The following is a 230,686-nucleotide window of genomic DNA, read 5'->3' as shown; positions in this document are numbered from 1 at the left end:
AATTGACAACTTGATAAGTTTCAAGTTCAACTTTATCAACTGCATATTGAATAGCTTTACTCAAGCCTCCGATCTCATCAACTAATCCATTAGCAATCGCATCTGTACCCGTCCAAACTCTACCTTGTGCTAAAGCGTCAACTTGCTCGAAAGTCATGTTTCTACCAGCTGCTACACGGTTAACAAACGTAGTATATACATTCTCTACACTTTCTGTGATATGCTTTCTTGAATTTTCATCTAAAGGTTTAAATGGGCTATACATAACTGCATTCTCATGCGTTTTTACTTGTTGTGCATTAACGCCATACTTCGAAGCGACATTACTGAAGTTTGGCAACATACCGAAAACGCCGATAGACCCAGTAATTGTGGTAGCATCTGCAAAAATTCTATCTGCGTTACACGAGATGTAATAACCTCCAGAAGCAGCCATGCTTCCCATAGATACAATTACAGGTTTCTCTTTTTTAGTTAACTCTATTTCTCGCCAAATTAAATCTGATGTCAATGCACTTCCACCTGGACTATCCACGCGCAAAACAATCGCTTTTACTTTATCGTTTTTTCTCGCTTTTCTCAAGGCTCTATTGATTGACCCTTCTCCAATATAGTTTACATTTCCTTCACCACTTAAGATTTGACCTTGTGCATAAATAACTGCAATTTGATCGTCTTTTGTTTTCAAAGCTTCAGCAGCATGTATTGACTTAGTGTATTCTAAAATTTTAATTTTATTATACTCAGCATCGTCGTCTATGTTAAGTGCTTTTTTAATATCAGCATGATACTCATCTTCGTAAACTACTTTATCTACCAAGCCTGTTTTCAAAGCTAATTCAGGTGTTCTTGCACCCAGACTGCCAGCGATCTCATTCAGTTTCTCTACAGAGATATTTCTACTGTTTGATATATCAGTAACCACATTACCCCAAATAGAATTTAAAAACACAGAAATTTGCTCATAATTCGCTGCACTCATTTTATTCTCTAAGTATGGTTCTACAGCACTCTTATACTTACCATGACGAATCACCTCCATCTTCACACCAGTCTTTTCTTGAAGGTCTTTCAAATAAAGAATTTCTGTTGCTAACCCTCTAAAATCTAAATCTCCCACAGGATTCAAGTAAATAGAATCAGCCACAGAACTTAAATAGTATTCTGTCTGCGAGTACATATCCGCATAAGACAGGACGAACTTGCCACTTTCTTTAAAACGCTCTAATGCCTCACGCAATTCGCTTCGCTGTGAAATCCCCAAAGAAGAATTGTTCTTCAAAATAGATATCCCCTTAATTTTATCATCTGATTTAGCTACTTCAATGGCTTTCAAAACATTTGACAAACCATCTGTATCTTCATCTGAAATACTGATATCTTTAAAGTTAAATTTACCTCCATAATCATAAGTCACTTTAGATAAATCTAATTCTAAAACAGAATTGCTTTTAACTACTACTTTTTCAGAGCCACTACTTCCGATTGCCGCTCCAATTGACAATAACATAAAGAAAGCTAAAATAGTAAAGACAAATAACCCTACGATTGTCGCTAACACATTTCTTAAAAATCTCATATATAAAACAATTTATTCTATTAGTCGTATTGATACTAATTTTGTTACATTCCCAATTAATTTTGTGGATAAGAACTACTACAAAAGTAGCATTTATTCAAATTTCTTTTAGTTACTTTGCCCTTATGTATACACAAAATAACATAGTATTATCTATAGGTACCAATCAAGGTGATAAAATGGCTAATATCCAAAAGGCCATTGATCTTATTCACAAACATATAGGTACTGTTATTAAGGTTTCGCCAATTTACGAATTTCCTGCTTGGGGATTTCAAAGCGAGGCTTTTTTTAATTGTGCATTACTTATACATAGTACACTGGAAGGAGAAGTAGCCATTTCTAAAATATTAGAAATTGAAAAAACATTGGGTAGAATACGCAGTAACGAACCAGGTTATATAGCGCGTATCATAGATATAGACATCATTTCATTTAATCAAGAAGTACACAATAGCTCGACATTGACCATACCTCATCCTCTGATGCAGGACAGGAGATTTGTTCTTTTACCGGCAGCTGACTTGAATTTAGAATGGTCACATCCCATCCTAAAAAAATCGTATCGAGAATTACTGAAAGTATGTCCTGATCAAACCGAATACAAATTGGTGGGAACTATTGAAGAACCTATCAGTAAATATGGATTTACGGATGTCAACTTTATAGCAATTGAAGGAAATATCGGAGCTGGTAAAACAACCTTGACTACTCGAATATCTGATGATTTCAATGCTAAATTAATATTAGAAGGATTTGCAGATAACCCTTTCCTTCCTAAGTTTTATAAAGATGCAACACGATATGCTTTTCCCTTAGAGATGTCGTTTTTAGCCGATCGATATAATCAGTTATCTGATGATTTAGCTCAATATGACTTATTCAAGGAGTTTGTTATAGCAGATTACTATATCTACAAATCACTCATCTTTGCTCAAATTACTTTAGAAGAAGATGAGTTCAGATTATATCATCAAATATTTGAAATCATGTACAAAGAGACACCTCAACCTGATCTCTATGTATTCTTATATCAAAATACGGACAGACTACTTGACAATATAAAGAAAAGAGGACGATCATACGAAAGTGATATCACATCTACCTATTTAGATAATGTGAACCAAGGTTATCTAAACTATGTTAAGACACTACACCCAGAAAAGGTGCTGACCATTGATATCTCTGACTTAGACTTTGTTGCTAATCAAGAAGATTATATCCACATCCTCAATCTAATTCAAGATAAACTAAAATAGAATATTTTAATAATACACAAAATAAAAGGGCAGTCAATTGGATGCAATTGACTGCCCTCTATATTTATACCGTATACTCAAAGGGGTTAACCCTTTTAAACCACTTTACCAATACGGTCTATTTTCTTTAACTCTATTAATCTAAGAATACTTCGAATTGTACGAATAGGCAATATGACTAATCCTACCATTGAAGATAAGAGAAACTTAATCATAACGTAGATTAACTAACCAATAATAGACAATCACATAAACATAGATGATGTAATCTTACTGAACATTTTCCAACCTGCAATAACAGCAGCAAATTGATAAAACATCATAAAGTACATAGCCAATTTTATTGGAGTATCACTACTTGGAGATTTGCCAGTATTAATAGTAAATTGAATAAAAACAAACAGGAGTATTCCTCCTCCAATATAGATTGTCAAAATATCTTTCAATATAGTCCACCTTTCTGAAGTAAACCGCTTTGAATTACAAATTTGACAAATAGGTATCGTTTATGTCTGTGAACACAAAGGACAAAGTCCTTTTGAGCAACCAGTACACTGAGATATAGCAATTTGATCTAAGTGATTAAAACAATTCATGTTCTCTTATTCTTATGATCATATCTAATCTCAAAGTATTGATTAAATTAAGGTTCTTCTTTAAGAAAACAAGTGTTGACTAAATCAATTGCCAAATCCGAATTCTAAAAACTCTCCACAACAAGACAAAAAATTGAGTCTAGTGGACTATTAGTAATTGTATTCTAAATATCTAAAATCCTCGTCTTTCTGCAAGGTAGCTTGAATTTGATTAAACGTTTCTTGCAACAAATGCTTAACATCAATAACTTCATTGTCCTCTAAGCGTTTTAATATCATACTGATAGGAAAACACTGAACTGCCAAATTCTGATATTGCAGCGCAAGCTCTCTACCATATTGATCACTTACCAAAACCCAATGTAGATCAGGGTACTCGTAAACCATCGCCACACCAAATGCCATCCCTAAAGCAAAGTGAGCAGCTCCATCTGCTTGGTCATACTCTTTGTTGTCGAGAATTGTTTGTAAGCGATCTATTGCTTTACCACTTGTGTAATATTCATCGATTTCCTCTGCATCCATTCCATAGAGGTTTGCAACAGCCTGAGAGAGGTAGTACATATCGTTATAAGTAGGTTCAAGTAATGGAAGTTCTAAAGATGCCAGACTATCAATACTCTCTACCATTTGTCTCATATCCTCCAAATGAGCTTTTACATCTTCGCTTCCTTCAGTCCCCTTAGCAGCAGATAAAGAAACGATAATAATATTTTCACCATACATTACTTCATAGACATGCATGTACACATCTTCTATTGCATGACTATCGTATGCGTAGTAAACTTTATTGGGAAGAACAGTACATTCAGCATTGTGCTCTTTTGCTTGTTCTTGAAAGGTGCGAATAGCTTCTTCTTGAGTTACTCCTTCATTGCGTTGAAAGTACAACATACTTACGCGAATCACTGGCTCATTCTCACTTAACCCCTTGTAAATCTGCAAGGTTTTTTCATTTTCCAATGAGCAATAATAATCGCTTGATCCTTTCATAATGGTTTGCCCATTCCCTATTTCAAATATTTTCATCGTTTATATATTTTTTCTGAATCAAATATATACTTTTAAAAGCAATATTGAAGCAGTATCTCAAGTTGTTGCGTATGCAAAAAATTCATTCCTTCTAAAAACCACAAAATTCCCATTCTCTCATTGCTTTATACACATAAACTCCAATCCAAAAAGATCAACCAACAGCATCAATATTGCCGTTCTTAACACAAAGAATATTGTCACTATTGGTAGCAATACAAGTTGCAAAAGTGAAAGTAAAGCATTTTTGATTTGATTTCTCTGGTACCTTGAAACCAATGAACGACTTCAAGTATCCTCCTCCTCCTATTCATCTATTACTCATAGAATTGTTTTAAACTATCTCTTGTTGCATTACTCTATGTGATTTCAGAAAATCACTTAGATATAGTTTTCCTTTTTTCTTAGTAATTGTAAAGCATTCAAACCGATTATGTATTAACTAAGTACAAGAGATAATTGTATTTTCCTTGGGCTTTCTTGCACAATTCTTCGAGTATTCTTGCAGTTTTACTGGCAAAAAGGGGTATTTTCCCAAGAAAACCCTTAGAAACCTCCTAGAAACCCCTAAGAAAGTACGACCAAAAACGCACAAATCCTTCTCGTAAAAAGCTGTATTTGATCATTATCATACTGAAGAATACTCTATATATGAGTTTTATCGTTACTCGTTGATTGCTACAATTACTATATTCTTAAAGTAAATAGACCGCTTAGCTATTGGTTTTTCTATCCAGGTCGTATTGAAGTGCTAAACTAAACGAGCAGATTAGATAAGCTGTATCTTAAGGCCTAAATCTATCGTAGAACAAAAAGATTGCGTGGCGGTTTCCTTTATAACCTTGGATACTAATTTTACACAGTTAGCTTCTATAGCCCGAGAATCAGTGTTTTTGAAAACAAAAAGCTACTTTGTTATAAAGTAGCTTTCATATATTAATCACCTGTAAATCAATTCTCTTAAAAAACAAAAAAACACGAAGTTGACATTCGCATTGAATTGCCGTCTTACCTGCTATCACATTCCTCCTTTGATTTCTTTTAGTTTTTAAAATCATCAAAAGAGCAATTGCCGTTAGTATGCTCAGTATCAATAAGGAGCTGTATTCCTTATTTATCCACTACAACTGTGATGACAACCTTTATCCAGGCAGACTAATCACAATCAGAGCCTATGTTAAATGATAGAAATCCGCTTTCTCCTCCAAGCAATGGACAGGATATGTGTATAAATAAAACTGTATAAATTGCTATTGCATTTGTTGAAACAAATCCCAAATCACGATCCCTGCACTAACTGAAATATTAAGCGAATGTTTGGTTCCCAATTGTGGAATCTCAATAACGCCATTACTTAAATCAACAACTTCTTGATTAACCCCTTTGACCTCGTTACCAAAAACTAATGCGTACTTTACATCTGTTTCAACTTTAAAGTCATGAAGCATCACACTTTTTTCAACCTGCTCAACTGATTGTACAGAAACTCCTTGCTCTTTTAAGCCCTTAACAACTTCAACCACCTCTTTTGCATACTCCCACTCCACGGTATCAGTAGCCCCCAATGCTGTTTTGTGAATTTCTTTGTTCGGAGGTGTAGCTGTAATACCACATAGGTACACTTTCTCTATCAAGAAAGCATCGCATGTTCTAAACACAGAACCAATATTGTGCAAACTTCTTACATCATCTAATACAACTATAATTGGAGTTTTTTCGGAAGCCTTGAATTCTTCTACATTCTTACGATCTAATTCGCTATTAGCTAATTTGCGCATAACTTAAAATTTTGGGCAAAATTACTTAATAAATTCTAAGAAAAAAGAATTGACAAGTAAACATCGCTTAACAGCAAATTATATTGAGTAATAAACAAATAATTTGTTTTAAAGTCTATCACTATACAAACACTGAAAAAAAGGAGGTTAATCAGTCAATACTATTTTAATTAAATTGTAATCAAACTCAAGGAAACACACTATAAAACACTGCTAATTAGATGAAAAAATTAACTCTTAAACGCTTAGCTTACATCAATATAGTAAACAACATTTTCTTTTGCGTATTACTGTATAGTAGTATACATACTTCTTTGTATCTGAATGAATACTTTTCGACACTTTTCAATATTGCTTGGTTACCTTGTATCACAGCATTAATAATCCTACCAAGCATCATCTTATTCAATTTAACTGCAGAAAAAAACAACCCACGCTTCTTGTACTACTTTTCGATTTTAATTTCACTGCTAACCGTTTGCATTTTTAGTTTTACTACAATTGACTAATTGATTTTTGACAGAAAAGGACATATTTCATTGATTCTCTAAGATAACATAAGTACTTTTGCAAGCTTAATTTAATTTTTATGTTTGCGAATTTAATAACCCGGATAATAACTTCACCTGTAACAATTTACACCATACGTTGTACAATAGGTCTTGCTATTGGCTACGCTTTGTTATTGCAATTCCCGGACTATCAATTAATATGGACGATTATTTCAATTATGCTTGTCATTTCTCCTGAGGGTAAAAACTCAAAGAAATTATCTGTCGAGCGATTCAAATCCAATTTAGTCGGTTCTATTGCAGGACTTATCTGTTTAGAAATACAGCCCAACGTAAACTTCTATGTGTGTTTACTCGGAGTTTTCATCACCATCTTGACCTGCTACTTTTTCAATATTCTAAATATGGCAAGAGTTGCTTTAGTTGCTCTTCTAATCATTCTCATACAACCTCATACAACAGAAATGGGAGTAGAAATAACTCCTGTAATTCGAACTTTATCAGTGACTATTGGCTGTCTTATTGGCTTATTGATTACGGTTTTCACCTCAATAATTATTCGCAGTCTAAAACGTCATTATGGCATTCCTTTAAAATAAACTTTGCTCAAGGTGAATCACAACATTAATGAAATCTACTAATTGATTCATTCTCGGCATTCGAGTTTCATTAATTGGTGGAATGAAATCCCTCATTTCATTTTCTGTCTTATATTTGTACAAATCACAAAAAATACACAATATGGCTGCAAAGGCTAAAGCTCCAAAAGAAACTCCTCTAATGAAACAATACAATGACATCAAGTCTAAGTATCCTGATGCTTGTTTGTTATTTAGAGTTGGTGATTTCTATGAAACATTTGGAGAAGATGCTATTCGAACTGCAAATATTTTAGGCATTACACTTACCAAACGATCTCCAGGTACTGCAAGTGAAATTGAACTTGCAGGCTTTCCACATCATTCAGTCAACGTCTACTTACCAAAATTAGTAAAAGCTGGTTTGCGAGTGGCAATCTGTGATCAATTAGAAGATCCTAAAACAACAAAGACAATTGTAAAAAGAGGTGTCACAGAACTTGTGACTCCAGGTGTAGCACTTAATGATGAAGTACTACAATCAAAAACAAACAACTTCTTATGTGCAATTCACTTTGCAAAAAAGAATATTGGTATTTCATTTTTAGATGTATCCACAGGAGAATTTTTAACTTCTGAAGGCGATAGTGAATATATAGATAAACTATTACAGAATTTTCACCCAAGTGAAGTACTGGTACAAAAAAACAATAAACTAAAGTTTCAAGAATACTTTGGCAACAATTACAACCTTTTCTTTTTAGACGATTGGGTATTCAAAGAAGATTTTGCCTTTGATTCCCTTACTAAGCACTTTAATACAAACTCATTAAAGGGATATGGGATTGAAGATCTGGAAGAAGGTATTATTTCTTCAGGTGCTATCTTATACTATCTATCTGAAACACAACACACCAAGATACAGCATATCAGTAATATCCAACGCATAGCAGAAGATGCTTATGTGTGGATGGATCGATTTACTATACGCAATTTAGAGCTTTACAATAGTACAAATCCAAATGCTATTACCTTGCTTAGTGTCATAGATAAAACGATTTCTCCTATGGGAGGACGCTTACTAAAACGCTGGTTAGCATTACCTTTAAAGAACAATAAGCGAATAGTAGAACGACATGAGGTAGTAGAAGAATTAAAAAGAGAGACTGCCTTATTGACTGTATTTCAAAAACAGATTAAACAGATATCTGATTTAGAACGACTAACTTCTAAAATAGCCACAGGTAAAGTTTCACCAAGGGAGTTAACCTATCTTAGAGAGTCACTTGACGCTATTATTCCCATCAAAGAACATGCATTAAAAAGTAAGAATATTGCCTTAAAAGGCATTGGAGACGCTTTACATGATTGTGGACTCCTGCGCGAAAGAATTGAAAAAACAATTCACCCAGAGGCTCCTGTATCAATCACTAAGGGAAATGCCATCGCGCAAGGAATAAATAAAGAGTTAGATGAATTAAGAAGTATATCCCACTCAGGAAAGACCTTCTTAGAAGCCATAGAATTAAGAGAAAGCCAAAATACAGGTATCCCTTCACTAAAAGTAGCCTTTAATAATGTTTTTGGTTATTACATAGAAGTGCGCAATACTCATAAAGATAAAGTTCCTTCAAACTGGATTAGAAAGCAGACCTTGGTTAATGCAGAACGATACATTACCGAAGAATTAAAAGAGTATGAAAGCAAAATCTTAGGAGCAGAGGAGAAAATATATAAACTTGAAACAGAGTTATACGACGAATTTGTCAATTGGTGTGCGCAATATATAAAACCCGTACAATTAAATGCTAATCTAATAGCTCAAATTGACTGTTTAGCGTCCTTTGCACAATTGGCTATTGACAACAATTATGTTAGACCTACAATTGATGACAGCTATGATTTAGAAATCACTGAAGGTAGGCACCCTGTCATTGAGAAACAGTTACCACATGATGTACCTTATATATCTAATGATGTATATTTAAACAACAATACCCAGCAAATCATCATGATCACGGGACCTAATATGTCAGGTAAATCAGCTATTTTAAGGCAAACCGCCTTGATTGTATTATTGGCACAAATGGGGAGTTTTGTCCCTGCTACGGCAGTTAGAATGGGCGTTGTAGATAAAATATTCACCCGTGTTGGAGCTTCAGATAATATTTCAATGGGAGAATCTACTTTCATGGTTGAAATGAATGAAACAGCATCCATTCTAAATAATATATCCGATAGAAGTTTAGTATTGTTAGATGAGATAGGCCGTGGAACAAGTACCTATGACGGTATATCCATTGCTTGGGCGATTGCAGAATACCTGCATGAACATCCAACAAAACCCAAGACACTTTTTGCAACTCATTATCACGAATTAAATGATATGCAAGAATATTTTGATGGCGTTAAAAACTTTAATGTATCAGTAAAAGAGCTTAAAGATAACGTGCTTTTTATTAGAAAATTAGTACCAGGAGGTAGCGCACATAGTTTTGGTATTCACGTAGCAAAAATGGCTGGTATGCCAAAAACAGTAATTAATCGCGCCGAAAAGATGCTAAAACAGCTCGAAAAAGGACACAAAAAAGAAGAACAAGCTCTAAAACCTGCTGAACAAGATTTACAGTTGAGTTTCTTTAATCTGGATGACCCTTTACTCGAGGAAATTAAACAGGAGATACTCAATACAGATATCAATGCGCTTACCCCTATTGAAGCCATGATGAAACTAAATGAATTGAAGAAATTAGTTACCAAATAATACGATAAGCAGTAGTCTTTTTGAAGGACTACTGCTTTTGTATAAAAAAACTTTCATTTTTTTATTTTTGATAATCAACAACTTGTAAAATATTTCATTTTTTTTCGATCTGAATGTTTGGAGATACGGAAATTCGTTCTATATTTGCACTCGCAATACAGAAGTAAAGCAACGTTCATAAAAACAATATGCGAAAATAGCTCAGTTGGTAGAGCGCAACCTTGCCAAGGTTGAGGTCGCGGGTTCGAACCCCGTTTTTCGCTCAAACTTTTTGCTCGGGTGGTGGAAGTGGTAGACACGCTGGACTTAAAATCCAGTGGGTAGTAATGCCCGTGCGGGTTCAAGTCCCGCTCCGAGTACTTAAAAATCCTAAGTTAACGCTTAGGATTTTTTTTTGTCCCTATAGAAGTTATCCTTAAGGGTATCTCTAGGAAAGAAGATTTCTTAATTTTGTTTCTTAAATGATATGAGTGCATTCGTTATTAGTATTAAAGAGAACGGAAAATATAAATACACTTTTGAACATAGAAGAGGGAAAACCCTTATGACTAGTGTGGAGTATCCGACCATTGAAGCTGTACAAGCAAATATTGAGTTTCTTAGATCAAACTTTAGTTCTCTCAACTTTATCAAGTTCAAAACTCCAGGAGGCAAACACTTCTTCCGTTTAGCTATAGAGAAAAAGATATATGCGAACAGTAGGAGATTCAATACAGAATTGAGATTTGAAAAAGCTATGGAGGAGATAAAACTAAACTTCAACAACGCTGAGATATTGGACTTATCCTTTGATATTTTTGGCAATCTATCAGCTGATGACATCTTTGGAACAGAATAATTTCTTGAATCAATACTATAAAAAACTGATAGCCAATAGGTAAGTATTTTTATCTAAAAAAAGTAAAAAAAGACTTTTTATTTCATAAAAAAAGATTCTATATTTGCACTCGCAATACGGAACAAGTATTGTAGTCTACACTAAGACGCTCGGGTGGTGGAAGTGGTAGACACGCTGGACTTAAAATCCAGTGGGTAGTAATGCCCGTGCGGGTTCAAGTCCCGCTCCGAGTACTAAAAATCCTAAGTTTACGCTTAGGATTTTTTTGTTTATAACTCATCTCCTATCTATATTCGATTGATTTCTTTAAAATAACTATACCTTTAGTCCCGTAAAACAAACTAAACATTATCTGTACTTATTACACAAATGAAAAGAGAATTAGACTACTTGGTAAAAATAGAGGGAAATGAAGCACTCTTAGATCGCTTTATAGAAGCTATATTCAATAATACTTGTTTGATTGCAGACGATTATCCATCACCTTATGTATTAGAATCAGGTGAGCGATTTTACAATGGTACTGTAATTGACTATTTCTTTCAAACAACTCCTTTTTCTGAAGAAAGATACACCGCTTTTTTTGAAAAACTAAGAGCTTTAAGTGGATTCAATAGTTATTATTATACTTTAGGTGAGAAATTAAAAAAACTAATTTCTACAGTATTTCCACAAGTAAGTTATAAGGATAGTTCGCTCAAAGTAGACACTAAGCAAGAACCTCTACCCTTAACGCAAGAACAAGACGAAATACTTCGTTTCTTGTGTTATTTGGCTATTGGACATATAAAATACGACGCCAGTTATGCCACTATAACTGCTAACAAATACTTTAACTTAGCGAAACGCCTTGGATCCAAAAGAGTAGATGAACTCTACCAATATGGAGCTGGTACTATTGCAAATGATATTCTTGTGTTTCAAGACAAGCAGGTAGATTGCATTGCAAACGATGTAACTGCAACCATTAGAATAAAAGTACAAGACGATACAGAACAAACGTATCGAAAAGTACTGACTTATATAAACAAATTACTAAAAGATGACTTTCCTAAGAGTTATGCTATTGAATTTGAAGGACCAAATTTAAAAGATTTGAAGGTAGACAACCTACCGGAGTGTGGTCAAAGATATTTATTTGCTACTGCTGTACAATATGAAGCACTACACCCGTTGATGATCGAGTATATCAACACAGTAATGAGAAAATGGGAATGGTACACTAATGTAGATGAAGAGGTATGTACGATGCCTTCAACCTTTGCTGTCATGGCATTAGGACTATGGGATAGACGTTATTTTAATCTTCTAATTAACTACTACCACATTGTAGACGGAGATCATCAATATGTACATCAAAATTACACGTTACCTTTTCTACAAAAATACGGAATAGACGCAGAAAGTATTAAAGTATATATACAAGGGGTTCTGTCTGTGCAAGAACAACCACATGAAGAAGCTTATACAGCATACTTTACCTCAACTGAGGTACTAAAATTACTTTTAGATAGCAAAGAACATTTTGCTACTTATTATTTCTCTGCCGAAGATCTTGAGGATTTTGAAGACAGTGGAAATGAAGTAGAAGAAATGGCTGAGTACTGCTGGGAAAATGTGATGTATACAACCTTTGGTTTGGCTGATAATTATCCTGCACTTACACAAGATTGGAGTACTGAAGCAATAACACTGTTTAAACAACTAACAGAAACAACTGAATAAAAAACAAGCCTTATAATTCTTTATCCATTTTAGAATTATAAGGCTCATTCAATTTTAGTTATATAGAACAACATACTTTTTACAAGCTAAATTCACACTCATGACAACCTTTAAAAGTAATTAAGCAAAAGCAATTTTTATGTTTCTTACAAAAAGAACGCACAATAAATATAGATAATACTAAAAATATACTCCACTTTTTCATGTTCTCAGTTCCTTTCTTTCTCTTGTCATTAATCTACTTACCAATTTAAGCTTCCATCATCAAATCAGGTAATTGATCATTAAGATACACTTGGTTTTGATTTATCTGAACAACACAATCATTCAGATACTTCACCTCACATAAAAAATGTATCCAATGATTACTGATGCTCCCTTTATACTCAATCATAATTCCATATAGAAAAGAATGATTCTTCCCTTGTCTAAACTCTAATGAATTACGATAACCAAAGATGGAATACGCTTCCTTTTTACTTGAAAAGAACCTACTCATTATAGTGCTTTATCGGGGTTCTTTAGATACTTTTCATACGTGCGCCAATTGCGATCTTCATCAGAGTCTTGTCCGTATGTAATTATTATTGGTTCTCTACCCTTTATTGGATATCTCACTCCTTCTATTTGTACATACCATTCTGTAGAGAAATCATCGTTCACTTTGATATGTATGGTAATTGGTGTTTCTGGACTTGAAACCTTACTCATTAACGCATACATCTCTTCAAAATCGTAACGCATAACTACGTAATCTATCTGTTTTGTTCCCTTTTTATTGATATTTAATCTCGTAAACACTGGAATAGCCTTAGCCCTTCCCTTGAAGGGATTCAATGGGTTCTCCTTAAAAAACAAAATAGGATTAACTCTTTCTGCATTGTACATTTCAACCTTATACTGATAAACTTCATAGCCCTTAGGTAAATCCCACTTTAACTCCCAATTAAATCGCGTGCGATACTTATCCCAGATACCCAGAGGAAGTCCGTGCTCCTGTATATAAGCGTATTGCTCAGGACGTCTTCTCTCTAAATTATAAAACTCTTCTTCACTTATACTTGAATTTGGCCAGATTTCCTTGACACTTAACTTTATTTCTTCTGCCTGAAAACGCGCAATCTCCACCTGCGTAAACATCCCTCTTATCCATACCACTACAGTTCCCCCAGGTGTGATTCCTGTAATTATATTTCTATACCCTATATATTCTCCCTTAAACTCTTCTATATCTCCTTGTCGAAAATACTTTTTGATGGTATCAATCGGCAATTCAAATTCTCCTCCATAACATTTCTTCTCCACAAATGAAACATACTTCACCGATAAACCAACCGGAAGTGTCGTTTCTCCACTTATGTGGGTAGATAAACCAATTCCCCAACTTCCTGCAGTATAACCATTGGGAATATATTTGGTACTCCCATCTTCTAAGATATAATAACCATCATGAAAATACATCGGAAAACGACCATCCCAACTCTCTTGTGCATACCATTCATATTTCTCAAAATACTTCACCTCTTTCTTATTGCTGTTTTTTGTGGTTTTTATACAGCCAACCATTAAAACAGATAATACTAAAAATATACTCCACTTATTCATGTTCTCAGTTCCTTTCTTTCTCTTGTCATTAATCTACTTTCTCTACTTACCAATTTAAGCTTCCATCATCAAATCAAGTAATTGATCATTAAGATACACTTGGTTTTGATTTATCTGAACAACACAATCATTCAGATACTTCACCTCACATAAAAAATGTATCCAATGATCACTTATATTCCCTTTATAATCAATCATAATTCCATATAGAAAAACATGATTCTTCCCTTGTCTAAACTCTAATGAATTATGATACCCGAAAATGGAATACGCTTCCTTTTTACTTGAAAAAAACCAGCTCATTATAGTGCTTTATCGGGGTTCTTTAGATACTTTTCATACGTGCGCCAATTGCGATCTTCATCAGAGTCTTGTCCGTATGTAATTATTATTGGTTCTCTACCTTTTATTGGATATCTCACTCCTTCTATTTCTACATACCACTCTGTAGAGAAATCATCGTTCACTTTGATATGTATGGTAATTGGTGTTTCTGGACTTGAAACCTTACTCATTAACGCATACATCTCTTCAAAATCGTAACGCATAACTACGTAATCTATCTGTTTTGTTCCCTTTTTATTGATATTTAATCTCGTAAACACTGGAATAGCCTTAGCCTTTCCCTTGAAGGGATTCAATGGGTTCTCCTTAAAAAACAAAATAGGATTAACTCTTTCTGCATTGTACATTTCAACCTTATACTGATAAACTTCATAGCCCTTAGGTAAATCCCACTTTAACTCCCAATTAAATCGCGTGCGATACTTATCCCAGATACCCAGAGGAAGTCCGTACTCCTGTATATAAGCATACTTATCAGGATCTGATCTTTTTATATCATAAAAGTCTTCTTCACTTATACTTGAATTTGGCCAGATTTCCTTGACACTTAACTTTATTTCTTCTGCCTTAAAACGCGCAATCTCTATTTGTGTAGATATACCTCCTATCCATACTACTACAGTCCCCCCAGGTGTGATTCCTGTAATTATATTTCTATACCCGGTAGACTCTCCTTTAAACTCTTCTATAACTCCTTGTCGAAAATACTTTTTGATGGTATCAATCGGCAATTCAAACTCTCCTCCATAACATTTCTTCTCCACAAATGAAACATACTTCACTGATAAACCTACTGGAAGTGTCGTTTCTCCACTTGCGTGCAAACTTAAAGGCGTTCCCCAACTTCCTGCAGTATAACCATTGGGAATATATTTGGTACTCCCATCTTCTAAGATATAATAACCATCATGAAAATACATCGGAAAACGACCATCCCAACTCTCGCGCGCATACCATTCATATTTCTCAAAATACTTCACCTCTTTCTTATTGCTGTTTTTTGTGGTTTTTATACAGCCAACCATTAAAACAGATAATACTAAAAATATACTCCACTTATTCATGTTCTCAGTTCCTTTCTTTCTCTTGTCATTAATCTACTTTCTCTACTTACCAATTTAAGCTTCCATCATCAAATCAGGTAATTGATCATTCAATTTCACATTAATAAATAATTTTAACTAAAAACACAGAAAGCATTGTAAAATTAACCTAAATAAATATATTAATACATAAAAAATACACTTAAATAACAAATATTAAAAAACTTAGAAAGGAAGTTCAGATTAACATCTTTGTTCTATGAAGGAATACAATAAGTTTTAAAGAATAATGCTATCAGAATACTTAGCAGAGCATTCAAATAGATTAATCTCACTATCCCTATGCTCTTTGCTAATATTAACTTCAACTAAGTTAGCAAGTCCACTATTTGATAGTATAACAAAAGAGTAAAGTCAATCTTTCTGCTATCATATTCTTCACTTTTATTAATCGTATCTACTTATTACACTAATAATACACATAAAAAACACTCAATAACTAACTATTAATCAACACCTAAAGAAATAATGTGTTTTTTCATCAAAAAAACATCATTTAAAAGTTGTGTGCTAAAATATTACATTCTATATTTGCACTCGCAATACAGAACAACTATTGTAGTCTACATCAAGACGCTCGGGTGGTGGAAGTGGTAGACACGCTGGACTTAAAATCCAGTGGGTAGTAATGCCCGTGCGGGTTCAAGTCCCGCTCCGAGTACTAAAGACCTAAACGACGAATCGTTTAGGTCTTTTTTTTTACCTTAAAAGATAAGCACAGAGTATCCCTAATAAAAAAAAATGATCACTAAGCTACAAACGACTAACCAGTGTAGTTTGATATAAGTACTTACATTTGCCTGATCATTTCCTTCTCTATTATCCCTAAGTTTTTGTAATTGACTCATAGATTCTAAATTCTTCAGCACCTCCATGTCTCTTTCTTGTATACAAAGCACAAAAGATTCTATTTCTTCCCTCTCCTGATTTAGAAATTGCTGTAATGGTCTAATAGGAAACTCATATAATACAGCTACTAAATCAACAATGACAATACCAGGCCTTTTCGTTTTTCCAAGTATAAAGTTCTGAACTGGCTTCAACTTGGATAAGTCAAAACTATCAAATTGTCGATCTATTGATCTTGATTCTTCTAAACCAAAGAAAGTACTTATAATTTTCTGATCTAATCTAACATTACTTCCCTTATAAACTCTCTTTGAAAGTTCTTTAATCCGCTTTGGTGAGGGCGAAAGATAATAATCTTCCTTTCCTTCTTTAATCTTTGTCTGTATATAAAATTGTACTGCTTCAATATAAGCCTGTGAAGTATTCTCTTTCATTTATGTGGAATTATTAGAATTATCGGAATAATTGGAATGACACTTCTCTACTTCTGTATTACTAAGGGTTCTTTGTTGCGAAACATGAGCAATGCAGTATGTGAAAACCATAAATGAAATAAGAAAGGGCTTATTCATTTATCCTTCTCATACTTCCCTTCATTTCTCAGAGTACTAATAAAAACACTTTAATACACATTAGAATATGGTACGCAAAACATATCGAATTTTAATACTGCTAAACCTCAGCTTACTAACATTAGTAAGTTGCGAGAAAAGCGAAATAGAGGAAGGTATTCCAACACAAAATCTAAACAAACAAAATAACTCAGAAAATTCCGATGAGCCTTACGGGTTTCCTCCTCAAAGTCAAAAATCACCTTTGGGAATTGATATCGATACAGACGAAGCTCCTGAGAAAGATTGGGGATTACCGCCGATTAAACCACCAACAAGACCTAAGTCAATTGGAACCGATATCGATACAGAAGAAGCTCCTGAGAAAGATTGGGGATTACCGCCGATTAAACCACCAACAAGACCAAAATCAATTGGAACCGATATCGATACGGAAGAAGCTCCCGAGAAAGATTGGGGATTACCGCCGATTAAACCACCGACAAGACCTACAAAATAGACATTGTAAGTCACACTAGTTTTGAGCTTTTATCAATGCTAATTTATCTGTAAATTCGAAGAATGAAATTAAAGCGCTACTTTTCATCTTCGAATTTACTCTTATATGCTATATTGTGTATAGCATTATGCCTTAGTTGCTCGAAAAAAGACAATCCAAATCTGGAAGAATCTAATCTCTTAGGCCGACAATATACAGCACAAGCTGACAGTCTCTTTGATTTGGGTGCCTTGGAAAAAGCATTTGAGTTATATCTTCTATCCAATCAAGAACTCAGGGAGATAAATGATCATGAAATGATTACTTACAACAATCTCAAGATTGCCACTATCTATCTAACAATTGGAGATGCTAATAGCGCACAAGAAACCATTGCGAAGGAACTTTACTATATCAAAGAAGATGACACAAGCTTACAGATATACTCCAATTTAGTTCTGTCTTTGAGTTATACGGAACTCCTTGATTTTGAAAATGCCATTGAATATGCAAAAAAATCACTTGCGATAAGTAATGATAAAGAACATCAGATCATCACCAAAAACAATATAGGCTATTTACTCATCGAGAATAAACAATATAAAGAAGCTGAAGAAATCCTTTCCCAAGTTTTACAGGAATATAAAGACAGTATTAACCCTACTGATTTAGCCAAAATATACAATAACTTAGGGAAGGCAAAGTACAGAATTAACAAAGCAAGTGGTAGAGATGAATTGTCCTACGCGCTTAAACTAAGAGAAAAAGAAAATGACAAATACGAACTTGTAAGTAGTTATATCGCTCTGAGTGAGTACTACAGCGACAAAGATGCCAATAACGCATTAAACTACGCTAAAATGGCTTATGAACATATAGAAGACATAAGTAGCAAGAAAGAAAAACTAACTATTCTCGAGATCCTCATAAACAATAGCGCTATAAATCACCCTATATACAAAAAAAGTGTAACCGATTATATCGCACTCTCTAATCAATTTCACGTTGAAACACAGTTATCGAAAAATCAATTTGCAAAAATTAGATACGACTACGACAAACACGCCAAAGAAAACAGCAAGCTGAAATACAATTTACAAGTCAAAAACACAACCATAACCAAGCAACACAATACAGTATTAGTACTTGTCTGCGTACTCTTGCTAATCCTCCTTGTTGTAACCATTGTCTATTCTAAAATAAAAAAGAAACACATAGTAGAAAAAGGTAAACAAGTTTATAAAACAGAGAGTAGGATTGCCAAAAAAGTCCACGATGAATTAGCTAATGATATTTTCAACACGTTGATTTACACACAAAACTTTAATCTACAAGACCCTGAAAAAAAAGAACACCTAATTAAAGATTTAGACGCGATTTACAAAAAGTCGAGAAACATAGCTACTCAATTGAACTCTATCGATACCGAAGTCAACTTCACTCAGACGCTGACAAACTTATTCAATGAATACACAAGTGAAAAGACTAAAATCATCATCACAGGGATAGACAATATTGACTTCAGTATGCTGGTAAAAATTCAAAAAATCACCATTTACAGAATCTTACAGGAACTTCTTGTCAATATGACAAAACACAGCATGGCTACACTTGTTGTATTCAAGTTTACAAAAGAAGCAAATGGAATCTCAATATACTATAAAGATAACGGCATAGGACTTATCTACGAAGATATTAAAAAGAAGAATGGAATTTCCAATATGGAATCCCGCATAGAAAATATAAAAGGATATATTATTTTTGACAGAGAAAATGAGATTGGCACAAAACTTTCAATCTACATACCCTATAGATATGTTTAAAAAGATATTAGTAGTAGAAGATTATGACAGTATAAATGTAGGTATTGTTACAGCACTTTCTGAGAAGTACAGTGCCGAAATATACAATACCAAATATTGTGATGACGCTTGGTTGAAAATTCAAAATGCGCACTTAAATTCATCTCCCTTTGATTTGATCATTACTGACTTGTCCTTTGAACAAGATTATCGCGAACAAAAATTAGAAGGAGGTATTGACTTAATTGAGGTAATCAAGGCCAATTATCCTGATACCAAAATAATTGTTTATTCAATAGAGAACAGATACATAGAGATAAACACTTTAATAGAAAAGTTAAAGATTGACGCTTATATCAGCAAAGGTCGCAACAGTATCAATGAACTCCATCACGCTATTGAACACATACAATCAACCCCAAACTGTTATCTATCACCAGATATAGAGGACATAACTACTACTTCAACTGCTTTGATACTTTCTGACGAAGATCTGGAGATTATCAGTTTACTATCCAAGGGCTATACACAGCAAGAAATCAGTGCAGTTTTTAAATCCAAATCAAAAACGATCAGTAGTACAAGTAGTATAGAAAAGAGAATTGGAAAATTAAAACTCTCTTTTGAGGCGAAAAACACAATACACCTTGTCAGTATTGCAAAAGACTTAGGACTCATTTAATTCTAATTTAACAAGAAAAAAACATCCCAATTATGGTTTTCCGTACCATAGTTAATTTGAGTTGTCATAATTTAGCATTGAAAACAAATAGCTTTATTTAAAATATGTTCAAATTGAGACAAGTTGTTATTGTATGTTTAATTCTAATCTTTAGTATGCTGTGTGTCAAAATAACTTGGAATTTTATCGATGAAAAAAAACAGCAAAGAACAACAGCTGATCAAGAAATAAGCCTACTTCTATCAGAATACGAGAACAACATACACAACTACGTCAAAGTGTACAAAAAAGCTCTGAATGGCGATAGAACAAGCCTTAAGAAGTATTCTTCATTCATGTTGAAAAATGCTGAAATAGAGCAAAGGTTAAATCACTTATTCCTTCAAACAGAGAATGGCGATTACCACAAGAATCAATTTAAAAAACTTCAAAACAAGTTTTTGAATCCTAACTAATATTATATTACCAAAAAAGCGATAGATTAATCTATCGCTTTTTACATTTTATCCTTATACAGAAGCTTGAAGTTTCTGTAGTAAATTCTTATTTAATGCTTGTTCAGTATACTCTCGATCAACATGTAGTTCTTCAACGTGATCCTGACTTGGCAATTCATACATAGCATCTGTCAAAATAGCTTCACATAAAGACCTAAGACCACGAGCCCCTAATTTATATTCCAATGCTTTATCCACAATGTAATCCAAGGCATCCTCTGAAATTGAAAATTTAATATGATCCATTTCAAACAACTTCTCATATTGCTTTATCAGTGCATTCTTAGGTTCAGTCAAGATTGATCTCAAAGTTTCTCTATCCAAAGGATCCATATAAGTCAATACAGGTAATCGTCCGATAATCTCCGGAATCAAACCGTAATCTTTAATATCTTTTGGTACTATGTATTGCATTAGGTTTGTCTTATCTACCTTTTCATTCTCTTTCGTAGCGTTATATCCAACAGCTTGGAAATTTAAACGTTTAGAAATAATGCGTTCAATACCGTCAAAAGCACCACCAGCAACAAACAGAATATTCTTTGTATTAACTTCAATAAACTTTTGGTTAGGGTGTTTACGACCACCTTCTGGCGGAACATTCACAACACTTCCCTCTAAGAGTTTAAGCAAAGCTTGTTGCACTCCTTCTCCTGATACATCACGTGTAATAGAAGGGTTATCACTCTTACGAGCAATCTTATCGATCTCATCAATAAAAATAATCCCTCTTTCAGCGCGATCAACATCATAATCTGCTGCCTGCAACAACTTAGTCAAGATACCTTCTACATCCTCTCCTACGTATCCTGCCTCAGTTAGAACTGTTGCATCAACAATAGCCAAAGGAACATTCAACATACGAGCGATTGTCTTTGCCACTAACGTTTTACCAGTACCAGTTTGCCCTACCATTAAGACATTACTCTTCTCGATTTCAACATCACCTTCTTCACTATTCGCTTCTTGCAAAAGGCGTTTATAGTGATTATAGACTGCAACGGACATTACTTTTTTAGTTTGATCTTGTCCAATCACATATTCATCTAAAAAAGCTCGAATCTCTTTTGGTTTTTTTAGTAATAAATCTTTAGCTAAACTTTCCAGCTCCTTCGCTTCTCCATCCTCCTCAACAATTCCGAATGCCTGCTCAACACATCTATCACAGATATGAGCATCTATACCAGCAATAAGAATATTCGTTTCTGACTCAGGGCGCCCACAGAAAGAACATCTCATTTCTTCTTTCGCCATATATAATTTATTCTCTAATTAATACCTCATCAATCATTCCATACTCTTTTGCCTCTTGAGCGATCATCCAATAGTCTCTATCACTATCGTGGTGAACTTTCTCCATAGACTGTCCAGAATGTTTTGAAATGATTTGATACAGTTCATCTTTTAACTTCATAATCTCTCTTGCTGTAATCTCGATATCAGATGCCTGACCTTGAGCTCCACCTAATGGTTGGTGAATCATCACACGAGAATGTGGTAAAGCAGAACGCTTACCTGCAGCTCCAGCACATAACAATACTGCTCCCATTGATGCAGCCATTCCTGTACAGATAGTTGCTACATCTGGTTTAATGAATTGCATAGTATCATAGATACCTAAACCTGCATACACTCCTCCTCCAGGAGAGTTTACATAAATACTAATATCTTTCTCATTATCCACACTCTCCAAGAACAATAATTGCGCTTGAATAATATTTGCTACATAATCGTCAATAGCTGTACCTAAAAAGATAACTCTATCCATCATTAAACGAGAGAATACATCCATTGAAGCTACATTCATTTGACGCTCTTCAATAATGTATGGAGTCATACTACTAACGATTTTGTCATAGTACATACTATTTATACCGTGATGCTTAGTTGCATACTTTTGAAACTCTTTTCCGTAATCCATTTTTATTTACTTTTTTAGTATTAAAAAATAAGCGTCTCTCCTTTCGGGAAGACGCTCAAATATACTTATTTTTTTTCGGAAATTATTCTCCGTACATTTCCTTTACGAAATCTTTATAAGAAACTTCTTTTTCTTTAGCATTTACTTTTTCAGTAAACAATGCTAACATTTTATCGTTCATTACTTGCTCAGAAATACGTCTTACTTCTTCTTGGTTAGACATAACTCTTGCTACGATATCTTCAACTGTTTTATCATCTGGTTCAGCTTGTCCAAATTGAGCTAACTGATCTTTGATTAACTTAACAGTGAAAGCTTTAATTTCTTCGAAGTCTAATTGTAAATCATATTGTGACATCACTTTTCCTTCGATCAATTGGTAACGTAAACCTTTTTCAGATTTAGCATACTCCTCAGCTGCTTGTTCTGCAGTCATTGGAGTTTCACCAGCTGATTGTAACCACTTAGTTAAAAACGCTGCTGGTAAATCAAATGAAGTACTTTCTAATAAGTGCTCATAAACATCATTTACAAACTTTTGGTCAGCTTGTCCTGCAAATTGTTTCTCAGCATCTTCTTTGATTTTTTCTTTCAATTGCTCAACTGAAGTTACAACTCCTTCACCGAATAATTTATCAAATAATTCTTGATTTAATTCAGCTAATTCAGTTTCGTTGATTTCTTTAATTGTAAATACAACATCTACTTCTAAACCGTGAACTTTATCGTGGTCAACTGCTAAGTACTCCATAAGTTTGTGATCGTCATCGAACAATCCTTTTGTACTAACAGTTACTTGGTCACCTACTTTCTTGTTTAAGAATTTCTTTTGGTTTGTTTTAGTTCTAAAAGCAGAAACTGCAATCTTAACTTCATTGTTGATTCCCTCCTCCTCATTTGTGAAAGTACCAACCATTTCTGAAGTTTCCTCTACTGTCTCTTTAGAAATTAGTTTACCGTATTGTTTTTGAATATATTCAACTTGCTCATCTAACATAGCGTCATCAGCAACAACTTTGAATTTATTAATTTTGTTTTTTCCTTCTAAATCTACAGTGAATTCAGGAGTTAATCCTAATTCAAAATCAAATTTTAATACATCTGCATCCCAGTCAAAAGTTTCATCTGCCACTGGAAGTGGGTTTCCTAAAATATCGATTTTCTCTTCTACAAGATAATTATTCAATTTGTCTTGCAAAATTTTGTTTACTTCTTCAAACATTACCGCTTTACCGTATTGTTTAACGATTAAACTCATTGGCACTGCTCCTTTTCTAAATCCAGGAATACTAGCGTTCTTTTTGTAGTTAGATAAAACCTTATCTACATTACCTTGATAATCTTCTTTTGCAAGCTCAATAGTTACGATTGCATTAAGAGCATCTACATTATTTCTTGTAATATTCATTTTTTGATGTATTTACATAATAAATTTGGGTTGCAAAAATAAATTATTTTTACAACCCATCCAAGTTTTTAAGTAATTGTATTTCAATCAATAATTTTTTTACTGCCTTTGTAGGCGATCATCTTGCTGTTTACCATTAACTATGGATTGGCAAAATGTCAACACGATACTAAATAATAAGGCGTACCAAAAATTGTCAACAGTAAATTCCTTGACAAAGTATGCTGTTAATTGAATTATTACTGCATTGATCACAAGTAGGAATAATCCCAGTGTCACAATCGTTGCTGGCAGTGTCATGAAAACTAATATGGGTTTTAAAAATGCATTTAACAACCCCATTGCAACAGCTACCCATAGGGCAGTTGTCCATCCATCAACACTTACTCCTGGTAATAACCAACATAAAAACATGACTAAAGCCGTCGTAATTAATAATCTAATGATAAAATTCATACCTTTTTTCTTGTAAAAGTAATAAATTATTAATTATTAGGCAATAAAGTAGGTCCAGGATAAACTGCAGGATTCACCAAAGGAATCTTTGCATCGTAATGTCTGTTAATCACTCTCAAAATTTCGGCTGCTATGAAAGCATATCCTCTTTGATTTAAGTGGACACCGTCAAGTGAAAACATCACCGTATTCAAATTCCCCATACCTTTAAAGTAATCTGCCGTGTAGATTTGGCCATCTTCTACTCTCAATCCCGATACTGCTTTATTCAATATATCGTTCATATCTGCCACAGCTAACCCCTTCTCTGCTGCAATTTGCTTAATAATTAAGTTAAACTGTGTGGTAGCGTTTTTCACTTTTTCTTGTTCAACAGAATTTAACACGAACTCATCTCCAATTGGGAAAGTAACCCCTTTTTTCAACATCGCATCAATTGTTGCGTTTCCAGTAGATTGAGCTAATGAAGCTCCAATCTCTGCTTTACTTGTCAACAACATCAAATCTTTAGCCGTAGCGTGTCTTGCTTGACCAAAAGAAACAGCTATTAACTTAATCTGAGCCGGTTCTAATTTGATAGGAAAAAGTCCTGCATCTACTGCTTGTTTAATTCCCATTTCTAACAAAGCGGACATATCAGCTAAGCTTTTATCTTGAATCAACAATGGATTAGCTGCTTCTTTTGAAATCATCTGTAATCTATCTCCTTGTCCTCCTTTTGCCAGTATTTGTTTCAACATGCCTATTAGACCATTCAATTGATCTATTTTATCAACTCCAATTAACTCAGGTGTTAAAGGATTATAAGGAACTGTAGTGAAATAAGGTATCGCTGTTACATCTGGAATAGTAGCTACCACCCCTTTTGCTCCATTAGCTGTAAGAGCATTGGTAATTTTACCATACACATCTTGGAACACGCCCACATGTGTAATATCATTTGCTCCATAATCACCAGGATTTAAACCACCTTTCTCATTCTGATCCACTCCTTCACCTCCCGAAGTTGCATATGAAAGTACGTCATTTGCTCCAATCCAATTACTAAAGAACGTAGGACTTAAAGACAGTGCATCTTCCAATACAGTAACATTTTCTGATGTTGCTGTTCTAACAAAATAAGGATTTGCTTTTCCTAAAGCTAAATTAGCTGGATTACCATACCCTGCAGAAAGTAAGTGGAATGTTTTAGCTCCCGGAACACCTGCATTGTGATATGCTTTCTTCTGTTGTTCTGTTGCCTCTAAAGTCGATTGTCCTTTAATGTTTTCAGGTCCTCCTGTAGACATATTAATGATCATCTTGGTCTTAAACCCAGGGTTAACCGCACCTCCAAATAACAAGCCTCCTACATCGTTAATGTCTTTGTCAAAAGAAGGTTGTGTAAACTGCCCTCCTCCAACAACTTCAAACTGTCTCGCTAAAATAGAAGGAAACGAATTGGCCTGTCCTGAACGGTAAACCGTACCATCCATAAAACCGGCAGTCAATGAATTCCCAACTGCTACATAAGTAGAGAAATCTGCATTACCTGGATAGTATGTACCTGAATCTATTTTATCGCTAATCTCTGGTTTACAACTCGCTAATAAAGCTAAAGCTGGCAACACTAATAAATATCTTTTTTTCATGATTGTCTTCTTTTAAAGTTAAAAACTATAGCTTACACCGATACCTCCACTTGTCACAGCACTTCTATATGTTCCTCCAAACGAAACATTTTGTCCATCTTCTTGGAAATAGTCATAAGAATTATTAGTATCACTAAAGTGTAAATAACTAAACACTAAGTCTATTCCTAAACCATTTTTAAACTTATAAGTTAAACCTCCAGTATATGCACGTGAATCGTTACGCGGTGTTTCTGGTGCAAAGTATCCATCTTGAACAGGGCTTTCATCGTAGTACCATCCTGCTCTTAAAGACAACTGATCATTTACAGTATACTGTGCTCCTAAACGGTATGTACTTGAATCCTTATAATTACGAGGGTTAACTGATGTTCCCAATGGGCTATTTACGAAATCAATTACTAATGCATCGTAAATTTTCCAGAATGTACGGTTGTAATCAAATGCAAACAACCACTTATTCCACTCATAAGATACCCCAACACTAAACTCTGCTGGTAATGGCATTTGCGCTTTAATTCTTCCATTTTGGAACATACCTTCACCAAATCCAGGTACATCGTAGAACTTAGCTTTACCATCACTCTCTTTCATAATGATTTTTGAGCGGTAGTTCATCCCCACTCTTAAATGGTCGTCAAAGTTGAACATATATCCTGCAGTCCATCCCCAAGCTGTAACATTCTTAGCTTCAATAGTTACATCCGTTTTGTTGCCATGCTCGTCAACCATACTTCTCGAGATATTCTTATTGAAAGTTACCCCTCCATTTACAAAGATAGGTCCCCCTCCAAAACTAAAGCGATCACTTACTTTAATTGCTACAGTAGGTTGAAAGTAAAAAGCCTTTAAATCAATATTGTTTACCAAATGAGCTCCTTGCCAATCTCTATCCCAATCAACAGCACTTCCATAAGGCGAATAGATTGCCAATCCTACTGTTAACCAATCGGTAGCCTTATAAGTACCATAAGCATAGATAGGAGTTCCTACATTTCGAGTTTCATTCTCCCAACCGTATGTTTCATTTTGGAATTTTGTATCTGCTACCAATACATTCATTCCAGCCGAAAAATTCCATTTATCTTTTAAGTAAACTGTTGCAGCAGGGTTAAAAAACACTGACTCTGCACCGTTTACCACAGCTACTCCTGTATGTCCCATCGCAAGCTGTTTGTTACCTTGCATTGCTACTCTATAACCTCCAGCAAATGCTGAATAAGATATTAAAGATAACAGGGATAATGATATAAACTTTTTAACCATAATCTAATATTGTTTACAATTCGTCTAATTTCAAATATAGATAGATATTATAATTTTACAAATTTTTAAGCCTTATTTTAACATTAGTAAAAAATAAAATAAATTTTATTCAAATAAAACCAACAACACATAACTATAATTACTATTAATTTAACATATAGTAGAAATAATAATAAAACATAACGTTATAATTAATTCTAAAAAAACAATACTTCTTTGCTGTAAATTAAGTTTTAACCTCTCTGGATTTACATATAATAAGTATATATACTTCTAAGATCAGCATTTGGGGAGTTCTCAAATGCTCCAAACGCAAAAAACAACTTCATTTTACCCCAATTTTCTAAACCAACGTTTCCCTTAGCTATTCGCTCTAAAAACACCTCCGTTTATGTGAGAAGCGACAACTAACTTGACCTTCAGAAGTACGTGCCATACATTGATACAAATATGATTACATATTGATCGCATAGTGGTCGCATATTATTCTGCAGAAAGTATGCGACCACTATGCGATCATATACCGACCACAAGCCGACCACCCCCTATTTAGCCCCTGTCGTCCTAATATAACTGTACAGTTATTGTTTATCATCCTATCAATAATCACCCCCTGCTTCTCCTTCATCCGATTGCAAGATTATAAACCATTTCTACACATTACTTATACTTTAGTACTTGTACGAAGCAATTGTACTTCCTGAACACTGACTCAAAAAGTGCCTAAGTAGAAAAAGAAATAACAAGAGAATCCGAAACACACAAAAAAAAGTAGAACTATCCCAAAGAACAGTTCTACTTAAATTCCAACAAACAGATTAATTATTTCCACTTAGCCAAAGGGGTGATGCCACTTTGAACACAATCCCCTAACTTGACGTTAACTATGGTATCAATGGGTAACAGGAGATCCACTCGAGAACCAAACTTAATAAATCCTAACTCTTCACTTTGTGTAGCTACTCCGCCCACATGGAGATAGTTAACAATACGCTTAGCTAAAGCACCTGCAATTTGCTTGGCTAAAACTTCCTGCCCATTCTTGTGCTTTAACACAACAGTATGCCTTTCATTCAAAAGGGAAGATTTAGGATGCCACGCCACAAGGTGTTTCCCTGGGTGATATTGACTATACACAACTTCACCAGTTATTGGATTTCTATTGACATGTACGTTCAATACACTCATAAAAACAGAAATCTGCAAGCGCTTTTCCGTAAAGTACTCGTCTGGCTCTACTTCTTCTATGACGACCACCTTTCCATCACAAGGAGCCAAAATCAAATTGTCATCTTCTGCTAATACCCTTGAAGGGATTCTAAAAAAGTAAACCACTAAAGACATGGCCACCAAGGTCATCAAAAGAATTGCGTATTGCAATATCCACCAACTACTGGGTAGACATAAGAACAATAGTGAATTAACAGCTATAAATATGCATACCGAAAGCGATATAGATCCCGTTCCCTCTTTGTGTATTCTCATTTTTGTCAAACTTTTAAAAAATGTTAAACCCTTTGCCAAAACGGCAAATCGATACTTGGTACCCCTAATTCACATTAGAAAAAACATCAATTATGAAGTAACTAAAACAGAAGTCATTTCTAAATCCCTAAAGATCACTTTGTGCCATGCGCAATGAATCGCACAGAGAATTGAGGTTCTGACTGGATTCGAACCAATCTACTGATTATTGCGTAATCAGGCCTAACCACTCAGCCACAGAACCTTTTTGTACACTGCAAACATATAGCCTTATTCTACGACTATCATGGTACAGTTTTTCTATTTCATACTAGTCCAACAAACCCTCACAAAAGCAAAGGAGGCTAATTCTATGCATAGAATTAGCCTCCTTATATACTGAACAGTTTTTACTACTGTAAAAACTTACTTACAATCTCGTAAAACATATCCGGATTCTCAGCATGTAACCAATGTCCAACTCCAGGAATAGTTTCGATAACAGCTTGTGGAAAATACGTCTGAATATCTTCGAAATCCCTTTCTTGAATATACTTAGAATTTCCCCCTCTTATAAAAAGAGTTTTACCTTCATAGACACCTTCTCCTGTTAATCCTTCACCCACCACTTCAGGCTTCTCAGCGAAAACATTCAAATTAAATCGAAAATCCAATTGCCCAGGTTCTTTCCAATACAAACCTTTCATTAAAAACATACGAGTACCTACATCTTTAATGCGTTCTGAAATTATCGCATCGACATCTTGTCGACTTGGTTTAACGCTAAAATCTACTGCTTGCAACGCTTCGATGATGTCTTGATGATGCGGAGGATAAGCGCGGGGAGCAATATCTGCAACAATCAATTTTTCAACACGGGAAGGGTACTTCATAGCAAACTTCATCGCTAATTTACCGCCCATTGAGTGGCCTAACACAATTGCATCACACATATTATAATGATCCATATAACGAGTAATATCCTCTATCATATAGTCATAAGACCAATCCGCAGAGTGAAAACTTCTACCGTGATTGCGCAAATCCAATAGGTGAACTTCATATCCTTGTTCAACCATTTGCTTTCCAAATGTCTTCCAATTATCAGAAGTCCCAAAATATCCGTGGATAACTAACAAAGGGATTCCACCTTCTCCTTCAATATTTGAATATAAAATATCCGTCATTACTGTAATTTTCTAATATACATATTTACTACATTCTCCAATCCCAAATATAGTGATTCAGAAATTAAGGCATGTCCAATAGATACTTCTAACAAATTAGGTATATTATTTTTAAAGAACTCGATATTGTCTAAACTCAAGTCATGACCTGCATTTATCCCCAGTCCTAATTCACTTGCCAATTCTGCTGCTTTAGTATAAGGAATAATCGCTTTTTCATTTCCCAGACCATATTGCGTAGCAAATTCTTCAGTATAAAGCTCGATGCGATCTGTTCCTACTACTTTTGCCCCTTCAATCATTTCTAATACAGGGTCGACAAAAATAGAAGTGCGGATTCCTTGTAATCTACATTCAGTTATCACATCCTGTAAAAAACTCTTATGCTTAACAGTATCCCAACCTGCGTTAGAGGTAAGAGCGTCAACTGCATCGGGAACTAAAGTTACTTGAGTAGGCTTGCACTCGAAAACTAACTTCATGAAGTTATCCATAGGATTACCTTCAATATTAAATTCAGTATAAACCACATTCACTAAATCGCGAGCATCCTGATATCTAATATGTCGCTCATCGGGACGTGGGTGAATAGTCACCCCTTCCGCTCCAAACTTTTGAACGTCTTTAGCTACTTGTAATAAATTAGGTACATCGCCTCCACGCGAATTACGCAAAGTCGCTATTTTATTAATATTTACAGATAATTTAGTCATACTTATAAAATTAAAACGCAAAAATACAAAGTATAATCTACGCCTATTGATTAAATTTGATTATTTTGCACTGAATAATTCAAGTCACCCTATATGTTTTCACTACAAAGAGAAATAGTAACTGCTATCCCTTACTTCACTTCGTCGTCGACGGTAAGTGAATGTCTATTGTATTTAGAAAACAAAGGATATTCGCATCTTCCTATTGTAGATGAAAATCACTTCTTTTTAGGCAACCTCTTGACAGAGGACCTTGAAAACACAGATGAAGCTACTGCTCTTAGGGAAATGCTATATGACTTAGAACACTTTTATTTAACAGACCAACCTACGCCTTCTATCTTTGAGGCACTAAATTTGCTTAGTCTAAACGATGCAAATATCATTCCCTATCTAACAGAAGAAGGTCAGTTACTTGGCATTATTTGCAAAGAACCTTTATCTGCCGTTTGGAATGATTCCATTTTCTTACAAGAACACGGAGAGCATATTGTTGTGTCTAAAGCAACGAATACATTTAGCTTATCAGCAGTAAGTCAAATCGTAGAAAGTAACAATGCTAAACTTTTTGGCGTAATTTTGCTGAACAGCAATGACAGCAATACTAACATCCTAATAAAGACTAACAATATCAATACAAATGCGATATTGGATGACTTTAGAAGACATGGATACGAAATTGAAAGTAACCACAATGATGATTTGTATCGCAATGAGCTAAGAGATCGATCTGACTATTTTAATAAATACATGAATATATAATGAAGTTTGCAATTTATGGACAAACTAGTAAACCTATAGTACAAAACATCATACTAAGGTTATTAAAAGTTTTTCAAGATTATGAGCATGAAATCATATTTGAAGAACAATTTTACAATTTGCTAAAACACAATAATATTTTGTCAAAAGAGTATGATGTGTTTGGCAAAAATGCAGAACTGTCGACCGACGTGAATTTTTTCATTAGTATCGGTGGAGATGGTACAATGCTGAGAGCCGCAAACTTTATTAAAGACAAAAATATTCCGGTTGTAGGGATAAATGCGGGGAGACTTGGTTTCTTGGCCAATGTGCAACAGGATGACATAGAAGAATTGCTGCCTAATGTCTTTACGAATAACTTCAAACTTTCAAAGCGATCGTTGGTTAGTTTTAGATGCAACCCACCAAAGAATAACGATTTTGAAATCCAGTATGCTTTAAACGAAATTACGGTATCGAGAAAGAATACCACTTCGATGATTACAGTAGATACCTACTTAGACGATGAGTTTTTAGCCTCTTATTGGGCTGACGGTTTGATTATTGCGACACCTTCAGGCTCGACAGGTTACTCACTTAGCTGTGGAGGGCCAATCATTGAACCCGAAACAAATTGTTTTGTTATTACCCCTCTTGCGCCACACAACCTAAACGTAAGACCATTAGTTATTAGAGACAATTTAGAGATAAAGCTAAAAGTAAGCAGTCGTGAGAAGAAGTTTTTACTTTCGCTTGATACTACGACAAAAACAGTGACCAACGAAACAGAAGTAATCATCTCAAAAGCGCCTTTTACAATGGATTTAGTAGAATTCCCTTCACAGAGTTTTATTAAAACACTCCGCAATAAATTACTTTGGGGAGAAGATAAAAGGAATTAGAGTATAATTTTTTACAACATTGAACGTTTACAAATGAATAGTTCAGTTTTAATTAAAGCATAATATCACAAAAAAGGTTTAATTAAAACTCTATATTACTATATTTGTAGCTTATTTTAACAAAATGAATAGACTTTTAATTTCCTTATTATTGCTATTGACTGCGAACATTGCCAGTGCACAGATACACGAAGTCGGTGTAGGTATTGGAGGAGCCAATTATGTAGGAGATGTAGGTTCTACTCAAATTATAAATCCCACAGACTTTTCGTTTCATGCCTATTACAGATGGAATCGCAGCCCAAGACATTCGTATAGAGTAAGTTTTTTACAGACGAAGATCAGCGGTAACGATGCCAAGTCGGACATGGGAAATAGAAAGCAAAGGGGTTATAGTTTTAAAAATGACATACAGCAACTATCAGTAGGAATCGAATTCAACTTTTTTGAATTTGATTTACACGAGGAAAAATTTGCTCTTACCCCTTTTCTTTATTTAGGAGTTTCAGGTATTCGATATGACGACTTGTATTACAAGGCTTTTGAACAACCTATAGAAGAAGACATTAGATTAGATAAGGTAGATTTAGTAAGAGGCAAGAAGAAAAACTCGTTTGCAATTCCTTTTGGTGGAGGTATTAAAATAAGAGCTACACCTCAGCTAAATATTACAGCTGAAGTACTGGCTAATTACACAAATACAGATAATCTGGATGGAAGTCATCCTAAAGGTGATCGTAGAGAGTATTATAGTTTTGGTAAAAATGGAAACGATTGGTTTTTTTACAGCGGTATATCGATAAGTTATACATTTGGAAAGAACCCATGTTATTGCGCAGATTAAATAGATGAATTGGAAAGAACAAATTGACGTAAACAAGCTACCTCAGCATTTAGCAATCATCATGGATGGAAATGGGCGTTGGGCAAAGCAAAAAGGTTTTTTAAGAACAATAGGGCATGAAAATGGCATAAAGTCTGTGCGAACAACTATTACTGCTTGTGCAGAACTTGGAATAAAAAACCTAACCTTATACGCTTTTTCAACTGAAAATTGGAATAGACCTAAATTTGAAGTTGATAAATTAATGGAAATATTGGTAAAGTCTCTAAAAAAAGAACTACCTACCTTCATGAGTAATGGTATAGCACTAAATGCTATTGGCAACTTGGAATTACTTCCAGATAAAGTACAAAAAAATTTAAAAGAGGTAATCGACCAGACAAGAGAAAATAACAAAATGACCTTGACCTTAGCCTTGAGTTACGGTTCAAGAGCAGAATTAGTTGAGGCTATTAAAAAAATTTCTTTTAAAGTTAAAAATAACTTAATTTCGGAGGCTGATATAGATGAAACAATTATAAATGAGCATCTTTACACGAACGATTTACCTGATGTAGACCTTCTAATTAGGACGAGTGGCGAGCAGAGAATCAGTAATTTTTTACTTTGGCAAATAGCTTATGCTGAATTGTATTTTACTGATGTACTATGGCCTGACTTCTCTGAAGAAGAATTATCAAAAGCCCTTCTGACTTTTCAAAAAAGAGAAAGAAGATTTGGAAAAACTAGTGAACAAATTAAATAAAAAACGAATATAATGTTTCAAAAAGGAACCTCTCTTTTTGCACTGTTTATTGCTGGACTTCTATATGCAAACGCACAAGCACAAGACGGTATAAACATTCCTACTTACGACGCTCCCAAAAATTACACTTTAGGAGATATAAAAGTTACTGGAAAATACAATTATAACCCACAAACAGTTATAACTTTTACTGGACTGAGTAAAGGACAAAAAATAACAGTACCTGGAGAAGAAATATCTGACGCTTTAAAAAAGCTATGGAACTTAGGTTTCTTTACAGATATCAACATTTATGAAACATCTGTCGTAAATGATACTATTAATTTGGAATTAAGTTTAAACGAGTTACCTCGTTTGAATAGCGTAAAGATTAAAGGCTATAAAAAGTCGAAATCTGAAGCCCTTATTAAAGAAGCCAAACTAACGAAAGGTAAAATTGTTAATGAAAACTTTTTGTCTACAACAAAATACTTCTTATTGAATAAATACAAGAAGGATGGTTTTTACAACACGAAAGTTACCCTTAATACAATACCAACAGACTCTACTAATAGAAGAGTTGATCTTGTTATTGGTGTAGATAAAGGAAAGAAAGTTCGTATCTCAGCTATCAACTTTGAAGGGAATGAGAAATTAACAGACAAAAAGCTTAAAAAAGCAATGAAGGACACAAAACAACGTAGTCCTTTTAACCCATTGCGAATATTTAAGCCTTCAAAATTCATCGCTGCTAAATATGAAGATGACTTAGGTAAATTAGTAGATAAATATAAAGAAAGTGGTTACCGTGATGCACGTGTGATTATGGATTCTACAAACTATGACCCTAAGACGAATAGAATTGCTATTGACATTAAAGTTGAAGAAGGGAACAAATATTACTTCGGTGATATTCGATTCCTTGGTAATACTGTTTATAAAAGTTCTGACTTAAGAAATTTATTAGGTATCGATAAAGGAGATGTGTACAACGGTGTCTTATTAGATAAGCGTGTTGCTGATAAAACAAATCCTGATGCGAATGACTTAACTAACTTATATCAAAATACCGGTTATTTATTCTCTCAAATTACTCCAGTAGAAGTAAAAACAGCGAATGATACTATTGATTTTGAATTGAGAATTATGGAAGGTCCGATTGCTAAGTTCAACAACATAACAATGTCAGGAAACCACAATACTCATGATCACGTAATCCAACGTGATTTGCGTACTCGCCCAGGAGAAACTTGGAGCAAAGCTTTAGTGATGGAAACGATCCGTAAGCTGGCTTCATTACAAATATTTGACCCGCAAGCAATCGTACCAGATATTCAAAATGCAGATCCTAATGCAGGAACAGTTGATGTAAACTGGGTTGTTGCAGAAAAAGGATCAAGTCAAGTTGAGCTTCAAGGAGGATATGGTGGTGGAGGTTTCATCGGAACCTTAGGTCTTTCGTTTAATAACTTCTCATTGAGAAATATCTTTAAGAAAGAAGCATATAAACCATTCCCAATGGGAGATGGTCAGTCACTTGCCTTGCGTTTACAAGGAAGTAGCTACTATCAAACCTATAGTTTGAGCTTTACAGAGCCTTGGTTTGGAGGAAGAAAACCAGTGAGTTTCTTCGGTACTGTAGCTTATAGTACACAAAACCTATATGACTACTACAACCGTCGTACAGACCGCAGTAGAGGATTCAATATTACAACATTGTCATTTGGGGTTGCAAAACAGCTAAATGTACCTGATGATTATTTTGTATTATCTCATACTTTGAGTTTCCAATACTATGATATGAATAACTATAACACTGGGTTATTTACATTTGGTGATGGTTCTTCGCGAAACTTGTCTTACCAAATTGAATTAAGACGTGATAACCGTGGTATGGACCCTATTTTCCCAACTTTTGGTTCTTTATTCAGCATTAGTGGTAAATTTACTCCACCTTATTCGCTATTCAATAAAGTAGACTATACGAAGTTGAAAGATCAACAAGACTACAAACTTAAAACAAAAGCTGGAGCAATCGACCCTTCAACAGGTATGCCTATGCCAGAAGGAACTTATATCAACAGTAGTGGTCAACCAGTGTACGACTGGAGAGATGCTGCTGCAGATCAAAGTAAAGTTGACCAAAAACGCTTTAACTGGTTAGAGTATTATAAAATCAAATTCAAAGGAGATTGGTACACAACTGTCTACGACAAGTTAGTATTGAGAACTGTAGGAGAATTTGGTTATATGGGAGCTTATAACGACAATAGAGGAATTGTTCCATTTGAGCGTTTCTACGTTGGAGGTGATGGATTGGCAAACTTCTCTTTAGATGGTAGAGAGGTAATTCAATTAAGAGGTTACCAAAATCAAACACTTACGCCATTAAATGAAAGAGGAGAACAAATTGGAGGTACTATTTACAACAAATTCACGTTAGAATTAAGATACCCAATTACATTAAAACCGAGTGCATCGGTATATGTATTGTCATTTGCTGAAGCAGGTAACTCTTATGATACATTCAAAAATTATAAGCCATTTGAGTTAAAACGTTCAGCTGGATTAGGTGTTCGCGTTTTCATGCCGATGTTTGGTCTATTGGGAATCGACTTCGGATATGGATTTGATCCAGTACCTGGACAAACACAAAAAAGTGGATGGCAAACACACTTTATCCTTGGACAATCATTTTAATGTAGTTCAAAATAAAATTGAATTGACATGAGACTTGTATTAGCTTCTATAATTTGTATATTTACATCTATATCTATTTTTGCTCAGGGAGGAAGTGCCCGTATAGCTTACATAGATATGGAGTATATCTTGGGACAAACACCAGAATATATAGATGCTACTTCTGCCTTGGATGAAAGAGCAGCACAGTGGAAAAGTGAAGCCGATAAAAAACAGGCAGAAATACAAACGCTAAAAGATAATCTTGCGACAGAACGCATACTTTTAACAAGGGAATTAATTGAAGAAAAAGAGGAGGAAATCTCAATTCTTGAACAAGAATTATACGAGTACCAACAAAAGAGATTTGGAACTAAAGGAGATTTGATAACACAGAAAGTAATGTTATCTAAACCAATTCAAGATCAAGTTTTTGCCATAGTTGAAGATATTACTGAAGCGAGAAAATTTGACTACGTTCTTGACAAAAATACGGAATCGACAATGGTACTTGCTACCAAAAGACACGACATTAGTGATTTAGTCCTAAAGCGAATGGCTACTGCAAGGCGCAAACAAAATATGACTAAAAAACAAGTCAAAGAAGTCGAAAAAGAAGAAAAGCTCGAAGACGAAATGGCTTTGCGTCAAACAAGACGCGAAGAACAACAACGAAGAAAAGCGGAGGCAGACAGACTACTTAGACAAGAGGAGAAAAAGAAAAAACAGGAAGAACAAAACGATCCTAACTTCTTAAGAAAAGAAGCTATTCGTCGCCAACAAGAAGAAAGAGAGAAAGAAAGACAAGCTAAACTTGAACAAAAACAACAAGAAAAGCTTGAACGCATTGAAGCACAAAAAGCAATCATCGCACAAAAGCAACTCGAAATGGAGAAACAACGCGAAGAAGCTCAAATTGCTAAAGAAAAAGCTCTCGAAGAACGCAAAAAACAAATTGAAGAACAAAAAGCTGAACTTCAACGTCAAAAAGAAGAACGAGATGAGCTAATCAAAATGGAACAACAAAGTCGAAGAGAAGCTGCACAAGAAAACAGCAAATCGAAAGAAACTGTTGATATTCAAAAACTCCGAGAGGAAAGACGATTAGAACAAGAGCGCAAAATAGAAGAAGCAAGACAGAAAAAAGAAGAACAGAGAAAAAAACGCCAAGCTGAAATAGAAGAAATTAAAAAACAGCAGGAAGAAAATAGACAACGAAGAATAAAAGAACAAGAAGAAAAAAGGCTTCAAATTCAACAAGAAATTGAAAATAAAAAACAAGAAGCCAAAAAATAAGAACATTAATTATAGAAAATAAATCAAAAAAATCGAGTAACATGAGAAAAATGAAATCTTTATTAATTGCAGCAGCAATGTTTTTTGGAGTAAGTTCAACTGCTGTAATGGCTCAATCTAAAGTAGCTCATATCGACGTTCAAGCTTTAATGAGTGAATTACCAGCAATGAAAAGTGCAGATGCTGAATTGAAAAAAATGGGAGAAGGATTTGAAGCTAATTTCAAATCATTGATTACTGAATACCAAACTAAAGTTCAAAAATATCAAGCTGAAGCTGCAACTGCAGGAGAAATTGAAAATGAAAAAAGAGCTAAAGAAGTTGGTGAGATGGAGCAAAAAATCCAAGAATTTCAAAATTCTGCTTCTCAACAATTAGAGCAAAAGAGAATGCAACTATTACAACCTATCATGGAGAAAGCACAAGCTGCAATCAAAAAAGTAGCTAAAGCTAAAGGATTTGACTACGTAATGGACGCAACTGTTGGTGGAGGATTATTAGTAGCTGATGGACCAAGTTTATTAGATGACGTTAAAAAAGAATTAGGAGTTAAATAATTTATTCCTTTCAAAACTTATATTAAACCACTCTTTTTTTAGAGTGGTTTTTTTATTTTTGTATATGCAAAAGAATAACCCAATAGGCTTATTTGATTCCGGAATTGGCGGAACAACAATTTGGCGTGAAGTAAAACAACTTATGCCATATGAAGATACTATATTCATAGGTGATCAACTCAATGCTCCTTATGGAATAAAGAGCAAAGATGAAATAGTTCAACTTTCCTTAAAAAATGTCGAATACTTGATCAATCAAAATTGCAAGTTGATCATTGTGGCTTGTAATACTGCAACCACTAATGCAGTTGCAGAAATTAGATCAATGTTTACTATTCCAATTATAGGCATTGAACCAGCTATAAAGCCGGCCACTTCTTTAACAAAAACATCTACAATAGGTATTTTAGCAACGAAAGGGACGATTACAAGCGATTTCTTTGCTTCTAAAATAAAACTATACCCTAATATAAAAATAATAGAGCAAATAGGCTATAATCTCGTTAACCTAATTGAGTCGGGGAAAACGAATACGGAGGAAATGAGAATGTTATTAAAAGAGTACTTATATCCAATGGTGGAGCAAGGAATGGATACCTTGGTTTTGGGATGTACACATTATCCTTATTTAAAACCTCTTATTCAAGATATAATAGGGGAAGATATATTGATCATAGATTCTGGTAAAGCAGTTGCTAAACACACGCAGAAGGTGCTTGAACAGCATAATCTATTAACTGACAAAACAACAGATGGATATAGTAAGTTCTATACTAATATCGAGCCAACTATATTACAGTCTTTCTTAGCGGATCCGCACATAGCCGAATACAAAGATTTCTAAAAGCTAAGAACAATAGTCAAGTAGTTTACTTAGCTCAACCCAAAATACGCGATAGACAATAAACGAAAGATAATTATACAAAGTAGGTCTGAACAAGTGATACAAGCATACAATAGTATGATATTAGAGCTACTAAAAGAGCTATAATGTAGAGTTACTTTACAATATTTGGGCTAACGCGGATTTTGGACTCAACTATACATACCTATTCTTCTTCCTTATACCAACTTGAATACATAACATAGTTATTAGCAATGCGCTCTACTTCACCAGCGAAATCTGACGCACTAATATCTTTTACTTTCTTTGCTGGTACACCAGCGTATATTGCACCAGATTCCACAACCGTATTCTGAGTTACAACAGCTCCTGCAGCAATAATCGTATTGCTATGGACTACGCAATTATCCATTACTATTGCGCCCATACCTACCAATACGTTATCGTGTATAACACAACCGTGCACCATGGCATTGTGTCCTACAGAGACATTGTTGCCAATAACCGTTGGGTGCTTTTGAAAAGTACAGTGAACAATCGCGCCATCTTGTATGTTGACCTTGTTCCCTATCGTAATAGAGTTAACATCTCCGCGAATCACCGCATTAAACCAAACACTACACTGAGTGCCAAAGGTAACATCTCCCACAATAGTAGCATTCTCAGCAACAAAACAATCCTCTGGAATGCGAGGAGCTTTTCCGCGTACAGCTTTTATAATCATAATTATACCAAATAAAAAATCCCGATAAATATCGGGATTTTTTATTTAATCTTTCACTGTAGGACAGTTACAATCTAAACTAACTCTTTTTGGAAATAAGTTAATCCCAATTGTAAACTGGTGAAACCCACTATTTGTAAACTTAACATCGCCTGTTGGTTGTGAGTAAGCGTATGAAAAAGATAGATTCTTATAATTTCCCCCAATTAATGGAGTAAAATACTGAAGTCTTTGCGTTTTGATTTGTCCCTGTTTTTCATAATCAGCCCCATTAAAATTCGTACGGTAAGAAACTCCAGCCCAAATACGACCAAACTCAAATTGTCTGTACACTTTCATATTGATGTCCATCGCTATCTCTTCTAACTCCTCCGTATATTGAATCAAGGTAGAAGGTTCGTATATCCAACCTTCTCCATACTTCGTATTTCCAAAAGCATAGCCTGCTCCTAATAAATACTTGCGCAAATTATTACTCTCTGCATCTGAATACAGATTTGACTTGCTCGTAATGGCATTTTTCACGGTCAGCATTGAGAAGAAATTCTTATAGTGATAAGCTGCTCCCACATCCATTGTAAAGTAAGAGTCTTTAATACTTGAGGTTCCATCAATATTAGGATCAAAACCACCAAACTCACTTTCATCTAAAGATGTTCTCGCAAACCCCGCACTTAAACCAAAAGATAATTGGTGTAAATCATAACGCGACTCACTAAAAGTAATATGGTAAGCATAAGTCCCCTTGAATCCTGTTTGAGAATGATAACCATTCTTATCATTAAAAAATACAGCTCCAATAGCAGATTGATCATTAAGACGAGTACTTGCATTCAATGTCATTAATTTAGGAGCATCGTCTACTCCACTCCATTGTTGTCTTGTAGACATTCTCACCTGTAGGCTATTTTTGATTCCTGCCATTGCAGGGTGTAAAAGATAATAGTTATCAGCCAAATATTCTGAATAAACTGACATACCTTCTTGTGCAGAACCTAATTGAGATACTAATAATATAATAACCAGGTAACTTTTTCTAAATATCTTCTTCATAACAAATTATCTTTTTAAAGAGAAATGCCCTTTATAACTAACTTTTTGACCATCTCCATCTTTGCCTGGAGTATCATTTGTAAATTCAACTGTAAACCAATAATCTGTTGAAGGCATAGGTTTACCATTAAATGTACCATCCCAACCTTCACCTTGAGCACTCATTTGTTTTAGTAATTTTCCATAACGATCAAAAATAGCAATCCTTGCTTCAGGGTGTCCTTTTAAACCAGGAATATTCCAAACATCATTATATCCATCTCCATTAGGAGTAAAATACTTTGGATAACCAAAAACAGAAAAATCTACAAAAGCCATACAACCAGAAGCAACATCGCGAACCCAAGCTGTATGATTGCCAATAGGCACATTCATAAATCTGTTGTTCATTTGGAATCCTCCTCTATCAATTGCATACTCATAATTTCCAGAAAGTCCTCCTTTTGATCCGATCACGACATCAGCATTTCCAAACTCATCAATATCCAATGAGTTTACCATACCAGTAGCATCAGCATTCTCAACAAATACCTCTATCAAATCCTTAATAATCCACGATCTACCAACCGTACAAGATTCAGTGTTTGGATAAGGCTCGTTCTTGAAACTAACACTAACAGTATACTCTCCTGCTTCTACAGCCTCGTAAGTTAATTTCTCACCAACTTGAAGCGTTTTCCAAGAAGCGTTATTATTTGAGTCATACACTTTTTTCATCCATACTAAAGACAAAGGTCTTCCTTTTAAATCTTTTGAAGTAACACCCAATACAATAGGCGTAATAGTGCCTGTTTGAGAATCAGCACATAATTGTAGTGTTGCATCCTCTGGATAATACTCTACCACAGGCGTAGTTCCCAAACTAGCATAAAAAGAACTGTAATTCTCAGCCAATGGACAGTCAAATTCTTTCTGCATTGCTACTCGAGCATAAATAAGATCAGATTTTTCTCCCATACCTATAGGGTAGTTGCGAACTAAACTCTCATCCATGCGAATATCGTTCTTAGCATCTTCTTCTGTCTTATAATAGTACACTGTCAACTTTGCTCCTTCAGGATTTAAACTTGGACCAAACTGATCTGTTCTTAATTTACCGATATAGAAACTATCGTTATTTCTAAGATCTACGGTATACGAATTTGTTGTTCCCGTATCAATCTGACAATATCTTGCTGTTCTGTCTGTACTGTGTTCCGTTTTTAATTTACTATATCCAATAGAAGCATAGAAAGAAGCAGTGTTAAAACTTTGGGTTGTTAAATCTGTAATTCTTGTCCATATCTGTCTTGCTTCATTAATTTTAACTTCCAATTCAACACCTACAATCTTATTCTGATTGTTCTCTGCATCTTCTTTAGAATTAAAAAAGTCTATAGTAAATTTATCCGTTGGATCAAAACCTTCTTCGTTAGCCTCTTCCTCTGTTACTATCGTTCTTCCATCAGCAATAATAATAGTTTGCTCTGTTAGAGATAAACGAAAAGAAGTGACATTGTTATCACAATAAGACACATTATCTAATGCAGGTATATAAGGTTTCTCCGTTACTTTAAGCGTTACTTTCTTACCTGATACAACACAGTTTTTTCTCGTTAATTTACTTTCTACACGAGTGTAAACAACACTGCCATCAGCAGCTTCAAATTCTTCGGGCTTTGGTATAGAATTTACTCCACCTTTTGCATCAGATTCTGTTAGGTGAAAGCTTATAGAATAGAAGTCAACCTCATCGTTCTCTGGAATGATTTGAGACTTAGCCGAGTTCAAATCAAAAATACCAAAGCGCTTCCCATCCTTATCTTCTTTACTTTGGTTCGCAGTTAAACTTGCATCATTGGGATTCAATGCAAAAGACTCAGCAAAAAGTGTAAAAGTTCTCGACGCAACGTCATTTGTTCCAAATAATTTAATTTGAGCAGTAACAACAGTCTTATCAGCTGCTTCATAATTATTCAATGGACCTACTAATTTAGAACCATTAACAGAAAGCTCAACCTCTTTTTGACCATAATACAAATCGTTACTTGCATTTGAAAGATCAAAAGTTCCTTTACCATCAACAGCACAAGTGTACATATCAGGTAACTTTACTAAACGGTGTTCTAAATTACATCCTTGATCTTTGATAGACAAAATAAATTCTTCCACATGAGCATCTCCTTCACCTGTTACAGGAAAAACACGCAAATACAATGTCTTGTCATGAGCTGCAGGATTCGCTATCTCTAATTTATCATTTGCAATAGCACCTGTTCCACTCTCAGCAGAATCACGTGTTTCGTGAAAGCTATATTTGTACCCACGAGGAACTATAGCATTTCCAGTAGCATCAACTTCGCTACCTGTGGCTTTATCTTTTAGTGCCTCACCTAAATAGATAACCATTTTATTAGAAACAATCTTATTGTTTGCATCTAACCCAGGCACGCACTGTTCTATATTAAATGGTTTCCCAAACTTAACTTCAGGATTTGGTTGCTCTTGCTCATCTGCAAGGGTAGCAATACTTTCTTTACTTACATAATCAATAGAATTTGTTCTTCCTTGTACACTCTCTGTAGTGATGAAAACGGAAAGAACAAAAAATAAAAGCCAGAACCTTTTGCTCATTTTACTGCTATATTAAAATTATTACTGCTTACTTATTTGTTAATTATATGTTTAAATAATCTATATTCGTGACACTTAGTAATATTCTTTGTTAATTTTGAAAAAACTAAAATAATATGTCAAAAATACAAATTCAAAATACGTCAAACCCTACAATTATAAAATTTGTTTTACCAGATTTCATTACGAAGGGCGAAAACTTCGAATTCAAGAACATAGATGAGACTGCAAATTCTCCTCTTGCACGCGAATTATTCTATCTTCCTTTTGTTAAAACGGTTTATATCTCAAATAATTTTATCGCTATTGAAAAATTTTCAATAGTTGAATGGGATGATGTGAAAGAAACCGTGGCTGATCAAATAGACTTATTCCTTGCTAAAGGTAAGAAAATACTAATTGAATCTAAAAAAGAAATAAAAAAGCAACCAATTACAATATATGCTGAATCAACACCAAATCCTTCAGTAATTAAGTTCGTTGCCAATAAATTATTAACAAAAAAACACGTTGAATATAAAAATATAGATGAAGCAACATCTTCACCGCTTGCAAAAGAATTATTTAAACAATCTTTTGTAAAAGAAGTATTCATCGATGAGAACTATATTTCAATCTCTAAATTCGATGCTTATGATTGGAATGAGTTCATCAATCCGACAAGAGGATTCATAAAAGAGTTCTTAGAAAACGGCAACTTAGCTGTTGAAGAAGCTCTTTTAAATGATGTTAAAGCACTCGAAGCTGAAGCTGATAAACACTTTGATTCCCTGGATGAAAAATCACAGCGCATTGTAAATATTTTAGAGGAGAATGTTAAGCCTGCAGTACAAGCTGATGGAGGTAATATTGCTTTTCAAAAATACGATCAAGAAACCAATACAGTACACGTTGTATTACAAGGTGCTTGTAGTGGTTGTCCTTCTTCTACTTTTACACTTAAAAATGGAATTGAAGGAATGCTAAGACATATGCTTAATGACGAAGCTATTATAGTGGAAGCTTATAATGGTTAATGATAAATAAAGTAAATATGGAAAGGGATTATGTAAAACATAATCCCTTTTTTTATCCTCAAAATTAAACCCTGATTAGGCAATAGACATATAAACGAAAAGGAATTATACTAAATAACTCTGATTTAGTAAATTAAACTTACCATAGTATGGTTTTAGAACTAATGAAAGAAAGATCAAGTAGAACTGCTTTGTAGTATTTGACTATTGTGGAGACAGGATTATACATAAAAAAAAGAGGTTGTTTAAACAACCTCCCTTTCACTTTAATTAATATAAAGATTAACTCATTCTAATGAATGATTTCCTCTTAACATCCACATCAAAATTCTTAAACAATTCTAATAATCCAATCGTAGCTTTAATTAAATCATCTGATTCAAATAAAATCGAAAAATACAATTTACTGTTTTTAGCACTTGTTTCCGTTGTACGAATACGAATGATTTGTTTTTGAATTAACTTATCTACTGACGAGATTAACTCTTCTTTATCATTAAGTATATCTTCAATTTCAGAAAATCTCTCTTCAGTGAATAGCACAATTATTTTGTCAAATAATACCTGTAATTTTTGATCAATCAGTTTTAAATCTCTAATCTGATTAAACTTCAATTTCTTGTGATTATTATCTACGTGTGTGTAGCTATTTTGTGCAATAAAGCTAACTGCTTTTATCATTTCTTGTAAATAACCTAAAGTCACTACGTAAAACTTACTTGCTCCAACCGAAGTATCATCTAAGTTCTTAATAAAGAAATAAACATTACCTCTCAGATTATCTACTTCCTTCTCTAATTTCTTTAATTTCTTTTTACTCTTCTTTAATTCAGTAATATCTTGTAGAGCGATTGAATCAATAACAGTTGTATAAAGTTCATTTACACGAGTTAATACATTTGCAATTTGAGTAGAACTCTCTGATGCAACACCTTGAATATTTACGATATCTACTCTATTCAATTGAGAGTTTTGCAACTCTTTTTCTTTCTCTTTTTTCTGGTGAATTTTATTACTTCTATAAAGTAATATACCAACTAAAATTAACATTCCTACTAAAGCATATATCTCTCCTATACGCAAAATATAAGCTGTAATAAAAGCTGCAACAAAAGCTACAATAGCCGTTACAAACCATCCACCAATTACATTAAACACTCCAGCTACTCTATATACAGCCGAATCTCTATCCCAAGCTCTATCGGCAAAAGATGTACCCATCGCAACCATAAAAGTAACATACGTTGTTGAAAGTGGTAACTTCATAGAAGTACCTATAGAAATCAATATACTCGCAACCATCAAATTCACAGAAGCACGGACCATATCAAATGCAGGCTCATCCTTTGCTGCTCGCTTAACTATAACTGAAGGCTTTTCAAATCGCTTATCTAACTTTAATTGAAGTGATTTTGGAAGCACATAGTCAATAGCTGCTCCTATCAAAACCGTTCCTCTAACAATTGTTCTAGACAATATATTAGAATCAAACTTTTCTTCAGATGTACCTGTATCTTGTCTTGCCAAGTTCATCTCTGTTTCAATCACAGCTTTAGCTTTTTTAGATGTCCAAAGTGTTATAACCATAATTGCACCTGCAATTAACAAAAAGTAGAATGGAGCGACTACACTTTCTTCTGCTAAAACTCCCATCATAAATGATTCAGGAGCTTGTCCTGATGCCTGGAAAAAGCCAAATGATTGAAATGCTGCAATAGGCACACCGATAAAGTTTACTAAGTCATTACCCGCGAATGCTAAGGCTAAAGCAAAAGTTCCAATAACGATAATCACTCTAAGTATATGTACCTTGAATACACTTACAAGTAATTGAGAAATAAAAGTCCAAACGACAAAACTAATTAAGACAATTGTCATCTGATTCTCGTTAATCCAAGTGCTTGTTTCTTTTGTTAAGAAACTTGCCCCTTTTAATCCCTTAATTAAAATAAAGAAAGTAATCGCAGTAATTGCAATACCACCAAATATTCCTCCATACGTCTTTAATTTCTTGTCAATATCAAAAGTAAAAACTAAACGAGAAAGATACTGCACAACCGTACCTATGGTAAAAGAAAGTATTACAGACATTAGAATACCTACGACAATTTCGGTAGCCTTTGCCGTATTAATATACTCAGGAAGTGTATCCCATCCATCTCCGCTGTTTACGATCTTAATTACACCTAAACACACCGCAGCTCCTAATAATTCAAAAACAATCGAAACTGTTGTAGAAGTAGGAAGACCTAATGAGTTAAAAACATCCAATAACAAAACATCCGTAATCATTACGGCGAGGAAGATGATCATGACATCATTAAAAGAAAACATCTTGGGTACAAAGATTCCACTACGGGCTATCTCCATCATCCCACTTGAAAATAGTGCTCCTACTAAAATACCTAAGGAAGCAACTATCATAATCGTTTTAAAAGTAACAGCTTTAGAACCAATAGCTGAGTTCAAAAAATTCACAGCATCGTTACTAACCCCTACAGTAATATCAATAATAGCTAAAACTGCTAAAGCAATAAGCATTACAATAAAAATCTGTTCCATTAATCTTAATATTTAATTATAGTGAGTCGCAAAGGTTTATATAAATCTGAAAACCTATGTTAAGTCAATGTTATGATTTATTGTAAAATTGAAACAATTACTTATATTTTATATTGATTTCAAACATACTAACGCCTTTAAAAACAAGAATAAGAAGGTAATCAACTCATATATGCTCTTAAAAAGATTACTTTTCTCATATAGGATATTGTCACGTGAGAAAATCATTATGCTCAATTCTAAATAATAACCTTAATTTTACTTAATCAATACAATATAAAAATGAACAAACTCTACCTTGAATCAAGCCCATACTTACTACAACATGCTACTAATCCCGTTTATTGGCTACCTTACAATCACGATAGCCTACAAAAGGCTAAAGATGAAAATAAACTCGTTATAATAAGTATTGGGTATTCTACCTGTCACTGGTGTCATGTCATGGAGCACGAGAGTTTTGAGAATGAAGATGTTGCTACCATCATGAATGATCACTATATTTCCATAAAAATTGATAGAGAAGAATTGCCTGACATTGATGCTTTTTATATGAAAGCTGTGCAATTGATGACGCAACAAGGAGGATGGCCACTGAATGTGGTTTGTTTGCCTGATGGAAGACCTATTTGGGGAGGTACATACTTCACAAAAGAAAAATGGTCTGATTCACTTTTACAATTAAATGATCTCTACAGAGACAAACCTCAAACAGTATTGGAATATGCTGAACAGTTGCATACGGGAATTTCTCTTTTGAGCTCTGCCCCCACCTTTGATAATCAATCAAGATTTAATTTCGATGGTTTACTACACAATTGGAAAAAGAGTTTTGACTTAGAATTTGGAGGGTATAATCGAGCTCCTAAGTTCATGATGCCAACAAACTTACTTTTTCTTCAAAAATATGGAATACTAAAACAAGACAAGGATCTAATTGACTATATCGACTTAACCTTAACTAAAATAGCTTGGGGTGGAATATTCGATGTTGTGGAGGGTGGTTTTTCGAGATACTCTGTTGATTATAAATGGCATATCCCACACTTTGAAAAAATGCTTTATGACAATGCACAATTATTACAAGTTTATGCAGATGCCTATAAGAGAACTCATAATGTATTATACAAAGAAACAATACAGAAAACGATATCTTTCATAGAAAACAATTGGAGAGATAGCCAAGGAGGGTATTATTCTGCCTACGATGCAGATAGCCTTGACCAAGAAGGAAAGCTACAAGAGGGAGCGTACTATGTTTGGACTAAAGAAGAATTGCAAACAATTATCACTGAACGCTTCGATGTATTTTCTACTATTTACAATATTAATAATTTTGGCTATTGGGAAAACAACAATTATGTCTTCATCCAAACTCAGCACTTATCAGATATAGCAAATGAGTTCAAGCTTTCTCTTGACGAAATACAAGCCCTAAAAACGAAATGGGAATCAGACTTATTATCAGCAAGAAACAAAAGAGAACTACCTCGTATTGATAACAAAATTCTTATTGCTTGGAACGCGATGTATATCGTGGGGTTATTAGACTGTTATACAGCGTTGAATGAGGATTCATACTTAACTGAAGCAATTGGCATTTTCAATTATATTCAAAGCAATTTAATTAATCAAGAAACAGAACGACTATACCATTCCTCTATTAATGGTCAAAAGTCAATTGAAGCCTATGTAGATGATTATGCATTTTTCATTCAAGCTTGCCTTAATTTATTCGAGAATACGGCTAACCAAGAATATTTACGCATAGCAAAGAACAGTTTAGACTATTGCTTAGATACTTTCTATGATCAAGCAAATGGCTTTTTCTTCTTGAATAATGAAAGACAGGAATTTATTACACCTATTTTTGAAACTGAAGACAATGTCATTCCTTCATCTAATGCAATCATGTGTATGAACCTACTAAAACTTGGTGTTTTATTTGAAAACATGCACTATACTACAATTGCAAAGAGAATGAATCAAGTAATGCTATCACAGATTGACTATCCTTCAGCCTATTCTCATTGGTTGCTTTCTAACTTGTATATTGAAAACCCACAAGAACTCACTATTGTTTCTGAACAAGCTTTAGACTTAACCAAACAATTAAATCAAAAGCCAATTGCGAAAACCTTTATATTTCCAATTAATTCAACCACTACTATTCCCTATTTAAACAAAGGCAATAATCAAAAAGCACATTCTTTATATTATTTTTGTACAGGGTTAACGTGTTTAGCTCCAGAAGAAGATAATCGTTTCTTAGATAAATACACATTATAGTCATGGATAAACTTGATACTTTACTGAGTACCTATATAGAGAAAATATTTGTTTTTGTACCAGAAGTTGTCACCTCTCTTATTATACTTGCAATAGGTATGTTTGCAATTAAATCACTAAAAAAAATTGCAAATAAATTATTTCTCGAAAAAAGAATTGACCCAACCTTTGCCAGTTTTTTAATTGATGTTCTCATTTGGAGTTTGCGCATTCTTTTGTTTGTAATCATAGCTTCCAAACTTGGTATACAGACAAGTTCTTTTGTAGCTATTGTAGGTGCTATGAGTTTGGCTATTGGATTGAGCTTACAAGGATCTTTAAGCAACTTTGCAGGAGGTGTACTCATTATTCTGTTCAAGCCTTTTAGAATTGGCGACATAATTGAAGCTCAAGGGGAAACAGGAAAGGTATTGACAATCCATATTTTCTCTACGCAAATCCAAACTTACCAAAACAACATTGTGTACATACCCAATGGAGTTTTATCTAATGGGAAAATTAAGAATATATCTCAAAATAATTTGAGAAGATTAGAAGTTCCTGTGCAAACTTCTTTAGTAAAGAATACCGTTGAATTTATGTCATTACTACAAGCAAAATTAGAGCAGAATGACTCAATACTCAATCAACCTAAACCGAGAATACTAATTAAAGAGCTACTAGATACTAAGATTACTTATACAGTACAAGCTTGGGTTGAACACGATAATTACAACCAGGTATTTTCTTATATCTTACTTGAATCAAAAAAAATAAGTGATGCTTTATAAGCATCACTTATTTTTTTTTGTTGCCATTACAAAATCTTTCAAATAGAAAGGTTCAAAGTAGGCTACATCAACAAAATCTTTATTTACATACTTTTGATAACTAACCTCTACCATTTCTCTTGCTGAAGGGTAAATTATATCATCTAAAAACACGAAGTTATCTTTCGTTAAAACGGATTTGCACTTCGAAGCTCCATCTCCTATAAAATACACTTTGTCGTACTGATACAGGCTCTCAAAAGAATTTTCATCTACTACTACCGCCTCAATAGGGGTTAATTGATTGTACTCTTTATCGAATACACAAGAAAAGACTTCCATTCTCCTTGCATCAATCATAGGGACAATAACTCCCGATTCTTTTACTACACTTCTCGCTAAAACCTCTAAGGTATCAATGGCAATCATCGGAATACTCAACCCATAACAAAGGCCCTTTACGGATGAAACACCTATTCGCAAGCCCGTATAAGAACCTGGCCCTTGACTAATCGCAATTGCTGCAAGGTCCTTCAAACTCTTATTGCATTGCTTTAATACTCCTTCAATAAAAACGTGAAGTTTCTCTGCATGTGAAAAGTTTTCTTCCGCAATTTCAACTAACTTTTCTATTTTTCCATCAACTGATAAAGAAACTGAACAATTCTTAGTTGCAGTTTCAATATTTAAAATTGTAATCATTCTACTCAACTTTAATCTTATCTCCATGTTGTAACGTACGGCTTACCAAAGAATAGGGTCCAGTGATAACTTCATCCCCTTTCTCAAGCCCTGCTACAATCTCTATATTTTTATCATCTTGAATGCCTGTTTTTACAAATCTAAGTTTTGCAACTCCCTTCTGATTTACAAATACCGCTTCTTTCATTAATTCCTTATCATAAACCTTTTTACTGGTTTCTGAGTTCCTCACAGTATCTGTTGGGCTACGCATTATAACAGCACTGATAGGAACACCATAAATACCGTTTTTAACATTGGTAATAATATCAACAGCAGCAGTCATTCCAGGTCTAAAAGGGGAATAATTTTCAATTCTCGAATCTATCAGATCCTTATAAGACTCCTCCAAAATCTGAATCTTCACTTTGAAAGTAGTGACTTGATCTGCTGATAAAGTTTGATTTGATGCAGAATTAGAGATACTCGTTACAATTCCCCTAAACTCTTTCTTCAAATACGCATCAACATTAATTCTTGTTTCATCTCCCTCCTTTATCTTGACGATATCATTTTCATTAATATTAACTTCAACTTCCATTCTGCTTAAATTTGCCACACGCATTAGTTCTGTACCAGCCATTTGTTGGGTTCCCAAAACTCGTTCACCTAATTCTACATCTATGCGCGATATCGTACCATAAGTAGGTGAATAAATACTTGTTCGCAAAAGATTTCTCTGTGCTTCAGTCACAGCAGCTTTTGCACTTTCCACATTGTAAAAAGCTGAATTTTGTGTTGCTTTAGCTACTTCATAAGTTGACACAACCTTATCCCATTCAGAACCTGAAATCACCCCTTTCTTATAAAGTGTTTTATAGCGATTATAACTTGCTTGAGCTTCAGTTAACTGAGCTTCAGCTTGTGATAAACCCGCCACGCTGGTAGCCAATATAGCCTTATTTCTATCTACAATAGATTCATATAAATCAGGGTTAATCTCAACAAGTAAATCACCTTTCTTGACAACTTGCCCTTCTTTAACGGGCAAATTTATGATTTCTCCCGATACTTCTGAAGAAAGTTTAATCTCAATTTCTGGCTGGATCTTTCCTGTACCAGAAACTGTTTCTACAATATCTGTTTTATCAAGCTCTATAGTGGTTACAATACTTTCACTTTCCTTCTGTCCAAATACTCCTGAAGCGAAGCCAATTATAACTAAGGCTACTACTGCGATAATAATTAATAAGTACTTCTTTTTCATAAACTCTTAATTTGAAAATAGTGGAATGCCAAAATAATACTCTAATATTCTGGTTTTAAAAATATAGTCATACTTTGACTTTAACATATTGGACTGAGCCGTAACAAACAAAGTTTGATTTTGATTTAATTCAAAAATATTAATTAGACCTACTGAATATCTTTCTTTGGCATACTCAAGTGACTTCTCACGTGATTCAAGTGTCAATACACTCGCCTCATAATTCTTTAATGCATTCTTAGTATCAGTATAAGCTCGAAAAACTTGTTGTTCTAATTCCAAAATAGCCACCTCTTTTTCATTTTCTACTTGCTCTTTTGCTAATCTACTTAATCGAAGGTTATTTCTGACTTTAAATCCATTAAAAACAGGTATACTGATAGAAACACCGAATACAGAATTTTTATTATTAGACAGTTGATCAAAAAAAGCTTCAGGTCCGCCAATCACAGATTGATATTTGGGACTTGAAACGGCCTGATTTGTTTGATTTACAAATCCTATAGGTGTTGATTCTCCTGTTGCTCTTTGTCCTATTACTCTATCAGCATAAGTCGCACTTGAATTAAAATTATAAAAACCAGCAATTGTAGGATGATAGGCGGATCTTGCAATTTTCACATTTCTATCAGCAATATCCAAATTGGCTTCTGCAATTTTTATATTCATTAAAGCATCAAACGCCCTTTCAATTATTTCATCTGGAGTATAAGCTAATATCTCATCGTTCTCAACTTCGTAATTACTATCACTTACCTCAAAAGTTGAATAAGATTCCAATTGCAAAAGCTGTGCTAAACTAAGCTTAGCCATCACCAATTCATTCTCTGACAAAATTAACCTCTGTGTTGAAGTTGCTACTGTCGCCTTTGCTTCTAATAGATCTCCAGCAGGCACAACACCAGCATCTACCAAATCTTTTGTACGCTCCTCTTGACTAAAATCGTATTCAAGTTGATTTGAATTTGTCTTGACCAATTCTTTATTGAAAATAATTTGCAAATAAGAATTAATAACTTGTAAGGCTATATTCTCTTTCATCTGTTGAGATTTATACTCAGAAGCTAAAAAATCTATCCTAGCCTTAACCATTTTATGATGATTAGCTAACCCCTTGTAAATATCCACGTTTACATTCAGCCCCAATGAAGTTGATTGAAGTGTCTGAGAGCTAAGGTTATTGGTGATTAAATCAGGTTGATCTGCAATTGTCCATCGATGTTGTCCGGAAACATCTAATGCGGGTAAAAAATCCCCCAAAGCCAATTGCCTTCTCAAGTAAGCAGCTTCCTTCTCTAATTCATACTGCTTCACTTGTATATTATTCTTTATAGCATAATCTATACATTCCTCAAGCGTCCAAGTCTTTTCCTGACTATACACCAATAAAGAACTCATAAAAAAAGTAACGAAGACCAGAAAATTACAATAATAATTCTTCATTCGCGATATATAATAAAATTAATGCTTTGTTATATTGTTAACATAAAGAAATAAAAAAAACCGCTAATAACAGCGGCTTTCTAAACTTATTTTGTAGATTTTTTACTTTTATATACGCGATAACTTAAATAAAGAGCTAATGGAACTAATAAGTATGGGAATATCATAAGATACACAATACCATCATTAACAGCCTCAGCTTTTACTCCTCCATCTTCTGTTTCTAATACAGCACGACACATTGCACATTGAGCTACCGAGTCATGAATACTTAGTATAAAAAACAAAAAAAATAAAACTAATCTTTTCATATAAACCACTTTTGCTTTACTAATTAACATAATACGGAGAAATCATTAAGTAAACAATTACACCTGTTACTGCTACATATAACCACATAGGATATGTTATACGCGCCAATTTTTTATGTCTTTCATAAGCACCAGCAATTCCACGAACAAAAGTTACCAATACAAATGGGATAATAATAATAGATAATAAAATATGCGTGATCAAAATAAAGAAGTATACATAGCGTATAAAACCTTCTCCTCCATAACTAGTTTCAATCGAAGTCATGTGATAAGCTACATACATTGCTAAAAAAGCAACACTACAACAAATACACAACTTAATTAAGCGCTCGTGTAATTTGACATTCTTCTTTTTCTTAATAGCATATACTGCTATTACTAATAAAACTGCTGTTATACCATTTATCGTAGCATATATAGGTGGCAAAAAGCTCAAAGGCTTTACATCATAACCTAACTTTTGTAAGTTAACACCAAATAAAATAGCGACAACAACAGGAATTGCAATTGATAAAATCCATATCCACTTATTGTACTTTTGCTCTATACTATTTTTACTTCCTTCCATTACTCATCTAATAATAACTTAATATCTTCTTTTAACCATTCTACAGCTTCATCGTCTGTTCCATCATAATATAAAATAGGATTACCATGCTCATCTTTACGACAACGGATATTGCCCTCTTTATCAATTAATGCAAACAAACCAGAATGTTCAAAACCACCAGCTGCCTCTGGATTAACTCCAGTATATAAATTGAACTTCTTAGCTAAATCGTAAATATACTTACCATCTCCAGTCATCATGTACCAGTAAGGGTTCTTTACACCTAACTCCGTTGCATGACGTTTTAGAGCTTCTGGAGTATCATTTACAGGATCAATGCTTATTGAGGCAATACCAAAATTCATATTCCCATAAAAAGCATTCTGCAATTTGACCATATTCATATTCATAATAGGACAAATAGTCGGACAATTAGCAAAGAAAAACTCCACGACATAAACTTTCCCTTTATAATTGTCACTCGTGATAGTCTTACCATCTTGGTTAGTCAATTCAAAATGGGGCGCAGTACCCATATACATTAAGTCTGCTTTCTCAAACTTCTTAATTACTTTTGGCACTACCCAGATACCAAAAATTAAGACAATAAAAGAAATCCAGATATAAGATTTATCTCTCATGTTAGTCGGCTTTATTTATACGTTTATATTGTTTTAATGCTAAGCGATATTCAGCTAAAAGAACTTTTACATCATCCATCATATCATTGTGCAGTTCTGCAGCACTAATTGTAGAATATCCTTCTTTATACTCAAACTTCCCTCCCTTACTCTTTCCTTTACGACCACGTAAATTCCTATCTTTATCAATTAGGTAAACATTTGTACTTGCTAAATCATCATCCAGTTTCCCCACTGTTCCTAAAGAATTAAAAAAAGTTTTCAAGTCCTCTGGTTCTACAAACAAATAGTTCCAGTTAGACATATCTGAAATGGGACTCAATTCGTCAACGACTTGTTGTGCTTGTTCCTCACTTCCAATAGGCAATACCATCACCAATTGAAAATCGTCAAACTCACGATATTTATTGTATATCTTTTGATTCAAATTAAAAGCATCGCCTCTATCCTTAAAAAGGTGCGCACCAGGAAACCCTAACACAGTAATTTTCCCTTCCAATGTAGGTTGGCCCCCTAAAAAGCTTTCACCTTTTGGAAATTCATTTACGCCTTCACTTATTACAGGTAAGCGCTCAAATTGATTTACACCTGTAGCAAAAAATAAATATGCACAAATTGGCATAACAAACAGTAAAACAAGTATTATGTATTTTTTCATCTCTATAGGTTAATTACACTATGTAACGTACAAAAATAGAAAAAGGCGGTTAATAAACCGCCTTTTCAAAATATAATATGTTATTAAAAAATCCACTTGTATTGTGAGTTATGAAAAACGTCATATACATAGTTTCCTTCAATTAATACCAAAGTAATTAAATATACACATAAAAATCCTAGAACTCCTGCTACTGACCATCTAAATGATGATTTCTCTTGTTCTAAGTGCATAAATGACCACATAATATAGTAAGCTTTCCAAATTGTTAAAATAATAAAGATATAATTTAACAAGCTTAATCCAAAGATGTGTACGTGGTGTAATGAATCTGGTTTAAAAATACCTAAAACTACCTCTACAATTGTAATTAGTGATAAGATAAAAAATACTTTCCAGATCTTTTTTGTATTTGATTGATGTGCTCCTTCTGCTGCCATAATGAAATGTTTTTAAAAAAATTAAACTAAGTAGAAGAATGTAAATACGAATACCCATACTAAGTCAACAAAGTGCCAGTATAGACCACCTTTTTCTACCATCTCGTAAGAACCTCTTCTTTGATATGTTCCTAATAAAACATTAAAGAAGATAACAACGTTAATTAAAATCCCTGTAAAAACGTGGAATCCGTGGAAACCAGTAATAAAGAAAAAGAAATCTCCGAATGTCTTATGACCATACTCATTGCGAATTAGGTTTGCACCTTCCACCACAATAGTAGCATCGTTAATTCTTTCAACAGACTGCTCTCTTGTAAGAACCTCTTTGTATCTACGACCTGTCTCAGCATTCTCAAGTGTTTTTTGAGTTCTGATCTTAATGTCAGGATTCGCTAATAAACCTGCTTTAATCTCCTCGATTGAGTAAGTTGGCGCACTTGGTCCTTTTAAAAACCACGTTCCTTTACCTCTAGTCAAAGTAGCTTCATCTCTATTTGCATCAACAATAGCAAAATCAGATAGAGCGATTTGTTTAGCTTCCTCTCCTTCTCCTTTTACAAAGTGAAGAATAGAACCTCCTCTTGTTTCAACAGCTCCATAAGTCCCTGTAATGAAGTTTTTCCACTCCCAAGCTTGAGATCCTAAGAAAACCAATCCTCCTAGAATAGTTAAAAACATATACGTTGCAACTTTCCCTTTCTTCATTTGATGTCCTGCATCTACTGCTAACACCATAGTAACTGAAGAGAAAATTAAAATAAATGTCATCAATGCAACATAGTACATTGGCGCATGAACTCCATGTAAAAAAGGAAAGTGATTAAATACCTCGTCAGCAATTGGCCAAGTATCCATGAACTTGTAGCGAGTAAATCCATATCCTACAAGGAATCCACAAAATGTTAATGAATCTGATAATATGAAATACCACATCATCATTTTACCGTAGCTTACTTTTAGAGGCTCATTTCCTCCGCCCCATGTGTTTTCTTTAGTAGCTGCTGTAGTAACTGTCGCTCCCATAAAAAGTTGTTAGTTATAAAGTTCTCAAATTTAATTTAATTTTTTTATTTATAGAATGTAAAAAACAAAAACAAATAAATCCATAGCACATCTAAAAAGTGCCAGAACCACGCACACAACTCTATTCCTATGTGTTGCTGTGCATTATACTTTTGTTTAAAATGATTATAAATTACCACCAATAAGGATAAAATACCTCCTATCAAATGGACAATGTGCACAATTACGATCACATATAAAAACGACGTTGTAATTGTACTCTCACTTCCTGTAAAGAAATAACCATTATCTATAACCTGCCCAAACCCTTTGAACTGCAAAAAAACGAATAACAAACCTAATATCAAAGTAATAAGCAAATAACTTGTTGCTTTACTTCTTTGTTCTGATTTTACAGCTCTATATGCTAAGTGAAATGTTATACTACTAATCAATATAACTATTGTACTATATAGAAATGAATCTGGCAAAACAAAATCTGTTAACCAGTCTGGTCTTGTTTCACTTACCACATAAGCACTTGTTAGTCCTGCAAAAACCATTGCAATACTTCCTAACCCAAACAGCATCATAACCTTTAATGCTTTACCTTTTCTTTCGTAGTGTTCTTGAGAAGTCATTTCCATTGTTATCTTAAAATTTTATCTAGTACATAAATAATTTGAATCAATGATATGTAAGTCACACTTACTAACATCAATGATCTTGCAGCCTTATCCGTTTTTTGTCTATACAATCTAATGGCTGCACTTAACATCCATAATCCCGCTATTAAAACAAGCCCCGCTGATATTGGAGACAAATACAATCTACCTGTCATTCCTGTTACAGGGAAAATAGATGCAATTATCAACCATACAGTATACAAGATTGTCTGCATTGCTGTCTTAGAGTCCCTTTTACCTGTAGGTAGCATAGAGAATCCACCCTTTTGATAATCATCATACAAAAACCAACCGATAGCCCAAAAATGAGGAAATTGCCAAAAAAACTGAATCATAAATAATGTTCCAGCTTCAATGCCAAAGTTATTGGTTGCAGCAACCCATCCAAGCATAAAAGGTATTGCACCTGGAAAAGCTCCTACAAATACAGATAAAGGAGTAATAGTTTTTAAAGGGGTATATACACTTGTATATAAAAAAATTGAGATTGCACCAAACATAGCAGTTTTAGGGTTAATTGCATATAAAATACCAATTCCCAAAAGTGTTAAGACACTTGCTAAGATAAATGCTGCTGTTGGTTTTACTCGTCCTGAAGCAATTGGACGATTCATAGTGCGTTTCATTTTGGCATCTAATTCACGCTCAATAATTTGATTGTAAACATTAGATGCACCTACCATACAATAGCCACCAATGGCTAAAGCTAAAAGCACCCAAAGATCAATACTTTTTAAATTCGGAACTGCTATCAAATAACCTGCTAATGTAGAAAACACTACACTTAAAGCAAGTCCCATTTTTGTCATTTCTTTAAATTCCTTAAGTACTGAAATTGATGTACTCTTTTCAGAAGTTATATTCAAAGCTGTTTTCATTTGTTTTTAATGAGTTGCAAATATAAATCAATTTTTATAACAAACCCTAAAAACAACCATTTCAGCTTTGAATATAACCATTCTTTAAGAAATTAGTAGCTATCTACTTTTCCACTTCCATCAACAATTGTTTTTGCTGCTGAAGTTCCCAGACGCGTAATTCCTAAATTTATCATTTCAATTGCAGATTCTCTATCGCGGATTCCTCCTGAAGCTTTTACTGCAAGTGGTCCGGCATTTTCAACCATTAACACAAGTGCTGGCATAGTAGCTCCATTTGGTTTACCTCCTTCAGTTTTATAGAACCCTGTAGAAGATTTTACAAATACTCTTCCGTAATCTTTCTCGTCAAATTTGCTCATTACAACATTTTTAATCAATGTAGTAAGTTGCACAATTTCTGAATCTTTTAATGCTGCAGTTTCAAGAATCCATTTTACAGTTCTAGCTGCTTTTAGCCCATAAGCAGTACACTCTTCAACTTCTTTCTTTACTTGCTCTACATTTCCTTTTTGGAAAGCAGTATAATCAACAACATAATCCAACTCATCAACTCCATCAGCAACAGCTTGTTTAGCCTCTTTCAATTTAGCTTCCAAACCTCTGTTTCCTTCAGGAAAGTCAATTACTGTTCCAATCAAAACTTTTGATTTAGCATCATCAACCATTTTACGACCAACTTTCACTTGCTCTGGACGTATCATAGCTAACTTGAACTTTTCATCAATAGCCTCTTGGATCAAATCCACTACGATTTTGTTATTTTCGGCTTCACTTACTCCAGCTTGAGCAGCTGTTTTCAAATAAGTAGAATCCATGAATTCTCTTAAATCTCTCATAATATAATTATTTAAAATTAAAAAAGCCCCTATAAAGGGGCTTTCAATATTTTACTATTTCTTAATTGTTGTGTTGCAAAGTATCAAACCAGTAATACTTCCTAAACAATTTGCAAAAAAATCAGCCCATTCAGCACTGCGACTTTTAGTACAATACAATTGTAATAATTCTACTGTTCCTCCTATCACAATAACTAATGTAAAGATAACAAATGTTAAAGAAATTCGCGAGATCTTTAACCAACTTTTTGCAAAATAATTATACCATAATACTGAAAATACCAAATAAAATACAAAATGTGCAATTTTGTCCTTAAAGGGTATATCTAATACTGATACTTTGGGAATTGAACTTCCTTCACTTAGGCAAGCTATTAAAACTAATACTGTCCAAATAACTCCTAACCAGAAAAAAAATTTACGCCCCAATTAATTCTTTGTATGCTTCTGCTGAAAGTAAATCAGCTAATTCAGACTCATTCGTGAATTGAACTTTTATCATCCATCCTGCTCCATAAGGATCAGTATTTACTAACTCAGGTTCTGTTTCTAAACCTTCATTAAATTCAATAATCTCACCTGTCAATGGCAAAAACAAATCTGAAACCGTTTTTACTGCTTCTACAGTTCCAAACACTTCTTCTCTATCTAAGGTTTGGTCAACTGTTTCTACTTCAACGTAAACGATATCTCCTAATTCCTTTTGTGCGAAATCAGTAATTCCAATTGTAGCAACGTTTCCTTCGATAGCTACCCACTCGTGATCTTTTGTGTACTTTAAATTAGCTGGTATGTTCATTTTAATTTAGTTTTTAGCAAATGTATAATATTATTACTATAAAGCCATCCTCACACAAGAAATTTTCAATCTTCTTTCCTTGTTGTTACTATATATGCACGAATATAACCTTTTTTGTTAATACAGCAAATCACAATAAAACCTTCATTCTTATTCATTGCACTTTCTCTATTTACTCCATTGTGTTTTCACACCAATTTCACTGCAAAGAATACGCTATCTCTCAAATATAATTTTTAGCTACCCTAAAGCGAATAAGAACTTATCATAAGCGCTTAATTTCCAAAATTGTATCGCATTGTAAAACCTGCTCTAATATTAGTAATTGGATACATAGTAGACATGATCGCTTTAGAGAAAGAATGATCATAAAAGAAAATAGCAGTTAAGTTTTTACTCAACATATAATCCGCAGTAATTCTCAATGACCACATATCCTGTCCTCCTCCCACTTGTTCACTGTCAAAATCTAAATAACGAACCAAGGTTTCACGCTTACTCAACGTTAGATCTGCCTTAATATTGATGTCACTTGAAATTCTTCCTCCCATACCATTGTTGGCATACATCGAATTAAAGCCGACATCTTTTATGCGATAACCAAGACCTAATACAAAGTCATTTCCATTGGTTTCAGTCAACGAATTATTATCTAAACTCAGTGAAAGCATTCGGTCTTTTCGCACTTCTGCAAGAATGCGTATATATGATTTTGTCTCCATATCAAATCTCACCAGTGGATTGAATTGTTCATACAAAGTTGCATTACTTACAACGTACTTAGAAGGTATATTCGCTCCTTCAAATTCACTTGGATTATTTTGATATTTGTAATAGTCAAAATTAGATGTATATGACCCCAATGTATATGCTGCTCGATACCCGTGATGAACAGAGAACTTCCTGAAGTGATTCTTTATAAAACCTAACTTCATAAACCCAGTATAGCGCAGTGTCCAGTTCGGCAATGGAATATCCTTAAAAATACTCGTTGATGAACTACTTGCACTCTTACCTGTATAGGCTGCATAAAATGATGGAATTAACACAGCTTGGCTGTTTGAGCTATATCCCTTTGGAAAACCTTTTTCATCCAAATTCGCTATATTACTAATATCAATACCATTCGCAACAGCTAACTTATTAGCAACTATAATTCGATTGTTTCTCATTTGCTCAAAACTATCAGCATTTGAAAATGCCGTACCAATCATCATCGTGGAAATTGTAAAATTCCCATAACTATAAGGTGCTTGCTGCATATAATTTCCATCTTCGACTGCAAATTGCTCTGTGTAATTATCAGATTTCATTCTATTGGCAGTTATATCAATAACTAAATCTGAAATAGGTCGAAGTGAAGCTGTTATATTTAATGTCTTATTACTTACCTGACTAAAAGGTTGATTCATATTTGGAAATTCACTCAAATAACCATTCTTTGCAGCCTCATAACGAACATCTGCTTGACTTCCAAAAACAAATCCTAAAGTTGGTTTAGAAGAACCAAAGAATCCAACTCCTGGCATAAATCCAGGTAAAGTTGTTCCACTGTTCTCTGCATAGTTAACTTGTATATTCTTAACTGATGTCAAAATATCAGTAAACACACTAACTGTTTTACCAAATACCCCAGCACCCTTTTCTTCCTTATTGACTTGTTGTACCACTTTTTGGCCAGGTACGATAGCTGCTTTCTTAGCTTTAGTTGCATTCTTACTCTTACCTGATTTACCTCCTATACCCAAATAACTATAAAGCGTTTCCATGCTAAGAGTAGTATTCAAAGCCTGCGTACGCGCATTCTGTATTGTATTACCAAGACTATATGTTACTCCTTCAAGCTCCACTTCTGAAAAAGCTTCTGAAGCACGTTGCCAGTTATAACTACCAGTATAAGTATAACTTGATCTAATAAACGACAAGAATGGAATCTTATTTAAAGGCAATTCGTAAGTTAAATTGATCTGTTGTGTAAATTGATTTGGCTCGCCAACATTAAAGTAATCATCCCAAATTGTGTTGCTATTGTCAACTATTCCTGTAGTACTATCATAGTAATTGCGAACCACATTATTACTTCCTCCTATATAAGTCAACCTTAAAGAGCGAGTTAAATCAAAATTAAATCCATAATTATAATTAAAGAAATAATTTCTTCTATACAATGGATCAAGTCCTATCCCTTCAACATCCAACAATCTAAACTGCTGACGATTATACTGACGAAGTACATTTGTACTAAAAGAGATATTAGAAGGTATCAAGTTAAAATTGAAATCTTTAATAATCTGCAAGTAAGTATTGTTTAAGAAACCAACATTCTTAAAAGGTTCTATCGATTTAGGTTGAAATGAATAAGCATAATCTACAGAAGTTCTAACTTGTTGTTCTAAACTTGATTCAATTTCATAATCGTGATGCTTAACCTCATTATATGAGTGTGAGAACGTAAGGTTTTCTACATCGTATATACGGGATTTTTTCTCAGGATTTCGCATCTTACTAACCCCAATAAAGTTTATACTCTTTCTCTTCGTATAATCCATTGCCCTTTTTTCAATTTCTTCAGCTTCGGCAGAAGATTTTGCATTTGACTTAACCAAACTAAGCTTTAAGTCTAAGTTATTAGGATCGTACTCTGGAGTTATAAATTCCTCACTAATAGCATAGTTAAAAGGCAAAACAATCCCCCATTTTTTTGGAAACAAATGTCCGAGATTAACATTTGTCACAATACTATATGACTTGTAATCTTCCTTACTTCTCTGTTGTGGACCTTGTTCGATACCTCCAAAACCAATAGTTGATCTCATACCAGTAGCTGATACGGTTGCAAAATCTGCAAAATTAGCATCTACAGTTGCAGTTGCCGCCCATCCACCTTTATTGTCCATATCTGATAAACGAAGCTCATCAAACCAAAATTCACCTTGAATAGAACTATGTGCTCCTTTATTTCTTACCCCTATCATCATCATACGTACCTTAGCAAAATTGGGATTTCCTTTAATACCAATCAAAACATCATCTCTTTCACCCCCTAATTCAGCTTCAGTTTTATATACGAAAGCAGAATTTAACTGATTGTTTTGACGTGAATCAGTCATCTTTAGCACTTTAATTTTTGTCAATAAATCAAGTGCTAAATCCAATTCATTCTCTTTTGGCCATATTTGATCAGGTAGTGTTTCTCCAAAATTAGTCACCTTTAGTGGGATTTCAATTTGGTAATAGTTGTCAACTAAATCATTACCAATTCGCACGAATGCAACAGCCTCATCATCTTTCAAAACAGCAGTTCCTCCATTTTCAATTCCCTCTGCGTGTATAAACATTTTTAATCGCTTGTACTGACGCATGTCAACATTGAAGTTTTTATACACAGCCCTTGCATCACCAGGTGCCAAACCAGCAGTATTACTTTGCAAGTCTTTCGAGTAGATTTTCATTGCTAAAGACTGCTCATTTTGATTAATCAATGTATTGTTCATATACATCTGCTCTTGGCGAACCCCAGGAGGAATAACGTAAGGAATTGGCTTACGTGAATAATTGTCTTGAATATTTACTGAAGTTACATCAAAAGCAGCCTTTGTACTTTCCTTTTCTTCTTCATATTCACTTCCTTCTTTATTAAAGTCAGAATAATCTCTATCCGATTTTCTCCAATCAGAACGAATTAAATCTAAACTTCCAAAACGCAAAGTTATCTGATCTCTGAAGCCAGTAACGAACATACGCATAAAGCGTATTGAACGCATATCTATTTCGAAAGGTGTACTTTGCTCTGAATCCTTATTCTTTTGTCCTTTACTTTTCTTATTGATACCATCTATATTCTCACCATTGTTATCAATTGGCACCTTAAATTGAATCCAGCGCACTGGTGCTACTGACCCATCTGCCAACTGCGTAGTAGTTTCCCTAACATCTACAACATATTTATCTTTAACTGTCATATTAGGCTTAATCTCAATTCCATATTGAAAGTAAGCATCAATAGTATTCATTGTATTATCCCCATCAACATCCTCTGCATCTGGTTGATTATTTCCCGCACGACTTCCACCTGCTGGACTATTTCCTTCCACTCCATTATAATCTCTATACCTTTCCAAGATTCCACCTTCTGCATCTAAATAGTGAACAAAATTATCTGCTGCTGGATCAGCTAAATGGGCAAAATCAGGGAACCATATTTTTTCCTCCTCATCACTTAATCCATCCAAACCAACGTCTTGCATCCTTCTATTATCAGCATTCGTATCAAATGCATAAATCAAAGAAGGTGCTGCTGGTACTTTCCCCCATGCAGTATTGATTATACTATTTTCACTCAGACTTGAAGTTGGCAATCCATTTTCATATTGCTTATATCCATCTCTAAGAATATCTTCTGAAATCAATCCAAAGTTTAACTTCAATTCACCAATATTTCCTTGATTTGCTACGCCATTTGCTCCTCCTACATAAGGATCCATTAACCAAAATTCCAATGCTTCAATATTAGCCTGCTCAAAATTCGAAGTACTTAAACTTCTCATAATCCCCGCCCAATTCTTCTCTGGTGTATTTGACAAACGAGAAGCTTTAAAGTCTGGATTGAAGTTATATATCCCTCTCTCTTTTGGATAATAAGTTAAATCTAGTGTAGTGATAACCCTACTTTCTCCATAAGCAATATCTTTGTTGGGAAACAACTCCTCACTGTATACACGACGTGTAACATTTGAAGACAAATCATACTCAGTCACACCATTGGGTCTTGATCCAACATAAAAAGCTGGATCAATCGTATACCATGATAATTTTGCTCTTCTATAACCATCTTCTAAACGTCCTACTCTTCCCTTGCTATTATTGCCTTCTAAATAGCTTGGTATCCTATTGTCATCGCTATCTTTAAAATAAAAACCTTTTGGTACACTTGCTAACTTCCACGCATGAGGACTTTTGACGTCAATTGTAGATTGAGTTCCCTCAAAATCATCAACATAAGAAGTAGCTTCACCATTCATTTGATCCAATTTAGAAGAACCTGGTTGCAAATAAGCAAATTCACCTCTAAATGAAATTCGAGATTCTGCGTCTGTATCTATATTGGGAAGTTTATTGACTAAACGAGTAAAGAAAGGTACTTCAGTAGAATATTGAGCGTTAAAACCCCATATTGTATTATTCACAGCTTCTTCTCCATAACTTGATTTATGAGTCATAGGTCGTTCAGACAGACGCAAATAAGTACCTCCTACGATGAAGTCTTTACTAAATTTGTGTTCAACGTTAAATCCGAAAAATCGCTTTGTCTGTTGACCAAACATAGTGTTATTTTCAACAGAAACATCAATAGGAGTATTAGAGGCTAATAGAGCTTGATCTAAAATCATCACTCGTCCTCTATTGTAATCAACAGTATAATCAGCACCTTCAATTAAAACTCGTCCACCTGCTTTCACTACAACGGATCCTGGTGCAACGTTAAATGCTCCAATAGGAATTCCCTCTCCCATTGTACTTGAATACTTACCTTTTAATTGAAACTTATTCTTCTGACTTTGACTGCGGATAGCTGAGGCTTTTGTCCCTGTATATAATTCTCTAAAGACATACTTCTCTTGATTCTTATTATAAGAAGTCTTGACATCATAATCCGAATTATCAAGAGGTCCACTCTTTAGTTGATTAAATAAATGTTCTCCAAAAGGCTCTACTGTTGTAAAAATAATACGCCCATTTACAGCATCGATTGTTATACCATCAAATGTATTTCGACCATACTGATTGTAATTACTATTGCCATAGCCACCGCTATTTCCATAACCTCCATTATTGCCGAAACCACCGTTATTACCAAAGCCACCGTTATTACCAAAGCCTCCATTATTACCAAAACCATTGTTATTACCATAACCACCGTTTCCTTGGTTATTGTAACTATTATTTCCCATATTAGCATTGGGATTATTGGGGTCATAGACATTTTGCATACTTCCATTAGCAAGAAAGTCAAAGAATCCATCTCCTCCTGCTTGTGGGTCATTCGTATAATTCAATCTATCAAGATTAAAAACCTTCAGTAAAGGTGTTTTTTCAACTCCTTCTGGTAAGGGTTTTCCATCGACAGAACTAATATAATTTAATGGACTTGGGTCTGTATATAAAATATTAAATCTAAATCTATCTTGGGTAATATATGAAGCATTAGGTATTTGATAGATATTCTTCATCATCAAACGCCAAAGTGGAACATTAGTCAGAGTAATACTACTCTTCAACATCTTAACGACTAAATTCTGAGAAAGAGGTACATTGTCTGTTTCCTCACCAGTATTAGGTGTATTAGGTTGATTAATGTTATTTGAATTACTTTGGTTTCCTGAATCCGTTCCAAACTCACCCACCTGGTACACTTTGTCCCCAACTGTATACTGAAAAGCAACAGCTAATACTTCATCATTTGACAAACGCTGATTCAAAGAAATATATCCAAGTTGTGGGTGATATGTATACTCAGAGCTGTTTAATTTCCTTGCACTTTCCACTTTGACAAAATCACGTCCTTCTTGCACTTGTGTATTAATACCCGAACTACCTGATGATCCAAAGCGAATACTACTATCTAAATAATAATTGGATTGACCAATTTTCTTAGGGTCATATAAGTTGTTTGCATTATCTGGATAAGCATTTGCTGCTGAATTAACAAAGAAATTAGCATCTTGAGAAGACACATATCGATTATCGCCAAACTTACTCTTACCTTCTCCCAAATCCTGAATTGCGACAAGATTTCTTGCATTGTTATTAGTTTGTCCTAATCTACTATAACGATTCGTTACCCAAACCTCTACACGAGTAATGCGTATTCTACTGTTGATATAAGGATACTTACTCAAAGCTTGGTCGTAATTATCTCTAAAGTATTGAGATAAAAAGAAGTGTCTATCCTCATCATAATCAATTGCAAACAACTCAAAATCTTCTAACGTTCCTCCTCCATCAGCACGGACAGAAGTTGTCTGCGACTTTTGCTCAGAAAAAACTCCAGTAATTGTCGTGCGACCGAATTGCAATTCAGTTTTAACACCAAAAAGACTTTGAGCTCCCCTGATAAGAGAACCTGTGATTGGCATACTAACATTACCTACTTCTACTTTTCGAACAATATCATCTTCATCAGGTTCAAATGACAATTTCATTAAATTCTGAAAGTCAAAAGTAGCTTGTGTATCGTAATTGGCATTAACACTTAATCTTGTACCTACTTTACCTTGCAATCCCATACTAATACGTTGATCAAAATCAAACATCATGTTTTTTCGATTGCGAGCAGACATCACGGGGTTGTCTTGCTTAGTAAACCTCACCCCCATATCAAACTCAACAGAACCTGAAGGTCTAACATCTATAGTATTGGAACCGAAAATACCGACAAACAGTTTTGAATTCACATAATAACGCGGCAACATATCACGCTGTTCTTCTTCATTCTCTAATCGTCCGTGCATAGCGTTAAACTTCTGCTGAAAATACTTTCTAATTTCACTTTTCAACACAAGGTCTTCATACTCTTTTCGAGTCAATATAAGAGGTAGATTAACATTAAATTCCCCAACAGTTCGCGTAAAATAGTAGCGGTCGTTACTTGGATTATAAGAATACGATTCTCTTATAATATTGGGATCAGGAATAATAAAATTACCAAAATCATACTTAGGTTGCAAAGAGTCTACCTCTTGTTCCAACCAACTTAGATCTTCAGTTTCTTCAGGCAATAGTTCTTCTTGTCCAAAACCTGTAACAGTTCCAGATACAAATATTAAAAACATTAAAATAATATGTTTTACTAAAAGACTATTCCCCCTCAAGACCTATAAATTTTTTAAAGCTTGTTTTATTATCACTTCAACTGTAGCATCAGGATTGGCTTTTACAATCTTGTCTACTACTTTTTCTGCTGATTTGCGAACAAAGCCTAATACCTCTAAAGCAGATAACGCTTCATCTGCATTTGTATTGTTAATTATAGGCAAAACTTCATCAATATTATATAGTTTTACAACTTTCTCTTGTAAATCTAAAATAACTCTTTGTGCTGTTTTAGTACCAATACCTTTTACTGATTGTATAGTTTTAGAATCTCCTGAAGCTATCGCTTGTAGTAATTCTTTAGCAGAAATTGAAGATAAGATATTTCTTGCAGTATTCCCACCAATACCAGATACCGAAATCAAAAGCTTAAATAATTCGCGTTCAATTTTATCGATAAAACCGAATAAAGTATGGGCATCTTCCTTAATTTGTAGAAAGGTATATAAACGAAGTTTTTCAGATGATCCTATCTGAGAAAAAGTTTGCAGGGAAATATGGATTAAATATCCTACTCCCCCGCAATCTATTACTACCTCTGTAGGTGTTTTTTCAACCAATCTTCCTTCAATATGTGCTATCATTTTTCTTAGTTATTTTAACTTCAAAAATAGTAATTAAATAAGCTAATTACTAATAGAAAAAATGATAGAAATTCAGAAGATTAATTTATTATTTCTTTTTTCTATTTTCTCTTACTTGCGCATCCACAACTGCCACAGCAGTCATGTTCACCATTTCATCAACGCTTGCACCAAGTTGGAAAACGTGAACAGCTTTATCTAATCCCAAAATTATTGGTCCTATTGATGTAGCTTTGTTCAATTCTTTCAACATTTTATACGTGATATTCGCTGAATCCAAATTAGGGAATATTAGTGTATTTACTTTCTTATCAACAAGTTTTGAAAAAGGAAACTTCTTTTTCAACATCTCGTCATTCAAAGCAAAGTCAATCTGTATTTCACCATCTACTACCATATCTGGATATTGCTCATGTAACATGGCAACAGCCTCCTTCATTTTACTCGGAGATTCTTGTTCTGCAGAACCAAAGTTAGCATAAGATAACATTGCAATAACAGGATCCATTCCAAACATTCTCACTGTCTTTTCAGTCATCACAGCAATTTTTGCAATATCTGCTGCAGAAGGATTTGGATTAATAGCAGTATCAGCCAAGAACATAGGGCCTCTCTTAGTCAACATCAGATTTGTTGTTGCAACTTTAGATACGCCTTGTGCTTTAGGGATTAACTCTAGAATAGGTTTCACTACAGATGGATAACTTCGAGAATATCCAGTTAACATAGCATCAGCCTCTCCCTCATTAACCATCATAGAAGCAAAGTAATTTCTCTCACGCATTAATTTCTCTGCGTCATAAAGAGTAATTCCCTTTCTTTTTCTTGTCGCCCAATAAGCTTCAGCAAACTGTAATCTTCTGTCTTTTTGATCATCCGATTTTGGATCAATAATCTCAACGTCAGCATGAAATTCTATCTCCTTCTTCAGCTCCAAAATGATTTCCTTATCTCCTAATAAAATTGGATTAGTCATCCCTTCTTCATAAGCGATTTGAGCTGCCTTCAACACGTCCAAGTGATCAGCTTCAGCATAAACAACACTTTTCGGTTCCGTTTTTGCACGATTAATAAGCATTCGAACTAACTTATTATCGTTCCCCATACGCATTTGAAGTTCTTGACAATACTTCTCCCAATCCACTTCTTGTTGTGGAGCTACGCCACTTTCTATTGCTGCCTTAGCTACTGCTGGTGGCACAACTGAAATCAAACGTGGATCAAAAGGCTTAGGAATAATATACTCACGACCAAAGCTTAGTTTAGTTTCTCCATAAGCTATATTTACTTGCTCTGGAACAGGTTCTTTTGCAAGTTTAGCTAAAGCTACTACAGCAGCCATCTTCATCTCCTCATTAATCTTAGTGGCTCTAACGTCTAATGCTCCTCTAAAAATATAAGGGAACCCTAAAACGTTATTAACTTGATTAGGATAATCAGATCTTCCTGTAGCCATGATGACATCTTTGCGTGTATCAACCGCTAAATTGTAATCAATTTCTGGTTTTGGATTAGCCATTGCAAAAACAATAGGGTTCTCAGACATTGACAACAACATCTCTGGCTTAAGAACATCTGCTGTTGATAAACCGATGAATACATCAGTTCCCTTCATTGCATCTGCTAAAGAAATATCTGTATCAACAGCAAACTCTCTCTGTAAATCAGAAATTCGTGTATCGTCTTTCTTCAATACTCCTTTACTGTTAAACATCTTGATATTCTCCTGTTTAACACCAAATGCTACATATAATTTTGCACAAGCTATAGCTGCAGATCCAGCACCCGAAACAACCATTGTAACATCTTCCATCTTTTTACCTGCTAACTCAACAGCATTTAGTAATGCAGCAGCTGAAATAATTGCTGTACCATGCTGATCATCGTGCATAACAGGAATATTCAACTCCTCTTTCAATCGTCTCTCAATTTCGAATGATTCAGGAGCCTTAATATCTTCAAGGTTAATCCCTCCAAAAGTTGGTGCAATATTTTTTACTGTTTCGATAAATTTCTCAACATCCGTTGTATCAACTTCAATGTCAAACACGTCAATATCTGAAAAAATCTTGAATAACAGACCTTTACCTTCCATTACAGGTTTAGATGCTTCTGGACCAATGTCACCTAAGCCTAATACTGCTGTCCCGTTTGAGATAACAGCAACCAAATTACCTTTGGCTGTATATTTGTAAACATTGTTTACATCTTTTGCAATTTCTAAACATGGTTCTGCTACTCCAGGAGAGTAAGCTAAAGATAAATCTCTTTGAGAAGAGTATTTTTTGGTAGGAACAACTTGTATCTTTCCTGGCACTGGCTCAGCGTGATACTTCAATGCTTCCCTACGTAAACTATCTTTGTTCATAAATTTCGTTTTAGGTTCTGAGCAAAGGTAGTCTTTTTGTAGTATAATTAAAATATAAGGAAATCAATCCCCTAAAAAATCAATATTTCGCAACAAACCAGCATATTTAGTTCTTTTTATTGCAGATTTCTTAAATATTTCATTAAATGTTTCCTCAGTCAATTCTTTCCATTCTTGTTTTGAATAGCTAATTAACTTTCTATTAGCAATGAAACGCTCCTCTTTATGAGGTATAGCAAACCGATTCCAAGGACAAACGTCTTGACAAACATCACATCCAAACATCCAATTATCAAGTTTACCACTAAATTCATCCGGTATACTATCTTTTAACTCTATCGTTAAATACGAAATACACTTACTTCCATTAACAATATGAGCGCTTTCTATAGCCCCTGTAGGACAAGCGTCTATACACTTAGTACAATGGCCACAATGATCGGTTGTGATACCGTCTACTTCTAAATCTAAATCAATAATCAATTCTGCAATAAAGAAAAAAGAACCAGACTTTTTAGTAATCAAATTATTATTCTTACCAACCCAACCTAAGCCACTTTTGGCTGCCCAGGCTTTATCTAACACAGGCGCAGAATCGACAAAAACTCTACCACCTACATCACCAATCTCAGTTTGAATGAAATATAGAAGTTCTTTGAGCTTATCTTTTATTACATAATGGTAGTCTTCTCCGTAAGCATATTTTGAAATCTTAAAAGTAGATGATGCTTGTCTTTCTTCAGGATAGTAATTAAGAGTTAAAGAGACTACACTCTTAGCACCTTCAACTAACAACCTTGGATCAAGTCGCTTGTCAAAGTTATTCTCCATGTAATACATGCTACCATGCATTTGCTGATTCAACCAATTTTCAAGTCGTGGAGCCTCCTCCTCTAAAAAATCAGCTTTTGATATACCACAAGAAGAAAAACCCAATCTTAACGCTTCAGTTTTAATCAAATTGGCATACTTAGCCTTATTATCAATCATAGTACCTATTCAAATAAACCACCTTGTTTAAATTGACGTGTGCGATTCAAGTGTTCGTAAGCTTTATCTGTAGCTTCACGACCACGAGGAGTTCTAATTATAAACCCTTCTTGAATCAAATAAGGTTCATAAACCTCCTCTATCGTTTCTCCATTCTCTGATACAGCAGTTGCAAGTGTAGATAAGCCCACAGGCCCTCCTTTGAATTTATCGATAATCGTCAGTAGGATTTTATTATCCATCTCATCTAAACCAAAAGAATCTACATTCAAAGCATTCAAGGCATACTGAGCGATAGCTAAATCTATACTACCATTTCCCTTGATCTGTGCAAAATCACGAACTCTGCGAAGTAAGGCATTAGCGATACGAGGTGTTCCTCGACTGCGTCCAGCAATTTCTATAGCTGCTTCTAAATCTATAGGTACTCCTAAAATTTCAGCACTGCGTACAATAATAGTGGAAAGCAATTCCTTGTTATAATACTGAAGCCTACATTGTATCCCAAATCGAGCACGCATAGGAGAAGTTAACAGACCCGAACGAGTTGTAGCTCCTACAAGTGTAAAAGGATTCAAATTAATTTGAACCGTACGGGCATTTGGCCCAGATTCAATCATAATATCAATCTTGAAATCCTCCATAGCTGAATACAGATATTCCTCCACAATAGGACTTAAACGGTGAATTTCATCGATAAATAGTACATCGCGTTCTTCCAAATTAGTTAGAAGCCCAGCTAAATCTCCAGGTTTATCCAAAACGGGTCCAGACGTAATCTTAATACCCACATCAAGTTCATTAGCCAAAATATTAGCTAATGTAGTTTTTCCCAATCCTGGAGGACCATGAAAGAGAGTGTGATCTAAAGCCTCATCGCGAAGATTTGCTGCCTTCACGAAGATCTTTAAATTCTCCAAAACCTGTTCTTGACCAGCAAAATCATCAAAAGAAAGTGGACGTAACTTTCTTTCGATATCATTTTCATCAGAAGAATAATTCCTATTTGTAGGATCTAAATTTGCATTCATAAAGCAAAGATAATTTAAAAAAAATCATTCAAAAAAATAACAATTACAAAAAGATAAACAACGTAGATTACCCAATAAAAAAAGAAAGGGCACCTATTCAGGTACCCTTTCTTCATATATAGAAAAATTCTATTAGTGATTTAATTGTTCCTCACCTTCCATATAAGGCATGTTTTGAGGAGCGTAATCTTCTGGTAATCCAGGTTTACTATAGTCATAAGGCCATCTGTAAACTACTGGTAACTCACCTGGCCAGTTTCCGTGAATATGTTCAACTGGAGTAGTCCATTCAAGTGTATTACCTCTCCATGGGTTTTGAGTTGCTTTCTTACCGTAGAAAATACTAACGAAGAAGTTCCATAAAAACACCAATTGGAAAGCTGAACCTACTAATGCAAATACCGTAATTAAAACGTTAACATCATAGAACTCATCAAACAATGGGAACGCAGTGTTAGAATAATAACGACGTGGTAAACCAGCTAAACCGATAAAGTGCATTGGGAAGAATACTCCGTAAGCACATACTGCTGTAACCCAGAAGTGAATATAACCAAGGTTTTTATTCATCATTCTACCGAACATTTTAGGGAACCAGTGGTAGATACCTGCAAACATTCCGTAAAGAGCAGAAATACCCATTACTAAGTGGAAGTGAGCAATTACGAAATAAGTATCGTGAACGTTGATATCTAATGTAGAGTCTCCTAAGATAATTCCTGTTAAACCTCCTGTAATAAATGTAGAAACGAAACCAATACAGAACAACATAGAAGGGTTCATTTGAATGTTACCACTCCAAATTGTCGTAATATAGTTAAATGCTTTTACAGCAGAAGGAATTGCAATTAATAAGGTTGTAAAAGTAAATACAGAACCTAAGAAAGGATTCATTCCCGACACGAACATATGGTGTCCCCATACAATCGTAGAAAGAAACGCAATACCTAAAATAGAAGCAATCATCGCACGGTATCCGAAGATAGGTTTACGAGCATTACAAGCAATTACTTCAGAAGTAATACCCATTGCAGGTAAAATAACGATGTAAACTTCAGGGTGTCCTAAGAACCAGAACAAGTGTTCGTATAATACAGGAGACCCACCTTGGTAATGTAATACCTCACCAGCTAAATAAATGTCTGATAAGAAGAAAGAAGTACCAAAACTTCTATCGAATAACAACAATAATGCTGCTGATAATAACACAGGGAAAGATACAATACCAATAATTGCAGTAACAAATAATGCCCATACAGTCAAAGGTAATCTTGTCATACTCATACCTTTTGTTCTTAAGTTAATTACTGTAGCTACATAATTTAAAGATCCCATTAAAGAAGAAGCAATAAAAATAGCCATAGAAACTAACCATAATGTCATCCCCATTCCAGAACCTGGAATAGCTTGTGGTAAAGCACTTAAAGGAGGATAAACTGTCCATCCTGAAGATGCTGGTCCTCCTTCTACAAATAAAGATATAACCATCAATACTGCAGAAATGAAGAATAACCAATAAGATAACATATTTAAAAATCCTGAAGCCATATCTCTAGCTCCAATCTGCAATGGAATAAGTAAGTTTGAGAATGTACCACTTAAACCTGCAGTTAAAACGAAGAATACCATAATAGTACCGTGCATTGTAACAAGCGCTAAGTATGCATCGTTTTTCATAACTCCATCAGGAGCCATTTTGTCACCTAATAACCATTTGAATAATGTAAAAGATTCTTCTGGCCATGCAATCTGCATTCTAAATAAAAGTGACATCGCAATACCAATGATTCCCATAACAATACCTGTAATCAGGTATTGTTTGGCAATCATCTTGTGATCTAAACTAAATACATATTTAGTAAAGAAGTTTCCTTTATCGTGATGATCGTGTGAGTGATCAAGATTTATTTCGTGTCCTACTGCTGACATAGTATAAATTAGTTTTAATACGTGAGTTTTACCTTACAACTGAGCAACAGCTTCAGATGCTTCTTCAACCTTCTCTTCTACTACTGGCACATTAGTCCCCTTTTCAGCGGCAACTTGCTCTTTTAAAGTAGGAAGTTCACTTAACCAAGATTCAAATTCTTCAGGAGTTTCAACTACAACTTTCATTTGCATGTTATAGTGAGATGCTCCACAGATTTTGTTACATAATAACAAATAGTCGAATGTATAAGGATCCAAAGCCTCATGACCGTTTGCAATTAATTCTTGACTTCTATCCGCTCTGATATTATTGATGTTGTTAACTTTCTTTATCATAGCATCACGCGATCTCATATCTTCTGTAGTGATAGTAGGAGTAAATGCAAACTGAGTAACCATACCTGGCACACAGTTCATTTGTGCTCTAAAGTGAGGGAAATAAGCAGAGTGTAAAACGTCTTGTGAACGGAATTTCATAACTACTTTCTTTCCTAATGGCAAGTGTAATTCTTTTGCCATTTTATCATCTGCAGCATTTGGATCTGACATATCTACTCCAACAACGTTGATACCTTCAATAAAGCGAACATTGGCTTTACCTAAAGTATTGTCTGTTCCAGAGTAACGAACATCCCAACCAAATTGCTTAGCGTAAACTTCTACGACTAAAACGTCTTCTTTTTCATCCACGAACATGATGTCGTTCCAAGCAAATAATCCGTACAAAATCAACCCTGATAAAGTAATTACTGGGATGATAGTCCATATTGCTTCTAACTTATCATTATCTGAAAAGTAAAGTGCTTTTCTTCCTTTTACACCTCTACCTTTAAATGCAAAGTAGTGAAGTAAAAATTGAGTAAAAATCTGTACGACAAAAATAAGTCCCATAGAAATCCACATCAAGAAATCCACCTTCTCTCCATGCTCTGATGCAGCATCGCTCATCAAAGGAAAACTACCATATTCTACTAAGCAAAAGATAGTAAAAACGTAAATAAATCCTAAGAAAGCGAAAGTCAAATAACCATTAACGTTATTATCCTTGTCATTTGCGATTTCTGAACTTATATCGTTAGGTTTAGATCCAACTTGCGTTAAATCGAATATCTTAGTCAATTGCCAAATAGCAATCCCTAACAATACAATTACAGCTATTATTAATAAACTTGTCATTTGTTTATTTTTAAATATTAATAATGGAAATGTTTACTTTCTTCAATTAATGGATTATTCTTAGCTAATAAAGGAGCTTTAGCAATCTCACTAAATCCAACAAGGATAAACAATCCAATGAAGAATAATAGTGATCCAATTTCTGCTGCACCAATAAACCAAGAACCTCCAACTGTACCAGGAGCTATCATTAAATAGAAGTCAATATAGTGACCAATAATAATACATACTCCTGCCATTACCACAATCCATGTTAAACGTTTGAAATCTGTATTGATTAACAATAATAATGGCAATACAAAATTCAATACTAACATACCAAAGAATGGCAAGTTAAACTCTTGTATTCTAAAGATGAAGTAAGTTACCTCCTCTGGAATATTTGAGTACCATTGTAACATAAATTGAGAGAACCAAAGATAAGTCCAGAAAATACTTAATCCAAACATAAATTTAGCTAAATCGTGGATATGGCTAGTATTAACAAAATCCATATATCCTTTACTCTTAAGGTATAAAGTTACAAAAGCGATAGTTGTAATTGCTGTTACAAAGAAACTTGCAAAAACATACCATCCAAATAAAGTACTATACCAGTGAGTATCAATAGACATAATCCAATCCCATGAAGCCATAGATTCCGTTACAATAAAGAAAGCTAAGAAACCAGCAGACGCTTTAAACATCTTTTTGTGGTAAACTAAGTCTCCTGATGCATCTAAAGCTAAAGACTGCTTACGCATATAAATGCGGTATAAGTTCCAACCTCCTAAAAAGATTATCGCTCTAATAATAAAAAATGGTGCATTTAAATAACCTTCTTTACCTTTGATAATAGCATCCGCTTCTACTACATCTTTATCAGCCCAAATAAATAAGTGATTACCACCTATTCCGTAAACCGAAAGTAACAATAGTATGAAAAAGATAATTGATCCAGGCAAAATATAAGCTGACAGTCCTTCCATCACTCTAAAAAGTACTGGCGACCATCCTGCAGATGCAGCGTAATTAATTCCATGGAAAACCAAGATACCCACAGAAACAAGCATTACGAAAATACATCCTACATATAATGCAGTCCAAGGTTTGTTTTTAAGCTGACCATAAACGTGCTCAGCATGATGATCAAAATGTGCATCAGACACAGCGTGATCAGCAGCAGATACATGGTGCTCACCATGACCGTCGTGAGCTTGCTCAATTAGATTCGCTTTTACTTCAGCAAGATCTTTTGGTGCTTTAATGAAGCCATATATAATCCCTGCTACTCCAATAAGCATTAGCACGAATGCAAAAGTCTTCAATTTTTTTGAAAATGTGTACATATCTAAACTTTCAAATAAGTTTTACAATTTATTATTCTGATTTCAATTTTAAAACGTAATCTGTAACTAACCAACGCTCTTGTTGAGATAATTGATTAGAGTGAGATCCCATAGAATTCAAACCATAAGTAATTACGTGATAAATTCCTCCTTCTGTAAGCTCACGATCTTTGTAGTTCGGAACTCCTAAGAATTTTTCCTTTTTCACCAAATTACCATTTCCATCTCCTTTTGCACCATGACAAACAGAGCAGTAAATTGTATATAATTCTTTACCTTTCTCTAAGTTCTTATCAGCCTCCGCTAAAGGAGACTTCAAATTAACTTTTGCCAAACTCAACCCTTCTGGTGTATCTGGGTAAGCTTCCGGTTCATATCCTCTTGGGATTGAACCTTCAGCAGGTAATTGTCCTTCTTTACCATTTTTGAATACCGTAGTAGGTACCTCTGAATATGTCTCATATGCTACTGATTCGTACATATTTGGCATAAACTGATAATTAGGACGCTCTTTATTAAAACAAGAAGTAGTCAATACTGATACTCCTACTAAAGCTACTATTTTATATATCGTATTCATTCTACAATTACTTTTCAATTACTTTAACTTCAACTGCTCCAGTTTTTTTGAAGAACTCAATAGCAGAATCTTCATCTCCTTTTAAAGCAACTTCCATTAAAAAGTGATCATCCGTTGTTCTTACATCTGGATTTTCAGCCTCTTTAAAAGGCCATAATTTACTTCTCATAAAGAAAGTAAGTACCATTAAGTGAGCTGAAAATAATACAGTCATCTCAAACATAATTGGAACGAAAGCTGGCATATTTTGAATAAAACTCATACTCGGTTTTCCTCCAATATCTTGTGGCCAATCAATAATCATAATGTAATACATCATAAATGTACCGAAAGCTAAACCAACTAATCCGTACAAGAAAGCACAAATAGCAATTCTCGTTGGCTTTAACCCCATTGCTTTGTCAAGACCATGCACTGGGAAAGGAGTGTATATTTCTTCGATATGATGTTCAGCTGCTTTTGTTTCTTTTACTGCATCTAACAATACATCATCATCATTGTATATTGCGTAAATTACTTTATTACTCATAGCGAATTAATGATTTAAAGATTGATGATTTTCTTTGCTGTCTCTCTCCTTTTTGTAGTACTCTCCTGAAGATTTCAAGATAGTCTTCACCTCTGCCTGTGCAATTACAGGGAAACTTCTTGAATACAACAAGAACAATACAAAGAAGAAACCAATAGTTCCAATATAAATACCTGCATCAACAAAAGTTGGCTGGAACATTGTCCAAGATGAAGGTAAATAATCTCTGTGTAATGAAGTAACGATAATTACGAAACGCTCAAACCACATCCCAACGTTTACAACTAAAGAGATAATAAACGAAGCCATAATGTTAGTTCTAATTTTCTTAAACCACATTACCTGTGGTGAAACAACGTTACAAGTCATCATTAAGAAATATGACCACCAGTAAGGTCCTGTTGCACGGTTTAAGAATGCGTATTGCTCATATTCTACTCCAGAATACCATGCTACCCATAACTCAGTGATATAAGCAACCCCTACAATAGATCCTGTGATCATTACAATAATGTTCATCAACTCTATATGTTGAATTGTAATATACGCTTCTAAGTTAGATACTTTTCTCATAATGATCAACAAGGTAGTAACCATCGCGAATCCAGAGAAAATTGCACCAGCAACGAAGTATGGAGGTAGAATAGTCGTATGCCATCCAGGAATAACTGAAGTAGCAAAGTCAAAAGATACAATCGTGTGTACAGAAAGTACAAGAGGAGTAGCTAAACCAGCTAAAACTAATGATACTTCCTCAAAACGCTGCCAGTCTTTTGCACGACCTGACCAACCAAATGATAAAATTGAATATACTCTTTTTGTAAATGGCGTTATAGCTCTATCACGTAACATTGCAAAGTCAGGTAGTAAACCAGTCCACCAGAAAACTAATGATACTGATAAATACGTAGAGATCGCAAATACGTCCCATAATAATGGCGAGTTAAAGTTAACCCATAATGATCCGAACTGGTTTGGTAAAGGTAAAACCCAGTATCCTAACCAAGGACGTCCCATGTGAATAATAGGGAAAAGACCAGCCTGAACTACAGAGAAAATTGTCATTGCCTCTGCAGAACGGTTAATTGCCATTCTCCATTTTTGTCTAAATAATAATAATACGGCTGAAATAAGGGTACCAGCGTGACCGATACCTACCCACCAAACGAAATTGGTAATATCCCAAGCCCATCCAACTGTTTTATTTAATCCCCAAGTACCAATACCTGTACCTATTGTATAAGCCATTGATCCTACTCCCCATAGAAACGCTAACAAAGCGATAGTGAATACTCTCCACCATAGTTTATTAGCTCTCCCTTCTACAGGTCTAGCCACATCCACAGTTATATCATGGTAAGTTTTCTCACCAATAACTAAAGGTTTTCTAATGGGTGCTTCGTAATGTGACGACATAATCCTTTATATGTTTCTTTAATTAATAATTCAAGTTAATTACACGTTTCTAACTTTCACGTGATACACAACATTTGGTTTCGTACCAATGTGCTCTAATAAGTGGTATGAACGATCTGATTCTACTAATTCTACAATATCAGAATCCTTATCATTGACATCTCCAAATACCATAGCTCCGCTTGAACAAGCAGCCGAACATGCAGTCTCAAATTCATTTGGACGTACTGCTCTACCTTCGTTCTTAGCTTTTAAGATTGTAGCTTGAGTCATTTGAATACACAATGAACATTTCTCCATTACCCCTCTTGAACGAACTACTACGTCTGGATTCAATACCATACGACCTAAATCGTCATTCATATTGAAATCAAACTCATTATTCTGAGAATATAAGAACCAGTTGAAACGTCTTACTTTATAAGGACAGTTGTTTGCACAATATCTTGTACCTACACAACGGTTATAAGCCATGTGGTTTTGTCCTTGACGACCATGAGATGTTGCTGCTACTGGACACACAGTCTCACATGGAGCGTGATTACAGTGTTGACACATCACAGGTTGGAATGCTACTTGTGGGTTATCTGCTGGATTTTCTAAATCATAGAAAGCACTGCGATACTCACTTAATCCTTTAGCATCTTTTTTCTTTTGAACATCTCCATCAAATGTATCTTCTGATGAATAGTATCTATCAATACGCAACCAGTGCATATCTCTACTTCTTCTAACTTCAGATTTACCTACTACTGGTACGTTATTCTCTGCGTGACATGCAATAACACAAGCCCCACATCCTGTACAAGCGTTTAAGTCAATAGATAAATTAAAATGATGTCCTACTGTACGGTCAAACGATTCCCAAATATCAATAGTACGCGCTTTCACATTTTGGTGATCGTAGCTTACCATTGGGAATACATTCCACTCTTCTGTATTTGCATTGAAAACATCAGCAGTAGTTTCTTTAATGATGTCATTTCTACTCATTAAAGTATTGTGTAACTGAACACAAGCAAATTCATGCATTCCATTACCTTTAGCTACGCTTACTGTCTGTACTTTATTAGCATTGAAATACAATTTGTATGCATTCACCCCAACTTGCATATCTTTCTTAAGAGCCTCTTTTCTTCCATATCCGAAAGCAAGACCAATAGTTCCAGGAGCTTGACCAGGTTGAATTAATGCAGGTACGTTTTCTAATGTAACACCATTTACAGTTAACGTAATATAGCTACCATCTAAACCACCATTAGCAACATGTTTATTCACGATTCCTAACGCTTCTGCATCTACACGAGCTACAGTTGCATAGTTATCCCAAGAAGCACGGCTAATTGGATCTGGGAACTCTTGTAACCAAGGGTTATTTGCTTGTTGCCCATCTCCCATACCTGTTTTAGTATAGAATACTAATTCAAAGTCACCTTCTTTCTTAGCTTTAGCAACTGCATTAGCAGCAGAAGTAAAGTCAGCGTTAGCAGATACTTTGTTTAAATCTCCGAAAGTAGCAAATCCATCGTGAACAATTTTATTCCAAGTTTTGTTTGAAATAGTAGCTTGTCCAACAGATTTTACGTAATCGTAATAAGGAGTATTATTATTTGTCCACAACAATAATGCGTCTTGGAATTGACGAGTATCGAATAAAGGACGGATAGTTGGCTGAGTAACTGAGTAGTGACCTTTTTTGATCACAACATCACCCCAAGACTCTAAGTAATGTGGAGCAGCTGCAGCAATAGTTGAAACTAATGCAGTTTCGTCTTCTTTCATAGAGAAATCTACAGACAAATCAACATTTTTCAAAGCCTCAGCAAATGCCTCTCCATTAGCTAAAGAATAAACAGGGTTAACGTTAGACATAATTAAAGTATGAACTTTACCAGCAGTCATGTCTTTTATCAACTGAGCTACTGCTGCGTCATTACCTTGTCTAACAAATTTAGTTTGCTCTGGTAAGAAAGCCTTAGATCCTAAAGCTTCATTAATAGCAAACACAAGTAGTTGTGCATTTACATCGTCGATTCCACTTACAAGAACACCATTACTTCCAGCAGCTTTCAATTGTTGAGCAGCTTTCTTAATAGCTTCATCATAAGCAGTACCGTTAGTACTTACATTAGCACCTACTACTATATTGTAAATTTTAACCAAAGCAGCCTTTAAGTCTGCAGAGTTTAAAGGAAGTCTAACGTCAGCGTTAGCTCCACTTAAAGACATATTAGATTCAAGTTGAATGTGCTTAGACATTACTTTTCTCTCATCTGTATTTCTCTTTGGAATACGTTTTTGCGCATAAGCAGAATCATACCCTCCACCTTGCCAGTCACCTAAGAAATCAGCATCTACCGAAACAATCACATCAGCTTGACTAAAGTCATAATCAGCTAACCCTCTCGTTCCATAAGCTTTCTCGTAAGCGTCTAAAGCAGAAGATGAAGATACTGCATCGTATACAACATGCTTAGCAGTTGGATAAGCCGCAACAAACTCTCCTATTAATTTATCAGTAGAAGGACTTGCCATTGTATTAGTCAACAACACAATATTCCCTCCTTTTGATTTAGCATCTTCTAAACTAGCTTTAACTTTTACATCTACATCATCCCAAGTAGTATCTTTTCCAGACACTTTAGGTTGTTTAAGACGTAAACTATCATACATCGTTAATACAGATGCATTCACACGAGCATTAGCTCCTGAATATGCACCAGCTAATTTATTGTTATCAATCTTGATTGGACGACCTTCACGAGTTTTAACTAAAACGTTCACGAAATCAAATCCATCAGCAACCGTAGTAGCATAGTAATCAGCCACACCAGGAACAATCTCATCCGGCTGTACAACGTACGGAATAGATTTTACTACAGGCCCTTCACAAGCAGCTAAAGTAGCAGCCGCAGTAGAGAAACCTACATATTTCAAAAAGTCTCGACGAGTTGTAGAAGACGAAGACAATTTGTCTTTATCACCAAGGAATTCATCTGTAGGAATCTCCTCAACAAACTCATTATCTCTTAGCGTCTCAACAATAGAACTATTTTCGTTCAGCTCTTCAACACTTTTCCAGTATTTTTTGTTTGATGCCATTGTATATATATATTAGCTTCTTTATTCTTTATTAATAATTAATAGTGACATTTACCACATTCTAATCCACCCATATCAGCAACAGTCAACTTCTCTTTGTTGTACTTACCTGCTAACTCTTTGTGAATTTTAGCGTAATACTCATTATTCTCTAACTTAACATCTGTTTTTCTATGACAATCAATACACCATCCCATAGTTAATGGAGAGTGTTGTCTCATGATTTCCATTTCTTCAACTGGACCGTGACAAGTTTGACACTCTAATCCAGCAACATTTACGTGTTGAGAGTGATTGTAATAAGCAAAGTCAGGAAGGTTGTGAATACGTACCCATTTAACTGGCTTCTCTTTTCCAGTGTATTTTTGAGCATCAGCATCCCATCCTACAGCGTCATATAATTTTTGAATCTCTCCTGTATAAAACTCTGGAGTGTATTTTCCATAGTCTTTTCCAGCTTCACCTGTAAACTCAGAAATATTCTTATGACAGTTCATACAAACATTCAATGAAGGAATACCTGAAGTCTTACTTGAACGCGCAGCTGAGTGACAGTATTTACAATCAATACCATTATCTCCTGCGTGTATTTTGTGAGAGAAGTGAATTGGCTGAACAGGTTCATACCCTTTATCAACACCAATTTGCATCATATATCCAAAAGCAAAATAAGAACCAACTAAAACCATTACAATAACTGAAACGATTACTAAAAATTGATTTTTTACAAATGCTTTCCATATAGAAGTGCGTTGTATAATTTCATGCTCAAATCCATTAGTTTCAATTACTTTCTTAAGTACCTTACGTACAGAGAAAAGCATTGTTACTAACATCAATAAAACAACAACAAGCGCTCCTAATACTACAATATTAGAAACAGCATCAGCTTTACTCGCCCCACCTTGTGATGAAGCTCCGCTATCTGTTACTACTGGAGCCGCTGCCTTTTCCTCTGAAGTATAGGCAAGAATATTATCAATGTCTTCATCTGATAACTCAGGGAAGTCATTCATAGGCACGCTATTCCACTCCTCAAATAATTTAACAGCTGTAGCGTCCCCTGATTTAATCAAAGACGAACTACTTTTAATCCATTTATGTAGCCACTCTACATCTCCGTCGTGACGTTCCACTACTCCACGAAGAGCTGGTCCAGTAGATTTTGCATCTAACTTGTGACATGCAGCACACTTAGAATTGAACAATTCCTTACCTTTTGCTGCATCCTGAGCAAATGAAATTGTCGTAAACGATAGCATTAACGCTAAACAAAAGAATAAAATCTTTGAAAACGAATTATGGTTACCCACTTTTTTCATAGTTATAAAATGATTTTCAACTAAATTTGGTCTTTTTTAACAGCCAATTAGACCGCTATCTTATACACCTTATTTACAAACTCCGACAAAAATACAATTTATGAATTACTCTAAAAACCTTTACAGCCCTTTAAACATAATTTATACGCGTTCTAAATAGAGTATATCAAACAACTTTTGCAGATTAATTGTATTTTTGTACCAAATACATTTCATTATGAGAATTTTAAGAGTTTTTTTTGCAATTGGTATTACAGTTTTAAGCATTTCTGAAATTGGTGCTCAAAACAAAAATGTTGTAGTAAACGAACCCACTAAAGTCACAGAGTTAGTGGAATACAAGAAAAAACACAACAATAACATTTCTACCAATGACAAGTTCAGATTGCAAATATTTTATGGCAAAGGTTCTGAGGCTAAACAAGCACTTGCTTCCTTTAGAAGTTTGCATCCAGAGATCGATGCTACTATCACTTATAGCACTCCTTCTTATAAAGTAATGGCAGGTAATTTTAAAACGAGAATTGAAGCTGAAAGAAATCTAAAAATTGTCAAGAAAAGTTTTCCAAACACTTTGCTTATTAGACCAGGAAGATAAAAAAAAACGAGCATTTAAAAATGCTCGTTTTTTATTTTATCATTACCCAACAAGATTGATAATCTTTCCAGGGACTATAATTACTTTTTTAGGCTCTCTACCTTGAAGTTGAGCTTGAGTACGTTCATCAGACATCACAATTTCCTTGATTTGATCTTCATTCAGATCTAATGGCAACTCAATTTTAAATCTCATCTTACCATTAAAAGAAACAGGATACTCTTTAGAACTTTCTACTAAATACTCTTGCTTAAACTCTGGAAAATCAGCTAAAGCAACTGAAGTGCTATTTCCTAACATTGACCATAACTCCTCAGCAATATGAGGTGCATAAGGAGAAATCACAATTGCCAAAGGCTCTAAAATCGCTCTATGATGACACTTCTGTTGAGATAATTCATTTACGCAAATCATAAATTGAGACACCGAAGTATTGAAAGAGAAATTCTCAATATCCTCAATAACTTTCTTTATCGTCTTGTGAAGAGATTTATACATTTCCGCTGTAGGCTCTTGATCTGTAATAACAACACCATTGTCATCCGCATACAATCTCCACAGTTTTTTCAAGAATCCAGCCACTCCAGAAATACCAGCAGTATTCCAAGGCTTCGCTTGCTCCAATGGTCCTAAAAACATCTCATACAAACGCAGAGTATCAGCTCCATATTCTTCACAAATATCATCCGGATTCACAACGTTGAAATAGGATTTAGACATTTTCTCAACCTCATGCCCAACAATATACTTACCATTGCCATTCAACACAAACTCAGCATTAGCATAATCAGGTCTCCAAGCTTTAAAAGCCTCCGTATCCAATTCGGACGAAGCATTAACTAAGCCTACGTATGCATACAACTTTTGTACTTTCTCACCTTGAATCATATCCTTAGAAACAAATGTATTTGTTCCCTCAATGCGGTAAACAAAGGCAGATGTTCCCAAAATCATACCTTGATTAATCAATTTTTGAAAAGGTTCTTCTGTAGGAGCATAATTCAAGTCTTTCAAAAACTTATTCCAAAAACGACTGTATAACAAGTGTCCCGTTGCATGTTCACTTCCTCCTATATATAAATCGACATTTTGCCAATAATCCAATGCCTCTTTTGATGCAAAAACTTCTTCATTTGTCGGATCCATATAACGCATCCAATACCAAGAAGAACCAGCCCATCCAGGCATAGTGTTTAACTCTAAAGCAAAAACAGTTTTTTCGTCAATCAAGCTATTGTCAACAATCACATTATTAACAGTATCCCAAGCCCAAACAGATGCATTCCCCAAAGGCGGTTGCCCATCTTCTGTCGGCAAATACTTCTCTACCTCAGGCAAGACAATTGGAAAATATTTGCTATCGATCATCTTCGGTAGTCCATTTACATAATAAACAGGAAATGGTTCTCCCCAATATCTTTGACGAGAAAAGACAGCATCTCTCAATCTATAATTCGTTTTTCCGTATCCCTGACCTAAAGCTTCTAAACGCTCAATTACTTTAGCAGTAGCAGCTTTATAGTCTAATCCATTTAAAAAATCTGAATTTTCTAATACGAAACCATCCTTCTCAGCAAACGCTTCTTCACTGATATCTTTATCAAAAATATTCTTAATCTCTATTCCAAAGTGTTTTGCAAATGCATAATCACGAGTGTCTCCAGCGGGAACAGCCATTACAGCACCTGTTCCATATCCTGCTAACACATAATCCCCAATCCATATTTCGATTGGTTCTTTCGTAAAAGGATGCTGAGCATAAGCCCCAGTAAACACTCCCGAAATCGTCTTAACATCCGCCATACGATCGCGTTCACTTCGCTTCGAAGTAGCTTCAATATACGCCTCAACAGCAGCTTTTTGCTCTGGGGTCGTAATTTTCAGAACCAAATCATGTTCTGGAGCTAATGTCATAAAACTAACACCAAAAATTGTATCAGGACGAGTAGTAAAAACTTCAATAGTGTGATCTGCATCTTTAACATTAAAAGTAACTGATGCACCAACAGACTTACCAATCCAATTTCTTTGACTTTCTTTTAAGCTTTCTGTCCAATCAATCTGATCAAGCCCCTCTAATAAACGCTCTGCATAAGCAGAAATACGCATACTCCACTGCTTCATTTTCTTGCGAACAACCGGATGCCCTCCTCTTTCAGAAAGACCATCTTTAATCTCGTCATTAGCCAAAACTGTACCTAAAGCTGGACACCAGTTTACTTCTGTCTCAGCAAGATAAGTCATTCTATATTTTAGCAACATTGCCTCTTGTTCTTCACTTGAAAAAGAACTCCATTCTGCTGCAGTAAAAAACGGAATATGATCATCGCAAACTGCTTTAACAGTCTTATTCCCCTCTTTCTCAAACATAGCGATTAAAGTATCTATTGACTCCGCTTTATTTGATTCACAGTTATACCACGAATTAAAAAGTTGCACAAAAATCCATTGTGTATGTTTATAAAAGTCAGGATTAGAAGTGCGAACTTCACGACTCCAGTCAAAAGAAAAACCAATGCGATCTAATTGCTCTCTATATCTTGAAATATTCTCTTCTGTAGTAATTGAAGGGTGTTGCCCTGTCTGAATAGCATATTGCTCTGCAGGTAAACCAAAACTATCATATCCCTGTGGGTGGAGGACATTAAACCCTCTTTGGCGTTTGTAACGCGCAAAAATATCAGATGCAATATATCCCAGGGGATGCCCTACGTGTAATCCAGCCCCAGAAGGGTAAGGAAACATATCTAATACGTAATACTTGGGTTTATCCGATTTATTATCGGTTTTAAATGTTTGGTTCTCTTTCCAAAATTTTTGCCATTTAGCTTCAATTTCGTTCGGATTATACTTCATACTATTCAGTTAATAAGTAAGTTTTACAATGGTGCTTAGTCCAACAATCGACATAATCAAGCACATATTAGGCAAAAATAAACTATATTTATAACAATTAGAAAACTTTAATCGTTATTATCTAATAAAAACGTTTTTGTTTGTTATTTTTACCCCCTTAAAGAAAAGATTATGACTAACCATTATGAAAAATACCAAAAGAGGAAACTTATTTCGTCTTATTTTTCAGTTATATTCAGCATTGCCCTTGTCCTATTCTTATTAGGAACACTGAGTTTGTTTGTAATAAACTCGCGAAAAATCTCTGATAATTTTAGAGAGACAATACCGATGACTGTCTTTTTCCACAAAGACGCAAATGAATATAACACCGATACCTTCAGTAAGAAACTGAGTAAAGCACCTTATGTCAAAGACTTTGTATTTGTTTCCAAAGCAGATGCAGCGAAACAACATCAGGAAGAACTTGGTGAAAACTTTATCGAATTTCTTGGTTTTAATCCATTGCAAGATTCTTTTGACCTACATCTAAAAGGAGAATATGTCATTAATGATAGTATTGCCAAAATCGAAAAAGAACTAATGCAGAGTAAGGGAGTAAAAGAAATTGCTTATGACAAACAATTGGTAGATATGGTAAATGACAATTTGGACCGCATTACCAAATGGGTACTTGTTATCACTGCAGTGCTTACCTTGATATCAATGCTGTTAATCAACAGTTCATTGCGCTTATTAATCTTTTCAAGTCGCTTTACGATTAAAACAATGCAAATGGTAGGTGCAACAAAAAGCTTCATCAGAAGACCCTTTATATTTCACAGTATCCGATTGGGAATTATCGGTAGTGTCATTGCAATCATAGCAATTACTGCTCTGACTTTCTATGCCGATTCAAAATTTCCAGATGTAGGCATTGATCCTACTAAAAACTATTTACCTTTAGTAGTAGTTTCGCTTGGTTTACTTTTACTTGGATTGATTATTACAAGTATCAGTACTTTCTTTGCAACTCAGCGTTATTTAAATTTAAAATCAGATGAACTATATTAAGCAATAATATATGAACACAAAAGATAGTCCTTCAAACAAAAAGTTTTTATTTGCGAAAAGCAATTATGTCTATATGCTAATAAGCTTAGCTATTATCGCGCTCAGTTTTATTCTAATGGCTGGAGCTACAAATGATGATCCTAATCAATTCAACGAAGCTATCTATAGTTTTCGAAGAATACACTTAGCTCCTACCGTATTTTTCGTTGGAATAGGAGTAGCGATATACTCTATTTTTAAACGCTAATAAATAAACAAATAACATAATTAATGGATTTAATACAAGCTATCCTTCTTGCAATCGTAGAAGGACTAACCGAATATTTACCAGTTTCTTCAACAGCTCACATGATATTTGTAAGCTCTTATTACGGAATACAAGAAGATGATTTTGTAAAACTATTTCAAACTGCTATCCAGTTTGGTGCCATATTAGCAGTAGTAGCCTTATATTGGAGAAAGTTCTTTGACTTTACAAAGTTGAATTTTTACAAAAAATTAGTATTGGCTGTAATTCCCGCTTTAATCTTAGGAAAGCTATTCGACGAAGCAATTGACAAAGTGTTAGGTGCTACAATATACATTGCCATCATGTTAATTGTCGGTGGAGTAGTATTGATTTTTATTGATAAATACTTCAAAAATCCAAAAACGCTAAAGGAAGAAGATATTACAGTAAAACAAGCTATAACAATCGGTTTTTGGCAATGTCTTGCGATGATGCCTGGAACCAGCCGATCAGCTGCCTCAATCATTGGTGGAATGCAACAAGGACTATCTCGTCAAGTAGCAGCTGAATTTTCATTTTTTCTTGCCGTTCCAACGATGGCTGCTGTAACAGTTTATTCTATTGTACTGAAGAAATATGAATCTGGGAAAATCGGATACGAAATCCTTTTAGAAAATCCAGACAACATGAAACTTTTTTTAATAGGTAATGTAATAGCTTTTTTTGTATCTATTATAGCTATTAAATTCTTTATTGGAATAATAAAAAAATACGGTTTCAAACCTTGGGGATACTATAGAATTATAGCGGGAGCTATATTATTATTATACTTTGGATACTTTAAATAATTATGATAAACTATTCGGCTGAGGCCTTTCAACAAGGTCAGATTCTCTTGATAGACAAACCTCTTCATTGGTCGTCATTTCAAGCAGTCAACAAAATAAAATGGCTCTTAAAAAAAGAGCTTGGACTAAAAAAGATTAAAGTAGGACACGCTGGAACTTTAGATCCATTAGCCTCTGGACTTCTAATCATCTGCACAGGTAAATCCACAAAACAAATCAGTGAGTTACAAGGACAAATCAAAGAATACACAGGTACTATCCAAGTTGGAGCGACCACACCATCCTATGATTTGGAAACAGAAATTGATCAGACTTATCCTATAGAACATATCACTGAAAATCTATTGGAAGAAGTAAGATTACAATTTATAGGTAATTTAGAGCAACGTCCTCCAATCTTCTCTGCAATCAAAAAAGACGGTAAACGATTGTATGAACACGCTCGAAAAGGAGAAGAAGTAGAAATCAATACAAGGCCTATTACAATATATGGGTGTGAGTTTACTCAGGTATCCCTACCTAACATCGATTTTAAAGTAACTTGTTCCAAGGGAACCTATATTCGATCATTAGCTTATGACATAGGATTAGCCCTAAAATCTGGAGGTCACTTAACTTCACTACGCAGAACTAAAATAGGTGACTATACAATAGAGAATGCGTTATCCTTAGAAGAATTTGAAACGAACATAAAAGCACAAGCTTCGACAGAAGAAGCCTAAAATTTAAATACCACCCATCCCTTCAGATGTGGTGGTATTTTTTTACTTGTTATCGATTAGCCAAAGACATTAAACAACAATGATTAAAAAGGCATTTATATCCACTAATGGCTAATAATAAAACCAAAATGAAAATCTCACCTATTACATTGAAATAGAATCTCAATAGTATTAATGGAAAAGAGTGAAAATTCACACTCTTTACCTATGTAGAAAGAAACATTTACAAAAAAGCTATCAGGGGCTTACAAAAACAAATGATGCTTACCTAAACCCAAAGTAGCAAGACCATGAATGAGAGAGCCATCTTCAAAACAAATAAGGTTTAATACTATAATAACCACAGTAAATGCAATTGCAAACCATGTAAGGAACATAACCATAACTTCGGACAATTGCGCTGCTTTAAATACTCTCTCATATAACCTTTTCACTACATCGTAAGTTTATATATAACTAATTGATAGATCTTTTCTACATTCAAAGCTGGTAAAGGCCATAAAAAGACAATAGCACAATAGCTAAAAGAAAGAATACCAAACATAAGCGAAAGTACTTAACTCAACTATCCAAACTACATAGTGGTAAATTTCGTTTCGTACTGAATGCTTTTGTATTGGTTATACACAACTAAATCAGTACTAATTTGCAGGTACTTTCTTCGGGGTTTCTTGCGGTATGTTAGGGGTTTTCTTCGGAAAACACGTCTTTTTGCGAGCAAAACCCCTAACATACCGCAAGAAACCCCCAAGGAACTCCTAACAAATCCCCTATTATATTAAATATTCAATAGACTCATATGTAGTTCAAAATTTTCACAACCAATAAAAAGGGTATTACTCCTTTGCTTAATCCTCCAAAAGAACAAATAAGAGCGTTCGCTGCCGAATACAATTAGACAGTTAGATACACTACAAAAAAACAAGAAATAGCAATAGATAAAACATTTATTGATTTAAGGATAGTGAAAAATCATCACTATACCTCGTTACTACCGTTCTAAAGGCTTTAAAAATTTACCTCCAGTAAATCACCCAATATTTAAGACATACAAGTAGATCCACTGTTATAGAACCAATAAACAATAAAAAAGATAAGATATAAAAGTGTTAGGAAACAAGAAAGCATACCTTTCTAAGATAGTATTAGCTACAAGCTTATTCTCCAATTTTAGATAGCAATTACTATTCATAAGAAACACTGATGCAATTTAAAGTTTATCTCAAACTGATTTTCTGATATGCAGGTTAGCGCATTAATAATAAGAAATATTTGTTTCCATTAATATCAATAGCCTCAAATCCACCATCAATAGATTCTTTAACATCTACAAAAATCTTCTCCTCAGAATTGACATAAATATAACCTGCAGCATTCTCCCCCCTAAATACAATCTCCCCTTTGTACTTTTCTCCCTTTTTTCCAAATGCTTCCACTTTGACAAGCTTTTCACTTTCATTGCTTTCACTGTCAGTTTTTAAATCTATATGGTAATTTTGCTCCTTTGCTTCCAAAGCACCAATTTTGTTTGGGCTTTTCTCTTTACAAGATACAACTCCATAACAAAATCCAGTCATTATAGACATCCACAATGCTATGCGATACCTGTTTAAACTAAACATTGATTCCATTTTTCATTCTAAGTTTTTTATAAATGTACAATGAGTCAAATAAAAACGATAAGAATAAATAGTTAAGCAAGCTATTTTGTGAGTAAACGCAAAGCGAACACTGCTATTTTAATATTTAATTAAGAAACGATACGTTAAAATACGAATGGTTTAAAAAGGAAATTGAATAAAAATTCTCAGAAAACTATAACACCCCTAATCGTTAAACACCTCAAGTGCTATAAACGCACACGCTTCTGCATCAGCCAAAGCATTGTGGTGATTTTTCAAGTTATATCCAACGTAAGAAGAAACCGTATTCAATTTGTGATTAGGCAATTCAGGGAACATCTTCTTTGCTTTTCTATATGTACAATAAAACGGGTTGTTAGGTATGGGTAAATTATAGGCTGCTAAAACAGCTTTAAAACACCCCTCGTCAAAAACACTATTATGTGCAACTAAAGGCAGGTCGCCAATAATAGCATTCATCTCTTGCCAAATGTCAGGAAAAAAAAGAGCAGATGCTGTATCTTCAGAGGTCAATCCGTGAACCTGCGTATTCCAATAACTATAAAAATCAGGAATAGGTTTTATCAGACTATAATAACTATCTGTAATGACGTGATTCTCTACAACTACTAATCCTACGCTACAAACACTACTTCTATGTTGGTTAGCAGTTTCAAAATCAATGGCTACAAAACTTTCCATATCTCAACTTTTCGATTGGCTAAATTAATGATAATCTCTCAATCTGTTTCACTTAAGAACAAATAACTCAAACAAATCCTAATCTGCTTAGAACAGAAAAAACTTGAAAAGACTACTGAAACTATTTCACCTAAATGCTACTATTTTTACATACTAACACCCCACTCTCCCCATGTTCTCTCTCTACAACTACAAAATAGACTCTTCGTACTTTTCTATATCTAAACACGCTCTACTCAACCAAAATACAGAAAAGAAGAAACTTAAATTGATTTTAAAAAATTGTTCAAACTAACAGATAATTGTACTTTAGCACAACTACTATTTTTTGATAAAATGAAGAAACTATTTTTACTATTTACATTAGTGCCTTTTTTGAGTTTTGCACAGAAAACAGAATTAAAAGAAGGAGATCTAATCTTTCAAAACCTAAATTGTGGACCATTATGCGATGCAATAAACGAAGTAACTTTTGGGTATAATGACAACAATTTCAACCATATTGGAATGGTTATTAATCACGAAGGCAAACTACAAGTTATTGAAGCTACTCATCCAGAGGTATGTATCACCCCATTAGATGAGTTCCTGGATAAGTCACCCAATCCAAGTCATTTAGGTAGAATAAACAAGAAATACCGCAAACTAATAGAAAAAGCGAAGGAGTTTTCTCTACAACAAGTAGGAGTTCCATATGATGAGAATTACTTACTCGATAACGGAAAATATTATTGTTCCGAATTATTGTACGATGCCTTTAAATATGCTAATAATGGCAAATCATTCTTTTATTTATTTGCCATGACTTATAAGTCAAAACACACAGAAGAATTCTTTCCAGTATGGGTTGAGTATTTCGAAAATCTGAATCAACCGATACCAGAAGGTTTACCTGGGCTAAATCCTGCAGGTATGTCATACTTTCAACATTTAACAATGCTGGGAGCAATAGAAAGGTAAATCGAACATCACTTTTCAAATATCACTAACTCCGTTAGACAAAAATAAATCTCGTCCTATTTTGATTGAATAATCAAAATAGGACGAGAACATTTTTATACAATTCGTACTGTCTCTAATAAAATTCAAAAAGAAACGAACTCCATTGATCTACTTCGGTCATGAGCGTTAAACTGAATATCTCCATCCCTCTTTCAATCCACTCAAACAGGAGGTCTTTACACATAAAGTCAATTTATCTTTAGAATAAGGCAATATCACGAAGCTAATACCTTACTACAAGATACCTATTTGCTAACTACTGCTTTGCTTTTCTTTCAATCAATAAAACTAAAGTAAATACAGCTCAGAAACACAAAAACAACATTCGAAATCACGAGATAAAATGAGGAGAGACAAAAGGAGTACTCGAGCATATAAACACTGATATTATCAAGACAACCAAGAGACAGAGACTTCTAAAAGAACGAATACTTAAGTAGATAAAACACATTAAAAAAAGCTCCTTCGTTAGTAAGAAAGAGCTTTATTATATTCTCAGGAATTAGATAGATTTCATCAGTGCTATAATTTCACTTTCAACCTCTTTACCTTTATCTTTTGTGTACCATTTTTGCAGTTCGATTTTTCCTTGTTCATCAACTGTCCCGTGAGCCGCTTTGTAGTCTTCTACAAGTTTTTGAGCTAAAACAGGACGTGGTCCCCAATCAGCTACAACTTGCATCGTTTCCTTATCAACAATAATCAATTTTGGAATAGCTCTACCTCCATTAGTTAAAAACTGATCCATCAAATCAAGGTTCTTGTCGCGGAACACAAGCTTTAGATCAATGCGGTCAGATGATTCAGCCATTTTATTAATCATGGGTACGATTTGCGCTGCATCACCACACCAAGATTCAGAGATAACCAACCACAAGTAATCTTTTTTCAATTGTTGCAAATAAGCAGCAGCTTCTTCTCCGACTTTTAAAGTTTTATCTAATCTATTCAAGCGCGTTTCATTCAATTGAGCATAGCTCAAATAACTCTCATCAATCTCTAAAGCAGCAATATTATTTGCCAAAGCTTCGCTAACGAAAGTTCTAAATTCACTGTAAGTAAAACTTTTATCAAGCGTTTTCAGGTCTATCTGTATCATTTTGTGTAAATTTATTCTTTGTTATTTCAAAGATACATCTTTTTTAAGCAAAACACTTTAACAATACAAAGGACTATGAGTAAGAAAACTATAGGATTAGTTTTATCTGGAGGCGGCTACAAAGGACTCGCTCATGCAGGAGCATTAGAGTTTTTAGAGGAACAGAACATAAAGCCTACATCACTTGCAGGCACAAGTGCAGGATCAATAGTTTCCTGTTTGTATTCGTATGGAATGCCACCAAGAGAAATATTAGATTTTTTTAAGTCTGTCAATTTATTCAATTGGCAACATTTCACCTTAAAAAAAGCAGGCTTGATCGATGTAAACGCATTTGATAAATATCTAAACAAAGTCTTTAGTGATAAAACTTTGGGGGAACTAACTATTCCAGTGTATATTACAGCAACAGATATTTCAAAAGGCACTTTACATATTTTTGATAATAATACAAAAGTAGCTGATGCTATTTTAGCTTCAAGTGCCTTCCCCGGAATATTCTCTCCCTACGAAATAGGGGATAAAATATATAGTGATGGTGGTATTGTAAACAATTTCCCTATCAATATAATGAAACAAGTAACCGATTTTGTTATAGGTATAAATGTTACACCAATCCAAGAAGTTCCACAAGACCAATTGAGTTCTATACGCGCTGTCACCCTTCGTGCCTATGAATTAATGACAGCTATGAGCAATATTCATCAGAGTAAGAAGTGCGACTGGTTGATTGAACCTCAAGAGTTAATAAACTATTCTACTTTTGAACGAAATCGTCAAAAAATGGATAAAATATACAACATTGGGTATGAAGCCGCTAAGGAATCCTATCAAAGGAATCAAGATAAATTACAAAAAGCTATTTTATAGAAGTATATAATCTTTATATTTGCAAAACTTTAAAAATAATCTTTCGATGAAATACAAAAGAATTCTACTAAAATTAAGTGGAGAAGCTCTAATGGGAGATCAACAATATGGTATTGATCCAAAAAAATTAGCAGAATATGCTGCTGAAATTAAAAAAGTTCACGACTTAGGTGTTGAAATCGCGATTGTTATAGGCGGAGGAAATATTTTTAGAGGAGTTGCTGGAGCAAATGTTGGAATGGACCGTGTACAAGGTGACTACATGGGAATGCTTGCGACAATAATCAACGGACTTGCTTTACAAGGAGCATTAGAAGCTGCTGGTATGTTAACAAGATTGCAAACTGCCTTAAAAATCGAAGCTGTAGCTGAGCCTTATATCAAAAGAAGAGCAGTGAGACACTTGGAAAAAGGAAGAATTATCATCTTCGGAGCTGGAACTGGTAACCCTTATTTCACAACTGACACTGCTGCAGTACTTAGAGGGGTGGAAATTAACGCTGACGTAATCTTAAAGGGTACAAGAGTAGACGGAGTTTACACGGCAGATCCGGAAAAAGACCCTTCAGCTATTAAATTTGAAAAAATCACTTTCAGTGATGTACTGACAAAAGGATTAAACGTAATGGATACAACGGCATTTACACTAAGTAGAGAAAATGAGTTGCCAATCGTTGTATTCGACATGAATAAAGAAGATAATTTATTAAAAGTTTGTCAAGGGAACGATACAGTTGGAACAACTGTGTCTGTGAACATAAATTAACCTATAATTATGACAGAAGAAATCAACTTAATAATTGACTCTGCAAAAGAGTCTATGGAGAACACTGTAGCTCACTTAGAGAAATCATTATTAAATATTCGTGCTGGAAAAGCTTCTCCTCAAATGTTAGGAGCTGTGTTTGTAGATTACTACGGTTCTCAAACTCCGCTATCACAGGTGGCAAATATCAATGCTCCTGATGCGCGTACATTAACTGTTACTCCTTGGGAAAAAAACATGTTACAACCTATTGAAAAAGCAATTATGATTGCAAACTTAGGATTGAATCCAATGAATAATGGAGATAACATCATTATTAACATCCCTGCGTTAACAGAAGAAAGACGTAAAGACTTAGCGAAACAAGCTAAATCTGAAGCTGATGATGCTAAAATAGGTATCAGAAATGCTCGTAAAGATGCTAATAATGACATCAAGAAAGAAGAAAAAAACGGAACTTCAGAAGATATGTGTAAAGACGCTGAAGAAAGAGTTCAAAAATTAACTGACGCATTCGTTAAAAAAATAGATGATATATTGGCTGTTAAAGAAGCTGAAATCATGAAAGTTTAAAAAAAATCCGCAGGTTTGCGGATTTTTTTATTTCTACTTCTTCGATAAGTTGTAGAGTATAAACTTCTAAAGAATTATTCTTATAATCAATTTTTAAAAAATCCACAGCACTGTGGATTTTTTTTATACTCATCGCTAAAACATAATATTTATCATACGCTAATTCAATATGTTTCACTAACTTACAAGAATTAAATCACAAAAAACAGTAAGTATTATGACTACAAGAACCTTTACACCAGAAGAATTACAAAAATCTAATCCCGTATTTGGTCAGTTTTCCTTTGACAATCACGAACAAATTGTTTTTTGCCACGACAAAGATTCAGGACTAAAAGCTATTATCGGTATCCACAATACCAATTTAGGACCTGCCTTAGGTGGAACGAGAATATGGAACTATCAATCAGAATGGGAAGCTTTAAACGACGTACTTCGTTTATCCAGGGGAATGACCTATAAATCGGCAATATCAGGTTTAGATTTAGGAGGTGGTAAAGCAGTAATCATAGGAGATTCGAAAAAAGATAAGACTCCAGAGATGATTAAGGCTTTTGCTAAATATGTAGATTCACTAAGTGGTCGATATATAACAGCAGAAGATGTAGGTTCTACTACAGCTGACATGGATTTAATACACTCAATTACCCCACACGTAACGGGAATTTCAAAAGAGCTTGGTGGATCTGGTAACCCTTCACCTGTCACTGCCTATGGAGTCTTCATGGGGTTAAAGGCTGCGGCAAATTTCAAATGGGGTACCGATGACCTTAACGGCAAGAAAGTATTTGTACAAGGTATAGGTAATGTAGGCGAAACACTTGTAAAACACCTTACTGAAAATGGAGCTATCGTAACGATAACAGACATAAATAAAGAACGCGTAGAATACGTTTCTCAAAAATACAACACAAAGGTTTTCACAGGAGCTGATTTGTTTCTTGAAGATATGGATATATATTCACCTTGTGCTTTAGGAGCGACAATAAATGATGATTCTATTCACAAACTAAAAGCTCAAGTAATTGCTGGAGCAGCTAATAATCAATTGGCAGTAGAGCAAGTTCACGGCAAAATACTACAAGACAAAGGAATCGTATATGCACCAGACTTCTTAATCAACGCTGGAGGAATAATAAATGTTTTTGGGGAAATAGTTCACTATGGACAAGATGAAGCGTTAAAACGCACCGAAAACATCTACAACACAACGTTAGAAGTATTAAACGATGCTAAAAATAAAAAAATAACAACCCTTCAGGCAGCAATGCAAAAAGCAGAAGAACGCATTTACAAAAAAAGATAACACAGTGTACTCACTAAGTCAAATGAAAAGTCAGCAGGTAATAGAGCTGACTTTTTTTGTGAGGATAGAACTTTTAACTGAATCTAATCGAAAACAAAAAAAAGCGATACAATTTAATATGGGTATATGACAATTATCTTCTATTATAGATAGAAAATTACTAAATTTGCGAGTATTTTGTTTTTTAAAAACAGACATACAGATTATTAAAATTATATTTCATCATGAAACATACGAAAATCGTCGATCTTCTAACAGGTAAAAACCTACTGCATGAAGTTAAAGCTAAGGGATGGGTAAAAACCTTTAGAAACAATCAGTTTATTGCATTAAATGATGGTTCTACAATCAACAACATTCAATGTGTAGTAGATTTAGACAAATTTCCAGCAGAGTTACTTAAAAAAGTAAATACAGGTGCTGCTATTTCTGTTACTGGTACATTAATCGAAAGCAAAGGAGCTGGACAGAACGTGGAAATTCAAGTAAATAAATTAAAAGTTTACGGCGAGGCGAATCCAGAAGAATACCCTATTCAACCTAAAAAACACTCTTTAGAGTTCTTACGTGAAAATGCGCATTTGAGAATCAGAACAAATATGTTCGGAGCAATTATGCGTGTTCGAAGTACTTTATCTTATGCAGTACACAAATACTTTCAAGATAATGGTTTCTTTTATTTCAATGCGCCAATCATTACAGGTTCGGATGCAGAGGGAGCTGGAGAAATGTTCAGAGTTACTTCTTTAGATTTTGACAACGTACCGAGAACTGAAGAAGGAAAAGTGAACTTCAAAGAAGACTTCTTCGGGAAATCAACTAACCTAACTGTATCTGGTCAATTAGAAGCAGAAACTTATGCTATGGCTTTAGGTTCTGTGTACACATTTGGTCCTACATTTAGAGCTGAAAATTCAAATACTTCTCGTCACTTGGCAGAGTTCTGGATGATCGAGCCTGAAGTAGCTTTTAATGACTTAGACGACAATATGGATCTTGCAGAAGATTTCATTAAATACGTTGTGAGATATACCTTAGAAAAATGTCATGATGATTTAGTATTCTTAGATAAGCGTTTACAAGACGAAGAAAAGAACAAACCACAGGCAGAGAGAAGTGATATGTCTTTATTAGAGAAGCTAAACTTTGTATTGGAAAACAATTTCAAACGCGTTAGCTATACAGAGGCAGTAGATATATTGAGAAACTCTAAGCCTAATAAAAATAAAAAATTCAAATACATCATCGATGGTTGGGGAGCTGACTTGCAAAGTGAACACGAGCGTTACTTAGTAGAAAAGCACTTCAAATGTCCTGTAATTTTGTTTGATTATCCAGCTGAAATCAAAGCATTCTACATGAGAATGAATGAGGATGGTAAAACAGTAAGAGCAATGGATATTTTATTCCCGGGAATTGGTGAGATTGTAGGAGGTTCACAAAGAGAGGAAAGATATGATGTGCTTGTTGATAAAATAAAATCAATGGGTATTGATGAAGAAGAATTATGGTGGTACTTAGATACTCGCAAATTCGGAACAGCTCCTCACAGTGGATTTGGTCTTGGTTTTGAAAGACTTGTGCTTTTTGTGACAGGTATGACCAATATTAGAGACGTAATTCCATTCCCAAGAACTCCACAAAGCGCAGAGTTTTAAGGGTCTTGATACTTATTAATAATGTTTACTTTATCACATTTTTTTATTATTTTTGATAAATAATTATTTGTAATAAAGTAAACATTTTTTTATTCGCACAATTATTAAACAAAATGCTTAAACAAAGTCTTCAATTAAAGTTATCGCAAAAATTATCACCTCAACAAATACAGTTGATGAAGCTAATTCAATTGCCTACTTTGGCCTTCGAACAAAGGTTGAAAGAAGAGTTAATTGAAAATCCAGCCCTCGAAAGTGGTAAAGAAAACGAATCTACGCATGAAGAAGATAACTATGCGGATGAATATGATGATTTTGACAATGACAGAATAGAGACTGAGGATATTAATATTGACGAGTATTTAAGTGATGATGAGACACCTGAATACAAATTACAAGCTAACAACTACAGTAAAGATGATGAAGACTATGAAGCACCTATCATTGCTTTTGACAGTTTTCACCAAGATTTATTAAACCAATTGAACACTTTCATCTTAACAGATGAAAACAGAGCTATTGCTGAATTTCTTGTAGGTAGTATCGACGATATGGGATATATACGCAGAGAAATACAGGATGTAGTCGATGACTTAGCTTTTACTCAAGGTATCTATACAGATGAAGCAACAGTTGAGAAAATCTTAACTATTGTACATGAATTAGAGCCATCTGGTGTAGGTGCCAGAAATTTACAAGAATGTCTACTGCTTCAGCTAAGACATAAAACACCTACAGATGCAATAGAATTAGCAAAAGACATCATAGAAAATCAATTCGACTCTTTTACTAAAAAACATTACGATAAGCTACTTCAAAAATACGGAGTGACCAAAGATCAACTTCGAAATGCCATAGACGAAATTGAAAAGTTAAATCCAAAACCAGGAAGTGCCTATGTTGGAAATAGCCGCATAGTAGAGCACATCACCCCTGACTTTACCATTAAAATAGTGGATGGAGAATTAGAACTATCTCTCAATGGTCGTAATGCACCTGAATTACACGTTTCTAAGGATTACCAAGAGATGTTGCAATCTTACAAAGAGTCTTCTAAAAACAACAACGCTCAAAAAGATGCGGTTCAGTTTATCAAACAAAAGTTAGATGGAGCTAAATGGTTTATTGATGCTATTAAACAGCGTCAAGAAACACTTTATGTAACCATGCGCGCTATTGTGGACTACCAGGAAGAATATTTTATGACTGGTGATGAGACTAAGTTAAAACCAATGATCCTTAAAGATATTGCTGATGTAATTGGCTTAGACATATCTACTGTATCAAGAGTGGCAAATAGCAAATATGTGGATACGCCTTACGGTACGCATTTAATCAAAAACTTTTTTTCGGAAGCTATGGTTAATGATCAAGGAGAAGAAGTATCTACTATTGAAATCAAAAAAATACTCCAAAACATCATTAATGATGAGGAAAAGAGCAAACCTTATCCTGATGATAAATTAGCTGAATTATTAAAAGAAAAGGGCTATCCTATTGCAAGGAGAACAGTTGCTAAATATAGAGAGCAATTAGATATTCCTGTGGCGAGAATGCGCAAACGCATTTAATTTTTCTATTTAGTGAAGCTACACTTTGTTTTAAGGTAATAACAATATGGAAAAAACTCTTAAAATATTATCTTATCTATTTCACCCTATAGTAATTCCCCTATTTACGGTATTGCTTTATTTTTACTTTACAAGTGACTTTTTTAATAGTACAGAAATACTCATTATATCCATTCAAGTGGGTATTATCACTATACTCTTACCTATTACAATTTACCTGTTGTTACATTCCCTAAAGCTGATTAGTTCAACAGTTATGCTGAATAACCCAAGAGAGAGACTTCTTCCTTTCTTTGTCAATATCATCTTGTTAATCAGCCTAAAAGATTACATCTTAATGGAGAATAGTGCGTACGAACTTAAGCTTTACTTTTGGGGATTGATATGCACCTATACTCTTTTACTTCTCTTTCTTTTTGTCAAACAGAAATGCAGTACTCATATGGCGTTATTCTCATCGATGATTACCTTTACTGTTTACTTATTAGTTCAATATCAAATACAAGGGCATATACTACTTATAGCAATGGTAATGCTATTAGGAGGAATTGGAAGTGCGAGATTATACCTAAAAGCACACACTTCGTTAGAGGTTATTTTAGGAACAATAATTGGAATACTACCTCAATTTTTCTTTATATACAACGCTAAGATATTTACTTTATAAAATGTAAAACATTAGCCCTACATTCAACATCTTCAAACGTTGAGAGTCATTAGCAATCATATCTTTTTTATAGATATTGTTCAATCCGTAGTACACGTAGAAATTCCACGTATTAAATCCAAGTGAAGCATAAACACCATAGAGCCATTTATTCAAATTATCGTCATTTCGATAATACCTTGTATATTCACTCGTCTTAGTTTTAAAGCGGTCACTGAAACGATAACTGGCTTTGAATCCTAAATACACACGCCAAAACTTATGGCTATCAGGAGTTGAATTTCTCCAGCGAAATTCTATAGGAAAATCAATAGAGTGAATTGATAAAGCACTTTGTTTATAACTGTCCAAGATGACATAATCTAAATTCTCATTTAAACCAAAACTACTTCTCAAGTTTAAATAAGAGTAACCTATCCCAGGAGCAATTGCTACAGTGCGACTTTTATTAATTGGAAAATCGCGCAAAAATCCACCATTTACACCAATAGAAAATGAATAAGGTGAATAACCTGCGGGTTTATCTTGCATCAAAGTATGAGTCACACCAAAATAAAACTGATCTTCTCTGTACTTATAATCAACTTCCTTAATCACTGAAGTCAAACTGTCCGTCGCTACGAATTCTTCTCCTTCTATCTGACCGAATGAAATAGAAATGATATGAAAGAACAATACAGTAAAAAAGATTTTTTTATTCATAGCTACTATTTTAGAATGTGTATACTAAACCTACACCAAGGGTTTGTTTAAACTGTGCCTTAGGTCCTTCTGTCACCTGCTCTCCGTTGCGTTCCACTTTTGTTTTTACGTTATCGTCATAAATTAAATAGGTACCAACATTGGCACGTACGTAATCATTTACTTTGAGGTCTAATTTTAACTCCCAAGAAACATAGATATTACCAAAGTTATTCAAATAATCGCTATACAGTGTAAGCTTGTGATCTAAAAGTATGTTCTTAAACACTTCTTTCTTCCATTCATTACTCAATAAAAAACCCAATTCGGCATTATACTTTTTTCCTTTTCTCAAAATATTACCCAAGTCATCTTTTTCTGCTTTAGTTACCCCAAAAGCTCCTTGGTTAGCTAAAGTCTGATCGGCTACAAAAGTAGCTTTATAAGTCAATGGCGAAATATAGAACTTCATTCTGCTTTTCGGCAATACATATTCACCCCCAACCCCTACAAACAAATAAGCTGGTGCAAACCAACGTGAGATTGGATCATCTGTATTAGGATAATTAAAACCATCCGTAAACTGTGTTTTAAAGTTTAATTTAGCAACGTAATACCAATCCGATATATTTGATTTTCTATAACCAAAAGAAGAATTGATATCCAAAACGTCGTCTGTCTTGCGAAGTTCGCGTTCAGACTGTTTATTGACACCATATCTTACACTTAAAGTATTATCCCAAACTAATCGTCCTTTTATATACTTGCGTTGAAAATCTCCTTTTAGAATCCCTGAAATAGAATTATCCCCACCCGAACTCCAATTCACAAAGGCAATTTGGTTCAGGTCTAATCCAAGCTTATTGCTCTTTTCCCAATAACCGATTATCTCATCGTTAATAGGCAAAACGTGTAAATCGATTTTTGGATTATAGTTCAATTGAATTTCAGAAAACTTGGGTTTACTCGCTTTCACATAGACTTCTGGTTTAAAAAAAGGCAAGTTATAATTACCGCTTCCTCGTGTATAATTGATACTGTTGTAACTGTAATCTTTAGGAGGTATATATCCCATGAGAGGGTTAAAAGGATTTTCTTGAACTATAACTGTATCTCGTTGAACATCTTCCACCTTGGCAACCTGCGCCACTGGTCTATCAGTACCAATCAAATTACCTTGTGCATATCCCCCAACAGAAATGCTAAAGAAAAAACAAATACTACCTAAAACTTTTGTAAACCTTTTCAAAACTTATTCCTTTATAATTCTAATTATCGATTCTATATCTATACCGCATTCTTCATATTGCTGCTGAACAGTAGCATGCTCGACAAACTGATCGTGAACACCTAAACTTTCAACAGACACACATGAATAATTCTTACTTACAAATTGACTTATCAAACTTCCAAACCCTCCAGAGACAGAAGCATCTTCGATAGTGACAATTCGCTCATACTGCTGACATATTCTATGCAATTCCACCTCGTTCAATGGTTTGACAAAGGTAAAATGACAATGACCCCATGCACTATTCTGCACCTGGTTAAATGCACTAATCACGTGATTACCGATTGTACCAGTAGACAGAATGACAAATTTATTTCCTTTTTGCAATTCACGAACATTTCCAATGCTTATTTTTGAAAAAGATTGTCTCCAATCTTCCCTTAGTACTCCTCTACCGCGAGGATAGCGTATAGCCCAAGGTAACTCAGTTTCCAATTGAGCAGTATACAACAAATTGCGCAATTCAACTTCATTCAAAGGAGCAGCAATAATCAGATTGGGAATACATGATAAATAAGCTAAATCAAATACTCCCTGATGAGTAGCTCCATCCTCCCCCACTAAACCAGCTCTGTCAATACAAAAAACAACTGGCAACTTCTGTAGAGCAACATCGTGAATAATCTGATCATAAGCTCTCTGCAAAAAGGTAGAATAAATAGCGCAAAAAGGCAGTAAACCTTGAGTAGCCATTCCCGCAGCTAATGTTACGGCATGTTGTTCGGCTATTCCTACATCGAAAGCACGTTCTGGAAAGGCATCCATCAAAAAGCCCATTGAGCTTCCTGTAGGCATAGCAGGCGTAATACCAACAATATTTGGATTTGCCTTAGCCAACTCTACTAAAGTATGCCCAAAGACATCCTGATACTTAGCTGGAAATTGCTCTGTCTTTTCTTTTAGTAATTCACCTGTCTGACTATTAAACTTACCAGGAGCATGGTACTTCACTTGGTTTTCCTCTGCTTGTTTAAGTCCTTTTCCCTTTGTTGTAATCAAATGCAGAAACTTAGGTCCCTTTCTCTTTTTAAGTTGTTCTAATTTTTTAATCAGATCCTGCAAATTATGTCCATCTAAAGGTCCGTCATACTTAAAGTGAAGAGATTTGATCATATTGTTAACACGGGGATTCTTCCCTTGCTTAACTGAGGCTAAATAATCCTTTAAAGCGCCAACACTTGGGTCAATACCAATGGCATTGTCATTGAGAATAACAAGCATATTTGTATCGGAAACTCCGGCGTGATTTAGTCCTTCGAAAGCCATACCAGCCGCTATCGATGCATCGCCAATAACAGCGATATGTTGCTTCTTAGTATTACCCTGCAACTTAGAAGCAATTGCCATCCCAAGAATAGCTGATATAGAAGTTGATGAGTGACCAACACCAAAAGCATCATAAACACTCTCATCTCTCTTTGGAAAACCACTTATTCCACCTTTCTGTCTATTGGAATAAAAGTCTTTAAACCTTCCAGTAAGCAGCTTATGTCCGTAAGCCTGATGTCCCACATCCCATACAAGTTGATCACTTGGAGTATCAAAAACATAGTGCAATGCTATGGACAGTTCCACCATACCCAGACTTGCACCTAAATGCCCTTCTTTGGTAGCCACAACTTCAATTATAAAACGTCGAAGTTCACGAGCTAATTCTTCTAACTCACCAATAGTAAGTTTCTTGAGGTCCTTTGGGTTTTGTATCTGATTTAGTATAGTGTAAGACATTCTTTTTAACAAATAAAAAACAAAATTACAATTTTGTTTTTACTTTTGATTCTTTAATATGTTAAGACCACAATGACTGATATACTTTCTGATGAATACTTCATGCAAATTGCAATCAATGAAGCAAAAGAAGCTGCTCTAAAAGGCGAAATACCTGTTGGGGCAATCATAGTAGCCAATAATCAAATTATTGCAAAGAGCCACAATCTGACAGAATTACTACACGATGTCACTGCCCATGCAGAAATACAAGCTATTTCATCAGCAGCTAATTTTTTAAACGCTAAGTACCTAAAGAACTGTACTTTATTCGTAACTTTAGAACCTTGCCAAATGTGTGCAGGAGCTCTTTATTGGAGTCAAATTTCTAAAATTGTATGTGGCGCGGAAGATGAGAAACGAGGCTATCGAGCAATGGGCGGTAAAATACACCCTAAAACGACTATTAAATTTGGTGTACTACAAAAAGAATGTAGTAACTTAATGATTGAATTTTTTAATAAAAAAAGAACATAATAAAATTGCTTAATATGAAAATGAAAAAACTACTCATACTCATGTTTAGTTTCTGTTTTATCTTTTTACAATCTTGTAAAAAAGACGTAAACAGTGATTTGACATTGTCAAATCCTAAACTATTCACAGAGTATATCGCGTCTTTCACGACTGGTGTTGTATCTACCAAGGCACCTATTGACATAGGTCTTACTAAAAATATAGGTGACTGGGAGGCAAATCAAGAAGTAGATTCAAAACTCTTTACGATCACTCCAGCAGTGAAGGGTAAACTTATCTATTTGCCAACAAATGTATTGCGATTTGAACCAACTGAACGATTAAAACAGGATCAAAAATACGCAGTGAGTTTAAAATTGGGAGAAATAGTAAAATTGGAAGATAAACTTTCTGAATTTAATTTCCAATTTAACACCATACCTTTAACATTCAACGTAGAATTCAATGATTTACAATCAGTTGACACGGATAATTTTATCGTTAACGGTGTTCTTTCTTCAAGCGACTGGGTGACTACTGAACAAGCAAAAAAGGTTATTACAGCGAAGCTTAAAAACAACGAGAAAGTAGAACTACAATTAACAAGTGAAGCTAAAAGTGAAGCTAAAGAATTTCCCTTTATCGCAAAGAAAATTACCGCTCAAGATCAAAGCACTGAATTAGTATTAAGTATAAACGGAAAATCACTGAATACAAATCAAAATACTGATTTTACTTTTAGTATCCCACCAAATCATGCTTTTTACCCTTTTTTCATTAAAACATTTCCAAACGATGATCAATCAGTTTGGATTAATTTCTCTAAACCTTTAAGGAAAAATCAGTCTTTTGAGGGTTTAATTTCACTTTCGGATAACAATAGTAAATTGACATATACCACTGACGGTAATGTTTTGAAAGTATATGTAGACAAACCTATAAAAAATGAAGTTACTTTAACTGTACATCGTGGAATTAGAGGATTAGACGGAACGTCAAACATCACATCAGATTTAGAACATTACTTCACTGTAAATTTTGGTATACTTAGTCCCCAAATCGAATTATTGAGTAACGGTACTATACTTCCAAGTTCACAGAATTTAAAGATAAATTTCCAAGCTACAACACTGAATGCTGTGGATGTAAAGGTATATCGAATCTTCGAAAACAATATCTTGCAATTCTTACAAGACAATAGCTTAAATGGTTCTTATAATTTACACAATGTTGCTTCACCTATAGCTGAAACAACAATAAAACTGACCAATGCTAATCCAAAAGCATTACTCAATTGGAATACTTATGCACTTGACTTAGCCTCTATCATTACTCCAGAGCCTGGAGCTATCTACAGAGTTGAACTTAGTATGAAGAAAGCGTATTCTTTATATACCTGTGGAGAGGAATCAACCGAGGATAATAGCGATAGTAATGAACAATATGCAACAGACTATAGTGACGAATATGACGAATATGATGATTATGAATACTATTATTACAATTGGTCTGAAAGAGATAATCCATGTGATCCAGCTTACTACTATTATCAAGGAAAAAAAGCAATTAACGTACTTGCAAGTGATTTAGGAGTAATTATCAAAGGGGGAACTAATAATGTATATTCAGCAATAGTAACTGATTTAATATCAACAGAACCTATCGGTGCTGCAACAGTTGAGTTTTACACCTACCAACAACAGCTAATAGCATCATCTAAGACGGATTCTTATGGTCTATTAAGCATTAACTTAGAAAAACAAAAACCTTCATTTGCTATTGTACGTCACGAAAAAAACACTACGTACGTAAAAATTGAAGAAAACAATGCATTAGCTATTAGCAACTTTGATGTTGATGGTACAAAGCTAAATAACGGAATCAATGGTTATCTATACACAGAAAGAGGAGTATGGAGACCTGGTGACGACATCTTTATCAGCTTTATATTAGATGATACAGCAAATCCGTTGCCATCACAACATCCTATCAAATTAACTTTTAGTGATCCTTATGGAAAGCTTGTAGATCAAATAATTCGCAAGAAAAACAATACTAATCACTATGTATTCCAATTAAAAACCTCAGCTGAAGCACCTACAGGAAATTGGTCAGCTAACCTGAGTGTTGGTGGTGTGAAGTTCTATAAAAGAATCAAGATTGAAACAATTAAGCCAAACCGCTTAAAAATAAAAAACAATGTAGAAGGTAAAGTGTTGTCAAGTACAACAAGTAAACGCGTTGATTTCAATGTTCAATGGCTGCAAGGTACTACTGCTAAAAACCTAAAAGCAAATGTTACAATGAAGTTGATCAAGCAGCCTACTGCCTTCAAGAAATTCAAAAATTACACTTTTGAAAACAATCTCTATTCTGACTATTCACAAGATAACACAGTTTTTAATGGAAGTACAGACTATGATGGTAATTTCTCCTTCTACCTCGATTCAGATTATTCTTTCAAAAATGCAGGTTTACTAAAAGCAATATTCGTAACTAAAGTATTTGAGAACGGAGGAGATATGTCTACTGACGTTTCTACTGCTACGTATTCACCATTTTCTTCTTATGTTGGTATTCTTTCACCAGATCCAAATAAATATGGATACTATGAAACAGATCAGAAGTTAAAATTTAGCTTCGTTAAGTTAAACGATCAAGAAGAAACACTACAAGGAAGAATTAAAATAGATATCTACAAAAACAGTGGATCTTGGTGGTGGAGCAGAGGTAATAATGGATATTCAGATTACAGTACATCAAGTTATTATTCACTTTACCTATCAGAAACAATTGAAACGAATAGCAATGGTCTTGGTGAATACACTCTAACGATTCCAGAGCAAGATTGGGGTACTTATGAAGTAGTTGCAACAGACCTTTCTAGTGGGCATATTTCTGCAACCACTATTTATGTAGATTGGCCATACTACTCTACAAGAGCTAAAGGTAGTCAGGCTAAAGAAGCAACTATGTTATCTATTGCTACGGATAAGAAAGAGTATTCTGTTGGTGAGAAAGTAAAACTATCTTTCCCTTCAAGTGAAAACGGTAGAGCTTTAGTATCGATTGAAAATGGAACAAATGTCGTTGAAACACATTGGGTAAAAACAACTAAGGGCGAAACAAACTTTGAGTTTACTGCTACAGCTAATATGGCTCCTAATATTTATATAAATATATCGTCAATTCAGCCACACGCTAACACCCTTAACAATTCACCTATTCGCTTATATGGTATTGTCCCTATAGACGTTTACGATAAAAAGACAAAGCTTGAGCCAATCATCACTATGCCTGATAGATTGCAGCCAGAAGCGGATTTCAGCATTCAAGTAAAAGAAAAGTCTGGACAAAAAATGACTTATACTATCGCTGTGGTAGAAGAAGGATTATTAGATTTAACGAGATTTAAAACTCCTAACCCATGGGATAACTTCTACTCAAAAACAGCTTTAGGAGTGCGTACATGGGACATCTACAATGATGTAATTGGAGCCTATGGTGGATCAATTAATCAAATTTTCAGTATAGGAGGGGATGAAGATCTGGGTGCAGGAGAAGTGAAAAAAGCGAATAGGTTCAAACCTGTCGTGATACACGAAGGTCCTTTTATACTTGAAGCTGGAAAAACGGCTAACCACAAACTAAAAATGCCTAAATATATCGGTTCTGTTAGGACTATGATAGTAGCTGCCAATGCAAATACAAAAGCTTATGGTAATGTTGAAAAAACAGTAAAAGTGAATAACCCTCTTATGATTTTGGGTTCTTTACCTCGAAGAGCTGTACCTGGTGAAAAAGTAACTTTACCTGTTACCGTATTTGCAATGGAAAAACAGATTAAAGATGTGAAAGTAACTGTTAAAACAGACGACAAGTTTAAATTGTTAACAGAAAGCTCTCAAAATATAACATTCAGCAGTCCTGGTGATCAAATTGTATATTTTGATTTAGAAGTATTGCAAAAAACAGGTGTATCTAAAATTCTTATAGAAGCTACTTCTGGAAAAGAAAAGGCTAACTACGAAGTAGAATTAGATGTTCTAAATCCAAATCCAATTGCAACACAAAACCATACCATTACAATTCATCCAAACCAAACAGAGAAAATAAACTGGGAAAATTTTGGTGTAAGCGGAACTAATACTGCAGTTTTAGAACTGTCAAATTTCCCTGGCATCAACTTAACATCTCGATTGAAATTCCTTATTAACTACCCTCACGGATGTAGTGAACAGATTACTTCAGGTGTATTCCCGCAGTTGTTCTTAGAAGACTTTACGGAGTTAAACGACTCTAAAAAGAAATCGATTCAAAACAACGTTAATGCAGGTATTGTAAAATTAGCTGAACGCCAAATGTCCAATGGAGGATTCCGCTATTGGAGTTCTTCAACATACGCAGATGATTGGGCTACTTCTTATGTTGGTCACTTCTTCTTAGAAGCTGAAAAAAGAGGATATGTCTTACCTGTCGGAAGTAAAGCGAACTGGATTTCATATCAACAAAATGAAGCGAGAAATTGGAGACATCAACCAAACTACAACAACGATGTTGCTCAATCATATCGCCTTTATACTTTAGCATTAGCTGGAGCTCCAGAATTAGCATCCATGAACAGGTTAAGAGAAACTGCTAATATTTCACAAATTGCTAAACTACGATTAGCAGCAGCCTATGCTTTAGTAGGGCAAAAAGAAATTGCTACAAAACTCGCTACAGAAGGCAGCTTAGATAATAGAGATAACAATTACTTTTACTATGGGTCTTATGAAAGAAATATGGCTATGGCCTTGGAAACGCTAATCTTGACAAACTCCGATGCTACAAGGACATATGAACTTGCTACAGAATTGGCACACAAACTTGGTTCAGATACTTGGATGAGTACGCAAACCACTGCCTATGGATTAAATGCTATTTCACAATACACAAAAAAATTAGCTAAATCTAATGGTATAAAAGCTACATACTCACTAAATGGACAATCTGCTACTGTTAACGACAAGAATAACTTCTTTAATAAAGACCTAACTTCATTAAAAACAAATAATGAATTGTCGCTAACAAACACAAGCAATGGCGTTTTATATGTAAAAGTTGCTACAAGTGGTATACTTCCTATTGGAAAAGAATTGGTAGATGAGAGTAAGTTAAGTATCAAAACTACATTCACTGATACAAAAGGTATGACAATAGATCCAACCACACTAAATCAAGGAACTGAGTTTATAGCTTATATAACGATTACAAACAACGACATAAAATCAGTGGATAATATAGCACTTACACACATTGTACCTTCTGGATGGGAAATTGTCAATCTACGTTACACTGAAGCAGGTGATTCCGACAATCAAGTAAGTCATACAGATATAAGAGATGATAGATCTATGTTCTATTTCTACCTCAGCGGAAAGAGTAGTAAAGTTCTAAAAGTCAATCTGAATGCCTCTTATTTAGGTAAATACTATATGCCAGGTGTGCATGCAAATGCAATGTACGATAACTCATATCGTTCTCGCACAGCTGGTAAATGGATAGAAGTAGTTAAATAATTATTCTAATATTTTTATACTTTATACAGGGAGCTTATACTCCCTGTATTTATTTGTGTTTATATGAGCAAAAACAAATTCTATAAAATATCTACGTGGAGTACTAAGAAAAAAGTAAAAGTTTCCATTGTTCTGCTTTTGCTAATAATCTATTATTTCAGTTTGCCCAGACAGTTGTTTGACAAGCCCTACTCGACTGTTATTGAAAGTCAAGAAGGAAAGTTAATAGGAGCCCAAATAGCCACTGATGGACAGTGGAGATTCCCAGAAACTGATACTATTCCGTACAAGTTTAAAATGTGTATTACGCACTATGAAGATGAGTACTTCAATTATCATTGGGGTATCAACCCTGTATCAACAGTAAAAGCACTTATAACAAACTTGAAAGCAAAACGCGTCATAAGAGGAGGAAGTACTTTAACTCAGCAAACAATCAGACTTGCACGAGATGGACAAAAGAGAAGTTATGCCGAAAAGTTAATTGAAGCCATACAAGCCACGCGATTGGAGTTTAGATACAGCAAGGACAAAATTCTTGCTCTCTACGCATCTCATGCCCCTTTTGGAGGGAATGTGGTAGGATTAGATGTTGCTGCTTGGAGGTACTTTGGAAACACACCAGACCAACTTTCTTGGGCAGAATCAGCGACTTTAGCAGTTTTGCCGAATGCTCCGAGATTAATTTACCCAGGCAAGAATCAAGATATACTATTGCGAAAAAGAAATGCTTTACTTAAAAAAATCTATGACAATAAAATCATAGACAAGACCACCTATGAGCTGGCCTTAATAGAACAACTACCTCAAAAGCCTCATGATCTACCACAAATTGCACCGCATCTTTTGCAATTAGTTACTAAAACTAAGAAAGAAAAACTGACTAAAACAACGATCAACTACGACATTCAAGTAAGGGCTAATGAAATTATTGCGAGCTATTATCACAATTATAAACAATCTGAAATACACAATATCGCAGCAATCATTATTGATGTAGACACACGTCAAATAGTCTCCTATATTGGTAATTCTCCTACTACCTTTCAAAACAAGAAAGACGTAGATATCATTAGAGCACAAAGAAGTACAGGAAGTATACTTAAGCCTTTCTTATCAGGAGCAATGTTAGATGAAGCTGAAATATTACCCAAAATGCTCATCCAAGATATCCCAATCGTCATATCAGGTTATAAGCCAAAAAATTATAGCAACACATACGAAGGAGGTGTACCTGCCGATCAAGCATTATTCAGATCATTGAATATTCCCTTTGTGCTAATGTTACAGAAATACAGCGTTTACAAATTTCACGACCAATTGCAGTCTTTCGGTTTCAAAAGTATAAACAAACACCCTAATCACTATGGGCTATCTCTCATACTTGGAGGTGCAGAAAGCAGTCTTTGGGAAATAACCCGAGCATACGCGGGTATGGCCTCAACATTAAACTACTTCAACAGTCACCAGGGTAAATATAGAGAAAATGAGATTCAAGAACTTCAATGGGATAAAGACGAAATGAAACTCGACTTTGGAAAAGAAAGAAAAGAATCAGCTACAATAGGCGCAGGAGCTATTTACAGCACTTTTAAAGCATTAACTCTCGTTAATAGACCCGAAGGTGATGAAGCGTGGAAACATTACGACTCTGCCGTTAAAGTTGCTTGGAAAACCGGAACAAGTTTTGGAGGAAGAGATGCTTGGGCAGTGGGTCTGAATAAAAAATACATCGTAGGTGTATGGGTTGGTAATGCTACAGGGGAAGGAAGGCCATCTATCAGTGGAGTGAGAATGGCAGGGCCCATTCTTTTCGACCTATTCAAGTTACTTCCTAAGGCGACTTGGTTTGACACACCTCTGGATGATTTAGAAGAAGAAGATGTCTGTGAGATTTCCGGTTATACAGCAGGTCCAAATTGCAAGGCTATAAAACAACTCATTCCCTATCGAGAGAAGAAGGTAGAAATATGCCCGTACCACACATTGCTACACCTTGATGTTACAGAGCAATATCAAGTGAATAGCCAATGTGAACTAATCACAAATATCGTGAGTAAACCGTGGTTTGTATTACCGCCAATTATGTCATATTATTATAAGAATTACCATAGTGATTACAAAGACCCTCCTCCTTTTAGAGAGGACTGTGATCAAAGCGGTGAAAAGAACACAATTGAATTTATTTATCCAAAACACGGAGATGTAATTTATCTAACAAAGAACTTCCTATCAGAGTTACAGCCTCTAATAGCTAAAGCTGCTGTAAACACAACTGACAGAAATATCTATTGGTACTTAAATGAAGAATACATAGGTTCAACAACAATCTTTCACGAGATGCCTATCCAAACCACTCCAGGAAAACATTACTTGACTATAGTCAATTCTTTAGGGGCGAGCAAGACTATTGAAATTGAAATAGCTCTTAGCTCTGATAACTAAATTCACAATAGACTTCAACAGTTTAACAGAATAAAAAAAACCTGCTAACTCATTAGCAGGTTTTTATTTATTCTGATAGATTGTTACCTTTATCATCAAAGAAATGGTATTCTAAATACGTGTAAGCGTCGCGTGGGACAATCTTTACCCACTTTTTCATTTCCATCCACCACTTAAAGCGAATAGATGGAAAACCATTTTTCAAATACGCAGCCACGAATGGATGAGTATTCAAGATAATCTTAGTTGATTTATCTCTTAAAACAATGCTTTCCAAGTCAGCCTTGATTTTATCGATAACAAGGATAGGAGCTTCAATTTCCCCATGTTCATTAGGGTCTTCTTCTCTTGTTTCGATACTTACTTCAGGTCTAACCCTTTGCCTTGTAATCTGAATTAAACCAAATTTACTCGGCGGCAAGATTTTGTGTTTGGCCTTGTCATCACTCATTTCCTCTTTTAAGAAATCATATAATGTCTTTCTATTCTCTGGGTTCCCCATATCAATAAAATCCACTACGATAATTCCACCCATATCTCGTAATCTCAATTGTCTTGCAATTTCTGCAGCGGCAATCAAATTCACTTCAAGAGCAGTATCTTCTTGAGATTGAGCTTTGTTAGACCTATTTCCACTATTGACATCAATCACGTGAAGTGCCTCAGTATGCTCTATAATTAAGTAAGCTCCCTTACTCATAGAAACAGTCTTACCAAAAGAAGTTTTGATTTGACGTTCAATACTGTATTTTTCAAAAATAGGTACCTCTCTTGACTGATAGTGTTTCACTATGGAAACTTTAGAAGGAGCAATCTCTTGCAAATAGTCCTTCGTGTGAAAGTACATATCCTCATCATCTGTAATAATACCCGTAAAAGTATCATTAAATACATCTCTCAGTATAGAAGATGCTTTATTCACTTCTCCTAACACTTTAGAAGGATGATGAGCTGTAGTTAACTTTTTGCACATGGCATTCCACTTGTCCATTAAATTTTCTAAATCTCTTTCGATATCAGAAACGGACATACCTTCAGCAACTGTGCGTACTATAACTCCAAAGCCTTTTGGCTTTATTGTAAGTACCATTTTCTTTAATCGTTCCTTTTCTTCCTTAGATTCGATCTTTTGAGAGATCGACACTCTATTAGAAAAGGGAACCAGAACAACATATCGCCCTGCGATTGACAACTCAGAACTAATGCGTGGTCCTTTTGTCGAGATAGGTTCTTTAACAATCTGAACCAACAAAGATTGATTAGCACTTAACACATCAGTGATAACACCGTCCTTATCAATCTCCTCTTCAAAAGGAATATTCTTTAAAGAAAATTCTTTTAATTTACCTCCGCTTACAAGTTTAGTAAATTTCAACAGAGTCTTGAGATTTGGTCCCAAATCGTGGTAATGCAAAAACGCATCTTTCTCAAATCCCACATGAACAAAAGCGGCATTTAATCCAGCCACTGGTTTTCTGATCTTAGCAATAAAAATATCGCCAACTTGAAATCCAGTATCTTCTGTTTGTTCACGTTCTCTGTGTAATTCTATAAGTTTTCCATCTTTTAATAAGGCAAAATCTACTGTATCAGAATTCGACCTAATAATTAGCTCTTTATTCATACTGTACATTTATATCCATACTCATTCATTAACAGTTTATTCAAACCAAAAGGAGTTTGTATAGATGGATTAAACAACAATAGTAGGTATATAACCCGAAAGACCTACCCCTCCAAGAGATAAGTCTTTTTTGTTTTTTCTTTCAGTAAAAGAAAAAAGTAGTTTTAAACTACTTTTTCTTTTTGTGACGGTTAGCTCTCGCTCTTTTTTTACGTTTGTGAGTCGCTACCTTATGTCTTTTTCTTTTTTTACCACTTGGCATAATGTGTGTAATTTAGAGATTAATAAATTATTTTACTTTAACTTCTGTGTTTGACTTAACGCCTTCTACAAACACCTTAGCAGGTTTGAACGCTGGGATGTTATGAGCAGGAATTCTAATTGTAGTGTTTTTAGAAATGTTTCTTCCTGTTTTCTCAGCTCTTGTTTTGATGATAAAACTTCCAAAACCTCTTAGATACACGTTTTCACCTGTCTCTAACGACGCCTTTACTTCATCCATAAAAGATTCAACTGTCGCCTGTACGTCACCTTTCTCAAGCCCTAATTTCTCTGAAATTTTAGCTACAATGTCTGCTTTCGTCATTTTTAGATATAAATTATTTTGTTGTTGTCCGAAATTTTTAGAGTGTGCAAATATATTAATTTATAATCCAATAATTCAACCTTAATCGATTAAAATTTAATTATATAAAGTTTTAAGTTTGCATTTAAGACTTTTTAAAATGCTTTTCCATAACAAACTCATTACTTGGTATTTACAAAATAAACGCCATTTACCATGGCGAGAAACAAAGAACCCTTACGCAATTTGGCTATCAGAAATTATTCTTCAACAAACACGAGTTGCTCAAGGATTACCCTATTTTGAGGCTTTTTTGACCAACTATCCAACGGTACAAGATCTTGCCAACGCCCATGAAGACGAAGTTATGAGATTATGGCAAGGTTTAGGTTACTATAGCCGTGCTCGAAATCTTCATTTTACAGCAAAAACAATAACACATGAACTCAATGGCGTATTCCCAAACAACTACAAAGACCTACTCAAGCTTAAAGGAGTCGGTGAATACACCGCTGCAGCTATTGCGTCTATTGCATACGGAGAAATCGTACCTGTAGTCGACGGGAATGTCTTTCGAGTACTATCGCGAATTTATGGTATAACCTCAGATATATCGACGGCTACAACCAAAAAAGAGTTTCAAGCCAAAGCACAAGAACTAATCTCTCATGAACAACCTGCGACCTTTAATCAAGCCATCATGGATTTTGGTGCCATACAATGTACACCTAAATCACCTCAATGCCCACAATGCCCTTTTATTCAAGATTGCGTTGCCTACAATACCAATCAAGTTGACAAATTACCTGTAAAACTTGCAAAGACAAAAGTAAAGAAAAGATACTTAGATTTCTTAATATTCGTTGATAATGACCAGAATACATATATCCAACAGAGGACAAAAAAAGATATATGGCAAAAACTGTATCAGTTTCCATTAATCGATCGCTTTGAACAAAATGATATCAACGTACAACAAATACTCACAGAAGACTTCAAAAATCAGCCTGTCAAAGACATTGTACAACTAAATACTGATTATGTTATTCACATTCTGTCACACCAAAAACTACACATACACTTTTGGATGATAAAATGTGAAAAATTAGCACGAAACGAAAATTATGAAATAGTATCATGGAACCAATTAAATAAATTTGGTTTTCCAATCGTAATTCATAACTTTATTAACTCTATAAACACAAAGTAAAATAGCCATAATATGAACGGTACATTAAACAAAGTTATTTTAATTGGCCACCTTGGAGACGATGTAAAAATACATTATTTCGAAAATGGCAATTGTATAGGTAGATTCCCTTTGGCTACAAATGAGGTTTACATCAATAAAACAACAAATGAGAAGATCACTTCAACAGAATGGCACAATATTGTAGTTCGAAATAAAGCTGCAGAAGTATGCGAAAAATACCTATCAAAAGGAGATCGAATCTATATAGAAGGTCGCATTAGAACAAGGCAGTGGACTTCAGATGATGGAACATCTAAACAAACAGTAGAGATTATGGCTACTGAATTTACTTTTTTAGATGTAAAGAGAAATGCAGATCACAAAGACAATCAATCTGCGTTTGATCAACAGAAAAAAGAAGACGTCAATAACTTCGTTATACCTAAAGAAAATAATGATGACGATTTGCCGTTCTAAATACAAAATGATTTATTAATGCAAAAGATACGAACCTTACTATTTACAATACTCTTATTTACAAGTGGTTTACTCCTTTCTTGTAAAAATGAATCATTACCTAAACCAAAAGCATTCTTAGCCTTAGAATATCCAGTACAAGAGTACTCGACATTTGAGAGTCAAACCAAATCATTCTCGTTTGACAAAAACAAGATTGCCTCCGTCAAAGAAGTAAAAGCAGATGCTATTGAGATTCACTATCCGCAAATGAAAGCTACGATTTACTTAAATTACAAGAGGATAGACAAGAATTTAGACAAGCTATTTAAAGATGCTCAAAAACTTACTTATGAGCACTTTATCAAAGCGGATGACATCATTGAACAACCCTATATCAATCCTAATGACAAAGTATACGGGATGTTCTATTCACTTCAAGGTGATGCCGCTACTAATGTACAATTCTATGTAACAGATAGCGTTAAAAACTTTCTGACAGCATCTCTTTATTTTTACGCAACTCCAAACTATGACTCTATCTATCCAGCTAAAGAGTATATAAGAAGTGATATGCAACACATTATAGAAACGCTAAAGTGGAGAAAAGATGAAATCACAGACTTTACAATCAAATGTGGTCCTAACGAAATAAATATGTAAAACAAAGGAATGATTAAGATACAATCATTCCTTTGTCTTTTTCTACTATAACTCACCTAATCAATAATACAGCCTATATTCAATCTTCTACACACTCCTGCTCAATTATACTATACCCTGCACGTTAGAGCCCCTAATACCGCCAAAAGCACCTTTACGGCATCACCCTTCTCTGATAACACTTCTACTTACTCCACTATCCTTTTACTGTCGAACTACACTTTCGCTCATACTTCTTTGGCAGTATTAAGAACTGAAATCAGCAAACAATCTATCCATAGCTCAAAGCCAAACAACAACAAAACCGACATATCTGCATAATTACCTGTATATCAAAAGGGTTAAACAACGGCTCATAACTATTTTTGTGTACAAACAATTCACAACATACAAGACAAGATCAATGATCGAAGGACAACCAATTCTTCCCTTACCACATAATCAACTCCACGATTCTCCTACTCCACCCAATCTAAGGTTGAAAATGAGTTAAACAAGTTCGCTACTATACAACAAACAAATCAAAGTGTAATACAGCAAAATGACAATTGCAACAATGAGATTGGACGAGCTTAAAAGAAGATAACAGTGTGAATAATGAGTGCTCAAAAAAATTCCTTAGTAAAGCAAACAAGGTGACTTCATACAAGAAGTGAAAATAGATAATAACCTTATGTGATCAATTGATCAGCATTCGTCCATTCTAAAAGACTGTCCCATTCCTGTCTATGAACGAAATCACCAAAATGAAAGATAAAGTTGACGAATTTTAAAAAGCGAATTAACAAGTTTTATACGAGGGGTTAGCTTGCACTTTCTTGGGGTTTGGTAGCACTTTTCTATGGGTTTCCTTGCCCAGAGCGTGCTTTTGTCGAAGAAAGGTGCAAGAAACCCCCAAGCAATGCCCTTGCATCTCACTACAAAGCGGTAGGTAAATCACTAATAGGTAAGTGGAAATCGCAAGCTGCTGGCTGCAATCGAATCCAGATCAAATAGGATTAACTCAAGAATGACTTCCAACTCAAATAACTTCAATCTCAAAAGTAAAACACAATTAGACCCAATCTGTAAATTTATTGCTGACCGTTTTATATCAATTCAAGACCACATAAAACAAAAAAAAACGAAAGCACCTTGTACCTTCGTTTTTACCCATTATGAATAAAATACACAACTTAGTCGTGTAAATCTATACGCTAATTATTTTATGCTACCTACATTCATATTCTCAACTTTGTAGATACCGTTTGCTATCTTCTCAACAGTAGCTATCAAAGATTCAACATTCTGTTTTGCATCGTCAAACTCAACCGTAGCTGTTTTAGTCTCAAAATCAACTTTTGCTACTTTAACACCATTTAATCCAGCTAATTTTCCTTCAATTAATTTAGCACATCCAATCTCACAAGTCATTCCTTCAACTTGAAAAGTAGCTGTTTCAACAGTACCTGTAACTTCTTTAGCATCATTTGAAATTGTTTCTATCTCTGCTTTATTCTCAACTCCCTTGTCTGCTTTTTTGTCATTACAACTCATAAAAACAAATCCTCCAATCAAAGCAATTACTGCTAACTTATAAAATCTCATACCGTAATTATTCTTTATATTAATCTAAACACAAAGGTACAAAAAAAGCAACCATAAAATGATTGCTTTTTTATTCTAATGATGTAGATAATCAATTATTTGAAATCCGCATCAGATACTCCTTCGTTAACTTTCAATTCCGTAACCTTCACTTCCATTTCCATTCCTACATTGATAACTTGAGTGAATGGAAATTTAACTCCTTTCACTTCCTTGTAGTCTTTGTAAGTAGTAATTTCTTGCATAGATTGCTCTCCAAAAGATTTTGTTGCTATGGTTGACACCTTTAATCCTGAAGCTAAATCGTAATAATACACCGTGTCGCCATCCTGAACACCTATAGCATCTTTCCCATCAATACTCTCTACTCCTACCAATGAAACAGACTTCCCTTTCTTCCACTCTAACTCAGGAAAAAGAACAGCCTCATCTCTCAATTTCTTCAACTCTTCACCTTCCATTTCCATCTTTTGTCCTTGTGCAATTACATACCCCCCTTTAGGAGTTAAAATCTGTTTGCCTACAACAGGTCCACCACTGATCTTTTGTTCACTGTACAAATAACCATCCTTTAACTTAAGAGTAACTTCCAAGTTCATACCTTGAACAGCTGCACTACTCTTCATCAAGATAGATTTCACTGCATTGACTTGCTTTTCACCACCAATAGCTGCAATATATTTATCTACAGTTGACTCCACAGTAACTCCTGCAGGAATAGCTTTTTCAAAAACAGGTTTATCAATTAAATCACCAAACGTATTGTAATAATTAACTGGCAGTCCTAAGTTCTCTAATCCCTTAGCTACATCTGCACCTTTCCCTACAATAACAATTCTTTGATTGTCTTTCAAGAAATACTTCTTTGCTACGCGCTGTACATCTTCAGCTGTCACAGCATTTACATTCTTAATATAGTTTTCGTAGAAATCCTTCGGCAGCTTGTGCAATTCTTTATTAAGAGCAAACCTTGCAACTGTCTCTGGTTTTTGAATACTCATGACAAAACTACCTACATATTTAGCTTTAGCATTCTTTAATTCCTCCGGCTTAACTAATGTGGTGCGCATTAAATCAATTTCTTTGATAAACTCAGTTACAGCACTATCCGTCACAACATTTCGAACAGATGCAGTTGCTTTAAATTTACCAGGGTACTTACGACTTGTCGATACCATAGAATAAGCTCCGTATGTCCATCCATGTGCTTCACGCAAGTTTAAGAAAAGACGTCCTTCTCCCCCTCCTCCAAGTATTTGACTTGCAATCAGAGCAGCAAAAAAGTCTTTGTCATTCATCTTTAATTCAACCTCATTTACCAAAGCAATCTCAGATTGAACAGCATTAGGCATATCGATAAAGTCAATTTGTGTTTTAGCTACATTACCCTTCACAGTATTACTTTGATAAGTAGCATTCGACTTTTTCCATTTGCCAAACAATTTGGTTACTAACTTTTCAGTCGATTTGTAATCCACATCACCAACAACAACTAAATAAGCATTATTAGGATTGAAGTGTTTCACATAATATTCTTGTACATCCTTTAATGTCACAGATTCAATTGTCTGTAAAGTTTCAAACTCCCCTGCTGCATTATCCTTTCCATATAGCAAAGCATCTTCTAATTTTGCAGCAACTTCAGTCACACTTTTTTCATTGATCTTAAGAGCTTCGATTGCTTGAGCTTTAGTTTTGTCAAACTCCTCTTGGGTAAAAACGGAATTCAAAGCTCCTTCAGCCATAAGTTCTAATACTTCAGCATTATACTTGGATAAACCACTTGCATAAGCCCCGCTACTGCTAAAGCGTATAGATGCACCTAAAAAATCAATTTCTTCATTGAAAACATCTTTCTTTTTATTCTTTGTTTCTGTCCCCATCATCCCAGACACTAACGAAGAAACCCCTGCTTTATCCCCTTCGAAAACCAAAGGGTTATCAATTGTCAAAGTATAAGAAACTTGAGGTAATTTATTGTTCTTTACAATCAAAACCTTAAGCCCATTCTTTAACACAAAAGAAGTTGGTTCGCTAATATTTATTGTTGGAGCTGGTCCAGGAGCAGGTTGTTTTCTATCTTGTGCAACTCCCTGAACTACTGTTAAAGCAAGAGCAAGAGAAGCTGCATATATATATACTTTTTTCATTAGAATCTATTATTTAGTTGTTAGCATTTTTTTCAGGAATATAATCTAAAATAAGGCGTTGATTTGTGTTCAAATACTTCTTAGCAACCTCTCTTATTTCCTCTCTCGTAATACTGCGATAAATATCGATATTAGTATTGATCAAGTTTACATCTCCATAAAGTTTATAATATGTCGCAAGATTATCAGCTAAATCTTCAATATCAGAATTTGAATCAACATATCTCTTTTCAAAGATGTTTTGTAGTTTTTGATAATCTTTTTCTGAAATCAACTCAGTCTGCAACTTCACAATCTCCTCATCGATTTCCTTTACAAGATCTTGAAGTGTAAAGCCTTGCATTGGCAATCCATAAATAAAATAAATACCATAATCCTCTTGACTAAAACTAAAAGAAGCTAACTCCAAAGCCATTTTCTTTTCATCAACAATTTTTTTGTATAATCGAGAGCTCTTTCCTCCAGATAGAACAGCCGAAATCATATCCAAAACTCTTGCATCGCGAGTTTTCATTGAAGGTGTACGATACGCTTGAACTAACATTGGTATCTGAATATTCGGATCTTGATACTCCGCTCTAATTTCAGTAGTGATTGGATCTTCCTTCTCAAAATTCCTAACAACCTCTTTTCCTCTTGGTATCACACCAAAATACTGTTGTATCCAAGCCTTAGCTTGATCAATCTCAATGTCACCAGCAACAACTAATACAGCATTATTAGGCACATAATACTTATGGTTAAAATCTAAAAACTCATCTAAAGTAGCCGCATCCAGGTGCTCCATAGATCCAATAGTCTCCCAGCGATAAGGGTGCTTTTTAAACAAGTTTTTCTTTACCTGACCGAACAATTGCCCGTAAGGTTGATTATCCATACGCAATCTTTTTTCTTCCTTCACAACTTCATTTTGCGTATTCACCCCTACTTGGTTAATTACAGGGTGTAACAAACGCTCTGACTCCATCCATAGTCCTAATTCTAAGTTATTTGAAGGGAAAACTTCGTAATAATATGTCTTATCATCAGAAGTATAAGCGTTATTTTGTCCTCCGTTAGCTGTAACAATCTTGAACCAATCACCACGTTCAATATTTTTTGTCCCTTCAAAAAGCAAATGCTCAAAAAAGTGAGCAAAACCAGTTCTTTCAGGATTCTCATCTTTTGCTCCAACGTGATACAATACAGAAGTAACAACGACTGGTGCAGATTTGTCTTGATGTAGAATAACGTGTAGTCCATTGTCTAAAGTGTACTCTTCAAACTCAACTTTTTGAGCAGAAGCATTAACTCCTAATAGCAATGCACTAAAAATCAATAAGGATTTTTTCATTATATAATATTTTTGAAATTAGGTTATCTAATAAGATATGTCGTCATCTTGCAAAGAATGTTACAACTAAAATGAAATTTATTTATAGGAATACTCTTTTTACTCTATTGTTAAGAGTGTAATAAACAAGGACATAGATCATGTCAACCTACCATCACACTTGAAGTTACTAACGTGTACTACAAATGACAATGCTATTTACTGCTATCTTTTCCTACACTGTCTACAATCGCTATTATTCTAAAACAGCACTACAGCTTAGTTTTCAAAACAAAGTAGAAAGCAAGCAGAAACTTATATAAACTCAATAAAAAACATAACAATCTCACAACCATTGAAATATAATTTCACAATAAAGGTAAATATCTATAAAATATACTTTTATAAATAAAAAATTAGATTTATATTTGCACCCTTAATAAACATCTTAATTTTATTGTTATGTACGCAATCGTAGAGATAGCAGGGCAACAATTCAAAGTGAGCAAAGACCAAAAAGTGTACGTTCACCGTTTAGCATCTGAAGAAGGAACAACTGTTACTTTTGACAAAGTTCTTTTAATTGATGATAACAACAACATCACTTTAGGCGCCCCAGCTATAGAAGGTGCTTCTGTTGAAGCTAAAGTTTTACAACACCTTAAAGGTGACAAAGTAATCGTTTTCAAAAAGAAAAGAAGAAAAGGTTACAAAAAGAAAAACGGTCACAGACAAGCTTTAACTCAAATTGTAATTGAGGGAATCAATGCAAGTGGAGCTAAAAAGAAAGCAACAAAAAAAACAGCTGAAGCAGCTGAGTAATTAACAAACAAAATTTAAAACGTCATGGCACACAAAAAAGGTGTAGGTAGTTCTAAGAACGGTAGAGAATCAGAATCGAAACGTTTAGGCGTTAAGATTTACGGTGGTCAAGCAGCTATCGCTGGAAACATCATCGTTAGACAAAGAGGTTCTAAGCACAATGCTGGTGAAAACGTTTACATGGGTAAAGATCACACTTTACACGCGAAAATTGACGGTGTTGTTAAATTCCAAAAGAAAAAAGACAACAAGTCATACGTTTCAGTACTTCCATTTGAAGCTTAAGAATCAGAGATCTGTTTAACAGATAACAAAATAAAAAAAGGCACTTAATTAAGTGCCTTTTTTTTATGCCTTTCCTCACCAACTCAGCTCCATCAATTGAATGAGTATTAAATATTTAAGGCTAAATCAATCCTTTCGACATTATTTCGACATTACTCAAACTAAGTCAAAGATTCTACTTTACATTATCCAGCCAGATCTACCATATTTATAGCTAACAAAATCACTTATTTAGAAATATTAAAAATAAGTTTGTGTATTAAATAATATTATTTATTTTTGGTCTAAATAATATTAAGCAATAATTATAAAATGAAACTTACCAAACTATTCTCTGGAGTCGCTATACTGGCGTTCCTATTTACAAGCTGTTCAAGTGATGACAATAATGAACCTATCAGACCTGACAACAAAGATCAAATTGCTTTAGGTAGCATTTTACCTATCGAGGGGACTTACGTTTTTCCACACACTCCAACAATGCCATTGCCTTTTAAATTTGAATCAAATAAGATAACTATCATATTTGAAGATAAATCAAATCAGACAACTGCAGAGGATGTTTACGACGTACTATCAGTATATAAAAACACAAGTAAAGACGAAATCATTAAAGCAGTGACTAAGTCAAAATCTACGCAAGAATACAAGACCTTCTTCTTTAAAGATCAAAAAGAAGAAAGTGTTCTGATACATATGGACTACAGTTTCCCAACACAAGATGAAGCAATCAAATCTGCATATCCAACGGAAACTAAAACAACCACTAAAACTATTACAGCAGATAATCCGCATGGTAATATGAAATTTGGTTGGTTAAAGTTAGAAAAAGAAGAAGATAAAGTTCAGAATATGGATAAACTAAAAGGAGTTTATGGTTCTGAAATTATCATGAAAGGAGGAAATCCAACCGCTCAATATGTTTTTAAAATAAATAGTGATGAAGACGCTTTCCTTTTCAGAGCTAATATGGGCAAAGGTTTTGGTGATTCTGCATCTTTTATTCTAAAAAAAGTAGCAACAGATGAAGCTAAAGGCCAATTGATATATGAAGTAACAGGCTCAACAGGTTATTACGAAGGAAGAACTGGACAGTATCTAACAATCTACGTTAAAGACATATCAGCAGATGGAGCAAAAGCAACATTTGCCATTGCTACTAAAGACGGAAGTAATTCTGTAGCTAGTAGCAAAGGTGATGTCATAGGTAAGACTATAGAAGAAGCTAAAGCTATCAAAGCTCCTGAAGCCAGTCAAGTTTGGGAAAATGATATGATGAACTACGCTCACAAGTGGATGCCTACAACAAGAGAATAATTACATTCTAAATAGATATTTTAAGCAATAAAAAAGGAGTTATAGTATAATGCATACTATAACTCCTTTTTTTATTCCAAGAGATTACTCAACTTTTAATGAATGATACAATTCTAAAGCTTTTCCATCAGTCAACATCGAAACAAAATGGCATACACTCATTAATCGTTCGTATAAACTATCAGTTTCTAAATGATACTTCTCAGGTAGTAACTTCAGCACTAAAGTATCGTAATGCGTTTCATCATGGTGGTAATGATTATTAACAGCTGTGGTAAAACTATCCAATAAGCTATGTATTACCTTATAGCCAATTATTTCCTTTTCAACAACTTCCTTACTTTGATAAACATTATTAACACTAATATTAATGATATCTTTCATTTGAGCAATGTAGGCACATTTATCAGTTAAAGCGTGAGGAAACTCCCCTTTTAAGATACTCTCTTCATTCTCAATAAATACCCTTGTTACATCCTGAATCAAACTTCCAATAGCCAAAGCGCGTAAATAACTAACGCGATCTTCCTTAGAAGTTAACTGTGAATAAGTATCACGGTTAATGCTCCTCTCGACTATTTTAATCAAAAACTCTAAAGCGTGTTCTTCAGGAATCCAACCTAAATTAATTCCGTCTTCGAAGTCTATTATAGTGTAACAAATATCATCTGCAGCTTCCACTAAATAAGCCAGAGGGTGTCTATGATATCTCAATGACTTTTTATCTTTAGAGATAAGTCCTAACTCATCCACAACATCAATAAAAGCAGCTTTATCACCTTGAAAGAAGCCATATTTTTTATCCGATATATCAAGAGTCGGTTTCTTTGGCAAACTCTCCTTAGGATACTTCATAAAGGCCCCAAGAGTAGCATAAGATATACGCAATCCTCCAACAACACCAGGTCGTGATTTAGTCAATACAGTAAAACCATTAGCATTTCCTTCAAAATCCACAAAATCTTGCCATTCTAAAGCTGACAAATGCTTTTTGAACTGCTGTCCTTTACCATTAACAAAAAAGTCGCCAATAGCTTTTTCGCCTGAATGACCAAAAGGTGGATTACCTATATCGTGTGCTAAAGCCGCTGCTGCAACTATAGCTCCGAAATCATTTACTGTGTAACCATACTCTTGAGCCAAATAAGAATACTTGCTCAATAGCTTTTCTCCAACATTTCGACCTAATGAACGCCCAACGACAGATACTTCAAGGCTATGGGTCAAGCGCGTATGTACGAAGTCAGTTTTTGAAAGAGGAATTACTTGAGTCTTATCCTGTAAACTGCGAAATGCAGAAGAAAAAATAATGCGATCGTAATCAACCTCAAAGCCAATACGAGTTTCACTCTCATCTAAGCGGTGTCTAACAAATGTATCTCCGTGCTTTTTTAGAGATAACAGTTTTTCCCATTTCATCATATGCAATGATTAAAATTATATTTCTATAGCTCTAAAGCTAATTGACTATTAATAATATTGTCTTTTACAGTTCTAAAGATATGGTTCTTCGCTTCTGCATAAGAAATGTCATAGATTCTTTCAATTTTAGCGTATTCTTCTGGATAAACAGCCAACATCTTATCGTAATAAGCATCTAATGCATCCTTGTTAGGAGAGGTATATTCCAATTGAAGCTCAAATCGACGTCTTAAAGCCTCATCTATCATGTGTATTTGATTTGTTGCAGCCATAAGAATAGACTTAGCAGGAAGGTTGTCTATTAATTGCAAAATAGCATTAACCACGCGTTTCATCTCGCTGTTATCTTTGTTGTCGTAATCTCTAATCTGACCGAGAGAATCAAACTCATCAAAGAAAAGTACCGAACTTTCATATTGTACTTCTTTAAACAAGCTCTCTATATTCTTTGCCGTTTCACCAAGTTTAGAAGAAACAATAGTCGCTAAATTAACAATAATAAGTTTCTTATCTAAATGTTTAGCAATAGCTTTTGCAGTCATGGTCTTACCACACCCCGTCTTTCCGTATAATAATATTTTATTACTGACAGGTAGATTATACTTCATAAGTATTTCTCGGTATTTATACTCTTTCAAAAACTGCTCTAACTCAATCTTCACGTTATCATTGAACATGACGTCATCCAAAGAAATTTTGCTGCGATCTAAATAATATAAAGAACTCATATACTAAAAAAATTGTGTGTTGTTAATGAACAAATATACCCTTAATAATAATCAGATTCCCCAACCAGAATATAAAAAAAGTAAACTATTCCAACAAATTTATAACACAATGACACTATACAAAGAAGAATCAAATCACAACAAAAAGATCACATTAGCATATAGAAAAAAAAGAGGGTACAGTTTACACTGTACCCTCGTAATTATATTGCGTCTTGATACGCTTTCTTATTTCTCATCACCTACAAGAAAAAACTTCATTGATTTCATAGGGTAAGCTGTTCTACTTTTACCACTTGGGTTAGCAATTACAGTCTTGATACTTACTAAATCTCCTATTTTAAAGCTAGCCTCTGTATACTGATAATCTAACAAATATGGCCCACAAAAATAATTTCCTTCTGAATCTTTCTCAATAACACCTTGGTAAATACCTTTTTTAGTTTCTTTAGACATAATAAAATCAATTAAAGCAACAAAGGTACAATACTTATCAAGACATTAGTATATTCCCTTAAAACTATTTACTGTCCTATCAGATCACCTCAAATAGTCGAAACTATGATCAACTACGAACCACACATTTCACAATCATCTTCGTTGTTCGAAGCCATTCTTGCTTTGTGAATCATTTCTTGATACTCCTCAATGGAAATTTGTTCCACATCTTGAGCTGTATTTGGAGTTGTTTTCTTCTCGTTATTCAAAGTAAACTTAATTGCATCTACCGCAGACTTGGTACGCAAGTAATACATACCAGTCTTTAACCCGGCTTTCCAAGCGTAAAAATGCATAGAAGTCAACTTCGCGTAATTAGCTCCTTCCATAAATAGGTTCAATGATTGGGATTGATCAATGAAATACCCTCTATCTCTTGACATATCGATAATGTCCTTCATACTCATTTCCCATACAGTTTTATAAAGGTCCCTAATGTCTTTTGGAATAAACTCTATATGCTGAATTGATCCATTAGCACGCATTATTTCTTGTTTCAAATCTTCATTCCACAAACCAAGGTCTACAAGGTCTTTTAATAAATGTTTATTCACAACAATAAACTCCCCTGACAAAACACGTCTTGTGTAGATATTAGAAGTATAAGGTTCAAATGCTTCATTATTCCCCAATATCTGAGAAGTAGAAGCGGTAGGCATTGGCGCTAATAACAAAGAGTTTCTAACTCCATGTTCCATGACTTGCTTTCTCAAACTTGACCAATCCCATCTTCCACTCAATTGACTATCATCTATACCCCATAAATTAAACTGAAACTCACCTTGTGATATAGGCGATCCTTCAAATGTAGAATAGGCACCTTCTTCTTTTGCCAATTCCATAGATGCAGTAACAGCTGCAAAGTAAATAGTTTCAAAGATCTCTTGATTCAATTGCTTCGCTTCCTGACAAGTAAAAGGAAGTCGCAATAAAATAAAGGCATCTGCAAGCCCCTGAACACCAAGACCTACAGGTCTATGTCGCATATTCGAGTTTCTCGCTTCTTCAACTGGGTAGTAATTGCGATCAATTACTCTATTTAGATTTCGAGTAATTCGCTTCGTTACATCAAATAAGAATTGGTGGTTAAACTGTCCCTTTTCAACAAACATTGGCAAAGCAATAGATGCTAAATTACATACAGCCACTTCATCAGGAGAAGTATACTCCATGATCTCAGTACACAAATTAGATGATCTAATTACCCCTAAATTCTTTTGGTTTGATTTTTTATTTGCCGCGTCTTTATACAAGATATACGGAGTTCCTGTTTCTATTTGTGCTTCAAGAATAGCTTCCCATAATTCGCGCGCTTTGATTCGACGACGACCTTTACCCTGATTCTCGTACTTAGTATACAACTCATCAAACTCATCGCCATATACATCGTAAAGTCCAGGACATTCATTAGGACACATCAGAGTCCAATGCCCATCTGTCTCAACGCGCTTCATAAATAAGTCATTCATCCACAAAGCCAAAAATAAATCACGAGCACGCATTTCTTCTTTACCGTGATTTTTTCTCAATTCGATAAAATCAAAAACATCAGCATGCCATGGTTCTATATAAATAGCAAAACTACCTTTTCGCTTACCTCCTCCTTGATCTACATATCTTGCAGTATCGTTAAATACTCTTAGCATTGGTACAATTCCATTAGATGTACCATTAGTACCGCGTATATAAGATCCAGTTGCTCTAATATTGTGAATTGACAATCCTATACCACCAGCAGATTGAGAAATCTTAGCAGTTTGTTTTAATGTATCATAAATCCCTTCAATGCTGTCATCCTTCATAGTCAACAAAAAACAAGAAGACATTTGTGGCTTAGGAGTTCCTGAATTAAAAAGCGTTGGAGTAGCATGCGTAAAAAACTTCTTCGACATCAATTCATAAGTTTCTATTGCCGCATCTAAGTCATTCAAGTGAATACCTACAGCAACACGCATAAGCATATGTTGTGGACGTTCCACTATCTTGCCATCTAATTTTAATAAATAAGAGCGCTCAAGTGTTTTGAATCCAAAATAATCGTAATTAAAATCTCTTTGGTAAATAATAGCTGAATCCAATCTATCAGCATTCGCTTTGATCACTGCATATACATCATCAGCAATTAAAGGAGCCTCTAAATTAGTTCTCGGGTTCACATAGGTGTACAAATCATCTACAACTTCAGAAAACACCTTCTTAGTGTTTTTATGCAGATTTGAAACTGCGATTCTTGCTGCTAACAAAGCATAATCAGGATGCGAAACGGTCATAGATGCAGCTGTCTCAGCAGCCAGATTATCTAATTCTGATGTATTTACACCTTCGTACAACCCCTCTATCACGCGCATAGCGACCTTAACAGGGTCGACTAATTCACTTAACTCATAGCACAAGATTCTAATTCTGTCAGTAATCTTGTCAAAACTAACAGGCTCTTTTCTGCCATCTCTTTTTATAACGTACATAAACTTCTTACTTACTAATTAAAAATCTGCATCAAAACTAATTGTATTTCCACCTTCTTCTTTCGAAATAACACCTGCTTTTTGATATTCCGAAACCCTCTTTTCAAAGAAGTTTGTTTTGCCTTGTAGAGAAATCATATCCATGAAATCAAAGGGATTGCTTACATTGTACTCTTTTGAACAACCAAGCTCTACAAGTAACCTATCAGTAACGAACTCAAGATACTGTGTCATTAAAACAGCATTCATACCAATTAAACTAACTGGTAAAGATTCCGTAATAAACTCTCTTTCTATATTAAGAGCGTCAACTAAAATCTCTCTAATTCTCTCCTTAGGTACTTTATTAATTAAATGATGATTATGTAAATGCACAGCGAAATCACAATGAACTCCCTCATCTCTCGAGATTAGTTCATTCGAAAACGTTAGTCCAGGCATTAACCCGCGTTTCTTCAACCAGAAGATTGAGCAAAAAGCTCCAGAAAAGAATATCCCTTCAACTGCTGCAAAAGCAATTAAACGCTCTGCGAAAGAATCAGATTCAATCCATTTTAAAGCCCATTCGGCTTTTTTCATAATTGCAGGAAAAACTTCTATAGCTCTAAAAAGCTTATCTTTTTCTTCCTCATTTTTCACATAAGTATCAATTAACAAAGAATAAGTTTCACTGTGAATATTCTCCATCATAATCTGAAAGCCGTAAAAAAACTTAGCTTCCGGATACTGTACTTCATTGACAAAATTCTCTGCTAAGTTCTCATTAACAATACCATCAGAGGCAGCAAAGAAAGCAAGAATGTGCTTTATAAAATAGCGTTCATCTTCATTTAACTTATTATTCCAATCTGCCAAATCTTGCTGAAGGTCAATCTCCTCCGCAGTCCAAAAACTGGCTTCCATTTTCTTATACCAGTCCCAAATGTCATGGTGTTTTATTGGAAAAATAACAAATCTATTCTTATTTTCTGTTAAAATTGGTTCTTGAATTGCCATAGTAAATTGATTAATTTATTTGTTTATTAAACTAAAAAGAGAATGCCATATCTACAAAGATTAGAATTTTTAACTCTAATAGAAAGAGAAATTCCCCCCAACTTATTCACAAATCAAAGAAGTTATTAACAAACACTAAGAATCAACAACTTACATAAAACACTAATTTACAAAGAGATATACGGTATACCAAACTATAAAAACAGTGTTAAAAGACACAGAGCTACCATACTAAGCTCGTGTCAGTCCCAGCCATTAACTGAAGTCAATCCTATATCGCGCAACTCAATTTAGTCCATAAAAAAAGCGACAATCGTTAACCGATTGTCGCTCTATATAATTACCTATAAGATACTATAATTCTAAAGCTTTCTTAGGATTGTTATCCATTAACAATTCAACAGGATTTTCTAAAGCCTCTTTAATTGCAACTAAGAAACCAACAGACTCACGTCCATCAATAATTCTATGGTCATAAGAAAGAGCCACAAACATCATTGGGTGAATCTCAACTCTACCTTCAACAGCGATTGGACGCTCAATAATATTGTGCATTCCTAAAATAGCCGATTGAGGAGGGTTAATAATTGGAGTTGATAACATTGATCCGAATACACCACCATTAGTAATAGTGAATGTTCCTCCTGTCATCTCATCCACTGTGATTTGTCCATCACGAGCTCTTAAAGCTAAACGCTTAATTTCAGATTCAATTCCGCGGAAAGACAATAATTCAGCATTTCTAACTACTGGTACCATTAATCCTTTTGGTCCTGATACAGCAATTGAAATATCAGCAAAATCAAATTTAATTTGATCTTGACCATCAATCATAGAATTTACATCAGGATACATTTCTAAAGCACGTGTAACCGCTTTAGTGAAGAACGACATAAAACCAAGACCTACACCGTGTTTAGCTTTGAAAGCGTCTTTGTATTCGCTTCTTAACTTGTTCACGTTAGTCAAATTAACCTCGTTGAATGTAGTTAACATAGCAGTCGTATTCTTAGCCTCTACTAAACGCTCAGCAACTTTACGACGCAACATAGACATTTTCTTACGCTCTTCACCTCTTGGTCCACCTGTAGGAGTACCCATAGAAGCTTTTGCGTTTAAAGCGTCCTCTTTTGTTATTCTACCATCTTTACCAGTACCTGATACAGTTGTAGGGTTGATGTTTTTTTCCTCTAAAATTTTCTTAGCCGCAGGAGAAGCACTTCCTGTTGCATAAGTAGCAGCTGCCGCTACTGGAGCTGGCTCTGCTTTTGGTGCCTCTGCTTTTGGAGCTTCAGCTACAGGTTTTGCCTCTGTAGAAGCGCCTCCTGCAGGTTTTGCAGCACTCATATCAATTAGACAAACTACTTGTCCTACAGCAACAGCTTCACCTTCTTCAGCTTTCAAAGTGATGATACCACTTTCTTCTGCAGGTAACTCTAAAGTTGCTTTATCTGAATCTACTTCAGCAATAGCTTGGTCCTTTTCAACGTAATCTCCATCTTTTACTAACCAAGTAGCGATCTCAACTTCTGTAATTGATTCACCTGGCGAAGGAACTTTCATTTCTAAGATGCTCATCTGTATGTTTTTTATTTAATATTGTTATGTAAAAATACTGTTTTATTATAAATTTTTATCAAAAACCTTTGCTATGGCATAAGCATATCGTTTTTTAGAACGAACAGAGCTTCCAGATGCTGGAGCACTATATGCTTTAGTACCTGCGTAACGTAAAGGTTTTTCGTGGAAATGCATTAACATATGACTGTATGCTCCCATGTTCTTAGGCTCCTCTTGTGCCCAAACATAATCCTCTACATTAGTATACTTAGCAAGAATCTCTTTGATTTGCTCAATTGGCAATGGGAACAATTGTTCGATACGAACAAATGCAATATCATCTCTACCTAATTCTTCGCGTTTTGCTACTAAATCATAGTAGAATTTACCACTACAAAATACCAATGATTTAACTTTAGAAACATCAGCTTTTGGATCATCAATAACGTATTGGAATTTACCTTCAGTAAAATCTTTGATCGACGATACAGCCTCTGGATGTCTTAATAAACTCTTTGGCGACATGACAATTAATGGTTTTCTAAAATTAGTAACCATTTGTCTTCTCATTAAGTGGAAAAAGTTTGCAGGAGTAGTAACGTTAGCTACAAACATATTATCCTCAGCACACAACTGTAAATAACGTTCTAAACGAGCTGATGAGTGTTCTGCACCTTGGTTCTCATAACCATGCGGCAACAACATAACCAAACCATTCTGATTAGTCCATTTATCTTCTGCAGCAGATATATATTGATCCATCATAATTTGACCACCATTCGAAAAGTCTCCAAATTGAGCTTCCCAAATAGTCAAAGTATTAGGATTAGTCAAAGCATAACCATATTCGAATCCAAGAACAGCATATTCAGACAACAATGAGTTAAAGATTCTCATTTCTCCTTTTTGCTCTTTCAAATGATTCAACAAAATGATAGATTCCTCTGTATCTTCTGTTTTAACAACTGCGTGACGGTGTGAGAAAGTTCCTCTTTCAACGTCTTGTCCAGACATACGCACATCATAACCTTGAGTCAATAAAGAACCATAAGCTAATAGTTCACCCATAGCCCAATCTAATTGATCCTTCTCAAAGAACATCGCCTTTCTATCTCCGATAAGACGCTTCACTTTGTTGATAAACTTCTTATCCTCAGGCAATTCAGTGATAACTTCTGCAATCTGAGTTAAAACTTCCTTAGAAACCTTCGTATCGTAATCTGCCAACATCTTATCAACTTCAGCAATCTCAAAACCTTTCCAGTTTTCGTGCATGAACGTTCTGATCTTAGCATACTCATCTTTACGTGAAGTTTCTAAATCAACCTCAAGAGCATCTTTATATTGTTGCTCTAAAGACTTAACGAAAGTTTCATCAACAATCTTATCTTCTAATAATCTTGCGTTATAAATATTTCTTGCATTTGGGTGCTTAGAAATTAATTTATATAAAATAGGCTGTGTAAACTTAGGCTCATCACCTTCGTTATGTCCATATTTTCTATAACCAACTAAATCAATGAACACGTCAGTTCCAAAAGTCATACGATAATCTAAAGCAAATAAGAAAGCTCTTACTGCAGCTTCAGTATCATCAGCATTTACGTGGAGAACTGGACTTGCAGTTACTTTAGCAATATCTGTAGAATAAGTTGACGAACGACCATCTGTATAATTTGTTGTAAAACCAACTTGGTTATTCAAAACTACGTGAATTGTACCTTCTGTTTTATAACCTCTAAGTTTGGCCATTTGTACAATTTCGTAAACAATACCTTGTCCAGAAATAGCAGCATCACCGTGAAGTGCGATAGGTAATACTTTTGAAGGACTATCAGTATAAACAGTATCTTGTTTTGCTCTTGCAATACCCTCGATAACAGCTCCAACAGTTTCTAAGTGTGAAGGGTTAGGAGTTAAGTTTATCAACAAGTCTTTTCCAGATCTTGTTTTTCTCGCAGAGCTAAGACCTAAGTGGTACTTAACGTCTCCGTCAAAACCTTCAACAGTATCGTAATCTTTACCGTCAAACTCAGAGAAAATTTCTTGAGCAGGTTTCTTAAAAACGTTAGCTAACACATTCAGACGTCCTCTGTGAGCCATCCCTACAACAACTTCTTCTACTCCTCTATTTGCAGCAGAGTCAAGTAAGAAATCCATTGCTGGTATCGCTGCCTCAAGTCCCTCTAAAGAGAAACGTTTTTGACCAACGTATTTAGTATTCAAGAAGTTCTCAAAAGAAACAGCTTCAATCAATTTGTGAAGTATCTCTTTTTTCTCTTCGCTATTAAATTTAGCTTCTGGTGCTTCATAGTGATTTTGAATCCAAGACACTATCTTTTCGTCAGTGATATACTTGTATTCAATACCTAAAGTTGAACAGTAAACTTTTTCTAATTGAGCAATAATCTGCCCCAATGTCGAAGTTGGAAGTTGTATTGTTTTAGCAGCCTCAAAACTAATATTCAAATCTGCTTGAGAAAGACCAAACTTCTCTAAACTTAAATCTGGATGCTCTACTTTTCTGTCTCTTAATGGGTTTGTCTTAGTCATTAAGTGCCCATAAGTTCTGTAAGCGTCAATTAAACGCAATACAGCAAACTCTTTTTGAAGTTGCTCTATTTGTCCAGAGTTGCCCACATTAGCAGTATTACTTGTCGCTGTCGAAGTATACGCTTGTGACAATTGTTCTACTGGCCCGTCACTATACTCGTTTGCAAAGTCAAATCCTTGAAAGAAAGCTCTCCAACTTGGCTCAATACCATCTGGGTTTTCTAAATATTGATCATACAACTCTGCAAAAAATGCAGTGTGAGCCGCATTTAAAAAGGAATATCTATCCATAATTTCGTCTAAAGACCTTTTGTTTAAATATTATAAATACAAAAATACAACTCTTTATGACAATTGTATAAACTTTTACTTATTTTTATACTATTATATAGTAACTAGTACCAATATGAAAAGATTTAACATCAGAATATTGTCGTTTTTTTTGACGATATCATTTTTTTTAACTTGCAGTTTTTCCATTCTTGCACAAGAAAAGAGAAATGATACGAAAAATTATGATTTTACTAAAAATTGGAAATTCGGTGGAGGTCTTGGTTTAGGCTTCGGAAGCGGATATACAGACATCATGATTGCACCAAGTGCAATCTATCAATTCACACCTTATGTAAGTGCAGGTATTGGATTGCAAGGTAGTTACATTAAAAGTAAAGATAGAGGATACTACTACAATGCCATTAAAGAATACGACTCTTGGATATATGGTGGTAGTTTAATTGTATTGTCTAACCCTATACCTCAACTACAACTTTCTGCAGAATTAGAGCAGTTAAGAGTTAACAATTCATATACATATAAAGATTTAACGAAGCGCGATGACAACTTTTGGAACACTGCTCTTTTCCTTGGTATTGGTTATGTCAATGGCCCAGTTACAATAGGAATTAGATATAATGTCTTATACAGAGAGAAAGACATGGTTTACGGAAGTGGATTTATGCCTTTTGTGAGAATGTATTTTTAATAGAAAAGCCTATCGAGAAAAAGTTTAATCTCCATAGGCTTATTTTTTATTTGCTTTAGCTAAAGCTCAACTATTCTTGAAAGCTTTTTCTAATATAGACTTTTTGAAACTCTCTCTTAATAATAAGATAAGCGACGCGTTCAATGTATTCATCAATGTCCACGTTTTTAATTGCTTTAATATCTCTTTCAGAAACGTCTATTCGATATAATAGACTCGAAAATCGAGAAACATTCGTCGAATGAATGATGCGATGTAATTGCCCGATAACTTGACTAACTAACTCGGACGGTGTCTCTACAGAAAAGACAATATCAGTATTCACAGTTGTTTGGAAGTCTTTCTGAATTTGCAATACTAAATCTTTTAAAAAACTCTGTTGAACTAAATGTTCGTCAAGATACTTTACTGAATCCCACATTTCTATATATTAAAAATAGCAGTCTTTGCGCCTCTGACTTTAAACTCTTCTATTCATTAACTCATTGCTAAACACTCGTAACTGTTCTTTTTTACTTTCTGGAATATCCATTTGCTCTAACAATTGTAGTGCAACTTCAGTGTATTCTTCAATTAGCTTTTGCGAATCAGTCGCAGAATTAGTCTCTACAAAAAGTTCCTTTACTCGATTGATTTTAGCTTGCTTATCACTGCAGTTAGTAGTTGAGAAGAATGACATCAACTCCTTCTGTTGTTCAGCATTTCCGTTGATCAAAGCTTTTAAATAAAGGTATGTTTTCTTATTTTCTAAGATATCTCCCCCTATTGTTTTACCAAAGGTAGCTTCATCACCAAAAGCGTCTAAATAATCATCTTGTAATTGGAATGCTATTCCGAGGTTCAAACCAAAGTCGTAAATTTTATTGGCATTCTCCTCCGAAGTTTCCGCAACAATCGCTCCCATCTTTAAAGCAGCCCCTACTAATACAGCTGTCTTAAATTTGATCATTTGTATGTACTCCGGAATGGCAACATCATTTCTATTCTCAAAACAAATATCCCATTGTTGTCCTTCACATACTTCAATAGCTGTTTTGCTAAACAATTTGGCTAAATCGCGAAAAATCACAGGTTCGTAATTCTCAAAGTACTGATAAGCAAGGATCAACATTGCATCACCTGATAAAATAGCTGTATTGACATTCCACTTCTCGTGCACTGTTTGATGTCCTCTTCTCAAAGAAGCATCATCCATAATATCGTCATGCATCAACGAAAAGTTGTGAAAAAGCTCAATCGCTGTTGCTGCGTGAATAGCCTTTTTGGGATCAATACCAAAAACATCAGCAGCCATAAGAGTTAGAACTGGGCGAATCTGCTTTCCACCTAATGATAAAATATATGAAATAGGTTCGTATAATTCTTTTGGAGTACCTGACAATGAAATTGAATCAATAAACTCTGAAATTTGCTCTTTGTACTTTACTATTGATTGCATTTTTTTAAATTTTTCGTAAAAATACGTGTTTTTTTTAAAGTTGATCAAATCCCTTACCCTTTTTAAAAACATCATTCACACAGCAGATTTTCAATTAAGTATTTGCAAATAGCAAAAAGTACATAATTGCTAACTCTACTGACATTTATTTACCTACTTACCACCTATTGCAGTAAAAAAAACAGAAAAAGCAAATTCAATCTTAAGCAACAAATGACAGCAATACTTTATCAATTCAAAACCTTTGTGAAGGTGAGCTGTTCTTCTTTTTTATTAAATACAATAGTCTTAATCATCACACCTGCGATTGGTTCGCTAAAAACGAGATTATCTATCCTTCTTTGTTCAAGTATATGCCCTGTTTCATTCATTACTTCTTCTCTGATAGACATTGTATTAATTGATACATTAGAAACAATATGCCCGTCTTCGGCAACACCCTCTACCTCAATCTCGAAATTCGCTGAATAAGGATAATTAATAACAGCCGTCTTATCGTCAATTGCCACTAAGCGAATATCCCCAACTTCAGTATTTACCTTCGTTCTATCTTCAACTAAAATATAGGTTTTATAATCTTTCAGCTTAAAGCGAAAAGAAAGTGATACTGAACTCAAAAGCCTTCTATCCATCACTCCAAAGACAAAATAACCCTTTTTCTGTTTATGGAACACCTCTTTTTCTATTCCCCGCAAAGGCAATCTTCCCAAGTCTTCTACTCTAACAACATTATACTTATCACGCAACGAATTTACAGTAATCACCTTGCTATTACTATCCAATGTTGTACCATCAATAAACGCAACACTATTTATCAAAAATTGAGGATCAAAAATTTCCGTTTGACTCAAGGATTCATCGAGGCTAACTAAACTAAACTGCCCAGTAAAATCACACTCGACCGCCATCGTAGTACACTCATTCAGAACATCACTAATACGATCACTCAAGTTATCACCTGAAGACATACTTTCAACAACAGCATCGTTGAGCTCTTTATAAATGGCTTTTTGTCCAAAACAACTTACTCCAATAAAAAAGAAAACAAACCCCTTAATAAACCTTTTTGCCATAGCATTTATCGAATTAACTCCGTTTACAATTCTACACTAAGCGATATCAAACAACTTTCAACTCCACATAGCACACAACATTTCTTCCTCTCATCAATACATCACCAACTAAATCAACTAATAAGAAACAAGTTATTGCAATCGCAAGAATCTTCCTTACAACTATCCTACCTATAATTCCAGATGTTAACAACCATACTCAACAACGCTTAAAAAGCCAATAACGAATAACTAAAAAACACCTTAAATTATAATATATAAATATAATTATATTATTTTAACAATTAAGCATCACGCAAGACAATAGATTAAGATATTAATACTACCTGTTTTGGTATTCATTACCCTACCGAGAAAACCTCCTTCACTCACAACAAATGACCTATTCAATACCCACTGGCTATTGGCTCTACACCACTTCATACACTACTTGAAAATAAATGGTACAATCAAGTATACAGAAATTCTATTCTGAATGGCATAGCCCTGAGCTCTAAGTCATTCCCTACTAAAAAAGCCATCGCCCTACAATCGCTTAACAGACCAACCTCATCTCTACTTACTTTACTATCCACAAAAGCGAAGTATTTACTCCTCTACCCTATAAGTATAACCGCAGTGCTTTCATCTTGATCGTAGTTTGATCCCATAGTGGTCGCATAATTTTACCTATAAAGTATGCGACCACTATGCGATCACTATGCGACCACAAGCCGACCACCCCCTAAAATCTCAAAGCGAAAACATTGATTTCTAAGCCATTATAACAATTCATTTACTACACATCAACATCCTATTTACAATCCACCTAAAGCACTCCCTGCTTTACCCTTAAAAACTTTACAAACAAAAAAGTTTCCTGTAAAAAAATCACGCATCCCTTTAAAAACAAAGGATTACAAAAAACAAGAAACGAACAAACAAGTTAAAGTTTCCTTAAATAGATAGGAAACTTTTTTTACACAAAAGTTTCCTACTTATCTTTGACTACTCAAAAAATTAAAAGTAATGGAACAACAAATATTAGAAAAAGCAACACAAATGTTTTTGACACAAGGATTCAAAACTGTGACAATGGATGATATAGCAACTGAGTTGGGAATATCAAAAAAAACGATCTATCAACACTATTCATCCAAACCTGAACTAATAGAAAAAAGCCTAACGAACATTAACCACAAGTTTCTGCAACAACTTGAGTCAACACTAAAATTGGATCAAGAAGCTATACCTGAAATTGTAGCCGCACACAAAGACATCAATGATATTTTTTTAGTTGATTCATCAGGTTGTTTTTATCAATTAACGAAGTACTATCCAAAACTTGCACAGAAGCAGAAAGTCTTTCACGAAAAGAAATACGTTAAATTGATAGAGAAAAACTTAGAAAAAGGTATCAAAGAAGGAGTTTACCGCTCAGACATTGACATTGATTTTGTAGCGAGATTCCACATTGCTTCTTTAGTGGCAATCGAAGACTTAGACTATTTCCCGGAATCCGAATACACCCATTCAGAAGTACATGCACTGCACTTAGAATACCACATAAAAAGTATTGCTACTGAAAAAGGGCTAAAAATATTCAACAAACTATTTAAAGAACTCTAATATCACACCAATAATATGTATAGATACATACTTACTCTACTCCTATCGAGCTTAACTATTCCTCTTTGTGCACAGACAAAAGAGTTAAGTTTAAAAAATGCTATACAATACGCCTTAGAACATAAAGCAGAGTCAAAGATAGCTTCATTGGAAATTGAAAACAGTCAATATCAAATCGAAGAAGTTAGAGCGAATGCACTACCACACCTCAATGTAGAGGCCAATGTAGCAAATAACCCTTTAATACAAGAAATGCCATTGTCCTTAGGTGGTCAAACACAAATGATTCCCTTTAATTTAAAATGGAATTCACAAGCATCTGCCACTGTGACACAAGTCTTGTTTAACCAAGCAGTATTCATGGGATTAAAAGCGGCTCGTACAGCAAAGGAATTTTACATTATCAATAGAGAGTTATCTGATGAAGATATAATCGAAAAAGTTGCAACAACTTATTATCAAGTATTTCAATCAAAAGAACTTCAATCTACATTAGAAACAACAATTGCAAGTACTACAAGAATTAAAGACATCATTGAAGATCTACATAAAAATGGCCTCGCAACTAAAATAGACTTAGATCGAACTAAAGTTGCTCTTAGCAACCTAAAATCACAAAGACAGCAAGTAGTCAATGCGATCGAACTACAACAAAATGCACTTAAGTTCTTTATGGGCATGGAATTGAGCTCACCGATTAGCTTAGCAGAGGATACTTTTCAGATTGATGAATCAGTCCTTCTTGTAGAGCCAAATGTCGAAAAGAGAACTGAACTTCAACTATTAGAAAAGCAAAAAGACTTGCTTCATTATAAAAAGAAAGCAACAATAGCAGATTATTATCCGTCCTTAGCTGCATTTGGTACAATGAGTTATCAAGGTTTGGGGGACAAATTTGTTTGGGGAGGAAAGCCGACAGACGGGGTTTACTGGACAAGTAATGCAGTCATAGGAATAAGCCTAAAAATCCCAGTGTTTAATGGATTTGAGACACGCTCTAAAGTAAGACAAGTAGAGGTTGAACTGAAAAAAATAGACGTTCAATTAGAAGATACAAGACAAGCGTTAGATCTCTCTTTTAAGAATGCGCAAAAATCAATGGAAAACGCTTTGATAACCATTAATATTCAAAAAGACAATGTCTCTTTAGCCAAAAGTATATTAGACAATATCCAAAATAATTACAAACAAGGATTAGCATCCCTTACTGACCTTCTAAATGCCGAAAATGCATTCACAGAAGCTGAGAACAATTATACAAATTCCCTATTAGAATATAAACTTGCAGAAGTACAGTTAATTAAAGCAAAAGGAGAATTAAAAAGTCTGATCGATTAAAAACTACAACGTAACATTCAAATGAAAAAAATAATAATATCCTTAGTCACTATCACCATCATTGGAGGTATTGTATATATATTGAACACAAATAAAACTAAAAACGATCAAGAGACAGCAATCGTTTCACAAAAGAGTGCTACTATATCCGTTCGAGCAGAAAAAGCACAGACAAAGAAGATTGATGCAAACTACAAGGCTAATGGAAACTTTGTCCCTGAACAGGAAGTCATGGTTTCGGCAGAAACTCCAGGTCGCATCATGAAAATATTAGTAGAAGAAGGAAGTAGAGTAAAAAAAGGTCAAACATTAGCGATAGTCAATGCTGATCAAATAAATATCCAATTGCAAAATGCTGAGTCTGCATATGCCACAGCAAAAGCAGATGCTGCGAGATTCGAGAGTGCATTTACAACAGGAGGAGTGACACAGCAGCAATTAGATCAAATACGACTTGTATTAAAAAATGCAGAAGCTAACTTAAACTCTGCAAAAATAACAGCTAATGACGCTAATGTAAAGGCTCCCATAGATGGCATTATAAATAAGAAACACATTGAACAAGGTACTTTTGTAGGTCCAGGTGCTCCGCTATTTGAGCTGGTAAACGTAAACAAACTAAAATTGCGTGTAAATGTTGATGAGAGCCATGTAGCAAATCTAACGGAAGGCGATAATATCAAAGTCAAAGCAAGTGTATTGCCAAATGATACCTTTTATGGTAAAATTAGTTTCATTGCGCCTAAAGCAGATGCTGCCTTGAACTTCCCAGTTGACTTAATTATAGAAAACAATAAAAACGCCAAACTTAGAGCTGGTATGTATGGTTCTGCTTACTTTCAAGCAGACCAAGACACCAATACCCCTATTTTATTGGTACCGAGAAACGCTTTTGTAGGAAGTGTGAGTTCAAACCTAATCTACGTAGTACAAGACGAGAAAGCTGTAGGTAAAAAAGTTGTTTCGGGTAGAAACTTCGGAGACTTCGTTGAAGTATTAGAAGGAATACAAGAAGGTGATCTTGTGATAACGTCAGGTCAAATCAACTTAGTAGATAACAGTCCTGTATCAATCATTAATTAACATCCTAAAAAGAGGATAAAGTATGAAATTAGCAGAAATATCGATAAAACGCCCCAGCATAATAATAGTAATGTTTATTGCTCTATTATTAGGAGGTATATTCAGTTATAAGAACCTAAGTTATGAGTTAATTCCCAAATTCGAGGTTAATGTCATTACAGTTGCAACAGTTTACCCTGGTGCATCACCTTCTGAAATTGAAAATACAGTAACGAAAAAAATAGAAGATGCGGTAGCCTCATTAGAGAACGTAAAAAAAGTTGAGGCAATGTCTTTTGAGAGTTTATCCACGATAATGATCTACTTAAATGCTGAAGCCAATGTAGACTTATCTCTAAACGATGCGCAGCGAAAAATAAACGCAATCTTAAAAGATCTACCCAAAGATGTAGATCCGCCTTCACTACAGAAGTACTCTTTAAGTGATTTACCCATTATGGCATTAAGTGTAACGAGTAAATTAAACGAAAAAGAATTATACGATTTATTAGATAAAAAGATCCAACCTATCTTTTCACGTATCAATGGTGTAGCCAAAGTTGAACTAATAGGAGGAGAAGAAAGACAAATACAAGTACTTTTGGACCCCAAGAAGATTGAAGGTTATGGGTTAAGTGTACCAGCAGTACAACAGATGGTATTAGGGTCTAACCTTGACTTCCCTACTGGAAATGTCAAATCCCAAGATAAACAAACGCTAATTCGCTTGGCTGGAAAATACAAAGATGTCCAAGAAATGCGAAACTTAGTGATAGCTTCACAAGGAGGAATAGATATTAGACTTCAAGACGTTGCGGATGTACAGGATGGTGTAAAAGAGATCGAAAAAATAGCTCGATTCAACCAACAGTCCACTATCCTAATGCAAATCATCAAGCAGTCGGACGCTAATGCAGTAACTATCAGTGAGCTAACAAGAGAGACAATCGATGAAGTTCAAAAGAACTATAGCGACCAGGATCTAAAATTTAAAGTCGCAAATGATACTTCCGAATTTACTTTAGAAGCAGCAGATGGAGTGATGTTTGATTTATTCCTTGCCATTGTTTTAGTAGCTTTTGTAATGCTATTCTTCTTGCACAGTTTACGAAATGCTGTCATAGTAATGATTGCTATTCCCCTTTCGTTAATTGCGACCTTCATCGGATTGTATTTATTCGGATATTCCCTCAACCTACTGAGTTTATTAGCACTGTCCTTGGTAGTAGGAATATTAGTTGACGATGCAATTGTGGTAATTGAAAATATCCACCGCCATATGGAAATGGGTAAAAACAAAGTAAGAGCATCTTATGACGGAGCTAAGGAGATTGGATTTACGGTCACTGCCATAACACTTGTTATTGTAGTTGTATTCTTACCTATTGCCATGTCTTCAGGTCTTGTACCAAACATTATTAAGCAGTTCTGTGTAACAGTAATTATAGCGACAATGCTATCCTTATTGGTTTCGTTTACAATTGTTCCATGGCTATTCTCAAGATATGGTAAAATCGAAATCATCAAGCCAACAACAATATTTGGTAAGGTAATTCACTATTTCGAGAAGGGATTAAACTCCTTTACACATGCGATATCAGATTTATTAGTTTGGTCGCTAAAATCATTCAAGAATACAATAATAGTGATGATTGTCGTAGGAATTTCTTTCTTTACAGCGATCGCCCTAATTCCAATGGGATATATTGGATTCGAATTTTTGCCAAAAACAGATAAAGGAGAATTCCTTGTACAGTTAGAATTAGACAAAGATGCTTCGGTACAACAAACAAATAAGGTTACACAAGAAGTAGAGGAATACTTGCGCACCAAGCCAGAGATAGTAGATATGATCACCACTGTAGGGCAATCGTCTGAAGGATACGGTGGTATTCAAGCGACAAAGTATAAATCCGAAATTCAAGTTATCCTTACAGATAAAAAACTCCGTAAAGAAAACTCATTTATATATGCTGCCAAGCTTAAAAACGAACTTGTACCCTTGGTTGTAAATGCAAAAGTGAAAACAGTACCTATTGGAATTATTGGTGCCGAAGAAGCTCCAATCTCCTTAACCGTAACTGGCCCAACGCTGAATGAAGCAATGGACTTTGCGATTCAAGCAAAAGAACTCTTGGAAACAGTACCTGGAGCTATGGAGGTAAAATTAACTGCTGAAACAGGTAGTCCTGAAATCAACGTACAAGTAGACAGAGATAAAATGGCAGCCTTAGGTTTAGATATGTATACTGTTGGTATGACTATGCAAACGGCATTTAATGGAAATACAGACGGTAAGTTTAGAGCTGGAGAATACGAATATGACATAAATATCAGATTTCAAGACTATGCAAGAACAACAATTGATGACGTAAAGGAGATTTCATTTACGAATCAAATGGGTCAACATATTAAACTCAGCCAATTTGCAGACATTAATTATAGTTCGGGGCCGTCTGTGTTAGAGCGCAGGGATAAAACACCTTCTGTGACAATTAAATCACAAACGATCGGTCGTGATCCAGGCCAAATTGCAGATGAATGGACGGCTCAATTTGACCAATTAGAGAAGAAAGCAGGAGTAAATTATCAATGGTCAGGTACAATGGAAGATCAACAAGAAGGTTTCGGAACATTGGGAATTGCCTTATTGGCAGCCATCATCTTAGTTTACTTGGTAATGGTCGCTTTATATGATAGCTTTTCTAAGCCCTTTATAGTAATCTTCTCTGTTCCATTATCTTTTATTGGCGCTTTATTAGCGATGGCTCTTACTAATATTTCATTGAATATATTTACCATATTGGGAATTATTATGTTGATTGGACTTGTATGTAAAAATGCGATTCTATTAGTAGACTTTGCAAACCAAAAGGTAAAAGCTGGTGACAGTGTACACGATGCCTTGATAGCAGCAAACCACGCGCGTTTAAGACCTATTTTAATGACGACAATTGCCATGGTTATAGGTATGATTCCAATTGCTATGGCAAAAGGAGCGGGTGCCGAAATGAACAACGGTTTAGCTGTAGTAATTATAGGAGGATTACTATCATCACTTTTATTAACACTTGTGATTGTACCCATAGTTTACTCCCTATTTGATAAGATTAGTAATTTCTTTGGTAAAAAAGAAATTGTTGACTACAACTCTTTAATGACAGAAGACTTTGAATTCAATGAAGACTTCGTTGATGAATTTGCTTCGAAAAACAAATAATCAGTTTACCTTGATGGTTAAAGTGAAGACATACCTAAAAAGTATGTCTTCACTTCTTTATTAATCTATGTTAACTACTATTCATTAGAGAACTCATAAATTTACCATCCATTAAACAAAAGTCACCGTGCCAAGATCTCATATACAAGTATACTCACATAAAGATATCATTAAACGCTACGAGAATGTTTTAACCGATAAACGTTTAGCTGTCTTAGACATTGGGCCAAAATACAAACAGTACTTTATTGTAAACAAACCATATCAATTCAATACATTCGGCCTTATTTTAGTTACCGCTGGTCAATGTGAAATTACCATTAATTTGGAGCCCCGTGTCATCAAAAAAGACGACCTATTAGTAGTTCTCTCCAATCAGTTTTTTGAAATTAAAGAATTTTCTAAAGAATTTGCGGTAAAAACAACCTTCATAGATTCAGATCTATTTTTAGAAGCAGGTTTTCACCTTAAAGCTGATACATTGGTCCAATTTCTCTCTTCTGAGTATCCTAAAGTTATCTCACTTGATCGAGCTTGCTTAAGAGAAGTTAACTACCACCTACACAAACTAAAGAAACTGGGGTACCTTAGTGATAACTTATTTGCAAAAAATCTTGTACTACATCACTTTTCAATACTGATGTATGAAATTGGAAATTTTTATGGCAAATCGATACTTGAAAGAAATAAACCAAAACCCATACGAAAAGAAGAAATAACAAAGCAATTCATCTACTTAGTCGCAACACATTTCAAAAAAGAACGCAGTGTACAATTTTATGCAGATCAATTGTATATCAGTAGAAAACACCTAACAAAGGTAATTGTAGAAGTTTTAAATAAAACGCCTAAACAATTCATATCTGATACCATTATTTTGGAAGCAAAAGTACTCTTAAGAAATCCCAAAACAACAATCACTGAAATCGTATCAGAGTTGAATTTTACAGATGTTGCGATGTTCAGTAAATTCTTTAAAACGCATACGAAGATAGCCCCTTCTAAATTCAAAAATTTATCATAATTTTATAGAAGCACTTGGTATAAAAACGTCTTTTTTACAAATTTAAACGTTTAATTATCTACTTAAAAAACAGAAAAAAGATAGACCTTTGAGGAGAAAAAGTCAACCCAAATTTGACTTCTTTTTATTGTTATTTGAAATAAAGATGCTATAAAAATGAACAACAATATTACTCACAAACACACATATGCTTCTATCACGGCAATTGGAGGTTATGTTCCTACAAACAAACGCACCAATGCTGATTTAGAAAAAATATCCGATACAACGGATGAATGGATTACCAAAAGAACAGGAATAAAAGAAAGAAGAATATTAGATCAAGGTTTAGCTACTTCTGATATGGCAGTAAAAGCCATCGAAGATCTCTTGACAAACTACAAAAAGGATAAGAGTAAAATAGACGCACTAATTGTTGCCACCTCAACACCAGATATGCCAATGCCTTCAACAGCTAATATTATTTGTGGAAAACTTGGCATTGAGAACGTTTGGGCCTTCGATATGAATGCTGCTTGCTCAGGTTTCTTATTTGCTTTAGACATGGGAGCATCTCTTATCGAAACTGGAAGGTACAAAAACGTCTTAGTTGTAGGAGCCGATAAAATAAGTGCCTATGTAGACATAAAAGACAGAAACACCAATATTTTATTTGGCGATGGAGCTGGCGTGGTATGGTTAGAACCTAATTCGACTTCAGGAATCCAAGATGCTTTATTGTTAAGTAATGGACTTGGAAAAGAATACTTAAACATCGAAGGTGGAGGATCTCTCTATCCATTTAATATAGATGGATTTGACACTAACAAAACCTATCTAAAACAAGATGGTAAAGTTGTATTCAAAAATGCAGTAAAAGGAATGTCTGAGGTTTGTATGGATTTACTTCATCGAAACAATCTATCAGTAGATAATATTTCATGGTTAGTTCCACATCAGGCTAATAAAAGAATTATAGATGCTGTTGGAAAAGAGATTAACCTCGAAGAATACAAAGCCTTACACAATATTGCTTATTACGGAAATACAATCGCAGCAACAATTCCACTTTGTATCTGGGAAAACAGAGATAAAATACAAAAAGGAGATACTCTGTTACTAACTGCATTTGGAGCAGGCTTCTCTTGGGGAGCGAGCTTACTAACATGGACTATATAAAAAAGAGGGTGATATCACCCTCTTTTTTATTCCCTATTTACTGTTTTACATATATTCTTTTGGAATATCAATACCTTTTTCTACAAGATAACTTACTAAATCACTGTGTTTTCTCTCTAAATCCCTTGTACAGTCACAAGAAATAGGACACACCGAATATGGGGAAATCTCCAGAATTACGGCAATTTCATTTAACACTTCTGTCTTTAGCTTAGTCTTTCCACTTTCTATGTCAGAATATGCTTTTTGTGAAATACCCAATTTCATAGCAACATACTCTTGAGAGAAACCTAAACTCTTTCTTCTACTCTTAATTTTGTCTGTTTCCATACTTCCTTAAACTAAAAAATACTAATTTTTCCTATTACTTTTACTTCTACAAAAATAAGACATTTCTCCCAACATTCAATGCCAAAAAATAAATATATTACAACATTTAAACGCACTATTTATCAAAATAGCACAAAGCTTCTTAATAGTTCTTTTAATAATTACTAAAAAAGGTTAGTAAACACAATATTTTCAACTTAAAAAAACAAATATGAATAAGGAAAGTACAAAATTCATTCTACTGACATAGTTTAACCTTCATTCATAGATTACTTCCACTAAAAATAAAATAACCCTACGTCTACAATTCCACTTAACCGCATCCCAAAGCACAATCACCGCAGCTTATAATAAACTTCTCTCATTCATTGCAATAATTGTGACCATTCTGCAAAGAAATGCATATAAACAATCACATAAAGATAACCCTATACTGATGCTATTCTAAAATAGAATACCCTACTAAAACAGCACACGACAGTCGTGAATTATAATAAATAAACTACCTAATAAGTTGGAAGTAAAAAAGTTATTCAAAATAATTAAGTTCATTTAAATACCTTTTTGTGTAACAACGGATCAAGGTGAATTTTTCTCTCAAACGATAACTGCTTAGCTAAACTCACTGTATAAGCATGTCCATTTCCGCAAAAAAACTGTTCGAAAATGAACAAAACACAAAACAAACAAAAACATAAAACACTATAATCCAATTAATTAACAAACAAATAAAAAGCGGCATACTAATCGTATAGACTAACTGTATTAAACGAATAGACAAATATGAAATCTACACTACTATTGGCCACTGCTTTATTTTTCACAGCAAATATAAATGCTCAAAACTCAATTAAGGGAAACCTACAAACAAAGAGTAACAAAGCGATTGACTTTGCAGAAATATATCTATTAGATTCAAATGGAGCCTTAATCAACCAAACCTATACAACTGAAAATGGCCTTTTTAGCATTGAAGATGTAAAAGATCGAACTTACACTATTCAGATTTACAGCAATGGCTTAAAACAGTATGAAAACACTTTGGAAGTAGATCATTCGATCGACTTAGGTACTATAGTCATCGAGAATGACACCCAATTAGAGGAAATTGTCATAAAATCTCCTACGAGGATTTACGAAAAAAAACTTGACCGAACAGTATTCAATATTGAAAATTCAGTGCACGCCACTAACAATGATGCTGTCGATTTACTAAAAATAACACCTGGTCTTAAAGTAGACACTCAATCCATAAGTCTAATAGGAAAGAGCAGTGTACGTGTCATGATAAATGATAAGCTTGTACAGCTTACAGGTGAAGAATTAATGCAATACTTAAAAAGTATCCCCTCTGACAACATCAAAAAAATAGAAGTAATCACAACACCACCCGCAAAATATGATGCAGAAGGAAACAGTGGATTAATCAATATTGTGCTAAAAGAAAATCAACCCAATGCGTGGAACAATCAAATAAGTACTGGGGTATTTACTGGTCATAAAGCAACGTATAGATTCAGTGACGTATTTAGCTATAATCAAGGAAAAATCTCCTTTAAAGCCAATATTAGTGGCTCAAAAGGAATGTCACAAGTCATAGAAAACTCAACAGTGTTTTATGCGAACGAAACTTGGAACGGAAAGTCAAGACGCTTTAACAACAACGATAGATTATCGGGTAACTTCCAATTTGATTATCAGATCAGTGAAAAGACATCAATAGGAGTTCAATATATGGGGAGCATTGGCAATCCTAAGTTTGATGATAATGGTCAAATTATTGTTGATAACCATGTGCATAACTATATTCAAAACATCTATACAAACGCTAAAAACACAGGAGATATCAACAATCAATCTGCAAATCTACACCTAATACACAACATTGATACTGTGGGTACTAAACTAACTATGGATGTAGATTACTTCAACTACAACAATTATAAAAACAGGGTTTTCAACACAAAAACACAGGGTGTTAATAACTCTCCTGATAATATGTTCATAGCTTCGACAAGTGGAGATCAAATCATTGACAACTTCAGCGCAAAGATAGATATGGAACAACCGCTAAAATGGTTTAAACTATCATATGGAGTAAAAGCGAGCTTTGTAACCACAAGAAACAAATCCGATTTCTTTGACCTTTCTTCAGGCATAGCTATTGAAGATCACAATCAAAAAGACAATTTCAAATATCAAGAAAATACACAAGCCGCATACTTCAGTGCTTCTAAAGAATTTAATGACAAGCTATCTATGCAAGTAGGTATGCGAGTAGAAAACACACAAACTACAGGTACTTCAAAAGTGTACAATACAGAGAATAAAAAAGATTACACGAAACTATTTCCAACCCTTTACCTTACTTATAACTTAAATGACAATAACTCATTCTCTATTAACTACAATAGACGTATATACCGACCTGCATTCTGGGAATTAAACCCATTCAAATGGTATATCACTCAATATAGCGTTGCTGGAGGGAACCCAAAAATAACTCCCGCTTTCACAGATAATATTGAGTTAAGTCATATCTATAAAGGAAAGCTAACAACATCGATATCATATAGCAAAACAAAAGATAGATTCTCACAATACCCTATGGTAGAAGAATCGACAAATATGCAGATATACATAAGAGAAAATATAATCGACTCTGAAGGATTTAATGCGAATATCAATTACTCTTTTAATACAATCCCATGGTTACAATCTCAAATAGGGGGATACTTCTTCTATTCGACATCTAAGCTACTAAAGGATGTAAACTTAGATGTAAGAGATGGTGGTGGAATGTATTTTACAGCTAATAATACAGTATATCTAAATTCAGATAAAACTCTTAATGCTCAAGTGGATTATTGGTATCAACCTAAAATCAGAGAAAATATGTGGGCAATCAACCCTTCTCACGCCTTGAGTTTAGGCCTAAAATATGCCATGATGAACAAAAAACTTAATCTATCTATATATGCCAACGACATTTTTAATACGAGTACGCAAAAAGTTTCGACTAAAACAAATGGGATCAATCAGTCTTATAAGAACAACTATGATAATAGATACGTCAATATAGGTATTAGTTATTCCTTTGGAAATAGTAAAATCAAAGTTACAGATCACCAAGGGGGAAATACTGATGAGAAAAGTAGAAAATAGAAAGTAAAGTGTAATAAAAACTTTTGCTTAATGATGTCAATAACTTTGTAGATAACTAAGGATATAACAAGCATAAAAACACTCATAACAGACAATAACCACCTTATTTATCAACAATTAAAAAAATAAAATAATTCAATATAAACCAATTAATCACTAACTTATCATTATAAAAAACATACTTAACACACCTATTTCGAATTAACCATTAAGTTATAAACAAATAAAATAAGTACTGTTGATAAGTTTAATAATAACTGTTGATAAGTATAAAATAATATAAACAAAGAATACTAAATAGCCGATTCCTTTACAAACACCTTTATAGCGATCACCAAAAAAATAAACTATGAAAAAATTAATAATAATTTTCCTTTCCTTGTTCTGCTACACCTCAATATGGGCACAAAATTCAATTAAAGGTAGAGTCTTACAACAAGATCATACTCCACTTGACTATGCGGAGGTACAACTAATTCAGAATGATGATAAGCTAATAAAACAGTCTTTTTCATCCGAAACAGGAACCTTTTCTTTAGAAAATATCGCAAAAGGAAAATACATCCTGAAAGTACTCTATTTAGGTGAAGTACTCAATAGTCAACCAATTGATTTAAACCAAGACCTTGTGTTGAAAGACATTCTTATTGAAAGCAATAAACAATTAGAGGAGATTGTACTGAAGTCAGAGAAAAAATTAATAGAACGCAAAGTTGATCGATTGGTTTTCAATACAGCAAATAGTATCTCTTCTCAAGGGATGGACGCAATAGAAACCTTAGCAAATACTCCAATGATAAAAGTGCAAAATGACAAAATATCTATTGTAGGTAAAAGCAGTGTTACCATAATGATAAATGAAAAGATTGTTCATTTAAGCGGAGAGGCCTTAGCTAATTACTTAAAGACATTGCGATCAGATGATATAGAAAAAATAGAAGTAATAACTACTCCTCCAGCCAAATATGAGGCCTCAGGAAATAGTGGACTAATTAATATTGTTTTAAAGAAAAACAGACGACAAGGTCTATATGGGTCAATAGGCAGTAGTTTTTCCTATAACAACAAGAGAAATATTGGAGCGAATGGAAATATTAACTATCAAAAAAACAAGTGGAACTTATCGTTAAAAGCCAACAATTACGATGGGCGAAATAAAAATAAAAATGGCTATAGTTATACAGGTGTTACTAATGGATTAGAAAACAATGGAGAGTTAACGGGCAAGTACAAACAAAAAAGCGTTGACTTTACAGTAAACTATCAAGTTACAGACTTAGCATTAATAGGTGCATCGTATAATTATACCTCATCGAAAAATGATTATACTAAGTACTCACAAATAGAATACTTCACTGTACCCCGAGTAATGAATGACTCAGTGTTAACTTCGTTAAATTACACAGATAACCCAACCTCATATCATACTCTAAATGTATTCTATGACCAAAAACTGGATACACTCGGAAACAAATTAGCTTTCGGAGTGAACTACTTTAACAACTCACCTGATAATACAAATTACATTAATGATTACAATGCTACCAACGCCATACTAAATCAACTGATAAACCAAAGCGCACTAAACTACAATGTTTGGAGTGCTAATATAGATTTAAACTATGACCTCAAATGGATCAATCTCGAAACTGGTGCTAAATACACAAACTTTGACAACAAATCAAAAGTGTATTTCTATACCTTCGAAAATGAACAAAAGGTTTATGACCCTACAAAAAGTAATAAATTCAATTATAGTGAAGATAACTATGCCGCATATCTAAGTTTAAGCAAGAAACTGAGTGATAAGTGGGAAGTAAAAGCTGGAATGAGATTTGAACAAACTAAAATTGAAGGCAAACTACAAAATGACAATAGCCAGTTTACCAAATCTTATAACAAATGGTTTCCTACCGCTTACCTAACGTACACACCAAGTGATGACCATGCCTTGAGTTTTAACTACTCTAAGCGAATCAATAGACCCAATTCAAGTATCTTAAACCCATTTAAATACTATGGAAATACCTATTCTTATACAACAGGTAACCCGAATTTGGCCCCCTCATTTACAGACAACTATGAACTAAGCTATATCTTCAATGGTGCTCTATCATTAACTTTAAACTACTATCATGTATCTAACTCCTTTGATGTATTAAGCGTATTTGAAAATGGATACTTTACAGAGTCATGGTACAATATGTTAAATAGTGACAACTATGGATTTGATATTTCTTACAGCAATAAAATACTACCGTGGTGGGAAACTAACACAGGGGCTGACTATTATTTTTCTTCTCCATATTATTCTAAAGATTCAACACTAAAAGGAATGCAGGGTTCAACATTTGCCTACTACTCCCAAAACACATTCAATATAAACGAGGCAAAAACAGTCAAAGTATTTCTAAACTGGTATCATATGCTACCAAACAAAGAAGACAATTCAAGATATAATGCTTATAAAACTTTGTCTACGGGAATGAAACTAAACCTATTAGATAAAAAACTAAACCTTAATCTAACTCTATCGGATATATTCAATACAGGTAAGAGCTCTGGAACAATGTATTATACAGATAACACACAAACCTTTTACAATGAGTGGAGTTCACGTAGAGTTTCCATTAGTGCAACTTATAACTTTGGAAACAATAAGAATAAAAAGGTAATTCAAGAAGCAAACTTCGAAGATAAAAGTAGAAGTCAATAGTGCATCTATAAAATTAGTTAGTAAAAATAGGGGAAGCTCTTTTGAGTATTCCCCTATCTTTTATACCCATATATTTTCATCTACTAAAGGCTCATTATCTAATTTATTAGATAAGCTATTAACCCTTGCAGACAACAACTTACTTCTTCCCATAACAGTTCGGGTAAAAATTATTCTATTCTCCCCTACAAGTTCTGACCACTTTTGCGAAAAGTAAGATACCATCTCTTTTCTTACACCTAAACAAGTAGGAACAGCGTGATAATCCCTAAAATTCCCCTTTAAAGCTAGAAACGTTCTTCGCTCTATCACATAGCGGGGATTCTCAATAGGGCTAAATAATTCCTGTATACAGTCACTAAACAAATTCCCTTCTAAAACGGTACCTCCTTCTAAACTGCAAGAAACCCCTCCATTACTACTCTTCTTAACTACTATATCTAACTCTGAAAAAGGAGTTAGAATCAACTTATATCGCTCCAATGTTAAAGTTACTGCTTTAGCAATGGCAGCAATATCATCACCAATATCTACATACTTCCTTGCTAACGAACTATAGCGTTTTCTCTTTTCTCTAATTTTTAGGAAATAAGCAAACACAATGACTTCTAAAGCGAAGTACAACAAATGATACAAGGAAAGTTGAAATAAATAATACTGAAGTGCAAAAGCAATACAATTGACTAATGTACCTAATATTAAAACCCGATAAGAATACTTTAGATGAGCTAATGTTTTATTAGTATAAAAAACTCGAGCATCCTCACTATTTTCAAATACTACTGAATTTACTTGCAATGAACTATTGTACACAGCAAAGGGTATTCCTATAGCATGAACCAATCTTTGTCCTTTTTGAGTAGCGGAGAGCCAACGATTCATTAGATTACTCCTATCTGATGCTACCGTATAGGTAAAGCTATTCTGCTCCTTAATATCGTCTTCTGTAAGTAAGGAGTGAGATAGACCTAATCGAGCTGTTCCGTTTGAAATAAAAACATCGTCAATACATTCGTGGTTAGATACCCCTACAAAACTCTTAAATCGTCTAATTAGCGTTTTCCTATCACTCCCGCCGTCTTCAAGGTCAGCATTGAAAGTAACTAAATGCCAAATATTTGCTGTCTTTAAAGGATTATCTCTCTGCGCTCTAATTGCACGCCCTCTCATTTGATTTGAGGAAACATAAGAACCTACAAAACTTGCCAAGATCAAACTATTTATAGCTGGGGCATCCCACCCTTCGCCTAAAAGAGACTTAGTTCCAATTAAAACTTCAATCTCTCCTTCTTCAAAAAGACGGGTAATAATACTAATGATATCGTTTTTTATACGATCTACAAGACTTACTTCTACATAACTACCATCATACATCAATGGTTTGAGCATTACCTCATCTACCTTGCGAATATGAAGTAGTTCTGTAAACCTGTTTTTAGCAGATAATGGCATGATAATCAAAGATCCAGTAAGTACACCAAGGCGATTTGTAGAAGAAACTCTTCGTCTAATTTGTTCAAAAATTGGAACAACCCCTAATTTCTGATGTACCACATCGTTTACTTCACTACTCACATGATATTCTTTTCGAATAAAATCACTTAAGATAACCATGCGTAAATCTGCCCCCAAGCAATCTTTCTCAAACTCAACGATATCAACAATGCTATTGAGCTTATTTACACTTGAACTCAACAGTGTATTCTCCTTTAAACTATTGGTGAAACGGATTAACTTATTACTCATTGCACCATAACGTCTAAGTCGATTTAGCATATGCTCTACTTTTTCCTCATATTCCTCCACTGTATATCGCTCATCTTCCACAAAAAAAGGCTTTGATTTAAAGCAGTAAAATTCCAATAACTTCTGCATCCAATCATAATTCAAAGTAGGTACTTTAGCCGTTCTATTACCTAAGACCAACAAATGTTCATCATTTATCTCACTGCGAAACTGATGCACATAGATAACGCAGGCCATATAAAACTCTAAATTATCATATATCCAATACAAGTACTCCTTGGGGCTCTGCATAAATGACAAACCCTCTATATCCTCTAATAAAGTAATATCACTCTTTAGCTTTTCATATATCTCATTTATCCTTGCTCGATTATCTAATATCGTTTTACTTTCTTCTCTTTTGGGAATATTAAAATAAATAAAATCTTGATGAGGACATAAATCACCAGCTAAAACAAGTTCTGGAACAAATATCTCTTCATCAATAGGTCCATTGAGTTCACAATATCTGGACCATTCACTTATTGTTACATCATAAGGCGGGGTAGCTGTTAAACCGACAACAGTTGGTTTTATCTCCTGGACGACATAATTAAGTGCTTTCCACCATTCATTCTTTAAATGGTGTGCTTCATCTACTATTAACGTCTTTACTTCCAATTGCTTTAAAAGTGCAACAATTCTTGATGCATCGCGTTTGCTAACTTTAACTTCTTCAATATTGTCTATAGCTAAGTCTTCTGAACTTTCTTCCATTCTACTAAAGGAGGCAAACAGTCCTTGATAGGTAGATACAGTAACAAATTTAGGATCGAATAAACTATACGAAATCCAATCTGGTACTTGATCTGTATTTAAAAACAACTCACAGAATCTATCAACCCATTGATTTCGAATAGCAACTGTCGGAGCTAATATTAATGTTGGACGATTCAATCGAAGCATCACCTCTAACCCTAATACTGTTTTTCCAGAGCCAGGAGGTGCTACCACATGAAGTTTATTATCAGTTAAGTGTTTTTGTAAATTATCCAATACTCTTTGTTGATAACTACGCCAAGGGTACTTAAACTGAATTTCTGCAGGAAACCTTTTCAAAATATATCTTATCTAATTAAGCCGTAAGCCTTAATTTATTCTTCAAACTAAAGTAATAAAAAAAGCAAATTGAAATAATAACAATTATTCCAATTTGCTTCAACAAAAAACTATGATAGTTTTACTACCTTTTATAATTCAGCATTTCGCCCTTCAATTTTATTTGTAGCTTGTAGTTGTTTTAAATTGTCTAAAGTTACATAGGCGATTTGAGTTAGTGCTTCGTCTGTAAAGAATGCTTGGTGAGCTGTTACCAATACATTTGGAAAAGAAGTTAACAATTGCAATCTCTCATCTTCAAGGATTGTTCCTGATAAATCTCTAAAGAATACATTTTCTTCTTGCTCGTAAACATCGATACCCAATGCTCCAATCTTTTTAGCTCGCAACCCTTGAATAGTTGCTCGCGTATCAATTAACTTACCTCTACTTGTATTAATCAATATAACTCCCTCTTTCATTTTCTCAATAGACTCTGGATTAATAACGTGCATTGTTTCAGGAGTCAAAGGACAGTGAAGTGAAATAATATCAGACTTAGCAAATATTTCATCTAACTCAACATATCTAATTCCCTCTGCTTTTAATTTATCATTAGGATACAAATCATATGCAAGTACTTCTGTTCCCAGCGCTTTCATCATTCGACAGAACACTGCACCAATATTACCAGTACCGATAACACCTACAGTCTTCTTGTAAATATTAGTACCTAAAAGTCCATTTAAAGAAAAGTTTTGCTCACGTACACGGTTATAAGCCTTGTGAATTTTTCTATTCAATGTAAACAACATTGCTAATGTATGCTCAGCTACTGCTTCTGGTGAATATGCAGGAACTCTACATACCTTAATACCAAATTTATGTGCTGTTTCTAAATCCACATTATTAAAACCCGCACAACGCAAAGCAATATACTTTACCTTTTTCTCGCTAAGTTTTTCTATTACTGCGGCATCTACCTTGTCATTTACAAAAACACAAACAGTGTCAACATCCTCAGTTATTAAATTCACAGTTTGATCATCTAATCCGATATCAAAATACTCCAATTCAAAATTAAAGTCTTTATTACATTTGTTGAAAAAAGTAATGTCATAAGGTTGTGAAGAAAAAAATGCAATTTTCATAGCCTAATCCTTTAAGTATTAATATTTATAAATTAAATCAATAATACACCAAACATAAAAATTCATATTCAGTGCTCCCTTTTTATTGCTTCATAAAGTTACTTAATATAATTCACATAATACTTTGATATTTTTATATTTTTCACATTAATTATACTCAAATACTCTATCTATGCAAATTTATGCCCCTCTTATAAAACATTTGTTAACTAAAAGGACATTTGTCTTAAAACAAAAGCAATTTCACCTTTTTAAAGCTGGATAATTTCAGAAATTCCACATACTCTTTTCACAAATAAAAAAGAGTAGAAATAAGCTTTCTCTCTCTAATTGTCAACTGATAAATACCAGACTTAATCACTGATAATTTCTACGGCTTTTAAATAGTTCTTCCAATATTTTTTCATTATTTTGTGCTTCCCATTTTCTATGTAAAACAAGCTTTTTCAATACGCAACAATGATCGCAAAAATTCAACTCAAACTTAATAATGATGTTCTTCTGACTGTTATCAAAATGATAAAACAAACAGACGACTATGTCGTTGAGAATGTTACAGATGCACTTCTTATAAGTGTAAAAGAAGACCTAATAACTAAGTTAGAGGACAAGGCAAAAAATATTCAGAAGCAAGTTTCGATACTGGATCACAACAAAAAACATTCATTAGTTTTAAAGTATCACGAAGCCTACTCTCTATATAAATTAGTAGAATCAGTAGAAGAAAAAGGAATCTTTAACGATAGTCCACACATAAAAAAAATAAAAAAGCTCATCAATGAGCTTCATAGTAAGGTCGACATCTTTGCCAAAGAAGATGATTTTAATGAAGAGGAAGAAGAAACTATAGACTTACATATCAATAGCCACCAACAAGCGAAAAATGTAATATTCCCAGAGTTATTTACTTTTAATGATGTTGTGACTAATACTGAGGAAAACTCTCAAAAGAAATTCAAACCTACAAAAGAAAAAACATCATCAGATTTAGCTACTGAAATAACAGATATACAAGAAGATTGTGAACCCGACCAAGATAGAAGCTCAGATCATTTCTTACCAGAAATTGATATACAATCCAATGTAATACAGTTTAGACTCGATGGCTCTTATGATGAAATTACTCCAACAAGAGAAGTAGAACACAGCAATAGTGAGGATGATGTTGTTACTAAAGAAGAAGACATAAAAGTTGATGTTGATCAAACGATTGTCAATACAGTTGAAGAAACAACGATTGTTTCAATTAATAATGATAACAGCAATCATACTGATCCAAAATCGATTGCGTATCAAGAGTCGTTAGACGATGACAACAATCTTATTTTAGAACTCACTGTCGATTCAGATACAAATAGTTGCACGAATAAGGAATCTATTTCTAAAAGTGAATTAGATCCATTCTCTGCCTATTTTGACATTCAAAAGAAAGGATTGAGTAATGAGAAACGAGATGATTTAAAGGCAGCTGTTGAAATACCAACAATAAATTTGCAGCATGAGGCAAATCAATCAGACGAGAGCGAATTAGATCTGCAGATTGAAGTCTTTAACACATCACAAGACAGTCTAAATGATAGTGAAGGTGAAAACACAACAAAACCCGAAAGAAAAAAGAAAGAGAAAAAGAACAACTCTACTTCTTCTGAAGGACAGATAAGCTTATTTTAAAATAGAAAAAAGAGGATATATCCTCTTTTTTCTATTCTACATATTTATTAACTAAAAGACGTTCAAACTCATCCCTTTGCCAATTGTTTTCGTTTCTTATGTCAAATTTATCTGCCAGTTCGAATGCTTTATTTTTGTAAAACTCGTGTAGAACAGCGAAGTCGTAATTGTCATCTTCACGGTACACTGAGAGTCTTGGAGATAAACTTAACTTACCTTTACCGCCATCTCTAAAGATCACTGCAGCAAACTTGCTAAAGTAAAACAGTGAGAAATCTTCTATTTCTTCACCCCATGAACTTAACTCTTCATAAAGTTCAAGATATCCTTCTTTACCATAAATATAAAGGAGGTACATATACATGGCTTTGGTAGTTGTTATACTATTTGTTTTATACAAACCATCGTGATCATACAGCTCTATACCCTTTTCTAAGTGTTCTAATGCATTCTCATGATCATTTATTTTAGAATAGTAAAAAGCAATTTCTAAATACGCACAAAATGCCGTGATATTGTGTTTATCTCTAACAAAGAAGAACTCTCTTATCTCAGACAAAGCTTCGTCTATACGATCTAATGCTAATAGGTTCCCTATTTTAATCTCCTTTTCCCATACAATATTACTTCCGCCACTCAGAGAGTCAATTACTTCGCCTTTACCTAATTCCAAAAACTCTAAAGACTTTTCAAAGTCCTTAGTTCTAATATAAAATAAAACAAGTAAATGATAATATGACCTTAAACTAAAACTAGCCTTAATGAGTTTATTTTTATAATCCTCTGCTATATCGAGCATTTGTTGTTTACTAATTGAGGCATTTGCCGTACAGGAAGTAAACATCATATTGTAAAACCACAAGAAATCCTCGTCGTCGAAATAACCAGGGTTAGCATCATACACCTCTAACAACCACGAAAAAGCAGGAAAACTCTCTTGACATTCAAAAAGATCTGCTTCCTCATTCATCAATCGCAATCGCAAATCAAATCCCCAATCAATATCTTGATGAGCATCTGCTATCTGAATAGCTTGCTTTAAGATTTTAATCCCTGCTCGAATATCATCTACCTGTTTTCGCTGTAATAAGAGTTTCTGAATCTCTAAATTGTGATTTATCCCCATAGCTTAAAAAAATTGTATTTCTTTTATATCGTTATCGTATAGTAATACTTAATTACTTTCAAAAAGTCGAACTGTTTCATTGACGAAATTACAGTTGCCATTTCGCTCATCAAATTGTTTTGCATACCCTATTGTTCGCTCTTTAAAGATACTTAACATTTCAGACAAATCATAAATCCCATCCTCTTTATAATAAGGTAAATAAGTTGGAAAATTAAAACTTCTTATCCCCCCGTCTTTAAGTAAACAAATAGCGTATTTCAAGAAAAAGAAACTGTAAAAATCATCTGCCTCATGCTCCCAGATACATACTTGTTCAAAATGTTCCCAACACGATTCATGACCGTATTGATGCAATAAATACATATACAATATCTTCGCTCTTATGTAGGTAATACAATCATGAGCATTAAACTCAGGTAAATTAGCCTTAGCTAACTCAAAGTATTTATCCTTTCTATCGTCATTTATTCTATAAAATTCGAAAGCAAATACACAATACGCTTCAAAAGCTGTATTAATATACGAAAAGCGATTATTAAATAAATCCTGAGCAACGATTAAGGCAGCATCATAATCTTCTAACCCCAAATAGTTATATGCTTCAAGAGATAGTTCAAATGGCATATTATCCGAAAGGTCATCTAAAGGCGACTCTTTTATGAGGTCTATCACCTCGCGTGCTTCAACAAATTTTCTAAGCTGCTGAAGCCCTAAAGCTTTCAAATGATGATAACTCCTTAAGCTAAAGCCATTCCTTACTAATCTCTTTTTAAAATCCTCAGTAATATGCTCAAGAACCTCTTTTGAAAGACTTGCAATACCGTATGAAGTAGCTGCTAACCACTTATACTCTCCCATGATCTCTTTTTCATCAAAAGGACTATCGCTTTGGTCTACTTTTTCTAAGATCCAGACAAAAGCAGGATAACTCAATTTTGAACTTGGCGTAAAATTCTCTGTGTTAATCAATAACAACCTCGTCTCAAATCCCCAAACTGAATCATTGTGCTTATCTGCGATGCCAATTGCAGTATTCAGTAATTTTAATCTATCCTTTGGATTGGGTAGATCTTGACTTTCTAATAAAAGTTTGTGTATCTCTAAAATATAATTTCCCATTCAACTATACCTAATAATAGCTAAAGCAACATATTGTTTTTCTTATCGAAAAAACAAATTTAAATACTGCTTTTAAATATACGAAAGTACTTTACTAATGCCGTACTTCTCCAAAATTTCAATACAAAAAAACGAAAAGATAAATCTTTTCGTTTTTTTCTTTATTGTAATATTTCATCAACTTCTTTGCGGTAAACACCTTTTAAGTCATTGCGTCGATCAAACTGATCTGCATAGCTATAAGCTATTTGCTTAAAATGAGTGTACAAATCGAACAAGTCATATATACCGTCACTGCGATAATATGGCAACTGAGATGATAGAGTCAATGCTTGAGTTCCTCCATCTTTCAACATTGAAGCCATATATTTAGAGAAATTATACACGTGAATATCTTCTGCTCCAATCTGCCATTCACAAACGCGACTAAAGAACTCCCAAGTATCAGGATGCTTCTTTTCGTACATATAGCATATCAATTGAGACATAGAGTACCCAACTGAACTGTCATAAGAATCATGAGCGTAATATTCTTCTAATGCCTTATCAAAATACAATTCAGCTCTTTCATCTCCAATCTTATTCAACTTATAAGCAAAGTGACAAAATGTTTGAAAAGGCATTGAATAACAAGTTAATTTCTTACTGATTAAGTCTTTAGCCTTCACCAATGATTCTTCTACCCTGCCCGTATCCATAAGTACCTCTACTTTTGTATCTAACTCACAAGCTGGGCAATTAGTCATATCATCTATTACCTCTCCATCTGCTAAGTCAATATACTCTTGTGCTTTCGCATAATCTCTCAAATGTAAATAATAGCCTGTCATTACATTGTAGTAAGCTCGTAAGCTATATCCATTCTTGACTAATCTACTCTTTAGATCTTCTCCTATCTGCATGATCTGTTCTGTAGAAATAGATGCATTTCGGTAAGCAGAACAAAACATCCATTTATACTCCCACAAGAAATCAGACTCATCAAAATAATCAGCATTGGTATCACTTGCATTTAAAATCCATGCAAAAGCAGGGAAACTCTCCTCGCATTTGGATGTATTTCTCTCTTTGCGAATAAGGTCTAAACGCAAATCAAAACCCCAATCAATATCATTGTGCTGATCCGCCAATTGTATCGCTTCTTTTAACGCTACAACCTTATCGCTAAACTTTTCCATTTGTTCTACTTTAAGTAGAATCTTTTGTATTTCTAAGTTGTAATTCATTACTTATATTTTATAATCGCGCTCTAATAGCAACTCTTTATACTCATTTGTAGCAAAGTCACTATCATTGCGTTGATCAAATTTTTCCCCAAGATCTTTAGCTATTGCTTCATAGTATGTCGAAACATGCTTCAAGTCATAAATATCACTCGACTGATAAAAAGCTAACTTAGATGACAAAGCCAACCTCTGCTCTCCCCCATCATAGAACATCACAGCTACGTGTCTACTTAGCATAAACAATAAATCATCTTCTGCACCGATTTCCCACTCAGCAATCTTTTCATACATTGTCAAATAATATGAATCTCCTAACAAAAACATAGCATAAGTATATCTAACCATACTATACAACATAGAGCTATTGACCTCTCTTAGTTTCTCATATGACTCCTTAGCTTTATTCAAATAAACTATCGCACGTTCATCCTTTGCACGAGCCATCGTATAAGCCATCGCACAATAAGTTTCAAAGGGCAGTGCAAAAGCGGATAGCTTCTTTATTTCCATTTGATCCATAACAGCTACTGCTTCATCAAATCGCTGCATTAAACACAAATGCTCTATGCGATAATCATATTCGCTTGCTTCAGTATTCTCCTCATCGTATGGCTCTAACATCCCCTTGTTGATATAAGATTCGCTCATCTCATAATCTCCAAGATTATGCGCATACTCAGCCATCGTAAAATAATATCCTCGCTTTGATAAATTATTTCGATCTAATCTGCGATACAAGTCATCGCCTATTGTCATTACTTGCTCTTTACTCAAAGAAGAATTACTATAAGCTGAACAAAGCATCCATTGATATTCTAACATAAAATCAGCTTCATCAAACTGATCGGGATACTGATCACAAACGTTTAATATCCAGGCAAAGGCCGATATACTTTCACTACAAGAAGAAGTTGCTCTCTCCTCGTGAATGAGATCATATCTCAAATCGACTCCCCATTCTAAATCCTGGTGTTTATCCGCAATTTGAATGGCTTGCTTTATCAAAGCCATGCAATACTCTGCATCACTAAAATGCTCGTCAATAGCTAATAGTATTTTCTGTATTTCTAAACGATACACTAATCTCTAAAATTTAGGTAAAAAACTTGACATCCCTAAAATCATAAACTGATATAAAGCATCATTAAACGTATCCATTTCGCGCTTGTTAATAGTATAGCCACCTAACATCAAAGATTGTACATACAACACATTTATCAACGCTTCAAATAATTCCTTATCATCGATAACCATCACTTTTTCAATCAACTCATTCTGCTGGTTAAAACACAAAGTAGGAATCACTTCCTCCTGCTTTTTAAAGTGTTTCAACGTCGATGCAAAAGGATTTGAAGAAGTGGACAAACTCTGAATGTTTTTACTTGACAATGCATCTTCATTAGCAATGTAAATCGCTGTAGTGTCTTTTGGCTCAAAGCGCTTTACTTCAGCTTTACAATAGTGCTTTTTCAATATTGCATTAGCACGAGTCACAAACTCATCAATTGTATCGTCTTTAACTATAGCAGCTTCAAACTCTTGTAAGATATCATTGGGAGCAATCTTCTCAATGCTTAAATCTGGCCTTTGACGTTTAATCTTATCTATTAAATCCGTCTCATAACTATACGCTGCATTAATAACTAATTTTTTCTGTGAACCAGCAATACGGCGTATTTGTCTATAATCATCCAAAGAAGGAGTATAGTAAATATTCTTATACGATTCTTTGATTAACCCAAATGACATCATTCCCTGATTTGTTTCAAAAGGCAAGTAGTCTTCAAACAAATTCATAATTTCAGTATCTGAGGCTGCTAATGATTTAATGAACATATGGTGAATCGTAATAATCTGTTCCAACACTTCGATATTTGTTAACGAAAGTGTCTTTAGGTAATTCTTAAAGCAGTCGCTGAGTTCTTTCTTCGTTTCTTGTAGAACTGTATTATTCATCAAAGATTCACGAGATGCAGTAGGTTGCAATGCATTCGAGTTAATAATACAACGTACAAATGACGTCCACTCAGGAAGTAAATTAGTAGCTTGATCACATAAATACATTCGCTTCAAGAATATCTTGTGCTCTTTAGTAGCTGTTGTATTAACTTTATTCGGAATAATGAAAGCGACTCCTTGTAATTCCCCTGCCTCTGATTCTAATCTAAATACATCTAAAAATCGAGTCTTAAACACTTCCTTTCCGTATGCCAATAGATCTTCTTTTGTACTTTCTGGATCTAACCAAACGGGATTACCATTTAAAAGTTGCTCTGTTTCTCCATTTTCAATGAGATTTACCGCAATAGGCAAAGCACTACCATAGAACAAGATATTCTCTTTTACGTCCTCTTTTCTAAACAGAGTTCTCCAAGATCTCTTTGCCTTTAGAATAACTTTTGTTCCTACCTCAGGCAGTAAATCTATTATCTCTACTTCATAAGTTCCATCTGCTCGACCAGTCCATCTAACAGATTCTTCCTTATAGAGTGAGCGTGTTTCCACAACGATTGCCTCACTTACAACCAAGCAAGACAACAATCCGATACCAAACTTTCCAATTAAATCCTTGTCAGCTAAATCACCTCTTTTGGAACTTTGACCAATAACTGATAAGAATTGATGAACATCATCTTGGGTCAACCCAATACCATTATCTTGAAAAGTCATTTGGTCACCGTCAAAAGTAACGTCTATTCTACCTTGAAAAGAAGAATCTATGCCCTTACGCATCGTAACGGCATCCATTCCATTTTGTAATAATTCTCTGATAAAAACCGTTGGAGAGCTATAAATATGCTCTGACAACAGTTCTATCATTCCTTTCATATTTACCTGAAACTGGTATTGTTTCTGATTCTCATCCATTATCTTCTGCGTTTACGTGGACCTCCTATAATTTTTTGTGCATCTTCATTTCCATTTTCAGCTGCCTTACTATACCACTCCATAGCCAAATCATCACTTTGTTCGACTCCTTCTCCTTTTAAATAGCAGTTTCCAAGTTCATATTGTGCATAGTCATTATCAGCCTCTGCTGCTTGAATTAAGTAACTCACGCCATACTCTTGATCTACCTCTGCTCCATCTCCTTTTACTAACATAATTCCAATATAACCAGCCGCATCCATATTTCCACGATCTGCTACTTGTTTAAGGTAATGAAATGCTTCAACTCTATCTTTATCAGTACCAATACCGAAATAATAGGCTTGACCTAATCGATAAATAGCTGAATCATATCCTCGTTCTGCTGCCATTTTATAGCAATTGAAAGCCATTTTCTCATCTTTCTCTGTACCAATACCAAATTGATAACAAATACCTAATCCTTCTGAGATATACCCTCTTTCTTCTGCAACTTTATAAAATTCGAAAGCAGGATCATAAGCTTCTCCTTCTTCATAACCATATAAGTAGTAATCTCCCATAGTTAACATTGCCAAAGGAGAACCATTGTCAACGGCAGCCATTAACCACTTCTTCCCTTCTGCAAGATTTACATCCATGCCATATCCATAAGTGTAATAACAACCTAATTTATACTGTGCATAGCCAATACCTGCTTCTGCCGCAGCTGTCATATATTCAATTGCTTTTTCTGGATTAGCTTCTTTTCCACATGTTCCTTCTTCATAAGCTAAAGCCATATCAACGTTCGAATCCATAAAGCCTAACTCTAAAGCCTTTTCAAACAGTTCAAATGCTTTTGCGTGATCTTCCTCTCCTCCAATACCATATCTATAGCAACGTCCCAAATGGTATACTGACTCTGCTACTGGATTATCTCCATCTGCTGCAATCGCATAATACTCTCTTGCTTTTTCTGGATAAGCTTCTCCTAAATAACCATCTTCATAAATCAATCCCAAACGCATTGCTGCATAAATGTATCCATTGTCTAACGCTTCTAAGTACAGTTTTTCTGCCTCTGCTGCATTTGCCTCAGTTCCCTCTCCGTTAGTTAACATCATCGCTAACTCTACGCGACAATAGTCTGATCCAAATTCTTCTACACCACGACGGTAATGAGCTAATGCTTTTTCTGGATAAGCTTCTCCTGTGTACCCGTAGCGGTTATAACGACCAGCCATTTCAATACCAGATAAATTACCGCGCTCTGCTGCTAACTCATATAAATACAATGCTTTCTCGTAATCAGATTCTTCTTCAAACTCGGCATTTTGATATCCAAGACCTAATCGATAAGGAGCATAGTCATTCCCTTTTTCCATTGCTAATTCTAACAATCTCTTTCCTTCTTCTACATTGCGCTCAACTTGATCGTAATCTAATAACACATAAGCTTTCTCTGCCAATGCTTTGACAAAGTCTTCTGATATAGCTCTATCTAAATAAGAGATACCCTTTTCAATATCTTTATAGTCATTGTGATATAAATACAACATTGCCAATTCTAATAAAGCCTCTGGTGAGTTGTATTTTGCAGCAAACTCAAGTTGTGGAATAGCTTTCTCAAAATCATTATCTCCTCCATTAACAGGATATAAGTAGTAATACCCTTGAATAAAACCAGCATAGATTACACCATAATCAAAAGCTGTTGCTAAATACTGACGACCTTGTTCTTCTGTTTGACCGTGTTCTGCAAAGCGACCATTCACAGTTAACAACCCCATTAAGTAGTTACAAAAAGGACTGTCATTAGCTATTCCTTCAGATAACGTATCCATCGCCTTCTTATCTTCACCCTCTCTTAGGTAATAATCAGCCAATACATACATCGCTTTTTTCTTGCCATTAATCAACTCATCATTCTTCTGAATCACTGCCCACATTTCCTCAGCCGACTCACTTGCTCTACTCTCTAAGTTCAACAAGAATATCTTAGACAAATCAGATCCTGTTTTATCGACAATCTCCTTAATCAGACGATACCCTTCTTCTTTATTTTCTTCATAACCGAAAAGTCCATAGTACTTACAGTTACCCATATATATTTGGCAATAGTCATCTCCCGCTGCAGTTCCTTTATCAAGCAATTCTTTACAGAACTCAGTATCCTTAAATCCATAACGACCTCTTTCAAACAGCTCATATTGGTATCCGTATGCACGAGCATACCCCTTATCTATAAATAATCGATTTAATTCCTTTACATCATCAAACCACAAAGCGTAATCTGCATCATTCAAACGCATTGCACTGTGAATACAATTTGACTCTTCAAATAACTGATCGTATAATCTAACGATTGTGTCGTTATCCTTACCGATCTGTTCTGCCAACATACACACTGCGTGTGCCTTATACCAAGTATGTGGGTCACTATAGTCATTCTTATTAATAAATTCTTCTGCATGTTCTGTCAACGACATTGAATCATTTGCAATCTGGCTCACGTAATTTAAGTACTCTACGTTAAATGTTCCCATAAACTTTTCTCTTTTTACAATACTATTTTTTAAAAATATTCCTTTCACAAATGTAGGCAAATGACATTGAATAAACTTATACGAAACAAGCAACATCGAAATAACACAACACTTTTATTTTGCGATAACTATCAAAAAAACTGTGAAATAGGTAAAATTTAATTAACTAATCTAATTGCTAAAAATACAAAAAATCCAAGACATGATTATCTAATTAAAAATAAGATAATTCGAACACAGCTAAAAAAAGTAAATAAAAACGCACTTTTGATAAAAAATGCCATAAAGAAAATAGAAAATAACTAAAGGTTAAAAGCTAACTCCTTGTTATTTTGGAATATTCAGATAATCTCGATTCACTCGAGCAGAAGCTATATAAGAAGCCACATATCCCAACACTGCGATTGATACAAAGACAATCAAAACATTCATCAAATCAAATTCGACAGGATACGCCAAACCTTCTCTGATAAGAATAAGAGAAAACTGCTCTTGCAACAAGACCAGTAAAGCGCCAAATAATATCCCAACTATACTACCAATTATAGTAATAATCAAACCTTGATACAAGAAAATACTCTTGAGATTTCTCTGTTCTACTCCAAGGTTAAACAACGTGCGAATATTCGGCTGTTTTTCTAAAATAATCATAATCAAGGCTCCTATCAAAGTAAACAAAGCCATAATAACAACTAAGACAAAAATAAGATAAACTACAAAGTTCTCTGTATTCAACATACGATAAAGACCGTCGTTTAATTGGATCTTATTTTTAACTACAACACTGTCTCCAAAAACTTGATTCACCAAAGCTAAACCTTGTTTCTCAGAAACACCTGCTGCTAATTTCAATTCTATATTGGTTATTTCCCCATGGGGAATACTCAAAACTTTTCGGACTTCATCAATCTCGGCAAAAATATATTTATCGTCGAGCTCCTCATTAGCTACATAGTAAACTCCAACAGGGTAAAAACCCTTTTTGACAAACCCCTCCTCAGGGCTTTCAATAACACCTTCTCCCGGTTTAATAGCTACCGCTTCGAAAGGATGTTCATTGTCGAACAATCCCAAAGTAAGCATACGAGCAATTCCTAATCCAACAACACATTCATTGGTGTCGTATTCAAACCAATTGCCATACTCTACTTTTTCGTCATAATCACTCACATAACTATAATCAGAGTCAACTCCCTTCACATAAGCAACAACCTGTTTTTCTTTAAAGGTAAACAGCAATCGATCTTCAATCACTCTACTTACCCCTTGAAACAATCCTGACTCCCAAAGCGTTTGAATTTGAGCATCTTCAGCCAAGAAACTCTTTCCTTTGGTTGAAAACACTTTTAGGTCCGGATCTAAGTCATTGACAAATGAAAGCGAAAAAGTACGCAACCCACTAAACACAGACAATACGACAAACATAGCGATAGCGCTCACTATTATACCTGCAGAAGCAATAGCAGTTATAACATTGATCGCTTTATTCTTACTTTTACTAAAAGCGTATCGCTTGGCTATGTAGTAGGAGAAATTCAATTACTTTTTCTTTCTTTTTACTAATAATTCTGGATTGCCGATTGGATTCTCATCGCCTTTTAGCGCTTTGTCGATTTGATCGATATACTCTAAACTATCGTCTATGTAAAAGTTCAAATCTGGCACTTTGCGCAATTGATGTCTTACTCGTTGAGCTAATTCATGCTTAATCAAAGGAGAGTTCGATTGAATTGCCTTTAACAACTCAGGTCCCTTCTCGGCAGGAAATATACTCAAATATACTTTAGCTATAGATAAATCACTTGTAATATTCACTTTAGAAACTGAGATTATCAAATTTGTAATCCCGTTCTTGCGCACTTCTCCTTGCAAAATATCTACGATATCATTTTGCAAAAGTGCTCCCATTTTTTTCTGTCTATTCGTTTCCATAGTGCAAAAATACAATTTTTTAAATAGCAATCTTTGTTATATTTGTATATCAACCAAATTAAAAGAATGAAAAAAATTGAACACATTGGAATTGCAGTCAAAGATCTGCAAGACTCCAATATACTTTTCTCGAAATTACTGAATACCATGCCTTACAAACAAGAGACTGTAGAAAGTGAAGGAGTGACTACTTCTTTTTTTCAAACAGGCCCAAATAAAATAGAGCTACTTGAAGCTACAAACCCAGACAGCCCTATAGCGAAATTCATTGAGAAAAAAGGAGAGGGAATACATCACATCGCTTTCGAAGTAGATAATATTGAAGAAGAAATTATTCGTCTAAAAGCCGAGGGGTTCACGGTTTTAAACGAAACTCCCAAAAAAGGTGCTGACAATAAGCTAGTTGCTTTTCTTCATCCTAAATCAAGCAATGGCGTCCTAATTGAACTCTGCCAAGAAATTAGATAATTTTAATCTTTTCACTTGCATAAACCAATAAAACGCAGTAATATTGCACCCGTTAAACATGTTTTGACACTGGTCTAATAGCTCAGTTGGTTAGAGCACCTGACTCATAATCAGGTGGTCCCTGGTTCGAGCCCAGGTTAGACCACAATTACAATCTTAGGTCACACGACCGGTCCTATAACTCAGCTGGTTAGAGTAGCTGACTCATAATCAGCAAGTCCCTGGTTCGAGCCCAGGTGGGACCACAAAAAAAAGCATCTATTCTCCAATAGGTGCTTTTTTTATATCAACTAATTGTTTTACTTAACCATAAAACAATGCGAAGTAGCAGTTAAGTATCCCTAATCTAATAATCACGTAAATTTTCTCCTTCGTAACTTTCTTCTTTATCTATAAGCTCACCCTTTCCATTATAGTACAATTTGATGTTATACATATTATTCAGCGTACGCGGATAGTACTTATCCCCATTGCTCTCTTGCCTAATAACAGTTTCTGAAGTATAGAATAACTTTCTATCTGTGTCAACCTTATAAATAAAAGTTCGCTTATCTTTATTGAAAACAACTGTCTTTACACAGCCAACAGAAATAGAGACATCTTGGGACTGACCTTCTCTGCGAATTATCTCATAGAGTACTCCATCTCTATTGGGATCAAGGACAAGCCAGGTAGCAGTCCCTTGTATCAACATCAAACACTCCTTGTGCTCATCAAATAGAAAATTTAACTTCTTCCCAGAGAGAACCATAAAAATAGAGCGAAACCTCCAAGCATTCATCCGCATCCCAATTTTATAAAACAATATGGCTTTCCAACACTAATAACAATAGTGCTTTCGTTGGACTTTCTTGCGCTTTTCTTGGGGTATCCTTCGAGTTTTACCCCCAAAAAGGCCTGTTTCAGCAAGGAAACCCCTAGAAAACCCGAAGAAACCCCAAAGGAACTCCAAAGAAACCACCGCTAACATCGCATAGATATTTCTCTAAATAAAAAATCTTTAAACTAAATCATATACCGATTTACGATAGAAACAGGTTTTCTATCCGGACGTAAACACCCTTAATCACGTCAGCTCCAAAGCAAAAATGAAGTTTGCCCTCCTACTATTATAGACAAGTACTATTGAAATATTGTGCAAAGTATACCGCTGGGATGAAACTAAGGCAAAAATAACTATGCCCCATAGAGCTAAGATCTTCCACTCCAGATCTATTCTAAACCTTTGACATAGATCCAAAACAATTGTACTGGCTTTCAAATCTCATAATCGAGAACTAAATCAGCATGAGGAAATTAAAACAGGAAAAGCTACGCTAAAGAGAAATCGACTTTACTCATACTTGTCTCGACCGTTAATCATACGGGACACGATACCGCGCTCATATGTGAACTCCGCAATAAGAATACCCAAAAAGTGTAAGACTAAAAAGCCGACAAAATAGTAAATAGAAGCTTTGTGAAGGCTCTTAATTAACGTAACGTACTTGGTAATACCAAACTCCAACATCAATCCCGTTACCAAAGAACCAAATATACAGAGATAGAAAACGATATAAACAAAGCGTTGAAAGCGAACCTTTGGAGTGATATTATTGCTAAATGGATTCTGAAATTGAATAATAGTAAAAACACCTGCCAATATACGTACAACAAAAAGCCCTAAAAGAGTATATCCAAAATAGATATGCCATATCCACATCGGCTCGCGTATCTCTCTGGCCAGATTAACCACTTCTCCTTTGCTCATCTCAATGTGGTTACTCGCAGCATAACTTGTTATGATCTCACTCATGTTTGCTTTATTCAACCAAGTCATACGCAATACAATAGTCAACAATAGCAAGAGCATTGTGATAGCAATCAACCAGTGAATTAATCTGTAAAAACTACTGTATACTTTCTTTCCCATTACAACGGCGATTTAATAAATTAATTTTCTATATAAAGTTAAAAAATATAGTATTAATTTAGCAATTAACAAAATTACAAATATATAATGTATAATCACTATGTTTTTTAACTATTGTGCGGCACAATAAAATAGCTTCTTAATCGTTATTGTTGATACAGGAGTAAAACACCTTACTAGGGAGGACAGCCATTTGCATTTGCCCCCTTAGAAAAAGAATCAAAAGCAAATTGACTTACCATTATTTATTATAAATTTGTAGTATTAAAATAAAAAGGTAAAAGAAATTTTTTAAAAAAATTGGAATGAAAAAAATCTTAGTATTATTTCTAATAGTTTCTACAATAACAACAACTTCTTTTGCTCAAAGCAAATCGAAAAAGCAAGAAGAGGAGTCTGCTAAAAAAGTGGAATATGTAGATATCAAATTAATTCTTGAAAATCAAGAAACATTAAAGCTGACACCTCAACAGGCTACTGCTTTCAAAATCAAAAACGAATATATTAAAAGAGATCTACAAAAATTGAACTCCAAAAAATCGATGTCTGATATTGAAAGAAATATGCATGAAAGAGAATTAAAAGCTTCATATCTAACTTTTATAAACAGAAACCTGAATCAAGAGCAAATTGACCAATGGGCTATTTTGAAAAAAGATTTAACTGTTGTTGAGGAAGAAAAAGACTTGAAAACTGTTCTAAAAAAATTAGATCAAGACTACAAACTTGAAACAAAAGAAATCTACAGAGTGTACAAACACGATCGCAAATTATATTACGCTCAAAGAAATATAGCTAAAAAAGCGTATGAAACTAAAAAGCGTAACTTAATAGAATACTACGAAAACAAAGAAAAAGGTATTGATGAGGATCAAGAAGAAATCTTAACATTAGAGGAGATTGCTAACTTGTATAAAGAATACGATGATTACTACGGAAAACAAGAAGGTCGTAGTGCATTGGATTATTTAGACATCAAAGAGGAATATCAAGAAGAAGAAGAATATGACGAATACGGAAACTTGATTAAACCGGAGCAAAGTACAACTACAGAAGAAGAATATGATGAATACGGTAATCTTATCAATTAAGATACCAGTTTAAGATATCAATCGCAAGGAAAAAAGGAGGCTAATTAGCCTCCTTTTTTTGGTTATATTCAATACTGTTAAAGTACTATTTAGCTAAAAATGTCCGTTTAATACAAAAAAGCAAGTATATTAATCATGTACATTATTGTTTTTTTACCGAACTTTGCCAAAAAAGAATAACTATGTCTTATATTAATAAAGTTTTAAGCGGTAAATGTCCAAACTGCGGTAAAGAGAAATTATTTCACGACAAGGGAAATCCAATTACATTTCGCATGCCTAAAATGACTAAAGAATGCGGTTCTTGTGGATATAACTTCCACAGAGAAACAGGTTTTTACTTTGGAGCGATGTATGTAAGTTATGCATTAACTGTTGCAGAAATGGTTACAGTAATGGTTCTTCGTTTACTTTTAAATGAGTTATTTGGCACTAACATATCTATGCTTCAAGCATTTATAGCAATCGTCGTTGTAGTCTTTGTTTTATGGACTTTCAACTACCGAGTGGCAAGGATTATGTGGCTAAATATGTTTTATAAAAAAGATGAAGAATAGTGTAGGTTTATTCGAAAACATTTATTTATATTTGCACCACGAAACACAGAAACGGGTGTAGTTCAAGGGTAGAATAGCGGTCTCCAAAACCGTTGATGGGGGTTCGAATCCCTCCACCCGTGCATCAAATAAAAAACTCCTTAATTTGCATTAAGGAGTTTTTTTTATTCATATCGTTTCTGAAATTCTTTTGGAGTACAATCCGCTCTCTTTTTAAATACTTTTGAGAAATAAGAATAATCCTCATAACCTAAATCAAGTGCAATTTCATTAAAGCTCTTTCCTGTATACATCAGCATACGCTTGGCTTCCAAAATAACGCGATCTAAGATAATATCGGTTGTAGTTTGATTAACCAGAGTCTTGCAAATGCGATTAAGGTGCTTTTGAGTCATATTTAGCTTATTTGCATACACCGCTGCTGACTTTTCTATCATAAAAAACTTCTCTAACAACCCCTCGAAAGCCTGAAAGTGATTGTAATAAGACGAACTATACTGCACCTTAAAAGATTGATCAGTCAATAATATTCTATTGGTCTCGATGTAAAAAAGAGAAACAATATTCAATAAGACCTGGTTTTTCTTCCACAGATCACCTTCTACTTCTTGAACCATCTTCTTAAACAGATGCTCTATCTCCTCCCTCTCCTGCCCAGAAATATAAAACCCATTAGGAGAAAATACAGAGCGGAACACAGGATACTCGCGTATCGACTCCCGAACGTAATACAAGTCAAAAAACTCTTGGGTGTGAAAGAATATATACCCATCGATATCCTCTGACAACACCCAGCTATGTGTCTGCCCAGGCGCTACCATGAACACACTTCCTGGTACCACATCATAAGTATTAAAGTCAATTTCGTGCTTACCTGAACCTTTAGTAAAAATCATACACACGTAAAAATTGTGTTTGTGGGGCTTCTCTACATGGGCGTGATTTGTCTTTAAGTGATTGGGAATTGTATTGGCATAAAAGTCGTTCCTAACTTGATCATGAGTCAAATCCCCCATCTGTAACACAGTGATATTAGTCATTTGAAGTGGTATTAAATTAAAAAGTGGTCACTACTGTATCATATTCAAATTCACTGCGACTTAAACTTTGTCACAGCTACGATCAAATACAATACGAGCTAAAGTGAATCCCCCTACAGTTATACTTCGACTGTAACGCAATTCAGCACACAAATTAACCTATAATCTTAACTTATGGAATAACTTTAATCATATTTTAGCATATACCTCCCAAAAACCAGCAGGTTAATTCAGATCTTACAAACCCCATTCTACAACAGAGTTATCGTTAGTTCTAAAAAGAAGAAAAAGCAATTATGCCCTAAACATCCTTCGCGATTAAAGCTGAACAACTAATTTCTTGTAATCACACCTCTTGTGAAACGTACTCAGTCATTGAGAATCGCTCAACACAAACAAGGATCAAATCTACAAATACTCCAATCGAACAACATACACAAGCAGGGTACTCACAATCCCAAATAAACACATAGCAGAGTACAAATCATGCCAAACTTAAAGAAATCAATTTCACAACACCTTTCTGTTTTTATCAAACTTTACTATCTTTAACCCTAAATCAAATCTCGATGAAAAAGACATATAAATTAGCTGCTCTATTAACAATTGTAATCACATTTGTTTCTTGTACAAATAGTCAACAACAAAATGCTAACAACTTAGCGACATTAGACAAAAAATCATCTCGTGAAGTATCGCTAAAATCAACTGTTGTAGGCGATAGTATCTATCACATTACTTCGCAGAAGGTATGGGCTAATGGTCAGTTAATCATTGAGAAAACAGATACAATCAAAACAGTAAAAGAAGTACCTGGTTGGAATGGAGAAGCTCCAACTACATTAGAGAAAGCACCAATATACGTAACAGTTGAATAAATGATGAAAAGAAAAAGTAGTAAAGCAGTCAGCTTAGTTTTAATCACAGCAGCTTTAGCTTCTTGTTCTAAAGTAGAAGAACAAAAAGGAGATGTTCAACGTGTTTATATGCGTGCTGATAGTTCAGCTCCTTATACTGAGGTAACTGAACAATATGAAAATCAACGTAGCCATGGAGGTGGAATGGGGAGCGCCTTACTTTGGTATATGGCATTTCGTCCAATGATGGGAGGCGGTGGCCTTGGTTATACAAGTCCAGGCTTACACCAACAATCCAATGTTGGAACAAATACTGCAAAAGCAAATGCTGTAAAAAAGACACAAACGACAAGAGGAGGCTTTGGAAATACATCTAAAGTTAAATCCAGTGGTGCAACATCTTAATGAACTTAAATGAAAATTAAATATTTAACGACTGACCGTGATTGGCAAAAGAGATTAGAGGATAATGGCTTTGGCTTTCACACAGACGATAACAACATTCCTTATTGGATTGAAGAATATTATTACAGTATATCTGAAGATTTTGCCAATCAAATATTTGAGGCTACCGCAGACTTGTGGACCATGTGCCTTGAAGCAGTAGAATATGTAATCAGCCATAAGTTATACGATCATTTTCAAATTCCACTTTTCATGCAAGAGCACATTGAGAAAAGTTGGGAAAATGATGTTCCGAGCTTATATGGCCGTTTTGACTTTGCCTACGACAAGGAGACAAATCGATTAAAAGTATTGGAGTTTAATGCAGATACACCTACTTCCCTTTTCGAAACAGGTGTTATCCAATGGCAGTGGATGCAACACTACTTTGGAAATAGAGTAGATCAATTTAATTCTGTACACGACCAATTAATACAAACGTGGAAAGACCTTAAACCATACTTAAAAGGAAACACCCTCCACTTTAGTTGTATAAAAGAACACTTAGAAGATCTTACAAATGTAGAGTATCTAAGAGATTGTGCCATACAAGCAGGTATTAATACCAAGCTGATATTCGTAGAAGACATCGGATGGGATGGAGAAACTTTTACAGACTTAGAGGATGAAGTAATTACTGATATTTTCAAACTTTATCCTTGGGAGTGGTTAATCTATGAGCAATTTGCCTTACATATTCCAAATGATATGGCTGAAGCAAACTGGATTGAGCCTTCGTGGAAAATGCTGTTGTCGAATAAGGCTATAATGCCTATTCTATGGAAGCTATATCCGAATCACCCCCTTTTATTGGAGGCTTACTTTGACGAGCCAAATGGTATGTTAGATTATGTAAAAAAACCGCTATTGTCAAGAGAAGGTGCAAATGTTACCCTCTATCAAAATGGAAAGATTACAGAGGCTACACCAGGTGAATATGGTGAGGAAGGATACATCTGCCAAGCATTAGCAAAACTACATCGAGAAAATACAGGATACTCTATCATCGGAAGCTGGATCATCGGACAAGAACCATGTGGCATCACCTTTAGAGAGAGTAATCGACTAATTACAACAGACAAAAGTAGGTTTATCCCTCATATCATAGAATAATTTATTAAAGCTGATAACAACGATATCAGCTTTTTTTATCAACCCAAATGTTTCTTGACGAAACACATACTTACTAATCCATAAACCATGACATCAGAATTTATTTACGACAAGACTTATGAGAATGTAGTCTTTAATCCTCACGATATTTCCTTCAAAGAGTTTGAAAACTGTCAATTTATCAATTGCGATTTTACGCAATGTTCTTTCCTTGCTACTATATTTATGGATTGCAACTTTAGACATTGCAATTTTAAAGATGCGCAAATAGGTCATATTGGCTTCAGAACTTGTCATTTTTTCAATACCAATTTTACAAGGGTAAACTTTTCCATGATGGATCAAACGATCTTTGACTTTACCTTTACAGATTGCAATTTAGAGTTCACGCAATTCTATGGTCTTAAACTAAAGAATCAGATGTTTACCAACTGTAGTATGATTAGTGTTGATTTTTCAGATGCTGATTTGACTATGGCTATGTTTGACAATTGCAATTTATATCGCGCTGTCTTCCACAAAGCAAACGCTGAACGCGCAGATTTCTACACAAGTTACAATTACGATATTGACCCACAGTTTACCAAAATCAAAAAAGCAATTTTCTCTAAAGATGGTTTGGCAGGTTTATTGATAAAATACCAATTAGTACTAAAATAATAGAATATCTCTATTATTTCTATTACTTTAGTTATCAGTAAATACCAATAAGTTCATGAGAGTAATAAAAAAATCATATAAGTATCTCCTAATTGTCGCCATTTTATTCGTTTTATACGCAGTAGGACAGAACTATGTGAACCATTTTATTCACACTGAACTTCCAAAGATAATCACCGAAAAGAACAATACTCCCTATAACCTAAAGTACGGCAAAGTAGAATACTCACTTGCACTTCGAAAACTTACGATTAAAGACATTGAGCTAACACCTCATCAAATTTTAAAAGACAAGCAAGCAACGCGTATTGAAGGAAATATATCCTCTATTTTCATACAGGGAGTAGAAATCTGGACGCTGCTGAAACAGCACAATTTAATAGCTAATCGCATCGAACTTGATCGGCCTTATATCACCGTATGGAAAAGCGAAAGTGACAGTATACAAGAGAATCAATCTACTAAACTAACTGCAGGTATAGATATTTCTAAAATCAAAGTAAACCATGCTGATGTAGTTATCAAAAGTCTTAAAGGTGGACATATCATCAATCAAATCTACAATTTTTCGAGTAAAGTAGAAGGTGTACATTTTGGACAAGAAACGAAAGACAAACCTATCCCCTTTACCTATACCTCTTATAGCATGAGTAGTGACTCTGTATACAATCGACTAAATGACAGACACAGTTTAACTATCGGTAAAGTAAATATCACTACAACGGACATTCAAGCAGATAGTATCCGCATTAAGCCCTTGCAAAAGAGTCACGAACATATTGACGCGATTAACGAAAACATCCTCTTGTTAAAAATACCAACGCTACACTTATCCAAAGTCGATTGGGGATATAAGAACATGGATGAGTTCTATGTCACTATAGACGAAATCAACACTAAATCAGCAAAGTTTGGGCTACTTAATAAAAAGCAAAAAACGGACAAAAAAGAGCAAACAGAATTAGAAACAGCCCTACCCAAGCTCGTCCCTTTTGATCTAAGTATAAACAAAATTGCAATAGAGGACTTTGCATTTAACTCTTTGGATGCTTGGAAATCTGAACACACGAATATAAAAATTAAGAGCATTGTCAACAAAGTAAACGATACATTGCATATCGGTTCAATAGCAGTCGATAATGCTGAAGTAACACATATACCACAACGTAAATTAATCACTCCAAAAGCAAAGGGAAAAAAGATCTTAGATATAGTCAAAATAGATTCTCTGACCGTTAGCAATACAAACTTTGTAATAAAAGAAAACAACAACAAACAAAATAAACTATCTGTAGATAGTGTTAGTGCGGTTATTAAAGACATCTATATCACTCCGCTAACAGCTGTTAACAAATTGCCATTTGCCTATGGAGAAACGCAGTTCAAAACACGTAAAGTAAATTTTGACTCTGGTAAGTATTACCAAATAGAAATGGATAATATAGCCATTTCCAATCATACGATGTCCTTTAATAACTTTGTGATGAACCCTAAAATGTCTCGCAAGCAAATGGTCAAAACATTCAAGTACGCCGATGATATTTTCAGGTTAAAAGCGAAAGAAATTTCTTTGACAGACTACGAATGGGGATTTGACGAGAAAGGAGTTGTTTTTTTTAATACAAAACTCTTGCAGTTAGACCAACTAAATGCAAACATCTATAGAGATAAAATACCTCCTCATAACATGAGTAATAAGTCGATGTTTAGCAAAAAGCTACGCGACATCAACTTTGGGTTAAGAATAGATGAAGTACGCATAAGAAAATCGCATTTGGTATATGAAGAAAGCGATGCTAAAGCAGTAGCACCGGGTAAAATTACACTTGGTAATTTCACTGCAAATATTAAGAACTTAGCCAGTGGATACAACAAGAAAAAACTACCACTAACAACTATATCCGTAGATGCCAACTTTATGAATGCAGCACCTCTACATGTAGATTGGTCATTTAATATTCTGAATAGAGCTGATAAATTTAATATTAAGGGAACTGTAAAAAATTTCCCTGCTACTGCGATGCAGCCCTTCCTACAACCTTATGTCAAAGCCTCCACAGATGGAAAACTTGAACTTGTGCAGTTTAATTTCTCAGGAGATGCCAAAGTCGCTACAGGTACATTCGGTATGAAATACCAAAACTTAAGAGTAACTATTTACCGTAAAGATGGCAAAGCAAAGAAAAAAGTACTCTCTGCATTAGGTAACCTAATCATTCGCGATAACTCTAAAGGAGAGCTAAAAACGGTAAATATCAAAAAGGTTCAAAAAGTTGAAGAAAAGTCTTTCTTTAACTACCTTTGGTTATGTATTCTACAAGGTTTAAAGCAAACCATATTATAACCACTAAAAAAGACTATTATGAAAACAGCCTTCATTACTGGTGCTACTTCTGGCATAGGAAAAGCAACAGCTATTGCATTAGCTAACAATTACAGACTAATATTGTGCGGAAGAAGATCAGATAAATTAGAGGAATTGAAAAGAGAACTTTCTTCTCAAACAGAAGTTCAAACACTGACTTTCGACGTTAGCGATAAGCGACAAGTAAATGAGGCAATCCAATCTTTGCCAAAAGAATGGCAAAAGATCGATGTTTTAATCAATAATGCAGGGAATGCACATGGCCTATCGACTTTCCAAGATGCTGAACTCGATGACCTGGAAGCGATGATTGACATTAATGTCAAAGGTCTTATTTACGTAACGAAAGCAATTCTCCCTTTAATGCTATTGGGACAAAGTGGACACATCATCAACCTATCCTCTATTGCTGGTAAAGAAACCTATCAAAATGGGACTGTGTATTGTGCTTCTAAATCAGCTGTAGAATCTATTTCGAAAGGTCTGCGTTTAGACTTAGTCAATACCGGCATTAAAGTTACGAATGTTGCCCCTGGAGCTGTTGAAACAGAGTTTTCTCTCATTCGATTTAAAGGAGATAAAGATAGAGCCTCAAAAGTTTACGAAGGATATACTCCCCTTTTGGCAGAAGACATTGCCCATGCAATCGCCTACGCAGTTAATGCGCCAGAGCACGTTCAAATAGCAGATATGACTATATTTCCAAAAGCACAAGCTGGACCAACTGTATTTAATAAAAAGTAAAAAAAATACTGGGAAATCACATAACTTTACAGCAATAAAACTCACTGTAATTCAATTTTTATAGAATGAAAAAAATAATAGCCATAGGACTTTTTATAGGGCTATATTGCAATGTTAGTTGGGCTGAAACAATTCATGCACAATTAGATATTAAATCGGAAATAACAGTAAAAGTAGATACTGTTTTTATTGATTTAAAGAATGATCCTGATTTTAAATTCAAAAATAACTTACGTTGGTTTCAAGATTCCGACTTAGCTCTTTTTGGCATAAAGAAAAAGACTGGAGAACTATTTATGGAGCCGATGTTCTCACAAATTGAATCATTTGTAGATAATCTATCTATTGTCACCTTTGATGACCTTCAAGGTGCTATAAATAATAAAGGAGAAATAATTATTCCCTTTCAATATGAAGAATTACAAACAAGCAGTGAAGGGATGATTGCTTTCTATGAAAATGGCTTATGGGGCTTTTTCAACACATTAGGTGAAGTGGTTATAGAGCCATCTTTTGAATACGTCGGAAGTTTTTCTGATGGTCTGGTCTTGGCATCCAAAGACAATTTGTTTGGATACATCAACAAAAAAGGCAAAATCGCCATTCCATTTCAATACGATTACGCAAGTAATTTTGAAGATGGACAAGCACAGGTAGAAGTGAGATTTCAATCGTTTATTATCAATAAAAAAGGAGTAAAAATAGCGGATTGATGGGTATAAAAAAACGGGAACTTACTATTCCCGTTTTTTTATAGCCCTGGTCTATTAAAGCCCATTAAACTTGACTCCTACTGAAAACCATCTACCTGGCATAGGGACAGCTCCTGCTTCAATATAAGTGGTATCAAATATATTTTGTGCATCTAAGTAAAAGCTGTAATTCTTTACATTGTAATTTAGTCGAATATCATTAATCCAATAGCTCTTATAACTAATGCGTTCACTGTAGCGATTTACCAATGTCGCACTAAAGTTTTTATAACTGTAATTAACTGAAGCTACAAATTGGTTGCGCAAACTCTCAATAGCGTACTTAGATAACTTTTCACTATCCTTGTTCTCAACTTTTGGATCTAAATAGGTGTAGGACATCCCTATATTCCATTTAGAAACTCCTTTACCGATAAGATAGTTTGCTCTAGTATTAAATCCTTTTGTCTTATTCTTCATTGCATTATATGGCTGATAAGGATTTGAAACATCTACTCTCACCCAGTCAATAAAGTCGTTGATATCTCGGTAGAAAGCAAATGCTTCAACACTCAACCTATTCTTTTGAAACTTACCTCCTAACTCAATCTGATAAGCTTTTTCTGGTTCTAAATCAGGATTTCCAATATTACCCGGTCTTTGATCTAAATACAAATCCGTAAAGCTCGGTATTCTACTTGCTGTACCTGCATTAAACAAAGCTTTCCAATTCTCGTTGATAGTATAACTTGCATCTACACCTGGAAAGAATTCCCAACCATACTTCGTATTGTAATTGACATAAGCTCCTACATTGATGTCTAAACGATCAAAAAACTCTCGTTGTAATTCCGCATACATTCCATAATTTGTCTTACTGTGATCGCCAATATTCGTAGAGTTTATCTCTTCATATCTCATCTCTCCTCCAAATGAAATCTTAGCGAAATCAGCAAGATATTCCCCTCGTAGATTAGATGTTATTGCATGCGAGTAATGTCTACTTCTCGCTACATCTAAATTATGTCTAAAATACTGATAATCATCAAAATTATAGCGATAAGCCACACTTGGCATAAGTGTAAAACGATCACTCAAATAATGTCTTGAACTAATATTAAACATTGTCGTTGATACAATTTCTTTTGACTCTTTATCACCTGGGGCAGCATAAAAACCATTAGCTCCAAAAGAGCTTCTCGCATATCCTCCTAACACCATTATACTGTTATTCTCGTTAGGTACAAAGTTACCTTGATAAAAGGCTTTGTTATTGTGATAAGCAGTATTGTAGCGATAGCCATTTCCCGAATCATGACTACCAAACAACATATGGTTGCTCTTCTCTTTCAGCAAAGTACCGCCTACTTGAACTCCTCTCCCATTAAAAACCTCACCGTGATCATCCTCTTTGTCCTTCTTAAAGTTTGTACCGCCATATACATGAGCAAATAAACCATCTTTCTTTGGGTTCTTAGTTACGATATTAACTACTCCTGTCAAGCTATTGATACCATACAAGCGAGCAGATGGTCCACGCACAATCTCGATGCGTTCAATCGCCTCTAAAGGTATAGGTATATTTAAGCTATTGTGTCCTGTTTGTGGATCAGAAATTTTTTGTCCATTTAACAACAATACATTTTGTTCGAAACTACCTCCGTCTATGCTCAAATCCGCTTGAGTACCAAATGGACCACGTTGACGAATATCAACCCCAGCACTATAACTTAATAGCTCATTGACAGAAGAAACAGGAAGTTGTTTAATTTCCTCTTGACCTATAATGGTAATATTCCTATTCTTTAAGGTACTTGGCAGCTGAAGGCGCTGATTATAAATAACTATTTCCTCAATCTTTGTAGAATCGTCTATTCTATCTTCTCTTTCTTGTACTTGTGCATTTGCAGCCAAATAACTAAATACAATCACCGAAGTAATTAGAAATCTTTTCATTTTGTATTTATTTCAATCGTTAGTTTATCCTGTTGATCTTCACAATGAATCACAGTGCAAACTTACAGGGAGAACAGCTAAAGCGAATAGTCCGGTTTTTAATTTTAGCATAGTCCACTTTGTATCCCTAAAATTCTAATAATGTAAACAAACGGATAACCCTCATGGCGAAAATTGCTAAACTGCACAATTTCAGACTATAATAAAATAAATCATTTAAAATTAAAAATTATTACTAATTTTAGTATTATTTTCTTAAAATGAAAAACTTATACTATCTAATACCCTTGCTGATTTTCTATACTGCGTGCAAGAAACCAGTGGCTCAGCAAATGCAAATTGTCTACAACGACAGCATTAAAGTTCAACCTTTAGACTATAAGGCTGCTATTGTTATGGACAGTATTATCCTATCTAAACAGAGCGAAAATGTGCAGTCGTTTTATGCACTAAATGACAATAAATCAGCTTGGTTTGACAAAGACAACAGAGCTCAGTTAATTCAGATTATAAATGATAATTACAAAGAAGGTATCATTCAGAATAAGAACTTGCAAATTGATAGCTTGAAATACTATCATGCGAATTACGCTGACTTAGATGATCAAGCAAAAACAAGAGCGGATATTCTTTTCAGTAAGAGCTTTGTTTTGAATGCAAATAATTTCTTCAATGGCGTACTGAACCCAAAGCGCCTATCTAAAGATTGGGATTTAGATCGAAAAGAGTTAAATGCTGAGGCCACTATGCTACTCGCTCTTGACAATAGAGCTATTGTTACAACCTTTGATAGTCTGCGCCCTGTACATAAAGAATATACTTATCTGAAACAAAAGTTGGAAGATTTGTATCATTTACAAAAAGATACTTTGCACCCTATCACCCAAAACGTGAATGTCAATGATACAGTACAGGGAATAGAAACAATCAAGAAACACTTGTCATTTCTGTCTTTATATGCAGACTCTTTGAAAATAGACAACGTATACGATCAAGGTTTAGAAACTACTGTAAAGCAGCTTCAAACAGCTAAGAAATTGCCAGTTTCGAACAAGCTTGATGTAAATCTTATTAAGGCCATTGACAATGAAGAAAATAGAATAAAAGAAAAGCTAATCGTAAACCTTGAAAGATGGCGTTGGTTTCCAAGAACTTTTGGTGATCATTATATCTTGGTAAATATAGCTGGGTTTAATTTGGTTACTGTTTCTAATAAGGACACAATAAAAGAACATAAAGTAATTGTGGGAACTACAGCGCGTAAAACACCAATTCTTACCTCCACATTGACTAATATCTCAATGAACCCAACTTGGACAGTGCCACCAACTATTTTAAAAAATGATATGGCACCCAAAGCAGCCACAGACTCAACTTATTTTGGCAAAAGAAACTTTACAATCTACGATAAATCAACAGGAAAAGCAGTAGATCCAAAAGAGTGGAATGCGGACAAATACGGTTCATATCGATATGTGCAAAAAGGAGGTCCAGGAAATACATTGGGCCGCATCAAGTTTATGTTCAATAACAATCATGCCGTATATTTACACGATACGCCAAATCACGCTTATTTTAACCGAGAAAATAGAAATATGAGTTCAGGTTGCGTTCGAGTACAAGACCCATTTGATTTGGCCGAATTTATATTTCAAGTACAAGAGAATGATATATCAAAAGAAAAAGTAGACGAAATCATAAAATCGCACAAAACGACTAACTTTAAAGTATCGGAAATACCAGTTCATGTACATCAATTGTATTGGACAATACAAGTGGATAAGAAAGGAAATATTAAAGAGTACAGAGATGTATACAACTTTGACTCTGATTTATATAAAAAATTACAATAGCCCAATAAAAAAGCAGTTCACGATGAACTGCTTTTTATATATAAACGTTTTACACTAAAAAACTAAACTATTCTTGACTTTACTTGATAGTCTTTATTAGGATGGTAAATAAAAAGACATGATTTACCTTTAATTAACTCTATCAAAGTATCATTCACTTCTACTGGAACTGCAGGGCAACCATAACTTCTACCCAATTTTCCTTGCGCTCTTACAAGGTCTTCAGAAGCATAGTCTGCTCCGTGAACAACAATTGCTCTTGCTCTTGCATTGTCATTAATCCCTCTTTCTACTCCATCCAATCGCAATGAAAACCCATTGCGACCTGTATATGTTTCACCTGTTTTGTAGAACCCTAAACTACTCATATGTGAATTTATTCGGTTAGAAAAAGCAGTAGCATATTCATCACCCGTCTTTTTGCCATGTGCAACGTACGACTGTAGAACAACCTCATTCGAATCCATATCAATAACCCATAAGCGCTGTTGTGAGGAAGATAAACTAAAATCGACGATTGTCAACTTAGTGTTTAATATTTCACCATTCTCAACCATCTTATAATAGCCGCGCAAAGCCGTACTAAAAACCTTTAAAGAAGGAGCTTCATATGAATTTAAAGTAAGGGAGTTATACGTTGAAGTTGCCAAACTTTCAAAACTATCCTCACTTTTGATCTCTTCTAATTCTCTTGTATTCGCAACATCAACTTCATTCACTAAGTTAATTGTCTCTACATTTGTCCAATTTCTCTCATAATTTGTACGACCAGCTCCAACAATAGAAAACGTCAATACAAATAAAGCAATAAACTTTGTTCTCATTAATTCATTATTCTTTTTTAGGGTTAAAATTTTTATAGAAACGTAAATTTATAAAATATCTTTTAAACTTTCCTACAATTTTATAAATGTGTTACTAAATAACTACTACTAAAACGCAACACTTCCAACTATATTTCAACAACTTAGAAAATATCGGGCCATTTTTGGTTAATAAAAATAGAATTAAGCAATATCAGTTACAGATTCGAAAAAAATAAAAGTCTAACAGAATTAAGGAGGAAACAATCTACTAATTTGATAACTATACGTAACTTTGTATAACACAATGAAGTTATAATTAAATTTTAAGGCTATGAATAAAAAAGTAATCTTAATGATTTTGGATGGATGGGGACAAACACAAGATCCAAAAGTATCTGCTATAGAATTTGCTAAAACACCTTTTATAGATTCATTATACACAAAATATCCTAATACATTCGTTCTTACTGATGGACTAAATGTGGGACTACCAAAAGGGCAAATGGGGAACTCTGAAGTAGGACACATGAACTTAGGAGCTGGGCGAATTGTTTACCAAGACCTTGTAAAAATCAACATGGCAGTAGAAAACAATGAAATTGCCAAAGAACCAGAATTAGTTAAAGCATTTGAATATGCTAAGAAAAATAATAAGAAAGTTCACTTTTTAGGACTGCTTTCTGATGGTGGAGTACACTCGCATGAACAACATCTTTACGGTCTAGTAAATGCCGCTTCAGATGCTGGAGTAAAAGATGTATTTGTACACGCTTTTACAGATGGACGTGACGTAGATCCAAAATCAGGTGTAAAACACGTAACAAACTTAGAGAAGAACCTTGAGGGAACCTCTGGTAAACTTGCTTCAATCATAGGCCGTTATTATGCAATGGATAGAGATAAACGATGGGAAAGAGTTGCCTTAGCTTATCACCTTATCGTAAACGGTCAGGGAGAACATTCAACAAATGCTATTGAAAGCATAAAAGCAAGTTATGCAAATGACATTACAGATGAGTTTATAAAACCAATTGTAATGGTAGATCAAAACGATAAACCGATTGGCAATGTGGAAGCAGACGACGTAGTTATCTTCTTTAACTTCCGTACAGATAGAGGTCGTGAGTTATCTCAAGTATTATCTCAAGTAGATCATCCTGAGCACGACATGAAAAAACTGCCATTGTACTTTGTTACTTTAACTAATTATGATGATACCTTTAAAAATGTAAAAGTGGTTTACGACAAAGAAAACCTTCACAATACATTAGGAGAAATCCTTGAAAAACACGGTAAAAAGCAGATTCGTATCGCTGAAACAGAGAAATACCCACACGTAACATTCTTCTTCTCTGGTGGTAGAGAGTTGCCTTTTGAGGGAGAGCAACGTATCCTATGTCCTTCTCCTAAAGTTGCAACATATGACCTCAAACCAGAAATGAGTGCTTTTGATTTAAAAGATGCACTTGTACCAGAACTTAAAAAAGGAGAGGTTGACTTTGTTTGTTTGAACTTTGCCAATGGAGATATGGTTGGACATACTGGCGTAATGTCTGCTGCTATTAAAGCTTGTGAGGCTGTTGATAAATGTGTTGAAGAGGTTGTTACAACAGCAGTTGACAATGATTACACTGTGATTATATTAGCAGACCACGGAAATTGTGAGGTTATGATTAACCCAGATGGAACTCCTAATACAGCACACACAACTAATCCTGTTCCTATTATCATAGTTGATAAAGACATTAAAGAAGTAAAAGACGGTGTTCTTGGTGACTTAGCCCCTACTATTTTAAAATTAATGGGCGTACCTCAACCAAAAGAAATGACAAGACATTCTTTGGTATAAAAGATTACAACATACGAAAAAGACCATGCAATAACTTGCATGGTCTTTTTACTTATATACATCAAAAAATTGACTAATTTACTTACCCTGTAACATTCTCTTTTTCATTTTACTAAAGAACTCAGGTGTGATTCCCAAATAAGAAGCAATTTGCTTTTGAGGAAGACAGAATTTAATAGTAGGAAAACGCTCACAGAAACGCTCGTATCGAACTTCAGCAGATAAAGACATATTATCCATTAAGCGCTGTTGATTAGCTACTAAAGAACGCTCTATCAATATGCGAAAATAACGTTCCATTTTGGGAACACGATCAAAAAGCGATAATTGGTGATCTCTTGTCAAGGTCATTACGATAGCATCTTCTACGACTTCAATATAGGACTGGCCAGGCTCTTGAGATAAGAAGCTATACATATCTGCCATCCACCAACCTGTTGTTGCAAAACTCATCGTATGCTCAACTGTTTGATCATCCATACAGTAATTTCGCAAAATACCCGAAATCACAAATGATGAATTAATGCAAACTTCTCCAGCATTTAGCAGTTTTGTTTTGGCGGGATATCTTGTTATGGTAAAAGATTCTAAAACTATTTGCTCTTCCTCCTTTGTTAGTTTAACATGATTGGCAATGCTCTTTAATAATAAATCCACAACTTATAAATTTTACTTCTCTAAAAATAAAAAATAAATACTATATACATATAAGAAAAGCCCCACTTTAGTGAGGCTTTAACATAAAGATTATATCTCTTTGTTATTTTAGAGCTTCTTTAATTCGTCTAAAAGCTTCTTTCAATTGATCTTCACTTGTTGCATAAGACATACGTATACAGTTTGGATTACCAAAAGCTTCACCTGTTACAGTGGCAACGTTTGCCTTTTCTAATAAGTACATAGAAAGGTCGTCGGCATTATTTATCTTAACGCCATGCAATGTTTTCCCAAAAAACGAAGAAACATCTGGGAACACATAAAAAGCTCCCTCAGGTACGTTAATTTTAACTCCTGGTATTTCGTTTAATAGTCCAACTACTAAATCTCTTCTTTTCTTAAAAGCACTTACCATATCCTTCAGAACACTTGGATCAGCCTCCACAGCAGTTATAGTAGCACGTTGAGCAATACTATTAGCTCCAGAAGTAACTTGACCTTGCATTTTAGTACATGCTTTAGCAATAAATTCAGGTGCTCCAATATATCCTATGCGGTATCCAGTCATTGCAAATGCCTTTGCAATACCATTCACTGTAATTGTACGCTCAATTAAGTTACCAATAGTACCAATACTACAGTGTGATCCAGTAAAGTTAATGTGCTCGTAAATCTCATCAGATAAGATAAAAATATTCGGATACTTATCTAAAACTTTAGCAAGTGCTTCAAACTCCTCTTTACTATACACAGAACCACTTGGATTACAAGGAGAACAAAACCAGATCATCTTTGTCTTAGGTGTAATAGCTTGTTCTAATTGATCAGGTGTGATCTTAAAATCGCTCTCGATTGATGTTGGAACTTCCACTGGAATACCTCCAGCCATTTTCACTATCTCTGCATAACTTACCCAATACGGTGCAGGAATAACAACTTCCTCTCCTGGGTTGATCATCACATGAGCTACATTATATAATGATTGCTTAGCTCCAGTTGACACAACAATTTGATTCGGAGCATACGTTAAGTTATTATCTCTTTTAAACTTTTTGCTGATAGCTTCTCTTAACTCAAGATATCCATCTACTGGGGGATATTTACTGTAGTTGTCTTTAATTGCTTGTATTGCTGCTTCTTTAATAAATTCAGGAGCATTAAAGTCAGGTTCACCAAGGCTTAAACTAATCACGTCTATCCCTTGTGCTTTTAACTCACGAGCTTTAGCTGCCATAGCCAAAGTCTGAGATGTTGTTAGATTATTAATTCTATCAGATAAAAATTTACTATTCATATCTCTACTATTGTTTTTCGATATTCAATATACCAAAGGTAATTATAATAACTCATAAATAGTTTAACTCAGCTAATTTTACCAATAAAAAGCCTATTTTTGCCAAAAATATAGTCATGGAAGAAATTTTAAAATATTTCCCTAATCTTACTCCCGAGCAAATCGAACAGTTTGAAAAGTTAGAAGAAGTCTATACGGACTGGAATGCTAAAATCAATGTCATCTCAAGAAAAGATATACACGAATTGTATACCAAACATATCTTACATTCTTTAGGAATTGCCAAAGTAATGGAGTTTAAACCAGGGGCTTCTATTTTAGATGTAGGTACTGGTGGAGGATTTCCTGGAATACCTTTAGCTATCTTATATCCGGAAACTAATTTTTACTTAATCGACATCATTGCTAAGAAAATACGCGTTGTCAATGAAGTGGTAAAAGCACTTGGTCTTCAAAATGTAAGAGCTGAACAGAAAAGAGCTGAAAATATTGACGAAAAGTTTGACTTCATTGTCAGTAGAGCTGTTACAAATATGCCTGATTTTGTAAGTTGGATAAGACACAAAACCAAAAAAGAAAACATACACGAATTTGATAATGGTATCCTATACCTAAAAGGAGGGGACTTAACAGAGGAACTCCAAAACTTCCCTAAAGCAGTGCAATTTGACTTAAAGAATATTTTTGACAACGAATTCTTTGATACAAAAAAAGTAGTTTATCTTCCTCTTAAATATAAAGGATAATAAAAAACCGATCATCTGATCGGTTTTTTTAATGTCTAAAATAGAGAATAGAACAATAAGTAATACTTGTTCTCTTTGAGGCAGCAAGTACCTCGCATAAAATGCCATACCTTACCTCAATCAAAAAATTAAGCCTTTGGAGCTTTTACAAATAGCAAACAGGTATTAGTAGGTCTGTGCAACAAATGGTTTGCAACACTTCCCAAGAAGATCTCCTTAATACCAGTAGATCCCTTTACTCCTAAGATCATCAAATCTGCTTTCTTTCTTCTTGCGTACTGAATAAGTGAGGCTGATATATTTTTGTCCTCTGCAGGCACAATCTCAATATCAGAATAGTTTGCATACTTCTTATTCCATTTATCTTGTTTCTCCTTTATATCTTCTCTCGTTGCCTTCTCCCATTCTTTTTCAGTCATCGTAGGATAGAATCCCCAATAAAACTTAGAAACGTGTACTGCTGAATGCACAATCTTTTGTCCTTTAGAATTATTTTTGAAGCGATCTGCCCACCCCATAATCAATGATGTATAACGCGAAAAGTCAATAGCATCAATAATTGTAGTTACAGGCGTTTGATATGTCTCTGGCACAAGAAGCGTTGCTGCAGGAATAATGCGCACCAACTTATCTGCTAATCCACCATTCCCTTCTAACTCTTGCTTATTACCCAACACCAACAAATCAAAGGGATGCTTCTTGGTGATATTCATAAAAGCTACTTCCGAATAACTTTCACAGTGAACTTGTACTTCATATTGATAAGTCGCACTTGTACTTCCTATCATGCGTTTCACTTTCTCTGCAATACGAGTTTTAAGTAACTCAATTCTTTCTGGTTGCACAAGTTCTTTTGGCAACTCACCTAATTTTAAATTGTGTATAAACGTAATTTTCTCAATATTCAAAATATGATCTAAAACACCCATATAGTCAATCAAGTGCTGATCCATTTCTGACAAGTCGATTCCGACCAAAATATGTAAAGCTTTATCTGTCGTCATAATTAGTTATTTTGTTGTTCATCTAATAAGTCAGAGATAATATCCTTATAACTCTTTTCTTGTTTAGATTTTAATTTCTTATCTCTCTTATTCATCTCCTCTTTTAAACCTTTCTGTAAACTATAACACATCACTATCAAAATCACAGCAAAAGGTAATCCCGTAATAATAACAGCAGTTTGTAAGGCATCTAATCCTCCACCCCATAGTAGGACAATCGCAATGAATCCTTGAGCAAAAGACCAGAAGACTCTTTGCCATACAGGTGATTTTCCATAGCTACCTGAAGTAATATTATCTACTACTAAAGAACCTGAATCTGAAGATGTAATGAAAAAAGAGAATATTAGAATAATTGCTATAATTGACAAAAACTTAGTCATTGGGAAATTCTCTAAAAACACAAACAAAGCAGTAGAGATATCTTCCTTAACAGCAGTAACCATTGTTAAATCTCCCGACAATATAGTATCTAAAGCACTTCCTCCAAAAACGTTCATCCACAATAGCGTAATCAACCCTGGCACAATTAATACACCGAGAATAAACTCTTTAATTGTACGCCCTTTTGAGATTCTAGCAATAAAACTACCTACGAATGGAGACCAAGCAATCCACCATGCCCAATAAAATATGGTCCATGAATTCTGCCAACCTGATCCTTGATAAGTGTCATTCCAAGTACTAATGTCAATAAAATTAGCCAAATATGCTCCTGTATTTTGTACATATCCTTTCAGAATAAACAAAGTAGGCCCCAAAATGAAAATCAATAGCATAAAACCTGATGCTATATACATATTGGCGTTACTCAACAATTTAACCCCTTTATCCAATCCAGAGAATACGGATATAGTAGCAATACCAATTACTCCGATGATAATAATAGCTTGGATACCTGGCGTGATTTCCCATCCGTATAAATAGCTAAGACCAGCTGAGATCTGTGTTACACCTAAACCTAAAGAAGTAGACAATCCAAAAACAGTAGCTAAAGCCGATAAGATATCAATAATATGTCCCCACCAACCGTGTATCTTTTCTCCCCAGAAAGGATAAAATAAAGAACGGAAAGTCATTGGGAGTTTTCTATTGAAACCAAAAAAAGCTAATGCAAGACCTACCATTGCATAAATAGCCCAAGCGTGCAATCCCCAGTGAAGACCCGTAAATTCCATAGCTTGAGTTGCAGCTTCAATATCGCCATCAACTGCTCTTGGTGGATTAAAGAAATGGGAAACAGGCTCCGCAATACTAAAGAACATAATTCCAATTCCCATACCTGTACTAAATAGCATAGCAAACCACGAAGGACGACTAAACTCTGGTTCAGCCTCATCTCCTCCAAGGCGAATACTTCCAAACTTACTAAAGGCTAAATACAGCGCGAAAATCAAAATTATATTAACAGTGATTACAAAAAACCATCCGAAATTCTCGGTAACAGCTAATTGAGCCACGTGAAACCATCCACCTACCTTATTTGGAAAAATCAAACAAACCGCTATTAGAGATATAATCAATAAAATAGAGGTAATAAATACAGGGGGATTAATGACTAATTGTTTATTGTCAATTAATTTTTTAAACATGAGTTATACTATTTTTAATTAATAATTATAACCCAGTACTTTAAAATAAAAAGGATCATTTTTCAGTATTCGAAAAATAATAAAAGCAAAATAGATGATATATTTTTACTCAGTCGTTTAATAAGTGGTTATGGTTTAATAGTCTCTTAAAAAACGATCCTAATAAAAAGGGACTTTTCTCTATTGTCGAAAAAAGATAAAAGCAAAATAGTTAGTGTATTCTTACTTAAGTAGTATAATAACAATAATTATACATTCCCAATAAAAAGCACTGAATTGAATCTAAGTGTTAATAAAAAAAGGCGGTTAGCAACAGTTGCAACCGCCTTTAATATATTATATTATCCTAAGAAAGGATATTTATAATCAGTTGCAGGAACAAAAGTTTCCTTAATTGTTCTTGGAGAAACCCAACGTAATAAGTTCAATACTGAACCAGCTTTATCGTTAGTTCCTGAAGCTCTTGCTCCACCAAAAGGTTGTTGACCAACCACAGCTCCAGTTGGTTTATCATTAATGTAGAAGTTACCAGCTGAGTTTACTAATGCTTCAGTAGCCTCAACAATTGCATAACGGCATTTAGAGAAAATTGCACCTGTTAATGCGTAAGCAGAAGTTTCGTCTACTAATTTTAATGTTTCTGTCCATTTAGCATCTTCATACACATAGATAGTTAATACAGGTCCGAATAATTCAGTCTGCATCGTATCGTACTTAGGATTTGAAGTCAAAATTACAGTTGGTTCAATGAAATAACCAACCGATTTGTCATATTTACCACCTAAGATTACTTCAGCATCACTTGCCGCTTTTGCTTGGTCTATTGCTTTTGCTAACTTATCAAAAGAGCTTTCAGAGATAACTGAAGAAACGTAATTTGTTGGATCTTCTGGTGATCCCATTTTAATAGTAGCTAAATCAGCTGCCATAAAATCTTTTACTTTATCCCATAATGAAGCAGGAATGTAAGCTCTTGATGCAGCAGAACACTTTTGTCCTTGGTATTCAAAAGCACCTCTTGTAAGAGCAACAGCTACTTCTTTTGGACAAGCAGATGGATGCGCTAAAACGTAATCCTTTCCTCCTGTTTCTCCTACGATACGAGGGTATGTTTTATAGTTATTGATATTTTGACCAATTTTATTCCACATACTGTTAAACACACCTGTTGATCCAGTAAAGTGAATACCAGCAAAATCAGGGCTTGCTAACAAAGTATCAGTAATCATAGCTGAGTCTCCATAAACAACATTGATTACACCATCAGGTAAACCAGCTTGTTTGAATACCTCAACAATTACTCTTGCAGAGTAAATTTGAGTAGCAGAAGGTTTCCATACAACTACGTTCCCCATCATTGCAACTGAAGACGGTAAGTTACCCGAAATTGCAGTAAAGTTAAATGGTGTAATTGCATAAACAAATCCCTCTAATGGTCTGTGCTCTAATCTATTCCAAACACCATCTGTTGAAGTTGGTTGTTCAGCATAGATCTGAGTCATATATTCTACATTGAATCTCAAGAAGTCAATAAACTCACATGCAGAGTCAATTTCAGCTTGATGTAATGTTTTCGCTTGAGCGATCATTGTAGCAGCATTAATCTTAGCACGGTAAGGACCTGCTAATAATTCAGCAGCTTTTAAGAAAATCGAAGCTCTGTGCTCCCATGGCATAGCAGCCCATTTCTTCTTTGCTTCTAAAGCTGTAGCAATAGCTTTTTCTACTAATGCTTTATCTGCTTGGTGATAAACACCTAATTTATGTTTGTGATCAAAAGGAGGAAATAAATCTTTTGTATTTCCAGTTCTGATTTCTTCTCCACCAATATATAATGGGATATCAACTTGAGAATTGTATTGCTCTTTAAAAGAGTTCAACGTCAACTCTCTCTCTGTAGTTCCAGGAGCGTATGATTTTACAGGCTCATTTACAGCTTTTGGAACATTATAGATTCCTTTTGGCATATTTGTTATGTTTAAGTAGTTTATTAAAAATTGAATGATTACAAATATAAATAAAAATAAAGGAAGATATTTCGCTTATCTCCTTTAAAAGCAACAGTATTTAGTTCATACTGAATGGTGCTATTAATTGAAAACGCGGAATTAAAACTTTAAATGTAGAATTATCCAATAAGTTATTTACGGTATAATTTCCCTCCATAGTTCCCATAGTAGACTCCAGAACACACCCACTTCGATAGGTATGTGAATCATCAGGATACAATATAGGTTGCTGTCCAACTATCCCTTCTCCTTGCACAAACTCAAATCCGTTAGTAGAGTCAAAAATCTTCCAAAAACGAGAGTCTATCTGTATGATTGCATCAGAGTGATTTTCAATAGTTATTTCATAAGTAAAAGCATAACTAAGCTTCTTTTTTCTATAAAAACTACCTTCATAAGCCGTTTTTATAGATATCTTCACACCTTTGGTTACCTTCGTAATCATAATTATTGCTAATTGATACATCAAAACTAATCATTTTATAGCAGAATCCCCAATTTTTAGAGTTAAAAAGCTTTAAAAGTAAATTATATTAAACATATACGCTTTTTTAATAACAATATCACAATTTTAATCACTGCAAATTATCAGAAAACCATTCGCATTTTGCACATTGTTAGTTTGTAATATCTTGTGCATTGATAAATCCGTAGCCTATTGCACGATCATATAGATCGATACTTCCTCTGTAATACACTATTACTTGGTAAGTATTGGTTGTCAATGCAAAATTACCATCTGCATTCCACTCTGGAGCAACCTTTCGATCAACAGTTGCTGTGTAATTGAAGTTAGTGAACCCTTGCTTAATTAATATCGCCTTCTCATAGACATCTTTCTCCTCATTATACACCAACTTATTACTTGATGTCAACTCGTAATCATTAAACATTCCCGTAACGTAGTAATCGGTATTCTCAGGCATATCTAACTCTGGACTATACGAAAAATAAACCCAGCTATACTCTCCCTCCGTCGAAACCTTCTTATACTGGTTAATCATACGAGGATAAAAGTGACCATTCAAATCGGGAAAATACGTATACACCTTTGCCCTTCTACTCTCATTGATATGCAAATATGTATTATAAATACCATTCGTTACATTTGTCGCTCCAATCATATTGTTCACTTGTCGAATATCGCTGTTGTCGAAATTCAAATACTGATTACCTCCCCAGAACTGTGTTTCCTCATCATATTTGTAAACCAAGTCTGTTCCAATAATATACTGAGGTGCAATATTGTGTAAAAAGCTATCCCATCTGCCATTCTGAAAGATTGCAACTTTAATATTTTTCATGGGGTTCTGATACTCAGCTTCTCCCATAGGGACACTGAACTCCAAGCGCTGTTTCGAATCGTAAAAGTCCAAGTTTCTTGTCCTTTTTACTTGTAAAGACACCTTGGCATTATCCTCATACAAGACAAACTTTCTTCGGATGACAACCTCATTTTGATCGTCGTAAATCTCTAAGGCATAATTACCACTCTTGGTGATCTTATATTGGGAATTGGGCAAAGTCAAACTGTAATGCGTATAATCTTGTAAGGTATTAAACGAGTTTTCATAACTGCGTATACGCTGATTATCCATTCCATCGATATACTCAATCGTCCTCAACTTAGAAGGGGTCCAATCGTAATTATAAGCTTTTACTCTATAATAATAGTTGCTTTCATCTCCATATAAGTCATCAAATTCTAATGTAAAACTCTCTCCTAATCTAAAATGGGGAAATGTCGATTGATTTCCCCTCATAAACGAGGCCGACTTAATATAATCTACAGTAATATTTTGAGGAACTTGTCCCATGGATACCACCGTAAACAAAGTACACAAGAGAATAGAGATTTTTGAAAGCATGATGATCTATTTAAAACCCTAAGATACTATTTTTTTAAAATAGGACTGATTACTTTTTCGAAATCCAACATGCTGTGTAACTTATAATCTACAAAGTTAAATCGCTCATCGTCGTATGGAAGGTTATCGGGAATCGCAATTACAGTCATTCCAGCATTACGACCAGATTGAGATCCCGTAATTGAATCTTCAACAGCAGCGCAATGAATAGGCAAAGAACCTAAATTTGCAGCAGCTTTTAAGTACACATCTGGAGCGGGTTTGCCATTAGGTACCTCAAAAGCAGAAACCAATGTTTCAAAGTAACTTCTAATATTAAGTTTATCTACAGCTACATCAATTAACCCCACAGTTGAGTTAGTTGCTAATCCTATCTTGATCCCATTCTGTTTCAAGAATTTCAACGTTTCAACTACGCCTACTTTTGCTTCTCCTTGTTCCTGTATTAACTCCCCTACACGATCAATAACAGCCTTTTCAACCTCCTCAAATGTCTTACCTTCCCATGGGTACATACTATACCATAATTCCGTTACTTCACGAACAGTTTTACCAGTCGTTTGATGTGCAATTTCTTCTTCCCAGACAGCACCAAGTTCAGTAAACACCTCCCTTTCTGCTTGTTGCCAGAATTTCTCAGAGTCAATTAACGTACCGTCCATGTCAAATATTACTGTATCTATCATCGTATCTCTTTTTTATTATTCGCAAACGAAGATACTGAAATATCAAAGGAATCGAAAAGACATTGGTCCTAAGCTAACAACTATACATAAGGAGATGATGCAAACTAGTACTATTGAATAAAAAAAGGTTGTAAAATCACCTTTGCAATGAATAGGATTATATTGTTTTATAACACACTGGAATGATCTCTCCAGCCGCTAAACAATACCTGTCGATTTGCTCAGCAGTTAGCTTATCTGTGTAATATACTTCTTCAACTTGAAAACCTATAGCTCTAAGTTTGTCAAAGTAATCACGCCCATAAACCCTAACGTGATCATACTGTCCAAAAATACGTGTACGCTCTTTTGGGTCTGTAATAGAGTCGTCTTGAAAAGTCACTTCACGTGATAAGTCTTGAGGTATTTGAAAAATCCCCATACCACCAGGTTTTAAAATGCGATATAATTCTTGCATCGCCTTAGTATCATCAGGTATATGTTCTAATACATGATTACAAAGGATGACATCAAAACTATCATCTTCAAAGGGAAGATTACATATATCAGCCTTTACATCGGCCAAAGGAGATTCTAAATCAGTTGTAGTATACGACAGATTAGCCTGTTTCTTAAATCTTTTGTAGAAAGCTTGCTCAGGAGCAAAATGAAGTACAGTTTTTGAAGCAGTAAAAAAATCTGTTTCACTCTTTAAATAAAGCCATAAAAGGCGGTGTCTTTCTAAAGAAAGTGTACTTGGAGAAAGTACGTTATGACGTTGTGTAGCATAACCATAAGGCAAAAACGAACGAAAGCTTTTACCATCTATTGGGTCAGTATAACGACTGCCTTTAAGATATAAAGCCAAAACAGGGCGAACAATATAACTCAGCCGAATTAAAATCGGCCGAGGTACAATGTTCAATATCGTTTTGAATAATTTCTTCATAAAAGAATTAAGGAGAATTAAAGCACTAAAGGTTTAGCTCTAAACTCATCCTCTTCGTTACTCACAATACCCAATGCTTGATAGATATACTGGAAAGTAGATAACAATTCAGGCTTTCCATTAACCATAGCTACATCGTGTTCAAAATGCGCAGAAGGCTTTCCATCACGAGTAACGATAGTCCAGCCATCGTTTAATTGCTTGATGTTGCGAGTACCTAAATTAATCATAGGTTCAATTGCAACTACTTGTCCTTCGATAAATTTCTTCCCTCTACCAGGCTTACCGTAGTTTGGCATTTCAGGATCTTCGTGCATTTTTCTACCCAGTCCGTGACCTACTAACTCGCGAACAACAGTATATCCTTCAGCCTCGCAATATCTTTGAATAGCACTACCTACATCTTCCACGCGATTTCCAATTCGGAACTCACGAATACCCACGTATAGAGATTCTTTTGTGATTTGTAATAACTTCTTTACTTCTGGTGCAACTTCACCAACTTCAAATGTATATGCATGATCTCCATAAAAACCATTCATAACAGTACCACAGTCAATAGAAACGATATCCCCTTCTACAATAGGTTTATCGGTAGGTAATCCGTGTACGATTTGTTCATTTACACTTGTCAAAATAGAAGATGGACAACCATAAAGTCCTTTAAATCCAGGCACAGCACCGTGATCTCTAATAAATTCTTCCGCTTTTCTATCTAATTCTAAAGTCGTTACTCCTGGCTTTAGTTCCGTTGCGAGCATCCCTAATGTTTTTGAAACTAATAGGGCACTTTGTCTCATCAACTCAATTTCTTCTGGAGTTTTTGGAATAATCATACCTTGTATTTTTTTAGTGTTACAAAATTACGTTTTTAGATTCAATGAAAAAAATGAATAGATATAGTTTTTGCTTTGGCTATCAAAAGCAAAAGCGTAATTTAGTCCAGCTAATCTATTAACCGCTACAACAGTATTAACATTATTAAAACACTACAATGAAACACCTGACAGCAGTAGAAGCAGCCAAATTGATAAAATCAAATGACCGAATATACTTACACTCGGTAGCCTCTACTCCCAATCACTTAATAGATGCAATTGTTGCGAGAGCTGACGAGTTAAAAAACGTTGAATTTTCTCATATACACACGCTGGGATCAGCACCATATGCTGACCCCAAATACAAAGAGAGCTTTAAGGTAAATTCCTTTTTCATTGGTGGAAATGTAAGACATACAATCAAAGCAGGCAATGGCAGTTATACACCAGTGTTTTTGAGTGAACTACCAAAGCTATTTAGAAGTGGATTAGTTCCTTTAGATGTCGTACTCCTTCAAGTATCAACGCCTGATGCTAATGGTTTTTGTTCATTAGGACCATCAGTTGTAGCTGAACCTGCAGCAATAGAAACAGCTAAGTTAGTTATTGCACAAGTAAACAACTACTTACCGCGTACTTTTGGTGATGCTACTTTACACCTATCTCAAATTGACGTTTTAGTACATCATGACACCCCTATTCTTACAGAGTATAGTTCAACTATTAGTGACGCTGAAGATAAGATAGGCAGTTTTATCGCTGAAATGATTGACGACGGCAGTACATTACAAATGGGAATTGGCTCAATTCCCGAAGCAGTTTTACTTAAACTTAGAAATCACAAACACTTAGGACTACATACCGAAATGTTTGCTGATGGAGTGATTGACCTCATTGAGGCAGGAGCACTTGATTGTTCTAAACAAGTAACAACGAATCGAAAAGCGACTTCTACTTTCTGTGTTGGTACAGAACGCTTATATAAGTATATTGACAATAATCCTTTCTTTGAATTAAGAGAATCTTGCTATACCAATGATCCTTTTGTCATTAGACAAAACCCTAAAGTAGTTGCCATTAATTCTGCTGTAGAAATTGACCTTACTGGTCAAATAGTTGCTGACTCTATTGGACACCGATTATACTCAGGTGTGGGCGGTCAAGTAGACTTTATGCGTGGAGCCACAATGAGCGAGGGAGGTAAAGCTATTATCGCTCTATCCGCTACAACTAAGAAAGGTGAAAATAAAATTGTTCCCACTCTTAAACCTGGCGCTGGTGTAGTCACGTCAAGAGCACACGCACAATTTATTGTAACAGAATATGGAGTTGCAGATCTCCGAGGAAAGACTATTGACCAAAGGGTACATGCTTTAGCCAATATTGCTCATCCTGACTTTAGAGATGATATTATTAAAGAATATTACAGTTTAACAAGATAATTTAAAAAGAGTAACTTAGAAAGTTACTCTTTTTTATTTCTTCTCGGATGACTACCTCCTTCTTAACCTATATTAAGTTGGTATGAGGGAACATATCTTAACTTTGTAAGTGAATTTAAAAGGGTAAAATTATGAACAACAAACTTATATTTAGAGCTGACAGTAGAGGATATGCTAACCACGGTTGGCTAAAATCATATCATACTTTTAGCTTCGCAAATTACCAAAACAACGAGAGAATACACTTTGGTGTTCTTCGAGTTTTAAATGACGATTATGTAGCTCCTGGAATGGGATTTGGAACACATCCACATGAGAATATGGAAATCATTTCTATTCCGCTAAATGGCAGTCTATCACATAAAGACAGCATGGGAAACGGCACTATTATAAACACAGGAGAAATTCAAGTGATGAGTGCAGGAACAGGTATTAATCACAGTGAGTTTAATCCAGATGAAACTAACGCCTCACAATTCCTACAAATCTGGCTATTTCCAAATAAACTAAATGTAAAACCACGTTACGATCAACTTAAGCTAAACAAAGAGGATCGAGCAAATCAATGGGATCAAATACTATCGCCTAACCCAGACGACAAAGGGGTTTGGATTCACCAGAATGCTTGGTTTCATCTCACTGATTTAGATCAAGACAGAGAACTACGTTACGAATTAAAAGACAAATCAAATGGCATATTCCTATTTGTATTAGAAGGCGAAATAAGCATAGAAGAAGATGTTCTACACAGACGAGATGCGATTGGTTTTGACGAAAAGGAATCTTTCTCTATCAAAGCAAGTAAAAATAGTCAAGTCTTATTAATGGAAGTACCTATGGAACTTCCTGCGTACTTACAATAAATAACGTGAGTTCGACTTAAGCTATTAGTCTATTTTGATCAATAATGTCGTTAATATTATTAATAGAAGGCTTTTTCGGGAAGTATGAATATGTAATCAAAGCAGCTAACATATTTGCTATAAAATTATTAAAGGATCTGTGTCTTGTATGTTCTACTTGACACATATTCTTTAATTCATCATTTACAGTTTCAATAAGTGCTCTTTTCTTTAAATGTATTTTATCGGCAAGTAGCATCATTGAGTTCTTCATGTTTTTTTTGATTTTAGTAACTAAATGTACTCCATCAACGAACATTTGTTCAAAAAGATCTTTACTGATATATCCTTTATCTCCAAAGAGTTTACCAAAAATACGTTTATGAAAATTCAATTCTTTTAAAGGTTTTCTATCATCAACATTGGCTGGAGTTAATAAGAAATCAAGTATTTCACCTTTATCATTTATAATTAAATGAAGTTTAAACCCCATAAACCAACCAATAGAACACTGACCTTTTGTTGCTATATTCTTAAATGTTTTATGCTGCTTTTCTCTTTTAATGTGTGACACTCTTAAAGGAGTAGAATCTATAAATGAAACTCCTGTACATTTGCCTAATCTATTAGATTTTAAGAAGATTCCTAAAGGTACAATAACCGTTTTTTGTAGTTCTACAAAGCGATTATAAGAAACAGTTTTAGGAAATTCCTTTTGCATATGAACTTTTACATAATCAATATAATAATGTTTTAAACATCTAAAACCACTATCATGAAATAAAATCAAAATAGTCATTACTTCACTTGCATTAAGTGTTGACTTTCGATTACGTTTTTTCTTTGTACTATCTGATTCAATACTATGAGATTGCAAAACATTTGAATATGCTTTAAAAAATTCATCGACTTCATGATAAATTTCAGTAATTTTGTCTGTAGATAACATAGAGATAGTTTTAGTTAAATATTTGTGATTCAGAACCTTAAATATACTAATCCTATCTCTTTTTTTATAGCTTTTTTTTGCTTTTTCTTATATCGAACTCACGTTAAATAAACACTTTCAATCTAAATATTAAAGTGAATAGACAGGCGTCTGTTCACTTTTTTTATGAGTGAAAATCAATTGATATTTCACAACAGGAGTAACACTTAACTTACTAACCCAAAAAACGGAGTTTGAACCCAGATTCATTAGTCAAATACTACAAAGCAATTCTAATTCATATCTCTTGTATTAGTTCTAAAACCTTACTATGGTAGGCTCTACTCACTAATTCAAAGTTATTTTGTACAATTACTTTTCGTTTGCCTAATCTGGGTTCAACAAAGAGTAACACCGATAATCTCTGATACTCGTTCACGGAATATCATTACAGTTAAAATAAAAAAAGCTCGCCTTTACAAGCGAGCTTTTATATATCACAAAAACGATTAAGAATTAGCCATTCTTAAGGTTTCTAACTTCTTCTTCTGTAAGGAATCTCCATTTACCTCTTGGCAAATTCCACTTTGTCAAAGGACCATACATCACGCGATCAAGTTTAATCACATTGTAATCTAAACTTTCGAAAATTGCGCGAACCAACTTTACGTTAGATGCTTTCAATTTAATTCCAATCTCAGTTTTAGGCTGGTCTGCTACATAAGCAACCTCCTCAACGAATACACGTCTTTCGTCAATGTAAACACCTTTTTGTATCTTTTCTAAGTCTTCGTACTTCAAGTTCTTATCAATAGTTACTTGATACATTTTAGAAGAACGCTGCTCAGGAGAATTAAGCTTCTGAATAAGAGCTGTATCGTTTGTAAACAACATTAATCCAAGTGTTGACTTATCCATACGTCCTACAGGTACAATTGGATAATTTGCAGCTCCTTTTACTAATGACAATACATTCTCAGGGCTTACAACTTCCTCGTTAATTGTAGAGAATCCCTTAGGCTTATTCAACAACACATATACTCTTTTTTCAGGGGTAATAACAGTACCGTCAAAGTTAACAACATCATTAGGCTTCACTTTATAACCTAATTCCGTAACCACTTCACCATTTACCTTTACATTTCCCGAAACGATATAGATATCAGCTTCACGTCTTGAACAAACACCTGAATTACCGATATACTTATTTAAACGAATCTCATCAGACTCTTTTACTTGTTTTATAACTTTAGGTTTTTTGTCAAATGGCTTATTCGATTTCCCATACAACTTCTTTCCATCACTGCTACCACCTTGCTTGAAGGTCTTCTTCTTATCGGTATTACCACCACCACTACGAGTAGATTTATTATTATTTCTCGAATTTGACTTACCGTTATTCATATTAAATTATTTTTGCAAAGATAGTTAAACTAATTCTCTATTAAAGAATGTTTCTAAAAATAGGGTGCAAACTTACAAAGTTTCTTCTAATAGTATCTTACCACTAACTAAAACATCAGGTTTAATTAACATGATTGAAAATACACCTAACAAGATTAACAATTTCAAACTAATGTGAAGTTTGTGATATTCGGATACTGAATTGGCCTTCCAAAGCATGATCAAAAACACGATTAATACCGTACAGCTTAAATAGAAATAGTAGTTCATATATCCTATATCCAAATAGCTAACCAAAACGTAAATCGGAATAAAAGCGATTAAAACTAACACACTAACCACCTGCTTAGCCACACTTTCACCAAATCGAACAGGTATCGTTTGGTAATCGTTTGCAAAATCACCTTTAATATTTTCCATATCTTTTAGCAACTCTCGTATTAAAATAAGAATATACAAAAAGAACGCATGAATAAATATTCCAATATAATAAGATTGAAAGTACATTAATATACCAAAAAAAGGCAACATAGCTAATAAAGAAGCAGTCAAATTACCTACTAAGGGGTACTTCTTCAACTTATGAGAATAAAACCACAGTAAGAAAATATATACCGCAAAGAAAATAGAAGCGTGAATAGAAACGGGTATCAGCAATAAAACAGAAATAAAGTTAAGAGCAAAATAAACTCTTAATTTAGTAGCTTGACTAACAAGGCGATCTAACATAGATTTTATTGGCCTGTTAATCAAATCTTTCTCTGCATCGTAAAAATTATTGATAATATACCCACCGGCAATTGCCAACGAAGACGCGAAAATAATCAGAAAGAGTCTCCAATCTAAAATAACATCTAATGCTCTTTTTTCAGGAGCAAAAATAAAGATTGATGCAAGATATTGCGCAATAACAATAATCAAAATGTTATAACCTCTCACAACAGAGAACAAGCTGAATATTTTAGCTAAGAGTATTTTATTTTTCCTAGATAACATTAAGTGAATTGCCTGTTTATTTCGCGATTGCGAAAGGTTAGAACTTTTATTTTATTTCTTTAGAATTGATAAACTACTTCCAATTCATATTCTTTCAATGATTCTTTTGCTTTTTCGATATCAGGAGTAAATCCAAGGATATATCCCCCTCCACCTGATCCACAAAGTTTTAAATAATAATCATTTGTTTCAATTCCCTTTTGCCATACTTGATGAAACTTCTCAGGAATCATAGGTTTAAAATGATTAAAGACAACAGCAGAAAGTTGTTTGGTATTTGAAAAAAGGTTTTTAAAATCACCTTTTAAGAAACTCTCAACACATTCGTCCGTATGTTTAATGAACTGCTCTTTTAATACGTTTCTAAAACCTTGATCTTTTAGCTTTTCCATAAAGATAGTAATCATCGGAGCTGTCTCGCCTACAATACCGCTATCTATTAAAAACACAGCCCCCTTACCATCAACACTTTGAGAAGGGATACCAGTAGGCTCAATATTGTCTTTTGAATTAATCAAGATTGGTAAACTCAGATAACTATTCAAAGGATCTAAACCAGAACTTGTTCCATGAAAAAAAGCTTCCATCTTACCGAATATTCCTTTAAGGATCAACAACTTGTCCTTAGTCAAATTTTCAAGAACTGTAATCTTATCCTTTGCGTACTGATCGTAAATTGCCGCAACCAAAGCCCCACTACTTCCTACTCCATATCCTTGAGGAATACTGGAATCGAAATACAAACCTCTATTAATATCTACTAAAAGAGCATCAATGTCAAACTGTACTAATGTCGGTTCAGCTTCTTGTAAATCCTTTAAATACAAAGCGAAGTTCTTTAAACTTGCATTTGACTTTAAAGCAAATCCTTCCAGATTATCTTCAACCTTCAAAGCTCCATTATAAAAATTATAAGGAATAGACAATCCCTTTGAATCTTTTATAATTCCATATTCACCGAACAGAAGAATTTTTGAATAAAATAAAGGTCCTTTCATAGTTACTTTACGATTTTTTTTTCAATGCAAAAATAAGCAATATTATACACTTAGTTATTTTTTCAATTGGATTTTTATAAATATCTATTCTTAAAGCCATAAACACAATGTCTACAGCCGTTTTGACAGCAATACCCTTTCATTAAATGATACAGTTCTGTAAATACAAAATACCCGTTTTCGATATAATAATGTACTCCTTCAATCATCTCACTTCGCCTTTTGGGAAAATCTTTTCCTTTTGCTTGAGCAACTAAATCATTGATATTTTCAAGACAGGTATTACACAAACACTTGTGATAGGTCTGTTTCAAAAAAAGACGTGTATCATTGCTCACCTCAACCTTACTGCAATCACAATCAGCAATCTGATCAACTTTACATTCTATCTCCTGTTTACAATGTGTACACACTTTATTTACAATCATACTTACCTCATTGTTGCAAAGTTATGAAACTGAACACCTCCAGTACCATAAACGGTTATACTATATGTTGAACGTTGTCCTGTAGGACGTTCCATTTCAACATTGATTACATTTTCTCCTTTTTTTAGAGGAATACGCGTATAATTTACTTTTGCTGGCAAAGTTTGCCAGTTTCTGGTATCTGCTTTCTCTGAAAACATATTAAACAACTGTACTCCGAATCCAATACCTTCCAGAACTGCATTTGCCTCTCCGTCTTTTCCATTGGATTTTGCTGCTGCTTTCAATGCGTATTCAGCTGCTTTTTTAACTGCCATACGCGTTAAAATATCACCTAATTCTTTTCCTGCTCTTTCTTTTAAAGTCATTACAGCTAAAGCATCAATATCTTCAACCAATTCAAAAGAATAGTTGTAGTCATTCGATTTCGCTAAGGCCTTAAAATAAGGTGGCTGTTGCACAATATACTTTGGATAGGCAATATTCAAACTGTGAACATCATTCAATGTAGTCCCTCCAGAAATATTTAAACTAACAGGAATCATAATTCCAAGAGCATTTGTAAAAAACAGTCCTCCCTTTTCACCTTTTACAAGAGTGAAAACGATATTCTCTTCCGTTTTTATAGGAGCCATACCATTTTCCCAAAAAATAACTAAATCTCCTCCTTCACTTTCCTCTTTAGGATTATACTTTAAGTTGAATTCCTTTTGATAAGCATTTAATTCGCCAGTAAACCCAAGATTATAAGCCATGCGCAATAAATCCATCTTTAAAGCTCTTGGCGTACTCACACCGTAATAAGAACCTTGAGCAGATTTAAAAACTTCCACTGCATTGCGATAAGCAATAAATGCATCATTGTAATTTTTTGCATGTTCGTAAATCAACCCCTGAAGAATTAGCGAAAAAGCATCTTTCGAATAGCGAGTAGTCTTGTCTTTATACTTATCTCCTTGAGCGTAATTTTGCAGAGAAATTCTTCTTGCTTCAACGACAGCTTCTTGAGTTTCTCCTAAAAACAAATAATTCAATGCCTTGTAATAATGCAACATAAAAATCTCAAACTCCTCACTTTTATAACTTTGAGACATTGAATTTAAGAATAAGCCGACAGCAACATCTCCGACACTTTTAACCGCATCCTCAATCAATAAATCCGCTTCGTTCAGATAATTATTACTCTTAGCATACTCTCCTTGAAGGTGGGCTAACCTACCTTTCTCCATAAGATATAAAAGCTTGTTTCGATCTTTCTTTACTAAGGCATTCTTATCTAATGACTTTTCAGCCTCAACGTAATCACCTGCACCTACCTTCTTATAGTAATCAGTTATTCTATCGTGATATGATGCACATCCAAACACGAAGAACATCAGCGCAAAAAGCACTGATGTTCTTTGTAATATACTTATGGTTCTATTTAAAACCATGAATGTCTATTTATTAACGTTTTACATATTTAGCGATTTTCTTATCTCCTACCCAAACCACTTCATTTGTTTGAATATTAGTTAACTCTAAATTAACTTGATAATAAACCACTTTTTGTTTTTTGTGAGAATCAACTATTGAGTTAATTGAACCTTGCAACATAAAGTCTGCACCTTGTTCAAGTCCAAATTTTTTCATTGAAGATACTGATGCATTTGTTTGTTGATCAGCTCTCTCTCCTCTAAGTTCCTCGCGTTTTTTACCACCTTGTACTAAACGTACTCTTTGTGACTGAATAAACGCTTGCTCTACATCCTTTACAAAAGTTTCAGCTTCAATATGCTCGTGACTTTTATTGTAAACCATACCAACAATCACTACAGGTCTTTTCCCTTCGTTCTCATCTTGATAATTATAAATCCAAGGCCCTTCTAATACTTGTTTTGTCATTTGTTGCGCAACTTCTCTCGAATCAGAGTTATTCCATCTTCCACTAATATCAATAGTTTCATCAGTACTTACTCTTGTTACTTGACGTCCACAAGACGAGATAAACAATCCTGACACTGCTAAGATTGCTGCTAATGCAATACGTTTCATCTGCATAATTTTCTTATTTTATTTTTCGTTTAGCTATTTATTTTAAATTGAGAAGAACCAGTTACCTGTTTTAAAACCAATACTTGGTCTTAACCAGTTCCAATTCCATCCGCTATTGTATCCATTATAGTACCCACCATAACTATTACCATAGTAATCAGAGTAATAGTGATTTCTACCATACTTAGCTCGTGCCATTCGCTCCTCGTGTTTCCACAATTTACGTTGCGCTTTTCGCTCTTGCTTAGCCTCATACCAATCGTATGCCTTATATGTATCCTGAACCGTAGTACTCAAAGTTGTAGTCAATGAGTCTTTAATTGCAACATATTTATACATACTATTTCTATAGTTTGGGTTCTGATCTTCAACTAATTCTTGACCATAAGATACTTGTCCAATCAAGACAGTACCTAACACTATTCCGAATATTTTCACCAAATTTTTCATAACCAAAATTTTTTAGTTTATAATATAGGCAATAAATATACCATTACATAAAGATACAAAATTATTTTATTTGTTCTGCGCCAAAACCAATTTCATCTACAATAAATTGCTGGTTTTGACATAAAAGAGCCAATTCTTGTCTAATAAAAGTCATCACAAAATCTTTATCTTCTTTTGGAAACAAAACGTGGACATTTGCCCCAGCATCTAAAGTAAAGCACACAGGTATTGCCGTTTTTTCTCTGAAAGCCCATATTTTCTCAATGATCTGAAGTGTGTTTGGCTTCATTAAAATAAAATAAGGCATAGAGGTCATCATCATCGCATGAAGTGTTAAAGCTTCACTTTCTACTAACGACACAAAGCCATTAATATTACCCTCTATCAAAATCTTTTTCAACTCACTCAAATTAACATGAGCTTGTTCAAATCGCTTTTCTGCATAAGGATGATTATTCATCAAATTGTGACCAACTGTACTCGATACCTTTTTCTCTCCTTTGTCAACTAATAAAATTACATCGCAAAAGGATTTGAACTTAGGATGTACTTCATAGGGAAAATCTACCCCATACAAGTTAGAACTACCTGACACTTCTGCTTGTTCACCCCATACAACGATACTTCCTGAAATACTTCTACAAGCACTTCCTGAACCCAATCGCGCCAAAAAAGACGCCTTTTGATCAAAATATGCAGTTGTCATAGTGGGATTCAACGCTTTCTCTAATGACATCACGTTCACAGCCAATGCAGCCATACCTGATGCAGATGACGCTATCCCCGAACTGTGCGGAAAGGTATTTTTCGTATCAATTGCGAAATGGTAATCCTCTATATAAGGGCAATACTTCACTATACGCTCAAAGAACTTCTGCACTTTGGGCTTAAAGTCCTCTTTGGGCTTACCTTCAAATAGCAAATCAAAGCTTATCCCCTTCTCAGATTTCACTCTATAGTCAAGAGATGTAATCGTCTTACACTCAGATAGCGTAAAGCTCAAAGAAGGATTGGCAGGTATCTGATCTCCTATCTTTCCCCAGTATTTGACCAATGCGATATTACTCGGTGCACTCCATGTAAAAGTCCCCTGTAGTGCAGTCGACTTATCTACTTCTTGATTAAAAATAAAATCTTCTATATTCATTTCTTCTTAATTTCTATCTTGACAAAAATACTATCTTTTCTTGATTGTCCCCCTATTCCAAACAAAGTAATCGCTTTTGTGAAACTGTATTTGCTCATAATCGCTATTAACTGCCAATTTTATTCTCCTAACACATCCCTATTTTCTTCGTAAAACCCATCTAATATTGAAATTACACCTGTAAAGCTCAACATCACATCTCTATTAGAGAGCAACTCTTACCTAAAATACTATCTTAAATAAAACTTCGACTCAGTTCATTCTTTGACAAGAAACACTAATAAACTTTCTTTAGCTGGAAACTATACTTCTAACAAAAGTAAAAAGAGAGCGAAAACAAAAATTCGCTTCTTTCTATTCGTATCTCCGATGTATCGTTCATGTATCAACAAGCCATTGCTCTCTATGGCATTCTCATGGGCGTGCTAAAGGAGTATTGAAACAAATAGATACAAGTGTAACTAATACCAGAGTTTTAATCACCAAAAAAAGAATCAAACCTGGTGTAAGAAACACACAAAACAAGGTGAAATCATTTCAAGCCAGCAGTTTATTACTTCCACATCTCTATTGACTCCCTACCGATGATTTTGTTCCAATGTGTTTGGGTATTGCTTCGGGTTTTCTTGCACCTTTCTTGCACCTTTCTTCGAGAAAAGTGCCCTCTAGGCAAGAAAACCCCAAGAAAAGCGCAAGGAATCCCGAAGATAGTGCAAGCGAGACCCTCTAATAAGGCATTCAAATCTGCTTTTTTTAATTTGTCAACTTGATCATCATTTTCGATGATTTCATTAATAGATCAGCTAAAACTCACTCCTTAGAATAAACAAACACCAATAAATTAATCTCTTAAAGACTACAATCTTTTTTCTGTTCTTCTATTGAACACACATTAAAAATTTTAAAATCCACGCTATAAACAAAACAAATCCTGTTGCAAACAAAGTAGAAAAAGCGTTCTTTTCGATACAGAAAGTACTTTTATAGATAGTCAAAAGAAAAAAACAGTTTACTTCAATCTGGTAAACGAGCATTTTATCTTTTAAAATAAGTTCTGTTTTCTATGATTCAAATATAAAATCGCTTTAATCTCCAACTTGCACATCAAATAGACACCAGATGACTGAGCAACAAGACTAAAGGCATAAAAAATGAACCACCAATTTTTGCATCTGTGATAACTCTAAACAAAAACCCTCTATTACAAGCTAACAGCGTTGCAATAGAGGGTCTCTAATTAGAATAGAGCAAATAACTAAATGCTGTATTTCTATATTTTTATAAGTAATGTATGCTTCTCTTTTTTACCAAATAGGTATAGTTGCAGATTAACTTGTCTTACCTCGTAAAAATAATAATCCCCAATACAATCCAATGATATAAAACAAGATACCAAAACAAACCTTTACTTGGTTCAGCCATTTCCTTGATAAAGTCAACAACCTTAATTTTCACTATATCCCGTATATCAATATTGGGATCATTGAAAGGAATATCGTCAATACTCAACTTTTCAAAGCCGTAAACAAGCAATCCTCTTACCCATTTATTCTCAGTCTCGTTTTTGACCGCGTCAACTGCTTTAACTTGTACCAGCGAGAAGTCTACACCCTTCTGAAACATATTCCTTTTTTCTTCCTCACCAATACCGCCAAATGCCTTGTTCAAAACTTTGTCCAGCACTGGATAAAGTGCAGTCTCTGCCTTGTCATTGACAATTTTGTTTGCAACTTTTTGCATAGCGTATTTACCAGAAATGCTAAATAAGACAAAACCACTTGCAATAATCAACAATAACAAAAGGGTTTGAAGTGGATACAGTTTAAATAAACTAACTAAGAAAAAATCAGACTCTACCTTTTGAGAGGTATATTTTGACGCATTAATTAGCAATAAAAACCCTGCTGAAAAAGTCACTACCAAACTACAAAGTCCTAATAGCACTAACTTAAAGAAACTAACACCTCCTAACATAGAGAGGGTAGCCGCATACTTAATTTTATCTAACATATATTAATTTTTTCATAAAAATAGTTAAAAAAACTAATATTGCATCGATAAAATTATAATACAAAATTCTATTTAAGCTTTTCTCTTATAATCTTCTCCATTCCTTTTCGATACTGAACACTAATATAATGATAGCTCATCGGAGCGCTAAACATAAACATTGGGTTCTCAGGAAAAGCATCTGTTGTTCTAAATAATAAAAAGTAGCTTTTACCACTATATCCAGCATCGAACCACTCATTCAATTTATAGAAATCAGGAACGGATCGCCTTTGTCTAACTACGATTAATACATCGTGTAGTTCTGCCCATTCAAAAGACTGCTTTCTAAATAGACTTTGATACTTAACTCCTTCTTCATCAATAATCACATTCATAAAAAATGCCTTATAAAAAAATACAGCAAACAAAAAGAATAAAAGAACTGAAAGAACTTTCGCAAAACCAATCCCCTGCAATAAAAAGTAAATGCCCATTCCGAGAAATGGTCCTATACTAATAATCAACAATACTATTCTACTTGGGAAATTATAATAATTATACTTCATCTGATTCTCCATTTTTATTTGCAATAGTTAAGGCAGCTATATAAGAAGTAGTCCAAGCATTTTGGAAATTAAAACCTCCTGTTATAGCGTCAATATTCATAACTTCTCCAGCAAAATATAAATTATCCTGTATTCTGCTCTCCATTGTTTTGAAATTTATTTCTTTTAAGTCAATTCCACCAGCAGTAACAAACTCATCTTTAAAGGTACTCTTACCGTTTACTTGGTACTCAGCCTCAGTAAGTGCTGCTGATAATACTTGCAGATGTTTATTGTTTAGATCAGCCCACTTTGCATCCTCAGCAATATCACAAGATAAAACAATTCGCTCCCACAACCTATTTGACAAATCATACAGCCCACGCTTAATGACATTCTTCTTGGACTGTTCCTTGCGAACCTCTTGTAGATCTTCAAAGATAGATTCTCTACTGTGTTGAGGAACCCAATTCACAGTAATACAAAACTGATACTTTTTATCTGCTAAAATGCGAGCACCCCAAGCAGACAATCTCAAAACTGCAGGGCCACTCATTCCCCAGTGTGTAATTAATAAGGGACCACTTGCTTCAAGCTTAGTACCTTTTACTTTTACTTCAGCAGGCACAGCTATCCCCATTAAATCTTTAATGCGTTTATCCTTGACATTAAAAGTAAACAAAGAAGGTACAGGCTCGACAATGCTATGCCCTTGCTCTTGCATCAAGCCCCAAATCTTTGGATTGCTACCTGTAGTAATTACTAAATGACAACATTCATATCCTCCTTTGGATGTATCGAGTTTCCAAGTGTCCTCTTTCTTAAAGAAACTCTGAACACTCACTCCTGTAATAATATCAATTTTCAAGCGCTTAGCTTCACCTAAAAAACAGTTAATAATCGTTTCTGAAGAATCAGTATCGGGAAACATTCTTCCATCTTCTTCAATTTTTAAGTTCACTCCACGCTCAGCAAACCAGCTAATAGTATCACCTGAACAAAACTGATGAAAAGGTCCTAATAGTTCTTTTTCACCTCTGGGATAAAACTGCACTAATTCTCTTGGATCAAAACATGCATGTGTTACATTACATCGTCCTCCACCAGATATTCTCACTTTTGACAATACTTCTTTGCCTCTCTCAAGAATTGCGATACGCAATTTCTTGTTTTGTTCTGCAAGATTAATGGCAGTAAAAAATCCTGCTGCTCCACCTCCGACTAAAATCACATCGTATTTCATCAATTGTCAATTTTAACTATTCGCATTTTTAATATGCTTCAAAATAATTTATCTTTACTGCACAAAGATACTTACTTACGATCGCATCCTTATCATCGTTAAATTAAGAATATGAAAAAACTACCCTTTTTAGCTTTAATTGTTTTATTCTCAATGTGTAAATCGGCATCACATGTTAAAGCTCCTAACAAAGACCTAACAATCGAAGAACGCATCGAAGAAATTAAGACCGAAGATCGATTACCAGACGAAAAAGATGTTATCGATTTACCAGATTATGCACAAGTCCGAGATGACTTCCGCTCTGTAACTGAGAAAACAAAAGAGAACTATCTAAAGGGAATGAGAGCTACAGAAGATAAATATTCTGTCATAATTCTAACTCAAGGATTCAAAGGAGAGGATATCACGATTAAGAATGAGAACAAAACATTTTTAAAATCGATGATAATGAGTGATTTATCTACGGGTATAGCCAAATCAATAAGAATAGAAAACACAAAAGATATTCTCGTAAAAGATAGCTATACAAAAGGAGAGGTTACCATAGAAACAGATCATGCTAAAATGTTTAAGTTCATCTATATCATGAAGAACAATTCAAACAAAGAAGTCCCTTTCAAGGTGACATTTAGCAATACGCTTAGACCTGTCAGATAATAGCCTAAAGCTCAATATAACAAATCAGCGACTCCAAAAAGAGTCGCTGATTTTGTATATAACGAATAGGAATCTTCCTTTATATTTCTACTTTTTCTTTACCCCAGGAGACAACAACTATTCCATCAGAATAATTGGGACAGATATAGTTTTCCTCCGTTAAATGAATATTGCCAAAGCGATAGTTAAACACCAAATCCTCAAATGTAATTTCTTTTATATCCCATTCTTTGTGATGTATTTCATATCTAAACAATTCCTCATTTTCATAAATATACAGACAATAACGCTCTGTCAACCATAATTGTAAGGCGGTCTTCTCCACAACTGGTTTTCCCACGATAAACTTAGCTTTGAGAAAGAACTTCTTCTCCTCGTTTAAAGATAAGTATTGTCCTTTACTTCTTTTCATTTTTGCTTTTTCGTACGGTAATCCAGATAGTAAACGAGAAACAAAAGCTGACAATCGCTTACCTGCTTCTATATTTAAGAAATAAACACCAGCTTTGTCACCATGCTTGACATAAGTTCTCACATTCAATTCATCAAAGTCCGAAATAAACCCCACTGAAGGGAGTTGGCGAGGGCGAATATTCTCCATAGTAAAAGGTACTATAGAGATATAGTACTTACCGTTAAAATCATCTAAAGTAAGGCAATCGGGTACCAATTCCCTAAGATCTTCAAAAGGGACTTCAAAGTGCAAAAAGAGCAATCTATTCCACTCTTGATAGTAAACCCACTTATCTTCTGGTAGCGGCCAGGGTCTATGGTCAGTATTTTGCAGTACATCTTCAATCTTATTCATAGCTAAATTTTACATTAAAGGTAAGCATAAATAAATCAATATCAACTAATAACCATTGCAAGACAAGTGATAAAAAACGACAAGCCCCTCGGAAAAACCAAGGGGCTTGTTATACTATATAGACTATAGACAAACTATTATCGTACGTCTTGCATAAGTTTTTTCATAAGTGGAGAAAGAGCAATAAGCAATATCCCGGCGATTACAGCATAAAGTCCTAACTCCTTGTAACCATCCGTATATGCGATTAAAGCTTCGTAATTAGATACATTCTCTGTATCAGAAGTAGACATTGCTGCACCAATGATACCAGCCATATACTGACCATAAGCACTTGCTAAGAACCACATCCCCATCATCATCCCCTGTAGATTAGCAGTAGACAATTTAGTCATAATCGAAAGACCAATAGGTGACAAACACAACTCCCCAAGTGTAATGATTAATAAAGCAAAAGTAAAGAAATCTAAAGATGTCATACCTTGTAAATCAGCAAATAATCTCGTCGCAAATAAAGCGTAATAACCTGCTCCTAAAAGCACGAAACCAAGACCAAACTTCACTACTGTATTCGGCTCAATTCCCTTCTTCGCTAACCATATCCACAATAAACCTAAAATCGGTGCAATGAAAATGATGAAAAAGGCACCACCAGAGTTATTCACACCATTTGGATCTAAATGCATACCCAACAAATCAGAATTAAGATTCTGAGCAGCGAATATACTTAACGATCCACCAGCTTGTTCGTAAATACCAAAAAATAAGATTGAGAAGAAAATAAACACCAAAGCAGCGATAATCTTTTTACGCTCACTATTGGTCAATTTTGTCATCTCATAGATCAAATACAATAATGCTAAAGGCCCTACTGTATACATAAAGTAAGCCGTATACTCAGTATTGTCAATCATGAACACAATTACAGGTACCATAGCAAATGTCAATATATAAGTCCCCACTTCCTTCCATAACGGCATTCTCTTTTCTTGACCATCTTTTGATACCTCTTTTGGCTGAAGTCCAATTGGACCTAAATGTCTTTTGGTAAAGATGAAGTTGATTAAACTGATTAACATTACAAAAGCAGCTAATCCAAATGCAACATTCCAACGATGCGCTTCATCAATATAGCTTGATAAAATATGTCCTTTACCAATAGCAATACACAGATAACCTCCGATAAGAGCCCCTAAGTTAATACCTGCATAAAACAATGAGAAACCAGCATCAGTACGATTATCACCTTTTTTATACAAATACCCTACCATGGTAGAAATATTCGGTTTAAAGAAACCAGTACCAATCACAGTGAAGGCAATACCTTCAAAGAAGAACTTATGAGGATCAATAGCAAGAATTACACTTCCTAAAATCATCATTGCCCCTCCCCAAAAAAGAGATTTTCTAAAGCCCAAGATCTTATCTGCAAAAATACCACCTAAGAAAGTGAATGCATAAACGAATGCTTGAGTAGCACCGTATTGTAAATTGGCTTGTGCTTGTGCAAAGTCTAGTTGGTGTATCATGAAGAAAACCAACATTCCTCTCATACCATAGAAACTAAAACGTTCCCACATTTCTGAGAAGAATAAACTCCAAATTTGCTTGGGATATTTTCCCTCAAAATTTTGGATCTCCTCTAATGTCTGTTGTTGACTCATTTTTATAATTATTTATATTGTGCAATGCACGGAGTTCTTAACGAACACCGTGCATTAGTTTTTTCAATAGTGGATTCACTAACATTACCAATATAGCAGCTGTAGCAGGTATTAAAGTGAATAAGAAGAAGAAGTGACTCAACGAATATTCCTCTTTTATATTTTCAATTTGTCCTCCTAAGATAGCCGCAAACTTTTGAGCAATAGCAAGTGCTAAATACCACATACCAAACATGAATGCAAGCATCTTTCCAGGAACTAATTTAGATACATAAGATAGCCCTACCGGAGAGATAAATAATTCCCCTAAGGTATGGAATAAGTATGTTAATATTAGGAATATAATCGACATTTTTACTCCTTCTGTTGCTCCCATTGAGCCTAATCCTAAAATTAAAAAACCAATAGCTACAAAGATTAACCCTATTCCGTACTTGAAAGCCGCTGATGGATTATACTTAGAATCCCATAATTTAGAAACTGTAGATGCTAATGATATAATGAAAAATGAGTTCAAAATAGAGAACCAAGATACAGTAATCTCAGAAACTTCTTTATTGAATTCTGCATTCAACATATAAATAGCCATCGCCCAAATACCAGCAAAACAAATGAATAAAATGATATTTGACATAGCAATCTTAGTCCAAGTAGCTTTAGCTAACAAGAATAATACCCAAGAGATAATCAGCAATGGAATTACTGTTAAACAAGTATTGATAATATTAAATGCCAATAAAGCTCCTCCTTCTAATGATCTATCCACATAATCTCTCGCAACAAGTACCAATGAGGTAGCTCCTTGCTCAAAACTCATGAAGAAGAACATCAAGAAAAATGCCAATAGAATCACCGCAAACATTCTATCTCTAATCACCTTTCCGTATCGTAAAATACGAGAAATAACCAAATATAAGAAAGTCAATAAAGCAAGGATTGCCATGATATTCTGTCCTCTTAATGTTTCTGTATCTAAGAAAGCAAAAAGGTCAAGTACTCCGTTCTTAGACAAAGGATCATTGAAAGCATATAATAAACCGATTACAGATACAATACCGATTAAGATATAATCTACTAATGTGTAAGGGTTTTTAGTGTCATGATCTTCTTTGATCTGCTCTGATGTTTTCTCTACTGTATTATCTACTTTTTTAAGTTCCCCTAGTTCACCCAACAAAGGTTTCGCTAACCAGAATTGGATTGTACCTAATAACATAAAGATACCTGCTAATCCAAATCCATAATGCCATCCTTCAGTTTCGGCTAAATATCCACATAGCATCATTCCAAAGAAAGCTCCTGAGTTTACACCCATATAGAATATAGTATATGCAGCGTCTTTCTTTTCAGGTAATGCTTTGTACATTTCTCCTAAGATAGAAGGCATATTAGGTTTAAAAAATCCTGTACCAATTACTAAGCAAGCTAGCCCTACGAAAAACCATAGCTTAGATATTCCTTCAGCAGCCATGGATGCATGACCTAAAGTCATGATAATAGCTCCGATTATAACTGCCCAACGTGAGCCTATATACTTATCAGCGATAACTCCACCCAAAATCGGTGTAAGATATAACAACATAGCATAGGTACCATATAGTGCACCAGCTTGTTCTGCTGACCATCCCCATCCTGAGAATGCATCGCCAAAAATAACTTTAGCTGTTAAAAATTGAATTAATAAAACTCTCATTCCATAGAAAGAGAATCGTTCCCACATTTCAGTAAAGAACAGAACGAACAGACCTGCTGGATGCCCAAGTACCTTAGACTTAAAAAGATCTGCGTTTGTAGCTGTTTCTGCTGCCATTTAATAAGTTATTAGTTTGTTTTAAAAATTAAGTACGTGTTATAAAGGTTGTTTTTGGTTGGTGTTATATATATTTTTAAGGTGTACTTCTATTATAAATTATTCAAAATAAAATTAGTCATCTTAGTATATAACTGAAGTCTTGTATTGCCTCCGTATATACCGTGATTTCTATCTGGATAAATTAACCAGTCAAAGTCTTTATTCTTTTGCACCAATGTCTCTATCATTGCCATTGCATTCTGTACATGCACATTATCATCTGCTGTACCATGAATCAAAAGATATTTCCCTTTCAATTTATCCGCATGAGTAAAAGGCGAGTTGTCATCATACCCTTCTGGGTTCTCTTGAGGAGTAGTCATATAACGCTCAGTATAGATACTGTCGTAATATCTCCAATTAATAACAGGAGCAACAGCTATTGCCATTTTGAAGGTATCATTTCCTTTCAAAAGACAATTAGATGACATAAATCCTCCATAACTCCATCCCCATATTCCAATTCTGCTTTCGTCTACATAGCTCTGTTTTCCTAAATATTTTGCAGCACTAATCTGATCCTCTACTTCATACTTACCAAGTTGCAATTGAGTAACCTTCTTAAAGTCAGCTCCTCTAAAGCCCGTACCTCTACCGTCTACTGTAACGACTATGTACCCTTTTTGAGTTAACATTGCATGCCAATAATCATTCGAATCAAACCATTTATCTGCAACCTGTTGAGATCCAGGGCCGCTGTATTGATACATAAATACTGGGTACTGCTTTGTTGGATCAAAATCAGAAGGTTTTAGAATCCAAGCATTTAATTGCACCCCTTCTTCTGTAGGGATCTGAACAAACTCTTTCTTAGGCAAGTTGTAATCAGCAACCTTAGATTCCAACTCACTATTATTGAGAATTTCTTTAATTACTTTACCAGTCTGTGCAGCTTTCAACGAATATCTTGGAGCCTTAACACTTGATGAAAATGTGTTGATAAAGACGTCAAAACTCGGACTAAAGATAGCAGAATGCGTTCCAACTTCACTTGTTAAACGCTTTTTATTTTTGCCATTTAGACTTATAGAGTAAATATCTCTATAGATAGATCCTTGTTCAACAGACTGAAAAAATAATGTTTTATTTTTTGCATCAATACCATAGTAATCCGTTACTTCCCAATCTCCCTTAGTAATCTGATTGATAAGTTTACCTTCTCTGTTATAGTGATATAAATGATTATGCCCATCTCTCTCACTTAGCCAAATAAAGTCATTATTGGGTTGAAAAGACAACGTCTGAACATCTACATAAGCCTTATCTGTTTCATTTAAAATTAGTTGTTTCTCTAATGTTCCTCCATTGACAAAAAACAGTTTCAAATCATTTTGATGACGATTAATAACTTGAACACTTAAGTAGTTATTGTCATTTGTCCACTTGATTCTCGGTATATAAAAATCCGAAAACTCAGTTAAGTCAACCTGAGAGGTCTTACTTGTGTTTAAATCATATATGTGTAAGGATACAATCGCATTATTTTCACCTGCTTTTGGGTACTTAAACTTGTCTTGAGTAGGATATAATCCATTTCCATAGACATCCATTGAGTATTCAGGAACCTCAGTTTCATCAAACTTGACATATGCAATTTTATCTCCGTTCAAACTCCAATCAAACATTCTTACAATACTGAACTCTTCTTCATAAACCCAATCCGAGATACCGTTAATAACGTGATTCTTCAGACCATCAGTTGTAATTTGTGTAGACTTATGACTTGCTATATCATAAATAAACAAGTTATTCTGGTAAGCATAAGCAATCTTCTTTCCATCTTTAGAAAACGTAGGTTCCATGATAGCATGTTCAGCTACTTTTACAAAAGATTTTGTCAGTGTATTATATAAATAAAAATCGGCTAAACTTGATCTGCGATAGATAGCTTGAGAATTTGTACCGATTAAGATTTGTTCTTCTTTATCGTCAAAAACATAACTATCAATAGTTTTAATCTCTTTAAAATCTTGAGTATTAAATATTGTATTCGTCTTTTCAAGTGTACGAAAATCGTATAAATTGATTTCTTGAATTTCTTTAGCAGCTTGCTCAATACGGGAATATTGATTGCTATTTGCCATAGCATTGACTGACTGCATTACTTTTGTACGAAATGTGCCATTCCAAATTTCTTTAAGTTCAATCTGTTTTTGAGCGAACCCAAATTGTGAGGCAATAACACAAAATAATAGGGTAAAGTTAAGGTGTTTCATTATTTATTTAATCGAAAAAACTTCCAATTTTAATGAAAAAATCTGATTTACACCAACTTTTTTTTGGAATTAACCAATAAAAGCTTAATTCTATTGACACACTTTTGACACTAAAACTCACAATAACTTGAACAAATAATATTAATAGTTCTTTTTTTAGTTTTTTAAACGGACTAACTATGCTTTATTGTTAACGCTTAAATAAAAATGGCTAAACTATATAATCTTCATTGCTTTTTACAAAGCTTTAATGCAGATAAAATCAGTTAAATAGCTTAATCGTACTTCTTATTTACGACAATATAATCCTAATGCACATGTAGAAAAGTCAAACAAATCAGAATAAAAATCGTTCAGCTCACTACCTATCAAGGAATTAGAAAAACGCAAATCACCTATATCAAAATACCCAATACACACATTTACAGAATTGACTGGCGAGTTTTTTCCTAACCTTATCAGAATACTTTATCTTTGTCCTTTCAAAATAAGACAATCAAATGGCCAATACTATAAACGGATTCTCCAAATTGAGTAAACACGATAAGATCAAATGGATCTCAAACACCTATTTCAATAATAATCAAGATGTAATAGAAATCATTGAACAATATTGGAATAGTGATCAAGAGTTACAAAAATTACACGATGAGTTTATTGAAAATACGATTACTAACTTCTACCTTCCCTTTGGAGTTGCTCCAAATTTTAAAATAAATGAGAAGTGGTATACCATACCAATGGTGATAGAAGAAAGTTCCGTAGTCGCTGCAGCAGCAAAGGCGGCAAAGTTTTGGTCTGAAAGAGGAGGGTTCAAAACAACTATACTTGGCACAGAAAAAATAGGACAAGTACACTTCATATACAAAGGTCATATTGATCTTTTGACCCAATTCATAAATACAATCCAACACAAATTTTATGAAGATACCGCACCAATTACTCAGAATATGCAAAAAAGAGGGGGCGGAATTAAGAATATTGAGTTACGTGACAAAACAACTGATATAGAGAACTACTATCAATTACATGTTACATTTGAAACAAAAGACAGTATGGGGGCTAACTTCATCAACTCTTGTCTTGAACAGATTGCCAAAACCCTTAAGAATGAGGCAATGCAATATTCAAACTTTTCAGAAAAAGAAAAGGCTATCGATGTAATTATGAGTATTCTGTCAAATTACGTACCTAACTGTGTTGTTCGTGCAGAGGTAAGTTGCCCGATAGAAGACCTAAAAGGAAAAGATATAAAAGATCCTCAACTCTTTGCCGAAAAGTTTGTTCAAGCAGTCCGCATAGCAGAAGTTGAGCCTTATAGAGCAGTCACTCATAACAAAGGTGTTATGAATGGAGTTGATGCAGTTGTATTAGCAACTGGTAATGACTTTAGAGCTATCGAAGCTGGAGTACATGCCTATGCATCGAGAAACGGGCGATACAGTAGTTTATCTCATGCTTCTATTGAAAATGGCCAATTCAAGTTTTGGATAGATTTGCCGTTAGCATTAGGTACAGTTGGAGGTTTGACTTCTTTACACCCAATGGTCAAAGTAGCACTTACTATGCTTCAAAATCCTTCTGCTACTGAATTAATGCAAGTCATCGCTGTTGCAGGATTAGCTCAAAATTTTGCAGCTGTGAAATCATTGACTACTACAGGTATTCAACAAGGTCATATGAAAATGCACTTAATGAATATCCTTAATCAATTTAAAGCTACAGATGCAGAACGCGCAAAAGTAGTTGCTCATTTTGAAAAGAATGTAGTATCACACAGCGCTGTAGTTGAACTATTAGAAAGTCTACGAAAATAATGACTAAGAGGTTTTACAGCAACGGAAAACTCTTGTTATCAGGAGAATATTTAGTTTTAGAAGGAGCTCTTGCCTTTGCCCTACCTACAAAGTTTGGGCAATCGATGATTGTGAAACAAACCAACAAACCTACAATTAAGTGGGTTGGATTAGACATCGATGGGAAAAAGTGGATAGATGAAGAAATAAGCATTACTGACATCAAGTCAAACTCGACTACTACTGATCATTCAACATACTTTGAAACTCTTCTCCAAGTTCTACGTGCTGCTCATAAACAAAACAGTGAGTTACTATCACAAGACAAGATTGGGTTTGAAGTTATTACAGAGTTAACTTTCCCAAGGCTTTGGGGACTAGGTACTTCTTCTACATGGATAAATAATATTGCTCAGTGGTTTAATATTAATCCTTACCAATTGCTCTTTGAATCTTTTGGAGGCAGTGGATATGATATAGCTTGTGCGCAACACAATCAAGGCTTATATTATACGCTTACAGATCCACTTCAACCAACTGTTGAGTTAATAGACTTTAAACCGATATTTGCTGACAATTTATATTTTGTATACCTAAATAAAAAGAAAGATAGCAAAGAAGCTATTGCCCATTTTCATTCCAAAAAGGGCAATCTTACATATGAAATTAATCAAGTTTCTGCTATCAGTAAAGAAATGAGTACGACGCAATCTTTTGTCAAATTCCAAACACTCATTGAAGAACACGAAAACATCATGAGTCGTGTATTAAACACACCTACTGTTAAACAGGAATTATTCAGCGACTTTCCGGGTTCAATAAAAAGCTTAGGAGGATGGGGAGGTGACTTCGTATTAGTTGCCCATGAACAAGACCCAAAGCATTACTTTCAAGAGAAAGGGTATAACACAATAGTTAACTATTGTGATATGATTCTTTAATAGAGAAATTATAGACATAGATTGGTAAAGATTAATTACACTTCTAAAATTTAAAACTTTAATAACAGAAATGGAATTAGACATTTTGTTGTACTTAGGTATTGTAGCTTTTTGTGCTGGTTTTATTGATGCAGTAGCTGGTGGTGGTGGTCTAATTCAAACCCCTTTAGGCTTAGCATTACTACCTCAAATACCAGTATCTACAGTAATTGGAACGTTAAAAATCCCTGCTTTTTCAGGTACGGCAATGGCTGTCAGACTGTATATTAAAAAAACGAAAATTAATTGGCTCTTTTTCGCCTTTCTTGCTTTTCTGTCATTTGGCAGTGCTTTTTTAGGCTCCTATACACTCACTAAGGTCAATAATGACTTTATGAAACCCTTATTATTCGTCATATTAATACTCTTGTGGATCTTCACCTACTTCAAGAAAGACTTTACGCGAAAGGCAATAAGCAATATCACCGATAGACAAAAGTACATCTGGGGAATAATTATATCCCTTGTAGTCGGATTCTACGATGGCTTCATTGGCCCTGCTACAGGTACATTCTTTATTATGGGGTTTATATTCTTAATGGGGTTTGATTTTTTTAAAGCATCTGCTTATGCTAAAATGATAAATTTAGTAACTAACCTTGGAAGTATTTGTTTATTCCTATTAAAGGGTGCAATAGTATGGAAAATAGCTATTCCAATGGCTCTTTGCAATGGATTAGGAGGATATTGTGGAGCTAAAATGGCTATTCTAAAAGGGCAAGTTTGGGTTAGATATGTATTCCTCTTTATTATGTTTATAGCTATTTGCCGTTTTGGCTACGAGGTTTGGTTCAAATAAACAAGAGTTAATAGTATCTATTATCCCTTTATACTAATTAACGGACATGGGGTTAGTTAATGTAAGTAAGAACTAATAGCTTAATTTATTATAGTAATAATTGCAAGATAACTTCAATTAAAAATAAACAAAGCAACTTAGCAATAAAAGATTCACAGAGCATTGTATTGCAAACAAACTTCAATCATACCCCACAAATACTCAAATACCACACTAATCTACACAAAACTAACTTAAGATGCTCATCGCAAATTTATTGAGATTGGAGACTTTTGAAACTTTCCTAAAAGTTGATAAGAAGATAAGTAAGATAGAAAAGACAATAATAGAATAATCGAAACAAGCAAATTAATATCACCACAATTTGGAGGTTCGATACCGACAAATGGCTCTATATTTGATGACAACTATTAGATTCTTGAATTGACTACCGAAACATGTATCCTCGCTAAACGTTTACATCTGCACACAAGAAGTTTGAATCTATTAACTTTTACGATTTTTATTAAAAGTTGTTAGGTAGGCTAAAAGTGATTCTCAATCCTCTTTTTTAATCATACACAAACTAATTACAGGTTGTAAAGAACTGACAAAAATAGAATCTAATATTCTAAATTACATAACAAATAATTTACAAGGATTACACTTATATCATAAAAAAAAGCATAACGACAAAGTCGTTATGCTCAGCTGAAAAGAAAAATTGTTTTGTTGTCTACATCAACCTAATTAAGATGTCTATTCATTCTATCTATTACTTCATCGTAAACAGGTTAGTCTACATTATTCTATGCTTCTGGAAAGTACTATTAGGCTTTATATCACTCTCCTTCTGCTCGTTATTGTCAACATTACTATCATTTGCTCTTATACGAATAGTATAACTATAGGTAACTGAAACAAATCTTTAAAAAATCAAAAGTACTAATGTATAAACTCAAGGCACTTTTGAAATAAGCAATACTACTGATAAAGGTAATACTACTATAAGTTTACTCTCCATTTCATCACAGGAATACAATTTAATTATCTTTCATAAGAACACTTGTAACTTGCAACCTATCTTATCAAAATTGAAGACTTCCAAGAGTGTTTTACTCAGTCAAAAACAAAATATCAACTAACGTATCACATCCCTTTTTAAAACGTGTTAAATTTAATAAAATAAACACAACTTAATGCGTTATTTTATTAATTTTTACAAATATTTGCGGTGTTTTAAGTAAATCATGGTACTTTTTCTTTGTTTTTTAATATAAAATGAGTCAGATAGACTTTTAGAAAATTAAAAATGCTAAAAACTGTCACAATAAGTACCTATACCAAATAAAAACAGTAGATTCAATTAAACAAATAAGCAAAGTGTACATAAGAAGAATTATCTAAATAGATTGTCTATAAGGATAAAACACATGTAGAAGTTTTTAGTATATTTGTATATATACAAAAACAAAGTAAATAGCTTTTGCACATTAAAACAGGTAGTAATACAAATGAGCAAATTGGAAGACTACCCAAAAGAGGTTACTACTTATCAGTAACCTCTTCTTTTTTTCTTTTTGTAGCATTAACAGTATAAAAATAAGAAGCTATAATTTCTATTTATCTACTCCTATAAAATACATCCGAAAAAAACCTTAATTTCTCCCATTAATTCATTGTCGTATAAAATATACGACTTAACTTACTCCCCTAAAATTTAAACAGTCTTTAACAATGTCACAGAACAATAAATCATTCGGACAAACTGTAACATCTTTCAATAAAAACTTCTGGATTGCCAGCTTTATGGAACTAATGGAACGTTGGGCATGGTATGGTATCTATACACTGTTAGGTCTTTATTTGGTAGGGTCAACAGATACAGGAGGTCTTGGTTTCGACCATGTACAAAAAGGTAGTATTATGGGAGGTATCGTTGGGATATTATACTTTTTGCCTTTGCTCTTTGGAGTGATAGCTGATCGTATTGGATATAAGATCTCTTTAACAATAGCCTACTTAATCATGATCTCAGGTTACTTCCTATTAGGTCAAGTAAGCGCATATTGGAGTGTATATATGGTATTCCTACTTGTTGCGATTGGTGCAGCTTTCTTTAAACCAGTTGCTTCAGCCATCGTAGCTCGAAACACAGACGAAACTACAGGAACCATGGGATTTGGGATATTCTACATGATGGTTAATATCGGGGGCTTTATAGGACCCGCTATGTCTTCAGGACTTCGTACTACTTATGGTTGGAAAATTATTTTCATTCAAGCAGCAATAGTAATAGGAATCAATTTAATTGTCCTATTGTTATTTTATAAAGAACCTAGAATAGAAAAGCCAAAAGACTCTATAGGTAAAGCTATCAAAGATTCTATCTTAGGTATATTTGAAGCACTAAAAGATATTCGTTTAGGTATATTACTTGTTTTAATGATCGGTTTTTGGACGATGTTCAACCAGTTATTTAATACGTTGCCAAACTTTATTGAAGATTGGGTAAATTCTGCTGCCTTGAGCAATTGGTTAAATGAAAACATACCCGTATTAGGTAAACTAATGACTCAAGATGGACAAGTTAAGCCAGAGTGGTTTACGAATATTGATTCTTTTATGATTATTGTTTGCCAAGTGAGTATTTCATACTTCGTGACAAAAATGCGTCATATAAACGCTGTGATTAGAGGGGCTGTTATAGC

185 protein-coding genes, 8 tRNA genes and 1 pseudogene (2 of these 194 cut by a window edge) are annotated in these 230,686 nt (G+C 34.4%); 79 read left to right on the top strand and 115 right to left on the bottom strand.

Annotation, left to right across the window (positions count from 1 at the left end; genetic code table 11):
• Nucleotides 1-1,579: the 5' portion of a signal peptide peptidase SppA gene (gene sppA, locus NWE55_RS10005; protein WP_155091164.1), read on the bottom strand. It extends 191 nt beyond the left edge of the window; the window shows 1,579 of its 1,770 coding nt (coding positions 1-1,579); it begins with the start codon at nucleotides 1,577-1,579; its stop codon lies off the left edge, out of view.
• 125 nt (nucleotides 1,580-1,704) lie between these two features.
• Between sppA and folK the strand changes: the two genes are divergently transcribed.
• Nucleotides 1,705-2,838 (top strand): 2-amino-4-hydroxy-6-hydroxymethyldihydropteridine diphosphokinase, encoded by a 1,134-nt coding sequence (folK, locus tag NWE55_RS10000; RefSeq protein ID WP_155091165.1) that lies wholly within the window; start codon nucleotides 1,705-1,707, stop codon nucleotides 2,836-2,838.
• Between the two features lie 245 nt (nucleotides 2,839-3,083).
• Here folK and NWE55_RS09995 read toward each other — a convergent pair whose 3' ends face one another.
• The 3 genes from NWE55_RS09995 to NWE55_RS09985 form a co-directional block, all read right to left on the bottom strand.
• Nucleotides 3,084-3,284: a hypothetical protein gene (locus tag NWE55_RS09995; RefSeq protein WP_155091166.1), complete on the bottom strand. Its 201-nt coding sequence runs from the start codon at nucleotides 3,282-3,284 to the stop codon at nucleotides 3,084-3,086.
• A 300-nt stretch (nucleotides 3,285-3,584) separates the two neighbouring features.
• The gene (locus tag NWE55_RS09990) at nucleotides 3,585-4,463 is read right to left on the bottom strand and encodes a DUF3806 domain-containing protein (RefSeq protein ID WP_258204044.1); all 879 of its coding nucleotides are present in this window, start codon (nucleotides 4,461-4,463) and stop codon (nucleotides 3,585-3,587) included.
• Nucleotides 4,464-5,716: 1,253 nt separating this feature from the next.
• Complete coding sequence (locus NWE55_RS09985) at nucleotides 5,717-6,244, bottom strand: RNA methyltransferase (RefSeq protein WP_155091168.1); 528 nt, start codon at nucleotides 6,242-6,244, stop codon at nucleotides 5,717-5,719.
• A 589-nt stretch (nucleotides 6,245-6,833) separates the two neighbouring features.
• Here NWE55_RS09985 and NWE55_RS09980 point away from each other — a divergent pair.
• From NWE55_RS09980 to NWE55_RS09950, 7 genes are all read left to right on the top strand, one after another.
• On the top strand, nucleotides 6,834-7,355 hold the full coding sequence (locus NWE55_RS09980) for an FUSC family protein (protein WP_155091169.1): 522 nt from the start codon (nucleotides 6,834-6,836) through the stop codon (nucleotides 7,353-7,355).
• A gap of 142 nt (nucleotides 7,356-7,497) precedes the next feature.
• Nucleotides 7,498-10,098, top strand: a complete 2,601-nt coding sequence (gene mutS, locus NWE55_RS09975) for a DNA mismatch repair protein MutS (RefSeq protein WP_155091170.1) — start codon at nucleotides 7,498-7,500, stop codon at nucleotides 10,096-10,098.
• Nucleotides 10,099-10,288: 190 nt separating this feature from the next.
• Nucleotides 10,289-10,361: transfer RNA gene (locus NWE55_RS09970), tRNA-Gly, on the top strand.
• Nucleotides 10,362-10,371: 10 nt separating this feature from the next.
• Nucleotides 10,372-10,457 (top strand) — tRNA-Leu (locus NWE55_RS09965).
• Nucleotides 10,458-10,564: 107 nt separating this feature from the next.
• Nucleotides 10,565-10,936: a hypothetical protein gene (locus tag NWE55_RS09960; protein ID WP_155093505.1), complete on the top strand. Its 372-nt coding sequence runs from the start codon at nucleotides 10,565-10,567 to the stop codon at nucleotides 10,934-10,936.
• A gap of 147 nt (nucleotides 10,937-11,083) precedes the next feature.
• Nucleotides 11,084-11,169 (top strand) — tRNA-Leu (locus tag NWE55_RS09955).
• A gap of 136 nt (nucleotides 11,170-11,305) precedes the next feature.
• Nucleotides 11,306-12,661: a DUF6138 family protein gene (locus tag NWE55_RS09950; protein ID WP_155093476.1), complete on the top strand. Its 1,356-nt coding sequence runs from the start codon at nucleotides 11,306-11,308 to the stop codon at nucleotides 12,659-12,661.
• A 250-nt stretch (nucleotides 12,662-12,911) separates the two neighbouring features.
• Here NWE55_RS09950 and NWE55_RS09945 read toward each other — a convergent pair whose 3' ends face one another.
• From NWE55_RS09945 to NWE55_RS09930, 4 genes are read right to left on the bottom strand one after another with little or no spacing between them, the layout of a single operon-like run.
• Entirely contained in the window at nucleotides 12,912-13,160 is a 249-nt protein-coding gene (locus NWE55_RS09945) for a hypothetical protein (protein ID WP_155093475.1), read from the bottom strand.
• Complete coding sequence (locus NWE55_RS09940) at nucleotides 13,160-14,266, bottom strand: DUF2931 family protein (protein WP_258204043.1); 1,107 nt, start codon at nucleotides 14,264-14,266, stop codon at nucleotides 13,160-13,162. Before NWE55_RS09940 ends, NWE55_RS09945 begins: the two co-directional genes overlap by 1 nt.
• Before the next feature lie 54 nt (nucleotides 14,267-14,320).
• On the bottom strand, nucleotides 14,321-14,569 hold the full coding sequence (locus NWE55_RS09935) for a hypothetical protein (RefSeq protein ID WP_258204042.1): 249 nt from the start codon (nucleotides 14,567-14,569) through the stop codon (nucleotides 14,321-14,323).
• Nucleotides 14,569-15,675 (bottom strand): DUF2931 family protein, encoded by a 1,107-nt coding sequence (locus tag NWE55_RS09930; RefSeq protein WP_258204041.1) that lies wholly within the window; start codon nucleotides 15,673-15,675, stop codon nucleotides 14,569-14,571. The genes NWE55_RS09935 and NWE55_RS09930 overlap by 1 nt, the downstream gene beginning before the upstream one ends.
• 614 nt (nucleotides 15,676-16,289) lie before the next feature.
• Between NWE55_RS09930 and NWE55_RS09925 the strand changes: the two genes are divergently transcribed.
• Nucleotides 16,290-16,375 (top strand) — tRNA-Leu (locus NWE55_RS09925).
• A 67-nt stretch (nucleotides 16,376-16,442) separates the two neighbouring features.
• Here the strand turns inward: NWE55_RS09925 and NWE55_RS09920 are convergent.
• Nucleotides 16,443-16,997, bottom strand: coding sequence for a hypothetical protein (locus NWE55_RS09920; protein WP_155090853.1), 555 nt, complete (start codon nucleotides 16,995-16,997; stop codon nucleotides 16,443-16,445).
• Nucleotides 16,998-17,202: 205 nt separating this feature from the next.
• Here NWE55_RS09920 and NWE55_RS09915 point away from each other — a divergent pair, with 205 nt between their 5' ends.
• The 4 genes from NWE55_RS09915 (at nucleotide 17,203) to NWE55_RS09900 (ending at nucleotide 20,552) form a co-directional block, all read left to right on the top strand.
• The gene (locus tag NWE55_RS09915; RefSeq protein ID WP_258204040.1) at nucleotides 17,203-17,634 is read left to right on the top strand and encodes a hypothetical protein; all 432 of its coding nucleotides are present in this window, start codon (nucleotides 17,203-17,205) and stop codon (nucleotides 17,632-17,634) included.
• Between the two features lie 62 nt (nucleotides 17,635-17,696).
• Nucleotides 17,697-19,436 carry a tetratricopeptide repeat-containing sensor histidine kinase gene (locus tag NWE55_RS09910; RefSeq protein ID WP_155090855.1) on the top strand — a complete coding sequence of 580 codons (1,740 nt, stop codon included), beginning with the start codon at nucleotides 17,697-17,699 and terminating at the stop codon, nucleotides 19,434-19,436.
• Complete coding sequence (locus NWE55_RS09905) at nucleotides 19,429-20,097, top strand: response regulator (RefSeq protein WP_155090856.1); 669 nt, start codon at nucleotides 19,429-19,431, stop codon at nucleotides 20,095-20,097. The genes NWE55_RS09910 and NWE55_RS09905 overlap by 8 nt, the downstream gene beginning before the upstream one ends.
• A gap of 104 nt (nucleotides 20,098-20,201) precedes the next feature.
• Complete coding sequence (locus NWE55_RS09900; RefSeq protein WP_155090857.1) at nucleotides 20,202-20,552, top strand: hypothetical protein; 351 nt, start codon at nucleotides 20,202-20,204, stop codon at nucleotides 20,550-20,552.
• 54 nt (nucleotides 20,553-20,606) lie between these two features.
• On the opposite strand, the gene clpX is transcribed toward NWE55_RS09900, so the two are convergent.
• From clpX to NWE55_RS09850, 10 genes are all read right to left on the bottom strand, one after another.
• Nucleotides 20,607-21,848, bottom strand: a complete 1,242-nt coding sequence (gene clpX, locus NWE55_RS09895) for an ATP-dependent Clp protease ATP-binding subunit ClpX (RefSeq protein ID WP_155090858.1) — start codon at nucleotides 21,846-21,848, stop codon at nucleotides 20,607-20,609.
• A 7-nt stretch (nucleotides 21,849-21,855) separates the two neighbouring features.
• Nucleotides 21,856-22,515: an ATP-dependent Clp endopeptidase proteolytic subunit ClpP gene (gene clpP, locus NWE55_RS09890; protein ID WP_155090859.1), complete on the bottom strand. Its 660-nt coding sequence runs from the start codon at nucleotides 22,513-22,515 to the stop codon at nucleotides 21,856-21,858.
• A gap of 82 nt (nucleotides 22,516-22,597) precedes the next feature.
• Nucleotides 22,598-23,923, bottom strand: a complete 1,326-nt coding sequence (gene tig / locus NWE55_RS09885; protein ID WP_155090860.1) for a trigger factor — start codon at nucleotides 23,921-23,923, stop codon at nucleotides 22,598-22,600.
• Between the two features lie 99 nt (nucleotides 23,924-24,022).
• A complete protein-coding gene (locus NWE55_RS09880; protein ID WP_155090861.1) occupies nucleotides 24,023-24,379 on the bottom strand; it encodes a phage holin family protein in 357 nt (118 codons plus the stop codon).
• 29 nt (nucleotides 24,380-24,408) lie between these two features.
• Nucleotides 24,409-26,010, bottom strand: a complete 1,602-nt coding sequence (locus tag NWE55_RS09875) for an SGNH/GDSL hydrolase family protein (RefSeq protein WP_155090862.1) — start codon at nucleotides 26,008-26,010, stop codon at nucleotides 24,409-24,411.
• A gap of 18 nt (nucleotides 26,011-26,028) precedes the next feature.
• Nucleotides 26,029-27,276: an OmpP1/FadL family transporter gene (locus NWE55_RS09870; protein ID WP_155090863.1), complete on the bottom strand. Its 1,248-nt coding sequence runs from the start codon at nucleotides 27,274-27,276 to the stop codon at nucleotides 26,029-26,031.
• 822 nt (nucleotides 27,277-28,098) lie between these two features.
• Nucleotides 28,099-28,761 carry a phosphatidylserine decarboxylase family protein gene (locus NWE55_RS09865; RefSeq protein ID WP_155090864.1) on the bottom strand — a complete coding sequence of 221 codons (663 nt, stop codon included), beginning with the start codon at nucleotides 28,759-28,761 and terminating at the stop codon, nucleotides 28,099-28,101.
• Nucleotides 28,762-28,934: 173 nt separating this feature from the next.
• Nucleotides 28,935-29,005, bottom strand: a tRNA-OTHER gene (locus NWE55_RS09860).
• Nucleotides 29,006-29,153: 148 nt separating this feature from the next.
• Nucleotides 29,154-29,927: an alpha/beta fold hydrolase gene (locus NWE55_RS09855; RefSeq protein WP_155090865.1), complete on the bottom strand. Its 774-nt coding sequence runs from the start codon at nucleotides 29,925-29,927 to the stop codon at nucleotides 29,154-29,156.
• On the bottom strand, nucleotides 29,927-30,640 hold the full coding sequence (locus tag NWE55_RS09850; RefSeq protein ID WP_155090866.1) for a pyridoxine 5'-phosphate synthase: 714 nt from the start codon (nucleotides 30,638-30,640) through the stop codon (nucleotides 29,927-29,929). Before NWE55_RS09850 ends, NWE55_RS09855 begins: the two co-directional genes overlap by 1 nt.
• Nucleotides 30,641-30,733: 93 nt before the next feature.
• Here NWE55_RS09850 and NWE55_RS09845 point away from each other — a divergent pair, with 93 nt between their 5' ends.
• The 8 genes from NWE55_RS09845 to murI all read left to right on the top strand — a co-directional run bounded on the left by NWE55_RS09845 (nucleotide 30,734) and on the right by murI (nucleotide 39,230).
• Nucleotides 30,734-31,402, top strand: a complete 669-nt coding sequence (locus NWE55_RS09845) for a CBS domain-containing protein (protein ID WP_155090867.1) — start codon at nucleotides 30,734-30,736, stop codon at nucleotides 31,400-31,402.
• On the top strand, nucleotides 31,402-32,286 hold the full coding sequence (locus NWE55_RS09840) for an NAD kinase (protein ID WP_155090868.1): 885 nt from the start codon (nucleotides 31,402-31,404) through the stop codon (nucleotides 32,284-32,286). Before NWE55_RS09845 ends, NWE55_RS09840 begins: the two co-directional genes overlap by 1 nt.
• Nucleotides 32,287-32,410: 124 nt before the next feature.
• Nucleotides 32,411-33,130 (top strand): type IX secretion system protein PorG, encoded by a 720-nt coding sequence (porG, locus tag NWE55_RS09835; RefSeq protein ID WP_155090869.1) that lies wholly within the window; start codon nucleotides 32,411-32,413, stop codon nucleotides 33,128-33,130.
• 4 nt (nucleotides 33,131-33,134) lie between these two features.
• Entirely contained in the window at nucleotides 33,135-33,875 is a 741-nt protein-coding gene (gene uppS, locus NWE55_RS09830) for an undecaprenyl pyrophosphate synthase (RefSeq protein WP_155090870.1), read from the top strand.
• Nucleotides 33,876-33,887: 12 nt separating this feature from the next.
• Nucleotides 33,888-36,554, top strand: a complete 2,667-nt coding sequence (gene bamA, locus NWE55_RS09825) for an outer membrane protein assembly factor BamA (protein WP_155090871.1) — start codon at nucleotides 33,888-33,890, stop codon at nucleotides 36,552-36,554.
• A 27-nt stretch (nucleotides 36,555-36,581) separates the two neighbouring features.
• Complete coding sequence (locus NWE55_RS09820; protein WP_155090872.1) at nucleotides 36,582-37,829, top strand: OmpH/Skp family outer membrane protein; 1,248 nt, start codon at nucleotides 36,582-36,584, stop codon at nucleotides 37,827-37,829.
• Nucleotides 37,830-37,870: 41 nt separating this feature from the next.
• Nucleotides 37,871-38,386 (top strand): OmpH/Skp family outer membrane protein, encoded by a 516-nt coding sequence (locus NWE55_RS09815; protein WP_155090873.1) that lies wholly within the window; start codon nucleotides 37,871-37,873, stop codon nucleotides 38,384-38,386.
• Nucleotides 38,387-38,450: 64 nt separating this feature from the next.
• Nucleotides 38,451-39,230, top strand: a complete 780-nt coding sequence (gene murI / locus NWE55_RS09810; RefSeq protein ID WP_155090874.1) for a glutamate racemase — start codon at nucleotides 38,451-38,453, stop codon at nucleotides 39,228-39,230.
• A gap of 205 nt (nucleotides 39,231-39,435) precedes the next feature.
• Here the strand turns inward: murI and NWE55_RS09805 are convergent, their stop codons facing one another.
• The 3 genes from NWE55_RS09805 to NWE55_RS09795 are packed head-to-tail and all read right to left on the bottom strand — an operon-like array spanning nucleotide 39,436 to nucleotide 43,620.
• Nucleotides 39,436-39,954, bottom strand: coding sequence for a gamma carbonic anhydrase family protein (locus NWE55_RS09805; protein ID WP_155090875.1), 519 nt, complete (start codon nucleotides 39,952-39,954; stop codon nucleotides 39,436-39,438).
• Between the two features lie 45 nt (nucleotides 39,955-39,999).
• Nucleotides 40,000-41,007: a PorP/SprF family type IX secretion system membrane protein gene (locus NWE55_RS09800; RefSeq protein WP_155090876.1), complete on the bottom strand. Its 1,008-nt coding sequence runs from the start codon at nucleotides 41,005-41,007 to the stop codon at nucleotides 40,000-40,002.
• Nucleotides 41,008-41,013: 6 nt separating this feature from the next.
• A complete protein-coding gene (locus tag NWE55_RS09795) occupies nucleotides 41,014-43,620 on the bottom strand; it encodes a T9SS type B sorting domain-containing protein (RefSeq protein WP_258204039.1) in 2,607 nt (868 codons plus the stop codon).
• Between the two features lie 116 nt (nucleotides 43,621-43,736).
• Between NWE55_RS09795 and NWE55_RS09790 the strand changes: the two genes are divergently transcribed.
• Entirely contained in the window at nucleotides 43,737-44,636 is a 900-nt protein-coding gene (locus NWE55_RS09790) for a NifU family protein (RefSeq protein WP_155090878.1), read from the top strand.
• 282 nt (nucleotides 44,637-44,918) lie between these two features.
• Here NWE55_RS09790 and NWE55_RS09785 read toward each other — a convergent pair whose 3' ends face one another.
• On the bottom strand, nucleotides 44,919-47,198 hold the full coding sequence (locus NWE55_RS09785; protein WP_155090879.1) for an inorganic phosphate transporter: 2,280 nt from the start codon (nucleotides 47,196-47,198) through the stop codon (nucleotides 44,919-44,921).
• A 282-nt stretch (nucleotides 47,199-47,480) separates the two neighbouring features.
• Here NWE55_RS09785 and NWE55_RS09780 point away from each other — a divergent pair, with 282 nt between their 5' ends.
• Nucleotides 47,481-49,487 carry a thioredoxin domain-containing protein gene (locus NWE55_RS09780; protein WP_155090880.1) on the top strand — a complete coding sequence of 669 codons (2,007 nt, stop codon included), beginning with the start codon at nucleotides 47,481-47,483 and terminating at the stop codon, nucleotides 49,485-49,487.
• 2 nt (nucleotides 49,488-49,489) lie between these two features.
• On the top strand, nucleotides 49,490-50,257 hold the full coding sequence (locus tag NWE55_RS09775) for a mechanosensitive ion channel family protein (protein ID WP_155090881.1): 768 nt from the start codon (nucleotides 49,490-49,492) through the stop codon (nucleotides 50,255-50,257).
• 3 nt (nucleotides 50,258-50,260) lie between these two features.
• Here the strand turns inward: NWE55_RS09775 and tsaB are convergent, their stop codons facing one another.
• The 27 genes from tsaB to NWE55_RS09640 all read right to left on the bottom strand — a co-directional run bounded on the left by tsaB (nucleotide 50,261) and on the right by NWE55_RS09640 (nucleotide 84,664).
• Complete coding sequence (gene tsaB / locus NWE55_RS09770) at nucleotides 50,261-50,938, bottom strand: tRNA (adenosine(37)-N6)-threonylcarbamoyltransferase complex dimerization subunit type 1 TsaB (RefSeq protein WP_155090882.1); 678 nt, start codon at nucleotides 50,936-50,938, stop codon at nucleotides 50,261-50,263.
• A gap of 1 nt (nucleotide 50,939) precedes the next feature.
• On the bottom strand, nucleotides 50,940-52,184 hold the full coding sequence (locus tag NWE55_RS09765; RefSeq protein ID WP_155090883.1) for an efflux RND transporter periplasmic adaptor subunit: 1,245 nt from the start codon (nucleotides 52,182-52,184) through the stop codon (nucleotides 50,940-50,942).
• Between the two features lie 6 nt (nucleotides 52,185-52,190).
• Nucleotides 52,191-53,627, bottom strand: a complete 1,437-nt coding sequence (locus NWE55_RS09760) for a TolC family protein (RefSeq protein ID WP_208103231.1) — start codon at nucleotides 53,625-53,627, stop codon at nucleotides 52,191-52,193.
• An 86-nt stretch (nucleotides 53,628-53,713) separates the two neighbouring features.
• Complete coding sequence (locus tag NWE55_RS09755; RefSeq protein WP_155090884.1) at nucleotides 53,714-53,938, bottom strand: CAMCR motif-containing small membrane protein; 225 nt, start codon at nucleotides 53,936-53,938, stop codon at nucleotides 53,714-53,716.
• A 19-nt stretch (nucleotides 53,939-53,957) separates the two neighbouring features.
• Complete coding sequence (locus NWE55_RS09750) at nucleotides 53,958-54,509, bottom strand: DUF420 domain-containing protein (protein ID WP_155090885.1); 552 nt, start codon at nucleotides 54,507-54,509, stop codon at nucleotides 53,958-53,960.
• Nucleotides 54,509-55,132 carry an SCO family protein gene (locus tag NWE55_RS09745; RefSeq protein ID WP_155090886.1) on the bottom strand — a complete coding sequence of 208 codons (624 nt, stop codon included), beginning with the start codon at nucleotides 55,130-55,132 and terminating at the stop codon, nucleotides 54,509-54,511. Before NWE55_RS09745 ends, NWE55_RS09750 begins: the two co-directional genes overlap by 1 nt.
• Before the next feature lies 1 nt (nucleotide 55,133).
• Entirely contained in the window at nucleotides 55,134-55,790 is a 657-nt protein-coding gene (locus NWE55_RS09740) for a hypothetical protein (protein ID WP_230381475.1), read from the bottom strand.
• Nucleotides 55,791-55,873: 83 nt separating this feature from the next.
• Nucleotides 55,874-56,230, bottom strand: a complete 357-nt coding sequence (locus NWE55_RS09735; protein ID WP_155090887.1) for a cytochrome C oxidase subunit IV family protein — start codon at nucleotides 56,228-56,230, stop codon at nucleotides 55,874-55,876.
• A gap of 21 nt (nucleotides 56,231-56,251) precedes the next feature.
• The gene (locus NWE55_RS09730; RefSeq protein WP_155090888.1) at nucleotides 56,252-57,256 is read right to left on the bottom strand and encodes a cytochrome c oxidase subunit 3; all 1,005 of its coding nucleotides are present in this window, start codon (nucleotides 57,254-57,256) and stop codon (nucleotides 56,252-56,254) included.
• A 44-nt stretch (nucleotides 57,257-57,300) separates the two neighbouring features.
• A complete protein-coding gene (locus NWE55_RS09725; protein ID WP_155090889.1) occupies nucleotides 57,301-57,882 on the bottom strand; it encodes a cytochrome c oxidase subunit 3 in 582 nt (193 codons plus the stop codon).
• A gap of 2 nt (nucleotides 57,883-57,884) precedes the next feature.
• A complete protein-coding gene (gene cyoE / locus NWE55_RS09720; RefSeq protein WP_373425580.1) occupies nucleotides 57,885-58,787 on the bottom strand; it encodes a heme o synthase in 903 nt (300 codons plus the stop codon).
• Between the two features lie 104 nt (nucleotides 58,788-58,891).
• Nucleotides 58,892-59,638, bottom strand: coding sequence for a deoxyribose-phosphate aldolase (deoC, locus tag NWE55_RS09715; RefSeq protein WP_155090891.1), 747 nt, complete (start codon nucleotides 59,636-59,638; stop codon nucleotides 58,892-58,894).
• Nucleotides 59,639-59,692: 54 nt separating this feature from the next.
• Nucleotides 59,693-60,067 carry a VanZ family protein gene (locus NWE55_RS09710; protein ID WP_155090892.1) on the bottom strand — a complete coding sequence of 125 codons (375 nt, stop codon included), beginning with the start codon at nucleotides 60,065-60,067 and terminating at the stop codon, nucleotides 59,693-59,695.
• On the bottom strand, nucleotides 60,057-60,437 hold the full coding sequence (gene gcvH, locus NWE55_RS09705) for a glycine cleavage system protein GcvH (RefSeq protein WP_155090893.1): 381 nt from the start codon (nucleotides 60,435-60,437) through the stop codon (nucleotides 60,057-60,059). The genes NWE55_RS09710 and gcvH overlap by 11 nt, the downstream gene beginning before the upstream one ends.
• A 275-nt stretch (nucleotides 60,438-60,712) precedes the next feature.
• Nucleotides 60,713-68,269 (bottom strand): T9SS outer membrane translocon Sov/SprA, encoded by a 7,557-nt coding sequence (gene sov, locus NWE55_RS09700; RefSeq protein ID WP_155090894.1) that lies wholly within the window; start codon nucleotides 68,267-68,269, stop codon nucleotides 60,713-60,715.
• 42 nt (nucleotides 68,270-68,311) lie between these two features.
• Nucleotides 68,312-68,893, bottom strand: coding sequence for a Holliday junction branch migration protein RuvA (ruvA, locus tag NWE55_RS09695; RefSeq protein WP_258204038.1), 582 nt, complete (start codon nucleotides 68,891-68,893; stop codon nucleotides 68,312-68,314).
• A gap of 88 nt (nucleotides 68,894-68,981) precedes the next feature.
• On the bottom strand, nucleotides 68,982-71,261 hold the full coding sequence (locus NWE55_RS09690) for an NADP-dependent malic enzyme (RefSeq protein ID WP_155090896.1): 2,280 nt from the start codon (nucleotides 71,259-71,261) through the stop codon (nucleotides 68,982-68,984).
• A gap of 63 nt (nucleotides 71,262-71,324) precedes the next feature.
• Nucleotides 71,325-72,251, bottom strand: coding sequence for a tRNA epoxyqueuosine(34) reductase QueG (queG, locus tag NWE55_RS09685; RefSeq protein WP_155090897.1), 927 nt, complete (start codon nucleotides 72,249-72,251; stop codon nucleotides 71,325-71,327).
• 5 nt (nucleotides 72,252-72,256) lie between these two features.
• Nucleotides 72,257-73,282, bottom strand: a complete 1,026-nt coding sequence (gene ruvB, locus NWE55_RS09680; RefSeq protein ID WP_155090898.1) for a Holliday junction branch migration DNA helicase RuvB — start codon at nucleotides 73,280-73,282, stop codon at nucleotides 72,257-72,259.
• Between the two features lie 132 nt (nucleotides 73,283-73,414).
• Nucleotides 73,415-75,211 (bottom strand): cytochrome c oxidase subunit I, encoded by a 1,797-nt coding sequence (locus NWE55_RS09675; RefSeq protein WP_155090899.1) that lies wholly within the window; start codon nucleotides 75,209-75,211, stop codon nucleotides 73,415-73,417.
• Nucleotides 75,212-75,244: 33 nt separating this feature from the next.
• Entirely contained in the window at nucleotides 75,245-76,387 is a 1,143-nt protein-coding gene (locus NWE55_RS09670; protein ID WP_155090900.1) for a cytochrome c oxidase subunit II, read from the bottom strand.
• A gap of 17 nt (nucleotides 76,388-76,404) precedes the next feature.
• Nucleotides 76,405-77,715 (bottom strand): quinol:cytochrome C oxidoreductase, encoded by a 1,311-nt coding sequence (locus tag NWE55_RS09665; protein WP_155090901.1) that lies wholly within the window; start codon nucleotides 77,713-77,715, stop codon nucleotides 76,405-76,407.
• A 31-nt stretch (nucleotides 77,716-77,746) separates the two neighbouring features.
• Nucleotides 77,747-78,295 carry a c-type cytochrome gene (locus tag NWE55_RS09660; protein WP_155090902.1) on the bottom strand — a complete coding sequence of 183 codons (549 nt, stop codon included), beginning with the start codon at nucleotides 78,293-78,295 and terminating at the stop codon, nucleotides 77,747-77,749.
• Nucleotides 78,296-78,302: 7 nt separating this feature from the next.
• Entirely contained in the window at nucleotides 78,303-78,824 is a 522-nt protein-coding gene (locus NWE55_RS09655) for a DUF3341 domain-containing protein (protein WP_155090903.1), read from the bottom strand.
• Nucleotides 78,825-78,830: 6 nt separating this feature from the next.
• On the bottom strand, nucleotides 78,831-80,240 hold the full coding sequence (gene nrfD / locus NWE55_RS09650; protein WP_155090904.1) for an NrfD/PsrC family molybdoenzyme membrane anchor subunit: 1,410 nt from the start codon (nucleotides 80,238-80,240) through the stop codon (nucleotides 78,831-78,833).
• A 39-nt stretch (nucleotides 80,241-80,279) separates the two neighbouring features.
• Complete coding sequence (locus NWE55_RS09645; RefSeq protein ID WP_155090905.1) at nucleotides 80,280-83,342, bottom strand: TAT-variant-translocated molybdopterin oxidoreductase; 3,063 nt, start codon at nucleotides 83,340-83,342, stop codon at nucleotides 80,280-80,282.
• Nucleotides 83,343-83,380: 38 nt separating this feature from the next.
• Nucleotides 83,381-84,664, bottom strand: a complete 1,284-nt coding sequence (locus NWE55_RS09640) for a c-type cytochrome (protein WP_155090906.1) — start codon at nucleotides 84,662-84,664, stop codon at nucleotides 83,381-83,383.
• Between the two features lie 217 nt (nucleotides 84,665-84,881).
• Here NWE55_RS09640 and NWE55_RS09635 point away from each other — a divergent pair, with 217 nt between their 5' ends.
• Entirely contained in the window at nucleotides 84,882-85,262 is a 381-nt protein-coding gene (locus NWE55_RS09635; protein ID WP_155090907.1) for an SPOR domain-containing protein, read from the top strand.
• Between the two features lie 42 nt (nucleotides 85,263-85,304).
• On the opposite strand, the gene leuS is transcribed toward NWE55_RS09635, so the two are convergent.
• Nucleotides 85,305-88,118, bottom strand: coding sequence for a leucine--tRNA ligase (gene leuS, locus NWE55_RS09630; protein ID WP_155090908.1), 2,814 nt, complete (start codon nucleotides 88,116-88,118; stop codon nucleotides 85,305-85,307).
• A gap of 171 nt (nucleotides 88,119-88,289) precedes the next feature.
• Here leuS and NWE55_RS09625 point away from each other — a divergent pair, with 171 nt between their 5' ends.
• From NWE55_RS09625 to truB, 4 genes are read left to right on the top strand one after another with little or no spacing between them, the layout of a single operon-like run.
• Complete coding sequence (locus NWE55_RS09625) at nucleotides 88,290-89,171, top strand: cell division protein FtsX (protein WP_155090909.1); 882 nt, start codon at nucleotides 88,290-88,292, stop codon at nucleotides 89,169-89,171.
• Nucleotides 89,172-89,181: 10 nt separating this feature from the next.
• A complete protein-coding gene (locus NWE55_RS09620; protein WP_155090910.1) occupies nucleotides 89,182-89,418 on the top strand; it encodes a DUF3098 domain-containing protein in 237 nt (78 codons plus the stop codon).
• Nucleotides 89,419-89,441: 23 nt separating this feature from the next.
• Nucleotides 89,442-90,248, top strand: a complete 807-nt coding sequence (locus tag NWE55_RS09615; protein ID WP_155090911.1) for an undecaprenyl-diphosphate phosphatase — start codon at nucleotides 89,442-89,444, stop codon at nucleotides 90,246-90,248.
• A gap of 2 nt (nucleotides 90,249-90,250) precedes the next feature.
• Complete coding sequence (gene truB, locus NWE55_RS09610) at nucleotides 90,251-90,970, top strand: tRNA pseudouridine(55) synthase TruB (protein WP_155090912.1); 720 nt, start codon at nucleotides 90,251-90,253, stop codon at nucleotides 90,968-90,970.
• A 1,247-nt stretch (nucleotides 90,971-92,217) separates the two neighbouring features.
• Here the strand turns inward: truB and NWE55_RS09605 are convergent.
• Nucleotides 92,218-92,592: a hypothetical protein gene (locus tag NWE55_RS09605; RefSeq protein WP_258204037.1), complete on the bottom strand. Its 375-nt coding sequence runs from the start codon at nucleotides 92,590-92,592 to the stop codon at nucleotides 92,218-92,220.
• Nucleotides 92,593-92,796: 204 nt separating this feature from the next.
• The gene (locus tag NWE55_RS09600) at nucleotides 92,797-93,294 is read right to left on the bottom strand and encodes a 3'-5' exonuclease (protein ID WP_155090914.1); all 498 of its coding nucleotides are present in this window, start codon (nucleotides 93,292-93,294) and stop codon (nucleotides 92,797-92,799) included.
• A gap of 336 nt (nucleotides 93,295-93,630) precedes the next feature.
• Here NWE55_RS09600 and NWE55_RS09595 point away from each other — a divergent pair, with 336 nt between their 5' ends.
• The gene (locus NWE55_RS09595) at nucleotides 93,631-94,254 is read left to right on the top strand and encodes a YiiX/YebB-like N1pC/P60 family cysteine hydrolase (protein WP_155090915.1); all 624 of its coding nucleotides are present in this window, start codon (nucleotides 93,631-93,633) and stop codon (nucleotides 94,252-94,254) included.
• A gap of 544 nt (nucleotides 94,255-94,798) precedes the next feature.
• Here the strand turns inward: NWE55_RS09595 and NWE55_RS09590 are convergent.
• On the bottom strand, nucleotides 94,799-95,395 hold the full coding sequence (locus NWE55_RS09590; protein ID WP_155090916.1) for a thioredoxin family protein: 597 nt from the start codon (nucleotides 95,393-95,395) through the stop codon (nucleotides 94,799-94,801).
• Between the two features lie 75 nt (nucleotides 95,396-95,470).
• Between NWE55_RS09590 and NWE55_RS09585 the strand changes: the two genes are divergently transcribed.
• From NWE55_RS09585 to NWE55_RS09555, 7 genes are all read left to right on the top strand, one after another.
• On the top strand, nucleotides 95,471-96,265 hold the full coding sequence (locus NWE55_RS09585; protein ID WP_155090917.1) for a patatin-like phospholipase family protein: 795 nt from the start codon (nucleotides 95,471-95,473) through the stop codon (nucleotides 96,263-96,265).
• Nucleotides 96,266-96,311: 46 nt separating this feature from the next.
• A complete protein-coding gene (pyrH, locus tag NWE55_RS09580) occupies nucleotides 96,312-97,031 on the top strand; it encodes a UMP kinase (protein WP_155090918.1) in 720 nt (239 codons plus the stop codon).
• A gap of 9 nt (nucleotides 97,032-97,040) precedes the next feature.
• Nucleotides 97,041-97,604, top strand: a complete 564-nt coding sequence (gene frr / locus NWE55_RS09575) for a ribosome recycling factor (RefSeq protein WP_155090919.1) — start codon at nucleotides 97,041-97,043, stop codon at nucleotides 97,602-97,604.
• A 217-nt stretch (nucleotides 97,605-97,821) separates the two neighbouring features.
• Entirely contained in the window at nucleotides 97,822-98,910 is a 1,089-nt protein-coding gene (locus NWE55_RS09570; RefSeq protein ID WP_155090920.1) for a Glu/Leu/Phe/Val dehydrogenase dimerization domain-containing protein, read from the top strand.
• A gap of 224 nt (nucleotides 98,911-99,134) precedes the next feature.
• Complete coding sequence (asnS, locus tag NWE55_RS09565) at nucleotides 99,135-100,568, top strand: asparagine--tRNA ligase (protein ID WP_155090921.1); 1,434 nt, start codon at nucleotides 99,135-99,137, stop codon at nucleotides 100,566-100,568.
• Nucleotides 100,569-100,681: 113 nt separating this feature from the next.
• Nucleotides 100,682-102,139: an RNA polymerase factor sigma-54 gene (rpoN, locus tag NWE55_RS09560; protein ID WP_155090922.1), complete on the top strand. Its 1,458-nt coding sequence runs from the start codon at nucleotides 100,682-100,684 to the stop codon at nucleotides 102,137-102,139.
• Nucleotides 102,140-102,185: 46 nt separating this feature from the next.
• Nucleotides 102,186-102,806 carry a hypothetical protein gene (locus NWE55_RS09555; RefSeq protein ID WP_155090923.1) on the top strand — a complete coding sequence of 207 codons (621 nt, stop codon included), beginning with the start codon at nucleotides 102,186-102,188 and terminating at the stop codon, nucleotides 102,804-102,806.
• On the opposite strand, the gene NWE55_RS09550 is transcribed toward NWE55_RS09555, so the two are convergent.
• Genes NWE55_RS09550 through NWE55_RS09540 form a run of 3 tightly spaced genes read right to left on the bottom strand, consistent with a single transcriptional unit; the run spans nucleotide 102,801 to nucleotide 106,506 of the window.
• On the bottom strand, nucleotides 102,801-103,508 hold the full coding sequence (locus NWE55_RS09550) for a porin family protein (RefSeq protein ID WP_155090924.1): 708 nt from the start codon (nucleotides 103,506-103,508) through the stop codon (nucleotides 102,801-102,803). The two genes, NWE55_RS09555 and NWE55_RS09550, sit on opposite strands and share 6 nt — an antisense overlap.
• Nucleotides 103,509-103,518: 10 nt before the next feature.
• Nucleotides 103,519-104,736 carry a DUF3078 domain-containing protein gene (locus NWE55_RS09545; protein WP_230381476.1) on the bottom strand — a complete coding sequence of 406 codons (1,218 nt, stop codon included), beginning with the start codon at nucleotides 104,734-104,736 and terminating at the stop codon, nucleotides 103,519-103,521.
• Nucleotides 104,737-104,739: 3 nt separating this feature from the next.
• Entirely contained in the window at nucleotides 104,740-106,506 is a 1,767-nt protein-coding gene (locus NWE55_RS09540; RefSeq protein WP_155090925.1) for a 1-deoxy-D-xylulose-5-phosphate synthase, read from the bottom strand.
• Between the two features lie 72 nt (nucleotides 106,507-106,578).
• Between NWE55_RS09540 and NWE55_RS09535 the strand changes: the two genes are divergently transcribed.
• The 3 genes from NWE55_RS09535 to pbpC all read left to right on the top strand — a co-directional run bounded on the left by NWE55_RS09535 (nucleotide 106,579) and on the right by pbpC (nucleotide 115,007).
• Nucleotides 106,579-107,022 (top strand): nucleoside deaminase, encoded by a 444-nt coding sequence (locus tag NWE55_RS09535; protein ID WP_155090926.1) that lies wholly within the window; start codon nucleotides 106,579-106,581, stop codon nucleotides 107,020-107,022.
• Nucleotides 107,023-107,036: 14 nt separating this feature from the next.
• Nucleotides 107,037-112,562: an alpha-2-macroglobulin family protein gene (locus NWE55_RS09530; protein WP_258204036.1), complete on the top strand. Its 5,526-nt coding sequence runs from the start codon at nucleotides 107,037-107,039 to the stop codon at nucleotides 112,560-112,562.
• Nucleotides 112,563-112,625: 63 nt separating this feature from the next.
• Nucleotides 112,626-115,007, top strand: coding sequence for a penicillin-binding protein 1C (gene pbpC / locus NWE55_RS09525; protein ID WP_155090928.1), 2,382 nt, complete (start codon nucleotides 112,626-112,628; stop codon nucleotides 115,005-115,007).
• A gap of 67 nt (nucleotides 115,008-115,074) precedes the next feature.
• Here the strand turns inward: pbpC and NWE55_RS09520 are convergent, their stop codons facing one another.
• On the bottom strand, nucleotides 115,075-116,631 hold the full coding sequence (locus NWE55_RS09520) for an Rne/Rng family ribonuclease (RefSeq protein ID WP_155090929.1): 1,557 nt from the start codon (nucleotides 116,629-116,631) through the stop codon (nucleotides 115,075-115,077).
• Nucleotides 116,632-116,920: 289 nt separating this feature from the next.
• Nucleotides 116,921-117,217, bottom strand: coding sequence for an HU family DNA-binding protein (locus tag NWE55_RS09515; protein ID WP_002989807.1), 297 nt, complete (start codon nucleotides 117,215-117,217; stop codon nucleotides 116,921-116,923).
• A 139-nt stretch (nucleotides 117,218-117,356) separates the two neighbouring features.
• On the opposite strand from NWE55_RS09515, the gene mutY reads away from it, so the two are divergent.
• The 3 genes from mutY to gldD are packed head-to-tail and all read left to right on the top strand — an operon-like array spanning nucleotide 117,357 to nucleotide 119,507.
• Complete coding sequence (gene mutY / locus NWE55_RS09510) at nucleotides 117,357-118,406, top strand: A/G-specific adenine glycosylase (protein WP_155090930.1); 1,050 nt, start codon at nucleotides 117,357-117,359, stop codon at nucleotides 118,404-118,406.
• A 12-nt stretch (nucleotides 118,407-118,418) separates the two neighbouring features.
• Nucleotides 118,419-118,865: a single-stranded DNA-binding protein gene (locus NWE55_RS09505; RefSeq protein WP_155090931.1), complete on the top strand. Its 447-nt coding sequence runs from the start codon at nucleotides 118,419-118,421 to the stop codon at nucleotides 118,863-118,865.
• Nucleotides 118,866-118,883: 18 nt separating this feature from the next.
• Nucleotides 118,884-119,507 carry a gliding motility lipoprotein GldD gene (gene gldD, locus NWE55_RS09500; protein WP_155090932.1) on the top strand — a complete coding sequence of 208 codons (624 nt, stop codon included), beginning with the start codon at nucleotides 118,884-118,886 and terminating at the stop codon, nucleotides 119,505-119,507.
• A 1,200-nt stretch (nucleotides 119,508-120,707) separates the two neighbouring features.
• Here the strand turns inward: gldD and NWE55_RS09495 are convergent.
• From NWE55_RS09495 to NWE55_RS09485, 3 genes are all read right to left on the bottom strand, one after another.
• A complete protein-coding gene (locus NWE55_RS09495) occupies nucleotides 120,708-121,094 on the bottom strand; it encodes a heavy-metal-associated domain-containing protein (RefSeq protein ID WP_155090933.1) in 387 nt (128 codons plus the stop codon).
• A 95-nt stretch (nucleotides 121,095-121,189) separates the two neighbouring features.
• On the bottom strand, nucleotides 121,190-123,244 hold the full coding sequence (locus NWE55_RS09490) for a M16 family metallopeptidase (RefSeq protein ID WP_155090934.1): 2,055 nt from the start codon (nucleotides 123,242-123,244) through the stop codon (nucleotides 121,190-121,192).
• 13 nt (nucleotides 123,245-123,257) lie between these two features.
• Nucleotides 123,258-124,577, bottom strand: coding sequence for a M16 family metallopeptidase (locus NWE55_RS09485; RefSeq protein ID WP_155090935.1), 1,320 nt, complete (start codon nucleotides 124,575-124,577; stop codon nucleotides 123,258-123,260).
• 441 nt (nucleotides 124,578-125,018) lie between these two features.
• Between NWE55_RS09485 and rplU the strand changes: the two are divergent.
• The 3 genes and pseudogenes from rplU to NWE55_RS09470 all read left to right on the top strand — a co-directional run.
• A pseudogene (gene rplU, locus NWE55_RS09480) lies at nucleotides 125,019-125,375 on the top strand (50S ribosomal protein L21); the annotation flags it as partial.
• A 27-nt stretch (nucleotides 125,376-125,402) separates the two neighbouring features.
• A complete protein-coding gene (gene rpmA, locus NWE55_RS09475) occupies nucleotides 125,403-125,663 on the top strand; it encodes a 50S ribosomal protein L27 (protein WP_155090937.1) in 261 nt (86 codons plus the stop codon).
• A 312-nt stretch (nucleotides 125,664-125,975) separates the two neighbouring features.
• Nucleotides 125,976-126,980: a hypothetical protein gene (locus tag NWE55_RS09470; protein WP_155090938.1), complete on the top strand. Its 1,005-nt coding sequence runs from the start codon at nucleotides 125,976-125,978 to the stop codon at nucleotides 126,978-126,980.
• A gap of 84 nt (nucleotides 126,981-127,064) precedes the next feature.
• Here NWE55_RS09470 and dgt read toward each other — a convergent pair whose 3' ends face one another.
• The 7 genes from dgt to NWE55_RS09435 form a co-directional block, all read right to left on the bottom strand.
• Nucleotides 127,065-128,399, bottom strand: a complete 1,335-nt coding sequence (gene dgt / locus NWE55_RS09465; RefSeq protein ID WP_196216211.1) for a dGTP triphosphohydrolase — start codon at nucleotides 128,397-128,399, stop codon at nucleotides 127,065-127,067.
• Between the two features lie 26 nt (nucleotides 128,400-128,425).
• Nucleotides 128,426-129,130: an AAA family ATPase gene (locus NWE55_RS09460; protein ID WP_155090940.1), complete on the bottom strand. Its 705-nt coding sequence runs from the start codon at nucleotides 129,128-129,130 to the stop codon at nucleotides 128,426-128,428.
• A 228-nt stretch (nucleotides 129,131-129,358) separates the two neighbouring features.
• Entirely contained in the window at nucleotides 129,359-129,586 is a 228-nt protein-coding gene (locus NWE55_RS09455) for a hypothetical protein (protein WP_155090941.1), read from the bottom strand.
• 113 nt (nucleotides 129,587-129,699) lie between these two features.
• Nucleotides 129,700-132,093: a ribonucleoside-diphosphate reductase subunit alpha gene (locus NWE55_RS09450; protein WP_155090942.1), complete on the bottom strand. Its 2,394-nt coding sequence runs from the start codon at nucleotides 132,091-132,093 to the stop codon at nucleotides 129,700-129,702.
• An 18-nt stretch (nucleotides 132,094-132,111) separates the two neighbouring features.
• Nucleotides 132,112-133,089 carry a ribonucleotide-diphosphate reductase subunit beta gene (locus tag NWE55_RS09445; RefSeq protein WP_155090943.1) on the bottom strand — a complete coding sequence of 326 codons (978 nt, stop codon included), beginning with the start codon at nucleotides 133,087-133,089 and terminating at the stop codon, nucleotides 132,112-132,114.
• A gap of 354 nt (nucleotides 133,090-133,443) precedes the next feature.
• Nucleotides 133,444-134,667 carry a 2-oxoglutarate dehydrogenase complex dihydrolipoyllysine-residue succinyltransferase gene (gene odhB / locus NWE55_RS09440; protein ID WP_155090944.1) on the bottom strand — a complete coding sequence of 408 codons (1,224 nt, stop codon included), beginning with the start codon at nucleotides 134,665-134,667 and terminating at the stop codon, nucleotides 133,444-133,446.
• Nucleotides 134,668-134,712: 45 nt separating this feature from the next.
• Complete coding sequence (locus NWE55_RS09435; RefSeq protein ID WP_155090945.1) at nucleotides 134,713-137,493, bottom strand: 2-oxoglutarate dehydrogenase E1 component; 2,781 nt, start codon at nucleotides 137,491-137,493, stop codon at nucleotides 134,713-134,715.
• A 115-nt stretch (nucleotides 137,494-137,608) separates the two neighbouring features.
• Between NWE55_RS09435 and NWE55_RS09430 the strand changes: the two genes are divergently transcribed.
• Nucleotides 137,609-138,184: a hypothetical protein gene (locus NWE55_RS09430; RefSeq protein WP_155090946.1), complete on the top strand. Its 576-nt coding sequence runs from the start codon at nucleotides 137,609-137,611 to the stop codon at nucleotides 138,182-138,184.
• A gap of 70 nt (nucleotides 138,185-138,254) precedes the next feature.
• Here the strand turns inward: NWE55_RS09430 and NWE55_RS09425 are convergent, their stop codons facing one another.
• The 4 genes from NWE55_RS09425 to NWE55_RS09410 all read right to left on the bottom strand — a co-directional run bounded on the left by NWE55_RS09425 (nucleotide 138,255) and on the right by NWE55_RS09410 (nucleotide 141,270).
• Nucleotides 138,255-138,605, bottom strand: a complete 351-nt coding sequence (locus tag NWE55_RS09425; RefSeq protein WP_155090947.1) for a hypothetical protein — start codon at nucleotides 138,603-138,605, stop codon at nucleotides 138,255-138,257.
• A 39-nt stretch (nucleotides 138,606-138,644) separates the two neighbouring features.
• Nucleotides 138,645-139,622: a polyprenyl synthetase family protein gene (locus NWE55_RS09420; RefSeq protein ID WP_155090948.1), complete on the bottom strand. Its 978-nt coding sequence runs from the start codon at nucleotides 139,620-139,622 to the stop codon at nucleotides 138,645-138,647.
• Between the two features lie 230 nt (nucleotides 139,623-139,852).
• Nucleotides 139,853-140,695 carry a hypothetical protein gene (locus NWE55_RS09415; RefSeq protein ID WP_155090949.1) on the bottom strand — a complete coding sequence of 281 codons (843 nt, stop codon included), beginning with the start codon at nucleotides 140,693-140,695 and terminating at the stop codon, nucleotides 139,853-139,855.
• Nucleotides 140,696-141,144: 449 nt separating this feature from the next.
• The gene (locus NWE55_RS09410) at nucleotides 141,145-141,270 is read right to left on the bottom strand and encodes a hypothetical protein (protein WP_258204035.1); all 126 of its coding nucleotides are present in this window, start codon (nucleotides 141,268-141,270) and stop codon (nucleotides 141,145-141,147) included.
• A gap of 433 nt (nucleotides 141,271-141,703) precedes the next feature.
• Between NWE55_RS09410 and NWE55_RS09405 the strand changes: the two genes are divergently transcribed.
• The 6 genes from NWE55_RS09405 to NWE55_RS09380 all read left to right on the top strand — a co-directional run bounded on the left by NWE55_RS09405 (nucleotide 141,704) and on the right by NWE55_RS09380 (nucleotide 150,105).
• Nucleotides 141,704-142,303 (top strand): TetR/AcrR family transcriptional regulator, encoded by a 600-nt coding sequence (locus tag NWE55_RS09405; RefSeq protein ID WP_155090950.1) that lies wholly within the window; start codon nucleotides 141,704-141,706, stop codon nucleotides 142,301-142,303.
• 15 nt (nucleotides 142,304-142,318) lie between these two features.
• Nucleotides 142,319-143,641, top strand: a complete 1,323-nt coding sequence (locus NWE55_RS09400) for a TolC family protein (RefSeq protein ID WP_155090951.1) — start codon at nucleotides 142,319-142,321, stop codon at nucleotides 143,639-143,641.
• Between the two features lie 21 nt (nucleotides 143,642-143,662).
• Nucleotides 143,663-144,724 (top strand): efflux RND transporter periplasmic adaptor subunit, encoded by a 1,062-nt coding sequence (locus NWE55_RS09395; protein WP_155090952.1) that lies wholly within the window; start codon nucleotides 143,663-143,665, stop codon nucleotides 144,722-144,724.
• Nucleotides 144,725-144,746: 22 nt separating this feature from the next.
• A complete protein-coding gene (locus NWE55_RS09390) occupies nucleotides 144,747-147,923 on the top strand; it encodes an efflux RND transporter permease subunit (protein ID WP_155090953.1) in 3,177 nt (1,058 codons plus the stop codon).
• 127 nt (nucleotides 147,924-148,050) lie between these two features.
• Nucleotides 148,051-148,947 carry a helix-turn-helix domain-containing protein gene (locus NWE55_RS09385; protein WP_160339386.1) on the top strand — a complete coding sequence of 299 codons (897 nt, stop codon included), beginning with the start codon at nucleotides 148,051-148,053 and terminating at the stop codon, nucleotides 148,945-148,947.
• A gap of 156 nt (nucleotides 148,948-149,103) precedes the next feature.
• On the top strand, nucleotides 149,104-150,105 hold the full coding sequence (locus tag NWE55_RS09380; protein WP_155090954.1) for a beta-ketoacyl-ACP synthase III: 1,002 nt from the start codon (nucleotides 149,104-149,106) through the stop codon (nucleotides 150,103-150,105).
• 45 nt (nucleotides 150,106-150,150) lie between these two features.
• On the opposite strand, the gene NWE55_RS09375 is transcribed toward NWE55_RS09380, so the two are convergent.
• Nucleotides 150,151-150,435 carry a helix-turn-helix domain-containing protein gene (locus tag NWE55_RS09375; protein WP_155090955.1) on the bottom strand — a complete coding sequence of 95 codons (285 nt, stop codon included), beginning with the start codon at nucleotides 150,433-150,435 and terminating at the stop codon, nucleotides 150,151-150,153.
• A gap of 783 nt (nucleotides 150,436-151,218) precedes the next feature.
• Between NWE55_RS09375 and NWE55_RS09370 the strand changes: the two genes are divergently transcribed.
• Together NWE55_RS09370 and NWE55_RS09365 are read left to right on the top strand one after the other, a co-directional pair.
• Complete coding sequence (locus NWE55_RS09370; protein ID WP_155090956.1) at nucleotides 151,219-153,600, top strand: outer membrane beta-barrel family protein; 2,382 nt, start codon at nucleotides 151,219-151,221, stop codon at nucleotides 153,598-153,600.
• A gap of 349 nt (nucleotides 153,601-153,949) precedes the next feature.
• A complete protein-coding gene (locus NWE55_RS09365) occupies nucleotides 153,950-156,316 on the top strand; it encodes an outer membrane beta-barrel family protein (protein ID WP_155090957.1) in 2,367 nt (788 codons plus the stop codon).
• A gap of 60 nt (nucleotides 156,317-156,376) precedes the next feature.
• Here NWE55_RS09365 and NWE55_RS09360 read toward each other — a convergent pair whose 3' ends face one another.
• Nucleotides 156,377-159,160, bottom strand: a complete 2,784-nt coding sequence (locus tag NWE55_RS09360) for a DEAD/DEAH box helicase family protein (RefSeq protein ID WP_155090958.1) — start codon at nucleotides 159,158-159,160, stop codon at nucleotides 156,377-156,379.
• 131 nt (nucleotides 159,161-159,291) lie between these two features.
• Nucleotides 159,292-160,290 carry a 2-hydroxyacid dehydrogenase gene (locus tag NWE55_RS09355; protein WP_155090959.1) on the bottom strand — a complete coding sequence of 333 codons (999 nt, stop codon included), beginning with the start codon at nucleotides 160,288-160,290 and terminating at the stop codon, nucleotides 159,292-159,294.
• A 459-nt stretch (nucleotides 160,291-160,749) separates the two neighbouring features.
• On the opposite strand from NWE55_RS09355, the gene NWE55_RS09350 reads away from it, so the two are divergent.
• Nucleotides 160,750-161,961 carry a hypothetical protein gene (locus NWE55_RS09350; RefSeq protein WP_155090960.1) on the top strand — a complete coding sequence of 404 codons (1,212 nt, stop codon included), beginning with the start codon at nucleotides 160,750-160,752 and terminating at the stop codon, nucleotides 161,959-161,961.
• Between the two features lie 31 nt (nucleotides 161,962-161,992).
• On the opposite strand, the gene NWE55_RS09345 is transcribed toward NWE55_RS09350, so the two are convergent.
• From NWE55_RS09345 to rbfA, 8 genes are all read right to left on the bottom strand, one after another.
• The gene (locus tag NWE55_RS09345) at nucleotides 161,993-163,087 is read right to left on the bottom strand and encodes a tetratricopeptide repeat protein (RefSeq protein ID WP_155090961.1); all 1,095 of its coding nucleotides are present in this window, start codon (nucleotides 163,085-163,087) and stop codon (nucleotides 161,993-161,995) included.
• Nucleotides 163,088-163,135: 48 nt separating this feature from the next.
• Entirely contained in the window at nucleotides 163,136-164,209 is a 1,074-nt protein-coding gene (locus NWE55_RS09340) for a hypothetical protein (RefSeq protein ID WP_155090962.1), read from the bottom strand.
• 161 nt (nucleotides 164,210-164,370) lie between these two features.
• A complete protein-coding gene (locus NWE55_RS09335) occupies nucleotides 164,371-165,435 on the bottom strand; it encodes a hypothetical protein (protein WP_155090963.1) in 1,065 nt (354 codons plus the stop codon).
• 3 nt (nucleotides 165,436-165,438) lie between these two features.
• The gene (locus NWE55_RS09330; RefSeq protein ID WP_230381477.1) at nucleotides 165,439-166,515 is read right to left on the bottom strand and encodes a hypothetical protein; all 1,077 of its coding nucleotides are present in this window, start codon (nucleotides 166,513-166,515) and stop codon (nucleotides 165,439-165,441) included.
• Nucleotides 166,516-166,521: 6 nt separating this feature from the next.
• Nucleotides 166,522-168,303 (bottom strand): HSP90 family protein, encoded by a 1,782-nt coding sequence (locus NWE55_RS09325; RefSeq protein ID WP_155090964.1) that lies wholly within the window; start codon nucleotides 168,301-168,303, stop codon nucleotides 166,522-166,524.
• Nucleotides 168,303-170,831: an SEL1-like repeat protein gene (locus NWE55_RS09320; protein WP_258204034.1), complete on the bottom strand. Its 2,529-nt coding sequence runs from the start codon at nucleotides 170,829-170,831 to the stop codon at nucleotides 168,303-168,305. Before NWE55_RS09320 ends, NWE55_RS09325 begins: the two co-directional genes overlap by 1 nt.
• Nucleotides 170,832-171,158: 327 nt before the next feature.
• Complete coding sequence (locus NWE55_RS09315; protein ID WP_155090966.1) at nucleotides 171,159-172,370, bottom strand: ABC transporter permease; 1,212 nt, start codon at nucleotides 172,368-172,370, stop codon at nucleotides 171,159-171,161.
• Complete coding sequence (gene rbfA / locus NWE55_RS09310; protein WP_155090967.1) at nucleotides 172,371-172,763, bottom strand: 30S ribosome-binding factor RbfA; 393 nt, start codon at nucleotides 172,761-172,763, stop codon at nucleotides 172,371-172,373. It abuts the gene before it with no gap.
• Nucleotides 172,764-172,829: 66 nt separating this feature from the next.
• Here rbfA and mce point away from each other — a divergent pair, with 66 nt between their 5' ends.
• The 3 genes from mce to NWE55_RS09295 all read left to right on the top strand — a co-directional run bounded on the left by mce (nucleotide 172,830) and on the right by NWE55_RS09295 (nucleotide 173,476).
• Nucleotides 172,830-173,231, top strand: a complete 402-nt coding sequence (mce, locus tag NWE55_RS09305; RefSeq protein WP_155090968.1) for a methylmalonyl-CoA epimerase — start codon at nucleotides 172,830-172,832, stop codon at nucleotides 173,229-173,231.
• Between the two features lie 71 nt (nucleotides 173,232-173,302).
• A tRNA-Ile gene (locus NWE55_RS09300) sits at nucleotides 173,303-173,376 on the top strand.
• A gap of 26 nt (nucleotides 173,377-173,402) precedes the next feature.
• A tRNA-Ile gene (locus tag NWE55_RS09295) sits at nucleotides 173,403-173,476 on the top strand.
• A gap of 101 nt (nucleotides 173,477-173,577) precedes the next feature.
• Here the strand turns inward: NWE55_RS09295 and NWE55_RS09290 are convergent.
• Nucleotides 173,578-174,012: a hypothetical protein gene (locus NWE55_RS09290; RefSeq protein ID WP_230381478.1), complete on the bottom strand. Its 435-nt coding sequence runs from the start codon at nucleotides 174,010-174,012 to the stop codon at nucleotides 173,578-173,580.
• Nucleotides 174,013-174,564: 552 nt separating this feature from the next.
• Nucleotides 174,565-175,143 (bottom strand): cytochrome b/b6 domain-containing protein, encoded by a 579-nt coding sequence (locus NWE55_RS09285; protein ID WP_155090969.1) that lies wholly within the window; start codon nucleotides 175,141-175,143, stop codon nucleotides 174,565-174,567.
• A gap of 305 nt (nucleotides 175,144-175,448) precedes the next feature.
• Here NWE55_RS09285 and NWE55_RS09280 point away from each other — a divergent pair, with 305 nt between their 5' ends.
• The 3 genes from NWE55_RS09280 to NWE55_RS09270 all read left to right on the top strand — a co-directional run bounded on the left by NWE55_RS09280 (nucleotide 175,449) and on the right by NWE55_RS09270 (nucleotide 176,913).
• On the top strand, nucleotides 175,449-176,234 hold the full coding sequence (locus NWE55_RS09280; RefSeq protein WP_155090970.1) for a hypothetical protein: 786 nt from the start codon (nucleotides 175,449-175,451) through the stop codon (nucleotides 176,232-176,234).
• A gap of 182 nt (nucleotides 176,235-176,416) precedes the next feature.
• On the top strand, nucleotides 176,417-176,791 hold the full coding sequence (locus NWE55_RS09275; RefSeq protein ID WP_155090971.1) for a DUF983 domain-containing protein: 375 nt from the start codon (nucleotides 176,417-176,419) through the stop codon (nucleotides 176,789-176,791).
• A gap of 51 nt (nucleotides 176,792-176,842) precedes the next feature.
• Nucleotides 176,843-176,913 (top strand) — tRNA-Trp (locus tag NWE55_RS09270).
• A 42-nt stretch (nucleotides 176,914-176,955) separates the two neighbouring features.
• Here the strand turns inward: NWE55_RS09270 and NWE55_RS09265 are convergent.
• Entirely contained in the window at nucleotides 176,956-177,831 is an 876-nt protein-coding gene (locus tag NWE55_RS09265; RefSeq protein WP_258204033.1) for an AraC family transcriptional regulator, read from the bottom strand.
• A gap of 569 nt (nucleotides 177,832-178,400) precedes the next feature.
• Here NWE55_RS09265 and NWE55_RS09260 point away from each other — a divergent pair.
• The 7 genes from NWE55_RS09260 (at nucleotide 178,401) to NWE55_RS09230 (ending at nucleotide 184,727) form a co-directional block, all read left to right on the top strand.
• Nucleotides 178,401-178,709: a hypothetical protein gene (locus NWE55_RS09260; RefSeq protein ID WP_155090973.1), complete on the top strand. Its 309-nt coding sequence runs from the start codon at nucleotides 178,401-178,403 to the stop codon at nucleotides 178,707-178,709.
• Nucleotides 178,710-178,712: 3 nt separating this feature from the next.
• On the top strand, nucleotides 178,713-179,093 hold the full coding sequence (locus NWE55_RS09255) for a hypothetical protein (RefSeq protein ID WP_155091027.1): 381 nt from the start codon (nucleotides 178,713-178,715) through the stop codon (nucleotides 179,091-179,093).
• A gap of 9 nt (nucleotides 179,094-179,102) precedes the next feature.
• A complete protein-coding gene (locus NWE55_RS09250; RefSeq protein WP_155090974.1) occupies nucleotides 179,103-180,245 on the top strand; it encodes a glutathionylspermidine synthase family protein in 1,143 nt (380 codons plus the stop codon).
• Nucleotides 180,246-180,332: 87 nt separating this feature from the next.
• A complete protein-coding gene (locus NWE55_RS09245; protein WP_155090975.1) occupies nucleotides 180,333-180,905 on the top strand; it encodes a pentapeptide repeat-containing protein in 573 nt (190 codons plus the stop codon).
• A 55-nt stretch (nucleotides 180,906-180,960) separates the two neighbouring features.
• The gene (locus tag NWE55_RS09240) at nucleotides 180,961-183,249 is read left to right on the top strand and encodes a DUF748 domain-containing protein (protein ID WP_155090976.1); all 2,289 of its coding nucleotides are present in this window, start codon (nucleotides 180,961-180,963) and stop codon (nucleotides 183,247-183,249) included.
• 18 nt (nucleotides 183,250-183,267) lie between these two features.
• On the top strand, nucleotides 183,268-184,014 hold the full coding sequence (locus NWE55_RS09235) for an SDR family NAD(P)-dependent oxidoreductase (protein ID WP_155090977.1): 747 nt from the start codon (nucleotides 183,268-183,270) through the stop codon (nucleotides 184,012-184,014).
• A gap of 65 nt (nucleotides 184,015-184,079) precedes the next feature.
• Nucleotides 184,080-184,727 (top strand): WG repeat-containing protein, encoded by a 648-nt coding sequence (locus NWE55_RS09230; RefSeq protein WP_155090978.1) that lies wholly within the window; start codon nucleotides 184,080-184,082, stop codon nucleotides 184,725-184,727.
• Between the two features lie 54 nt (nucleotides 184,728-184,781).
• On the opposite strand, the gene NWE55_RS09225 is transcribed toward NWE55_RS09230, so the two are convergent.
• Nucleotides 184,782-186,662 (bottom strand): TonB-dependent receptor plug domain-containing protein, encoded by a 1,881-nt coding sequence (locus NWE55_RS09225; RefSeq protein ID WP_155090979.1) that lies wholly within the window; start codon nucleotides 186,660-186,662, stop codon nucleotides 184,782-184,784.
• 260 nt (nucleotides 186,663-186,922) lie between these two features.
• Between NWE55_RS09225 and NWE55_RS09220 the strand changes: the two genes are divergently transcribed.
• Nucleotides 186,923-188,515 carry a L,D-transpeptidase family protein gene (locus NWE55_RS09220; RefSeq protein ID WP_155090980.1) on the top strand — a complete coding sequence of 531 codons (1,593 nt, stop codon included), beginning with the start codon at nucleotides 186,923-186,925 and terminating at the stop codon, nucleotides 188,513-188,515.
• Nucleotides 188,516-188,577: 62 nt separating this feature from the next.
• On the opposite strand, the gene NWE55_RS09215 is transcribed toward NWE55_RS09220, so the two are convergent.
• Nucleotides 188,578-189,339 (bottom strand): murein L,D-transpeptidase catalytic domain family protein, encoded by a 762-nt coding sequence (locus NWE55_RS09215; RefSeq protein ID WP_155090981.1) that lies wholly within the window; start codon nucleotides 189,337-189,339, stop codon nucleotides 188,578-188,580.
• Nucleotides 189,340-189,652: 313 nt separating this feature from the next.
• Between NWE55_RS09215 and gpmI the strand changes: the two genes are divergently transcribed.
• Complete coding sequence (gpmI, locus tag NWE55_RS09210) at nucleotides 189,653-191,170, top strand: 2,3-bisphosphoglycerate-independent phosphoglycerate mutase (RefSeq protein WP_155090982.1); 1,518 nt, start codon at nucleotides 189,653-189,655, stop codon at nucleotides 191,168-191,170.
• A gap of 78 nt (nucleotides 191,171-191,248) precedes the next feature.
• On the opposite strand, the gene NWE55_RS09205 is transcribed toward gpmI, so the two are convergent.
• Together NWE55_RS09205 and NWE55_RS09200 are read right to left on the bottom strand one after the other, a co-directional pair.
• Entirely contained in the window at nucleotides 191,249-191,827 is a 579-nt protein-coding gene (locus NWE55_RS09205) for a Crp/Fnr family transcriptional regulator (protein WP_160339284.1), read from the bottom strand.
• Between the two features lie 103 nt (nucleotides 191,828-191,930).
• Nucleotides 191,931-193,121, bottom strand: a complete 1,191-nt coding sequence (locus NWE55_RS09200; RefSeq protein ID WP_155090983.1) for a pyridoxal phosphate-dependent aminotransferase — start codon at nucleotides 193,119-193,121, stop codon at nucleotides 191,931-191,933.
• Between the two features lie 116 nt (nucleotides 193,122-193,237).
• Between NWE55_RS09200 and rsmG the strand changes: the two genes are divergently transcribed.
• Complete coding sequence (gene rsmG, locus NWE55_RS09195) at nucleotides 193,238-193,867, top strand: 16S rRNA (guanine(527)-N(7))-methyltransferase RsmG (RefSeq protein WP_160339283.1); 630 nt, start codon at nucleotides 193,238-193,240, stop codon at nucleotides 193,865-193,867.
• A 128-nt stretch (nucleotides 193,868-193,995) separates the two neighbouring features.
• On the opposite strand, the gene NWE55_RS09190 is transcribed toward rsmG, so the two are convergent.
• The 8 genes from NWE55_RS09190 to map all read right to left on the bottom strand — a co-directional run bounded on the left by NWE55_RS09190 (nucleotide 193,996) and on the right by map (nucleotide 202,790).
• Entirely contained in the window at nucleotides 193,996-194,871 is an 876-nt protein-coding gene (locus tag NWE55_RS09190; RefSeq protein ID WP_160339282.1) for a universal stress protein, read from the bottom strand.
• 2 nt (nucleotides 194,872-194,873) lie between these two features.
• Entirely contained in the window at nucleotides 194,874-196,463 is a 1,590-nt protein-coding gene (gene tmaT / locus NWE55_RS09185; protein ID WP_155090986.1) for a trimethylamine transporter TmaT, read from the bottom strand.
• 341 nt (nucleotides 196,464-196,804) lie between these two features.
• Nucleotides 196,805-198,430: an L-glutamate gamma-semialdehyde dehydrogenase gene (pruA, locus tag NWE55_RS09180; RefSeq protein WP_155090987.1), complete on the bottom strand. Its 1,626-nt coding sequence runs from the start codon at nucleotides 198,428-198,430 to the stop codon at nucleotides 196,805-196,807.
• Nucleotides 198,431-198,530: 100 nt separating this feature from the next.
• Nucleotides 198,531-198,917, bottom strand: a complete 387-nt coding sequence (gene apaG / locus NWE55_RS09175) for a Co2+/Mg2+ efflux facilitator ApaG/CorD (RefSeq protein WP_155090988.1) — start codon at nucleotides 198,915-198,917, stop codon at nucleotides 198,531-198,533.
• A gap of 172 nt (nucleotides 198,918-199,089) precedes the next feature.
• A complete protein-coding gene (locus tag NWE55_RS09170) occupies nucleotides 199,090-200,340 on the bottom strand; it encodes a type IX secretion system plug protein (protein WP_155090989.1) in 1,251 nt (416 codons plus the stop codon).
• Nucleotides 200,341-200,366: 26 nt separating this feature from the next.
• Nucleotides 200,367-201,026 (bottom strand): hexitol phosphatase HxpB, encoded by a 660-nt coding sequence (gene hxpB / locus NWE55_RS09165; protein ID WP_160339280.1) that lies wholly within the window; start codon nucleotides 201,024-201,026, stop codon nucleotides 200,367-200,369.
• A gap of 157 nt (nucleotides 201,027-201,183) precedes the next feature.
• On the bottom strand, nucleotides 201,184-201,954 hold the full coding sequence (locus NWE55_RS09160) for a class I SAM-dependent methyltransferase (RefSeq protein WP_160339279.1): 771 nt from the start codon (nucleotides 201,952-201,954) through the stop codon (nucleotides 201,184-201,186).
• A gap of 17 nt (nucleotides 201,955-201,971) precedes the next feature.
• Complete coding sequence (gene map / locus NWE55_RS09155) at nucleotides 201,972-202,790, bottom strand: type I methionyl aminopeptidase (RefSeq protein WP_155090992.1); 819 nt, start codon at nucleotides 202,788-202,790, stop codon at nucleotides 201,972-201,974.
• A 158-nt stretch (nucleotides 202,791-202,948) separates the two neighbouring features.
• Between map and NWE55_RS09150 the strand changes: the two genes are divergently transcribed.
• Together NWE55_RS09150 and NWE55_RS09145 are read left to right on the top strand one after the other, a co-directional pair.
• Nucleotides 202,949-204,214: an acetyl-CoA hydrolase/transferase family protein gene (locus NWE55_RS09150; protein WP_155090993.1), complete on the top strand. Its 1,266-nt coding sequence runs from the start codon at nucleotides 202,949-202,951 to the stop codon at nucleotides 204,212-204,214.
• Nucleotides 204,215-204,345: 131 nt separating this feature from the next.
• Complete coding sequence (locus NWE55_RS09145) at nucleotides 204,346-205,077, top strand: pirin family protein (RefSeq protein ID WP_155090994.1); 732 nt, start codon at nucleotides 204,346-204,348, stop codon at nucleotides 205,075-205,077.
• Nucleotides 205,078-205,093: 16 nt separating this feature from the next.
• On the opposite strand, the gene NWE55_RS09140 is transcribed toward NWE55_RS09145, so the two are convergent.
• The 12 genes from NWE55_RS09140 to NWE55_RS09085 form a co-directional block, all read right to left on the bottom strand.
• Nucleotides 205,094-206,005 carry an IS982 family transposase gene (locus NWE55_RS09140; RefSeq protein ID WP_258204032.1) on the bottom strand — a complete coding sequence of 304 codons (912 nt, stop codon included), beginning with the start codon at nucleotides 206,003-206,005 and terminating at the stop codon, nucleotides 205,094-205,096.
• 495 nt (nucleotides 206,006-206,500) lie between these two features.
• Nucleotides 206,501-207,388, bottom strand: a complete 888-nt coding sequence (locus NWE55_RS09135; protein ID WP_155090995.1) for a pseudouridine synthase — start codon at nucleotides 207,386-207,388, stop codon at nucleotides 206,501-206,503.
• A gap of 72 nt (nucleotides 207,389-207,460) precedes the next feature.
• Nucleotides 207,461-208,384 (bottom strand): geranylgeranylglycerol-phosphate geranylgeranyltransferase, encoded by a 924-nt coding sequence (locus NWE55_RS09130; RefSeq protein WP_155090996.1) that lies wholly within the window; start codon nucleotides 208,382-208,384, stop codon nucleotides 207,461-207,463.
• Between the two features lie 59 nt (nucleotides 208,385-208,443).
• Nucleotides 208,444-209,382, bottom strand: a complete 939-nt coding sequence (locus NWE55_RS09125; protein ID WP_155090997.1) for a mevalonate kinase family protein — start codon at nucleotides 209,380-209,382, stop codon at nucleotides 208,444-208,446.
• Between the two features lie 74 nt (nucleotides 209,383-209,456).
• Nucleotides 209,457-209,810: a cysteine-rich CWC family protein gene (locus NWE55_RS09120; RefSeq protein ID WP_155090998.1), complete on the bottom strand. Its 354-nt coding sequence runs from the start codon at nucleotides 209,808-209,810 to the stop codon at nucleotides 209,457-209,459.
• 2 nt (nucleotides 209,811-209,812) lie between these two features.
• Complete coding sequence (locus tag NWE55_RS09115) at nucleotides 209,813-211,243, bottom strand: COG3014 family protein (RefSeq protein ID WP_160339276.1); 1,431 nt, start codon at nucleotides 211,241-211,243, stop codon at nucleotides 209,813-209,815.
• Nucleotides 211,244-211,256: 13 nt separating this feature from the next.
• Complete coding sequence (locus tag NWE55_RS09110; RefSeq protein ID WP_155091000.1) at nucleotides 211,257-211,850, bottom strand: penicillin-binding protein activator LpoB; 594 nt, start codon at nucleotides 211,848-211,850, stop codon at nucleotides 211,257-211,259.
• A 36-nt stretch (nucleotides 211,851-211,886) separates the two neighbouring features.
• A complete protein-coding gene (locus tag NWE55_RS09105) occupies nucleotides 211,887-212,294 on the bottom strand; it encodes a hypothetical protein (RefSeq protein ID WP_155091001.1) in 408 nt (135 codons plus the stop codon).
• A 61-nt stretch (nucleotides 212,295-212,355) separates the two neighbouring features.
• Nucleotides 212,356-213,441: a diphosphomevalonate decarboxylase gene (locus tag NWE55_RS09100; protein WP_155091002.1), complete on the bottom strand. Its 1,086-nt coding sequence runs from the start codon at nucleotides 213,439-213,441 to the stop codon at nucleotides 212,356-212,358.
• Between the two features lie 1,338 nt (nucleotides 213,442-214,779).
• A complete protein-coding gene (locus NWE55_RS09095; RefSeq protein WP_230381480.1) occupies nucleotides 214,780-215,451 on the bottom strand; it encodes a hypothetical protein in 672 nt (223 codons plus the stop codon).
• A gap of 68 nt (nucleotides 215,452-215,519) precedes the next feature.
• Nucleotides 215,520-215,999, bottom strand: a complete 480-nt coding sequence (locus NWE55_RS09090; protein ID WP_155091003.1) for a PH domain-containing protein — start codon at nucleotides 215,997-215,999, stop codon at nucleotides 215,520-215,522.
• Nucleotides 215,989-217,221, bottom strand: a complete 1,233-nt coding sequence (locus NWE55_RS09085; RefSeq protein WP_155091004.1) for a BaiN/RdsA family NAD(P)/FAD-dependent oxidoreductase — start codon at nucleotides 217,219-217,221, stop codon at nucleotides 215,989-215,991. Before NWE55_RS09085 ends, NWE55_RS09090 begins: the two co-directional genes overlap by 11 nt.
• Before the next feature lie 111 nt (nucleotides 217,222-217,332).
• Between NWE55_RS09085 and NWE55_RS09080 the strand changes: the two genes are divergently transcribed.
• Complete coding sequence (locus NWE55_RS09080) at nucleotides 217,333-217,881, top strand: hypothetical protein (protein WP_155091005.1); 549 nt, start codon at nucleotides 217,333-217,335, stop codon at nucleotides 217,879-217,881.
• A gap of 79 nt (nucleotides 217,882-217,960) precedes the next feature.
• Here the strand turns inward: NWE55_RS09080 and NWE55_RS09075 are convergent, their stop codons facing one another.
• The 4 genes from NWE55_RS09075 to NWE55_RS09060 all read right to left on the bottom strand — a co-directional run bounded on the left by NWE55_RS09075 (nucleotide 217,961) and on the right by NWE55_RS09060 (nucleotide 224,421).
• Nucleotides 217,961-218,689 carry a YqjF family protein gene (locus NWE55_RS09075; RefSeq protein WP_155091006.1) on the bottom strand — a complete coding sequence of 243 codons (729 nt, stop codon included), beginning with the start codon at nucleotides 218,687-218,689 and terminating at the stop codon, nucleotides 217,961-217,963.
• Between the two features lie 137 nt (nucleotides 218,690-218,826).
• Nucleotides 218,827-220,353, bottom strand: a complete 1,527-nt coding sequence (locus NWE55_RS09070) for a peptide MFS transporter (protein WP_155091007.1) — start codon at nucleotides 220,351-220,353, stop codon at nucleotides 218,827-218,829.
• Nucleotides 220,354-220,390: 37 nt separating this feature from the next.
• A complete protein-coding gene (locus NWE55_RS09065) occupies nucleotides 220,391-222,163 on the bottom strand; it encodes a peptide MFS transporter (RefSeq protein ID WP_155091008.1) in 1,773 nt (590 codons plus the stop codon).
• A 92-nt stretch (nucleotides 222,164-222,255) separates the two neighbouring features.
• Nucleotides 222,256-224,421 (bottom strand): S9 family peptidase, encoded by a 2,166-nt coding sequence (locus NWE55_RS09060; protein WP_155091009.1) that lies wholly within the window; start codon nucleotides 224,419-224,421, stop codon nucleotides 222,256-222,258.
• Between the two features lie 500 nt (nucleotides 224,422-224,921).
• On the opposite strand from NWE55_RS09060, the gene NWE55_RS09055 reads away from it, so the two are divergent.
• The 4 genes from NWE55_RS09055 to NWE55_RS09040 all read left to right on the top strand — a co-directional run.
• Nucleotides 224,922-226,238, top strand: a complete 1,317-nt coding sequence (locus NWE55_RS09055; RefSeq protein WP_155091010.1) for a hydroxymethylglutaryl-CoA reductase, degradative — start codon at nucleotides 224,922-224,924, stop codon at nucleotides 226,236-226,238.
• Nucleotides 226,238-227,158: a GYDIA family GHMP kinase gene (locus tag NWE55_RS09050; RefSeq protein WP_155091011.1), complete on the top strand. Its 921-nt coding sequence runs from the start codon at nucleotides 226,238-226,240 to the stop codon at nucleotides 227,156-227,158. The genes NWE55_RS09055 and NWE55_RS09050 overlap by 1 nt, the downstream gene beginning before the upstream one ends.
• Before the next feature lie 70 nt (nucleotides 227,159-227,228).
• A complete protein-coding gene (locus tag NWE55_RS09045) occupies nucleotides 227,229-227,996 on the top strand; it encodes a sulfite exporter TauE/SafE family protein (protein WP_155091012.1) in 768 nt (255 codons plus the stop codon).
• A gap of 1,716 nt (nucleotides 227,997-229,712) precedes the next feature.
• On the top strand, nucleotides 229,713-230,686 hold the 5' portion of the coding sequence (locus NWE55_RS09040) for an MFS transporter (RefSeq protein ID WP_160339275.1). The gene runs 664 nt beyond the window's last position; only the first 974 of its 1,638 coding nucleotides appear in the window; the start codon lies at nucleotides 229,713-229,715; its stop codon lies beyond the right edge, outside the window.

Origin of the sequence: Myroides albus (assembly GCF_024722315.1) — a bacterium.
Lineage (GTDB): Bacteria > Bacteroidota > Bacteroidia > Flavobacteriales > Flavobacteriaceae > Flavobacterium > Flavobacterium album_A.
Note: the sequence above shows the minus strand (reverse complement) of the source record. Positions and strands in the feature narration are given on the sequence as shown.

Coding starts and splice junctions, on each gene's coding strand:
- folK (WP_155091165.1), top strand. CDS start 1,705: ATGTATACACAAAATAACATAGTATTATCTATAGGTACCAATCAAGGT.
- NWE55_RS09990 (WP_258204044.1), bottom strand. CDS start 4,463: ATGAAAATATTTGAAATAGGGAATGGGCAAACCATTATGAAAGGATCA.
- NWE55_RS09985 (WP_155091168.1), bottom strand. CDS start 6,244: ATGCGCAAATTAGCTAATAGCGAATTAGATCGTAAGAATGTAGAAGAA.
- NWE55_RS09980 (WP_155091169.1), top strand. CDS start 6,834: ATGTTTGCGAATTTAATAACCCGGATAATAACTTCACCTGTAACAATT.
- mutS (WP_155091170.1), top strand. CDS start 7,498: ATGGCTGCAAAGGCTAAAGCTCCAAAAGAAACTCCTCTAATGAAACAA.
- NWE55_RS09960 (WP_155093505.1), top strand. CDS start 10,565: ATGAGTGCATTCGTTATTAGTATTAAAGAGAACGGAAAATATAAATAC.
- NWE55_RS09950 (WP_155093476.1), top strand. CDS start 11,306: ATGAAAAGAGAATTAGACTACTTGGTAAAAATAGAGGGAAATGAAGCA.
- NWE55_RS09945 (WP_155093475.1), bottom strand. CDS start 13,160: ATGAGTAGGTTCTTTTCAAGTAAAAAGGAAGCGTATTCCATCTTTGGT.
- NWE55_RS09940 (WP_258204043.1), bottom strand. CDS start 14,266: ATGAATAAGTGGAGTATATTTTTAGTATTATCTGTTTTAATGGTTGGC.
- NWE55_RS09935 (WP_258204042.1), bottom strand. CDS start 14,569: ATGAGCTGGTTTTTTTCAAGTAAAAAGGAAGCGTATTCCATTTTCGGG.
- NWE55_RS09930 (WP_258204041.1), bottom strand. CDS start 15,675: ATGAATAAGTGGAGTATATTTTTAGTATTATCTGTTTTAATGGTTGGC.
- NWE55_RS09920 (WP_155090853.1), bottom strand. CDS start 16,997: ATGAAAGAGAATACTTCACAGGCTTATATTGAAGCAGTACAATTTTAT.
- NWE55_RS09915 (WP_258204040.1), top strand. CDS start 17,203: ATGGTACGCAAAACATATCGAATTTTAATACTGCTAAACCTCAGCTTA.
- NWE55_RS09910 (WP_155090855.1), top strand. CDS start 17,697: ATGAAATTAAAGCGCTACTTTTCATCTTCGAATTTACTCTTATATGCT.
- NWE55_RS09905 (WP_155090856.1), top strand. CDS start 19,429: ATGTTTAAAAAGATATTAGTAGTAGAAGATTATGACAGTATAAATGTA.
- NWE55_RS09900 (WP_155090857.1), top strand. CDS start 20,202: ATGTTCAAATTGAGACAAGTTGTTATTGTATGTTTAATTCTAATCTTT.
- clpX (WP_155090858.1), bottom strand. CDS start 21,848: ATGGCGAAAGAAGAAATGAGATGTTCTTTCTGTGGGCGCCCTGAGTCA.
- clpP (WP_155090859.1), bottom strand. CDS start 22,515: ATGGATTACGGAAAAGAGTTTCAAAAGTATGCAACTAAGCATCACGGT.
- tig (WP_155090860.1), bottom strand. CDS start 23,923: ATGAATATTACAAGAAATAATGTAGATGCTCTTAATGCAATCGTAACT.
- NWE55_RS09880 (WP_155090861.1), bottom strand. CDS start 24,379: ATGAATTTTATCATTAGATTATTAATTACGACGGCTTTAGTCATGTTT.
- NWE55_RS09875 (WP_155090862.1), bottom strand. CDS start 26,010: ATGAAAAAAAGATATTTATTAGTGTTGCCAGCTTTAGCTTTATTAGCG.
- NWE55_RS09870 (WP_155090863.1), bottom strand. CDS start 27,276: ATGGTTAAAAAGTTTATATCATTATCCCTGTTATCTTTAATATCTTAT.
- NWE55_RS09865 (WP_155090864.1), bottom strand. CDS start 28,761: ATGAGAATACACAAAGAGGGAACGGGATCTATATCGCTTTCGGTATGC.
- NWE55_RS09855 (WP_155090865.1), bottom strand. CDS start 29,927: ATGACGGATATTTTATATTCAAATATTGAAGGAGAAGGTGGAATCCCT.
- NWE55_RS09850 (WP_155090866.1), bottom strand. CDS start 30,640: ATGACTAAATTATCTGTAAATATTAATAAAATAGCGACTTTGCGTAAT.
- NWE55_RS09845 (WP_155090867.1), top strand. CDS start 30,734: ATGTTTTCACTACAAAGAGAAATAGTAACTGCTATCCCTTACTTCACT.
- NWE55_RS09840 (WP_155090868.1), top strand. CDS start 31,402: ATGAAGTTTGCAATTTATGGACAAACTAGTAAACCTATAGTACAAAAC.
- porG (WP_155090869.1), top strand. CDS start 32,411: ATGAATAGACTTTTAATTTCCTTATTATTGCTATTGACTGCGAACATT.
- uppS (WP_155090870.1), top strand. CDS start 33,135: ATGAATTGGAAAGAACAAATTGACGTAAACAAGCTACCTCAGCATTTA.
- bamA (WP_155090871.1), top strand. CDS start 33,888: ATGTTTCAAAAAGGAACCTCTCTTTTTGCACTGTTTATTGCTGGACTT.
- NWE55_RS09820 (WP_155090872.1), top strand. CDS start 36,582: ATGAGACTTGTATTAGCTTCTATAATTTGTATATTTACATCTATATCT.
- NWE55_RS09815 (WP_155090873.1), top strand. CDS start 37,871: ATGAGAAAAATGAAATCTTTATTAATTGCAGCAGCAATGTTTTTTGGA.
- murI (WP_155090874.1), top strand. CDS start 38,451: ATGCAAAAGAATAACCCAATAGGCTTATTTGATTCCGGAATTGGCGGA.
- NWE55_RS09805 (WP_155090875.1), bottom strand. CDS start 39,954: ATGATTATAAAAGCTGTACGCGGAAAAGCTCCTCGCATTCCAGAGGAT.
- NWE55_RS09800 (WP_155090876.1), bottom strand. CDS start 41,007: ATGAAGAAGATATTTAGAAAAAGTTACCTGGTTATTATATTATTAGTA.
- NWE55_RS09795 (WP_258204039.1), bottom strand. CDS start 43,620: ATGAGCAAAAGGTTCTGGCTTTTATTTTTTGTTCTTTCCGTTTTCATC.
- NWE55_RS09790 (WP_155090878.1), top strand. CDS start 43,737: ATGTCAAAAATACAAATTCAAAATACGTCAAACCCTACAATTATAAAA.
- NWE55_RS09785 (WP_155090879.1), bottom strand. CDS start 47,198: ATGGAACAGATTTTTATTGTAATGCTTATTGCTTTAGCAGTTTTAGCT.
- NWE55_RS09780 (WP_155090880.1), top strand. CDS start 47,481: ATGAACAAACTCTACCTTGAATCAAGCCCATACTTACTACAACATGCT.
- NWE55_RS09775 (WP_155090881.1), top strand. CDS start 49,490: ATGGATAAACTTGATACTTTACTGAGTACCTATATAGAGAAAATATTT.
- tsaB (WP_155090882.1), bottom strand. CDS start 50,938: ATGATTACAATTTTAAATATTGAAACTGCAACTAAGAATTGTTCAGTT.
- NWE55_RS09765 (WP_155090883.1), bottom strand. CDS start 52,184: ATGAAAAAGAAGTACTTATTAATTATTATCGCAGTAGTAGCCTTAGTT.
- NWE55_RS09760 (WP_208103231.1), bottom strand. CDS start 53,627: ATGAAGAATTATTATTGTAATTTTCTGGTCTTCGTTACTTTTTTTATG.
- NWE55_RS09755 (WP_155090884.1), bottom strand. CDS start 53,938: ATGAAAAGATTAGTTTTATTTTTTTTGTTTTTTATACTAAGTATTCAT.
- NWE55_RS09750 (WP_155090885.1), bottom strand. CDS start 54,509: ATGGAAGGAAGTAAAAATAGTATAGAGCAAAAGTACAATAAGTGGATA.
- NWE55_RS09745 (WP_155090886.1), bottom strand. CDS start 55,132: ATGAGAGATAAATCTTATATCTGGATTTCTTTTATTGTCTTAATTTTT.
- NWE55_RS09740 (WP_230381475.1), bottom strand. CDS start 55,790: ATGAAAAAATACATAATACTTGTTTTACTGTTTGTTATGCCAATTTGT.
- NWE55_RS09735 (WP_155090887.1), bottom strand. CDS start 56,230: ATGGCAGCAGAAGGAGCACATCAATCAAATACAAAAAAGATCTGGAAA.
- NWE55_RS09730 (WP_155090888.1), bottom strand. CDS start 57,256: ATGGGAGCGACAGTTACTACAGCAGCTACTAAAGAAAACACATGGGGC.
- NWE55_RS09725 (WP_155090889.1), bottom strand. CDS start 57,882: ATGGAAATGACTTCTCAAGAACACTACGAAAGAAAAGGTAAAGCATTA.
- deoC (WP_155090891.1), bottom strand. CDS start 59,638: ATGAGAGATTTAAGAGAATTCATGGATTCTACTTATTTGAAAACAGCT.
- gcvH (WP_155090893.1), bottom strand. CDS start 60,437: ATGAACATACCAGCTAATTTAAAGTACACAAAAGATCACGAGTGGGTA.
- sov (WP_155090894.1), bottom strand. CDS start 68,269: ATGTTTTTAATATTTGTATCTGGAACTGTTACAGGTTTTGGACAAGAA.
- ruvA (WP_258204038.1), bottom strand. CDS start 68,893: ATGATAGCACATATTGAAGGAAGATTGGTTGAAAAAACACCTACAGAG.
- NWE55_RS09690 (WP_155090896.1), bottom strand. CDS start 71,261: ATGAACAAAGATAGTTTACGTAGGGAAGCATTGAAGTATCACGCTGAG.
- queG (WP_155090897.1), bottom strand. CDS start 72,251: ATGATTGATAATAAGGCTAAGTATGCCAATTTGATTAAAACTGAAGCG.
- ruvB (WP_155090898.1), bottom strand. CDS start 73,282: ATGAATGCAAATTTAGATCCTACAAATAGGAATTATTCTTCTGATGAA.
- NWE55_RS09675 (WP_155090899.1), bottom strand. CDS start 75,211: ATGTCAGCAGTAGGACACGAAATAAATCTTGATCACTCACACGATCAT.
- NWE55_RS09670 (WP_155090900.1), bottom strand. CDS start 76,387: ATGACAAGTTTATTAATAATAGCTGTAATTGTATTGTTAGGGATTGCT.
- NWE55_RS09665 (WP_155090901.1), bottom strand. CDS start 77,715: ATGTACACATTTTCAAAAAAATTGAAGACTTTTGCATTCGTGCTAATG.
- NWE55_RS09660 (WP_155090902.1), bottom strand. CDS start 78,295: ATGAATACGATATATAAAATAGTAGCTTTAGTAGGAGTATCAGTATTG.
- NWE55_RS09655 (WP_155090903.1), bottom strand. CDS start 78,824: ATGAGTAATAAAGTAATTTACGCAATATACAATGATGATGATGTATTG.
- nrfD (WP_155090904.1), bottom strand. CDS start 80,240: ATGTCGTCACATTACGAAGCACCCATTAGAAAACCTTTAGTTATTGGT.
- NWE55_RS09645 (WP_155090905.1), bottom strand. CDS start 83,342: ATGGCATCAAACAAAAAATACTGGAAAAGTGTTGAAGAGCTGAACGAA.
- NWE55_RS09640 (WP_155090906.1), bottom strand. CDS start 84,664: ATGAAAAAAGTGGGTAACCATAATTCGTTTTCAAAGATTTTATTCTTT.
- NWE55_RS09635 (WP_155090907.1), top strand. CDS start 84,882: ATGAGAATTTTAAGAGTTTTTTTTGCAATTGGTATTACAGTTTTAAGC.
- leuS (WP_155090908.1), bottom strand. CDS start 88,118: ATGAAGTATAATCCGAACGAAATTGAAGCTAAATGGCAAAAATTTTGG.
- NWE55_RS09625 (WP_155090909.1), top strand. CDS start 88,290: ATGACTAACCATTATGAAAAATACCAAAAGAGGAAACTTATTTCGTCT.
- NWE55_RS09620 (WP_155090910.1), top strand. CDS start 89,182: ATGAACACAAAAGATAGTCCTTCAAACAAAAAGTTTTTATTTGCGAAA.
- NWE55_RS09615 (WP_155090911.1), top strand. CDS start 89,442: ATGGATTTAATACAAGCTATCCTTCTTGCAATCGTAGAAGGACTAACC.
- truB (WP_155090912.1), top strand. CDS start 90,251: ATGATAAACTATTCGGCTGAGGCCTTTCAACAAGGTCAGATTCTCTTG.
- NWE55_RS09605 (WP_258204037.1), bottom strand. CDS start 92,592: ATGTTTAGTTTAAACAGGTATCGCATAGCATTGTGGATGTCTATAATG.
- NWE55_RS09600 (WP_155090914.1), bottom strand. CDS start 93,294: ATGGAAAGTTTTGTAGCCATTGATTTTGAAACTGCTAACCAACATAGA.
- NWE55_RS09595 (WP_155090915.1), top strand. CDS start 93,631: ATGAAGAAACTATTTTTACTATTTACATTAGTGCCTTTTTTGAGTTTT.
- NWE55_RS09590 (WP_155090916.1), bottom strand. CDS start 95,395: ATGATACAGATAGACCTGAAAACGCTTGATAAAAGTTTTACTTACAGT.
- NWE55_RS09585 (WP_155090917.1), top strand. CDS start 95,471: ATGAGTAAGAAAACTATAGGATTAGTTTTATCTGGAGGCGGCTACAAA.
- pyrH (WP_155090918.1), top strand. CDS start 96,312: ATGAAATACAAAAGAATTCTACTAAAATTAAGTGGAGAAGCTCTAATG.
- frr (WP_155090919.1), top strand. CDS start 97,041: ATGACAGAAGAAATCAACTTAATAATTGACTCTGCAAAAGAGTCTATG.
- NWE55_RS09570 (WP_155090920.1), top strand. CDS start 97,822: ATGACTACAAGAACCTTTACACCAGAAGAATTACAAAAATCTAATCCC.
- asnS (WP_155090921.1), top strand. CDS start 99,135: ATGAAACATACGAAAATCGTCGATCTTCTAACAGGTAAAAACCTACTG.
- rpoN (WP_155090922.1), top strand. CDS start 100,682: ATGCTTAAACAAAGTCTTCAATTAAAGTTATCGCAAAAATTATCACCT.
- NWE55_RS09555 (WP_155090923.1), top strand. CDS start 102,186: ATGGAAAAAACTCTTAAAATATTATCTTATCTATTTCACCCTATAGTA.
- NWE55_RS09550 (WP_155090924.1), bottom strand. CDS start 103,508: ATGAATAAAAAAATCTTTTTTACTGTATTGTTCTTTCATATCATTTCT.
- NWE55_RS09540 (WP_155090925.1), bottom strand. CDS start 106,506: ATGTCTTACACTATACTAAATCAGATACAAAACCCAAAGGACCTCAAG.
- NWE55_RS09535 (WP_155090926.1), top strand. CDS start 106,579: ATGACTGATATACTTTCTGATGAATACTTCATGCAAATTGCAATCAAT.
- NWE55_RS09530 (WP_258204036.1), top strand. CDS start 107,037: ATGAAAATGAAAAAACTACTCATACTCATGTTTAGTTTCTGTTTTATC.
- pbpC (WP_155090928.1), top strand. CDS start 112,626: ATGAGCAAAAACAAATTCTATAAAATATCTACGTGGAGTACTAAGAAA.
- NWE55_RS09520 (WP_155090929.1), bottom strand. CDS start 116,631: ATGAATAAAGAGCTAATTATTAGGTCGAATTCTGATACAGTAGATTTT.
- NWE55_RS09515 (WP_002989807.1), bottom strand. CDS start 117,217: ATGACGAAAGCAGACATTGTAGCTAAAATTTCAGAGAAATTAGGGCTT.
- mutY (WP_155090930.1), top strand. CDS start 117,357: ATGCTTTTCCATAACAAACTCATTACTTGGTATTTACAAAATAAACGC.
- NWE55_RS09505 (WP_155090931.1), top strand. CDS start 118,419: ATGAACGGTACATTAAACAAAGTTATTTTAATTGGCCACCTTGGAGAC.
- gldD (WP_155090932.1), top strand. CDS start 118,884: ATGCAAAAGATACGAACCTTACTATTTACAATACTCTTATTTACAAGT.
- NWE55_RS09495 (WP_155090933.1), bottom strand. CDS start 121,094: ATGAGATTTTATAAGTTAGCAGTAATTGCTTTGATTGGAGGATTTGTT.
- NWE55_RS09490 (WP_155090934.1), bottom strand. CDS start 123,244: ATGAAAAAAGTATATATATATGCAGCTTCTCTTGCTCTTGCTTTAACA.
- NWE55_RS09485 (WP_155090935.1), bottom strand. CDS start 124,577: ATGAAAAAATCCTTATTGATTTTTAGTGCATTGCTATTAGGAGTTAAT.
- rpmA (WP_155090937.1), top strand. CDS start 125,403: ATGGCACACAAAAAAGGTGTAGGTAGTTCTAAGAACGGTAGAGAATCA.
- NWE55_RS09470 (WP_155090938.1), top strand. CDS start 125,976: ATGAAACTTACCAAACTATTCTCTGGAGTCGCTATACTGGCGTTCCTA.
- dgt (WP_196216211.1), bottom strand. CDS start 128,399: ATGAAATGGGAAAAACTGTTATCTCTAAAAAAGCACGGAGATACATTT.
- NWE55_RS09460 (WP_155090940.1), bottom strand. CDS start 129,130: ATGAGTTCTTTATATTATTTAGATCGCAGCAAAATTTCTTTGGATGAC.
- NWE55_RS09455 (WP_155090941.1), bottom strand. CDS start 129,586: ATGTCTAAAGAAACTAAAAAAGGTATTTACCAAGGTGTTATTGAGAAA.
- NWE55_RS09450 (WP_155090942.1), bottom strand. CDS start 132,093: ATGTACGTTATAAAAAGAGATGGCAGAAAAGAGCCTGTTAGTTTTGAC.
- NWE55_RS09445 (WP_155090943.1), bottom strand. CDS start 133,089: ATGGCAATTCAAGAACCAATTTTAACAGAAAATAAGAATAGATTTGTT.
- odhB (WP_155090944.1), bottom strand. CDS start 134,667: ATGAGCATCTTAGAAATGAAAGTTCCTTCGCCAGGTGAATCAATTACA.
- NWE55_RS09435 (WP_155090945.1), bottom strand. CDS start 137,493: ATGGATAGATATTCCTTTTTAAATGCGGCTCACACTGCATTTTTTGCA.
- NWE55_RS09430 (WP_155090946.1), top strand. CDS start 137,609: ATGAAAAGATTTAACATCAGAATATTGTCGTTTTTTTTGACGATATCA.
- NWE55_RS09425 (WP_155090947.1), bottom strand. CDS start 138,605: ATGTGGGATTCAGTAAAGTATCTTGACGAACATTTAGTTCAACAGAGT.
- NWE55_RS09420 (WP_155090948.1), bottom strand. CDS start 139,622: ATGCAATCAATAGTAAAGTACAAAGAGCAAATTTCAGAGTTTATTGAT.
- NWE55_RS09415 (WP_155090949.1), bottom strand. CDS start 140,695: ATGGCAAAAAGGTTTATTAAGGGGTTTGTTTTCTTTTTTATTGGAGTA.
- NWE55_RS09405 (WP_155090950.1), top strand. CDS start 141,704: ATGGAACAACAAATATTAGAAAAAGCAACACAAATGTTTTTGACACAA.
- NWE55_RS09400 (WP_155090951.1), top strand. CDS start 142,319: ATGTATAGATACATACTTACTCTACTCCTATCGAGCTTAACTATTCCT.
- NWE55_RS09395 (WP_155090952.1), top strand. CDS start 143,663: ATGAAAAAAATAATAATATCCTTAGTCACTATCACCATCATTGGAGGT.
- NWE55_RS09390 (WP_155090953.1), top strand. CDS start 144,747: ATGAAATTAGCAGAAATATCGATAAAACGCCCCAGCATAATAATAGTA.
- NWE55_RS09380 (WP_155090954.1), top strand. CDS start 149,104: ATGAACAACAATATTACTCACAAACACACATATGCTTCTATCACGGCA.
- NWE55_RS09375 (WP_155090955.1), bottom strand. CDS start 150,435: ATGGAAACAGACAAAATTAAGAGTAGAAGAAAGAGTTTAGGTTTCTCT.
- NWE55_RS09370 (WP_155090956.1), top strand. CDS start 151,219: ATGAAATCTACACTACTATTGGCCACTGCTTTATTTTTCACAGCAAAT.
- NWE55_RS09365 (WP_155090957.1), top strand. CDS start 153,950: ATGAAAAAATTAATAATAATTTTCCTTTCCTTGTTCTGCTACACCTCA.
- NWE55_RS09355 (WP_155090959.1), bottom strand. CDS start 160,290: ATGAAAATTGCATTTTTTTCTTCACAACCTTATGACATTACTTTTTTC.
- NWE55_RS09350 (WP_155090960.1), top strand. CDS start 160,750: ATGATCGCAAAAATTCAACTCAAACTTAATAATGATGTTCTTCTGACT.
- NWE55_RS09345 (WP_155090961.1), bottom strand. CDS start 163,087: ATGGGGATAAATCACAATTTAGAGATTCAGAAACTCTTATTACAGCGA.
- NWE55_RS09340 (WP_155090962.1), bottom strand. CDS start 164,209: ATGGGAAATTATATTTTAGAGATACACAAACTTTTATTAGAAAGTCAA.
- NWE55_RS09335 (WP_155090963.1), bottom strand. CDS start 165,435: ATGAATTACAACTTAGAAATACAAAAGATTCTACTTAAAGTAGAACAA.
- NWE55_RS09325 (WP_155090964.1), bottom strand. CDS start 168,303: ATGGATGAGAATCAGAAACAATACCAGTTTCAGGTAAATATGAAAGGA.
- NWE55_RS09320 (WP_258204034.1), bottom strand. CDS start 170,831: ATGGGAACATTTAACGTAGAGTACTTAAATTACGTGAGCCAGATTGCA.
- rbfA (WP_155090967.1), bottom strand. CDS start 172,763: ATGGAAACGAATAGACAGAAAAAAATGGGAGCACTTTTGCAAAATGAT.
- mce (WP_155090968.1), top strand. CDS start 172,830: ATGAAAAAAATTGAACACATTGGAATTGCAGTCAAAGATCTGCAAGAC.
- NWE55_RS09290 (WP_230381478.1), bottom strand. CDS start 174,012: ATGAATGCTTGGAGGTTTCGCTCTATTTTTATGGTTCTCTCTGGGAAG.
- NWE55_RS09285 (WP_155090969.1), bottom strand. CDS start 175,143: ATGGGAAAGAAAGTATACAGTAGTTTTTACAGATTAATTCACTGGTTG.
- NWE55_RS09280 (WP_155090970.1), top strand. CDS start 175,449: ATGAAAAAAATCTTAGTATTATTTCTAATAGTTTCTACAATAACAACA.
- NWE55_RS09275 (WP_155090971.1), top strand. CDS start 176,417: ATGTCTTATATTAATAAAGTTTTAAGCGGTAAATGTCCAAACTGCGGT.
- NWE55_RS09265 (WP_258204033.1), bottom strand. CDS start 177,831: ATGACTAATATCACTGTGTTACAGATGGGGGATTTGACTCATGATCAA.
- NWE55_RS09260 (WP_155090973.1), top strand. CDS start 178,401: ATGAAAAAGACATATAAATTAGCTGCTCTATTAACAATTGTAATCACA.
- NWE55_RS09255 (WP_155091027.1), top strand. CDS start 178,713: ATGAAAAGAAAAAGTAGTAAAGCAGTCAGCTTAGTTTTAATCACAGCA.
- NWE55_RS09250 (WP_155090974.1), top strand. CDS start 179,103: ATGAAAATTAAATATTTAACGACTGACCGTGATTGGCAAAAGAGATTA.
- NWE55_RS09245 (WP_155090975.1), top strand. CDS start 180,333: ATGACATCAGAATTTATTTACGACAAGACTTATGAGAATGTAGTCTTT.
- NWE55_RS09240 (WP_155090976.1), top strand. CDS start 180,961: ATGAGAGTAATAAAAAAATCATATAAGTATCTCCTAATTGTCGCCATT.
- NWE55_RS09235 (WP_155090977.1), top strand. CDS start 183,268: ATGAAAACAGCCTTCATTACTGGTGCTACTTCTGGCATAGGAAAAGCA.
- NWE55_RS09230 (WP_155090978.1), top strand. CDS start 184,080: ATGAAAAAAATAATAGCCATAGGACTTTTTATAGGGCTATATTGCAAT.
- NWE55_RS09225 (WP_155090979.1), bottom strand. CDS start 186,662: ATGAAAAGATTTCTAATTACTTCGGTGATTGTATTTAGTTATTTGGCT.
- NWE55_RS09220 (WP_155090980.1), top strand. CDS start 186,923: ATGAAAAACTTATACTATCTAATACCCTTGCTGATTTTCTATACTGCG.
- NWE55_RS09215 (WP_155090981.1), bottom strand. CDS start 189,339: ATGAGAACAAAGTTTATTGCTTTATTTGTATTGACGTTTTCTATTGTT.
- gpmI (WP_155090982.1), top strand. CDS start 189,653: ATGAATAAAAAAGTAATCTTAATGATTTTGGATGGATGGGGACAAACA.
- NWE55_RS09200 (WP_155090983.1), bottom strand. CDS start 193,121: ATGAATAGTAAATTTTTATCTGATAGAATTAATAATCTAACAACATCT.
- rsmG (WP_160339283.1), top strand. CDS start 193,238: ATGGAAGAAATTTTAAAATATTTCCCTAATCTTACTCCCGAGCAAATC.
- NWE55_RS09190 (WP_160339282.1), bottom strand. CDS start 194,871: ATGACGACAGATAAAGCTTTACATATTTTGGTCGGAATCGACTTGTCA.
- tmaT (WP_155090986.1), bottom strand. CDS start 196,463: ATGTTTAAAAAATTAATTGACAATAAACAATTAGTCATTAATCCCCCT.
- pruA (WP_155090987.1), bottom strand. CDS start 198,430: ATGCCAAAAGGAATCTATAATGTTCCAAAAGCTGTAAATGAGCCTGTA.
- apaG (WP_155090988.1), bottom strand. CDS start 198,917: ATGATTACGAAGGTAACCAAAGGTGTGAAGATATCTATAAAAACGGCT.
- NWE55_RS09170 (WP_155090989.1), bottom strand. CDS start 200,340: ATGCTTTCAAAAATCTCTATTCTCTTGTGTACTTTGTTTACGGTGGTA.
- hxpB (WP_160339280.1), bottom strand. CDS start 201,026: ATGATAGATACAGTAATATTTGACATGGACGGTACGTTAATTGACTCT.
- NWE55_RS09160 (WP_160339279.1), bottom strand. CDS start 201,954: ATGAAGAAATTATTCAAAACGATATTGAACATTGTACCTCGGCCGATT.
- map (WP_155090992.1), bottom strand. CDS start 202,790: ATGATTATTCCAAAAACTCCAGAAGAAATTGAGTTGATGAGACAAAGT.
- NWE55_RS09150 (WP_155090993.1), top strand. CDS start 202,949: ATGAAACACCTGACAGCAGTAGAAGCAGCCAAATTGATAAAATCAAAT.
- NWE55_RS09145 (WP_155090994.1), top strand. CDS start 204,346: ATGAACAACAAACTTATATTTAGAGCTGACAGTAGAGGATATGCTAAC.
- NWE55_RS09140 (WP_258204032.1), bottom strand. CDS start 206,005: ATGTTATCTACAGACAAAATTACTGAAATTTATCATGAAGTCGATGAA.
- NWE55_RS09135 (WP_155090995.1), bottom strand. CDS start 207,388: ATGAATAACGGTAAGTCAAATTCGAGAAATAATAATAAATCTACTCGT.
- NWE55_RS09130 (WP_155090996.1), bottom strand. CDS start 208,384: ATGTTATCTAGGAAAAATAAAATACTCTTAGCTAAAATATTCAGCTTG.
- NWE55_RS09125 (WP_155090997.1), bottom strand. CDS start 209,382: ATGAAAGGACCTTTATTTTATTCAAAAATTCTTCTGTTCGGTGAATAT.
- NWE55_RS09120 (WP_155090998.1), bottom strand. CDS start 209,810: ATGATTGTAAATAAAGTGTGTACACATTGTAAACAGGAGATAGAATGT.
- NWE55_RS09115 (WP_160339276.1), bottom strand. CDS start 211,243: ATGGTTTTAAATAGAACCATAAGTATATTACAAAGAACATCAGTGCTT.
- NWE55_RS09110 (WP_155091000.1), bottom strand. CDS start 211,850: ATGCAGATGAAACGTATTGCATTAGCAGCAATCTTAGCAGTGTCAGGA.
- NWE55_RS09105 (WP_155091001.1), bottom strand. CDS start 212,294: ATGAAAAATTTGGTGAAAATATTCGGAATAGTGTTAGGTACTGTCTTG.
- NWE55_RS09100 (WP_155091002.1), bottom strand. CDS start 213,441: ATGAATATAGAAGATTTTATTTTTAATCAAGAAGTAGATAAGTCGACT.
- NWE55_RS09095 (WP_230381480.1), bottom strand. CDS start 215,451: ATGTTAGATAAAATTAAGTATGCGGCTACCCTCTCTATGTTAGGAGGT.
- NWE55_RS09090 (WP_155091003.1), bottom strand. CDS start 215,999: ATGAAGTATAATTATTATAATTTCCCAAGTAGAATAGTATTGTTGATT.
- NWE55_RS09085 (WP_155091004.1), bottom strand. CDS start 217,221: ATGAAATACGATGTGATTTTAGTCGGAGGTGGAGCAGCAGGATTTTTT.
- NWE55_RS09080 (WP_155091005.1), top strand. CDS start 217,333: ATGAAAAAACTACCCTTTTTAGCTTTAATTGTTTTATTCTCAATGTGT.
- NWE55_RS09075 (WP_155091006.1), bottom strand. CDS start 218,689: ATGAATAAGATTGAAGATGTACTGCAAAATACTGACCATAGACCCTGG.
- NWE55_RS09070 (WP_155091007.1), bottom strand. CDS start 220,353: ATGAGTCAACAACAGACATTAGAGGAGATCCAAAATTTTGAGGGAAAA.
- NWE55_RS09065 (WP_155091008.1), bottom strand. CDS start 222,163: ATGGCAGCAGAAACAGCTACAAACGCAGATCTTTTTAAGTCTAAGGTA.
- NWE55_RS09060 (WP_155091009.1), bottom strand. CDS start 224,421: ATGAAACACCTTAACTTTACCCTATTATTTTGTGTTATTGCCTCACAA.
- NWE55_RS09055 (WP_155091010.1), top strand. CDS start 224,922: ATGGCCAATACTATAAACGGATTCTCCAAATTGAGTAAACACGATAAG.
- NWE55_RS09050 (WP_155091011.1), top strand. CDS start 226,238: ATGACTAAGAGGTTTTACAGCAACGGAAAACTCTTGTTATCAGGAGAA.
- NWE55_RS09045 (WP_155091012.1), top strand. CDS start 227,229: ATGGAATTAGACATTTTGTTGTACTTAGGTATTGTAGCTTTTTGTGCT.